The 178323-nt window shown below is 72.0% G+C and carries 168 protein-coding genes, 4 tRNA genes, 1 pseudogene and 2 riboswitches; of the genes and pseudogenes, 48 read left to right on the forward strand and 125 right to left on the reverse strand.

All coding sequences use genetic code 11. The annotated features are described in order from the left end of the window. Window positions 1-425 precede the first annotated feature (425 nt). The gene (gene tyrS / locus RQG84_RS14525; RefSeq protein WP_311210580.1) at window positions 426-1694 is read right to left on the reverse strand and encodes a tyrosine--tRNA ligase; all 1269 of its coding nucleotides are present in this window, start codon (window positions 1692-1694) and stop codon (window positions 426-428) included. A gap of 110 nt (window positions 1695-1804) precedes the next feature. Between tyrS and RQG84_RS14530 the strand changes: the two genes are divergently transcribed. Further along, window positions 1805-2887 carry an acyltransferase family protein gene (locus RQG84_RS14530; protein ID WP_311210581.1) on the forward strand — a complete coding sequence of 361 codons (1083 nt, stop codon included), beginning with the start codon at window positions 1805-1807 and terminating at the stop codon, window positions 2885-2887. Window positions 2888-2923: 36 nt separating this feature from the next. Further along, complete coding sequence (locus tag RQG84_RS14535; protein ID WP_311210582.1) at window positions 2924-3571, forward strand: DsbA family protein; 648 nt, start codon at window positions 2924-2926, stop codon at window positions 3569-3571. Window positions 3572-3793: 222 nt separating this feature from the next. Here RQG84_RS14535 and RQG84_RS14540 read toward each other — a convergent pair whose 3' ends face one another. The 4 genes from RQG84_RS14540 to RQG84_RS14555 are packed head-to-tail and all read right to left on the reverse strand — an operon-like array spanning window position 3794 to window position 7231. Beyond that, on the reverse strand, window positions 3794-4180 hold the full coding sequence (locus RQG84_RS14540) for a universal stress protein (protein ID WP_311210583.1): 387 nt from the start codon (window positions 4178-4180) through the stop codon (window positions 3794-3796). Beyond that, entirely contained in the window at window positions 4177-5676 is a 1500-nt protein-coding gene (locus RQG84_RS14545; RefSeq protein WP_082481947.1) for a tripartite tricarboxylate transporter permease, read from the reverse strand. Before RQG84_RS14545 ends, RQG84_RS14540 begins: the two co-directional genes overlap by 4 nt. Beyond that, on the reverse strand, window positions 5676-6200 hold the full coding sequence (locus RQG84_RS14550; protein WP_311210584.1) for a tripartite tricarboxylate transporter TctB family protein: 525 nt from the start codon (window positions 6198-6200) through the stop codon (window positions 5676-5678). The genes RQG84_RS14545 and RQG84_RS14550 overlap by 1 nt, the downstream gene beginning before the upstream one ends. Next, on the reverse strand, window positions 6197-7231 hold the full coding sequence (locus RQG84_RS14555) for a tripartite tricarboxylate transporter substrate-binding protein (protein WP_311210585.1): 1035 nt from the start codon (window positions 7229-7231) through the stop codon (window positions 6197-6199). Before RQG84_RS14555 ends, RQG84_RS14550 begins: the two co-directional genes overlap by 4 nt. 112 nt (window positions 7232-7343) lie before the next feature. Between RQG84_RS14555 and RQG84_RS14560 the strand changes: the two genes are divergently transcribed. From RQG84_RS14560 to RQG84_RS14570, 3 genes are all read left to right on the forward strand, one after another. After that, window positions 7344-8900, forward strand: a complete 1557-nt coding sequence (locus tag RQG84_RS14560) for an ATP-binding protein (protein ID WP_311210586.1) — start codon at window positions 7344-7346, stop codon at window positions 8898-8900. Further along, window positions 8897-9562: a response regulator gene (locus RQG84_RS14565; RefSeq protein ID WP_311210587.1), complete on the forward strand. Its 666-nt coding sequence runs from the start codon at window positions 8897-8899 to the stop codon at window positions 9560-9562. Before RQG84_RS14560 ends, RQG84_RS14565 begins: the two co-directional genes overlap by 4 nt. A gap of 95 nt (window positions 9563-9657) precedes the next feature. Further along, window positions 9658-9789 carry a hypothetical protein gene (locus RQG84_RS14570; RefSeq protein WP_311210588.1) on the forward strand — a complete coding sequence of 44 codons (132 nt, stop codon included), beginning with the start codon at window positions 9658-9660 and terminating at the stop codon, window positions 9787-9789. Window positions 9790-9820: 31 nt separating this feature from the next. Here RQG84_RS14570 and RQG84_RS14575 read toward each other — a convergent pair whose 3' ends face one another. The 21 genes and pseudogenes from RQG84_RS14575 to infC form a co-directional block, all read right to left on the reverse strand. Continuing rightward, window positions 9821-10396 carry a DNA-3-methyladenine glycosylase gene (locus tag RQG84_RS14575; protein ID WP_311210589.1) on the reverse strand — a complete coding sequence of 192 codons (576 nt, stop codon included), beginning with the start codon at window positions 10394-10396 and terminating at the stop codon, window positions 9821-9823. Then, the gene (locus tag RQG84_RS14580) at window positions 10393-11706 is read right to left on the reverse strand and encodes a M1 family metallopeptidase (protein WP_311210590.1); all 1314 of its coding nucleotides are present in this window, start codon (window positions 11704-11706) and stop codon (window positions 10393-10395) included. Before RQG84_RS14580 ends, RQG84_RS14575 begins: the two co-directional genes overlap by 4 nt. Next, window positions 11703-14063 (reverse strand): Pls/PosA family non-ribosomal peptide synthetase, encoded by a 2361-nt coding sequence (locus RQG84_RS14585; RefSeq protein ID WP_311210591.1) that lies wholly within the window; start codon window positions 14061-14063, stop codon window positions 11703-11705. Before RQG84_RS14585 ends, RQG84_RS14580 begins: the two co-directional genes overlap by 4 nt. A gap of 307 nt (window positions 14064-14370) precedes the next feature. Further along, window positions 14371-15585: pseudogene (locus tag RQG84_RS14590) on the reverse strand (AMP-binding protein); the annotation flags it as partial. Window positions 15586-15652: 67 nt separating this feature from the next. Continuing rightward, window positions 15653-15895, reverse strand: a complete 243-nt coding sequence (locus tag RQG84_RS14595) for a DivIVA domain-containing protein (protein ID WP_311210592.1) — start codon at window positions 15893-15895, stop codon at window positions 15653-15655. Then, window positions 15892-17334, reverse strand: coding sequence for an argininosuccinate lyase (argH, locus tag RQG84_RS14600; RefSeq protein WP_311210593.1), 1443 nt, complete (start codon window positions 17332-17334; stop codon window positions 15892-15894). The genes RQG84_RS14595 and argH overlap by 4 nt, the downstream gene beginning before the upstream one ends. Further along, window positions 17331-17870 (reverse strand): arginine repressor, encoded by a 540-nt coding sequence (locus RQG84_RS14605; RefSeq protein WP_311210594.1) that lies wholly within the window; start codon window positions 17868-17870, stop codon window positions 17331-17333. The genes argH and RQG84_RS14605 overlap by 4 nt, the downstream gene beginning before the upstream one ends. Window positions 17871-17877: 7 nt before the next feature. Then, entirely contained in the window at window positions 17878-18801 is a 924-nt protein-coding gene (argF, locus tag RQG84_RS14610; RefSeq protein WP_311210595.1) for an ornithine carbamoyltransferase, read from the reverse strand. After that, entirely contained in the window at window positions 18798-20006 is a 1209-nt protein-coding gene (locus RQG84_RS14615; protein ID WP_396135340.1) for an acetylornithine transaminase, read from the reverse strand. The genes argF and RQG84_RS14615 overlap by 4 nt, the downstream gene beginning before the upstream one ends. A gap of 26 nt (window positions 20007-20032) precedes the next feature. Beyond that, window positions 20033-21025, reverse strand: a complete 993-nt coding sequence (argB, locus tag RQG84_RS14620; protein WP_311210596.1) for an acetylglutamate kinase — start codon at window positions 21023-21025, stop codon at window positions 20033-20035. Between the two features lie 8 nt (window positions 21026-21033). Continuing rightward, window positions 21034-22203 carry a bifunctional glutamate N-acetyltransferase/amino-acid acetyltransferase ArgJ gene (gene argJ, locus RQG84_RS14625; protein ID WP_311210597.1) on the reverse strand — a complete coding sequence of 390 codons (1170 nt, stop codon included), beginning with the start codon at window positions 22201-22203 and terminating at the stop codon, window positions 21034-21036. Beyond that, window positions 22200-23258 (reverse strand): N-acetyl-gamma-glutamyl-phosphate reductase, encoded by a 1059-nt coding sequence (argC, locus tag RQG84_RS14630; protein WP_311210598.1) that lies wholly within the window; start codon window positions 23256-23258, stop codon window positions 22200-22202. The genes argJ and argC overlap by 4 nt, the downstream gene beginning before the upstream one ends. Window positions 23259-23301: 43 nt before the next feature. Beyond that, window positions 23302-24735, reverse strand: a complete 1434-nt coding sequence (argG, locus tag RQG84_RS14635) for an argininosuccinate synthase (RefSeq protein WP_311210599.1) — start codon at window positions 24733-24735, stop codon at window positions 23302-23304. Between the two features lie 491 nt (window positions 24736-25226). Continuing rightward, window positions 25227-27740: a phenylalanine--tRNA ligase subunit beta gene (pheT, locus tag RQG84_RS14640; RefSeq protein ID WP_311210600.1), complete on the reverse strand. Its 2514-nt coding sequence runs from the start codon at window positions 27738-27740 to the stop codon at window positions 25227-25229. Window positions 27741-27742: 2 nt separating this feature from the next. After that, window positions 27743-28846 (reverse strand): phenylalanine--tRNA ligase subunit alpha, encoded by a 1104-nt coding sequence (gene pheS, locus RQG84_RS14645; protein ID WP_311210601.1) that lies wholly within the window; start codon window positions 28844-28846, stop codon window positions 27743-27745. Window positions 28847-28924: 78 nt separating this feature from the next. Next, window positions 28925-29971, reverse strand: a complete 1047-nt coding sequence (locus tag RQG84_RS14650) for an ATP-binding protein (protein WP_311210602.1) — start codon at window positions 29969-29971, stop codon at window positions 28925-28927. A 23-nt stretch (window positions 29972-29994) separates the two neighbouring features. Continuing rightward, window positions 29995-30714, reverse strand: a complete 720-nt coding sequence (locus tag RQG84_RS14655; RefSeq protein ID WP_311210603.1) for a 3-keto-5-aminohexanoate cleavage protein — start codon at window positions 30712-30714, stop codon at window positions 29995-29997. Beyond that, window positions 30711-31514 (reverse strand): RNA methyltransferase, encoded by an 804-nt coding sequence (locus tag RQG84_RS14660; protein ID WP_311210604.1) that lies wholly within the window; start codon window positions 31512-31514, stop codon window positions 30711-30713. Before RQG84_RS14660 ends, RQG84_RS14655 begins: the two co-directional genes overlap by 4 nt. Window positions 31515-31555: 41 nt before the next feature. Further along, window positions 31556-31948 (reverse strand): 50S ribosomal protein L20, encoded by a 393-nt coding sequence (gene rplT, locus RQG84_RS14665; protein WP_055970368.1) that lies wholly within the window; start codon window positions 31946-31948, stop codon window positions 31556-31558. A gap of 27 nt (window positions 31949-31975) precedes the next feature. Continuing rightward, window positions 31976-32170, reverse strand: a complete 195-nt coding sequence (gene rpmI, locus RQG84_RS14670; protein ID WP_055970371.1) for a 50S ribosomal protein L35 — start codon at window positions 32168-32170, stop codon at window positions 31976-31978. A gap of 1 nt (window position 32171) precedes the next feature. Next, window positions 32172-32900 (reverse strand): translation initiation factor IF-3, encoded by a 729-nt coding sequence (gene infC / locus RQG84_RS14675; protein WP_055970373.1) that lies wholly within the window; start codon window positions 32898-32900, stop codon window positions 32172-32174. 286 nt (window positions 32901-33186) lie between these two features. On the opposite strand from infC, the gene RQG84_RS14680 reads away from it, so the two are divergent. Then, window positions 33187-34191: a GNAT family N-acetyltransferase gene (locus RQG84_RS14680; protein ID WP_311210605.1), complete on the forward strand. Its 1005-nt coding sequence runs from the start codon at window positions 33187-33189 to the stop codon at window positions 34189-34191. A gap of 658 nt (window positions 34192-34849) precedes the next feature. Here RQG84_RS14680 and RQG84_RS14685 read toward each other — a convergent pair. From RQG84_RS14685 to RQG84_RS14805, 25 genes are all read right to left on the reverse strand, one after another. After that, window positions 34850-35335 carry an SseB family protein gene (locus RQG84_RS14685; protein ID WP_311210606.1) on the reverse strand — a complete coding sequence of 162 codons (486 nt, stop codon included), beginning with the start codon at window positions 35333-35335 and terminating at the stop codon, window positions 34850-34852. Then, window positions 35332-35745, reverse strand: coding sequence for a PH domain-containing protein (locus RQG84_RS14690; protein WP_055970379.1), 414 nt, complete (start codon window positions 35743-35745; stop codon window positions 35332-35334). The genes RQG84_RS14685 and RQG84_RS14690 overlap by 4 nt, the downstream gene beginning before the upstream one ends. After that, a complete protein-coding gene (hisG, locus tag RQG84_RS14695) occupies window positions 35742-36593 on the reverse strand; it encodes an ATP phosphoribosyltransferase (RefSeq protein WP_311210607.1) in 852 nt (283 codons plus the stop codon). The genes RQG84_RS14690 and hisG overlap by 4 nt, the downstream gene beginning before the upstream one ends. Window positions 36594-36708: 115 nt before the next feature. Next, window positions 36709-36972, reverse strand: coding sequence for a phosphoribosyl-ATP diphosphatase (locus RQG84_RS14700; protein ID WP_055970382.1), 264 nt, complete (start codon window positions 36970-36972; stop codon window positions 36709-36711). Window positions 36973-36979: 7 nt separating this feature from the next. Continuing rightward, the gene (ribH, locus tag RQG84_RS14705; protein ID WP_055970385.1) at window positions 36980-37459 is read right to left on the reverse strand and encodes a 6,7-dimethyl-8-ribityllumazine synthase; all 480 of its coding nucleotides are present in this window, start codon (window positions 37457-37459) and stop codon (window positions 36980-36982) included. Then, complete coding sequence (locus RQG84_RS14710; RefSeq protein WP_311210608.1) at window positions 37456-38736, reverse strand: bifunctional 3,4-dihydroxy-2-butanone-4-phosphate synthase/GTP cyclohydrolase II; 1281 nt, start codon at window positions 38734-38736, stop codon at window positions 37456-37458. The genes ribH and RQG84_RS14710 overlap by 4 nt, the downstream gene beginning before the upstream one ends. Beyond that, window positions 38733-39374 (reverse strand): riboflavin synthase, encoded by a 642-nt coding sequence (locus RQG84_RS14715; protein ID WP_311210609.1) that lies wholly within the window; start codon window positions 39372-39374, stop codon window positions 38733-38735. The genes RQG84_RS14710 and RQG84_RS14715 overlap by 4 nt, the downstream gene beginning before the upstream one ends. After that, the gene (ribD, locus tag RQG84_RS14720; protein WP_311210610.1) at window positions 39374-40426 is read right to left on the reverse strand and encodes a bifunctional diaminohydroxyphosphoribosylaminopyrimidine deaminase/5-amino-6-(5-phosphoribosylamino)uracil reductase RibD; all 1053 of its coding nucleotides are present in this window, start codon (window positions 40424-40426) and stop codon (window positions 39374-39376) included. Before ribD ends, RQG84_RS14715 begins: the two co-directional genes overlap by 1 nt. Before the next feature lie 77 nt (window positions 40427-40503). Continuing rightward, a riboswitch (FMN riboswitch) is annotated at window positions 40504-40634 on the reverse strand. A gap of 96 nt (window positions 40635-40730) precedes the next feature. Further along, the gene (gene rpe / locus RQG84_RS14725; RefSeq protein ID WP_311210611.1) at window positions 40731-41396 is read right to left on the reverse strand and encodes a ribulose-phosphate 3-epimerase; all 666 of its coding nucleotides are present in this window, start codon (window positions 41394-41396) and stop codon (window positions 40731-40733) included. Window positions 41397-41430: 34 nt separating this feature from the next. Beyond that, window positions 41431-42702 carry a transcription antitermination factor NusB gene (locus RQG84_RS14730; RefSeq protein ID WP_311210612.1) on the reverse strand — a complete coding sequence of 424 codons (1272 nt, stop codon included), beginning with the start codon at window positions 42700-42702 and terminating at the stop codon, window positions 41431-41433. A 10-nt stretch (window positions 42703-42712) separates the two neighbouring features. Then, window positions 42713-43636 carry a methionyl-tRNA formyltransferase gene (fmt, locus tag RQG84_RS14735; RefSeq protein WP_311210613.1) on the reverse strand — a complete coding sequence of 308 codons (924 nt, stop codon included), beginning with the start codon at window positions 43634-43636 and terminating at the stop codon, window positions 42713-42715. A 58-nt stretch (window positions 43637-43694) separates the two neighbouring features. Beyond that, window positions 43695-45695 carry a primosome assembly protein PriA gene (locus tag RQG84_RS14740; protein WP_311210614.1) on the reverse strand — a complete coding sequence of 667 codons (2001 nt, stop codon included), beginning with the start codon at window positions 45693-45695 and terminating at the stop codon, window positions 43695-43697. A gap of 593 nt (window positions 45696-46288) precedes the next feature. After that, a complete protein-coding gene (gene metK, locus RQG84_RS14745; RefSeq protein ID WP_055970400.1) occupies window positions 46289-47476 on the reverse strand; it encodes a methionine adenosyltransferase in 1188 nt (395 codons plus the stop codon). A 94-nt stretch (window positions 47477-47570) separates the two neighbouring features. Then, window positions 47571-48824 (reverse strand): bifunctional phosphopantothenoylcysteine decarboxylase/phosphopantothenate--cysteine ligase CoaBC, encoded by a 1254-nt coding sequence (coaBC, locus tag RQG84_RS14750; protein ID WP_311210615.1) that lies wholly within the window; start codon window positions 48822-48824, stop codon window positions 47571-47573. 10 nt (window positions 48825-48834) lie between these two features. Then, complete coding sequence (rpoZ, locus tag RQG84_RS14755; protein WP_056554994.1) at window positions 48835-49140, reverse strand: DNA-directed RNA polymerase subunit omega; 306 nt, start codon at window positions 49138-49140, stop codon at window positions 48835-48837. Further along, window positions 49137-49775 (reverse strand): guanylate kinase, encoded by a 639-nt coding sequence (gmk, locus tag RQG84_RS14760; protein WP_311210616.1) that lies wholly within the window; start codon window positions 49773-49775, stop codon window positions 49137-49139. Before gmk ends, rpoZ begins: the two co-directional genes overlap by 4 nt. Then, a complete protein-coding gene (mihF, locus tag RQG84_RS14765) occupies window positions 49765-50088 on the reverse strand; it encodes an integration host factor, actinobacterial type (RefSeq protein WP_055970407.1) in 324 nt (107 codons plus the stop codon). Before mihF ends, gmk begins: the two co-directional genes overlap by 11 nt. 61 nt (window positions 50089-50149) lie before the next feature. Then, the gene (locus RQG84_RS14770; protein WP_311210617.1) at window positions 50150-50593 is read right to left on the reverse strand and encodes a hypothetical protein; all 444 of its coding nucleotides are present in this window, start codon (window positions 50591-50593) and stop codon (window positions 50150-50152) included. Window positions 50594-50657: 64 nt separating this feature from the next. After that, window positions 50658-51473 (reverse strand): orotidine-5'-phosphate decarboxylase, encoded by an 816-nt coding sequence (gene pyrF, locus RQG84_RS14775; protein WP_311210618.1) that lies wholly within the window; start codon window positions 51471-51473, stop codon window positions 50658-50660. Continuing rightward, window positions 51470-54817: a carbamoyl-phosphate synthase large subunit gene (carB, locus tag RQG84_RS14780; RefSeq protein ID WP_311210619.1), complete on the reverse strand. Its 3348-nt coding sequence runs from the start codon at window positions 54815-54817 to the stop codon at window positions 51470-51472. The genes pyrF and carB overlap by 4 nt, the downstream gene beginning before the upstream one ends. Beyond that, window positions 54817-56076, reverse strand: coding sequence for a glutamine-hydrolyzing carbamoyl-phosphate synthase small subunit (gene carA / locus RQG84_RS14785; protein ID WP_396135341.1), 1260 nt, complete (start codon window positions 56074-56076; stop codon window positions 54817-54819). Before carA ends, carB begins: the two co-directional genes overlap by 1 nt. Window positions 56077-56081: 5 nt before the next feature. Next, window positions 56082-57383: a dihydroorotase gene (locus RQG84_RS14790; protein WP_311210621.1), complete on the reverse strand. Its 1302-nt coding sequence runs from the start codon at window positions 57381-57383 to the stop codon at window positions 56082-56084. After that, entirely contained in the window at window positions 57380-58345 is a 966-nt protein-coding gene (locus RQG84_RS14795) for an aspartate carbamoyltransferase catalytic subunit (RefSeq protein WP_311210622.1), read from the reverse strand. Before RQG84_RS14795 ends, RQG84_RS14790 begins: the two co-directional genes overlap by 4 nt. Beyond that, complete coding sequence (pyrR, locus tag RQG84_RS14800) at window positions 58342-58935, reverse strand: bifunctional pyr operon transcriptional regulator/uracil phosphoribosyltransferase PyrR (protein ID WP_311210623.1); 594 nt, start codon at window positions 58933-58935, stop codon at window positions 58342-58344. The genes RQG84_RS14795 and pyrR overlap by 4 nt, the downstream gene beginning before the upstream one ends. Window positions 58936-59025: 90 nt before the next feature. Next, the gene (locus RQG84_RS14805) at window positions 59026-59991 is read right to left on the reverse strand and encodes a hypothetical protein (RefSeq protein WP_311210624.1); all 966 of its coding nucleotides are present in this window, start codon (window positions 59989-59991) and stop codon (window positions 59026-59028) included. A 147-nt stretch (window positions 59992-60138) separates the two neighbouring features. Here RQG84_RS14805 and RQG84_RS14810 point away from each other — a divergent pair, with 147 nt between their 5' ends. Both RQG84_RS14810 and RQG84_RS14815 read left to right on the forward strand, forming a co-directional pair. Further along, on the forward strand, window positions 60139-61317 hold the full coding sequence (locus RQG84_RS14810) for a DUF222 domain-containing protein (protein ID WP_311210625.1): 1179 nt from the start codon (window positions 60139-60141) through the stop codon (window positions 61315-61317). A 101-nt stretch (window positions 61318-61418) separates the two neighbouring features. Beyond that, window positions 61419-61994 (forward strand): GNAT family N-acetyltransferase, encoded by a 576-nt coding sequence (locus RQG84_RS14815; RefSeq protein WP_311210626.1) that lies wholly within the window; start codon window positions 61419-61421, stop codon window positions 61992-61994. A gap of 21 nt (window positions 61995-62015) precedes the next feature. Here the strand turns inward: RQG84_RS14815 and RQG84_RS14820 are convergent, their stop codons facing one another. The 10 genes from RQG84_RS14820 to aroC all read right to left on the reverse strand — a co-directional run bounded on the left by RQG84_RS14820 (window position 62016) and on the right by aroC (window position 70656). Beyond that, window positions 62016-62984 (reverse strand): glycine betaine ABC transporter substrate-binding protein, encoded by a 969-nt coding sequence (locus RQG84_RS14820; RefSeq protein WP_311210627.1) that lies wholly within the window; start codon window positions 62982-62984, stop codon window positions 62016-62018. 1 nt (window position 62985) lies between these two features. Beyond that, on the reverse strand, window positions 62986-63777 hold the full coding sequence (locus RQG84_RS14825) for an ABC transporter permease (protein WP_311210628.1): 792 nt from the start codon (window positions 63775-63777) through the stop codon (window positions 62986-62988). Next, on the reverse strand, window positions 63774-64979 hold the full coding sequence (locus tag RQG84_RS14830; RefSeq protein ID WP_311210629.1) for a betaine/proline/choline family ABC transporter ATP-binding protein: 1206 nt from the start codon (window positions 64977-64979) through the stop codon (window positions 63774-63776). Before RQG84_RS14830 ends, RQG84_RS14825 begins: the two co-directional genes overlap by 4 nt. Next, window positions 64972-65619: an ABC transporter permease gene (locus RQG84_RS14835; protein WP_055970427.1), complete on the reverse strand. Its 648-nt coding sequence runs from the start codon at window positions 65617-65619 to the stop codon at window positions 64972-64974. Before RQG84_RS14835 ends, RQG84_RS14830 begins: the two co-directional genes overlap by 8 nt. Before the next feature lie 152 nt (window positions 65620-65771). Next, a complete protein-coding gene (nusB, locus tag RQG84_RS14840; protein WP_055970429.1) occupies window positions 65772-66176 on the reverse strand; it encodes a transcription antitermination factor NusB in 405 nt (134 codons plus the stop codon). Next, window positions 66176-66739, reverse strand: coding sequence for an elongation factor P (gene efp, locus RQG84_RS14845; RefSeq protein WP_055970431.1), 564 nt, complete (start codon window positions 66737-66739; stop codon window positions 66176-66178). Before efp ends, nusB begins: the two co-directional genes overlap by 1 nt. Further along, on the reverse strand, window positions 66739-67857 hold the full coding sequence (locus tag RQG84_RS14850) for a Xaa-Pro peptidase family protein (RefSeq protein ID WP_311210630.1): 1119 nt from the start codon (window positions 67855-67857) through the stop codon (window positions 66739-66741). Before RQG84_RS14850 ends, efp begins: the two co-directional genes overlap by 1 nt. After that, window positions 67854-68969 carry a 3-dehydroquinate synthase gene (gene aroB / locus RQG84_RS14855; RefSeq protein ID WP_311210631.1) on the reverse strand — a complete coding sequence of 372 codons (1116 nt, stop codon included), beginning with the start codon at window positions 68967-68969 and terminating at the stop codon, window positions 67854-67856. The genes RQG84_RS14850 and aroB overlap by 4 nt, the downstream gene beginning before the upstream one ends. Further along, window positions 68966-69481, reverse strand: coding sequence for a shikimate kinase (locus RQG84_RS14860; RefSeq protein ID WP_311210632.1), 516 nt, complete (start codon window positions 69479-69481; stop codon window positions 68966-68968). The genes aroB and RQG84_RS14860 overlap by 4 nt, the downstream gene beginning before the upstream one ends. Further along, on the reverse strand, window positions 69478-70656 hold the full coding sequence (gene aroC, locus RQG84_RS14865; protein WP_055970439.1) for a chorismate synthase: 1179 nt from the start codon (window positions 70654-70656) through the stop codon (window positions 69478-69480). The genes RQG84_RS14860 and aroC overlap by 4 nt, the downstream gene beginning before the upstream one ends. A 64-nt stretch (window positions 70657-70720) precedes the next feature. Then, a riboswitch (guanidine-III (ykkC-III) riboswitch) is annotated at window positions 70721-70785 on the forward strand. A gap of 10 nt (window positions 70786-70795) precedes the next feature. On the opposite strand from aroC, the gene RQG84_RS14870 reads away from it, so the two are divergent. Further along, window positions 70796-71110 (forward strand): multidrug efflux SMR transporter, encoded by a 315-nt coding sequence (locus tag RQG84_RS14870; protein ID WP_055970441.1) that lies wholly within the window; start codon window positions 70796-70798, stop codon window positions 71108-71110. A 7-nt stretch (window positions 71111-71117) separates the two neighbouring features. On the opposite strand, the gene RQG84_RS14875 is transcribed toward RQG84_RS14870, so the two are convergent. The 12 genes from RQG84_RS14875 to RQG84_RS14930 form a co-directional block, all read right to left on the reverse strand. Then, window positions 71118-71819, reverse strand: a complete 702-nt coding sequence (locus tag RQG84_RS14875) for a prepilin peptidase (protein WP_311210633.1) — start codon at window positions 71817-71819, stop codon at window positions 71118-71120. Window positions 71820-71829: 10 nt separating this feature from the next. After that, window positions 71830-72678, reverse strand: coding sequence for a shikimate dehydrogenase (locus tag RQG84_RS14880; protein ID WP_311210634.1), 849 nt, complete (start codon window positions 72676-72678; stop codon window positions 71830-71832). Continuing rightward, the gene (mltG, locus tag RQG84_RS14885) at window positions 72671-73801 is read right to left on the reverse strand and encodes an endolytic transglycosylase MltG (RefSeq protein ID WP_311210635.1); all 1131 of its coding nucleotides are present in this window, start codon (window positions 73799-73801) and stop codon (window positions 72671-72673) included. Before mltG ends, RQG84_RS14880 begins: the two co-directional genes overlap by 8 nt. A gap of 7 nt (window positions 73802-73808) precedes the next feature. Further along, window positions 73809-74255 carry a Holliday junction resolvase RuvX gene (gene ruvX, locus RQG84_RS14890; protein WP_311210636.1) on the reverse strand — a complete coding sequence of 149 codons (447 nt, stop codon included), beginning with the start codon at window positions 74253-74255 and terminating at the stop codon, window positions 73809-73811. A 10-nt stretch (window positions 74256-74265) separates the two neighbouring features. Continuing rightward, window positions 74266-76944 (reverse strand): alanine--tRNA ligase, encoded by a 2679-nt coding sequence (gene alaS, locus RQG84_RS14895; protein ID WP_311210637.1) that lies wholly within the window; start codon window positions 76942-76944, stop codon window positions 74266-74268. Then, window positions 76944-77234: a DUF6167 family protein gene (locus RQG84_RS14900; protein WP_311210638.1), complete on the reverse strand. Its 291-nt coding sequence runs from the start codon at window positions 77232-77234 to the stop codon at window positions 76944-76946. Before RQG84_RS14900 ends, alaS begins: the two co-directional genes overlap by 1 nt. Further along, window positions 77231-77752, reverse strand: coding sequence for a hypothetical protein (locus RQG84_RS14905; RefSeq protein ID WP_311210639.1), 522 nt, complete (start codon window positions 77750-77752; stop codon window positions 77231-77233). The genes RQG84_RS14900 and RQG84_RS14905 overlap by 4 nt, the downstream gene beginning before the upstream one ends. Before the next feature lie 70 nt (window positions 77753-77822). Beyond that, window positions 77823-79442, reverse strand: coding sequence for a carboxypeptidase regulatory-like domain-containing protein (locus RQG84_RS14910; protein WP_311210640.1), 1620 nt, complete (start codon window positions 79440-79442; stop codon window positions 77823-77825). 79 nt (window positions 79443-79521) lie between these two features. Then, on the reverse strand, window positions 79522-80892 hold the full coding sequence (locus RQG84_RS14915) for a replication-associated recombination protein A (RefSeq protein WP_311210641.1): 1371 nt from the start codon (window positions 80890-80892) through the stop codon (window positions 79522-79524). 141 nt (window positions 80893-81033) lie between these two features. Beyond that, on the reverse strand, window positions 81034-82806 hold the full coding sequence (gene aspS / locus RQG84_RS14920) for an aspartate--tRNA ligase (RefSeq protein ID WP_311210642.1): 1773 nt from the start codon (window positions 82804-82806) through the stop codon (window positions 81034-81036). Next, window positions 82803-84212 (reverse strand): histidine--tRNA ligase, encoded by a 1410-nt coding sequence (hisS, locus tag RQG84_RS14925; RefSeq protein ID WP_311210643.1) that lies wholly within the window; start codon window positions 84210-84212, stop codon window positions 82803-82805. The genes aspS and hisS overlap by 4 nt, the downstream gene beginning before the upstream one ends. A 1-nt stretch (window position 84213) precedes the next feature. Further along, window positions 84214-84912: an MBL fold metallo-hydrolase gene (locus RQG84_RS14930; protein WP_257728999.1), complete on the reverse strand. Its 699-nt coding sequence runs from the start codon at window positions 84910-84912 to the stop codon at window positions 84214-84216. 117 nt (window positions 84913-85029) lie between these two features. Here RQG84_RS14930 and RQG84_RS14935 point away from each other — a divergent pair, with 117 nt between their 5' ends. Beyond that, window positions 85030-86265: a DUF349 domain-containing protein gene (locus tag RQG84_RS14935; protein ID WP_311210644.1), complete on the forward strand. Its 1236-nt coding sequence runs from the start codon at window positions 85030-85032 to the stop codon at window positions 86263-86265. Window positions 86266-87336: 1071 nt separating this feature from the next. Here RQG84_RS14935 and RQG84_RS14940 read toward each other — a convergent pair. The 25 genes from RQG84_RS14940 to RQG84_RS15060 all read right to left on the reverse strand — a co-directional run bounded on the left by RQG84_RS14940 (window position 87337) and on the right by RQG84_RS15060 (window position 112992). Further along, window positions 87337-88911, reverse strand: coding sequence for an alkaline phosphatase D family protein (locus RQG84_RS14940; RefSeq protein ID WP_311210645.1), 1575 nt, complete (start codon window positions 88909-88911; stop codon window positions 87337-87339). Between the two features lie 78 nt (window positions 88912-88989). Beyond that, window positions 88990-91323: a RelA/SpoT family protein gene (locus RQG84_RS14945; RefSeq protein ID WP_396135337.1), complete on the reverse strand. Its 2334-nt coding sequence runs from the start codon at window positions 91321-91323 to the stop codon at window positions 88990-88992. A 200-nt stretch (window positions 91324-91523) separates the two neighbouring features. Beyond that, window positions 91524-92048: an adenine phosphoribosyltransferase gene (locus RQG84_RS14950; protein ID WP_311210646.1), complete on the reverse strand. Its 525-nt coding sequence runs from the start codon at window positions 92046-92048 to the stop codon at window positions 91524-91526. Window positions 92049-92053: 5 nt separating this feature from the next. Then, window positions 92054-92509, reverse strand: coding sequence for a hypothetical protein (locus tag RQG84_RS14955; RefSeq protein ID WP_055970478.1), 456 nt, complete (start codon window positions 92507-92509; stop codon window positions 92054-92056). Between the two features lie 31 nt (window positions 92510-92540). Further along, window positions 92541-93656, reverse strand: a complete 1116-nt coding sequence (secF, locus tag RQG84_RS14960; RefSeq protein ID WP_311210647.1) for a protein translocase subunit SecF — start codon at window positions 93654-93656, stop codon at window positions 92541-92543. After that, complete coding sequence (gene secD, locus RQG84_RS14965; RefSeq protein ID WP_311210648.1) at window positions 93656-95344, reverse strand: protein translocase subunit SecD; 1689 nt, start codon at window positions 95342-95344, stop codon at window positions 93656-93658. Before secD (RQG84_RS14965) ends, secF begins: the two co-directional genes overlap by 1 nt. Next, entirely contained in the window at window positions 95344-95637 is a 294-nt protein-coding gene (gene yajC, locus RQG84_RS14970) for a preprotein translocase subunit YajC (protein ID WP_311210649.1), read from the reverse strand. The genes secD (RQG84_RS14965) and yajC overlap by 1 nt, the downstream gene beginning before the upstream one ends. 135 nt (window positions 95638-95772) lie before the next feature. After that, window positions 95773-96855 carry a Holliday junction branch migration DNA helicase RuvB gene (gene ruvB, locus RQG84_RS14975; protein ID WP_311210717.1) on the reverse strand — a complete coding sequence of 361 codons (1083 nt, stop codon included), beginning with the start codon at window positions 96853-96855 and terminating at the stop codon, window positions 95773-95775. 5 nt (window positions 96856-96860) lie between these two features. Next, window positions 96861-97454, reverse strand: coding sequence for a Holliday junction branch migration protein RuvA (gene ruvA / locus RQG84_RS14980; protein WP_311210650.1), 594 nt, complete (start codon window positions 97452-97454; stop codon window positions 96861-96863). Continuing rightward, window positions 97451-97987, reverse strand: a complete 537-nt coding sequence (locus RQG84_RS14985) for a crossover junction endodeoxyribonuclease RuvC (protein ID WP_311210651.1) — start codon at window positions 97985-97987, stop codon at window positions 97451-97453. Before RQG84_RS14985 ends, ruvA begins: the two co-directional genes overlap by 4 nt. 95 nt (window positions 97988-98082) lie before the next feature. After that, window positions 98083-98838: a YebC/PmpR family DNA-binding transcriptional regulator gene (locus tag RQG84_RS14990; protein ID WP_311210652.1), complete on the reverse strand. Its 756-nt coding sequence runs from the start codon at window positions 98836-98838 to the stop codon at window positions 98083-98085. Window positions 98839-98879: 41 nt separating this feature from the next. Beyond that, window positions 98880-99503 (reverse strand): pyridoxal 5'-phosphate synthase glutaminase subunit PdxT, encoded by a 624-nt coding sequence (pdxT, locus tag RQG84_RS14995; RefSeq protein WP_311210653.1) that lies wholly within the window; start codon window positions 99501-99503, stop codon window positions 98880-98882. 43 nt (window positions 99504-99546) lie between these two features. After that, entirely contained in the window at window positions 99547-100572 is a 1026-nt protein-coding gene (locus RQG84_RS15000) for a signal peptidase I (protein ID WP_311210654.1), read from the reverse strand. Window positions 100573-100589: 17 nt separating this feature from the next. Further along, window positions 100590-101291 carry a SipW-dependent-type signal peptide-containing protein gene (locus RQG84_RS15005; RefSeq protein ID WP_311210655.1) on the reverse strand — a complete coding sequence of 234 codons (702 nt, stop codon included), beginning with the start codon at window positions 101289-101291 and terminating at the stop codon, window positions 100590-100592. Further along, window positions 101204-101911 carry an LPXTG cell wall anchor domain-containing protein gene (locus RQG84_RS15010; protein ID WP_311210656.1) on the reverse strand — a complete coding sequence of 236 codons (708 nt, stop codon included), beginning with the start codon at window positions 101909-101911 and terminating at the stop codon, window positions 101204-101206. Before RQG84_RS15010 ends, RQG84_RS15005 begins: the two co-directional genes overlap by 88 nt. Further along, window positions 101908-102462 carry a signal peptidase I gene (locus tag RQG84_RS15015; protein WP_311210657.1) on the reverse strand — a complete coding sequence of 185 codons (555 nt, stop codon included), beginning with the start codon at window positions 102460-102462 and terminating at the stop codon, window positions 101908-101910. The genes RQG84_RS15010 and RQG84_RS15015 overlap by 4 nt, the downstream gene beginning before the upstream one ends. Before the next feature lie 17 nt (window positions 102463-102479). Then, on the reverse strand, window positions 102480-103043 hold the full coding sequence (locus RQG84_RS15020) for an alternate-type signal peptide domain-containing protein (RefSeq protein ID WP_311210658.1): 564 nt from the start codon (window positions 103041-103043) through the stop codon (window positions 102480-102482). Window positions 103044-103205: 162 nt separating this feature from the next. Further along, the gene (pdxS, locus tag RQG84_RS15025; protein ID WP_311210659.1) at window positions 103206-104135 is read right to left on the reverse strand and encodes a pyridoxal 5'-phosphate synthase lyase subunit PdxS; all 930 of its coding nucleotides are present in this window, start codon (window positions 104133-104135) and stop codon (window positions 103206-103208) included. A gap of 9 nt (window positions 104136-104144) precedes the next feature. Then, a complete protein-coding gene (locus RQG84_RS15030) occupies window positions 104145-105794 on the reverse strand; it encodes an FAD-dependent oxidoreductase (protein WP_311210660.1) in 1650 nt (549 codons plus the stop codon). 3 nt (window positions 105795-105797) lie between these two features. Next, the gene (locus tag RQG84_RS15035; protein ID WP_311210661.1) at window positions 105798-106847 is read right to left on the reverse strand and encodes a diiron oxygenase; all 1050 of its coding nucleotides are present in this window, start codon (window positions 106845-106847) and stop codon (window positions 105798-105800) included. Between the two features lie 77 nt (window positions 106848-106924). Next, window positions 106925-107563, reverse strand: coding sequence for a phosphatidylinositol phosphate synthase (pgsA, locus tag RQG84_RS15040; protein ID WP_055970521.1), 639 nt, complete (start codon window positions 107561-107563; stop codon window positions 106925-106927). Continuing rightward, window positions 107563-108048: an HIT domain-containing protein gene (locus tag RQG84_RS15045; RefSeq protein ID WP_311210718.1), complete on the reverse strand. Its 486-nt coding sequence runs from the start codon at window positions 108046-108048 to the stop codon at window positions 107563-107565. Before RQG84_RS15045 ends, pgsA begins: the two co-directional genes overlap by 1 nt. Window positions 108049-108103: 55 nt before the next feature. Next, the gene (gene thrS, locus RQG84_RS15050) at window positions 108104-110089 is read right to left on the reverse strand and encodes a threonine--tRNA ligase (protein WP_056555103.1); all 1986 of its coding nucleotides are present in this window, start codon (window positions 110087-110089) and stop codon (window positions 108104-108106) included. Window positions 110090-110189: 100 nt separating this feature from the next. After that, window positions 110190-111437, reverse strand: coding sequence for a saccharopine dehydrogenase C-terminal domain-containing protein (locus RQG84_RS15055; protein WP_311210662.1), 1248 nt, complete (start codon window positions 111435-111437; stop codon window positions 110190-110192). 1 nt (window position 111438) lies between these two features. Continuing rightward, entirely contained in the window at window positions 111439-112992 is a 1554-nt protein-coding gene (locus RQG84_RS15060) for an APC family permease (protein ID WP_311210663.1), read from the reverse strand. Between the two features lie 151 nt (window positions 112993-113143). Between RQG84_RS15060 and RQG84_RS15065 the strand changes: the two genes are divergently transcribed. Then, window positions 113144-114529, forward strand: coding sequence for an aspartate aminotransferase family protein (locus tag RQG84_RS15065; RefSeq protein ID WP_311210664.1), 1386 nt, complete (start codon window positions 113144-113146; stop codon window positions 114527-114529). After that, entirely contained in the window at window positions 114526-114984 is a 459-nt protein-coding gene (locus RQG84_RS15070; protein WP_311210665.1) for an Lrp/AsnC family transcriptional regulator, read from the forward strand. The genes RQG84_RS15065 and RQG84_RS15070 overlap by 4 nt, the downstream gene beginning before the upstream one ends. 9 nt (window positions 114985-114993) lie before the next feature. On the opposite strand, the gene RQG84_RS15075 is transcribed toward RQG84_RS15070, so the two are convergent. After that, window positions 114994-116703: an FAD-dependent oxidoreductase gene (locus tag RQG84_RS15075; protein WP_311210666.1), complete on the reverse strand. Its 1710-nt coding sequence runs from the start codon at window positions 116701-116703 to the stop codon at window positions 114994-114996. Window positions 116704-116759: 56 nt separating this feature from the next. Here RQG84_RS15075 and RQG84_RS15080 point away from each other — a divergent pair, with 56 nt between their 5' ends. The 5 genes from RQG84_RS15080 (at window position 116760) to RQG84_RS15100 (ending at window position 120042) form a co-directional block, all read left to right on the forward strand. Further along, entirely contained in the window at window positions 116760-117338 is a 579-nt protein-coding gene (locus RQG84_RS15080) for a TetR/AcrR family transcriptional regulator (protein ID WP_162237371.1), read from the forward strand. Further along, on the forward strand, window positions 117335-118756 hold the full coding sequence (locus RQG84_RS15085; RefSeq protein ID WP_311210667.1) for an NAD(P)/FAD-dependent oxidoreductase: 1422 nt from the start codon (window positions 117335-117337) through the stop codon (window positions 118754-118756). Before RQG84_RS15080 ends, RQG84_RS15085 begins: the two co-directional genes overlap by 4 nt. Further along, complete coding sequence (locus RQG84_RS15090; RefSeq protein WP_311210668.1) at window positions 118747-119343, forward strand: acetoacetate decarboxylase family protein; 597 nt, start codon at window positions 118747-118749, stop codon at window positions 119341-119343. Before RQG84_RS15085 ends, RQG84_RS15090 begins: the two co-directional genes overlap by 10 nt. An 83-nt stretch (window positions 119344-119426) precedes the next feature. Then, a complete protein-coding gene (locus RQG84_RS15095; protein WP_311210669.1) occupies window positions 119427-119819 on the forward strand; it encodes a hypothetical protein in 393 nt (130 codons plus the stop codon). Between the two features lie 19 nt (window positions 119820-119838). Then, window positions 119839-120042 carry a hypothetical protein gene (locus RQG84_RS15100; RefSeq protein ID WP_055970547.1) on the forward strand — a complete coding sequence of 68 codons (204 nt, stop codon included), beginning with the start codon at window positions 119839-119841 and terminating at the stop codon, window positions 120040-120042. 66 nt (window positions 120043-120108) lie between these two features. Here the strand turns inward: RQG84_RS15100 and RQG84_RS15105 are convergent, their stop codons facing one another. The 3 genes from RQG84_RS15105 to RQG84_RS15115 form a co-directional block, all read right to left on the reverse strand. Further along, window positions 120109-120594, reverse strand: coding sequence for a YbaK/EbsC family protein (locus RQG84_RS15105; RefSeq protein WP_311210670.1), 486 nt, complete (start codon window positions 120592-120594; stop codon window positions 120109-120111). A gap of 73 nt (window positions 120595-120667) precedes the next feature. Beyond that, window positions 120668-120739, reverse strand: a tRNA-Val gene (locus tag RQG84_RS15110). Between the two features lie 52 nt (window positions 120740-120791). Continuing rightward, window positions 120792-121628: an aminotransferase class IV gene (locus tag RQG84_RS15115; protein ID WP_311210671.1), complete on the reverse strand. Its 837-nt coding sequence runs from the start codon at window positions 121626-121628 to the stop codon at window positions 120792-120794. A gap of 93 nt (window positions 121629-121721) precedes the next feature. Here RQG84_RS15115 and RQG84_RS15120 point away from each other — a divergent pair. From RQG84_RS15120 to RQG84_RS15140, 5 genes are all read left to right on the forward strand, one after another. After that, window positions 121722-121793, forward strand: a tRNA-Gly gene (locus tag RQG84_RS15120). 25 nt (window positions 121794-121818) lie between these two features. Further along, a tRNA-Cys gene (locus tag RQG84_RS15125) sits at window positions 121819-121889 on the forward strand. A gap of 34 nt (window positions 121890-121923) precedes the next feature. Then, a tRNA-Val gene (locus RQG84_RS15130) sits at window positions 121924-121995 on the forward strand. 390 nt (window positions 121996-122385) lie between these two features. Continuing rightward, window positions 122386-122664: a hypothetical protein gene (locus tag RQG84_RS15135; RefSeq protein ID WP_311210672.1), complete on the forward strand. Its 279-nt coding sequence runs from the start codon at window positions 122386-122388 to the stop codon at window positions 122662-122664. Window positions 122665-122716: 52 nt separating this feature from the next. Beyond that, window positions 122717-122923, forward strand: a complete 207-nt coding sequence (locus tag RQG84_RS15140) for a hypothetical protein (protein WP_311210673.1) — start codon at window positions 122717-122719, stop codon at window positions 122921-122923. A 269-nt stretch (window positions 122924-123192) separates the two neighbouring features. Here the strand turns inward: RQG84_RS15140 and RQG84_RS15145 are convergent, their stop codons facing one another. Genes RQG84_RS15145 through RQG84_RS15155 form a run of 3 tightly spaced genes read right to left on the reverse strand, consistent with a single transcriptional unit; the run spans window position 123193 to window position 125005 of the window. Continuing rightward, the gene (locus tag RQG84_RS15145; RefSeq protein ID WP_311210674.1) at window positions 123193-123714 is read right to left on the reverse strand and encodes a hypothetical protein; all 522 of its coding nucleotides are present in this window, start codon (window positions 123712-123714) and stop codon (window positions 123193-123195) included. Window positions 123715-123716: 2 nt separating this feature from the next. Further along, window positions 123717-124118, reverse strand: a complete 402-nt coding sequence (locus tag RQG84_RS15150; protein ID WP_156366964.1) for a DUF4333 domain-containing protein — start codon at window positions 124116-124118, stop codon at window positions 123717-123719. An 11-nt stretch (window positions 124119-124129) separates the two neighbouring features. Further along, on the reverse strand, window positions 124130-125005 hold the full coding sequence (locus RQG84_RS15155) for a YihY/virulence factor BrkB family protein (RefSeq protein ID WP_311210675.1): 876 nt from the start codon (window positions 125003-125005) through the stop codon (window positions 124130-124132). 133 nt (window positions 125006-125138) lie between these two features. Between RQG84_RS15155 and RQG84_RS15160 the strand changes: the two genes are divergently transcribed. The 4 genes from RQG84_RS15160 (at window position 125139) to RQG84_RS15175 (ending at window position 129753) form a co-directional block, all read left to right on the forward strand. Beyond that, complete coding sequence (locus RQG84_RS15160; RefSeq protein ID WP_311210676.1) at window positions 125139-125759, forward strand: hypothetical protein; 621 nt, start codon at window positions 125139-125141, stop codon at window positions 125757-125759. A 291-nt stretch (window positions 125760-126050) separates the two neighbouring features. Then, on the forward strand, window positions 126051-127733 hold the full coding sequence (locus RQG84_RS15165) for a nitrite/sulfite reductase (protein ID WP_311210677.1): 1683 nt from the start codon (window positions 126051-126053) through the stop codon (window positions 127731-127733). A 178-nt stretch (window positions 127734-127911) separates the two neighbouring features. After that, the gene (locus RQG84_RS15170) at window positions 127912-128670 is read left to right on the forward strand and encodes a sirohydrochlorin chelatase (protein ID WP_055970569.1); all 759 of its coding nucleotides are present in this window, start codon (window positions 127912-127914) and stop codon (window positions 128668-128670) included. 60 nt (window positions 128671-128730) lie between these two features. Then, window positions 128731-129753, forward strand: coding sequence for an AbrB family transcriptional regulator (locus tag RQG84_RS15175; RefSeq protein WP_311210678.1), 1023 nt, complete (start codon window positions 128731-128733; stop codon window positions 129751-129753). Between the two features lie 3 nt (window positions 129754-129756). Here the strand turns inward: RQG84_RS15175 and RQG84_RS15180 are convergent, their stop codons facing one another. Then, window positions 129757-130587, reverse strand: a complete 831-nt coding sequence (locus RQG84_RS15180) for a PPK2 family polyphosphate kinase (RefSeq protein WP_311210679.1) — start codon at window positions 130585-130587, stop codon at window positions 129757-129759. 27 nt (window positions 130588-130614) lie between these two features. Between RQG84_RS15180 and RQG84_RS15185 the strand changes: the two genes are divergently transcribed. Further along, the gene (locus RQG84_RS15185; RefSeq protein WP_311210680.1) at window positions 130615-131265 is read left to right on the forward strand and encodes a dihydrofolate reductase family protein; all 651 of its coding nucleotides are present in this window, start codon (window positions 130615-130617) and stop codon (window positions 131263-131265) included. On the opposite strand, the gene RQG84_RS15190 is transcribed toward RQG84_RS15185, so the two are convergent. Beyond that, on the reverse strand, window positions 131240-132094 hold the full coding sequence (locus tag RQG84_RS15190) for an SGNH/GDSL hydrolase family protein (RefSeq protein WP_311210681.1): 855 nt from the start codon (window positions 132092-132094) through the stop codon (window positions 131240-131242). The genes RQG84_RS15185 and RQG84_RS15190 overlap by 26 nt on opposite strands. A gap of 64 nt (window positions 132095-132158) precedes the next feature. Between RQG84_RS15190 and msrB the strand changes: the two genes are divergently transcribed. Further along, on the forward strand, window positions 132159-132581 hold the full coding sequence (msrB, locus tag RQG84_RS15195) for a peptide-methionine (R)-S-oxide reductase MsrB (protein ID WP_055965946.1): 423 nt from the start codon (window positions 132159-132161) through the stop codon (window positions 132579-132581). Window positions 132582-132697: 116 nt separating this feature from the next. Here the strand turns inward: msrB and hemQ are convergent, their stop codons facing one another. Genes hemQ through hemE form a run of 3 tightly spaced genes read right to left on the reverse strand, consistent with a single transcriptional unit; the run spans window position 132698 to window position 135802 of the window. Continuing rightward, window positions 132698-133408 (reverse strand): hydrogen peroxide-dependent heme synthase, encoded by a 711-nt coding sequence (hemQ, locus tag RQG84_RS15200; protein WP_311210682.1) that lies wholly within the window; start codon window positions 133406-133408, stop codon window positions 132698-132700. A 22-nt stretch (window positions 133409-133430) separates the two neighbouring features. Next, a complete protein-coding gene (gene hemG / locus RQG84_RS15205; RefSeq protein WP_311210683.1) occupies window positions 133431-134753 on the reverse strand; it encodes a protoporphyrinogen oxidase in 1323 nt (440 codons plus the stop codon). Beyond that, entirely contained in the window at window positions 134753-135802 is a 1050-nt protein-coding gene (gene hemE / locus RQG84_RS15210; protein WP_311210684.1) for a uroporphyrinogen decarboxylase, read from the reverse strand. Before hemE ends, hemG begins: the two co-directional genes overlap by 1 nt. Window positions 135803-135901: 99 nt before the next feature. On the opposite strand from hemE, the gene RQG84_RS15215 reads away from it, so the two are divergent. Genes RQG84_RS15215 through RQG84_RS15230 form a run of 4 tightly spaced genes read left to right on the forward strand, consistent with a single transcriptional unit; the run spans window position 135902 to window position 139240 of the window. Beyond that, a complete protein-coding gene (locus RQG84_RS15215; protein ID WP_055965937.1) occupies window positions 135902-136480 on the forward strand; it encodes a DUF3000 domain-containing protein in 579 nt (192 codons plus the stop codon). Then, complete coding sequence (locus RQG84_RS15220; RefSeq protein ID WP_311210685.1) at window positions 136477-137712, forward strand: HRDC domain-containing protein; 1236 nt, start codon at window positions 136477-136479, stop codon at window positions 137710-137712. Before RQG84_RS15215 ends, RQG84_RS15220 begins: the two co-directional genes overlap by 4 nt. 55 nt (window positions 137713-137767) lie before the next feature. Beyond that, window positions 137768-138589, forward strand: coding sequence for an iron uptake transporter permease EfeU (efeU, locus tag RQG84_RS15225; protein ID WP_311210686.1), 822 nt, complete (start codon window positions 137768-137770; stop codon window positions 138587-138589). Window positions 138590-138649: 60 nt separating this feature from the next. Further along, complete coding sequence (locus tag RQG84_RS15230) at window positions 138650-139240, forward strand: hypothetical protein (RefSeq protein ID WP_311210687.1); 591 nt, start codon at window positions 138650-138652, stop codon at window positions 139238-139240. A gap of 196 nt (window positions 139241-139436) precedes the next feature. Here the strand turns inward: RQG84_RS15230 and RQG84_RS15235 are convergent, their stop codons facing one another. Next, window positions 139437-140408: an aldo/keto reductase gene (locus RQG84_RS15235; protein WP_311210688.1), complete on the reverse strand. Its 972-nt coding sequence runs from the start codon at window positions 140406-140408 to the stop codon at window positions 139437-139439. A gap of 87 nt (window positions 140409-140495) precedes the next feature. Here RQG84_RS15235 and RQG84_RS15240 point away from each other — a divergent pair, with 87 nt between their 5' ends. The 4 genes from RQG84_RS15240 (at window position 140496) to RQG84_RS15255 (ending at window position 145789) form a co-directional block, all read left to right on the forward strand. Then, window positions 140496-140819 (forward strand): hypothetical protein, encoded by a 324-nt coding sequence (locus tag RQG84_RS15240; RefSeq protein ID WP_311210689.1) that lies wholly within the window; start codon window positions 140496-140498, stop codon window positions 140817-140819. A 42-nt stretch (window positions 140820-140861) separates the two neighbouring features. Next, the gene (gene secD / locus RQG84_RS15245) at window positions 140862-143153 is read left to right on the forward strand and encodes a protein translocase subunit SecD (protein WP_311210690.1); all 2292 of its coding nucleotides are present in this window, start codon (window positions 140862-140864) and stop codon (window positions 143151-143153) included. 93 nt (window positions 143154-143246) lie between these two features. Then, window positions 143247-144623 (forward strand): cystathionine beta-synthase, encoded by a 1377-nt coding sequence (locus tag RQG84_RS15250; RefSeq protein ID WP_311210691.1) that lies wholly within the window; start codon window positions 143247-143249, stop codon window positions 144621-144623. Further along, window positions 144620-145789, forward strand: a complete 1170-nt coding sequence (locus RQG84_RS15255) for a cystathionine gamma-synthase (protein ID WP_311210692.1) — start codon at window positions 144620-144622, stop codon at window positions 145787-145789. Before RQG84_RS15250 ends, RQG84_RS15255 begins: the two co-directional genes overlap by 4 nt. Before the next feature lie 18 nt (window positions 145790-145807). On the opposite strand, the gene rmuC is transcribed toward RQG84_RS15255, so the two are convergent. Continuing rightward, window positions 145808-147331 carry a DNA recombination protein RmuC gene (gene rmuC, locus RQG84_RS15260; protein WP_311210693.1) on the reverse strand — a complete coding sequence of 508 codons (1524 nt, stop codon included), beginning with the start codon at window positions 147329-147331 and terminating at the stop codon, window positions 145808-145810. Between the two features lie 133 nt (window positions 147332-147464). On the opposite strand from rmuC, the gene RQG84_RS15265 reads away from it, so the two are divergent. The 4 genes from RQG84_RS15265 (at window position 147465) to RQG84_RS15280 (ending at window position 150623) form a co-directional block, all read left to right on the forward strand. Next, window positions 147465-148142 (forward strand): hypothetical protein, encoded by a 678-nt coding sequence (locus RQG84_RS15265; RefSeq protein ID WP_311210694.1) that lies wholly within the window; start codon window positions 147465-147467, stop codon window positions 148140-148142. A gap of 63 nt (window positions 148143-148205) precedes the next feature. Beyond that, entirely contained in the window at window positions 148206-148610 is a 405-nt protein-coding gene (locus tag RQG84_RS15270; protein WP_257729721.1) for a tetratricopeptide repeat protein, read from the forward strand. Window positions 148611-148648: 38 nt separating this feature from the next. Then, complete coding sequence (locus RQG84_RS15275) at window positions 148649-149308, forward strand: M50 family metallopeptidase (protein ID WP_311210695.1); 660 nt, start codon at window positions 148649-148651, stop codon at window positions 149306-149308. A gap of 49 nt (window positions 149309-149357) precedes the next feature. Continuing rightward, window positions 149358-150623 carry a tRNA guanosine(34) transglycosylase Tgt gene (locus RQG84_RS15280; protein WP_311210719.1) on the forward strand — a complete coding sequence of 422 codons (1266 nt, stop codon included), beginning with the start codon at window positions 149358-149360 and terminating at the stop codon, window positions 150621-150623. 12 nt (window positions 150624-150635) lie between these two features. Here RQG84_RS15280 and RQG84_RS15285 read toward each other — a convergent pair whose 3' ends face one another. After that, window positions 150636-151358 (reverse strand): queuosine precursor transporter, encoded by a 723-nt coding sequence (locus RQG84_RS15285; protein WP_311210696.1) that lies wholly within the window; start codon window positions 151356-151358, stop codon window positions 150636-150638. 37 nt (window positions 151359-151395) lie between these two features. Here RQG84_RS15285 and RQG84_RS15290 point away from each other — a divergent pair, with 37 nt between their 5' ends. Next, the gene (locus RQG84_RS15290; RefSeq protein WP_311210697.1) at window positions 151396-152655 is read left to right on the forward strand and encodes a geranylgeranyl reductase family protein; all 1260 of its coding nucleotides are present in this window, start codon (window positions 151396-151398) and stop codon (window positions 152653-152655) included. A gap of 12 nt (window positions 152656-152667) precedes the next feature. Here the strand turns inward: RQG84_RS15290 and RQG84_RS15295 are convergent, their stop codons facing one another. Beyond that, entirely contained in the window at window positions 152668-153171 is a 504-nt protein-coding gene (locus tag RQG84_RS15295) for a hypothetical protein (RefSeq protein WP_311210698.1), read from the reverse strand. A gap of 200 nt (window positions 153172-153371) precedes the next feature. On the opposite strand from RQG84_RS15295, the gene RQG84_RS15300 reads away from it, so the two are divergent. Then, complete coding sequence (locus RQG84_RS15300; RefSeq protein WP_311210699.1) at window positions 153372-154316, forward strand: RNA polymerase sigma factor RpoD/SigA; 945 nt, start codon at window positions 153372-153374, stop codon at window positions 154314-154316. A gap of 225 nt (window positions 154317-154541) precedes the next feature. Here the strand turns inward: RQG84_RS15300 and coaE are convergent, their stop codons facing one another. Then, window positions 154542-155132, reverse strand: a complete 591-nt coding sequence (coaE, locus tag RQG84_RS15305) for a dephospho-CoA kinase (RefSeq protein WP_311210700.1) — start codon at window positions 155130-155132, stop codon at window positions 154542-154544. Window positions 155133-155149: 17 nt separating this feature from the next. Then, complete coding sequence (locus RQG84_RS15310) at window positions 155150-156103, reverse strand: SH3 domain-containing protein (RefSeq protein ID WP_311210701.1); 954 nt, start codon at window positions 156101-156103, stop codon at window positions 155150-155152. Window positions 156104-156244: 141 nt separating this feature from the next. On the opposite strand from RQG84_RS15310, the gene RQG84_RS15315 reads away from it, so the two are divergent. After that, entirely contained in the window at window positions 156245-157552 is a 1308-nt protein-coding gene (locus tag RQG84_RS15315) for an AMP-binding protein (protein ID WP_311210702.1), read from the forward strand. Between the two features lie 52 nt (window positions 157553-157604). Here the strand turns inward: RQG84_RS15315 and RQG84_RS15320 are convergent, their stop codons facing one another. Beyond that, a complete protein-coding gene (locus RQG84_RS15320) occupies window positions 157605-158558 on the reverse strand; it encodes a helix-turn-helix domain-containing protein (RefSeq protein WP_311210703.1) in 954 nt (317 codons plus the stop codon). 93 nt (window positions 158559-158651) lie between these two features. Between RQG84_RS15320 and RQG84_RS15325 the strand changes: the two genes are divergently transcribed. Continuing rightward, window positions 158652-158813 (forward strand): hypothetical protein, encoded by a 162-nt coding sequence (locus RQG84_RS15325; RefSeq protein ID WP_311210704.1) that lies wholly within the window; start codon window positions 158652-158654, stop codon window positions 158811-158813. 93 nt (window positions 158814-158906) lie between these two features. On the opposite strand, the gene rpsA is transcribed toward RQG84_RS15325, so the two are convergent. The 3 genes from rpsA to RQG84_RS15340 form a co-directional block, all read right to left on the reverse strand. After that, the gene (gene rpsA / locus RQG84_RS15330; RefSeq protein WP_055965904.1) at window positions 158907-160352 is read right to left on the reverse strand and encodes a 30S ribosomal protein S1; all 1446 of its coding nucleotides are present in this window, start codon (window positions 160350-160352) and stop codon (window positions 158907-158909) included. Window positions 160353-160561: 209 nt separating this feature from the next. Then, entirely contained in the window at window positions 160562-161827 is a 1266-nt protein-coding gene (locus RQG84_RS15335) for a M18 family aminopeptidase (RefSeq protein ID WP_311210705.1), read from the reverse strand. A gap of 113 nt (window positions 161828-161940) precedes the next feature. Beyond that, on the reverse strand, window positions 161941-162912 hold the full coding sequence (locus tag RQG84_RS15340) for a DUF3068 domain-containing protein (RefSeq protein WP_311210706.1): 972 nt from the start codon (window positions 162910-162912) through the stop codon (window positions 161941-161943). 121 nt (window positions 162913-163033) lie between these two features. Between RQG84_RS15340 and RQG84_RS15345 the strand changes: the two genes are divergently transcribed. Both RQG84_RS15345 and RQG84_RS15350 read left to right on the forward strand, forming a co-directional pair. Next, complete coding sequence (locus tag RQG84_RS15345; protein WP_311210707.1) at window positions 163034-164851, forward strand: hypothetical protein; 1818 nt, start codon at window positions 163034-163036, stop codon at window positions 164849-164851. A 50-nt stretch (window positions 164852-164901) separates the two neighbouring features. Next, entirely contained in the window at window positions 164902-166050 is a 1149-nt protein-coding gene (locus tag RQG84_RS15350; RefSeq protein ID WP_311210708.1) for an acyltransferase, read from the forward strand. Here RQG84_RS15350 and RQG84_RS15355 read toward each other — a convergent pair. Together RQG84_RS15355 and RQG84_RS15360 are read right to left on the reverse strand one after the other, a co-directional pair. Then, complete coding sequence (locus RQG84_RS15355) at window positions 165951-169988, reverse strand: alpha-(1->3)-arabinofuranosyltransferase (RefSeq protein ID WP_311210709.1); 4038 nt, start codon at window positions 169986-169988, stop codon at window positions 165951-165953. The two genes, RQG84_RS15350 and RQG84_RS15355, sit on opposite strands and share 100 nt — an antisense overlap. Continuing rightward, window positions 169955-170686: a class I SAM-dependent methyltransferase gene (locus tag RQG84_RS15360; RefSeq protein ID WP_311210710.1), complete on the reverse strand. Its 732-nt coding sequence runs from the start codon at window positions 170684-170686 to the stop codon at window positions 169955-169957. The genes RQG84_RS15355 and RQG84_RS15360 overlap by 34 nt, the downstream gene beginning before the upstream one ends. 163 nt (window positions 170687-170849) lie before the next feature. On the opposite strand from RQG84_RS15360, the gene RQG84_RS15365 reads away from it, so the two are divergent. Beyond that, window positions 170850-171935: a glycosyltransferase family 4 protein gene (locus RQG84_RS15365; protein ID WP_311210711.1), complete on the forward strand. Its 1086-nt coding sequence runs from the start codon at window positions 170850-170852 to the stop codon at window positions 171933-171935. 176 nt (window positions 171936-172111) lie between these two features. Here the strand turns inward: RQG84_RS15365 and RQG84_RS15370 are convergent, their stop codons facing one another. Both RQG84_RS15370 and RQG84_RS15375 read right to left on the reverse strand, forming a co-directional pair. Further along, the gene (locus tag RQG84_RS15370; RefSeq protein ID WP_311210712.1) at window positions 172112-172258 is read right to left on the reverse strand and encodes a hypothetical protein; all 147 of its coding nucleotides are present in this window, start codon (window positions 172256-172258) and stop codon (window positions 172112-172114) included. A gap of 34 nt (window positions 172259-172292) precedes the next feature. Further along, a complete protein-coding gene (locus RQG84_RS15375) occupies window positions 172293-173993 on the reverse strand; it encodes a hypothetical protein (protein ID WP_311210713.1) in 1701 nt (566 codons plus the stop codon). Window positions 173994-174088: 95 nt separating this feature from the next. Between RQG84_RS15375 and RQG84_RS15380 the strand changes: the two genes are divergently transcribed. Beyond that, window positions 174089-175291, forward strand: coding sequence for a polysaccharide biosynthesis protein (locus tag RQG84_RS15380; protein WP_311210714.1), 1203 nt, complete (start codon window positions 174089-174091; stop codon window positions 175289-175291). Window positions 175292-175324: 33 nt separating this feature from the next. On the opposite strand, the gene polA is transcribed toward RQG84_RS15380, so the two are convergent. Further along, window positions 175325-177988, reverse strand: a complete 2664-nt coding sequence (polA, locus tag RQG84_RS15385) for a DNA polymerase I (RefSeq protein WP_311210715.1) — start codon at window positions 177986-177988, stop codon at window positions 175325-175327. Between the last annotated feature and the right edge of the window lie 335 nt (window positions 177989-178323).

Genomic DNA, 178323 nt, shown 5'->3' on the forward strand with positions numbered 1-178323 from the left:
CTGCTGACAGTCAATTGTCGGAATTTCAAAACTCGCCACAGCATCAAGACCACAAGGGCCCCGACACCACAGACGAGGGTTACTACTGATTATCTCGTCGACTTTTGGCACACTGTTGAGTTCTCAAGGATCAGACGCACACCGATGGTTCGACCCGTGCGGGCCTGCCCCACCGGGGCAACTCGTCTAACTTACATGGCCCCGAACCGCGGGTCAAACCCGGGTCGTGCCACTCGCTCTCCGTTGTCGGCGGCCAGTCTCCGGGCAGCGATGCCCTGGCGTTGACCGTTTCGGTTCGAGCGGCTGCTCCGCCCCGGGCGCCCGGCCTGTCGGCCTTGCTCCCCGTCGTGCGGTGCAACATGAGAACCGTACAAAAGCGCGTCTCGACGGGTCAAATCGACGCCGTGTGACGAGGCCCACGTCGCTCAGGCGCGCAGCTTCACGCCTGCGATCTGGCGCTTTCCGCGACGCAGGACGAGCCACGAGCCGTGCACGGTGGTCAGCTCGCCGAGGACCTGCTCGGGGTCGGTGACGCGCTCGTTGTTGACGTAGGCGCCGCCGTCGGCGACGGCGCGGCGAGCGGCCGAGCGGGACTCGACCAGTCCCGCGGCCAGGAGCGCGTCCGTCACCGTGTCCGACGGGTCGTGCTCCACGACGCCGGCCTCCCCCAGGGCTGCGGCCAGCGTGTGCTCGGGAAGGTCGGTGAGCTCGCCCCTGCCGAACAGGGCCGTCGAGGCCAGCTCGGCGGCCGCTACCTCGTCGGGGCCGTGCACCAGCGCGGTCACCTCGGCTGCGAGCCGACGCTGCGCCAGCCGCAGCCCCGGTCGCTCGGCGTGCTCGGCCTCGAGCGACGCGATCTCCTCGACGTCCAGGAACGTGAACTGGCGCAGGTACTCCCCCACCTTGGCGTCCTCGGCCTGGATCCAGGACTGGTAGAAGGCGTAGGGGCTCATGAGCTCGCGGTCCAGCCAGACCGTGCCGCTCTCGGTCTTGCCGAACTTCGTCCCGTCGGCCTTCGTGATGAGCGGCGTGGCCAGGGCGTGCACACGTCGACCCTCGGACCGCCGCACCAGCTCGACCCCGGCCGTGATGTTCCCCCACTGGTCGCTGCCGCCGGTCTGGAGGACGCAGCCGTGCCGGCGGAACAGCTCGAGGTAGTCGAGGGACTGCAGGAGGACGTAGCTGAACTCGGTGTAGCTGATGCCGCTCTCGAGCCGGCTGCTCACGACGTCGCGCGCGAGCATCCGGTTGACCGGGAAGTGCTTGCCGACGTCGCGCAGGAAGTCGATCGTGCCGAGCGACTCGGTCCAGTCCAGATTGTTGACGAGGATCGCGCCGCGGTCACCGTCGAGGTCGACGAACCGGCTCACCTGCTCACGGATGCGCTCGACCCACCCGGCCACGGTCTCTCGCGGGTTCATGACCCGTTCCCCCGCCTCCTTGGGATCCCCGATGAGGCCGGTCGAGCCGCCGACGAGCAGGATCGGCCGGTGGCCGGCTCGCTGGAGTCGCCGAGCGGTGAGGACCTGCAGGAGGTTGCCCACGTGCAGGCTCGGCGCCGTGGGGTCGAACCCGACGTAGTAGACGATCGGACCGGCGTCCATCTCGGCTCGGAGCGCCTCGAGGTCGGTCGAGTGCGCGACGAGGCCGCGGGCGATCAGGTCGTCGAGGACGGATCCTCCGGCAGTGGTCACGAAACAGCTCCTGGGAGGTCGAACGGGTGGGTCCGGGCCCATTGTCCCCGGCTCGCCGTCCTCGCCTGCACCCGCGTCCGCCCTCGGCCGCCTGTGGGAGACTCGCGGCCATGGCTCAGGGACGCGTTCACTCCTTCGACCGACTCCGGGTCCTCGCCACCGTCGGCGTCGTCCTGCTGCACGGCGGAGCGGGCGTCATCGGACCCCGTCTGGGCGAGCAGACCGCGTTCCTCTCCGACGTCAACGCCGCGAACGTGTACGACTCGGCCGGGCGCTTCGCCGTCAACTGCTTCTTCATGATCTCCGCGGCCCTGCTCCTGGTGCCGGAGCGCTCCTTCGACCTGGTGCGCCAGACCCGCAAGGTCGCCGTGCCCCTGCTGACCTGGAGCCTCGTCTACGTCGGCTTCGCGGTGTGGGCCTCGCGGACCGGCGACGCCGAGCTGATCAACGGGTCGGCCGGCGAGCCCGACCCGTCCGCGCCCGTGCAGATCGTGCGCGACGCCCTGGGCGGACCGGTCGCCTACCACCTGTGGTTCGTGTACGTCCTCGTCGGCCTGTACCTGCTGACACCGCTCCTGCGACCGATCGCCGCCCGGCCGGCGGCCGAGCGCCGTCCCCTCCTGGTCTACGCGGTGGCGCTGATCCTCGGCATCGAGCTGCTCCAGCGGTTCCTCCCGCTGCTGTGGTCGGGCACGCCGACCGTGTACGGAGGCTTCATCGACGTCGTCCCCACGGGCTACGTCGGCGTGTTCCTCCTGGGCTTCCTGCTCTACCACCACGCGCCCCGCGTCCCCGCCGTCGTGCCCGCGGGGGTGGCGCTCGTGGGATTCGTCTGGGTGGTGCTGGCGGTGTGGCGCCAGCAGGCCGAGCCGGAGCCGTCGCTGTGGGGCTACGACAACCTGAACCTGCCCGTCCTCCTCTTCTCGGCGGGCGTCTTCACGTTCATGACGCGTCCGTCCACGCGGACGAAGCCCGCGCCACGATGGATCGGGATCTTCTCCGCGGTGAGCTACCGCATCTACCTGGTGCACGCCCTCGTCCTGCACCTGGTGCGCACCGAGGGACCGACGGGCCGTCTGTACCAGGACTCGCCGGTCATCGGCATCCCGGTGGCCGTCGTCATCACGCTCGTGGTGTCGTTCGCGATGGCCTGGCTGATGGATCGGGTCAAGCCGCTGCGATCGATCTGGTGAGGGAACATCCGTCGCTCCGACGTCGTTGACGCGGCCATGACCGTGGACGTGCAGATCTGGTCCGACGTGGCGTGCCCCTGGTGCTACGTCGGCAAGCGCCGCTTCGAGCAGGCCGTCGAGCGCTTCCGCGCCGAGGGCGGCGACGTGTCGGTGACCTACCGCAGCTTCGAGCTCTCCCCCGAGACCCCCGTGGACTTCGAGGGCGACGAGGTCGACTTCCTCGCGCGGCACAAGGGGATGCAGCGGGACCAGGTCGTGACCATGCTCGACCAGATGACGGTCGTGGCGGCCGACGAGGGTCTCGACTACGACTTCGCCGCCCTGCAGCACACCAACACGGTGCTGGCGCACCAGCTCCTGCACCTCGCCCGGTCCCACGGACAGCAGGCGGCCATGAAGGAGCGGCTGCTGGCCGCCTACTTCGTCGAGGGACGCCACGTGGGTCGGGTCGCCGACCTGGCCGACCTGGCGGCGGAGGTCGGCCTGGACCGCGACGAGGTCGTGGCGGCACTGGAGAGCGGCGCCCACCTCGACGACGTCCGCGCGGACCAGCAGCGTGCCCTCGAGCTCGGCATCCGGGGCGTCCCCTTCTTCGTGCTCGACGACCGGCTCGGCGTCTCCGGCGCCCAGGACCCCGAGGTCCTCCTCGGTGCCCTGCGCCAGGCGGCGGAGGGCTCGGCGTGAGCGGGCCTCTGGAGATGGTGGGTGCCGACGACGCTGCGACCTGCGAGGACGGCGTGTGCGCCCTGCCGGACGCCCCCGTGGCCGACCCCTCGCACGAGTGACTCCAGGGGGCCGCGCGCGTCGCGCCGTGCCGTCCGGGCCGCGACCAGGACCGTCCCCCGCCAGGTGAGCACGGGGACGCCGGACCTCCGGCGCCCCCGACCGCACACTCGGACCGACGGCTCAGTCGCGCGGCTTGACCGCCAGGACCGGGCACCGCGCATCGAGCAGGATCCGCTGCGACACGCTGCCCATGAGGGCCTTGCCGACCGGAGAACGGTGCCGGATCCCGACCACCACGAGCACCGCGTCGCGCTCCTCGGCGACGCGGACCACCTCGCCCCCGACGTCGGAGACGACCTCCTGGAGCACCTCGACCTCGCCCACCCGTTCACGCAGGCGGGCGACGGTGTCGGCGTCGGCGAAGTGCGGGTCGACGTAGGCGTCGCCCCGCGTCGCGTTGACGACGACCAAGGGAACACCTCGCCGTCCCGCCTCCTCGGCGCCGGCCTCGAGCGCCGCCTCGCCGTACTCGTCCGGGCTGTAGGCCACCACCACGGTCGACGTCATGCCGACACCTCCTGCTTCTCGGGACGGCGAGCGGACCGGCCGCGGACGGTCGAGACCGCCAGGGCGACCAGCGCGAGCGCCAGGACCACGTACACGATCTTCGCGACGGGCTCGCTCCACAGCGTCGAGACCTCGCCGCCGGACAGGGCCAGAGCCTGCGTGAGCTGGTTCTCGAGCGACGGGCCGAGGATGACACCCACGATGAGCGGCAGGACCGGGAGCCCGAAGCGTCGCATCGCCACGCCGAGGAAGCCCAGCACGAGCAGGAGGGCGAGGTCGAACGGCTCGAAGCTCACGCTGTAGGCGCCCAACGAGGCGAAGAAGAGGATGCCCGCGTAGAGGTAGGGCCGGGGCACCCGCAGCAGCTTCGCCCAGACCGGCGCCAGCGGCAGGTTGAGCACGAGCAGCAGGGTGTTCGCCACGAACAGGCTGGCCAGGAGCGTCCAGACGAGCCCTGGCTCGTTGGCGAACAGCTGCGGTCCGGGCTGGATGCCGTAGGACTGGATGGCGTTCAGCATGATCGCGGCCGTGGCCGTGGTCGGCAGGCCGATGGCGAGCAGCGGCACCATGGTGCCCGCCGCCGACGCGTTGTTGGCGGCCTCCGGGCCGGCCACGCCCTCGATGGCGCCCTGGCCGAACTCCTCCGGGTGCTTGGAGAGCTTGCGCTCGGTGATGTAGGACAGGAAGGTCGGGACCTCGGCGCCACCGGCCGGCAGGGCGCCGAACGGGAAGCCGAACGCCGTGCCGCGCAACCACGGCTTCCACGAGCGGCCCCAGTCCTTGCGGTCCATCCAGGGACGGCCGACGGGAATGACCTGCAGAGGACGTCGGCGCAGGTGCGCCGCGACCCACAGGGCCTCGCCGATCGCGAAGATCGCCACGGCGACGACGACCACGTCGAGCCCGTCGGCGAGCAGCGGGCTGCCGAAGGTCAGGCGCGCCTGTCCGGTCGACGTGCCCACCAGGGCGATCGTGAGGCCGAGGAAGAGGGCGATGAACCCACGCATCTTCGACGAGCCGAGCACCGCGGAAACGGCGAGCAGGGCCAGCAGCAGGATCGCGAAGTAGGACGGCGCCCCGAGGTCGACGACCCAGGAGGAGACCTTCGGCGCGAACAGCACGAGCAGGGCGGTGGCGATGGTGCCGGCGACGAACGACCCGATGGCCGCGGTCGCGAGAGCCTGCGCGGCCCGGCCGCGCTTGGCCATCTGGTTCCCCTCGATGGCCGTCACCACCGACGAGGACTCCCCCGGTGTGTTGAGCAGGATCGAGGTCGTCGAGCCGCCGTACATGCCGCCGTAGTAGATGCCGGCGAACATGATCAGCGCGCTGTCGACCGGCACCGTGTAGGTGATCGGGAAGAGCAGGGCCAGGGTCATCGCCGGGCCGATGCCGGGCAGGACGCCGACCATCGTGCCGAGCAGCACGCCGATGACGGCGTAGAGCAGGTTCTCGGGCGTCAGCGCGTTGGCGAGCCCGTCCATGAACATGTCCATCAGAGCACCCCGTCCAGGACACCGGCCGGGATCGGCAGACCGAGGCCCACGTAGAAGCCGTACCAGGTGAGCAGCGACAGGGCGGCTCCGATCGCGACGTCCTTGAGGAGCGTGCGACTGCCGAGCGCCCAGGCGCAGCCGGCGAACAGCATGGCGCCGGTGATGGCCCAGCCGAGCACGTCGATCAGCAGGATGTTGGCGAGGAAGACGCCGGCGAGCTTGGCAACGGTCACCCAGTCGCTGGGCTCGGTGAGGTCGATGTCCTCACCGCCCTCCGGCTCGGCGACGGAGCCACGACTGGTGGCCACGGCCAGGGCGACGGCCAGCACGACCAGGGCCGTGCCGACCACGTAGGGGAACAGCGACGGCTGCACCGGCTGGTCGGCGAAGCCGGGTCGCAGGCCCGTGGCGTCGACCACGACCACGACACCGACGACGGCGAGGAAGGCCGCCAGCCCGTACTGGGCACGGTCGACGAGCCGGGGACCGTCGGGGCCCGTGGTCGTCTCATGGGTGGTGGTCATGACAGCCCCAGCTCCTTCAGCGTCGACTCGACGCGCTCGTCCTGCTCCGTCAGGAAGGTCTCGAAGTCCTCGCCCGTGGCGAAGGCGTCGATCCATCCGTTGCGCTTCAGCGCCTCGCGCCACTCCTTCGTGCCGTGCATCTCGGTGAGCAGCGAGGTCAGGAGAGCGCGGGTCTCGTCGTCGATCCCGGGAGGCGCGAGCATCCCGCGCCAGTTGGTGAAGACCAGGTCGATGCCGGACTCGGTGAGCGTCGGGGCGTCGATGCCCTCGAGCCGGTCCTCGCCGGAGACCGCGAGCACGCGCAGCGAGCCGTCGTCGATCTGACCCTGGAACTCGCCGAGGCCCGACGTGCCGACCTGGATCTTCTCGCCCAGGAGGGCGGTCGTGAGCGGGCCACCGCCGTCGTAGGCGATGTAGTTGACGTCGTTCGGGTCGATGCCCAGCTCCTGGGCCAGCTGCATCGGGAACAAGTGGTCGGGGCCGCCGGGCGACGATCCGCCGCCGACGGTCACGGACCGCGGGTCGGCCTTCCACGCCTCGACCAGGTCGTCGACGGTCTCGAACGGCGAGTCGGCCGGGACGAGCAGTCCCTCCTGCTCCTCGACGAGCTTCGCGATGGGCGTCGCGTCGGAGACGCGAGCACGCGAGTCGTTGGTGTAGGTCGCGCCCACCACGCCCAGCCCCATGAGCATCATGAGGTCGTCGGCACCGCGCTCGTTGAGCAGCCGCTGCATTGCGACGGTGCCGCTGGCGCCGATGACGTTGGTGATCTCGAACCGACCCGTGAGGCCGTCCTCCTCGAGGACCTGGGCCGCGGCACGGCCCGTGAGGTCGTACCCACCTCCGGGGCTGTTCGGGATCATCATGCGGAACCGCCGGTTGTCGGGGTCGTCGCCGCCGCGCGTCACGCCGCAACCGCTGAGCGCGGTGGCGATCGCGAGCACGAGGGCCACGACGACCGCCGAGCGGCGGCGTCGGTCCGGTGTCCTGCGGGGGCGACGTGCGGGTCGTCGCTGACCTGTGTCGGCCATCACACCTCCTGGTGGGTCGACCCGAGCATGGACGCAGACGTGGCCTGCGTCACGATTGGGTGCGCAAAGGAGGTTGTGTTCGTTGTGGTCGCCGCGACCGGGTCGACGTACGTTGGCCGGTCAGTTCCTCGTCCTCCAGCTCGCCGTCGTCGCGCTCGTGCTGGTGATCGTCGGCGTGCTCTCCTTCCAGCAGGCCACCCGGTCGTTCGAGGACGACCGCGGGGCGCGGCTCCGGTCCGCCGCCGAGTACCTCGCCAACGTGGCGGTCGTGCGAGACCGGGTCGGGTCGACCGACGCGGCACGCGAGCTCGCTCCGGCGGTCGACCGGGCGGTCTCGCTCTCCGGTGCCGACGTGGCCTCCGTGGTCGACCGCCGGGGCGAGGTCGTGGCGTCCACCCGGCCGGCACTCATCGGGACGACCGCCGCGCTCGGCGACAGCAGGGTCCTCGAGGGACGCGGCTGGACCGGGTCGGTGACGACCGACCGTGCCCGCGTGCTGACCGGGCACGCACCCGTCCTCGACGACGAGGGCACCTTCGCCGGAGCCGTGCTGGTCGAGCAGACGTACCCCTCATCCTGGCAACGGGCCAGCAACGCGGCACCGGACCTCGCGCTGTTCCTCGGCGTGGGCGCCGGCCTCGGCATCCTGGGGTCCTGGGCCGTCTCCCGGATCGTCCGTCGTCGCACGCGCGGACTCGGGACCCGCGACTTCGCGCGGCTCGCCGACCACCGCCAGGCCTTGCTGCACAGCATCCGCGAGGGTGTCCTCGGTCTCGATCCGGCCGGCCGGGTGACCATGGTCAACGACGCGGCCCTGGAGCTGCTGGGCCTGCACGACGCCTCCCTCGGTCGCTCGGTGCGCGACCTCGGGCTCGAGCCGCACCTCGCACAGCTGCTCGTCGATCCCGCCGACGCCAGCGACCTCGTGGTGGTCACCGGCCAGCGCGTCCTGGTGCTGAACCGACGTCGCGCGGCGACCCGTGACGAGGGGGTCGGCAGCGTCGTGACGATGCGCGACCGCACCGAGCTCGTGGCGGTGCAGCAGCAGCTGGGCTCCAACCTGTCGATCACGGACGCACTGCGTGCCCAGACGCACGAGTTCGCGAACCAGCTGCACACCATCTCCGGGCTGCTGGAGCTGGACGAGCCGGACGAGGCGCGGGCCCTGGTGACCCGCATCGTCGGCGTCCGCGCCGACCGCGAGAGCGACGTCGCCGACCACGTCGAGGACCCGGCGACGGCCGCGCTGCTCATCGCCAAGAGCAGCCAGGCCGACGAGGCGGGCGTGCTGCTCGAGATCGCGCCGGACTGCGAGGTCCCGCCGCTGCCACCCGACCTCTCGGCCGACACCACGACGATCCTGGGCAACCTGGTCGACAACGCGATCGACGCCTGCCGGGGCCGGACCCAGGCCCGTGTCCGGCTCGACGCGCGCGCGGACGACACCGCGCTCGTGATCGAGGTCGAGGACTCCGGTGACGGGGTCCCCCGCGACCTGCGCGAGACCGTGTTCGTCCGAGGGTTCTCGACGAAGCCGGAGGTCCTCGGCGGCCGCGGGATCGGCCTCGCCCTGGTGCGCCTGCTGTGCGAGCGACGGGGCGGGTCCGTGACGATCGACGAGTCGCGGCCTAGCCTGTTCCGCGTGGTGCTGCCCTGGGAGTCCTCGTGACGTCGGTCCTCGTCGTCGACGACGACTTCATGGTGGCTCGCCTGCACGCCCGGTTCGTGGAGCTGACGGACGGGTTCGAGGTGGTGGGCGTCGCCGCCAACGGCCAGGAGGCGTTGCGGCTCGCCGCCGACCTGGACCCCGACCTGGTGCTGCTCGACGTCCACCTCCCCGACCTGGGCGGGCTCGACGTGCTGGCCCGGCTGCGCGAGGAGGGCAGTCGCGCCGGGGTGGTCATGGTGACGGCCGAGCGGGACGCCGACACGGTGCGGGCCGCACTCGCCGGCGGTGCCATGCAGTACGTGGTCAAGCCGTTCGAGCAGCAGGACCTCGTGGAGCGCCTGCACCGTGTGCGAGGCGCCCTGCGCGCGCTCGGCGACGGGGAGACCGACCAGGAGGCGATCGATCGTGCCTTCGGCGCGGCTCGCGCCTCCTCGGGCCCGGCCGCACTGCCCAAGGGGCTGAGCCGCGAGACGGCCCGACTCGTGGAGGGGCTGCTCGACGGGAGCGACGACCTGTCCGCGACCGACGCGGCCGAGCGGCTGGGGCTCGCCCGCGTCACCGCCCGCCGCTACCTCGAGCACTTCGTCGGCACGGGCCAGGCGCAGGTCAGGTTGCGCTACGGCGGTGCGGGTCGGCCGGAACGCCGCTACCGGCGGGCCTGACGCCCTGCTCGAGCGGTCGCACGCGGGACCTTCGGCCCAGGCCAATCGGGCCTTTCTCCTTCCCAATGCCGAGGACCTGTGGCAGGCTTCACCGCATGCAGCCCGTCGCCACGCTCCCCCAGACGCAGGTCGTCGCGCGTCCGCACGCCGGCTGGTCCGTCGTCAGCGCGATCTTCGTCGGGGCCTTCGTCGCGCTCGACCGGCTGCTCGAGCGCCTCGGTCACTGACCAGGGCCACGCCCAGCGGCGCCGACTCCGGTCACGGCCGCGGGGCACGCGGGGAACGCCGATAGGCCGAGACCGTCGGGTCCCCCGCGATCCAGAACCGCCACGGCACGTCGGCCGCCTTCGCGACGCCCACGCGTGGCCCCCGCGCCACGTCGAGCTCGACGCCGCACTCAGGTCCCAGGTGCACGCCCGATGACGGCTCCAGCAGGTCGGTGCCGAGGTCCGCGGCGGTGATGCCCAGGGCGCTCGCCAGGTTGCCCGGTCCGCAGGCGAGCCGATGATCGGCCACCTCACCCCGCCGCCGTCTCGCCACGTCCGTGCCGTGGACGACCTCGCCGGCCCGCACCAGCACCGCGGCGGCCTGCTCCGTCGGACCGGTCACGACGTTCGCGCACCAGTGGATCCCGTACGACCGGTAGACGTAGAGCCGCCAGGGCGGGCCGTACATGATCTCCGAACGCTCCGTGCGGGTGTAGGCGTGCGACGCGGGGTCCAGCACGCCCCCGTAGGCCTCGACCTCGGTGATGCGCACCGTCACGTCGTGCCCGTGGAGCTCGCGCCCCAGCAGGCCCACGGCCCGTGCGGCGACGTCGTCCGTCCCGCTCACGGCAGGTCCGGGAGGTCGGTGCCTCTCACCCAGGCGTCGAACAGGTCGGCGCGGGGCGAGCCGGTGACGTCGGTGACGACCTGCTCGAGGTCGGCCGTGGTGGCGTTGGAGTACCGGAACCGGTCGGTCCAGGTGCGCAGGACGTCGAAGAACGCGTCGTCGCCGACGGTCCTGCGCAGGGCGTGCAGGGCGAGTGCGCCGCGCTTGTAGACCCGGTCGTCGAACATGAGGTCCGGGCCCGGGTCGGCGAGCAGGAGGTCCTGGTCCTTCTCGGCGAGCCTCGCGTGGTGGTGCGCGGCCTGCTGGTCGGCGCTCTCGCGCCCGGACTCCTCCGACCACAGCCACTCGGCGTAGCAGGCGAAGCCCTCGTGCAGCCAGATGTCGTTCCAGTGGCCGAGGGTGACGCTGTTGCCGAACCACTGGTGGGCCAGCTCGTGCGCGATGAGCCGTTGGGCGTCCCAGCCGTCGTGCAGCAGGTTCGGCCCGAAGATCGAGAGCCCCTGCGCCTCGAGCGGGATCTCGAGGTCGTCGGGCGTCACCACCGCGAGGTAGCGGCCGAACGGGTACGGCCCGAAGACGTCGTGGAAGTAGGCCACCATCGCCGGTTGGTCGGCGAGCGCGGCCACGGCCTGCTCGCGGCGGTCGGGCGGGACCACGATGCCCACCGGCACCGGCGACGTGGCCTGGTCGACCTGGACGAAGTCGCCCACGTGCACCGTGGCGAGGTAGGTGGCCATGGGCTCGGGCTGGTCGAAGACCTGGATCGTGCGTCCGGCGGTGCGGCGGGTCTCACCCGGCAAGCCGTTCGCGACGACGCTGAAGGCCTGCGGCACCGAGAGCTCCATCCGGAACGGCGCCTTGACCGACGGCAGGTCGTTGCACGGGAACCACGAGGGCGCGCCGTGCGGCTGCGACGCCACGATCGAGCCCTCCTCCAGCTCCTCCCAGCCGGCGTCGCCGTCGAGGCCGCGCATGGGGTGCGGCCGGCCGCCGTAGGCGACGAGCACCTCGGCCTCCTCGCCCGCGGCCAGCTCGCGGCCGACCTCGACGGACACCCAGGCCCGGTGCTGCCGGTACTTGGCGCGGACGCCGTCGACCAGCAGCTTCTGCACGCGCAGGTCGTCGAGGTCGAGACGCAGCCGCCGCAGCGGCTCCACGGCCCGGACCCGGAGGACGGCGGTGCCGGTGAGGCGGTTGGACTCGGGCACGTAGTCGACCACGAGGTCGTAGTGCGTGACCGTGTAGGTCGGGTCGCCGTGGTGCGGGACGTAGCGCTCGTCGACGGATCCGTCGCCGGAGCCGCGCTTCACGCGGGCGCCGTCGCGTCGGTCCAGGGCCCGATCGGGTTGCCGACCCAGCTGGTCCCGGCAGGGACGTGCTCACCGCGCATCACCAGCGATCCCGGCCCGACGCGGGCGTGTCGCCCGATCCGCGCCGCAGGAAGCACCACGCCGTGGGGACCGAGCGTGGCCCCCGCGTCCAGCCGCACCTCGTCCATGCTGAGTATCCGATCATGGAAGAGGTGGGTCTGCACCACGCACCCCCGGTTGACCGTCGCGCCGTCGCCGACCGTCACCAGGTCGGGCTCGGGCCACCAGTACGTCTCGCACCAGACACCGCGTCCGACCCGCGCGCCGAGGCTGCGCAGCCACCACGGCAGCACCGCGGTCCCGAGGGCCCACCGGCAGAACCACGGCGCGGCGACGACCTCCACGAACGTGTCGGCCAGCTCGTTGCGCCACACGAAGGCGCTCCAGAGCGGGTGCTCGGTGGCCCGGACGCGGCCCACCAGGATCCACTTGGCCGCCGTCGCCACGGCGGCCGCGAGGAGGCCCACGACCAGCAGCACCGGACCGGCCACCAGCGCGGCCGGCCACCAGCCCGCGGTGTCGGCCACGAGCAGGAGGGCAGCGGCAGCGGTGAGGCCGAGCGCGGCCGACGCCACGACGGCCAGCACGCGGCAGAGCTCGAGGGCGCCCCGCGCGACGCGCAGACGTCGGCCCGGTTCGTAGGTGCGGCCCTCGTCGACGTCGCCGACGACCCGCCGCAGCTTGGTGGGCGGGCTCCCGAGCCAGGAGGACCCCTTCTTCGCCTTGGTGCGCCGCGGAGCCGCCGACAGCACCGCCACGAGGCCGCGGGCGGGGACCTTCCGCCCGGGCGCGGCCATGCCGGAGTTGCCGACGAACGCACGCCGTCCGACCTTGACCTGCTCGACGCGCAGCCAGCCGCCTCCCAGCTCGTACATGCCGAGCATCGTGTCGTCGGCGAGGAAGGCACCGTCACCGACCGACGTGAGCGTCGGCAGCAGGAGGACCGTCGAGGCCTCGACGTCGCGCCCGACGTCGGCGCCGAGCGCTCGCAGCCACGCCGGCGTCAGGCTGCTCGAGTACAGCGGGAACAGCCACTCGCGGGCACTGTCCAGCACGCGCAGCACCGTCCAGGCGCTCCACGCGGCTCGGCCGTGGATCGGGTGCACCCCCGCGACCACCCCACGCGAGGCCAGCCTGACGACGGCCCACACGAGTCCGGCCAGCACCGGGAGGGACAGCACCGCCACGAGCGGGAGCAGCAGGGCGAGCTGCGTGAGCGCCGCGACCAGGCCGTCCGGCCGGCCTCCGACCGACCAGGCCGCACCCGCGACGGCGACCGCGGTGAGCCCGACCGCGACCACCGGCACGGCCGACAGGGCCGCCCCGGTGAGCGCGTAGGCGGTGGGCCAGCCGCGCCGGCGCGGGGCCGTGTGACGCTCGGCCGGACCACGCGCCTCCCCGACGCGCGCGGACGGCGCGCCCGAGACGTAGACGTCGTCGGGGACGTCCGCGAGCACCGTGGACCCCGCGCCGACCTCGGCGCCCCGTCCGACCACGACACCCGGACCCAGGGTGCTGCGGACGCCGACGCGCGCCTCGGCCCGCACGCGCACGGGACCGACGACCAACCGGTCGCCGTCGACCCAGTGGCCCGACAGGTCCGTCTCCGGCTCGACGGTGGAGCCGCGCCCCAGGGTCAGCAGCCCGGTGAGGGACGGCATGGCGTGCAGGTCGACCCCCTCCCCCACCTTGGCGCCGAGCAGGCGCGCGAACAGGCTGAGCGCCCCGACGCCGGCGAGCGACCCGACGCGCAGCTCCTCGACGACGCGCTCGGCGGCCCAGAGTCGACGGTGGACACGCCCGCCACGCGGATGGATGCCGGGCGTGAGCGGACGCAGCAGGAGCCGCACCAGCCCTGCGGCCAGCAGCGCCCGCACGGGCGGGAGCAGCACCAGGACCGCGCAGGCCGCTGCCGGCCAGCCCGGTTCGGGCCACCAGGTCGCGCCGGTGCCGACCGCGAGCACCTGGACGCCGACGAGGAGCCAGGCGATCCAGACGAGCCCGCCGAGCGCCCGCAGGGGCAGCAGGAGCAGCAGCTGGGCGAGCGCGGACCGGCGCGGCACGGGACGCACCTCGCGCGCCTGCACGACCGCCGGGGTCGTCAGGGTGTCCAGCCGGGCGGCGAGCGCACCCACGGTCGGGGCCTCGTACACGTCGGCGACGGTCACCTCCGGATGCGTCTCGCGCAGCCGGGCCACGAGCTGGGCCGCCGTCAGGCTCGACCCTCCGGCCTCGAAGAAGTCGTCGCCGGGCCCGCCGACGGCCGAGCCGAGGATCCGGGTCCAGGCGTCGGCCACCAGCGCGGCCGTCCCGTCGAGGGCCGTGGTCGTCGTCGACTCCAGCGGCCACGGCAGCGCGTCGCGGTCGACCTTCCCGGAGGTGCGGACGGGGATCGCGTCGACGAGGGCGATCCTTCCTCGGTACGGACGCGGCAGGAAGCCGCTCGCGCAGCAGCGACCGCGAGGTCTTGGCGTCGAAGCCCGCGTCGGCGACCACGTAGCCCACGAGCACGGTATTGCCGGCCTCCGAGCGGCGGACGGCCGCGGCCGCCGCCTCGACGCCGGGCAGTGCCAGCAGCGCGTTGTCGACCTCGCCCAGCTCGATACGACGGCCGCCGATCTTGACCTGGTCGTCGGCCCGTCCGGCGAAGAGCAGACCGTCCTCGTCGAGCACGACGCGGTCACCGCTGCGGTAGGCGCGCTCCCAGCCGAGCGAGGGCATCGGCGCGTAGGTGGCGGCGTCCTTCTCGGGGTCGAGGTAGCGCGCGAGCCCGACACCGCCGATGACGAGCTGCCCGGTCTCCCCCGGCGGCACGGGCTGCTCCTGGTCGTCGACGACCGCGAGGTCCCATCCCTCCAGCGGCAGTCCGATGCGCACGGGCTCGCCGGGCTGCAGGCGCGCGCCGCACGCCACCACCGTGGCCTCCGTCGGCCCGTACGTGTTCCACACCTCGCGCTCGGCGGTGGCGAAGCGCTCGCCGATCTCCGGTGGGCACGCCTCGCCGCCGAGGATCAGCAGCCGCACCGCGTCGAGGGCCGACGGCGGCCACATGAGTACGAGGGTGGGCACGGTGGACACCACGCTGACGTCGTTGGCGACCAGCCACGGGGCGAGGTCGGCGCCGCTACGGACGAGCGAGCGCGGCGCCGGGACGAGGCACGCACCGTGCCCCCACGCCAGCCACATCTCCTCGCAGGAGGCGTCGAAGGCGACGGACAGGCCGGCCATCACGCGATCGCCGGGACCGAGCGGGGCGTCCTGGCAGAACAGCACCGACTCGGCGTCGACGAACGCAGCGGCGGAGCGGTGCGTGACGGCGACGCCCTTCGGCGTGCCGGTGGAGCCCGACGTGAAGATGATCCAGGCGTCGTCCTCGAGCCGCGGCGGCTCGACCGCGCCGGACCCGCGCACCTCGTCCCGGAGGCGGCGCACGACGAGGCCGTCGGTCACGACCGCGTCGGCCTGGGCCTCGCGCAGCACCGTGGTCGCGCGCTCCGGCGGGTCGTCGACGTCGATCGGCACGTAGGCCGCCCCCGCGAGGAGGACGCCCAGGACGGCGACGTGCAGGTCCGTCGTCCCCGAGGACACGCGCACCCCGACCCGGGCTCCGCGGCCGACACCGACCGAGCCCAGCTCGTCTGCGAGGGCACCGGCGGTCTCGAGCAGCTCGTCGTAGGTCAGCACGACGTCGCCGCACGCGAGGGCGGGCTCACTGCCGTGGGCGTCGGCCGTCGCGGTCAGGACGTCCACGAGGGTCCGAGGAGGTGCGGCGCGGCCCGACCGCAGGAACGTGGCCGGGACCCTCACGCTGTCGAGCACCCGCGCATGCTGCCGGACCCCCGTGAACGGTCGGTGAACGACGTGGACCCGGCGAGCGGGACGTCGATCAGGCCCTGGGCGAGCCCCGCTCCGCCCGGGCGTGCAGTGCGTCGAGGTGGGCGTCCACGGCGCCGATGTCGTAGCCCTGGCGGAGTCGTACGGGCGTGAAGCGCGCCTCGCGGATCAGGGCGGCGACCGACCCGTCCGGTCGGCCGGTCACCCTCGGCTCGACGTCGGCGAGGAAGGCGTCCACCTCCCCCGCGTCATATCCCTCGCGGAACCGGACGAGCGGGAAGCGCGGTGCCGTCACTGCGCCACCCGCGCCCGGACCTCCGCGAGCTGCTCCGCGACCCGGACGAGCGCGGTGCCGCCGCGGCCGTCGCGCGAGGAGATGGAGCCCTCGAGCGACAGGACACTGCGCACGCCGGGCGTGAGGTGGGGCGAGATGCGGGCGAAGTCGTCGTCACTGAGGTCCCACAGCTCGATCCCTCGGCGCTCGCACTCCTGCACGCACGCGCCCGAGAGCTCGTGCGCGACGCGGAACGGCACACCCTCACGGACGAGCCACTCGGCGACGTCGGTGGCCAGCGCGAACCCCTGGGGTGCCAGGGCGGCCATGCGCTCGGTGTGGAACGTGAGCGTGCGGACCATGCCGGTGAAGGCGGGCAGCAGGACCTCGAGGGTGTCGACGGAGTCGAAGACCGGCTCCTTGTCCTCCTGGAGGTCGCGGTTGTAGGCCAGCGGCAGGGCCTTCAGCGTGGCCAGCAGCCCGGTGAGGTTGCCGATCAGCCGACCGGCCTTCCCGCGGGCGAGCTCGGCGATGTCGGGATTCTTCTTCTGCGGCATGATGCTCGACCCCGTCGAGTACCCGTCGTCGAGCGTGACGAAGTCGAACTCCTTGGTGTTCCAGAGGATGATCTCCTCGGCCAGCCGGGAGACGTCGACACCCACCTGGGCGAGGACGAAGGCCAGCTCCGCCACGAAGTCGCGTGCGGCCGTGCCGTCGATCGAGTTGGCGGTGGAGCCGGTGAACCCCAGGCTCGCCGCGACCTTCTCGGGGTCCAGCCCGAGCGAGGACCCGGCCAGCGCGCCCGACCCGTAGGGCGAGTCGTCGGCCACGCGGTCGTCCCAGTCGGCGAGGCGGTCGAGGTCGCGCACCAGCGGCCACGCGTGCGCCAGGAGGTGGTGCGACAGCAGGACCGGCTGGGCGTGCTGCAGGTGGGTGCGTCCCGGCATGGGCGCACCGAGGTGCTGCTCGGCCTGGTCCGCCAGGGCGGTCACCAGGTCCCGGAGCAGGTCACCGATCCGGTGGGCGTGCTCGCGCAGGTAGATCTTGAACAGCGTGGCGACCTGGTCGTTGCGGGAGCGACCCGCCCGCAGGCGTCCGCCGAGATCGGGCCCGAGTCGCTCGACGAGCCCGCGCTCCAGCGCCGAGTGCACGTCCTCGTCACCCGGGTCGGCCGTGAACGCACCCGAGGCGACGTCGGCGTCGAGCGCGTCGATCCCCTGGAGCATCGCGGCCAGGTCGTCGTCGGTGAGCAGCCCTGCGGCGTGCAGCACCTGGGCGTGCGCCCGCGAGCCACGCAGGTCGTACGGAGCGAGCCGCCAGTCGAAGTGCGTCGAGCGCGAGAGCTCGGTCAGCTCCGGCGACGGACCGCCGGCGAAGCGACCGCCCCACAGGCGGGAGTCCCCCGTTGCGGCGTCGTCGCCCGCAGCCGGGCGGGTCGGGTCGTCGGCGGTGTCGCTCATGGTGTGCCCTCGCTGGTGGATCGGGTGTCGGTGGGGAGCTCGGCGAGCTCGGTGAACCGGGCCGCGACGGCGGCGCCGCCGTCCGGGTCACGACAGATCATCATGACCGTGTCGTCGCCGGCGATGGTGCCCAGCACGTCGGTCTGCCCGGTGTGGTCGACGGCGGAGGCCAGGAACTGCGCTGCGCCGGGCGGCGTGCGCAGCACGACCAGGTTGGCCGACGCCTCGGCCGACACGAGCAGCTCGCGCAGCAGCCGGGAGAGGCGCTGCTGCGACGCCGGCCCGTCCTCGGCCGCGCGCGGTGTGCGGTCGCCCCCCTCGGCCGGCACGGCGTACACGAGCGCGCCCGCGGAGTTGCGCACGCGGACGGCGTCGAGGTCGACGAGGTCGCGCGAGACCGTGGAGGCCGTCGCCGTGACGCCGTGCTCCTGCAGCAGCGCGACCAGCTCGGCCTGCGAGCGCACCGCCGTCCGCCCGAGCAGGTCGATGATGAGCCGCTGGCGCGCGGGCTTGGTGTCGGGGATGCTCACGGCCACGCGCTCCTCAGGACCGCTCCAGCAGGAAGGCGAGCAGCGCCTTCTGAGCGTGCAGACGGTTCTCGGCCTCGTCCCACACGACGCTGCGGGGGCCCTCCAGCACGTCCTCGGCGATCTCCAGGCCGCGGTAGGCCGGCAGGCAGTGCATGACGATCGCGTCCGGGTCGGCGTGCTCGAGCAATGCACCCGTGACGGAGTACGGACCGAAGATCGCCTGCCGCTCGGCCTTCTCGGCCTCGTGGCCCATGGAGACCCAGGTGTCGGTGATGACGACGTCGGCACCGGCGACGGCCTCGGCGGGGTCGTCGGTGAGCAGGATCGATCCCCCGGTGGACGCGGCGACCTTCTCGGCGTCCGCGACGACGTGCGCAGCCGGCGCGTACCCGTCGGGCGCACCGACGCGCACGTGCATGCCCGCCACGGCACCGCCCAGCACGTAGGAGTGGGCCATGTTGTTCTCGCCGTCGCCGACGTAGGCGACGGTCAGGCCCGCCAACCGACCCTTGTGCTCGAGCACGGTGAGCCAGTCGGCCAGCAGCTGGCACGGGTGGAAGTCGTCGCTCAGCGCGTTCACGACGGGCACGCCGGCATGCCGGGCCATCTCCTCCAGGCCCGCCTGCGCGTACGTGCGCCACACGACGGCGTCGACCATGCGGCCCAGCACCCGGGCGGTGTCCGCCACCGGCTCGCCCCGTCCCGCCTGCGTGGTGGCCGCGTCGAGGATGACGCAGTGCCCACCCATCTGGGCCACGCCGACGGAGAACGAGACGCGGGTCCGGGTGGACGACTTGTCGAAGACCACCGCGACGGACCGCGGGCCCTCGAGCGGTCGGTGGGCGAAGGGCTCGGCCTTCATCCGCAGCGCGAGCCGCAGCACCTCGGTCTGCTCGGCGGGCGTCAGGTCGTCGTCGCGCAGCAGGTGGCGGGTCATGCGAGCACCTCCGCGAGCACCGCCGACAGCGTCGTCGCCGCGTGGGCCGCCTCGGCCTCGGTGAGCACGAGCGGCGGGACGATGCGCAGCCGGTCGGGCGTGGGTGCGTTCAGGACGAGCCCGGCGTCGAGTGCCGCCTTCTGCACGTCGGCCGCGCGGGGCTCGGTGAGCACCACGCCGCGCATGAGCCCGCGGCCCGTGACCTCGACGACACGGGGGTGCTGCTCGAGCACGGACGTGAGCTGGTCGCCCCGCGCCACGGCGTGCTGGAGCAGTCCGTCGGCCTCGATCGTGTCGAGCACCGCGAGCGCCGCGGCGCAGGCCACCGGGTTCCCGCCGAACGTCGTGCCGTGGTTGCCCGGACCGAGGAGCGTGGCGGCCTCGCCGATGCCGATGCACGCACCGATCGGGAACCCGCCGCCGAGACCCTTGGCCAGCGTCACGAGGTCGGGGACGATGCCGGACTCCTGGAACGCGAACCACGCGCCGGTGCGGCCGACACCGGTCTGCACCTCGTCGATCCACAGCAGCGCGCCGTGCTCGTGCGTGACGGCGCGGGCGTGCGCCAGGTACCCGTCGGGCGGCACCACGACGCCCGCCTCGCCCTGGATGGGCTCCAGGAGCACGGCGGCCACGGTGTCGTCGACCGCCGCGGACAGGGCCTCGGCGTCGCCGTAGGGCACCCAGCGCACGTCGCCGGGCAGCGGCTCGAACGGCTCGCGGTAGGCGGCCTTCGACGTCAGCGCGAGCGCGCCCATCGAACGGCCGTGGAAGCTGCCCTCCGCCACGACGACCGTGGTGCGGCCCGTGCGACGGGTCGCCTTGAAGGCGGCCTCGTTGGCCTCGGTGCCGGAGTTGGCGAAGAACGTGCGCACGGGCACGCCGTCGCCCGCGTCGAGCAGGGTCGCGAGACGCTCGGCGAGACGCACCTGGGGCTCGGTGGTGAAGAAGTTCGACACGTGGCCGAGGGTGCCCAGCTGGTCGGTGACGGCCTTCACGATCGCGGGGTGGGCGTGTCCGAGGGCGTTGACGGCGATGCCCGCGAGCAGGTCGAGGTAGTGGTTGCCGTCGACGTCCCAGACCGTGCTGCCCTCACCGCGCACCAGCACCCGCTGGGGGTCGCCGAAGGTGTTCATGACCGAGTCGCGGTAGCGCTCGGTCCAGGAGTCCCCGCTCTCGGGGCGCCCCTGGGCCGACAACGGCAGGCTGGCCTTCTGGACGTGCTGGTCGCTCACGACGACTCCTTCGGTGCGCTCGTGGAGTACAGCGCGGTACGGATGCGGGTCTCGACGCCGGGCAGCACCTGGGTGCCGACGCCCTCGTCGGTGAAGATCTCGAGCAGGACGGCGTGCGGCTCGCGGCCGTCGACCACGGTGGCGCCCTTGACGCCGCCCTCGACGGCCTTCAGGCAGGCCGTCATCTTGGGGATCATCCCCGACGCGAGCCCCGGCAGGATCTCGCGCAACGCCTCCGGGGAGATCTCGCCGATGACGTCGGTGCTGTCGGGCCAGTCCCGGTACAACCCCTCCACGTCGGTGAGCACGAGCATCTTCTCGGCCCCGAGCGCGACGGCCAGGGCCGACGCCGCGGTGTCGGCGTTGACGTTGTGGACCTGCCCCGACGCGTCGGGCGCGACGGTGGAGACGACCGGGATCCGGCCGGCGTCGATGAGGTCCTGCACGGCCTCCGGGCGCACGTGGGTGACCTCGCCGACGAGTCCGATGTCGGTCTCGACGCCGTCGATCACCGGACGGGTGGTCGTCGCGGTGAACAGACCGGCGTCCTCGCCGGAGAGGCCGACCGCGAGGGCGCCGTGCCGGTTGAGCAGGCCGACGAGCTCACGTCCGACCTGGCCCGTGAGGACCATGCGGACGACGTCGACGGACTCCGGCGTGGTGACCCGCAGGCCACCGCGGAACTCGGACTCGATGCCGAGCCGGTCGAGCATGGAGCTGATCTGCGGTCCGCCGCCGTGGACGACGACCGGCTTGAAGCCGGCGAGGCGCAGGAACACGATGTCCTCCGCGAACGCCTGCTTCAGGGACTCGTCGGTCATGGCGTTGCCGCCGTACTTCACGACCACGACCTTGCCGTGGTAGCGCTTCAGCCACGGCAGGGCGCCGGCGAGGGCGGCGGCCTTCTCGGTGTGCTCCTGCCACTCCTCGCGGCTGTGGCCGGCCTCGGGCGAGGTCTCGTCGGTCTGGGGGGTCTCGGGTGTCGTCATGGTGGTCCTCAGGAGGAGTAGGCCGAGTTCTCGTGCACGTACGCCTGGGTCAGGTCGTTCGTCCAGACCGTCGCGGTGCAGTCGTCTGGCTGCTTCAGGTCGATCGTCACGGTGACCGCGCGATCGGTGAGGTCGACGCCGTCGGGCGACTCCCCCGGACCGCTGGAACGGCAGACCCACACGCCGTTGAGGGCGACGTCGAGGTCGGCCGGGTCGAAGGCCGCCTGCGTGGTGCCGACCGAGGCCAGGATGCGTCCCCAGTTCGGGTCCTTGCCGAAGATCGCGCACTTGAACAGGTTGCTGCGGGCCACCGAACGGCCGACCTCGACCGCATCGGCGTCGGACGCGGCGTTGACGACGGTGATGGCGATCTCGTGGTCGGCGCCTTCGGCGTCGGCCAGCAGCTGCAGCGCGAGGTCGCGACAGACGCCGTGCAGGGCGGCGCCGAACGCGGCGGGGTCGGGCGTGACGCCCGAGGCACCACTGGCCATGAGCAGGACCGTGTCGTTCGTGGACTGGCAGCCGTCGGAGTCGAGCCGGTCGAAGGTCAGGGCGGTGGCTGCTCTCAGGGCCTCGTCGGCTGTCTCGGAGTCGAGCACGGCGTCGGTCGTGATGACGACCAGCATCGTGGCCAGCGCTGGGGCGAGCATGCCGGCACCCTTCGCCATGCCGCCGATGGTCCAGCCGGAGTCGCCGAAGTCCTCGGCACGTGTCACGAACTCCTTGGCGACCGTGTCGGTCGTCATGATCGCGGTGGCGGCGGCATGACCACCGTCATCGCTGAGGCCGTCGATGGCGTTGCCGACCCCGCCCAGCAGGGCGTCGCTGTCGTTGAGCAGGCCGATCAGGCCCGTGGAGCAGACCTGCACCTCGACCGCACCGACGCCGAGGCGCTCGGCGGCCAGCTCGGCGGTGCGGTGCGTGAGGGCGAACCCGTCGGGGCCGGTGTAGCAGTTGGCGCCGCCGGAGTTGATGACCACGGCCCTGGCCGCGCCAGTCTTGATCGCCTCGGCGCTCCACAGGACGGGGTTGGCCTTGCAGCGGTTCGACGTGAAGACGGCGGCCGCAGCGCTCAGCGGCCCGTCGTTGACGACGACGGCGACGTCGGGCGTTCCGGTGGACTTGAGGCCGGCAGCCACTCCGGCTGCCCGGAAGCCTTGCGCATGCGTCACGCTCATGGGGCCACTCCCGTGGTGGTGAGGCCCGTGGTCTCGGGGAGACCCAGGGCGAGGTTCATGGACTGGATGGCGCCGCCGGCGGTGCCCTTGACCAGGTTGTCGATGACGCTCGTCACCACGAGCCGGCCGGCCGCCTCGTCGACGGCGACCTGCAGCTGCGCCGTGTTCGCGCCGAGCGTCGCCGCCGTGGTGGGCCACTGGCCCTCGGGCAGCAGGTGGACGAACGGCTCGCCCTGGCCCGGCCCGCCGTAGGCCTCCTCGTAGACGGCCCGCACCCGGGCCACGTCGACGCCGTCGGCGAGCCGCGCCGTGGACGTGGCGAGGATGCCGCGGGCCATCGGGACGAGCGTCGGGGTGAACGAGATCGTCACGCCCTCGCCGCCGGCCTTCGTCAGGTTCTGCACGATCTCGGGCACGTGCCGGTGCACGCCCCCGACGCCGTAGGGCGAGGCGGCACCCAACCCCTCGGAGGCGAGCAGGTGGGCCTTGGGCGCCTTGCCGGCGCCGGAGAAGCCGTTGGCGAGCACCGCCACGAGGTCGTCGGCCGCCACGATCCCGGCGGAGACGGCCGGCTGCAGGCCGAGGGTCACGGCGGTGACGTTGCAGCCGGGGACGGCGATGCGGCGGACCCCGGCGAGGTGGTCACGCTGGCGGCCGGCGCCCACGAACAGCTCGGGCAGGCCGTAGGGCCACGTGCCGGCGTGCTCGCTGCCGTAGAACGCGGTCCAGTCCTCCGCGCTCTCCAGGCGGTGGTCGGCGCCGCAGTCGATGACGAGCACGTCGTCACCGAGCTCGGCCGCGATGCGTCCGGACTCGCCGTGCGGCAGGCCGAGGAACACGACGTCGTGCCCGCCGAGCGTGGAGGCGTCGGTCGGCTGGATCACGCGGTCGGCGAGCGACACCAGGTGCGGCTGGTGCTCGCCCAGGCGCGACCCGGCGCTCGACGCGGCGGTGACCGCACCGATCTCGACGTCGGGATGGGCGCTGAGGAGCCGCAGCACCTCGCCGCCGGCATAGCCGCTGGCTCCGGCCACGGCTGCTGTGTAGGTCGTCATCGGTCCACCTTGTCAGGTTCGATCGGTCGGGTGGGCGCGTCGGTCAGTCGGTGCCGAGCTCCATGGCGGCCGCGTCGAGCGCCTGCTCGGTGTCGGACCCGGCCGCCGGGTTGGCCTCGATCCGCATCGCACCACCGGCGGGGAGCTCCCCGAAGAGCGTGCCGTTCTCCACGAGCACCTGCCCCTGGTCGAGCGGCTGACCGGCGTACATCTCGAGCTTCGCGCGGGAGTCGGCGATGTCGAGGTTGCGCATCGTGAGCTGCCCGATCCGGTCGGTCGGACCGAAGACCGCGTTGTCGGTGCGCTCCATCGACAGCTTCTCGGGGTGGTAGGAGAAGTTCTCGCCCTGCGTGTCGAGGATCGAGTAGTCCTCGCCCCGGCGCAGCCGCAGGGTGACGCTGCCGGTGACGAGCGAGGCGATCCAGCGCTCCACCGACTCGCGCAGCATCATCGACTGCGGGTCGAGCCAGCGTCCCTCGTACATGAGCCGTCCGAGCCGGCGTCCGTGCGCGTGGAAGTTGGCGATGGTGTCCTCGTTGTGGATCGCGTTCACGAGCCGCTCGTAGGCGATGTGCAGCAACGCCATGGCCGGGGCCTCGTAGATGCCGCGGCTCTTGGCCTCGATGATCCGGTTCTCGATCTGGTCGGACATGCCGAGCCCGTGGCGGCCGCCGATCGTGTTGGCCGCGTGCACGAGGGCCACGGGGTCGCCGCCGAAGGTGTCCCCGTCGATCGCGACGGGACGCCCGGCCTCGAAGGTGACGGTCACGTCCTCGGTGTGGATGTCGACCGACGGGTCCCAGAACTTGACGCCCATGATCGGCTCGACCGTCTCGAGCGAGACGTCGAGGTGCTCGAGCGTCTTGGCCTCGTGGGTGGCGCCCCAGATGTTGGCGTCGGTGGAGTAGGCCTTCTCCTGGCTGTCCCGGTAGGGCAGGTCCCGCTCGGTGAGCCACTGGCTCATCTCGGTGCGTCCGCCCAGCTCGTGGACGAACTCGGCGTCCAGCCACGGCTTGTAGATCCGCAGGGCGGGGTTGGCCAGCAGGCCGTACCGGTAGAACCGCTCGATGTCGTTGCCCTTGAACGTGGACCCGTCGCCCCAGATGTCGACGCCGTCCTCGTGCATGGCACGCACGAGGAGCGTGCCGGTGACGGCACGCCCGAGCGGGGTGGTGTTGAAGTACGTGCGGCCGCCGGAGCGGATGTGGAACGCACCGCAGGCCAGGGCCGCCAGGCCCTCCTCGACGAGCGGCTTCTTGATGTCGATGGCCCGGGCCAGCTCCGCGCCGTACTGCATCGCGCGACCGGGGATGCCCGAGATGTCGGGCTCGTCGTACTGGCCGATGTCGGCGGTGTACGTGCAGGGCACGGCGCCCTTGTCGCGCATCCACGCGACCGCGACGGAGGTGTCGAGCCCTCCGGAGAAGGCGATGCCGACGCGCTCGCCGACGGGCAGGGAGGTGAGGACCTTGGACATGCCTCACATTCTTGCACAAGTCTGCAAGGTCTTGCAGTGGGGGTGGGTGATGTGGGGCGGCGCTGCCTCGGCCTTGCCCGACCGGCGGGTGCGCTGCTCGGCCTCGATCGACCGGCGGGTGCGCTGCCTCGGCTTTCCATGGGCTCGGTCTCCGAAAGGGCCTCGACCGGACAGGCGGCCTGGAGCCGGCCACGTCCCCGGTCTGCGGGTTCCTCGGTCGTCAGAGGTAGGTGACACTCCGAATGAGGCGGTCGGAGGTAGGTGACACTCCGAATGAGGCCCCTGTTCGGAGTGTCACCTACCTCTGCACCCACGATTCCGCGCGTCACCTACCTCTGACACGCCCACAGCGTCGGCCGGACCCCGAGAGCCCGGCCGAGCACCGCCTGACCGCTCGGTCGAGGCCTTTCGGAGGCCAGGCCCGGTCGAGGCCGTGCCGACGCAGCCGCAGGACGAGACCGACCCAGACCGACGCGACCGCAGGACGGACGTCAGCGCAGCACGCCCCCCAGCGACTCCCCCGCCGCGACGAGCGCAGCACGGGCCTCGGCGATCTCGGCGTCCTTGAGAGTGCGGTCCGGGGCGCGCAGCCGCACCGCGAAGGCGAGCGACTTCTGCCCCTCGGGCACCGGTGCCCCGGTGTACACGTCGAACAGTCGCACCGACTCGACCACCCCGTGGGCCACGGCGAGCGCGGAGCGCAGGGCCTCGGCCGTCACGCCGGCGTCGACGATGAACGCCAGGTCCTCCTTGGCCACGGGGTAGGCCGAGAAGTCCGGACGCGGTCCGACCTCGGGCGACGCCGCGAGAAGCGCGTCGAGGTCGACCTCGCCCGCCACCGACCGCGCCGGGAGCCCGTACTCCTTCAGCACCGACGGGTGGAGCTCACCCGCGTGCCCGACCACGCGCCCGTCGAGCACCAGAGCAGCGCAACGTCCCTGGTGGAACGGCGCGACCTGGGCCTGCTCGACCGTGAGGTCGACGTGCAGGGCGTCGGCGAGCCGGCGCGCCACCGCGACGGCGTCCGCCCAGGTGGCCGCCCGTCCCGGTCCGGCCCAGCCGGAACGCTCCCGCTCCCCCGCCAGGACCCATCCGGCATGGAAGGGCTGGTCGGGCAGGGCCGCGTCGAGCGCGGCGATCTCGTCGCTCGTCGGCCTGCGGTCCGTGCCGTAGATCGGCGCGGCGGGGCCGCCGAGGCGTGGGTGGAAGACGCGGGCGACCTCGCTGATCTGCACGGCCTCGTGACCGCGGCCGACGTTGAGCGCAGCCGACCGGAGCAGGCCGACGAGGAGCGTGGTCGTGAGACCGGGCTCCTGCGCCGACAACGGGTTGGCCAGCAGCACCTGCCGGCGACGGGCGTCGTCGGCGGGGAGCGCGAGCCGGTCGAGGTCCGCCTCGCCCACGAAGGGCAGGGTGGTGACCTCCACCAGTCCGGCGCCGGCGAGCACGTGGCCCACGCGCCGACGCAGCTCCTGGTGACGGGTCAGGCCACGACCGCCGGTAGGCGTCGGCAGGACCGACGGCACCTGGTCGTAGCCCGCGGTCCGCAGCGCCTCCTCGACGAAGTCGTAGGGGTCGTTCAGGTCGAAGCGCCAGCTGGGCGGGGTGACGTGGAGGACGTCGCCCTCCCGCTCGACCGTGCAGCCGTTGCGCTCGAACGTGCGCTGGGCGTCGTCGGCGGAGATCGGCACGCCACTGATGCGGGCGGGCAGGTCGACGGGGACCGTGACGGCCGTGCGTGTCGGCGCCTCGCCGACCACGGTGGCGCCGGGCTCCAGGGTGCCGCCACCGAGCTCCACCAGCAGCTCGGCCACGCGGGCCGCCCCGACGAGCGTGAGCTCGGGGTCGACGCCGCGCTCGTAGCGCTTGGCGGCCTCCGAGGGCAGCCGGTGCCGCTTGACGGCCCGGAAGATGGTCACCGGGTCCCAGTAGGCCGCCTCGACCACAACGGCGGTGCTCGTGTCGGAAAGCTCGGTCGACGCGCCGCCCATGACACCGGCCAGACCGATCGGTCCGGAGTCGTCGGCGATCACGAGGTCCTCGGGCGTGAGCGTCCGCTCGACGTCGTCGAGGGTCGTGAGGGTCTCCCCCGCACGGGCCCGGCGCACCACGATGTCGCCCGCCACCGTGTCGCGGTCGTAGCAGTGGTTGGGCTGGCCCAGCTCGAGCATCACGTAGTTGGAGACGTCGACGGCCAGGGAGATGGACCGCATGCCCGCATCAGTGATGCGACGGGCCATCCACGCGGGCGTGGGACGAGTCGGGTCGACGCCCGTGACGACCAGCGTCGTGAAGACCGGGCAGCCCTCGGAGTCCTCGACCCGCACGGGGTACGCGGGCACGTCGGCCGCAGGCACCGGGCGGTCGGCGGGGTCGGTGAACGGCACGTCGAACGCGAGCGCGGCGTCGCGGGCCACGCCGCGCAGGCTGAGGGCGTACGCGCGGTCGGGGTTGACCTCGAGGTCGAGGGTCTGGTCGCCCAGGCCCAGCAGCGCCACGGCGTCGTCGCCCGGCTGTGCCGACCCCTCGGCCAGGACGAGGATGCCGTCGGCGGTGGTCTCGTCGTCGGGCAGGCCGAGCTCCTTGGTGGAGCAGATCATGCCGTCGGAGACGTGGCCGTAGGTCTTGCGCGAGCTGATCTCGAACCCCAGCTCGGGCAGGTACGTGCCCGGCAACGAGACGACCACCAGGTCGCCCACGCCGAAGTTGTGCGCACCGCACACGATGCCGCGCGAAGGGACGTCCTCGCCCGGTGCGTCGGGCACGGACGGGTCGTTCTGCTCGGGGCCGACGTCCACGCGGCACCAGTTGATGGTCTTGCCGTTCTTCTGCTCCTCAGGACGCACCTCGAGCACGCGCCCGACCGTGAGCGGACCGGTGATGCCGCCGCCCACGATCTCCTCGAGCTTGAGGTCGTACATCGTCAGCCGGTCGGCGATCTGCTCGGTCGTCACGGCAGGCGGGAGCTCGACGAGCGACCGCAGCCACTCCACAGGGACACGCATGTCTACAGACCAACTCCGAACGGCTGGGTGAAGCGGATGTCGCCGTCCCACAGGTCGCGCATGTCGGCGATGTCGTAACGGCTGATGATGGTGCGGTCCAGGCCCATGCCGAAGGCGAAGCCCGAGTACTCCTCGGGGTCGACGCCGCAGGCGACGAGCACGCGGGGGTTCACGACCCCGCAGCCGCCCCACTCGATCCAGCCCTCACCACGGCACGTGCCGCAGTCGGCGACGGCGTCCGCGACGTTGTGACAGACGTAGCAGAGCAGGTCGACCTCGGCGCTCGGCTCGGTGAACGGGAAGTAGGACGGACGGAACCGCGTGGTCATCCCCGGTCCGTAGACCGCGGCGGCGAAGTGGTCGAGCGTGCCCTTGAGGTGCGCCATCGACAGGCCGCGGTCGATCGCCAGGCCCTCGACCTGGTGGAAGACCGGCATGTGCGTGGCGTCGGCCTCGTCGGTGCGGTAGACGCGCCCGGGGCAGACGACGTAGATCGGCGGCGTGCGGGTGAGCATGGTGCGCGCCTGGACGGGCGACGTGTGCGTGCGCAGCACCAGCGCCGCGCTCTCCGGCTCGACCCAGAACGTGTCCTGCATCGTGCGTGCCGGGTGGTTCGGGCCCAGGTTGAGCGCATCGAAGTTGAGCCACTCGGCCTCGACCTCGGGGCCCTCCGCGACCTCCCAGCCCATCGCGACGAAGATGTCGGCGACGTGCTCCTGGATGGTGGTGATGGGGTGCCGGGCGCCGATCGGCTCGACGTCCGTCGGCAGGGTCACGTCGACGGTCTCCTCGGCCAGACGACGCTCCTCCTCGAGCGACTCGAGCTCTGCGGAGCGAGCGGCCAGGGCCTGGTTGACGGCCCCGCGCGCCTGCCCGATCCGCTGCCCCGCGTCCTTGCGGGCCTGCGGCGGGAGCGCGCCGATCTCGCGGTTCGCGAGCGCGAGCGGGGAACGGTCGCCGGTGTGGGCGATGCGCACCTGCTTGAGCGCGTCGAGGGAGTCGGCGGCGGCGATCGCGGCGAGGGCGGCGTCGCGCACGCGCGCGACCTCGGCCTCGCCCAGCGCGGCGACCTCGACGGGGTCGTAGTCGGAGTTCGGGGCGGACACCCCAGCAGTCTAGTGAGCCGACCGTTCACCGGGACCGGCCCGGGTCGCGATGGCCGGGCCCGGATCGGTCACGGTGGGTCAGTCGGTCAGGGCGTCGGGCTCGTTGACGGGCACCCACACCCGGATGCAGGCGCCACCACCCTCGGCGTCGCCGATCTCGATGCGGCCGCCGTGCTCCTCGACGATGCCGCGCACGATGTACATGCCGAGCCCGCTGCCCGCCCCGGGACCGGAGCGCCAGAAGCGGCTGAACACGCGCTGACGCATCTCCTCGGGGATGCCGGGCCCCTGGTCGTGGATCTCGAGCACCGCTCCCCCGCCTCCGGCGACGGCGTCGTCCTCACCCAGGTGCTCGACCACGACCTTCCGGAGACCGTGCCCGTGCCGCATGGCGTTCTCGATCAGGTTGGTGGCCACCTGGGTCATCCGGTCGGCGTCGCCCCACACCAGGTGCGGCTCGCCGATCGTGGTGAGCTCGAAGGGCTCGCCACCGGCCGAGGCGCTGCGCAGGACTCCCCTGACGACCTCGTCGAGCTTCACGGGTCCGCGACGCAGGGTGAGCCGGCCGGCGTCGATGCGGGCGGCGTCGAGGAGCTCGGTGATGAGTCGGCTGAGGCGGTCCGCGTCGGAGTCGACCGTCTCGAGCATGAACTGGCGCTGCTCCTCGGAGAAGCGGTCCCACTTCGACAGGAGGGTGGCGGTGAAGCCCTTGATGCCCGTCAGGGGGGACCGCAGCTCGTGCGCGACGGTGGCCACCAGGTCCGACCGCTCACGGTCCCGCTGGTTGCGCACCTTCGCGTTGCGCACGCTCGCGATGACCTTGACCACGGTGCCGCCGGGCCGGTCTCGCACCAGCCGGGCCGTCACGAGGTACTCGCTGCCCCGCGGCGAGTACCAGGACTGCTCGGAGAGCCGGTTCCTGATGTTCAGCCCGTCGTAGGGATGGGTGGAGTCGTACCAGCTGTTGCCGTTCAGGTCGTCGAACGGCATGGCGTCGGACAGGTGCATCCCGAGCATCTCGCCCGGCGCGGCCCGCGCCATCTTCTCGATGCGTCCGTTGACGTACTCGACGATCCCGTCCGCACCGGCGATGACCACGCCGTCGGGGAAGTCGTCGAGGTCCATGGAAGGAATCTAGTACGAATGAACTACTCGCGACGAGCGCCGCGTGCCGACGCGAGCTCCACGAGCGCGAGGTTGCCGTCGACGTGCTCGCCGTCCGGGCCCTCGACGACGTCCTCCAGCCCGATGCGCGTGGAGACCCCGAGCTCGACCGCGAGGTCCAGCATCGGCCAGGCCGAGCGGCCCTCTCCGTGCAGCAGGACCGGGATGCCGGTCGGACGCACCAGCTCCAGGAGCGACTCGGCCGTCTCCCGCTGGTCGGGGGCGTCGGCCAGCTCGAGCAGCACCACCGACGTGTGCTCGCGCCACGACGAGGCGAGCCAGTCGCGGCCCGCGTCCTCGGTCCAGAGGCCGGCACTCAGCTGGACGCCGCGGTCGACGAGCGCCGCCGCGAGGTCGACGGCGTCGCGCTCGTGCCAGTTGACCGACGCGTGGTCGGGCAGCACCGTCCACGCGGCCACGGCGCGGGCCGGCGAGGTCCCACCGGTCCAGGCCCACGCACCGGTGGTGACTCCCACCGGGACGTCGACGACGGCGCGGACCGCCTCGACCCAGTGCGCGACGTCGGCCGGCTCGAGGCTGTCGCGTCCGTCGCCCGTGCGCGGGTGCACGTGCAGGTCCTGGGCGCCGGCGGCGACGACGGCGGCGGCGTCGGCCGCGCAGGACTCGGCGGTGACCGGCACCCCGGGGTGCTCGTCGGCGTCGCGGGACCCGTTCAGGCAGCACTGCAGGACGGTGGTGGTCATCGATCTCCCTGGGCACGCGCACTGGCGTAGAGGCACACCGCGGCTGCGGTGGCCAGGTTCAGGCTCTCGGCGCGGCCGAGGATCGGCACGGCCACGGCGAGGTCGGCGGCGTCGCGCACCTCGGCCGGCAGTCCCTGGGCCTCGTTGCCCATGACCCAGGCCGTCGGGGCGGCCAGGTCGAGACCCGAGCCCTCGCGATCGGCGTCGAAGAGGTCGACGTCGGCGTCGCCGTCGGTGGCGAGCACCTGGAGACCGCGTGCCCGAAGCGCGTCGAGCACCTCGTCGTGGTCGCGGTGGACCACGACCGGCAGGTGGAACAGGCTGCCGGCACCGGCCCGGACGGCCTTCGGGTTCGTGGGGTCCACGCTGTCGGCCGACAGCACCACGGCGTCCGCGCCGGCGGCGTCGGCGCACCTGATGACCGCACCGGCGTTGCCGGGGTCGCGCATGTCGTGGCACACCACCACGAGACGTGCCTCGTCCGGCACGGCCTCGAGGCCCCTGACGACCGTGCGGCACACGGCCACGATGCCCTGGGGCGTGGTGGCGTCGGCGACCTCGGCGAGCACCTCGTCGTCGACCACCGTCCAGGTGACGGAGGCGGCGTCGGCGGCCTGGTGCAGGAGCGGGTGCCGCTCCTGCGCCGCGGCGGTGGCGAAGACCTCGAGCACCACGTCGGGCACGGCGAGGGCCTCGCGCACGGCCTGCGGGCCCTCGGCGAGGAACTCGCCGGTCTCGGCCCGGAAACGCCGCGTGGCAAGCCGTCGAGCACGCTTGATCCGTCCGCTGCGGACGGTCACGGTGTGCTCGGGGCTTGCCACGGGCGTCGGTGCGAGGGCGGTCAGGCCGTCGCGTCTTCCTTGGGCGCGTTCACGTCGGCCGGAAGGTTGTCCTTCGCGACCTGGACGAGGGCGCTGAACGCGGCCGGCTCGTTGACGGCCAGCTCGGCCAGCATCTTGCGGTCGACCTCGACACCCGCGGCCTTGAGGCCCTGGATGAAGCGGTTGTACGTGAGGCCCTCGGCGCGGACGGCAGCGTTGATGCGCTGGATCCAGAGACGACGGAAGTCGCCCTTCTTGGCCTTGCGGTCACGGTAGTTGTAGACCAGGGAGTGAGTGACCTGCTCCTTGGCCTTGCGGTACAGGCGCGAGCGCTGGCCACGGTAGCCGGACGCCCGCTCGAGGGTCTCGCGGCGCTTCTTCTGCGCGTTGACGGAACGCTTGACGCGTGCCATAGGGGTTCTCCTTCGGGTGGGGTGCGGTCAGCGACCGAGCAGCTTCTTGACCATCTTGGTGTCGGCCTTGGACACGTCGACCGTGCCGTCGAGACGGCGCGTGCGGGTGCTGGGCTTGTGCTCCAAGAGGTGCCGGCGGCCGGTCTGCTCGCGACGGAGCTTGCCCTTGCCGGTGATCTTGACGCGCTTCTTCATGCCCGAGTGGGGCTTGAACTTCGGCATCTCATGCCTCCATGTCTGGGTCGAGGTTCTCGCTTCGACGCCGGGGCTTCTTCGGCGTCGCAGTCTTCTTCTGGGCCTCGCGGTGCGCCTTGTCGGCGGCCGCCTCGGCTTCACGCTCCGCGGTCTTCTCAGCGGTGGTCTTGGCCTTCTCGGCCTTGACCTCGGCCTGGGCCTCGGACTTCTTCTTCAGCGGCGCGAGCACCATCGTCATGTTGCGGCCGTCCTGGCGCGGGTGCGCCTCGACGACGCCGAGGTCGGCCACGTCCTCACCCAGCTTCTGCAGCAGGCGGTACCCGAGCTCGGGTCGGTGCTGCTCGCGGCCGCGGAACATGATCGTGATCTTGACCTTGTCGCCCGCCCTCAGGAACCGCACGACGTGACCCTTCTTGGTGTCGTAGTCGTGCTGGTCGATCTTCGGACGAAGCTTCATCTCCTTGATGATGGTGTTCGTCTGGTTGCGTCGTGACTCGCGTGCCTTCTGGGCGGCCTCGTACTTGAACTTGCCGTAGTCCATGAGGCGGCACACCGGGGGGCGGGCCGTCGGGGCGACCTCGACGAGGTCGAGGTCGGACTCGGCAGCGAGGCGCAGGGCGTCCTCGATGCGAACGATGCCGACCTGCTCACCGCCGGGTCCGACGAGCCGGACCTCGGGTACGCGGATGCGGTCGTTGACGCGCAGCTCTGTGCTGATGGATCCTCCTGTGGTCTGTGTCCAGGAGGCCCACGACAATGGCCCCCGTCCGACAGGACGGAGGCCACCGATGCACGCCGTCGGTGCGAACCGAACAGCGTCGCTCGGCCGGGCGTACCGGCCGAGGTACCCCCCGATCCGCGGATCGAGCAGGTGGGAGGTGGGCCTCCACTTCTTCCCCAGGATAGCAAACCCTCGCGCCCTCGTGAAAATCGGCGCGCCGGCACCGCTCGGCCGCGGTCCGGAACAGCCGACATCCGGGCGAAACACCGCGGACGCCGACGGGCAACACCGGCCGCCCAGCATGGGCGCAGGAGGTGTCGACATGAGGTGGAGGGTCAGGGCCACGTTCCCGGATCGGCCCGGTCTGCTGGGCCGGATCGCGCTGGCGTGCGGCGAGGCCGACGTGAACATCGTCGGGATGCAGGTCTTCTCGACCCGTCCCACGGTCACCGACGAGTTCGTCGTCGAGGCCGGCGACGACTGGACCGACGTCGGCCTCTCGGAGCTCTTCGTCGGGGCCGGGGGCACCGCCGTCGCGGTCACCCGTGCCGACGAGGACGCCGTGCTGGACACGCCGACGCGCTACCTGGACGCCGTGCACCAGGTGCTGGAGGAGGGACGCGACGTCGAGGACGTGCTCGCCGAGCTGCTCGCGACCGAGCCGCCCGACGTGGCCGACTACGCGGGCCACGACGTGCTGGACCTGCGGCGCCGCAACGGCACCGCCCTGCGGATCAGCCGAGCGGTCCCCTTCACCGCGGTCGAGCGGGCGCGCGCGCAGGCCCTGCTGTCGCTCGTGAGCGACGCCGGCGTCGACGTGCCCCTCATCGCACCCTCGCCCCGCCACCCGATGCCCCTGGTCCGCCTGGCCGGACTCGCCGACATCGAGGCCGTGGCGGCACTGCACGAGCGGTGCAGCGTCGACACCCTCTACACCCGGTACCAGGTCCCTCTGCGGATGCCGATGACGACGCGGATGGCACGACGCCTGGTGACTCCCGAGCACGGCCTCGCCATCGTCGTCCAGGTCGGTCTCGACCTGGTGGGTCACGGGGTGCTCGAGCCGCTCGAGGACCGGCTGGTCTTCCAGCTGCTCGTCGAGGACGCCTGGCAGGGGCGCGGCTTCGGCACGTTGCTGGTCAAGCACGCGGCGCGGCACGCCAAGGCGCAGGGCGCCGAGCACCTCACCTTCGTGTCCGCCGGGTCCAACGACATGCTGCTGCGCGCCGTGGGCGCGGCCGGCTTCGTGGCCCGGGTGGAACGTCACGACGCCGCCGTTCACATCACCGTCCCGCTCGCCGGGGTTCGAGCGGCCGAGAGCGCGTGAGGGGATCCTGCTCGCTGCTGCCCTGACTCGGCTCGCCCCGCCGCTGCGCTGCCGCACGAGGTCTCGACCCACCGGTGCGCTGCCGCGGCTTTCGCCGGGAGTGGCCTCCGAAAGGGCCTCGACCGGACGGCTGGCGGGAGCTTCACCGGGTTCTCGGACTGCACCCGGGGTTCGGGGACGCAGGATTCTGCGTTCGTGACCTGAAGGCGGAAGGATCCTGCGTTAGGTACGGGATCCCGTCACGAACGCAGCATCGTTCGGGCCACCGCTCGCAAGAGCAGCATCGTGAACGCCGTGTGCGCAGAGGGGCCAGTGATGGACACCCCTCGCCCCAATCAGTGGGAATTCACCATCTGAAGTCGTCCTGCGGTTGAAGATCCACCGATCGAACGCGCGAACGAAGAGTTCTGCGCCGATCACGCGCGCAGGGAAAATCATGCGTCACCCCCGGTCCCAGGACGAAGCCCGAGAACTCAAGGGGCGCGGTTCCCAGCCGCCCGGTCGAGGCCCTTCTGGAGACCAGACCGAGCGCTAGCCGAGGCAGCGCACCGGTGGGTCAAGACCCCCTGCGACAGCGCACCGGAGGATCAGGCCCCCGCGGCAGCGCACCACCAGAACGAGAGCCGCTGCACCGACGCACCCGCCGTCGGGACCTTCGTCAGCCCCCGGTCACCCACGCGTGGCCGACATCGGTGGAGACCAGCCGGTCCCCCGCCGCCAGGTGCCGCAGGTCGTCGGTCTCCACGACCTGGAAGTGCGGCGAGCCGAGGTCGAGCAGCAGCGCAGCGGCGCCCTCGGACTGCGCCGCCACCGCAGCCGCCTGGCCCCACACGGGAACCGGCCGGGCCTGCGGGTTCCAGCGCGTCATCGCCTCGAGGCTGCTGAACGTCAGGAGGGCCTGGCGGCCGTCGGCGCCGGTCATGAGCACCGCGGCCATGTCGGCGTCCTTGTCCCCGCTGGTCAGGGCCTCGGGGCCGGCGGCCTGGCTCGCGGCGCCGAGCGTGGCGACCACGGGCACGAAGACGCGCACGGAGCCGAGGACCGCCAGGACGGCCACCGCGTCGCCCAGGGCAGCGCCAAGGCGAGGATCGAGTCGTCCGTCGTCGTCGGGGAACGCCGGCTCGGCCAGCGAGCGACCGGTCACGGGACGCGCCGCACCAGGTCGTCGACGACCTGACGCACCCGGCCGTGGCCGCTCGTGCCCTGCAGGGCGAACAGCATGAGCCGCTCGTCGTCGACCGTCACGAGGGTGGGCCAGGGTGCGCCCTCGCCGAAGGCGAACCCCTTCACCCGGTTCCACGGCACGTGGTGCGTGCGGTACCCGTTCACGACCTCGAGCTCGTCGTCGGACACCGTCACCCGGCTGCGACCGATGCCGTGCAGGATCACGATGAAGACCGCGATGGAGCCGTACAGCGTGAGCGCCTGGGAGAGGGTGACCTGGGACCGGATCTCCTGCGGCAGCGCGAAGGTGATCGCGACCGACATCGCCACCAGGGCCACGCAGGACCCGTAGGCGACGTAGCGGGTCCCGCCGGGACGATGCGTGGTCATACCCGGCACGCCAGGATGTCGGTCACGAGGATGCCGCGGGCGCCCAGCTCGTAGAGGCTGTCCATGATCTTCTGGGCGGCGTCGCGCGGCACCATCGAGCGCACCGCGACCCACCCCTCACGATGCAGCGGCGACACGGTGGGCGACTCGATGCCCGGCGTGAGCTCGACCGCGCGCTCGACGTGCTCCACGCGGATGTCGTAGTCCATCATCACGTACGTCCGGGCGACGAGGACGCTGTCGAGACGACGCTTGAACACGGCGTACCCCTCGGGCTCGCCCGTTCCTGCCTCGCCGCGCGTGATCAGGACGGCCTCGGACGAGAGGATCGGGTCGCCGAACACCGCGAGGTCGGCCTGGCGCAGCGTGCTCCCGGTCTCGACGACGTCGGCGATCGCGTCGGCCACGCCGAGGCGGATGGAGGACTCGACCGCGCCGTCGAGGCGGACCACGGTCGCCGCGACACCGCGCGCGCTCAGGTAGTCCTGCACGATGACCGGGTACGACGTCGCGATCCGCTTGCCCTCGAGCTCGGCGATGGCCGACATGGACCCGGTCGGCGCGGCGAAGCGGAACGTCGAGGCCCCGAAGCCCAGGCCGATCTGCTCGGTCGCCGGGGCCGCGGAGTCGAGCAGGAGGTCACGGCCGGTGATGCCGACGTCGAGCGTGCCCTCCCCCACGTAGACGGCGATGTCGCGCGGTCGCAGGTAGAAGAACTCGACGTCGTTCTCGGCATCGACGAGGACGAGGTCCTTGGTGTTGCGGCGCTGGCGGTAGCCCGCCTCCGCGAGGATCTGGCTGGCGGCGTCGGACAGGGCGCCCTTGTTGGGAACGGCCACTCTCAGCATGGTGGTGACTTTCTGACGAAGGAGGTCGGGCCCGACCGGCGTCCGCCACGACGGGGGACGGTGGCCGGATCGCACGACAGCGGCACGGCCCGAGGAGGTGCTGGGTCCGCTGTCGTCACAGATGCGCGTAGACGTCGTCGAGCGAGATGCCGGCGGCGATCATCATGACCTGGGCGTGGTAGAGCAGCTGGCTGATCTCCTCGGCCGTGCGCTCGGGGCCCTCGTGCTCGGCGGCCATCCAGGACTCGGCGGCCTCCTCGACCAGCTTCTTGCCGATCGCGTGCACGCCGGCATCGAGCTCGGCGACGGTGCGCGAGCCCTCGGGCCGGTCGCTGGCCTTGGCGGCGAGCTCGGCGAACAGGTCGTCGAAGGTCTTCATGGTGACCTCAGTCTAGGGAGGCCAGCGTGCGCAGGGTCGCCCAGGTCGACAGCGCGGCCTCGGCGGCCTCGCGACCCTTGTCCTCGACGCTGCCCTCGAGCCCGGCGCGGTCGAGCGCCTGCTGCTCGGTGTCGCACGTCAGCAGACCGAACCCCACCGGCACCCCCGTGTCGAGGGACACCCGCGCGAGGCCGTCGGTGGCTGCGGCCGAGACGTACTCGAAGTGAGGTGTGCCGCCTCGGATGATCACGCCCAGGGCCACGACCGCGTCGAAGCCGGCCGCCGCGCACCCCTGGGCGACCAGCGGCAGCTCGAACGAACCGGCGGCCCGCACGAGCGTGGCGTCGGTGACCCCGGCGTCCGACAGGGCGCGCTGGGCGCCCGCGATCAGGCCGTCCATCACCTGGTCGTGCCAGCTGGAGGCCACGACGGCCACGCGGGCCCCCGTGGCGTCGACCTGCAGGGTGGGTGCTCCGTGTCCGCTCATGCCGTCGTTCCCGTCGTCTCGTCGAGGCCCAGGTCGGGCAGGTCGTGACCCATCCGCTCGGCCTTGGTCCTCAGGTACTGGATGTTCTCGGCGGTCGGCTGGATCTGCAGGGAGATCCGCTCGGCCACCTTCACGCCGTAGGCCTCCAGCTGCGTCGCCTTGTCCGGGTTGTTGGTGAGCAGCCGGACCGAGCCGATGCCGAGGTCGCGCAGCATCTGCGCGCCGGCGGCGTAGTCGCGCTCGTCCTCGCCGAACCCGAGGGCGAGGTTGGCGTCGACCGTGTCACGGCCGGCGTCCTGCAGGGCGTAGGCCTGCAGTTTGTGCAGCAGACCGATCCCTCGGCCCTCGTGACCGCGCAGGTACACCACCACGCCCGCCCCCTCGGCCTTGACCGCCGCCATGGACGCCTGGAGCTGCGGCCCGCAGTCGCACCGCCGCGAGCCGAACACGTCGCCGGTCAGGCACTCCGAGTGCAGACGGACCAGCACGCTCGCACCCTCGGCGGCCGCCGCGGCGAGGTCTCCGTGCACGAGGGCCACGTGCTCGGCCCCGTCGATCGTGTCGCGGAAGCCGTGTGCGGCGAAGGTGCCGAACTCGGTGGGGAGCGTCGTCGTGGCGAGCCGCTCGACCTGGGCCTCGTGCAGACGCAGGTGCACCTGCAGGTCCTCGATCGAGACGAGGGCCAGGTCGTGCTCGTCGGCGAAGGCGCGCAGGGCGGGCGCCCGCATGAGGGTGCCGTCGTCGTGCACGACCTCGCCGATCACGCCGACCGGTGTCAGGCCCGCGAGCCGGGTGAGGTCCACCGCGGCCTCGGTGTGTCCGGCGCGCGCCAGGACGCCGCCCTCCTTCGCACGCAGGGGCAGCACGTGGCCCGGCATGACCAGCTCGAACGGCTCGGTCGCCGAGTCGGCGAGCACCCGGACCGTGCGCGCCCGGTCGGCTGCCGAGATGCCGGTGGTGATGCCGTCGCGGGCGTCGATCGAGATCGTGTAGGCGGTGCGCATCATCTCGCGGTTGTGCGGCGTCATGAGCGGGATGCCGAGCCGGTCGAGGATGGCCCCCGGCGCGGGTGCGCACACGTAGCCGCTGGAGTACCGCACCAGGAAGCCCATCAGCTCCGGCGTGGCCTTGCTCGCGGCGAAGATGATGTCGCCCTCGTTCTCGCGGCCCGGGTCGTCGACCACCACGACGGCCTTGCCGTCGCGGATGTCGGCGATCGCCCGCTCGATGCTGTCGAGGCGGACCGTGTCGCCGCCGGCGTCCGAATACGTCGTCATGACTGCTGCTCCTTCGGGAGGCGGGCGGCCAGCAGCCGCTCCACGTACTTGGCGAGGACGTCGACCTCGAGGTTCACCCGGTCGCCGGGGGCGAGGGTGCCGAGCGTCGTGTCCGCGAGGGTGGTGGGGATGAGCGAGACGCTGAAGAACGGCTCGGCAGCGCGCGGTTCGGACACCTCGACGACGGTGAGGGAGACCCCCTGCACCGTGATCGAGCCCTTGGGGACCAGGTACCGGGCCAGCTCGGCCGGCAGGGAGAAGCGCAGGACGTCCCAGTGCTCGCTCGGCGTGCGGTCGATCAGCGCCCCGGTGCCGTCGACGTGCCCCTGCACGATGTGCCCGCCCATGCGCGCACCGGCCTGCATGGCGCGCTCGAGGTTGACCTCGTCACCGACCTCCAGGCCACCGAGCGACGTGCGGTCGAGCGACTCGGCCATGACGTCGGCGCTGAAGACGTCGCCGTCCCCCTCCTGCGACGACTGGTCCATGACCGTGAGGCAGCAGCCGTTCACGGAGATCGAGGCTCCGTGCGTCGCGTCGGCCGTGACGACGGGGCCGCGCACCGAGAGGCGCACGGAGTCGCCGAGCGACTCGATCGCCGTGACGACGCCCTTCTCCTCCACGAGACCGGTGAACATCAGGGCATCTCCTCACGTGGGGCACGGCCCGGCGTGCCGATGATGCGGATGTCGGGGCCGATCCGCGCGACGTCGTGCAGGTCGATGGGACGCAGGTCGGCCAGCGTGGCGGCCTCGCCCTCCAGCGCCGCACGGCCCGAGCCGAGCATCGCGGGAGCGATGTAGCCGATCACCCGGTCGACCAGGCCCGCGTTCCAGAACGCGCCGGCCAGGCGGGGACCACCCTCGAGCCACACGTGCCGGACGCCGTTCTCGACCATCTTCGCGAGCACCTCGTCGGGCTCGCGGCTCTGCACGAGCAACGTCGGCGCGACCCGGTCGAACACCCGGTAGTACGAGGGGATGTGGGTCTCCCCCACCACGACGCGCAACGGCTGCCGGTCGTACGGGAGCGGGAGGTCGTCGGCGTCGCGGACCGTCAGGCGCGGGTCGTCGGCCAGGACCGCGCCGGTACCCGCCATGATCGCGTCGGCACCGGCGCGGAAGAGCTGCACGTCGCGTCGGGCCTCGGCCGAGGTGATCCACTTGCTCGAGCCGTCGGGAGCGGCGCTCAGGCCGTCCATGGTCGCGGCGTACTTCCAGGTGACGAAGGGGCGACCGTGGGTGAGGGCGAAGGTCCACTCCACGTTCAGCTCGGCGGCCTCGTCGGCGAGCAGCCCGGACTCGACCTCGACGCCGGCCGCCCTCAGGCGCTCGGCGCCACCTGCGGCCTCGGGGTTCGGGTCGGTCTGGGCGAGCACGACCCGTGCCACGCCCGCCTCCAGCAGCGCCTCGACGCACGGCCCGGTGCGCCCGGTGTGCGCGCACGGCTCGAGCGTGACGACCGCCGTGGCCCCACGCGCGGCGTCACCGGCCTGCTGGAGCGCGTCGACCTCGGCGTGCGGCGTCCCCGCACCTCGGTGCAGGCCGACCGCCAGCTGCTCTCCCGCGGGAGTCAGCAGCACGCAACCGACCCGAGGGTTCGGGAGCGCGCTGGCCACGGAGCGCGCGGCGTCGATCGCCACGCGCATGGCCTGCTGCTCGGTGCCCGTGCGTCCAGCCTCGGTACCCATCGTGTCCTCCGGTCGGGCTCGCCGATCCGGGGTCGTCGGGTCGGGTGCACGGGTCCGCGCGGACCCGGCGCCAGACCCCGCGTGTGCCTCTCATCCGGACTTTCACCGTCGGTACCGGAGTTCCACCGGTTCAACCATCCTCCCGAAGGAGGGCGGGTCGCGGACTATGACCGCCGGCTCGGAATTGCACCGACCCCGGAACACGCGAGCTGTTGCTCGTACGGCGAAAGTGTAGCCGGGCGCACGAGACCCTCGGCCGCCGTCTCCCGATGAGAGACCGGCGCCACGTCCCGAGACGTCCGACTCAGTGGCGGCAGGCGGCGTCGGCGAGCCCGCGCAGCGTCTCGACCATGGCGCCGGGGTCGTCGGCGCCGAACACCGCGGAGCCGGCGACGAAGGTGTCGGCACCGGCGTCGGCGCACCGCTCGATGGTCTCGACCGAGACCCCGCCGTCGACCTGCAGCCAGATCTCGCCGCCGGTGCGCTCGATGAGCTCACGCGTGCGGCGGATCTTCGGCAGGCACAGGTCGAGGAACTTCTGACCACCGAACCCGGGCTCGACGGTCATGACGAGCACCATGTCGAGCTCGGGGAGCAGGTCGGCGTACGGCTCGATGGGGGTGGCCGGCTTCAGCGCCATGGACGCGCGTGCACCCTGAGCGCGGATCTCGCGGGCCAGGCGCACGGGCGCGTGCGCGGCCTCCACGTGGAAGGTGACGCTGCCCGCTCCGGCCTCCACGAACTGCGGTGCCCAGCGGTCGGGGTCGGCGATCATCAGGTGTGCGTCGATCGGCTGGGCGGAGGCCTTGCTGAGCGCCTCGATGACCGGTGCGCCGAGCGTCAGGTTGGGCACGAAGTGGTTGTCCATGACGTCCATGTGCAGCCAGTCGGCCGTCGGGATCCGTGCCGCCTCACCCGCCAGGTTCGCGAAGTCGGCGTTGAGCAGGCTCGGCGTGATCTGGATGGCCATGGCCGACAGCGTAGTGGCGCCCCGTTCCCGGCGGTCAGCGGCGGCGGAGGATCGCGAGGAACATCGCGTCGGTGCCGTCGCGGTGCGGCCACCAGCGGTGCACGGACTCGAGCGCGGCGACGCCGGGTCCCACCGACTCCACGACCTCGAGGGTCTCCTCGACCAGGGGCGAGCACGTGGCGTAGCCGACGACCCCGCCAGGACGCGTCAGCTCGACGGCACGCCGCAGGAGGTCGCGCTGCAGCGGCACGAGCGAGGCGAGGTCGTCGGGCGAGCGTCGCCAGCGCGACTCCGGACGTCGGCGCAGTGCGCCCAGCCCGGTGCAGGGGGCGTCCACGAGCACGCGGTCGAACGAACCGGGCTCCCACGGACCCTCACGGCCGTCGTGGACGGTGACGTCGACGTCGGGCAGGGCGCGCAGCCCCTGTCGCACCAGCTCGGCCCGGTGCGGCTGGACCTCGTTGGCGACGAGGTGGGCACCTCGCTGTGCGGCGAGCGCCCCCAGGAGGGCCGCCTTGCCACCGGGTCCGGCGCAGAGGTCGAGCCACCGGGCGTCCGGTCCCTCGAGCGTCGCCTCCGCCACGGAGATCGCGACCATCTGCGACCCCTCGTCCTGCACACCGGCCAGGCCGTCCCGCACGGCGGCGACGTCGCCCGGGTCTCCCCCGTCGAGCACGCGCGCGTAGGGAGAGACCGAGCCGGGCCGCCCGGGGAGCCGCGCGGGGTCGACCAGACCGGGACGAGCCACGAGCGTGACGCGAGGCGCGAGGTTGTCGGCCGCGAGCAGCTGCTCCAGCTCGTCTGCGGCGTCGACGGACCGCAGCGCGGTCCGCAGACCACCGACGATCCACGCCGGGTGGGAGTACCGCACGGCGAGCGCGTCGTCGCCGGCGCGACCCTGCACGAGGCGGTCGAGCCACGTGGCCAGGTCGTCGGCCGCGATCTTGCGCATGACCGCGTTCACCAGTCCGGCCGTCTTGTGCCCCACCACGCGTCGCACGAGGCTCACGCTCGTGGAGACGGCGGCGTGCGACGGGACCCGCATCGAGAGCGCCTGGTGGGCACCGAGCCTCAGCACGTCGCGCACCTCGGGGTCGAGAGGTCGGTTGACGAGGGAGTCGATCACGGCGTCGTAGGTGCCCCGCAGACGGAGCGTGCCGTGGACCAGCTCGGTCGCGAACGCCGCGTCACGGCCCTCGATGCGGCGTTCGCGCAGCAGCTGCGGCAGCAGGAGGTTGACGTACGCGTCGCGCTCGTCGGCCGCCCGCAGCACGTCGTACGCGACGCCACGGGACGGGTCGCTCACGAGATCCTCCTCACGACAGCACCGCGCCGGGCTCGATCGCCGTGCCGCGCGCCCAGTCCGCAGCCGACATGGCTCGCTTGCCGGTGGGCTGCACCTGGCCGAGGACCACGTCGGTCGTGGCGGTGCCGACCCGCACCTCGTGCTTGCCGGCCTGCACCTCACCCGGCGCGAGGATGTCCTCGGACGTCGGCGTGACCGGTCCGAGCTTGATCCGCTGGTCCCCCAGCACCGACCACGCGCCCGGAGCAGGAGTGCAGCCGCGGACCTGGCGGTCGACCGCGAAGGCCGGGCGGGTCCAGTCGACGTGCGCGTCGTCGGTGCTGAGCTTCGAGGCGTAGGAGACGCCGTCGTCGGGCTGCGACACCGCCGCGGCGTCACCGTCCTCGACGTGGTCGATCGCATCGACCAGCAGTCGGGCGCCCTCGTGCGCGAGCCTGTCCAGGAGGGTCCCGGCGGTGTCGTCCTCGCGGATGCGCTCCGTGATCGTGCCGAGCACCGGTCCGGCGTCGAGCGCCTCGACGAGGCTGAAGACCGTGGCACCGGTGACCTCGTCGCCGGCCATGATCGAGCGCTGCACCGGTGCGGCACCACGCCAGGCGGGCAGCACCGAGAAGTGCAGGTTGAGCCAGCCGTACTCCGGGACGTCGAGCGCCTCGCGTCGCAGCAGCGCCCCGTACGCGACGATCGGGCAGCACGCCGGGCCGATCTCGCGCAGGCGGTCGAGGAAGGCCGGGTCGTCGGCACGAGCGGGCTTGAGCACCTCGATCCCGAGCTCCTCGGCGCGGGCCGCGACGGGCGAGGGATGCAGCGTGCGGCCCCTGCCCTGGCGGGCGTCGGGGCGGGTGATCACCGCCGCCACGTCGTGCCGGCTCTCGACCAGCGCCTCCAACGAGGGCAGGGCGGTCTCGGGGGTACCTGCGAACACGATCCTCACGTCGGCCGAGTCTAGGGCGTGCGCCCACGCCGCCCGTGCGGGCAGCACACGCCAGGGATCAGAACGCGTGCGGGTCGATCCTCACGCGCAGGGACGGGAGCTTGGCCGCCGAGCGCGCGGACTGCGCGTCCTTGAGGGCCGCGGCCAGCGCGGGGCCGTCGCGCCGGGGTGCCCGCAGCACGAGCCGGTCGAGCTCCGGCTCCCCCGGCCGCGTCGGCACCGGGACCGGACCCAGCACCTCGGTGGCTCCGGGCCAGGGCCTGGACGCGAGCTCGGCGACGACGTCGGCCGGCGCCTCGACCACCGCGACGCGCGCGACCGGGGGCAGGTGCGCCTCGGCGCGTTCGGCCAGCTCGCGCTCGGCCAGGCCGGCGGGGTCGGCGCGGACGAGACCCTGCAGCGTGGCCGGGTCGCCCACCGCCACCGCCGCGGCGCGCTCGCGCGCGAGCGCCAGGGCGTTGAACCACCGCCGGTGCGCCTCCTCGCCGACCCGCAGGTCGTCGCGGCCCAGCGCCAGCCAGGTGTCCATGAGCACCACGAGCGCGTACCCGCCCTCGACGCGCGGCTCGGCACCCGGCGTGGCGAGGACGAGCACGTCGCCGGGCGGCGCCTCGGCCAGGACGTCGGCACCCCCGGAGGTGACGACCGCACGGTCGGGGAAGGCCGCCGCGTACTCCTCCGCCGTCCGCAGCTGGCCGACGACGGGGGCGCGCAGCCGGGCGGAGCCGCACGTCGGGCACGTCCATCGAGGGGCCTCGGTGCCGCACCACCGGCAGGCCAGGGTGGCGCCGCGACCGCCCTGCGCGAGCGGGCCGTCGCACGCCGCGCAGCGGGCCGGGGTCCGGCAGTCCTGGCAGCTCAACGACGTGCGGTACCCCCGGCGCGGCACCTGGACCAGCACCGGGCCGTCGGCGCGGCGCACCGCGGCGAAGACCTCGTGCGGCAGGCGTGCCGGCGCGCCACCGGCCACGCTGCCGTCGGTGACGTCGAGACGGGGCCACGCACGGCGTCGGGTGACGGCCTCGGCCCGCATCGACCGCGCCCAGCCGGAGCCGACGAGCGACTGCGCCTCGGCCGTGCGCGCGTAGCCGCCGACCAGCACCGCGGCGTCCTCGCGCACGGCCCGGGTGAGCAGGACCTCGCGTGCATGCAGGTACGGCGCCCGAGGCTCGACGTAGAGGTCGTCACCGTCGTCCCAGACGGCCACGAGACCCAGGTCGTGCACGGGCGCGAACGCGGCGGCTCGCGTGCCCAGCACGATCGACACCTCGCCCCGCGCCACGGCGAGGAACGACCGGTAGCGCTCGGCCGGCTTCTGGCCCGACGAGAGCACCACGTGGCGCCCGTGGCCGAGGACCGACGTGAGTGCCGCGTCCCAGTGGTCGAGCTCGCGCGCGTCGGGCACGCAGACCACCGTCCCCCGCCCCGACCGCAGGGTGGCGAGAGCGGCCTGCGCGACCGCGACGGCGGGGTCGCGCAGGGGCAGCGCCTCCCACACCACACGGGGAGAGGCGCCCGACTCCAGCGCGCCGAGGAAGCCCGGTCCGTCCGGCCAGAGGTGCCAGACCTCGTCGTCGACGCCCGGGAGGTCGTCATCCGGACGCGGCACCGAGGGACGGGCCTCGACCTTGGCCTGGCGCGGTGGCACCGCCAGCCGCAGCACGTCCGACAGCGTGCCGGCCCAGCGGTCGGCCACCTCGCGGGCCAGTCCCAGCACCTCGGCACTCAGCACGGGCTCGGCCGAGACGACCTTGGTGAGCGGCGCGAGACGTCCCTCGTGGGCGGTCGTCTCCCCCAGGCCGACGACGTAGCCGTCGGTCGCGCGCCCGGCGAAGCGGACCTTGACCCGGCACCCGGGGACGGGCTGCGGATCGAGCTCGGGCGGGACGGCGTAGTCGAACAGCCGGTCCAGGTGCGGCAACGGGGTGTCGACCGCCACCCGCGCGATGCGGACCGGCGCGACCTCGCCCGACCGCTCGTCGGCACCCTCCTCGAGGGGCACCGACGGCGGCACGGGCTCGGGAGCCGCGAGGAGCTCGAGCTGGTCGCCGGTGGTCACGCGGACTGTCTACCAGGCGGTCCGGACGGTGGGCTCAGGGTCCTGCGGCTGCGCCGGTTCGGAAGCACCTGGACCCGCCGGTGCGTCGGCGCGGCTACCTCTCGTCCTGCGCCCCGAAGGGGCCTCGACCGGACGGCCGGCACCGTTCTCGGCCAAGGTCTCGGGCTGTGGGCCGCGTCGGCGGTGGTGCCACGATTCTCCCTCTGCGTGTCCAGGGCGGGTAAGGATTCTCCCTGTCCGCGGACCGTTCCACGCGAAGGGAGAAGCCTTGACGACCGCCGCCACCGCGCGGGTGGGAATTCCACCGGACCAGCGCCACACCGGTGGAGGATCCACCGCTTGACCGCGCGAAGGACGAGTCGAGGACCACCCCCGCCAATCGTTCATCGGTCAGGTGCGTCGAAGGTAGGTGACGCACCTGTTGGCGGCTCGGACGGGTGCGTCACCTACCTCTGACAGCTTCGATCGGTGCGTCACCTACCTCTGACGGCTCCTACACGTGCGAGACCTACCTCTGCCCCGCCGGGGACGCACGCACCGACGCACGACCGCCCGCCACCCACGAGGGGCGACGGGCGGTCGAGGGACGCAGGTCAGGCGTGCGCGGCGGCCTTCAGGGCCTCGGCGCGGCCGGTGTCCTCCCACGGGAGGCCGGGGCGGCCGAAGTGGCCGTACGCGGCGGTCTGCGCGTAGATCGGGCGCAGCAGGTCGAGGTCGCGGACGATCGCGCCGGGACGCAGGTCGAAGACCTCGAGCACGGCCTCGCGGATCTTGTCGACCGGGACCGTCTCGGTGCCGTAGGTGTCGACGTAGAAGCCGACCGGGTGCGCCACGCCGATCGCGTACGCGACCTGCACCTCGGCCTTGGTGGCCAGGCCGGCGGCCACGATGTTCTTGGCCACCCAGCGCATCGCGTAGGCAGCGGAGCGGTCGACCTTGCTCGGGTCCTTGCCGGAGAACGCGCCGCCGCCGTGGCGGGCGTAGCCGCCGTAGGTGTCGACGATGATCTTGCGACCCGTCAGGCCGACGTCGCCCATGGGGCCGCCGATGACGAACCGGCCCGTCGGGTTCACGTGCAGCTTGTAGTCGCTGGAGTCGATGTCGTACTGCGCGAGCACAGCGTCGATGACGTGCTTCTTGATGTCGCCGCGGAGCTGGCCGTCGAGGTCGATGCCCTCCTCGTGCTGGGTGGACACCACGATGGCCTCGACGCGCTTGGGCTTGTCGTCGTCGCCGTACTCGATGGTCACCTGCGTCTTGCCGTCGGCGCGCAGGTAGGGCAGCGTGCCGTCCTTGCGGACCGCCGTCAGCTGCTCGGCGAGGCGGTGCGCGATCGTGATCGGCAGCGGCATCAGCTCGGGGGTCTCGTCGATCGCGAACCCGAACATCAGTCCCTGGTCGCCCGCCCCCTGGAGGTCGAGCGGGTCGACCGAGCCGTCGGCGCGGTTCTCGAACGCGGCGTCGACGCCCTGGGCGATGTCGGCGCTCTGCGCGTCGAGCGTCACCTGCACGGCGCAGGACTCACCGTCGAAGCCCTTGACGGAGGAGTCGTAGCCGATCTCGAGCACCCGGTCGCGGGCGATCCGCGCGATGTCCACGTAGGCCTCGGTCGTGACCTCGCCGCCGACCAGCACCAGGCCGGTCGTCACGTAGGTCTCGCACGCCACGCGGCTCTTGGGGTCCTCGGCGAGCAGCGCGTCGAGCACGCTGTCGCTGATCTGGTCGGCGATCTTGTCGGGGTGGCCCTCGGTCACCGACTCGGACGTGAAGAAGCGGCTCACTCGATCTCTCCTGATGGGGTGGGGTGCGCGTACGGTGCGCCGGCGGATGCCGGGACGCGTGCGACAGGTGGTTCCTCGGGGAGTGTAACGACGCTCAGGCCGTGACGTTCCGCCGTCCCGAGCGGCGGACGACCTCGTCCCACACCGCGTGCGCCAGGGCGCTCTTCGGACCGCGCGGCACGGCGACCTCGGCACCGTCGGAGCCGAGGATGACGGCCTCGTTGTCCTCCTGGCCGAACACCTTGCCGTCGCTGACGTCGTTGACCACCAGCAGCTCGCAGCCCTTGCGCTCGAGCTTGGCCCGGGCGTGGTCGGCCACGCTCCCGTCGGCGTCGCCGGTCTCGGCGGCGAAGCCGACGACGAACGGGGTCGCGTCACCGGCGCGGTCGCGCACCAGCCCGGCGAGGATGTCGGGGTTCTCGACGAGCTCGATGACCGGCGTGCGGCCGTCGTCGCGCTTCTTGATCTTGTGGCCCGACACGTCGGTGGGCCGGAAGTCTGCGGGTGCGGCGGCCATGACCACGACGTCGGCGGATCGGGCCGCGTCGACCACGGCGGCCTGCAGCTCCGCGGTGGTGACGACCTCGACGACGTCGACCCCCGCAGGCAACGGCACCGACACGTTGGCGGCGACCAGCCGCACGGTGGCGCCTCGAGCCAGCGCGGCCCGGGCGATCGCGATGCCCTGGCGCCCAGACGAACGGTTGCCCAGGTAGCGGACCGGGTCGAGGAACTCGCGGGTTCCTCCCGCGGAGACGACGACGTGCAGGCCGGCGAGGTCCTGGGCGGGCGCGTCGAGCATGGCCCGACAGGCCGCGAACAGCTCGTCGGGCTCGGGAAGCCGACCCCTGCCGGTGTCGCTGCCGGTGAGCCGGCCGGCGGCGGGCTCGATCACCACGACGCCGCGCGAGCGCAGCGTCTCGACGTTGGCCTGGGTGGCGGCGTGCTCCCACATCTCGGTGTGCATGGCCGGGGCCAGCACCACGGGGCAGCGCGCCGTGAGAAGCGTGTTGGTGAGCAGGTCGTCGGCCAGGCCGTGGGCGGCCTTGGCGAGGAGGTCTGCCGTGGCGGGTGCCACCACGACGAGGTCGGCCTGCTGGCCGAGCCGCACGTGGGGCACCTCGTGGACGTCGGCGAACACCTCCGTGGACACGGGCTGCCCGCTGAGCGCCTCCCACGTGGGGGCACCCACGAACTGCAGCGCAGACCGGGTGGGAACGACGCGCACGTCGTGGCCGGACTCGGTGAACAGGCGCAGCAGCGACGCCGCCTTGTAGGCGGCGATGCCGCCGGCGACGCCGAGCACGACGCGAGGTCGGTCCGGCCCCCCGGCCGCGGGATCCGTCATGAGCGGACGCTCAGGCCTTCTCGGGCTTGACCGTCCCGGTGCTGTTGGCCTCGGAGCCGTCGATGTCCTCGGCGGTCAGGAGACCGGCGTTGATCTCGCGCAGGGCGATGGACAGCGGCTTCTCCTGGACCTCGGTCTCGAGGAGGGGGCCGACGTACTCGAGCAGGCCCTCGCCGAGCTGGGAGTAGTAGGCGTTGATCTGCCGCGCACGCTTGGCGCTGTAGAGCACCAGCTTGTACTTGGAGTCGGCCTTGTCGAGCAGGTCGTCGATGGGCGGGTTCGTGATGCCCTCGGCCACGGAACGCGTGCTGGTCACTGTGCCTCGCTGTGATGGATGGCGGAAGAAGTCTGGTCCGGACTCGCGGCGTCGTTCTGGCGCGGGCCCTCGAACAAGCCTATCAACTCCCGGCACGCGGCCGGGACGTCGGTGTTGACGATCGTGACGTCGAACTCGCTCTCGGCCGCCAGCTCCTCGTGCGCGGTGCGCAGCCGACGTTCGCGTTCCTCGGGTCCTTCGGTGCCCCGTCCCAGCAGCCGACGCTCCAGCTCCTCGAACGACGGGGGCGCCAGGAAGCACATCAGCGCCTCTGGCATGGCCTCACGGACCTGGCGTGCGCCCTGGAGGTCCAGCTCGAGCAGCGCCGGCTTCCCTGCGCTCAGTCGCTGCTCCACGGGCTCGCGGGGCGTGCCGTACCGATGGCGACCGTGCACCACGGCCCACTCCAGCAGGCCGTCGGTCTCGACGAGGCGGTCGAACTCGGCCTCGCTCACGAAGTGGTAGTGCATCCCGTCCTGCTCGCCCGGCCGCGGTGGGCGGGTCGTGGCGGAGACCGAGATCCAGATGTCGGGCCGCTCGCGACGGACGCAGGCCGCCACGGTGCCCTTGCCGACCGCCGTCGGCCCGGCCAGCACCACGAGCCTGGAACGGGCAGGGGAACCCTCAGCGCTCACGGCTGCCGAACTCGCGCAGGAGTGCCTGCACCTGGTTGACGCCGAGGCCTCGGAGCCGACGGCTGTCGGCGATGCCGATGCGGTCCATGATCTCGCGGGCGCGGACCTTGCCGACGCCGGGCATCGACTGCAGCAGGTCGCTGACCCTCAGCTTGGCGATCACGTCGTCCACCCGCGACTCGGCGATCACGTCGGCGAGGCTGGCACCGGAGTGCTTGAGCCGGTTCTTGACCTCGGCGCGCACCTGGCGGGCCTGTGCCGCCTTCGCGAGCGCGGCCTGCCGCTGCTCGGGCGTCAGCTGTGGGAGGGCCACGATGGTCTACCTCTCTCCTGCCGGACGCCTGCGCGCCACGACGTCGATGGATGCGGGGCGATCACTTCAGGGTGATCTCGCACTCGGTCTTGGCGTTCTTGACCACCGCGGTGCGCTGGTCGGCCGTGGCGTTGAACGCCTCGTAGGCGTCGTTCAGGGTCTTGAGCTGCGCGTCGTCGAGCTCGGCCACGACCTTCTCGTCGCGCATGTCCTCGAGCGGCAGGCCGACCTTCTTCTGCGCGGCGAGCACGCCGTCGGTCACCTTGGCCAGGGTCGTCCAGTCGTCCTTGACGCCCGCGGGCGCGTCCTTGGCGATGCTCTTGAAGGTCTTGGAGTAGGAGGTGTACGCCGCGTCGGTCCGCGTCTTGCCGAACGAGTTGAGGGTGTCGGCGTTCTTCTCCACGGCCCCGCAGTAGGGGCTCTGCCCACCGCAGCCTGCCAGCAGGACACCGGCCAGGGTCGCCGCCACGGCGGTCGCGGCGTGCTTCACGCGAGGGCGCGTCATGCAGGTCTCCTCGGATCGATGCGGGTGCTCTGACCAGCGCAGACGCGCGGTGGTCAGGGTGAGCCTACAACTGCAGGGACTCGTTCACGGCGACGGCCGCAGCACGCAGCGCGTCGACGTCGGGACCGGCCGACAGCACCTGCCGCGAGGTGGACGGCAGCACGAGGTGCGCGACGTCGCCGAAGATCCGGCGCAGGTCGTCGACGGTGCCGCCCTGGCTGCCGAAGCCGGGCACGAGGAGCGGTCCGTTGACGTCGAGGTCCTCGTCGGTCTCGCCGATCGTCGCGCCGACGACGGCGCCGTAGGACCCCATGGGCTCGGCTCCCTCGTTGGCGGCACGGAGAGCCGAGAGCACGTCACCTGCCACGGTGCGACCGGAGCCTGACGTCGCGTGCTGGACCTCGGGACCCTCGGGGTTGGAGGTCAGGGCCAGCACGAACACGCCGGCGTCGTTCTTCTCGGCCACGTCCAGGAAGGGCCTCAGCGAGCCGAAGCCGAGGTACGGGCTCACGGTCACGGCGTCGGCGGCCATGGGGCTGTCCTCGTCGAGGTACGCGTCGGCGTAGGCCTCGGCGGTGGAGCCGATGTCGCCACGCTTGACGTCGAGGATCGTGAGGGTGCCGGTGTGCCGCAGGTCCTGCAGCGTGCGCTCGAGGATGGCCACACCCCGTGCGCCGAACCGCTCGAAGAACGCCGACTGAGGCTTGACGAAGCCCACCTGGCCCGCGAACGCCTCCACGCAGGCGGCCGCGAACCGGTCGAGTCCGTCGAGCGTGTCCCCCACGCCCCACGCCTCGAGCAGTGCCCCGTGCGGATCGATGCCGATGCAGGCGGGACCGTAGGCGTCCATCGCCGCGCGGGCGCGGGAACCGAAGCTCACGAGGCGCCCCCCGACGTCGCGGGCGCGGCGGGCTCGAACCGTTCGGCCCACTCCTGGAGCGACCGGACGCCCACCCGCTGCTCGCGCAGCGCCTCGATGCCCTGCACCGCGGCGGCGAGGCCCTGCACCGTCGTGATGCACGGGATGCCCTCGGCCACGGCGGCCGTGCGGATCTCGTACCCGTCGACGCGTGCGTTCGCCCCGCCGGAGATGCCGTGCGGGGTGTTGATGATGAGGTCGACGTCCTGGTCGCGGATCTTGTCGACGATCGTCGACGGCTCCTGGCCCGGGAGCGGCTCCTCCTGCAGCTTGCGGATGACCGTGGCCTTCACGCCGTTGCGGGCGAGCACCACGGCCGTCCCGCTGGTGGCCAGGATCTCGAAGCCGAGGTCGGCCAGTCGCTTGATCGGGAAGATCATGTGCCGCTTGTCGCGGTTGGCCACCGACACGAACACCTTGCCCGACGTCGGCAGGCCGTTCTGCGCACCCGCCTGGCTCTTGGCGTAGGCGGTGCCGAACGTCGTGTCGAAGCCCATGACCTCACCGGTGGAGCGCATCTCCGGGCCGAGCAGGGTGTCGACGTACGTGCCCTCGTAGGTCCGGAACCGGTTGAAGGGCATCACGGCCTCCTTGACCGCGATGGGCGCGTCGTCCGGCAGCCGTCCGCCGTCGCGGTCGGTCGGGAGCAGGCCCTCGGCGCGCAGGTCGGCGATGCTCTCCCCCAGCATGATCCGCGCCGCGGCCTTCGCGAGCGGCGTCGCCGTGGCCTTGGAGACGAACGGCACCGTGCGGCTCGCCCGCGGGTTGGCCTCGATGACGTAGAGGATGTCCGACGACAGCGCGAACTGGATGTTCACCAGGCCGCGCACGCCGACGCCGCGGGCGATGGCCTCGGTGGCCTCGCGGATGCGGTCGATCTCGAGGTTCCCGAGCGTGATCGGCGGCAGCGCGCACGCCGAGTCGCCGGAGTGCACGCCGGCCTCCTCGATGTGCTCCATCACGCCGCCGAGGAACAGCTCGGTGCCGTCGTACAGCGCGTCGACGTCGATCTCGATGGCGTCGTCGAGGAAGCGGTCGACGAGCACGGGGCGCTCGGGGGTGATCTCCGTGGCCCGGGTGATGTAGTCGCCGAGGGTCTGCTCGTCGTACACGATCTCCATGCCTCGACCGCCGAGCACGTACGACGGACGCACCAGCACGGGGTAGCCGATCTCGTCGGCGATCTGCTTCGCGTGGTCGAACGTGGTGGCCATGCCGCTCTTGGGAGCCACGAGCCCGGCCGCGTCGAGCACCTGGCCGAACGCGCCCCGCTCCTCGGCGAGGTCGATCGCCGACGGCTGCGTGCCGACGATCGTGACACCCGCCTCCTCCAGCCCGGCGGCGAGGCCCAGGGGCGTCTGACCACCCAGCTGCACGATGACGCCGGCGACCGGGCCGGCCTGCTCCTCGGCGTGCACGACCTCCAGCACGTCCTCGAGCGTGAGCGGCTCGAAGTAGAGCCGGTCGGCCGTGTCGTAGTCCGTCGACACGGTCTCGGGGTTGCAGTTGACCATGACCGTCTCGTAGCCGACCGCGCTCAGGGCCTGCACGGCGTGCACGCAGGAGTAGTCGAACTCGATGCCCTGGCCGATGCGGTTGGGGCCGCTGCCGAGCACCAGGACGGCCGGCTTCTCACGCGGCTCGACCTCGGTCTCCTCGTCGTAGGAGGAGTAGTGGTACGGCGTCCTCGCCGCGAACTCCGCGGCGCACGTGTCGACCGTCTTGTAGACCGGCCGCACGCCCAGGGCGTGGCGCACCCCGCGCACGACGTCGGCGGACATGCCGCGGATGCGGCCGATCTGCGCGTCGGAGAAGCCGTGCCGCTTGGCGCGGCGCAGCAGCACGGGCGACAGCTCGGCGGCGGCGATGAGGTCGGTCGCGACCTCGTTGATGAGGGCCAGCTGGTCCACGAACCACGGGTCGATGCTCGTGGCCTCGAACACCTCGTCGGGCGTGGCGCCCGCGCGGATGGCGTCCATGACCTTCTTGAGCCGACCGTCGTGCGGGCGACCGATCTCCTCGAGCAGCGCGTCCTTGTCGAGCTCGACCCACTCCTTGGTCCAGTCGAACTCCGCGTCGGGGCGCTCGAGCGACCGCAGGGCCTTCTGGAGCGCCTCGGTGAAGCTGCGACCGATCGCCATCGCCTCGCCGACGGACTTCATGTGCGTGGTGAGGGTGGAGTCGGCGGCCGGGAACTTCTCGAACGCGAAGCGCGGGACCTTGACGACCACGTAGTCGAGCGTCGGCTCGAAGGAGGCGGGGGTCTCCCGCGTGATGTCGTTGGGGATCTCGTCGAGCGTGTAGCCGATGGCCACCTTCGCGGCGATCTTGGCGATCGGGAAGCCGGTGGCCTTCGACGCCAGCGCGGACGACCGAGAGACGCGGGGGTTCATCTCGATGACGACGATGCGACCGTCGGCCGGGTTGACCGCGAACTGGATGTTGCAGCCGCCGGTGTCGACACCGACCTCGCGGATGATGCCGAGGGAGATGTCGCGCAGACGCTGGTACTCGACGTCGGTGAGGGTCATGGCCGGCGCGACCGTGATCGAGTCACCGGTGTGCACGCCCATCGGGTCGAAGTTCTCGATGGAGCACACGATGACGACGTTGTCGGCGGTGTCGCGCATGACCTCGAGCTCGTACTCCTTCCAGCCGAGGATCGACTCCTCCAGGAGCACCTCGGTGGTGGGGCTGAGCGCCAGGCCGGAACCGGCGATGCGGTGCAGGTCGGCCTCGTCGTAGGCCAGGCCCGACCCGGAGCCGCCCATCGTGAAGGACGGACGCACCACGACCGGGTAGCCGCCGAGCTCGTCGACGCCCGCGAGGCACTCGTCCATGGTGTGGCAGATGACCGAGCGGGCCACCTCCGCGCCCCACTCCTGCGGCAGGTCCTCGACGATCCGCTTGAAGGACTCGCGGTTCTCGCCCTTCTCGATCGCGTCGATGGACGCACCGATCAGCTCGACGTCGTACTTGCGCAGGACGCCGGCCTTGTCGAGGGCGATGGCGGCGTTGAGCGCCGTCTGCCCGCCGAGCGTGGCCAGCAGGGCGTCGGGACGCTCCTTGGCGATGACCTTCTCCACGAACTCCGGCGTGATCGGCTCGACGTAGGTGGCGTCGGCGAACTCCGGGTCGGTCATGATCGTCGCCGGGTTGGAGTTCACCAGGATGACGCGGATGCCCTCTTGGCGGAGCACGCGGCAGGCCTGGGTGCCGGAGTAGTCGAACTCGCAGGCCTGACCGATGACGATCGGGCCGGAGCCGATCACGAGGATCGACGAGATGTCGGTGCGCTTGGGCATCAGGCGCCGTCCTTCCCAGGAGTGGTGGAGTCGCTGCCGGTGTGCCCGGGTGCGTGGTCGGCCATGAGCTGGACGAACCGGTCGAAGAGGTAGGCCGCGTCGTGCGGGCCGGCGGCCGCCTCGGGGTGGTACTGGACGCTGAAGGCCGGGCCGTCGACGAGCGCGACGCCCTCGACCACCTGGTCGTTCAGGCCCACGTGGGTCACGTGCGCGTCGCCGTAGGGCGTCTCGAAGGTGCCGTCGAGCGGGGCGTCGACCGCGAAGCCGTGGTTCTGGCTCGTGATCTCGACCTTGCCGGTGGTGCGGTCCTGCACGGGCTGGTTGATCCCCCGGTGGCCGTACTTGAGCTTGTAGGTGCCGCGACCGAGGGCCCGGCCGAGCATCTGGTTCCCCAGGCAGATCCCGAAGTAGGGGATGCGGCGCTCGAGCACGTCGCGCAGGACGCCGACCACGTGGTCGGCCGTGGCCGGGTCGCCGGGACCGTTCGACATGAACACGCCGTCCGGGCCCCCTTGGTCGGCACCGACGGCCAGGACGTCGTCGATCGTGGACGAGGCCGGGAGCACGTGGACCTCGATGCCGCGCTCGGCCATGCGTCGGGGCGTCATGCCCTTGATGCCGAGGTCGATCGCGGCCACGGTGAACCGCTTCTCCCCCACGGCCGGGACGACGTAGGACTCGGGCGTGGTGACGTCGTCGAGGAAGCTCGAGCCCTCCATGGCCGGAGCGGCGTTCACGAGGGCGAGCAGCGCGTCGACCGACCCGCCCACGTGCTGCACGTCGGTGCTGATGGCAGCACGCATCGAGCCGCGCTCGCGCAGGTGGCGGGTGAGGGCGCGGGTGTCGACGCCGCTGATGCCCACGACGCCCTGGTCGACGAGGAGGTCGTCGAGGGAGCGGTTGGAGCGCCAGCTGCTGCGCACGCGTGAGGGGTCGCGCACCACGTAGCCGTCGACCCACACGCGACGGGACTCGAAGTCCTCGTCGTTGACGCCGGTGTTGCCCACGTGCGGGGCCGTCATGACGACGACCTGGCCGCGGTACGAGGGGTCGGTGAGCGTCTCCTGGTAGCCGGTCATGCCGGTGGAGAACACGATCTCGGCGATCGTGGTGCCCTGGGCGCCGAACGACTCGCCCCGGAAGGTGCGGCCGTCCTCGAGGACGAGCACGGCCTCGGCGGGGGTGCCGGGCCGTGGGCGGCCGTCGGACACGTCGGCGACGGGCGCACGGCGCGCCCCGCTCGGTCGGGTGGTGGACATCTGGGTCATGCGTGCACTCCTTCGGTCAGCTCGCCGGACAGGACGGTGGGGACGCCGCGCAGGAACGTGGCGACCACGCGGCCGGGCAGCTCGCGCCCGGCGTAGGGGGTGTTGCGCGACAGCGACGCGGTGTCCCCGGGCACCACGGTGCGGGTGGCTGCGGGGTCGTACAGCACGACGTTGGCCGGCTCGCCCACGGCGAGCGGGCGGCCGTGCTCGCGCACGCGGCCGATGCGGGCCGGACGCGCCGAGAGCACCTCGGCGACCTGCTCCCAGGAGAGGGCGCCGGTGTCGACCATCGACTCCTGCACGATGGACAGCGCGGTCTCCAGGCCGATCATCCCGAAGGCGGCGGCGGACCACTCGCACTCCTTGTCCTCCATGGGGTGGGGGGCGTGGTCGGTGGCGACGATGTCGATCGTGCCGTCGGCAAGACCCTCGCGCACGGCTGCCACGTCGTCGGCGGTGCGCAGCGGCGGGTTGACCTTGTAGATCGGGTCGTAGCTGCGCACGAGGTCGTCGGTGAGCAGCAGGTGGTGCGGCGTGACCTCGGCGGTGACGTCGATGCCGCGGCTCTTGGCCCAGCGGACGATCTCGACCGACCCGCGGGTGGACAGGTGGCAGACGTGCAGCCGCGAGCCCACGTGCTCGGCCAGCAGCACGTCGCGGGCGATGATCGCCTCCTCCGCGACGGCGGGCCAGCCGACGAGACCGAGCTCGCCGGACAGCGCACCCTCGTTCATCTGGGCGCCCTCGGTGAGCCGCGGCTCCTGCGCGTGCTGGGCGACCACGCCGTCGAAGGCCTTGACGTACTCCAGCGCGCGGCGCATCAGGACGGCGTCGGACACGCAGATGCCGTCGTCGGAGAACACCCGGACGCCGGCGGCGGAGTCCGCCATGGCGCCCAGCTCGGCGAGTCGCTCGCCCTTGAGGCCCACCGTGACGGCGCCGACGGGCTGGACGTCGCAGAAGCCGCCCTCGCGGCCGAGCCGCCAGACCTGCTCGACCACGCCGGCCGTGTCTGCGACGGGCGAGGTGTTGGCCATGGCGTGCACGCAGGTGAAGCCGCCGCGCGCTGCCGACTGCGTGCCGGTGAGCACCGTCTCGGCGTCCTCACGGCCGGGCTCGCGCAGGTGGGTGTGCAGGTCGACGAGACCGGGCAGGGCCACGAGGCCCTCGGCGTCGAGCACGACGGCCCCGTCCGCGTCGAGGTCGGGACCGATCTCGACGATCACGCCGTCGCGCAGCAGCAGGTCGACGGGGTCGCCGCCCAGCGGACGGGCGTCTCGCAGGAGGTAGGAGGTCATGCCGTTCCTTCGTTCTGGTTCTGGGAGCCGCCGAGCAGCAGGTACAGGACGGCCATGCGGACGGCGACGCCGTTCGTGACCTGCTCGACGATGACGGAGCGGCCGGAGTCGGCGACGTCGGCGCTGATCTCCATGCCGCGGTTCATGGGGCCGGGGTGCATGACGATCCCGTGGTCGGGCAGTCGGTTCATGCGGGCGACGTCGAGACCGTAGCGACGGCTGTACTCGCGGGCGCTCGGGAAGTAGGCGTCGTTCATCCGCTCCCCCTGGACCCGCAGCATCATGAGCGCGTCAGTGCCCTCGAGGGTCTCGTCGAGGTCGTAGGACGTCTCGACCGGCCAGGTGTCGACGCCGACGGGCAGCAGCGTGGGCGGCGCGACGAGCGTGACGTGCGCGCCGAGCGTGTGCAACAGCAGGGCGTTGGAGCGCGCCACCCGGCTGTGCAGCACGTCGCCGACGATGGTGACGCGCTTGCCGGACAGGTCGGCGCCGGTGCCGTTCGTCGCATCGTCGGTCAGGTGGCGGCGCATGGTGAACGCGTCGAGCAGAGCCTGGGTGGGGTGCTCGTGCGTGCCGTCACCGGCGTTGACCACGGCGCCCTTCGTCCAGGCCTCGTGCGCGAGCCGGTGCGGGGCACCCGACGCGCCGTGCCGGACGACCACGGCGTCGGCGCCCATGGCCTGGAGCGTGAGCGCAGTGTCCTTCAGGCCCTCGCCCTTGGAGGCGCTGGACCCCTTGGCGGAGAAGTTGATGACGTCGGCGGAGAGCCGCTTGGCCGCCGCCTCGAAGCTGATGCGGGTGCGGGTGGAGTCCTCGAAGAAGAGGTTGACCACGGTGCGCCCGCGCAGCGTGGGCAGCTTCTTGATCGGGCGCTGCGCCACTCCGAGGAGCTCCTCGGCGGTGTCCAGGACGTGCACCGCCTCGTCACGGTCGAGGTCGCCGGCGCTGAGCAGGTGCTTCATGCCACGCCTCCCTCGATGGAGACGGCGTCGGGCCGGTCGTCGGCCTCCGAGAGGCGCACGCGCACCTTCTCGGTGAGCGACGTCGGCAGGTTCTTGCCCACGAAGTCGGCGCGGATCGGCAGCTCACGGTGACCCCGGTCGACGAGGACGGCGAGCTGCACGGCCTTGGGGCGGCCGAGGTCCGCGAGCGCGTCGAGCGCGGCGCGGATGGTGCGACCGCTCATCAGCACGTCGTCGACGAGGACCACGGTGCGTCCGTCGACGTCGTCGGGGATGTCGGTGTGCTCCAGCGACCGGACGGGGCCGCTGTGCAGGTCGTCGCGATACATCGTGATGTCGAGCGCGCCTGCGTTGATGGAGCGTCCCTCCACCTCGCTCATGCGGGCGGCGATGCGCTTCGCGAGCGGCACGCCACGGGTGGGGATGCCGAGGATCACGAGACCGTCGGCATCGCGGTTGCGCTCGAGGATCTCGTGCGTGATCCGGGTGAGGGCCCGGGAGATGTCGGTCTCGTCGAGGACGGTGCGCCCCACGTCGGAGGGGGTGGCTGCACGAGCGTCAGGACCGGATGTGCCGTCGGGCACGACCATGTCTGACCTCCTTCTCCGCCTCACGGGACGGTGGTTAAAGGATGTCGGGTGGAACGTGGCCGAGCCTAGCAGCGGCGGCCGGTGGCACCGTCAGGGGTCAGGAGTGGCGGACAGGGACCGGGTGCGTTCCTGGAGGTCCTCGACCAGTCGACGACGCGCGCGCGGCTCGACGCCGGTCGTGACCAGGGTCCAGCGCCACCGGTCGTCGGTCCAGACCGTCTGCTCGGCGCCCTCGTCCTCCTCGTCCACGGGCGACCCGAGCGGGTGCCGCAGCAGGTGGAAGCCTGCGCTGGCGCTCCAATGGACGAGCGCGCCACCACCGCCGTCGTCGACATGGCCGAAGGTGTCACCGCTGCTTGCCACCCACAGGTCACCGAGACCGAGCGAGGCGACGAAGGCCTCCTCGGCACGGCGCTGGACCTCGACCTCCTCCCGCAGCTCGTCAGGAACGTCGTCCTCCCCGAAGGCGTGGACCGCCGAGAATGGTCCGTCCCAGACGAAGAGGTCGTCGGGCAGCGACTCGACGACGCGCAGCTCCTCCCAGCGCGCAAAGTCTCCGTGGACGGTGTTGCTCTGCGCCAGGAGTCTGCCGTCGAGCGCGTCGACCACCTCGACGAGCTCGCCGTCCTTGTGGCGGGGCGGCGCCAGTCTCACCTCCCACGCGTCCCTACCGAGGAACGTCGTGCGCTCCGGCCGCGCGGCGGGGCGGTTGTAGTCGCTGCCGTCCGGACGCCAGTCCCACGGCTCACGTCGTCTCAGGACGAACGAGACATCGTCGTGCGGGTGGTCGCCGCAAGCCCGCTCCGTCCGACGTGGTTCGCCGAGCTCCCCGTCCTCGTCGTCGAAGGTGTAGGTGTAGCGATCACCCTGGATGGTGCGCGGCCGGCCGGAGAGGTGCTCCGCGCGCCACCGCTGACCGTGCTTCCGGACGCGGAAGCGAGTGAGCTCCTCGGATCCATGGTCGAGCCGGACCGCGACGACGCCCTCGGTCGGCTCCTCGGTCTCCTCACCCGCGGACATGCGCACGAGGATCTCCAGCCACGTGGGATCGGTCATGGGAGCAGGCTCCCACGACGGGTCCGCCCGACTCGTCGTTCGTCGTCGGGAAGCGCTTACTCCCCCAGGGCAGAACCCCGGAATGGCAGGACTTTTCCGGGACCTTCGACTCTTCGATATCGCTCATGCGTTCGTTATTGTGGTCTTATGATCACGCAGCGCCTCGCCGAGCAGCTCACCACGGCTGCACGTGCATTGCGTGAGTTCCCCACGACCACTGATGCGCTGCGGCTTCTGCAGGTCGTGCAGAACGCGATCGATGCGGCGAAGGTCGAGCTGGTTGCCGAGATGGCCGCGCGCGGCGACCACGAGGCCGAGGGGTGCTCGAGCGTGAAGAACTGGTTGCGTGACCAGCTGCACCTCGATGCGAAGGACGCATCCCAGCTCACCAGGTCCGCGCGGACGCTGAAAGACATGCCCGAGCTCGCCGATCTGGCCAGCGCGGGCGCCGTGTCACTCGATCATGTGGATGCGTTCACCTACGCGAGTCGTCACATCGACCCGGCGGTCGTGGAGGTCTCGATGGACTGGATGCTGGACCTCGCGGCGAAGGCCGAGCCCAAGAAGATGCGCCAGGCGGTCAAGAAGCTCCGCGACGCTGCGCACCCCGACGACCTCGACGAGGCCTGGATCAAGGGCATGGCCAAGCACGACATCAAGATCTCACCGGTCGGAGAAGGCTTTCATGTCACTGGGTTCCTGCCGTTCGACACCGGCACCAAGTTCAAGACCGTCCTGCAGTCCCTGTCCGCACCCACCTGCGCCGAGGACGACCGCCCCGTCAACGAACGCCGCGTCACCGCCCTCGACCAGATGCTCAGCAACATCCTCGAGTCCGGACTTCCCCAGGACAAGGGCGTCCGCCCCCACGTCTCCATGACGCTCGACCTCGCCGACCTCGCCCAGGACGCTGACACCACGACCGCCGACCTCGCCGGGTTCGGCACCATCGGACCGGCCCAGCTCCAGCAGATGCTCTGCGACTCCGCGCTCACCCCGATCCTGACCGCCGGCAAGCACTCCGTCCTCGACGTCGGCCGCACCGCACGGCTCGCCACCCCCGCCCAGCGCAAGGCCGTCGTCACCCGGCAAGGGGGACGCTGCGGCGGGCTCGGCTGCTGGGGACCCATCGTCCACATCCACCACGTCCAGTACTGGTCCCACGGCGGCGCCACGGATCTGAAGAACCTCATCGGGCTCTGCCCACGCTGCCATGCACTCGTGCACCAGGGGTACTTCACCATCGATCCCACCACCCACGAGATCGGCCGCACCCTGCGCACCCACCGCACCGGCAGGCACATCCGCATCGCCCGAGCCGGCTGAGCCTCCTCCCCCATGCCGAACGCACCGCGGATGCCTCAGCGTCCGAGTTTCCCCGCTTCGATGATCAACGAGATGTCGCCACACGAGAGGCACACTGGACCATGGCCGTCACGACCCGTCCTGCCACCGTCTTCGAGGACGTCCGCACCATGGTCGGCCCCAAGCGACCGGACGCGAACGTCTGCTGGTGCCTGAGCTACCGGCTCACCTCGTCCAAGGAGAACCGCGAGCTCGCTGCCGAGACACGGGGCGAGAAGGTGCGTGAGCTCATGGAGCAGGGACCACCCGGCGTGCTGGCCTACGACGAGGAGGACGAGGTCGTCGGGTGGGCCGCCGTGCATCCCCGCGCCGACACCTCGTTCGCGACCAGCCGGAGGATCCCGCACGTCGACGACCTCGACGTCTGGTCGATCTGGTGCATCCGCGTCCGTCCCGGCCACCGCAAGCAGGGGATCTCCCACGCGCTGCTGGCCGGCGCGGTCGACCTCGCCCGCGAGCAGGGGGCCCCTGCGGTCGAGGGCTACCCCGTCGACAACCGCGGCGAGAAGGTCGACCTGACCATGGCCTACGTCGGGACGAAGGCGCTGTTCGAGGCCGCCGGGTTCACCCAGGCCGCCGAGACCACGTCGACCCTCGCCGGCTTCCCGAGAGTCCTCATGCGGCTCGACCTGCGCTGACCGGCGGAGCCGGGAACGGCCCTACTTCACCAGTCCCTCGGACTTCAACCAGTCGCGCGCGACGATCGCGGGGTCCTCCCCCTCGACGTCGACCTTCGCGTTCAGCTCGAGCATGACCTCGTTCGTCAGCTTGGACAGCACCTGGTCGAACAGGTCTGCGACCTCCGGGTGCTTCTCGAGGAAGGACGTCTTCGCCACGAAGCTCAGGTTGTAGAGCGGGAAGAACTCGCGGTCGTCCTCGAGCACCCTCAGGTCCAGACCCGGGATCCGGCCGTCGGTGGTGAACACCTCGCCGAAGTTGCAGGTCCCGTTCGCGGTCGCCGTGTAGATGACGCCGGTGTCGAGGTTCGTGACCTTGGCGAGGTCGGACTCGGTGAGGTCGTAGGCCTCGAGCATCGGGACGAAGCCGTCGTCGCGCTTGGCGAACTCGCTCTCGACGCAGAACGTCAGCTCCTCCGGGGGCAGGTCGGCCAGCTGCGACAGCTTGGTGATGCCGAGCTCCTCACCCTTCTTCTCGGCGATCGCGAAGGCGTACGTGTTGTTCATCGGCGCGTACGGCAGCCAGGTCAGACCGTTCTTCAGGTCAGCGTCGTACACGGCCTTGTACTGCTGCTCCTCGCCCTTCACGGGCTTGTCGTTGCCGAGGTAGTTGATCCAGCCGGTGCCGGTGTACTCCGGCGAGATGTCGACGCGACCGTCGAGCAGCGCCTGCCGGACACCGAAGCTGCCCGGGGTGTTGCTGAGGTTGGTCACGTCGGCGCCCGCCACGCTGAGCACGGTCGACATCATGTTGCCGAGCACGAGCTGCTCGGTGAAGTCCTTCGCGGCGACGGTGACCGGCACGTCCTCGAGCGACGTCACCGGCTTGATGGTCCCCGGCTCGGCTCCGAGCACGGCGCCGGAGGCCGACTGCAGGCCGCAGCCGGCGAGGGCCAGGCAGAGCAGTCCGGCGACGGTGCCGACGATCTTCTTGCTGGGGTGCTGACGCATGTCAGCCCACTCCCTTCGGCGCAGCCGCGATCTCCACGAGACGAGCCAGCCAGTCGATGAACAGGGCGAGGGCGGCCACCAGGACCGCCCCGACGACCAGCGTCACGTTCTGCTGGAGCTTGATGCCCGTGGTGATGAGGTCGCCGAGTCCCCCGGCTCCCGTGAACGATGCGAGGGCGGCCGTGCCCACGATGAGCACCAGCGCCGTGCGGACGCCCGCGACGATCACGCGCAGCGCCAGCGGCAGCTCGACCCTCATGAGGGTGCCCAGGGCCGAGACGCCCATCCCCCGCGACGCCTCGATGAGACGCCGGTCGACACCATCGATCCCCGTGACCGTGTTGGCCACGATCGGCAGGATGCCGTAGACCGTGAGGGCGGCGATCGCCCCGGTGCGGCCGACGTCGAAGATCACGGCACCGAGCGCGATGAGCCCGATCGCGGGCGCGGCCTGGCCGAACCCGGCGACGGTGATGATCGGCTTGGAGTAGCGGCGCATCGGCCCGCGCGTGAGCGCGATCCCGAGCGGGATGGCGATCAGGCAGGTGAGCGCGGTGGCGATCAGGCTGATCGTCAGGTGCTGCTGCGTGAGGTCGAGCAGGTTGCCGGCCGTCAGCGAGCGACGCTCGACATCGGTGATCGAGGCGGTGTTCACGTACACCAGGCAGCCGGCGACTGCGGCGACCACGACGAGCGGCTGCCCGATCCACCGCGCGATCCCCGGTCGGTCGACCGTGACGGTCGGAGTGGCGGCCTCCCCGGCGACGGCCGGAGCGGCGGTGGCGGCGCTCACGGCTCCACCGGACGCGCCTCGGCGGCGGCGCTGCTGATCTGCTGCATCGCCTGCATGATCGTCTCGACCCGGACGACGCCCTGGTAGGAGTTGCGCCGACCGGTCACGACCACCACGCCGTGCGACGACGTGAGCATCTCGTCGAGCGCGTCGTTGAGGGTCGAGGCCGTGCTGACGACCTCGAGGTCACGGTCGCGCGAGATGCCCGTGAGGGAGCCCGCCCGCTCGAGCTCCTTGACCGAGACCCAGCGCTGCGGACGCTGCTGGTCGTCGAGGACGATGACCCACTCACGGCCCTTCGCGCGGGCGTCCTGGATCGCGGCCGCGGCGTCGCCACCGACCTGGGCGACGGCGGCCTCGTGCAGCTCGACGTCGCGCACGCGGGTGAGCGTGAGCTGCTTGAGCGCGGCGCCGTGGCCGACGAAGCCCTCGACGAAGTCGCTGGCCGGTGCGGCCAGGATCGCCTCGGGCGTGTCGTACTGGACGATGCGCGAGCCGACGTCGAGGATCGCGATCCGGTCGCCGAGCTTGACCGCCTCGTCGAAGTCGTGGGTCACGAACACGATGGTCTTGCGCAGCTCCTCCTGGAGCCGCAGCAGCTCGTCCTGGAGCCGCTGACGCGTGATCGGGTCCACCGCGCCGAACGGCTCGTCCATCAGCAGGACGGGCGGGTCGGCGGCCAGGGCCCGCGCCACGCCGATGCGCTGCTGCTGGCCTCCGGAGAGCTCGCGCGGGTAGCGGTCGCGGTACTGCGCGGGCTCGAGGTTGACCAGCTCGAGCAGCTCGTCGACCCGGGCCGCGATGCGGTCCTTCTTCCAGCCCAGCAGGCGCGGGACGATCGCGATGTTCTCGGCCACGGTGTAGTGCGGGAACAGTCCCGCACCCTGGATGACGTAGCCGATGTGGCGACGCAGGTCGTCGGCGTTGCGGTGCGTGACGTCCTCGTCGCCGATGAAGATCTTCCCGCTGGTCGGCTCGATCAGCCGGTTGATCATCTTCATGGTGGTCGTCTTGCCGCAGCCCGACGGGCCGACCAGCATGACGATCTCGCCGGCGGGGATCTCGATGGTGACGTCGTCGACGGCGGCGTCGGCCTGCCCGCCGTAGCGCTTGGTGACGTTCTCGAGCAGGATCCGCTGGCCGAAGGACCGCCCGGACTCGGTGTCGGTCTCTGGCGTGGACGGCTGGGTGGTCTCAGACACGGATGCCCCTCGAGGTCGTGACGCGGGTGAGCAGGTTCAGGACGAGGTCGAGCAGGACGGCGAGCACGATGACGCCGAGGGTGCCCGCCAGGATGGAGTTGGTCGCGTTGGCGCCGCCGGTACGGGAGATGCCGGAGAAGATGTAGCCGCCGAGCCCCGGGCCGAGCACGAAGGCGGCGATCGCGGCGATGCCCATGAGCATCTGCCCCGAGACGCGGACACCGGTCATGATCACCGGCCAGGCGAGCGGCAGCTCGAGCCGCACGAGCGTCGTCAGCCGTCCCATGCCCATCCCCCGCGCCGACTCCACGAGTGCCTGGTCGACGCCGGTGAGACCGACGATGACGTTGCGCAGGATGGGCAGGAAGCCGAAGAACACCAGGGCGATGACCGACGGGAAGACGCCGATGCCCACCACGCCGACCAGGAGGCCGAGCAGCGCGTAGGACGGCAGGGTCAGGCCGACCGAGGACAGGGCCTGCGCGATCGACGTCCCGAAGGAGGACCGGTAGGCCAGGACGCCCAGCACGATGGCGAGCAGCGTGGCGATCGCCAACGTCTGCACCACCAGGCTGAGGTGCTGGTAGGCCAGGAACGACAGCACGGACCATCGCTCCTGGACGAACTCGATGAAGCTCACACGTCGCCTCTCGTCAGGACGAGGACGGCGGGCGCGAGCCCCCGGTGCTCGTCACGGGTCCCCACGACCGTAACGAAGTTGTGCAGCGGTGCAAGTTTGAACGCGCCCGGATCGGGGTACAGGACCCGGTCCGGGCGACCCCGTGGCACCGCTCAGGCGGGGGTGGAGACCTCGAGGATGCGGCTCAGCAGGCCACCGACGAACTTCGGCGACTCGTCCGTCGACAGGTCGGCCGCGAGGTCGACGGCCTCGCTCACGGCCACGGGACCCGGGACGTCGTCGACGTGGAGGATCTCGTAGACCGCCACGCGCACGATGTTGCGGTCGACGCCGGGCATCCGGTCCAGCGTCCAGCCCCGCGCGTGCTCCGTGATCAGGGAGTCGATGCTCTCCTGGTGCGCGGCAACGCCCTCCACGAGCTGAACCGTGTACGGGTTGACCGGCGGGTCGTTCGTCTCGAGCCGGGCGGCGAGGGTGCCGCCGAGGGGGACGCCCCGCATCTCGGACTCGAAGAGGACGTCCAGCGCCCGCTTGCGGTACTTGGTCCTGGCGCCCATCAGGCCTTCACGCGACCGAGGTAGCCACCGTCGCGCGTGTCCACCTTGATCTTCTCGCCGGAGCCGACGAACAGCGGGACCTGGATCTCGCGGCCGGTCTCCAGACGAGCGGGCTTGGTGCCGCCGCTGGAGCGGTCGCCCTGCAGGCCCGGGTCGGTGTGCTCGATGAGCAGCTCGACCGACGCGGGGAGCTCCACGTAGAGCACCCGGCCCTCGTTGGTCGCGACCACCGCGTTCTGGTTCTCCAGCAGGAAGTCGGTGGCCGTGCCCATGGCCTCCGGGGGGATCTCGATCTGGTCGAAGGTCTGCACGTCCATGAACACGTAGCTCGAGCCGTCGTTGTACAGGTACTGCATGTCGCGCTTGTCGACGGTCGCGGTCTCGACCTTGGTACCGGCGTTGAACGTCTTGTCGACGACCTTGCCGGACTCGACGTTCTTCATCTTGGTGCGCACGAAGGCGGGACCCTTGCCGGGCTTGACGTGCTGGAACTCGACGATGGTCCAGAGCTGGCCGTCGATGTTCAGCACCATGCCGTTCTTCAGGTCGTTCGTGGTGGCCATCAGGCGATCTCCAGGAGCTCGGTGGTCAGGTCGGTCAGCACCTCGGGGGTTCCCGGGTCCGCCGGCGTGACGAGGACGGTGTCTTCGATGCGCACTCCCCCGCGGCCCGGGACGTAGATGCCCGGCTCCATGGTCAAGGTGGTGCGACTGGCCAGTGTACCGGCGTGCGAGGCGGCGATGAACGGGTCCTCGTGGATCTCCAGGCCCACCCCGTGCCCGAGCCCGGTCGTGAAGTGCTCGAGCCAGCCTGCGTCGGCGAGCACGCCGCGCGCGACGGTGTCGGACTCGGCCACCGGACGGCCCTCGCGCAGCACGTCCACTCCGGCCGCCTGGGAGGCCCGCACGGCCGCGTGCACCTCGCGCTGCCAGGCGTCGGCGGTGCCGAGCACGACGGTTCGCGTGCAGTCGGCGTGGTAGCCCGAGACGCGGGCACCGAAGTCGGTCTTGAGCAGGTCCCCTGGCTGCAGGACCCGGTCGGTCGGGTGGTGGTGCGGGACCGCCGTGTTCGGGCCGGACGCCAGGATCGTCTCGAACGCGACGGCCTCGGCGCCGAGCTCGAGCATGCGCCACTCGAGGTCACGCGCCACGTCGCGCTCGGTCCGACCCACCAGCGGGCCGGCCCACAGCCCCTCGAGCGCCTCCGTGGAGATCCGGCACGCCTCCCGCAGGGCGGCGACCTCGGTGTCGTCCTTGATGGTGCGAGCGTCCTCCACGAGTCGGCCGGCGGGCACCAGCGTGACCGCCGGGGCCGCCTCGGCCAGGCGGCCGTGGGCGTCGACGCTGAGCGCGTGCGTCTCGGCCGCCCACGACGTCTGCCCGGACGCGGTGATCCGCTCGGCGGCGACGCCCACGAGGTCGCGGGTGATGACGTGCTCGAGCCCCGGCACCTCCTGCGCGGCCTGGTCCCGGTAGCGACCGTCCGTGAGGAAGACCCCGCTTCCGTCGGCGTGCAGCACGAGCGCACCGTTGGAGCCGGTGAACCCCGTCAGGTACCGCACGTTGACGAGCGTCGTGACGACGAGGCCGTCGCGTCCTGCCTCCGAGAGCGCGGCACCCACCCGACGTCGACGCCGCGCGAGGTCGTCGGCGCCTGGCGTGGTGCCCAGGGGCGCCGTCATCGGGTCGTGAGCGCGGCGAACGAGTCGCGCAGCGTGGTCTCGTCGGGACCGGCCAAGATGGTCGTGCGTCCCAGGTCCTCCAGCACGACGAAGCGCAGCTGGTCGCCCCGCGTCTTCTTGTCGAGCCGCATGGCCGCGAGCAACGGCGTGAAGGCCCCGGCCCAGGTGGTCGGCAGCGCGAGCGAGCCGAGCACGTCGCGGTGACGCTGCACGAGGTCGGCGTCGATGAGGTCGTGCCGCTGCGCCAGCTCGGCCACGAAGACCATGCCCACGCTGATCGCCTCGCCATGGCGCACGGAGTAGTTCTCCTCGCGCTCGATCGCGTGGCCGAGCGTGTGCCCGTAGTTGAGCGCCTCCCGGCCGATCGACGCCTCGTCCTCGCGGGAGCCACCGGTCTCCCGCAGGTCGCCGGCCACGGTCCGGGCCTTGACCCGGATGCCCTTGGCCACCAGCTCGGCGAGGATCGGTGACGTCGGGTCGAGCACCGTCGCGGCCCCCGCCCCCTCCACCAGCTCCAGGATCGACGGGTCGGCGATGAAGCCGCACTTGACCACCTCGGCCAGGCCGCTGCGCAGCTCGGCCGACGGCAGGTCCGTGAGCAGCTCGAGGTCGCACAGCACGCCGACCGGCTCGTGGAACGCACCCACCAGGTTCTTGCCCGCGGCGGTGTTGATGCCGGTCTTGCCGCCCACGGCAGCGTCGACCATGCCGAGGACGGTGGTCGGAAGGTTGATGAACCGCACGCCGCGCAACCAGCTGGCCGCCACGAACCCGGCGAGGTCCGTGGTGGCTCCCCCGCCGAACCCGACGACCACGTCGGACCGCGTGAACCCCGCCGTGCCGAGGACGCCCCAGCAGTACTGCAGCACCTCGGCGGTCTTCGCGGCCTCGCCGTCGGGGAGCTCGACGAGGTGCACGTCGACCGTGTCGGTCGCCTGCTCGGTGATCAGCTGGGCGCGCAGCCGTGCTGCACGCTCCCGCAGGGCCGCCGGGTGCAGGATCGCCACCCGCCTCACGTCGTCGCCGACGAGCGAGGCCAGGCGGGCCGATGCGCCCGCGCCCACGACGACGTCGTAGGGGGCTGCGGTCTCGACCCTGATGCGGGTGGTCACGGGTGGATCTCCTCCTGGAGGAAGCGTCGGACGAGGTCGGCCACGTCGGCGGGGTCGAGGTCGTCGGTGACGACCGTGTGGACCGCGAGGCCCTGGTACAGGGGGCGCCGGGCGTCGAGCAGCGCCTTCAGCGTGGCGCGCACGTTGCCCAGCAGGAGCGGGCGGTTCGTCCCGAGCCCCACCCGCTGGGCCGCAGCGGTCAGCCCGACGTCGAGGAAGACGACGCGCTCGCCGCGCAGCATCTCCTGCGTCCGGGGGTGCATCACCGCACCACCGCCGAGCGCCAGCACCCCGTCGTGCTCGTCCAGAGCCGTGGCGACCGATTCCGCCTCGAGCTCACGGAAGTGCGCCTCGCCTCGCTGGACGAACAGGTCCTGCACGCTGGTCCCGACCGTGGCCTCCACGTCGGCGTCGGTGTCGCGCACCGTGGTGCCGAGCGCCTCGGCCAGCAGATGGGCCACCGTGGTCTTGCCGGCGCCGGGTGCGCCGATCAGGACGACGACCGGACTCAACGGAACCTCAGGTGGTCGCGGTAGGCCTCGACGTTGCGTCGGACCTCCTCGACCGAGTCGCCCCCGAACTTCTCGGTGATCGCGTCGGCGACCACGAGCGCGACCATGGCCTCGGCCACGATGCCGGCGGCCGGGACGGCGCACACGTCGGAACGCTGGTGGTGGGCACGTGTCTCCTCGCCGGTGGCCACGTCGACGGTCCGCAGGGCCCGCGGCACGGTGGCGATCGGCTTCATGGCGGCACGCACGCGCAGCAGCTCGCCCGTGGTCATGCCGCCCTCGGTCCCGCCGGAGCGGCCGGAGACGCGGCGGATGCCGTCGTCTGTCGGGACGATCTCGTCGTGGGCCAGCGATCCGCGGGTACGGGCCAGCTCGAACCCGTCGCCCACCTCCACGCCCTTGATGGCCTGGATGCCCATGAGGGCGCCGGCGAGGCGGGAGTCCAGACGCCGGTCCCAGTGCGTGTACGAGCCGAGGCCGGGCGGCAGGCCCTCCACGACCACCTCGACGACACCGCCGAGGGTGTCACCGTCCTTGTGGGCCACGTCGATCTCGGCCACCATCGCCTCGCTGGTGGCCGCGTCGAAGCAGCGCACCGGGTCGGCGTCGAGCGCCTCGACGTCCGAGGCGCTCGGCACGAGGCCCGCGGGCGCCGTGACGGTGCCCAGCTCGACGACGTGCGACAGGATCGTGGCGCCGGTGGTCTGCTCGACGAACTTGGCCGCCACCTCGCCGAGCGCGACGCGGGCGGCGGTCTCGCGGGCGCTGGCCCGCTCCAGCACGGGACGGGCCTCGTCGAAGCCGTACTTCTGCATGCCGGCGAGGTCGGCGTGGCCGGGTCGCGGCCGGGTCAGCGGAGCGCCCCGCTTGAGCCCGTCGAGCACCTCGGGGTCGACCGGGTCGGCCGACATGACCTGCTCCCACTTCGGCCACTCGCTGTTGCCGATGCGCAGGGCCACGGGGCTGCCCATGCTGACGCCGTGCCGCAGGCCGCCGATGACCTCGAGCTCGTCGGCCTCGAAGCTCATGCGCGCGCCCCGCCCGTAGCCCAGGCGGCGCCGGGCGAGCGCGTCCTGCACGTCCTTGCTGGTCACGTGCACGCCGGCTGGGAGTCCCTCGAGGATCGCGACGAGCGCGGGTCCGTGGGACTCTCCGGCAGTCAGCCATCGAAGCATGGGGGTCATTCTGTCAGGAGCAGTCGGGGCGGCACGGAGGGCCTGCCCGGCTGTGCCAGGATGGGGTCGCCCGCTCCCTGGGGGCTCGGACGAGGCTGCCGTACCCGATCAGCGCAAAGACGGCAGGTCAGGAGTCGTCATGAGCTGGATCGTGCTCGTCGGGTCAGGAGTGCTGGAGGCCGTGTGGGCCACGGCCCTCGGTCGCTCGGACGGCTTCAGCCGCCTCGTCCCGAGCCTCGTGTTCGGCGTCGCCCTCGTGCTCAGCATGGTCGGCCTCGCGTGGGCGATGCGTGACCTGCCGACCGGGACGGCCTACGCCGTGTGGGTGGGCATCGGCGCCACGCTCACCGCCGCCTGGGCCATGGCGCAGGGCGACGAGCCGGTGTCCGTGGCGCGGGTCCTGTGCCTGCTGGCCGTGGTGTCCGGGATCGTCGGGCTGAAGCTCACCCACTGACGCGCCGTCAGCGGAGCAGGGCCACCAGCGGCGGGCCGAGGAAGGCCCCCACGACGAGGTACGGACCGAAGGCGAACGGGTCACGGCGTCCGATCCGTCCCGTGGCGTACAGCCCCAGCCCGACGACGGCGCCCAGGATGAACCCCGCGTAGCCGCCGTACAGCGTCTCGGCGGCACCCAGCGCGCCCAGCAGCAGGCCGATCACGCCCGCGATCCGTACGTCGCCGAACCCGAACGGCTGGCTGATCCACCGGCCGAGGGCGTAGATGAGCCGGAAGACCCCGTAGAGCACGAGGTTGCCGATCAACCCCTTGAGGATGATCGACCGGTCCTGGGCCACGAGCGACGCCAGGCCGACGAGCACGAGCACCACCACGTGCAGCGGCAGCGTGAGGGCGTAGGGCAGCAGCCGGGTGCGCAGGTCGATGAACGACAGCCACGTGCCGACGCCGGCGAAGACCGCCCAGGCCGGCAGCAGCAGCGGCTCGTCGATGCCGAGCGCGACGACGAGCGCCAGCACCGCCGCGACCAGGGCGAGCGCCGGGGCGAGCCGAGGGCGTCGGGCGAGGTCGACGTAGAGCGGCTTCGGGGGCTCGTCGACCTCGGAGGGGTCCGGCTCCGGCTCGGGCAGCCGGGAGATCACGTGCGGGCCCAGCAGGCCGAGCACCCCCGCACCGACGGCGGTGGCGACGACGTAGAGGGTCTGCACGGCCGCAACCCTAGGGCACGTCGCGCGCGGCCGACAGCTCCGCGAGCGCGGCGTCGCGCAGCACGTCGACCTCGACCCGCGAGCCCGTCATGAGGGCGAGCTGCAGCACGGCCTGGTGGGCCAGGAGGTCGAGCCCCGACACCGCAGGACGGTCGGCCTGCTGCGCCGCGAGCAGCAGGCGGGTCGGCCACGGGTCGTAGACGACGTCGAAGACCGCGGCGGCGGACTCGACCAGCTCGTGCGACCGGGCACCGGCCGCGTCCTCCGGCACCGTGGAGACGAGCAGGTCCGCGACGTCGACGAAGGGGTCGTCGCTCGATCGCACCTCCACCTCGAGCCCGGCCGAACGCGCCGATGCCGCGGTCGTCTCGGCCCGCGCCACGTCGCGGACGACCAGCTCCATCCGGCGGGCACCCAGCCCCACCACGGCGTGGGCGACCGACGACGCCGTGGCACCCGCGCCGAGGACACGCACGAGCGGCACGTCGGCGATGCCGGCCTCCTGCAGCGCAGCGAGCGTGCCGGGCACGTCGGTGTTGTCGGCGCGGACCACGCCGTCGGCCAGCAGCAGGGTGTTCGCCCCACCCGCGGCGGCGGCGACGTCGGAGACGTCGTCCGCCAGCTCGAGCGCGTCACGCTTGTGCGGGGCGGTCACGGCGAGGCCGCGCCACGTGGGGTCGAGGCGCTCGACCCACGCACCGAGTCCCGCCGGCTCGACGTCGACCGCGTCGAACGTCCAGTCCAGGCCGAGCTCGGCGTAGGCCGCACGGTGCATGACCGGCGAGAGGGAGTGCGCGACCGGGTGGCCCACCACCGCACACCGTCGACGAGCGGGCCGCCCGGTACGCGGGTCAGCCACCACAGGAGCCGGCGCCGTAGACCTTCTGGCAGTCGGCGTTGTGCTGGGCGAAGTCGGTGTTGAAGATCGTGACGCCCTCCTTGTCGGCGAAGAAGTACAACCAGTCGCCGTCGGCGGGGTTGAGGGCCGCCTCGATGGTCTTCTCACCCGGTGAGCCGATCGGACCGGGCGGCAGTCCGGCGTTCTGGTACGTGTTGTACTCCGACGGGTTCGCGCGCTCCTCCGGCGTGGTCCACACGTCGCCCTCCCGCTGGCTCACGTACGAGACCGTGGAGTCCAGCTGCAGCGGCATGCCGTCCTCGAGCCGGTTGAAGAGCACCCGGGCCACCTTGGGGTAGTCCTCGTCGCGGGCCGCCTCGTACTCCAGGATGCTCGCCATCGTGAGGACGTCCTCCTTGGACAGCCCGAGGGCCTTGGCGCGCGCGTCGATGTCGAGGTCGGCCTCGACCTCGAGGGTCTTCTTGACCATCTGCTGCATCAGCTCGAGCGCCGTGGTGCCGGGCTCGACGGTGTAGGTCGCCGGGAAGAGGTAGCCCTCGGGGTTGCCGTTGGCGCCCTCGGGAAGGCCGAGGTCCTTCGGGTCGTCGAGCACCGCGGTGACCTCGTCCTCGCTGATCTCCGAGCCGGCGGCGATCGCCTTGACGATCTGGCCGACCCGCGAGCCCTCGGGGATGGTGACCTTGCCCTCGACCCGGTTGCTCGCGTCGGTGAGCTCACGCATCGCCCACTCCGCCGACATCTTGCTCCGCAGCTGGTAGAAGCCGGGCTGGATGGTCGCGAAGCGCTCGTCGTTCAGCGACAGCTGGTAGAACGCCTCGGCGCTGGCCACGACGTCCTGCTTCGCCAGGATCGACGCCATCGCCTGGCCGTCCGACCCGGCGGGGATCTCGACGACGACCTCACCGCTGCCCTGGCCGGAGTAGTCCTCCGGGCCGTTCAGGTACGAGCCGGCCTTGTCCCACACGACCTTGCCGCCGAAGACGAGGCCGGCCAGGACCACGAGCACCAGCAGGATGCGTCCCCAGCGGGGTCCGCGCTTGCGGGGGGCACGCCGGCCGCCGGCCTTGGTGGCACGTCGCCCACCACTGTCGGCGCCCAGGATGTCGAGTCCGCTGTCACTCACGTCGACCTCAGATCGTCTCGCCCGGGGCCGATCCCCGGGTCCGTTCGGTGTCCAGGGCGGTCTGCAGGATGACCGTGGCCGCAGCCTGGTCGATCACCGAGCGTCGAGACCGCCCGGACCGCCCGCCCTCGCGGAGCAGACTGTCCGCAGTCATCGTAGACATCCGCTCGTCGAACAGCCGGACAACTGTGGGCGTCACCGTGTCGGCGAGAGCGCGGGCGAACACCCGCACCTTCGCCGCCGCAGGACCCTCGCGCCCGCTCAGCGACACCGGGAGACCGACCACGAGCTCCAGCGCGTCGACCTCGGAGGCGAGGGCGGAGAGCCGGCCGATCGCGTCGGGTCCGGCGGCCACCGTCTCCAGCGGCGTGGCCACGAGCCCGTCGGGGTCGCACACCGCCACGCCGATGCGGACGTCGCCGACGTCGACGCCGAGCCGACGTCCCCTTCTCATCGGACCTGCCTCACCGAGAGACCGTCTCCCGCACGGTCTCGACGACCGCCCCGAACGCCGCGTCGATCCCGCCGACGTCGGTGCCTCCGCCCTGCGCGACGTCGGGCTTACCGCCGCCCTTGCCGCCGATGCGCTCACCGACGACCCCGACCAGGGTGTTGGCCGAGAGCCCGCGCTCCTGCGCTGCGGGCGTGACGGCCACGACCACGGAGGGTCGGTCGTTCGCGGTCCCGACGACCACCACCACGGCGGGCCGGTCCTGCAGGCGGCCGCGGACGTCGAGGGCGAGCGATCGGACGTCGCCGCCACCGACACCCTCGGCACGGTGCGTCACGACGGAGACCCCGTCGACGTCGGCCGCGGCAGCGGCGATGTCGCCGGCCGCTCCCTGGAGCTGCGCGGTCCTGAGCTTCTCGAGCTCCTTCTCGGTGGCCTTGAGCCGTGCCACGAGGTCGCCGACCCGCGCCGGCACCTCCTCCGGGCGCGCCTTGAGCACGTCGGTGAGCTGGAGCACGAGGTCGCGCTCCTTGGCCAGGTAGGCGAAGCCCTCGATGCCGGTGAGCGCCTCGATGCGACGGTTGCCGGCTCCGACCGAGCCGTCCGAGGTGATGACGACGGTGCCGATCTGGCTGGACCGCTCCACGTGGGTGCCACCGCAGAGCTCACGCGACCAGGGACCACCGATCTCGACCACGCGCACCTGCTCGCCGTACGTCTCGCCGAAGAGCGCGAGGGCGCCCCACTCGCGGGCCTCGGGCAGGGTCATGTACTGGGCCGAGACGAGCAGGTCCTCACGCAGCGCGCGGTTCGACACGTGCTCGACGTCGTGCAGCTGCTCGGGCGACAGCGCCCCGTTCCACCCGAAGTCGAGACGCAGGTAGCCGGGCCGGTTGTAGGAGCCCGACTGCAGCGCGGTGGGGCCCAGAACCTCGCGCAGCGCCGCGTGCACGACGTGCGTGCCCGAGTGCGCCTGACGCGCTCCGGTGCGCCACTCGCGGTCGACGTCGGCCGAGACCGTCTCGTCGACGACGAGCTCGCCCTCGAGCACGCGCACCTGGTGGACGACCAGGCCCTTGATGGGCCGCTGCACGTCGAGGACCTCGGCGCTGCCTCCCCCGCCCGACGTCCACGTGATGGTGCCCGCGTCGGCGTTCTGGCCGCCGGACTCCGCGTAGAACGGCGTCCGGTCCAGGACGACCTCGCCCACGCTCCCCGCACCGAGCGCCGGCGTCGCTGCGCCCTCGCTCAGCAGCGCGAGGACCCGAGACTCCGTCGACAGGGTCGTGTACGCCTGCCAGTCGGTCGGACCGTTCGCGTCGAGGGCCGCGCGGTACGCCGTGGTGTCGGCGTGGACGCCCTTCTTGGCCTTCGCGTCGGCCTTCGCCCGGGCCTTCTGCTCGGCCATGAGCGACCGGAACCCCTCGGCGTCGACCGTGAGGCCCTGCTCCTCGGCCATCTCGAGCGTCAGGTCGATCGGGAAGCCGTAGGTGTCGTGGAGCGTGAACGCCGCCGAGCCGGACAGGCCGCTCCCGCCCTCGGCCTTCACCTTCTGCGCCGCGACGTCGAAGATCTGCGTGCCCTTGCCGAGGGTGGACCGGAACGCGTCCTCCTCGGCGTAGGCGACCTGGGAGATGCGGGCGAAGTCGGCCTCGAGCTCGGGGTACGACGCCTTCATCCGGTCCTTGCTGACCGGGAGCAGCTCGGGCAGGGCGGGGTCCTCGTAGCCCAGCAGACGCATCGAACGCACCGCGCGCCGCAGCAGGCGTCGCAGCACGTAGCCGCGCGCCTCGTTGCCGGGGGTCACGCCGTCGCCCATGAGCATGAGCCCGCTGCGCACGTGGTCGGCCACGACCCGGAACCGGACGTCGTCCTCGTGGTTCGCGCCGTAGGCCCGTCCGGTCAGCTCGGACGCGCGCTCGATGACGGGGTACACCTCGTCGATCTCGTAGAGGTTCTGCTTGCCCTGCAAGAGGTAGGCGACGCGCTCCAGGCCCATCCCGGTGTCGATGTTCTGGCTCGGCAGCGGGCCCACGACGTCGAACTGGTCCTTGGCGCGGACGTTGGTGATCTCCTCCTGCATGAACACGAGGTTCCAGATCTCCAGGAAGCGGTCCTCGTCGACGACCGGGCCGCCGTCGGGCCCGTGCTCGGGGCCACGGTCGATGTAGATCTCGCTGCACGGGCCGCCAGGACCGGCGACCCCCATGTGCCAGTAGTTGTCGAGCAGGCCCCGGTCCTGGATCCGCTCGTCGGGCAGGCCCGCGACGGACTTCCAGAGCCCGCGGGACTCGTCGTCGCCCTCGAGCACCGTGACCCACACCCGGTCGGCGTCGAAGCCGAAGCCCCCGTCGTCGACGTGGCCGGTCACCAGGCGCCAGGCGTGCGTGATCGCACCCTCCTTGAAGTACTGGCCGAAGCTGAAGTTGCCGTTCATCTGGAAGAACGTGCCGTGCCGCGTGGTCTTGCCGACCTCCTCGATGTCGAGGGTGCGCACGCACTTCTGGACGCTGGTGGCGGTGCCGTAGGGCGGCGTCTCCTGGCCGAGGAAGTACGGCTTGAACGGCACCATGCCCGCGTTGACGAACAGCAGGTTGGGATCGTCCAGCAGCAGCGGGGCCGAGGGCACCACGGTGTGCCCGGCGGCCTCGAAGTGCTCGAGGAATCGGCGCCGGATCTCTGCGGTCTCCATCAGGGGTGGTCTCTCTCGTCGGTGAGCTCGGGACGGTCCGCGGCTGACTGGTCCGCGGCTGGGGCCTCGAGCGAGGGTCGGGGTGGGGTGATCTGGTCGGCGAGCCGGGACTCGGCGGTGGACATCCCGTCGCGGACCTCGTCGGCGAAGGCCCGCCACCCGGTGCCGAGCGCGGCGGCCTGGTCGATGAGTCCGGGCATCGAGACCCGGTAGGCGGCCCGCCGGGCCTTGGCGCTGACGTAGACGCCCACGGCCGAGCCGGCGACGAACCAGACGGCGCGCGGCTTCATCGCTCCCCCAGCCACTGGTCCGACGGCGTCGGCGGTGCCGTGGAGGCGTGGGCCGCACGAGCGGCCCGGCGTCCGGCCCGGAGCCGGTCACGTCGGCGGTTCCTGTACTCCCGGCGCATCAGGGCGCCGATCCGGTCGCGGCTCTCGGGCCTCAGGGCGTGAGCCACACCCTGGACGACCACGGCGAACCGGACCTGCGGTCGGCTGAGCGCGGCCTCGACGACCTGGTCCTGGGTGGGCGGCACGACGACTCGACCCTCGACGACGCGAGGTTTTAGCACCGCGGGCCGCGCCGCGAGCGTGGTGGTGTCCTCGTGCTGCGCCGCCGGCGCGGCCGGACGCTGCACCGACGTCGGTCGAGGCGCCGTGTCCTGGTGGGCCGCAGGTCCGGGGGCCGGAGCCACGGCACCGGCCGAACGGGCGACCCGGCGGGCGGCCACGACCGCCACGACCGCGGCCGCCACGGTCACGACCGCGAGGACCGCGATGGCGACGAGGACGGCGACGTCGGCGGACATGACCTCGAGGTTACTAGGGACGGGTGCGGCGTCGCCGCGCGCGGGGACGGTCCCCCCCACCGGACGGACCTCAGTAGCGAGGGTCGGCGTAGAAGACGATCCGCGACTTCGTCCGCTTGACCACGTGCACACCGCGGGGGTGCTTCTGACCACCACCCGCCGACACGTTGCCCTCGATGGTCCAGACGTGGCTGCTCGAGACCTTGGTGACGATGCCGACGTGCGACGGGGTGCCCTTGCTGAAGTAGCCGATGTACGCCAGCCGTCCGACCTTCGCGGTCTGCGAGGTCCAACCGCGCTTGCGCTCGGCGTCCAGGAGCTTCTTGTACGACGTGGCCTTGATGATCGAGCCGGGCTTGCCCCCGGCGTGCGCGAGCCACGAGACGAAGAACCCGCACCACGGGTCGTAGCGACCCGTCCGCCCGACCCACTTGTTGTACTTGCTCTTGCGCGGGGACGGCTCGCGGTAGCCGACCTGGGAGCGCGCCACGGCGAGCAGGTCCGCGGCCCCGAGCGTCGACGAGACGGCCGACGTCAGCGTGTCCTTGGCCTTGCTGTTGGTGTAGATCGCGCCGGTGCGGAACTGCTGGAGGCATCCACCCTCGGGCAGCCCGCAGCGGGCGTCGCCCGTCGGCGCACCGAGCGAGCCGGCCGGGCCGCCCCGATCATCGAGCTCCTGCGTCAAGGGTGAGCGCACCACCCACGAGCGCGAGCCCGACCGGATCAGGACCCCGTTCTTGTAGAACTTCCACGTCCGCCCGGCGCCGGAGCGCACCCCGGTGGTGGAGGCGCCGAGCAGGAAGGCCATCGAAGCCTCGCGGGAGGCCAGCGAGCGCTCACCGCCCCCGGGGGTCACGGCCTGCTTGGCCGAGTACCGCGACGTGCTGACCTGGGCCTGGTAGGTGCCGCCGCGACGGTCCGGCGGCGACCACGTGTACCAGCCCGACGAGTTCGTGCGGGCCGTGGCCACCTTGGTGCGCTTCGACCCCGAGGTGCGGTACAACACGACGGTCGCTCCAGCGTCGGGGCGACCGGACGTGGTGAGCACGCGGCCGCGCAGCCAGAAGCTCTCGCCCGTGAGGACGCGTGCGCCGTAGCCGCTGTTGACCAGCAGGCTGACCCACTTGCCCGCCTGCACGGTCAGGGCTGCGGCGCTCGACGTGGAGGCGGCGTGAGTGCTGCTCTCGAGCACCTCGGCGGTGACGGAGTACGTGCCGGCGCTCAGGCCGGCGACGGCGTAGTCGGCCGTGCCGTCGGCTCCGGTGGTGACCTCCGTGGACCGCGGGGTGGGGCCGGAGGCGCTGACCCGCACGGTGGCGCCCGCCAGCGGCGCACCGTCCGTCGTCGCGGTGACGGTCCCGGTCATGGGCTCCTGCGGCGCCTGGGTCCCTGCACCGCGCGCCAGGCTGACGGCCGTGGGTGCGAGAGCGGCTGCCGGTGCGGGCGCGTCCTCGTCAGCGGCGGCCGTCGACTCCTCGACGGGAGCCTGCACGTCGGGCGCCTGCTCGCCGCGTGCCCCCTCCTGCGTCGCGTCCGAGGGCTCCGCGGACGGCGCCGTCGACTCCGCGGAGACCGCCCCCTCGGGACTCGGCACGTCGGCGCCCTGCGCCGGCAGCACGGCGGCTGCCATGGCGACGCAGACGACGACGCTGGTCAGCGTGACGCGAAGGAGGGAACGGTGCGTGTCCATGGGCTGGCTCCGAGACGAGGTACGAAGGACGCCTCACTGTCACACGGCGGCCTCGTTCGCGCCAGCCCGGGACGGGGGGTCAGCGGTCGCGCAGGATCGCCCGGATGCGCTCCAGCCGGTCGGCGACGGCTGCCTCGGCTCCGTGGCGTCCGGGCTCGTAGTAGTCGCGGCCGTCGACGTCGTCGGGTGCGTACTGCTGGGTGACGACACCGCGCGGGTCGTCGTGCGCGTAGCGGTAGTCGTGCCCGTGGCCGAGCTTCTTGGCACCTGCGTAGTGCGCGTCGCGCAGCGCCGGCGGGACGGCACCCACCCGGCCGGCGCGGACGTCGGTCTGGGCGGCGTTGATGGCCTGGACCACGGCGTTCGACTTCGGGGCCGTGGCCAGGTGGATCACGGCCTGGGCCAGCGGGATGCGAGCCTCGGGGAACCCGATCATGGCGACGGCCTGGGCCGTGGCCGTGGCCACGGGCAGCGCCGTGGGGTCGGCCATGCCGATGTCCTCGCTGGCGTGGATCATCAGCCGCCGGGCGATGAAGCGCGGGTCCTCCCCCGCCTCGATCATGCGGGCGAGGTAGTGCAGGGCGGCGTCGACGTCGGACCCGCGGATGCTCTTGATGAAGGCGCTCGTGACGTCGTAGTGCTGGTCGCCCTGCCGGTCGTAGCGCACCGCCGCCTTGTCGACCGCGAGCGCCGCGTCGTCGACCGTGACCTCGAGGCGACCCTGGCTGAGCGTGGCACCGGCGGCGGCCTCGAGGTAGGTGAGGACGCGTCGGCCGTCGCCCCCGGCGAGCCGGACGAGGTGGTCGCGGGCGTCGTCGCTCAGGGAGACCGCCCCGCCGAGACCGCGGGGGTCCTCGACCGCCCGGTCGATCATGGTGGCGACGTCGTCGTCGTCGAGCGACTGCAGGGTCAGCAGGAGCGAACGGCTCAGCAGCGGCGAGATGACGCTGAAGTGGGGGTTCTCCGTGGTGGCGGCCACGAGCGAGACCCACCGGTTCTCGACCCCGGGCAGGAGCGCGTCCTGCTGGGCCTTGGAGAAGCGGTGCACCTCGTCGACGAACAGCACGGTCTCGACGCCGTTCTGCAGCGCCCGGCGGGCACCGGAGATGACGTCGCGGACCTCCTTGACCCCCGCCGAGACTGCCGAGACCTCCATGAAGCGCCGGTTCGTGTGGTTGCTGATGAGCGAGGCGATCGTGGTCTTGCCGGTGCCCGGCGGGCCCCACAGCAGGATGGTGAGCGGCTGGTCGCCGTCGATCACCTGCCGCAGGGGCGACCCGGGAGTGAGCAGGTGCTGCTGGCCCACCAGCTCGTCGAGCGTGCGCGGACGCATGCGCACCGCCAGCGGCGCCGAGGAGTGAGCGTTGCCGGCGAGCGAGCCCGACGAGTCGCGCCTGGCCGCCGGACGGTCGTCCGCCGCGGGCAGGTCGAACAGTCCGTCGTCGCTCACCCCGCGAGCCTAGTCACCGACGCCGACACCTCCCCCATCGGTGGATCGGCAACATCAGACCGCGCATCGGTGGATCGGCAACCGCAGACGACGCCCAGATGTTGCCCGGCCACCGATGACGGCGGACGGACGCGACGGGAGTCAGGCCTCCGGCGCCTCCGCCTCCCCCTCTTCTTCCGGCACTGCGTCGACGCCGGCCTCCTTGCGCTGCTCCGGCGTGATGGGGGCCGGGGCGGCGGTGAGGGGGTCGTAGCCGCCACCGGACTTCGGGAAGGCGATGACGTCGCGGATGGAGTCCGTGCCCGCCAGCAGGCCGACGGTGCGGTCCCACCCGAACGCGATGCCGCCGTGCGGCGGGGCGCCGAAGGCGAAGGCGTCGAGCAGGAAGCCGAACTTCTCCTGCGCTTCTTCCTCGCCGATGCCCATGATCTCGAAGACCCGCTTCTGCACGTCGGGACGGTGGATACGGATGGACCCGCCACCGACCTCGTTGCCGTTGCACACGATGTCGTAGGCCTGGGCGATCGAGCTGCCGGGATCGGCCAGCGTGGCCGGATCCTGGGGCGCCGTGAAGGCGTGGTGCACGGCGGTCCACTCGCCACCTCCCACGGCGACGTCGCCGGAGTCGAGGTCGCTCACGGCCTCGAACATCGGCCAGTCGACGACGAAGCAGAACGCCCACGCCGACTCGTCGATGAGGTTCTCGCGGCGGGCGATCTCGATGCGGGCCGCTCCGAGCAGCTGACGCATCTGCTTGACCGGACCGGCCGAGAAGTAGATGGCGTCGCCGGGCTTCGCGCCGACGGCCTCCACCAGTCCGTCGCGCTCGGCTTCGGACAGGTTCTTGGCGACGGGGCCGCCGAGCGTCCCGTCCTCGCCGACGAGCACGTAGGCCAGACCACGCGCACCGCGCTGCTTGGCCCACTCCTGCCAGCCGTCGAGCGTGCGGCGTGCCTGCGAGCCGCCGCCTGGGTGCACCACGGCACCGACGTACGGCGCCTGGAACACCCGGAACGGGGTGTCCTTGAAGTAGTCGGTCAGCTCCACGAGCTCGAGGTCGAAGCGCAGGTCGGGCTTGTCGGAGCCGTAGCGACGCATCGCGTCGGCGTAGGTGATGCGCGGGAACGGGCGCGGGAGCTCGACGTCGATGAGCTTCCAGAGCTCGGCGTAGACCTCCTCGGCCAGGGCGATCACGTCGTCCTGGTCGACGAAGCTCATCTCGATGTCGAGCTGGGTGAACTCCGGCTGACGGTCGGCACGGAAGTCCTCGTCGCGGTAGCAGCGCGCGATCTGGTAGTACCGCTCCAGGCCGCCGACCATGAGCAGCTGCTTGAACAGCTGGGGGCTCTGCGGCAGGGCGTACCAGCTGCCGGGGCGCAGGCGCGCGGGCACGAGGAAGTCGCGAGCGCCCTCGGGCGTGGAGCGGGTGAGGGTGGGCGTCTCGACCTCGACGAAGTCGTGACGCTCCAGCACCTGACGGGCCACGGCGTTGACCTTGCTGCGCAGCCGGATGGCGTGCGCAGGGGCGGGCCTGCGCAGGTCGAGGTAGCGGTAGCGCAGACGCGCCTCCTCCCCCACTTCCACGTGCTCGTCGATAGGGAACGGCAACGGTGCCGACGCGCTGAGGATCTCGACGTCGCTCGCGATGACCTCGATCTCGCCGGTGGGGATCGCGGCGTTCTCGTTGCCCTCGGGTCGCTTCTCGACGGTGCCGACGATCTTCAGGCAGAACTCCGAGCGGAGCTGGTGGGCGACCTCCTCGCGCACCACCACCTGCACGACGCCGCTGGCCTCGCGCAGGTCGATGAATGCGACGCCGCCGTGGTCACGTCGGCGCGCGACCCATCCGGCGAGGGTGACCTGGTCGCCGACGTTGGCGGCGGTCAGGCTTCCGGCGTCGTGGGTGCGGATCACGGCGAGGTCTCCTTCGAGAGGGGGGTCCCGACGACGGTGGGCGTCAGGTCGTGAGCGGGGGGCGTCCAGGTGTCGGGGTCGACCTCGACCTGGTCGCCGGTGCGGATGTCCTTGACACTAGGCGGTTCGCCCGGGAAGAGGACGTACGGGATGCCGCGGCGCTCGGCGGTGCGGATCTGCTTGCCGAACTTCTGCGCGGCGGCGGACACCTCGGTGGGGATGCCACGGGAGCGCAACCGCTGGGCCAGCGAGTCGCTGGCCGGTCGGGACTCCTCGTCGGTGACCGCGACGAGCACGGCGGACGGGACGGGCCGGCTGCTCGTGAGCCCGTCGGCGACGAGAGGCACCAGCAGGCGCGAGAGGCCGAGCGAGATGCCGACGCCCGGGTACGTGCGCTTCCCATCGGAGGCGAGCTCGTCGTAGCGACCACCGGAGCACACGGAGCCGAGCTGCTCGTGGCCGTTCATGCGGGTCTCGAAGACCGTGCCGGTGTAGTAGTCCAGGCCTCGGGCGATGCGGAGGTCGGCGGTGACCCGGACGCCCTCGACGTCGGCGCACGCGGCCACCACGGAGGCGAGCTCGTCGAGGCCCTCGTCGAGCAGCGGGTGCTGCACGCCCAGCGCGCGGACACGCTCCACGAACGAGGTGTCCTCGGTGCTGATCTCGGCGAGCGCGAGGCAGGCGCGTGCGGAGGCGTCGTCGAGACCGGCCTCGGCCAGGAGCTCCAGGACCTTCTCGCCCGGCAGCTTGTCCAGCTTGTCGACGACCTGCATGACGGCGGTCGGCGTGGCCACCCCGAGCCCGAGGTAGAAGCCCTCGAGCACCTTGCGGTTGCTCACCTGGAGCGTGAACAGCTCCTCCGGAGCCGCCCGGAGCCCGGCACCCCCGCCGGGGGTCGTCCCCGCGCCGAGACCGAGGACCGTCGCCACGGCCGCCAGTGCCTCGGCCATCACCCGCGCGACCTCGACGTCGGCGTGGAAGGGCAGGGTCCCGTCGCCGACGATGTCGATGTCGGCCTGGGTGAACTCACGGAACCGACCCTGCTGCGGTCGCTCGCCCCGCCAGACCTTCTGGATCTGGTAGCGCCGGAACGGGAACTCCAGCTTGCCGGCGTTCTCGACCACGTAGCGCGCGAACGGGACGGTGAGGTCGAAGTGCAGGGCGAGCGCGTCGGACCGCGATGCCGACGACGTTCCCGGGGAGGCGTCGTCGTGGATGCGACGCACGACGTAGACCTCCTTGTCGATCTCGCCCTTGCGCAGCAGCGTCTCGACCGGCTCGACCGCACGCGTCTCGACGTTGGCGAAGCCGTGCAGCTCGAACACGCGACGCAGGGCGTCGGTGACGGCCAGCTCGACCGCACGGTCGGCGGGCAGGAGCTCGGGGAACCCGCTCAGCTTCGCCACGTCAGGCCTCCTTCAGATCGGCCAGGAAGGGGTTGGTGGCCCGCTCGCGTCCGATGGACGTCTGCGGCCCGTGCCCGGGGAGCACGACGACGTCGTCCGGCAGCGGGAGGATGCGCTCGCGCAGGCTGGTGAGCATCTGGTCGTGGTCACCGCCGGTGAGGTCGGTCCGTCCGATCGACCCGGCGAACAGGAAGTCGCCGGAGAACATCACCTGCGACACGTCTTCGGGGCCGTCCCAGTCCACCCGGTAGTAGACGGTGCCCGGGGTGTGCCCGGGCACGTGGTCGACGCTGATCCGCAGCCCGTCGACCTCCACGACCGCACCGTCGACCGCGTCGCGGACGTCGTCGGGCTCGCGGAACTCCGGCAGGTCGTCGAGGCCGAACTGGGCGCGCAGCATCGCCGCCGACGGTCCGGAGATCGCGGCCATCGGGTCGGCCAGGAGGTGCCGGTCGGCGGGGTGGATCCACACCGGTGCGTCGAGCTCGCGGGCCACGTCCTGCGCGCACCACATGTGGTCGAAGTGGCCGTGGGTGATGAGCACGGCGTCGACCGTCAGCCGGTGCTCGGCGACGACCTGGCGCACGCCCTCGATCGAGTCCATGCCCGGATCGACGACGGCGCAGCCGGTGCCGGGACCTCGGGCCACGACGTAGCAGTTGGCCTGGAGCGGGCCGGCGGGGAAGGACGTGAGCAGCACGCACCACAGGGTACGCGGGGCTGCGACGTCGGATCGCCCGGCGGTTCGTCCGGGGCGGCGACGCCCAGGCGACGCCGGGGTGGTCACGCCCAGGTGGTGTCCTCCTAGACTGTCGCCATGACCTCTGCCGCCGAGCATCCGTGGGGCCGCGTCGACGCCGAAGGAAGGGTCTTCGTCAAGACCGGTGACTCCGAGCGCGAGATCGGCGAGTGGAAGGTGGGAGAACCTGCCGAGGGTCTCGCCTTCTACGTCCGTCGCTTCGAGGGCCTCGAGACCGAGGTCGACCTGCTGGAGAAGCGCCTGACCACCGGTGCGCTCTCGCCCGACGAGGCGGCCAAGGCCGTCGCCAAGGTGCGCGGCGAGGTGGCCGACGCTGCCGCGATCGGCGACCTCGCGTCGCTCGACGCGCGCCTGGACGCGCTCGCTCCCGCGATCGAGAAGCAGCGCGAGGAGCGTCGGGCCGAGCGTGAGGCCAAGGTGGCCGAGGCGACCGTGGCCAAGACCCGCATCGTCGAGGAGGCCGAGAAGATCGCCTCGGGCCAGGACTGGCGCGCCGGGGCCGACCGGCTCCGCGCCCTCCTGGAGGAGTGGAAGGCGCTCCCCCGCCTCAGCAAGTCCGCCGACGACGAGCTGTGGCACCGCTTCAGCGCCGCCCGCACCTCGTTCACCCGCAAGCGCAAGACGCACTTCGCCGAGCAGAACACCCAGCGCGAGGCGGCGCAGAAGGTCAAGGAGAAGCTGATCGTCGAGGCCGAGGCGCTGTCCTCCTCGACCGAGTGGGGTCCGACGTCGGGCAAGTACCGCGACCTCATGACCGAGTGGAAGAAGGCGGGCTCCGCCCCGCGCAACGTCGAGGACAAGCTCTGGAAGCGGTTCCGAGCCGCCCAGGACGTCTTCTTCCAGGCCCGCGACGCCGCGAACGCCGCGCTCGACGAGGAGTTCGCCGCCAACGCCGTGGTCAAGGAGCAGATCCTGATCGAGGCCGAGGCGCTGCTGCCGATCACCGACCTCGACGCCGCCCGCAAGGCGCTGCACGACATCGCCGACCGCTGGGAGGCCGCCGGCAAGGTCCCGCGCGGCCGGGTCAAGGAGCTCGAAGGGCGTCTGCGCACGGTCGAGCAGGCTGTACGTGCCGCCGGTGAGCAGGAGTGGAAGCGCTCGGACCCGGAGAAGTCGGCCCGCGCCGACGACATGATCGGCAAGCTTCAGCGCGCCATCGACGAGACCCGCGAGTCCCTCGCCAAGGCCGAGGCCGCCGGCGACGCCCGCAAGGTGAAGGACCTGACGCAGAAGCTCGAGTCGAACGAGTCGTTCCTCGCGATGGCCCAGAAGGCCGCGTCCGACTACAGCTGAGCTGCGTCGGCCGGGTCGTCGGCTCGGCCGGGTCGGGCAGGATCCTGCGTTCGCGCGCCATTGCTCGATGGATGGTGCCAGTGCGCCCCAGCCGCGGCTGCGCTGCTGCTGGTGGGTCGTTCGTTGCGGCTGCGCTGCTGCTGGTGGGTCGTTCGTTGCTGCTGCGCTCCTACTGGGGGGTCGTTCCTTGCGGCTGCGTTGCTGTGGCTGCGAGTCGACCTGCTCTCCGAAAGGGCCTCGACCGGCGGACGGGTCCGGGCGCGGGTCGGGCTCTCGGAGCGTGGCTCGGGGTGACGCAAGATTCTGCGTTCGTGCATGAAGGGTCGAAGGATGCTGCGTTCACTACGGGATCCCGTCACCAACGCAGCATCGTTCGGGTTGTTGCGCGCGAAGGCAGAATCCTGCGTCCGCCGGAGGTCCTCGTGCGGCGGGTGGGCAGGGGTTCTCCGTTTGCGCGGACCGTTCCACGAAGAAGGAGAATCACTGCCCTCCAGGGCGCCATGCGTCGCCACGATTCTCCCTTCGCGAGGCACGGTCCACGAGAAGGAAGAATCGTGCGTGAATCCCGCACAGATGAAGAATCGTGGCCGCGCCCCGCAGACCCAACCGAGCCCAGTCCCCCGCTCCGGTCAAGGCCCTCTCGGAGACCACACCGACTCGCAGCCACAGTGACGCAGCAGCAAGCGGGGACCCGGCCACGCCCCGCAGACCCAACCGAGCCCAGTCCCCCGCTCCGGTCGAGGCCCTCTCGGAGACCACCCCGACGCGAAGCCACAACGACGCAGCAGCAAGCGAAGACCCCGCCACGCCCCGCAGACCCAACCGAGCCCAGTCCCCCGCTCCGGGTCAAGGCCTCGCGGAGCGCAGGTCCACTCGCAGCCACAGCGACGCAGCAGCAAGAGAGAACCCGGCCGCGACCCGCAAACCCAACCGGGCCCAGTCCCACCGCCCCGCTCAAGGCCCTCTCGGAGACCACCCCGACGCGAAGCCACAACGACGCAGCAGCAAGCGGAGTACCCAGCCGCACGAGGCGACGGAGCCGGACCGACTCACCCGAGGGACGGGACCGACTCAGCGACGCTGCGCCTCCAGCGTGCGTGAGTACAGGCCCCGGCCCTCGACGTCGCGCAGCGTGACCGTCAGGGCACGGGTCCGGGCATCGATCTCGACCTCGCCGAAGAACTGGTAGCCGCCGGCGGGTCCGGTGTTCGCCACGGGCGGGGCGCTCACGAACTCGGCGCGCGGTCCGAAGGTGTCGTCGAGCGCGTTCGGCCCGAAGGCACCGGCGTTGAGCGGCCCGGAGACGAACTCCCAGAACGGGTCGAACCTCTGGTAGCTCGCGCGGTCGGGCGAGTAGTGGTGGGCGGCGGTGTAGTGCACGTCCGCCGTCAGCCACACGTGGTTGCGGATGCCCGCGTCCTGGAGCGCGGTGAGCACCCGCGCCACGTCCTGCTCGCGACCGAGAGGTGCGCCGGGGTCGCCCTGGGCGATGCCTTCCTGCGCCGCTGCGCCGTCGGGCACCACGAGGCCGATCGGCAGGTCGGCCGCGATCACCTTCCACGTGGCGCGCGACGCACGGAGCTCGCGGACGAGCCACCGTGTCTGCTCCTCCCCCAGCACGCCGCCGTCGCGTCGGGTCTCGTCGTTGGCGGTGTTGGGGTCCTTGCGCGTGCGCATGTCGAGCACGAACACGTCGAGCAGCGGCCCCTGGTGCAGCACGCGGTAGACGCGCCCCACGCGGTCCGGCGAGATCTCGGCCACCGGCACGTAGTCGTGGAAGGCGCGGCGGGCACGCGAGGCGAGCACGTCCACCCGACGCTCGGTGTACCGCGGGTCGTCGAGCACCTCTCCGGGGTACCAGTTGTTGGTCACCTCGTGGTCGTCCCACTGGGTCACCTGGGCGGTGCTCGCCAGGAAGGCCCGCCAGTTGTCGGCCTCGAGGTTGTAGCGGTACTGGCCGCGGAACTCGGCCAGGGTCTCGGCGACCTTCTCCTTCTCCGGGGTCACGAGGTTCCTCCAGGTGCGCCCGTCCGGCAGCGTGACCGTGGGCTGCAGCGGCCCGTCGGCGTAGACGGTGTCACCGCTGCACAGGAAGAAGTCGGCGTCGCGTCGCGCCATCGCGTCGGCGATGCGGTAGCCCCCGTACTCGGGGTTGGCGCCCCACCCCTGCCCCGCGACGTCTCCGGACCACAGGAAGCGGACGTCCCGTCGGGAGCCGCCGAGCGTGCGCAGGCGGCCCGCCACCGGACGTCCGGAGCGCCGCGGGTCGTGCAGGTCGACGGCGCGCACGCGGTAGTGCACGTCGGTGCCCGGCGGCAGGCCGCGCAAGGCCCACTGCCCGGTCAGGTCGGTCTCCGGCGTCACACGTGGTCCCTGCACGGTCACGGCGCGCCGGAAGGACGGGTCGCGCGAGATCTCGGCCACCAGACGCGCCGGACGGTCCGCACGCCCCCACAACGTCGCCTGGCCGGCGTGCACGTCGCCGGCCTGCACACCGTGCGTGAGCTCCGGCCTGCCGCGACGCACCAGTGCCGGTACGCCGCGTGCCGACGCAGGACCGCCGCCGAGCAGCACCCCGCCGGTCGTGAGTGCGGCCAGGGCCGCGGAACGGACAGCGGTGCGACGGTCGATCTCCCCCGAGGTCATGACTCGAGCGTCACCGAGCGAAGCGACGACCGGGTGACCACCGGGTGACCACCGAGCGGCCGGTCACACCGCCCGACGTCACTGCGTGACGCGGTAGACGTCGAAGACGCCCTCGATGGTGCGGACGGCCGCGAGCACGTGGTCCAGGTGCTTGGGGTCGCCCATCTCGAAGCTGAACTTGCTCTTGGCCACACGGTCGCGCCCGGTGGAGAGCGCGGCGGACAGGATGTTCACGTGCTGGTCGGAGATGATCCGCGTGATGTCGCTCAGCAGACGAGGACGGTCGAGCGCCTCCACCTGGATCGCCACGAGGAACGTGCTGTGCGCGTTGGGCGCCCACTGGACCGGGACCAGCCGCTCGGGCTGCGACCTCAGCGACTGCAGGTTGACGCAGTCCCTGCGGTGCACCGACACGCCGGAGCCGCGCGTCACGAAGCCCTCGATCACGTCGCCCGGGACCGGGGTGCAGCAGCGTGCGAGCTTGACCATCACGTCGCCCGAGACGCCTTCGACCAGCACGCCTGCCTGGCCGTCGGCCCGCTGGCGGCGCGAGCCGCTGCCGGGGATGACGGTGGCCTCCGCGAGGTCCTCCTCGGCACCGTCGCGCCCGCCCGAGAGGGAGATGACCCGCTCCACCACGTTCTGCGCGCCGACGTTGTTCTCCCCCACCGCGGCGTAGAGCGCCGACACGTCGGGCAGGTTGAGGTCCTTGGCGATCGCGTCGAGCGTGTCGTGCTTGAAGATGCGGTGCAGCGGCAGGTTCTCCTTGCGCATCTGCTTGGCGATGAGGTCACGACCGCGCTCGATCGCCTCCTCGCGACGCTCCTTGGTGAACCACTGCCGGATCTTGTTGCGGGCGCGGGGGCTCTTGACGAACTCGAGCCAGTCGCGGCTGGGTCCGGCGTCCTGCGACTTGGACGTGAAGACCTCCACCACGTCACCGGTCTTGAGCTCGGACTCCAGCGACACCAGCCGCCCGTTCACCCGTGCACCGATGCAGGCGTGCCCGACCTCGGTGTGCACGGCGTAGGCGAAGTCGACGGGCGTGGCCTCGGCCGGGAGCTGGATGACGTCGCCGCGCGGCGTGTACGCGTACACGCCGACGCTGTTCATCTCGAAGCGCAGGTTGTCGAGGAAGTCGACGGAGTCCTCGGTCTCGGACTGCCACTGGACCAGCTCGCGCAGCCAAGCCATGTCGTCGCTGCCGGGGCTGGCGCCCTTGGCCGTGGACGGGTTCGCGCTCCCGTCCTCCTTGTACTTCCAGTGCGCCGCCACGCCGTACTCGGCGCGACGGTGCATGGCGCGGGTGCGGATCTGCAGCTCCACCGGCTTGCCCTGCGGGCCGATCACCGACGTGTGCAGCGACTGGTACATGTTGAACTTCGGGACCGAGATGTAGTCCTTGAAGCGGCCGGGGATGGGGTTCCACCGGGCGTGCAGGACCCCGAGCACGCCGTAGCAGTCGGCCACGGTGTCGACGAGGATCCGGACGCCGACGAGGTCGAAGATGTCGGTGAACTCGCGCTCGCGCACCAGCATCTTCTGGTAGATCGAGTAGTAGTGCTTGGGGCGGCCGCTGACGGTGGCCTTGATCTTGGCGTGGCGCAGGTCGGACTCGACGTCGCCGATCACGCGCTCGAGGAACTGCCCGCGCGACGGTGCCCGGTCGGCCACGAGGCGCACGATCTCGTCGTAGACCTTGGGGTGCAGGGTCGCGAACGCGAGGTCCTCGAGCTCCCACTTGATGGTGTTCATGCCCAGCCGGTGGGCCAGGGGGGCGAAGATCTCGACCGTCTCGCGCGCGATCCGCTCCTGCTTGTCCTGCCGCAGGTAGCGCAAGGTGCGCATGTTGTGCAGGCGGTCGGCGAGCTTGATGACGAGGACCCTGATGTCGCGACTCATCGCCACGACCATCTTGCGGATCGTCTCGGACTGCGCGGAGTCGCCGTACTTGACCTTGTCGAGCTTGGTCACGCCGTCGACGAGCAGGGCCACCTCGTCGCCGAAGTCCACGCGCAGCTTGTCGAGCGTGTAGGGCGTGTCCTCGACGGTGTCGTGCAGGAGCGCCGCGCACAGGGTGGGACCGGTCATGCCCAGCTCGGCCAGGATGGTGGACACCGCGAGCGGGTGGGTGATGTAGGGGTCACCGCTCTTGCGGGTCTGCCCCTCGTGCATGCGCTCGGCGATCTCGTACGCCTTGCGGATGACGTCGACGTCGGCCTTGGGGTGGTTCTCGCGGTACACCGCGAGCAAGGGGTCGAGCACCGGGTTCTGCGGCGTCGACCGGCCCCCGATGCGGGCCAGGCGGCTGCGCACGCGGGCACCGGCCGGCGCCTGGTCGACGCGGGCAGGCTCCGGCGGCGCAGCCGTCTCGGCGGCTCCGCCGTGGTCGATGTCGATGCGCTCAGCCACTCAGTGCTCCTGTCGTGCCTTCCATCGTAGGACAGGCCCGATCACCGCGGTCACGGGACGGACCCGACCTCAGAGCAGGACGTCGAGCAGCGTGGCCGCGGCGCCGAGCACCAGGATCGCGACGAGCACGAGGGCGATGGTTCGGGTGTGACGGGGGTTCATGGGTGTCCTGACGGATCGCGGGGTCGACGAGCGAGGGGTCAGTAGCGGCGCAGGCTGACGAGCGGCGTGCCGGAGAGCACGTCCCGGCCACCGAGCGCGCCGATCTCGAGGACCACGACGTTGCCGACGACGGTGCTGCCGCACGCCGCCACGAGCTCGCCGGCCGCGACCAGCGTGCCGCCGGTGGCGAGCACGTCGTCGACGACGACCACCCGGGCACCGGGCGCCAGGGCGTCGGTGTGGATCTCGAGCGTGGCCTCGCCGTACTCCAGCGCGTACGTGGCGCTGTGGGTGTCGGCCGGCAGCTTGCCCTGCTTGCGGACCGGCACGAATCCGACGCCGAGCTCGAGGGCCAGCGGTGCGCCGAAGATGAAGCCACGCGCCTCGACACCCACGACGACGTCGGGCTCGAGGTCGCGCACGGCGTCGCGCAGGGCCGCCGACACGGCCGAGAAGGCCTCGTGGTTCGACAGCAGGGGCGTGACATCACGGAAGGTGACACCCTGCGCCGGCCAGTCCTCGACCGGCCGGACGCAGGCGTCGATGGCCGTGGCCGCGTCCATGGACGTCAGGAGCCGTTGCCGCTCAGGTCGACGTCGCACTCGTCCTTGGCGTGCTTCTCGATGGCGTCGGAGGCCTTCGTGAACTTCTCGTCGCTCAGCTTCTGGAAGTCGGCGGCCAGGCCCTGGAGCTTGGCCATGTCGACGCCCTCGGGCAGCTCGCCCTGCTGGACCTTCGCGAGGTCCTCGAGCTTGATGCCCGCGTCGTCGAGGGACTTCTCGACCGACGTGATGCCGTCGTCGAGCACCTTCCAGTCGGACTCGACGTCGGAGGGGGCCTCGTCCGCGAGCTTGTGGAAGGTGGCGAAGGCCTTGTCGATCTGCCCGAGGTCGCTGCCCTCGAGGGAGTCGAACTCCTTCGTGGCGGACTTGAGGTCGGAGCAGTAGGCGCTGCTCCCGGATCCACAGGCGGTCAGGGTCGTGGCGGCGGCGAGCACGGCGCCGGCGAGAGCGAGCTTCTTCATGCGCGCAAGCATGTCATGGCCGCCTGAGAGCTCAGGACCGCCCCGCTCCGCCCTGACCGGTGCCGCCGCGCTTGCGTGACGACCGCGGACCTCGCGTCGGCTGGCGCCGACCTCCCGCTCCCGCCCCGGACGCCACCGGCACCGCCTCGCTCGCGCTGGGCGCCGCGGCGTCCTTCTCCCGCCGGGCGAGCACGCGCCCGGTGTGGGCCGCGACCGCCGGGTCACGCTCGCGCAGCTGCACGGCGAGCGGTGTCGCGATGCAGATGGAGGAGTAGGTCCCGGCGGCCATGCCGATGAACAGCGCGAGGGCGAGGTCCTTCAGCGGCCCCTGGCCCAGCACGAACGTGCCGACGACGAGCAGCGCCAGGACGGGCAGCAGCGCGGTGATGGACGTGTTCACCGAGCGCACGAGCGTCTGGTTGACGGCGAGGTTCGCCTGCTCTGCGTAGGTACGACGCGACGAGGCGAGCACGCCGTGCGTGTTCTCGCGCACCTTGTCGTAGACGACCACGGTGTCGTACAGCGAGTAGCCCAGGATCGTCAGGAAGCCGGTGACCGTGGCCGGCGTGACCTCGAAGCCGGACCACGCGTAGACACCCGCGGTGATGAGGACGTCGTGGGCGAGCGCCACGAGCGCCGCGAGCGACATGCGCCAGTCACGGAAGTAGGCGGCGATGAAGATGACGACCACGACCAGGAAGACGGCGAGGCCGGTGAGCGCCTTGCTGGCCACCTGCTTGCCCCACGACGGCCCGATGAGGTTCTGGCTCACCTCCTGGGCGCCCGCGTCGGTCAGGGCCTTCTCGAGCACCGACGTCTCGTCCTGGCTGAGGGCGCGGACGTCGATCCGGACGGTGTCGGAGCCGGAGGTCGTGACGATCGGGTCACCCGCGGCGGGGACGTCGGCGTCCTCGATCGCCTGGGAGAGGGCGTCGGCGGTGGCCGCATCGGCCTTCTGCACCTTGGCGGTCAGCTCGACGCCGCCCTTGAACTCGATGCCGAGGTTGAAGCCCTGCACGACGAAGCCGAGCGTGGAGGCGACGATGATGAGGACGGAGATCGAGTACCAGAGCCGACGCCGCCCGACGAAGTCGACCGAGACCCGCCCGGTGTAGAGGTGCTGGCCGAAGCTGCTGATGCGTCCCATCAGGATCGTCCTCCCGTGGTGCTGCCGGGTGTCGGGGCCCGGTCCGGACGGCGGACCGGCCCCGTGCGGTCGACGGCCCGGTCCCCGATGCCGAGGTGGGCCGCGTCGAAGCCGGACAGCTTGTGGCCGCGACCGAAGAACGTGGTGCGCGCCAGGAGCGACATGAGCGGCTTGGTGAACAGGAACACCACGATCACGTCGATCACCGTGGTGAGACCCAGCGCGAAGGCGAACCCGCGGACGACGCCGATCGCGAAGATGAACAGGATCACCGCCGCCAGCAGCGAGACACCGTCCGCGGCCAGGATGGTGCGGCGCGCGCGCTCCCAGCCGGACTCGACGGCCAGGCGCAGCGACTTGCCGTCGCGCACCTCGTCGCGGATCCGTTCGAACAGGACGATGAACGAGTCCGCGGTGATGCCGATGGCCACGATGAGGCCCGCGATGCCGGGCAGGGTCAGCGTGAAGCCGAGCGACTTCCCGAGCAGCAGCACCATGGCGTAGGTGGACGCACCGGCGACGAGCAGCGAGCCGATGGCCACGAGCCCGAGCGCGCGGTAGTAGAGCAGCAGGTACGCCATCACGAGCACGAGCCCGATGGCCCCGGCGACGATGCCGGCCTCCAGCTGGGACCCTGCGAGCGAGGGGCCCTCGACGGACACCCCGTTCACCTCGAAGGTGAGGGGCAGCGCCCCGTACTTCAGCTGGTTGGCCAGCGACTGCGACGTGGACTGCGTGAACCCGCCGGAGATCTGCGAGCTGCCGTTGGTGAAGTGGCCGTTGGTGGTCGGGGCGCTCAGCACCTCGCCGTCGAGCACGATCGCGAAGCGCGACGCGGCCTGGTTGCCGGCCTGCTCCTGCTGGAACAGCGCGTCGGTGATGGCGTCGAAGGCCTCGGTCCCGGCCTTGCGCAGCTCGATCGCCACGACCCACTCGACGGAGCCCTGGGGCACGACGGCGTCCGCACTCTTGACCTGGGTGCCCTCGATGACGGTGGGGCTGAGGATCATCGTCTCGCCCGTGGACGGGTCGCAGGAGACGATCGGCTCGTCCGGCACGTCGTCGACCGCGAGGTCGTCCTTCGTGCACCGGAACCCCGCCAGCTCGGTCTGCAGCGCCTCGGCGGCCGAGGCGTAGTCCTTCGGCAGCGAGTCCAGACCCTGGGTCTCCGCGGCGATGAGCTGGTCGAGCGAGAGCTTCGACCAGTCCGCCGCGCTCACGGTCCTGGCCGCCGCCGCGACCGCCTTCTGGTCCGGCGCCTGGGTCGCGCTCTGCCCCGACCCCCAGAGCAGACGGAAGCGCAGCTGAGCGGTGCGACCCACCTCGTCGACGATGTTGCCCTTGCGCTGCCCCGGGATCTCGATGACCACCTGGTTGCCACCCTGCGTGGAGACCTCGGCCTCGCTCACCCCCGTGGCGTTGACCCGCTGGTCGATGATGTCCCGAGCCTCCTGCAGCTTGGCCTGCGTGACGTCACCGGAGGACGCCTCGGCCTGCAGGGTGATCCGGGTGCCGCCCTGCAGGTCGAGCCCGAGCCTGGGCTTCCAGACCCCGCCGCCGTCCTTGAGGTCGAGCCCTGCCAGCAGTCCGAACAGGGCGATCAGGAGGGCGAGGAACAGCAGCAGCGTGCGTCGCGGACGCGGGATGCCGGCGCTGTTCCTGCCGGGACGGGGCGCGGGTCTGGCCATCAGTCGATCGGGCTCTCCGGTTCGGTGGTCGGGCTCGGGTCGACGACCTTCGCGACGGCCTGGCGGTTGACGGTGATCACCGTGTTCGGGGCGATGCGCAGCTCGGCCTCGGTGTCGCCCAGCGACACGAGCTCGCCGAAGATGCCGCTGGCGAGCATGACCCGGCGGCCCGGCTCGAGCGCGGTCTGGGTGGCGAGGTAGTCCTTCTGGCGAGCCCGCGCGGGGCGCATGACCAGGAGGTAGAAGATGACCAGCAGGAGGACGAGCGGGATGAAGCTGTAGACATCGGACACGAGATTGCTCCATCGAAGGGAATGACGTCCGCACAGCGGACCTGGCACGGGGCCAGGGAGTAGTTTAGACATGCAACCAAGCCCGGCGGCCCTGTCCATGCTTCCACGGACGGTGCCCGGGTCGAGCAGGTGCCTCTAGGCCGGGTCCGCGGCGTCGTCGAGCGGCAGCTGGTCGGTCCCGGCGGGCGCCGCCAGGCCGAGGTGCCGCCAGGCAGCAGGCGTCGCGATGCGCCCGCGGGGTGTCCGCGCGAGGAAGCCCAGGCGCACGAGGAAGGGCTCGGCGAGCTCCTCGACGGTCTCGCGCTCCTCACCGACGGCGACCGCGAGCGTGCTGATGCCGACCGGTCCCCCGCCGAAGCTGGCGCACAGCGCCTGGAGCACCGCCCGGTCCAGACGGTCCAGACCGAGGTCGTCGACCTCGTACAGGGCGAGCGCGCTGCGAGCCTCGCCGTGCCCGACGGTGCCGTCACCGCGCACCTGGGCGTAGTCACGCACCCGCCTCAGCAGGCGGTTGGCGATGCGCGGGGTCCCACGCGAGCGGGACGCGATCTCGTGGGAGCCGTCGTCGGAGATCGTCAGGTCGAGCAGTCGCGCGGACCGCTCGACGATGCGCTTGAGCTCGGCCGACTCGTAGTAGTCCAGCTGGGCCGTGAAGCCGAACCGGTCGCGCAGGGGTCCGGGCAGCAGTCCCGCCCGAGTGGTGGCCCCGACGACGGTGAAGGGCGGGATCTCGAGGGGGATGGCCGTGGCACCCGGGCCCTTGCCGACGATGACGTCGACCCGGAAGTCCTCCATGGCCATGTAGAGGAGCTCCTCGGCCGGGCGCGACATGCGGTGGATCTCGTCGATGAACAGGACGTCGCCCTCGTCGACACCGGAGAGGATCGCCGCGAGGTCGCCGGCGTGCTGGATCGCGGGCCCGCTGGTGAGCCGCAGGTGGGCGCCGAGCTGGTGGGCGATGATCATGGCGATCGTGGTCTTGCCCAGGCCGGGCGGGCCCGACAGCAGCACGTGGTCGGGGGTCCGCCCCCTCCCCTGGGCCGCCTCGAGCACGAGGGACAGCTGCTCGCGCACGCGCTCCTGGCCGACGAGCTCCTCGAGCGTGCGAGGACGCAGGGCCGCGTCGAACGCCCGGTCGTCGGGCGTGGCCTCGGCGAGGACCGCATCGAGCCCGTCGACGTCGTAGGCGGATGCCTCGGGGTAGGAGTCGTCGTGCACGCCGCTCACGCCTTGGACAACGATCGGAGGGCGAGCCGCAGCAGCTGGCCGACGTCGGGCGAGTCGCCTGCGGCGTCGGAGACGGACTCGATGGCCTTCTCGGCGTCGCGGGTGGACCACCCGAGACCCTCGAGGGCCTGCAGGACCTGCGCACGCCAGGGCGCGGCCGAGGTCCCCGACGCGGCGGACGCGGGGAGCACGGGACCGACCCGGTCCTTGAGCTCGACCACGATGCGCTCGGCACCCTTGCGACCGATGCCCGGCACGGAGGTGAGCGCGGCGTGGTCGGACTCGGCGATGGCGCGTCGCAACCGGTCCGGCGGGAGGACGGCGAGCATGGCCTGGGCCACCTTGGGGCCGATCCCGCTGGCCGTCTGCACGAGCACGAACATGTCGCGCTCCTCGGTGTCGGCGAAGCCGTAGAGGGTGAGCGAGTCCTCGCGCACCACGAGCGACGTGGCCAGCTGGGCCTGCTCCCCGAGCCGCAGCCGCGCGATCGTGCCCGGCGTGCAGTAGACGTGGTGGCCGAGACCGCCGACGTCGATGACCGCGGAGTCGAGCGAGAGGGCGGCGACCTCGCCGCGCACGTGGGCGATCATCGGACGGACTCCTTCAGCTGGGCCTGCGCCTGCTGCAGGCGGTTCTGCGCTCCCCCGCGCCAGATCTGGCAGATGGCCAGGGCCAGCGCGTCGGTGGCGTCGACCGGCTTCGGGGCCTCGACGAGCCGGAGCAGCCGGACCACCATGGCAGCCACCTGGGCCTTGTCGGCCCGACCGCTGCCGGTGACGGCGGCCTTGACCTCGCTGGGCGTGTGCAGGCGGACGTCGATGCCGTGCCGCGCGGCGACCAGCATGGCCACGCCGCTGGCCTGCGCGGTGCCCATGACGGTGCGCACGTTGTTCTGGCTGAACACCCGCTCGACCGCGACGACCGCCGGACGGTGCAGCCGGATCGCCTCCTCGAGCCCCTGCTCGAGCCGGTGCAGCCGCTTGGCCGTGTCGAGGTCGGCAGGGGTGCGCAGCACGTCGACGTGGACGAGGTGCAGCGGTCGACCGACCGAGCCCTCGACGACGCCGAGGCCGAGGCGGGTGAGCCCGGGATCGACCGCGAGCACACGCGTGGGAGAACGCATGTTCGAACGATAACCCGCTCCCCCGACGCCCCACCGGACGCCACGCCGACCGACGCACCTCCCGCCGGCACCGACGTCCGATGCTCCTGGCGGAGCTACTCCTCGTCGAGCGCGGCGAGCACCTCGTCGCTCATGTCGACGTTGGAGTAGACGTTCTGGACGTCGTCGAGGTCCTCGAGCGCGTCGACCAGCTTGATGACCTTCTTGGCGCCCTCGACGTCGACCGGCACCTCGACCGACGGGACGAAGGAGGCCTCCGCCGAGTCGTAGTCCAGACCGGCGTCCTGCAGCGCGGTGCGGACCGCGACCAGGTCGGACGCCTCGCTGATCACCTCGAACGCCTCGCCGTGGTCCTTGACCTCCTCGGCACCGGCGTCGAGCACCGCCAGGAGGATGTCGTCCTCGCCGGCGTCCTGGGCCGGCACCTGCACGACGCCCTTGCGGTGGAACATGTACGCCACCGAGCCCGGGTCGGCGAGGTTGCCACCGTTGCGGCTGACCGCCGTGCGGACCTCCATGGCGGCCCGGTTCTTGTTGTCGGTGAGGCACTCCACCAGGAGGGCGACGCCGCTCGGGCCGTACACCTCGTACGTGATCGTCGTGTAGTCGACGGCGTCCTCGCCGATGCCGCCGCCGCGCTTGACCGCACGGTCGATGTTGTCGTTCGGGACCGACGACTTCTTGGCCTTCTGGATGGCGTCGTAGAGCGTCGGGTTGCCGTCGGGGTCGGGGCCGCCCGTGCGCGCCGCCACCTCGATGTTCTTGATCAGCTTGGCGAACATCTTGCCGCGCTTGGCGTCGATCGCGGCCTTCTTGTGCTTGGTCGTCGCCCACTTGGAGTGGCCTGACATCCCCTGCCCCTTTCCGCGCCACCCTGGCGGGTGGCGGATCCCTACGTCGTCACGAGGTCCAGGAACAGGCGGTGCAGGCGCAGGTCGTCTCCCACCTCGGGGTGGAACGACGTCGCCAGCACCGATCCCTGCCGGACCGCCACGATCCTATCGGCAGCACGGTCCGTCGTGCCCGCCGCGGCACCCGGGCCGACCAGGACCGCGGCCAGCACCTCCACGCCCGGGCCCGCCTCCTCCACCCAGGGGGCGCGGATGAACACCGCGTGGACGGGGTCGTCGAAGGTCGTGAAGTCGACGTCGGCCTCGAAGGAGTCGACCTGCCGCCCGAAGGCGTTGCGCCGCACCGTGACGTCGAGCCCGCCGAAGGTGGTCTGTCCCTCGGCACCGTCGACGAGCCGGTCGGCCAGCATGATCATCCCCGCGCACGTGCCGAAGACGGGCAGCCCGTCCGCGATCCGACGGCGGAACGCGTCGGCCACCCCGAAGACGTCGGCCAGCTTGATCATCGTGGTGGACTCCCCGCCGGGGATCACCAACCCGTCGACGCGGTCGAGCTCCTCCTCGCGACGCACCGTGACGGCCCGGACGCCCAGCGCCTCGAGGGCCTGCACGTGCTCGCGGACGTCGCCCTGCAGGGCGAAGACGCCGATGGTCGGTGAGATCACCGGGACAGCGTAGTGAGGCGGTCCGCCGCACCCGCGTGGCGCCTCAGGCGTGCCCGCACCGGAAGGCCGCCCCGATGATGAGGATGCTGGCGCGACGCACCGGTGTCGAGGTCGACGTCGCAGCGACCCAGGTGGGTGAGGACGTGAGCCTGGCCGTCACGACGAGGTCGTAGTTCGTGTTCGTGCCGATCAGCCCGGTGCCGAGATCCACCTGGACGGTCGTCCCGGCTGCCTGGCCGGTCCCGGCCGTCCCCGAGGCGACCGCGGTGCCGTTGTCGGTGCGCCGGAGCACCCAGGCGTACTCGTGGCCCGCGGCGACCTGGCTCCAGGTCACGCGAGCGATGTTGCCCAGGACCAGCACCCCGTCGACGTTGGTGCAGACGGGCTGGGCCTGGGAGACGATCGTGCGGGCGGACGAGGTGGACGTCAGCGTGCCGTCGTCGGTGAACGACGCGTCGGTCGGCACCGCCCTCGACGACGAGGGCGCCGCCGCCAGGGCGACGGCGACCAGCACGGCGGCACCGCGGCCCGCGTACGGCACCGATCGACGGGCGCGGTGCGGGCGTGCCCGCCGGTGGTCGCCGGCGCGGTGGACCTCGCGACCACCACCACGACGCCAGGGCACCAGGAGCACGAGGCACAGGCCCAGGCCGGCGCCCGCGGCGAACCGCCCGGCCGGCGTCCCGACCGCCGCGACGACATGACCCGCGGCCGGCACGGAGGTCACGACGCGCTCCACCTGCTCGACGTTGTAGGCCTCGGCGTCCGGACGGGCGTTCGCGTCTCCCTTCAACGAGAGCACGACCGAGCCGGCGTCGACCGGGTCGACGTCGACCACGCGGTGGGTGACGCGCACACCGGCGGCGTTGACCACGCTCACGACGTCGCCGACCACGACCGCTCGCGCCGGGGTCGACTCGGCGAGGGCGAGGTCGCCCGCGGCGATCTGCGGGGCCATCGACCCCGAGGTGAAGACGAGGGGCGTGAGCCCGAGCACGTGGGTCGCTGCCGCCCACAGCAGGCAGAGACCGCCCAGGCAGGCCCCCACCCAGAGGACCGTCTGACGCACGCGTTCCAGCACGGTGATCAGCTCAGCTGGGTCGCGTCGAAAACGAAGGAAGCGGTGGCGGACAGACCCTGAGCCGCGTTGGCGGTGCCGCTGGGGAGCTCGACGCGGATGCAGACGTTCTCGCTCATGGTGGCGCCGGAGAGCGCGCGGGCCGACGCGATGACGTCGCTGGACGACCCGGACAGCGTCACGTTCGTGACGAGGGCGGTCCCGCCGCACGTGTTGGTCCTCAGCCCGGAGCTGCTGGCCGTTCCCGCCGACCCGGCGGTGACGGTCCACCGGAGGTAGGGGGCGAGCGCTCCCGCCGCGGTCGCCCTCGCCGTGTAGGTGAAGCCGACGGTGCTCGCGGCGCGCTGGACCGGCACCGTCACGGCGACGCTCTCGCCCGGGACCATGTCCGTCAGACCGAGCGTGGGCGTGGTCGTGGTGCCCCCCTGACCCAGGAGGTTCCCGGCGATCAGGAGGTCGAGCGAGCCCGCCTGGATGGTGCCGACGTCGAGCGCGGCGTCGTCGGTCCAGGACGCCATGGTGTTGAGCGAGCCGAGTCCCAGCACGAGCCCAGCGGAGAGAAGGACCCGGACCCGTCCTCGACGCCCTCTCGCCCTCCTGCGCCGCGGCCCCGCGTGCCGGCTCACCGCCGTACCCCCTCGTGGTCGCGCCGGCGAACCGCCAGCGAGGTCCCAGCGAGCACGAGGGCGGCGCCGAGCAGCAGGATCCACTGCTCGGTCGTCGTGCCCGTGCCGGGGAGGGCCCCGGTGGCCTCCTCGCGCGCCGGCGGGTCGAGATCGGCGTCGACCCCCGATCCGTCGAGATCGGCATCGGCGCCGCCGTCCGCGTCGGCGTCGCTCTCCCCGTCGGTACCGGCGGCGTCGGCCAGCCGCACACGGAGGTCGAGCGCCAGGCGCCGGACCTGGGACCGGTTGGTCGACGTCGGGTCGAACGTCGCGTTCACGTCGACTTCCACGACCCCGTCCTGCTCGATCTCGCGCTCGTTGAGGCGGGTGGAGGCGACGCCGTTGCGCAGTTCCACCCACGCGCCGCCGTCCGCCCGCGCCCGCAGGTCGATGTGGTCGTCGGAGAGCAGGTCGTCCTCGTCCGCGCTGCGGGCCTCGATGGTCAGGGAGGCACCGCTCGGACCCTCGTTGCGGACGAAGAAGCTCTCCGTCCGCGAGTCACCCGGAACCCACCGCACGTCAGGATCGAAGAGCGGCGCGTCCAGACCGGACGACCACGTCACCCCGTCGTCGCTGAGCCCGATCTCGTCGGCCGCGTACGCCACCGAGGCTCCGAGGAGCGTCGTCGCCGTGAGGCCTACGAGCAGCAGTCGGCCGCGCTTCACCGGGCTTCCTCCTTCGTGGTCCTGTGTTTTGCGGACGCGCCGCGGGCGACGAGGCCGGCCGCGACCATCCATCCGGCGTAGAGCAGGAGACCGGCCGCCAGGGCGTGGACCGCCGTCCGTCGCTGCGCCGGGTCGAGAGCGGTGCTGAGTCGTCCGAGGTACGGGACCGCGTACCAGACCCGACCACGTACCTGCTCCTGGCGGACCGTGCGTGCGTCGGAGACCTGGTTGGCATCGCCGCGTGTCGTGAGCACCGCCGTTCCGTCGGCCCTCACCCCCGAGCCCACCACCCTGTGGGTCACCACCGTGGGCTCCCCCGATCGCAGCTGATAGGTGATCGTGTCCCCGACGGAGATGTCGTCCATGTCGACCGGTCGGACCACCACGAGCGTCCCGGGCGGCAGCTCGGGGCGCATGGAGCCGGTGAGCACGGTGTACGGCGTGGCGCCGGCCAGGCGTGGCACGACGACCGCCACGGCCAGGGACGCGCCGACGGCGAGGATCACCGTCCAGGCCACGACCTGGACGGCGATCCGCCACCAGAGGCGCACGGGAACACCGCCGACGATCAGTTCGGGTTGTTCTGCTCGAGCGAGATCGTGATGGCGTCCAGCGTCGCCGTCACGCCCTGGGTGTCGTTGATGTTCACCGGATCGGGATCGTCCTGCGTCGTGCCGAAGGGGAACGTGACGCTGATCGTCGCGGTGATCACGCCGTCGTTCGCGTCGGTGATCGTGGCGGGCAGCGGATCGCCGAGGGCGTCGGCGTAGGTGGCTGCGACCGTCGCGTCGAAGCTCGGGGCGGCGGGGGCCACGGAGGTGAACGTGGCGGTGGCGGGCACGACGAGGTCGGCACTCAGGTTGTCGCCCGTGGCGACGACCTCGAACTCGCACTCCTTGGAGATCACGTCGCCGGGGACGACGAGGTTCACGGTCTGGCCCGCGCTCGCGCTGCCGACGGCATAGACCCAGTCGGCGTCGCAGGACTCGTTCAGCAGCTTGAGCTCACCGGACGTGACGCTGCCGCCGGGCAGGTCGACGGAGTCGCTCCAGTACGCCAGCGTCCCGGCGCCACCGAGCAGGAGGACGGCGGCCGCACCTGCGGCCAGCGCACCCTTGGTCGAGTTCTTCATCGCGTGCTCCCATGTCTCGAGGCGCGGCGCTCCCTACGCCGGCACGAGGGACGAACCCTCACCTCGAGCATGGGCCGCGAGACCTGCATCACATGGTCGTACGGGGAAAGTAGGAGACAAATCCCAAAGATCCGGGCGGAACCTGCCCGCCGCCGCGTGCTGCTACCAGCCGCGCTCGGCGAGGCGGTGCGGCTCGGGGATGTCGTCGACGTTGATGCCGACCATGGCCTCGCCCAGGCCGCGCGACACCTTGGCGACGACGTCGGGGTCGTCGTAGAACGTGGTGGCCTTGACGATCGCCTCGGCACGCTGGGCCGGGTTGCCGGACTTGAAGATGCCCGAGCCCACGAACACGCCCTCCGAGCCGAGCTGCATGACGAGCGCGGCGTCGGCCGGGGTCGCGATGCCGCCGGCGGTGAAGAGCGTGACCGGCAGCTTGCCCAGCTCCGCGACCTCCTTGACCAGCTCGAACGGGGCCTGCAGCTCCTTGGCCGCCACGTAGAGCTCGTCGTCGCGCAGCGACTGCAGCCGGCGGATCTCTCCGGTGATCTTCCGGATGTGGGTCACGGCGTTGGAGACGTCGCCCGTGCCGGCCTCGCCCTTGGAGCGGATGAAGGCCGCGCCCTCGGTGAGCCGACGCAGCGCCTCGCCCAGGCTGGTGGCACCGCACACGAACGGGACGTTGAACGCCCACTTGTCGATGTGGTTGGCGTAGTCCGACGGCGTGAGGACCTCGGACTCGTCGATGTAGTCGACACCCAGGCTCTGCAGCACCTGCGCCTCGGCGAAGTGTCCGATGCGGGCCTTGGCCATGACCGGGATCGAGACCGCCGAGACGATGCCGTCGATCAGGTCCGGGTCGCTCATGCGCGCCACGCCGCCCTGGGCCCGGATGTCGGCCGGGACGCGCTCGAGGGCCATGACGGCCACGGCGCCGGCGTCCTCGGCGATGCGCGCCTGCTCGGCGTCGACGACGTCCATGATGACGCCGCCCTTCAGCATCTCGGCCATGCCGCGCTTGACGCGGGCGGTACCGGTCGACTGGGGGCTGGTGCCGTCGGGGGACGTGGAGGGGGTCTGCTCGTTGCTCACCCCTCGAGTCTATCGGCCACCCCTGGCGGCCTCGACGACGTCCACCATCCGGCGCCGGTCCACCACCTTGCGACGCGGACGTCCTGACCTGCGCCCGGCCTCGCGCTCGTGCGCGTCGAGCAGCAGCCAGCCCTCGCGGTCGAGGACACCGGCCGTCGCCCGCAGCGGCTCCGGCCGGTCGACGGCCTCGATCCGTCCCTGCGCCACGTCGGAGAGCAGGTGGTTGACGGTCTCGAGCGAGCACGACTTGTTGGTGCCGATGAAGCCGGACGGACCGCGCTTGGCCCAGCCGACGACGTAGGTTCGCGGAAGCACGTCACCGCCCGGCACGTCGAGCACGCGTCCGCCGACGTTCGGGATGCGATGGGTCACCGGGTCGAACGGCACCCCCGGGACCGGAGCGGACCGGTACCCCACGGAACGGAGCACCGCCCGGGTGGGGATCACGTCGTGGTCGCCGGTCGGCACCGCTGCGACGACGCCGTCGGGTCCCGTCACGAGCCTCGTGCGCGTGACCTCGAGCCCGGTGACCGGCCCGTCCCCCAGCACCGCCACCGGTGCGACGAGGAAGCGCAGGACGACGTGCCGTCGAGCCGGGTCGGCCTCGGCGACCGTCCCCTCCCGCAGGAGGCGGCTCTTGACGTCGTCTCCGTCCAGCAGCTCGCGCTGCGGCACGACGACGTCGAGGTCGGGGTGGTGCAGCAGCCCGACGAGCTCGGGGACGGTGAAGGCCGCCTGGGCCGGACCGCGTCGCGCCAGCACCTCCACCACCCTCACCCTACTGACGTGCAGGGCGTCGAGGGCGTGGTCGGCGATGTCGGTGCTCGCGAGCGACTCCGGATCGCTCAGCAGCACCCGCGAGACGTCGAGCGCCACGTTGCCGTTGCCGACCACCACGATCCGGTCCCCCGACAGGTCCAGCGGTGCCTCCACGTGGTCGGGGTGTCCGTTGTACCAGGCCACCACGTCCGTGGCGGTCGCGTTGCCGGGCAGGTCCTCCCCCGGCACGTCGAGCCGCCGGTCCACGGCCGCGCCCGTCGCGTAGACCACGGCGTCATGGGTGGCGAGCAGCTGGTCGTGCGTGACGTCGGTCCCGACCTCGACCCCGAGCTCGTACGCGAAGCCGGGGTGGGACTCGATCTTCTCGAACAGTCGCCCGATGTCCTTCGTGTGCTGGTGGTCGGGTGCGACGCCGGCCCGGACGAGTCCGTGCGGGGTCGGCAGCCGGTCGAGGACGCGGACCCGCACCTGACGCTGCTTGAGCAGCTCGTCGGCCGCGTACAGCGCGGCCGGACCGGCACCGACGACGGCCACGCTCAAGCGTCGCGACCCGTCGATGCGCACGACCGGCGGAACGGGCGCCTGCGCCGGACGGGTCGGCGACTCGAGCCCGTTGCCGACGTCGGAGTCGGCGTGGAAGAGCGCGTTCAGCTCGACGAACACGCGCTCGTCGGCCGTGAGCCGTGACTCCGGCTTGATCGCCCCCACCGGGCATGCCTTCACGCAGGCTCCGCAGTCGACACAGGCCTGAGGATCGATGTAGACCATCTCGGCCGTGGCGAAGTCCGGCTCGTCGGGCGTGGGGTGGATGCAGTTGACGGGGCACGCGAAGGCGCAGGCCGCGTCACCGCAGCACGGCTGCGTGACGACGTGGGTCACGGATCAGACCGTGTCGACAGAGACGGGGTCGACCGAGGCGGGGTCGGCCAGACGCGCGGGCGGCTCGCTGCGGTAGCGGGCCGGGCGACCGTCGATCTTGAGCCAGCGCCACATGCGCCGCGAGGACCGTGTCATGAGCGTGGACTCCTCGGCCAGCATGCGCACGTCGCTGAACAGCTCGGCGAGGAACACGCGCGACTCCGGAGCGTCCCAGTAGAGCTCCTTGACGACCTTCTTCGGCACGCCCATCTCGGTGCGCAGCTCCTTCGGCGGCACCAGGATGAGGTCACCGGCGATCCGCATGATGATCGGGAACAGCATCGACATGACCCACCGGTCGACCTTCCCCAGGTTCGGGCCGCTGCGCATGACGTAGGCGTGCGCGAACGAGATGTGCCGCGCCTCCTCCGCCACGTGGATCTGCATGATGCGGCGCATGACCGGCGGGATCGTGGCGCCCTCGCGCAGCATCTTCTTCTGCGTGTGGTCGATCGGCTCCTCGCCCGCGAGCACCGCGATGAAGAAGCCGAGCGGGTACCGCGAGGCCATGAGCGGGATGATCCCGTGGATCGCCCGCATCCACCGCGGCATGCCCGGGACGTCGGCGCCGATGCGGTTGATGCACTCCTGGAACATCTGCGTGTGGTGGCACTCCTCCGTGGCCTCGTGGGTGAGGTAGCGGAACTCGGCCGACCCGTTGGGGCGGGAGAAGACGTACTGCATGATCCCGCGGATCAGGAGGTTCTCGAACTGCAGACCGACCTTGAAGATGTTCGCGTAGCGCCACATCCCGATCTCGATCTGCCGCTCGACGGGGAGCGACTTGTACCAGGGGTGGGCACCGAGCGGGTCGGCCTCCGGAAGCACCCAGTGGGCGTCGGTCGGGTCGATCGCGAAGTCCGGGTGGTCCCACGGGACGTCGACGAAGGCGTCGAAGTGACGGTCGACCGAAGCCTGGGACAGCTGGGTCAGCGTGGCCTCGTACTCGCGGCGCGTCAGCGAGGACAGCGCGTCCTGGGTGCGGTCGAGGTCCTGCTCGTCCATGAGGGTCATACCGCGAGTATGTGACCCCGATCTCTACGTGTCAAGAGTGATGTCACATTCGCGATGTCACGTTCGGTGGAGGACGGTCAGGACTCCGTCCCGGCGGGCGGGAAGGCCTGCCGGTGCACGATCGCCATGCGCTGGAACACGGTCACCAGGCTCGCGAGGGCGAGCGCCCACAGCGTGATCTCGGTCAGGACGGGCAACCCGAACAGACCGTTCAGCCCGGTCATCACGAGGATCGCGACCAGACGGTCGGCCCGCTCGGCGATGCCCCCCTTGGCCTGCATGCCCAGGCTCTCGGCGCGGGCCCGCGCGTACGAGGTGAGGTTGCCCAGCACGAGGCAGGCGAGGCTCAGGCCGAGGTAGAGGTCGGCCGGGCCGAGCGTGGTGTCGGCGTCGGCGCGCGTGTAGTAGAGCAGGAGGCCACCGAACACCGCGGCGTCGCCGACCCGGTCCAGCGTCGAGTCGAGGAAGGCCCCCCACCTCGAGGACTGGCCGGACTTGCGGGCCATGTAGCCGTCCATGAGGTCGCTGAACACGAACGCGGTGACCACCATGACACCGACGAAGAACTGCCCGCGCGGGAAGAACCACAGTGCGCCGGCACTGACTCCGAGCGTGCCGACGATCGTCACGTGGTCGGGCTTGACGCCCAGGCGCAGCAGCAGGTCGGCCAGGGGCGACCAGATGTTCGTCCAGAACTGGCGGAAGCGTTCGAGCATCAGGCGTCGTCCTCGGTCGTGGGCGTATCCCCCGGCCAGGCGTCGGCCAGGAGGTCGCGGGTGTCCTCGAGCAGCTGCGGGAGCGTCTTGGTCTGCCCGAGCACGGTCATGAAGTTGGCGTCGCCGGACCATCGGGGCACCACGTGCTGGTGCAGGTGCTGCGACAGCGAGCCGCCCGCCACTCCCCCGAGGTTGAGCCCGACGTTGAACCCGTGCGGGTTCGAGGCGGCGCGGACGGCGCGCAGGGCCTGCTGGGTGAGCGTGGCGACCTCGCAGGTCTCGTCCTCGGTGAGGTCGGTGTAGTCGGCCACGTGCCGGTTCGGGACCACCATGAGGTGGCCCGGGTTGTACGGGTAGAGGTTGAGGACCACGAAGCAGTGGGTCCCCCGGTGCACGACGAGCTCGGACTGCCGGCCGCCGGAGGCGATGCGACAGAACGGGCAGGAGTCGTCGGGCTCGGGCTCCTCGCCCCGCACGTAGGACATGCGGTACGGCACCCAGAGGCGCTCCAGGCGGTCGTCTGCAGTCACCGGTCGACCCTCAGACCTGCTCGCGCGACGCGACGGCCTCGAGGATGCGGCGCACCGCGTCGTCGACCGGGACGCCGTTCTCCTGCTCCCCGTTGCGGTAGCGGAACGAGACGGCGTCGGCCTCGACGTCGTTGTCGCCGACGATGAGCATGAAGGGCACCTTCTGCGTCTGCGCGGTGCGGATCTTCTTCTGCATGCGCTCGTCGGAGTCGTCGACCTCGAACCGGATGCCGGCACCCTTGAGCCGCTGGCCCAGGGTGTACAGGTACTCGGCGTGGCGCTCCGCGACCGGGATGCCGACGGCCTGCACCGGGGCGAGCCACGGAGGGAAGGCGCCCGCGTAGTGCTCCACGAGCACGCCGAGGAACCGCTCGATCGAGCCGAACTTGGCCGAGTGGATCATCACCGGCTGCTGGCGGGTGCCGTCGGCGGCCACGTACTCGAGGTTGAACCGCTCGGGCGACGGCTGGTTGAAGTCGTACTGCACGGTGCCCATCTGCCAGGTGCGGCCGATGGCGTCACGGGCCTGGACCGAGATCTTGGGGCCGTAGTACGCCGCTCCTCCCGGGTCGGGCACGAGCTCGATGCCGGTCTCCGCGGCCACGTCGGCGAGCACCTGCGTGGCGACCTCCCAGTCCTCGTGGGAGCCGATGAACTTGTCCTTGCGGTCGTCGCGGGTGGACAGCTCGAGGTAGAAGTCGTCGAGCCCGAAGTCCCGCAGCAGGCTCAGCATGAAGTTCAGCAGGTGGCGGATCTCGTCGGGCGCCTGCTCGGGGGTGACGTACGAGTGCGAGTCGTCCTGCGCGAACCCGCGCACGCGGGTGAGGCCGTGGATGACGCCCGACTTCTCGTTGCGGTACACGTGCCCGAACTCGAAGAGCCGCAGCGGCAGCTCGCGGTACGACCGCTGTCGCGAGCGGTAGATGATGTTGTGCATCGGGCAGTTCATCGCCTTGAGGCGGTACTCCTGGCCGTCCACGTCGAGCGAGGGGAACATGCCCTCGCCGTAGTAGGGCAGGTGGCCGGAGGTGTGGAAGAGCCCCTCCTTGGCGATGTGCGGGGTGCCGACGTACTCGAAGCCCTCCTCGATGTGCCGACGACGGACGTAGTCCTCCATCTCGCGCTTGATGACGCCACCGCGCGGGTGGAAGACGGGCAGTCCGGAGCCGATCTCGTCGGGGAAGCTGTAGAGGTCCAGCTCGGTGCCCAGCCGACGGTGGTCACGACGCTGCGCCTCCTCCAGGCGGTGCAGGTAGTCCTCCTGCGCCTCCTTGGTGGGCCAGGCGGTGCCGTAGATGCGCTGCAGCTGCTTGTTCTTCTCGTCGCCGCGCCAGTAGGCGGCGGCCGAGCGCATGAGCGTGAAGGCCGGGATGCGCTTGGTGGTGGGCAGGTGCGGGCCCCGGCACAGGTCCTTCCACGCCAGGGAGCCGTCGCGCTTGACGTTGTCGTAGATGCTGAGGCCGCCCTCGCCCACCTCGACGCTGGCACCCTCGGTGGAGCCGGCCTGCGACTTGAGACCGATGAGCTCGAGCTTGTACGGCTCGTCCGCGAGCTCGGTGCGGGCGTCGTCGTCGCTGATCTCGCGACGGTCGAACCGCTGGCCCTCCTTGACGATCTTCTTCATCCGCGACTCGATGGCCTGCAGGTCCTCGGGCTTGAACGGCTCCTCGACGTCGAAGTCGTAGTAGAAGCCGTCGGTGATCGGCGGACCGATGCCGAGCTTGGCGTCCGGGAAGAGCTCCTGCACGGCCTGCGCCATGACGTGGGCGGCCGAGTGGCGCAGCACGTCGAGGCCGTCGGGGCTGTCGATGGCGACGGGCTCCACGGTGGATCCGTCGACGAGGACGGTGGACAGGTCCCGCAGCTCGCCGTCGATGCGGGCGACGACCACGTCGGGCTGCTCGGCGAAGAGCTGCCACGCCTTCGTCCCGTCGTCCACGGTCTGGGAGGTGGGTTCTGCCCCGGCCTCGACGGCGACGTGCACGGTGACGGACATGGCGGTGCTCCATTCGGTTCTCGACGACCCCTACGACTGGGCCGTGCTGCTTGCCACCACCCTAGGGGGCCCGCGCAGGTCCTCGCAGGTCAGGACGACCTCAGGAGTCGCGCTGGCCCCACGGGGCGCCGTACTCGGTGAGCAGCTCCAGGAACGGCACGGCGTCGAAGGCCTCCGGGCCGAGCACGCCGGCGCCGCTCCAGGTGCCGTTCGCGAGCAGCTCGAGCGCCACGACCGGGTTGACCGCCGTCTGCCACACGACGCACTGGTGCCCGTACTCGCGCATCGCCCACTCGTTGTCGACCACGTGGTAGAGGTACGTCTCGCGCTCCTCACCGTCCTTGCCGACACCGGTGACCCACAGCCCGGCGCACGTCTTGCCGGTCATCTGCGGACCGATGGTGGCCGGATCGGGCAGGCAGGCCGCCACCACGTCACGCGGAGAGACCATGACCGGGCCGTCGGCCGACGCCACCTGCACGGGGTCGGTCCGGTCGAGGCCGACGTCGTGCAGGGCGCGCAGGACGTTGATGAAGTCCTCGCCCAGGCCGTACTTGAACGTCACGCGCTCGGCATCGACCCAGCGCGGCATCAGGAGCACCTCCTCGTGCTCGACGTTGACGCACTCGACCGGTCCGATCCCCTCGGGGAACTCGAAGACCTCGGGCTCGGAGAACGGCGGCGTCGTGAACCAGCCGCCGTCGGGCTCGTCGGCTCGCGCCTTCTCCCAGATGACGGGCGGGTTGAGGCACTCCTCGATCGTGGTCCAGATCGAGAACGAGGGGGCGAACAGCTCGTTGCCGTCCTCGTCGTGCACGGCCAGGTTGGCGCCATCGCGCGTGCCGAGCTCGCGGATGGAGCTGAAGAGGTGGTCGGCGGCGTAGCGCGCGAACACGTCGGAGAGCCCGGGCTCGACGCCCATGCCCACGAGGGCGAGACGACCGTCGGACTCCCACTGGTCGGCCACCGCGAACTGCTCGTCGCCGAGCTTCACGCCGACCTTGGCGTACGGCTCCTCCGGGTGCCGGCGCGACAGCGACATGGCCATGTCGACGTAGTCGGCGCCTGCGGCGTGCGCGCCCTCGAAGACCGGCATGACGAAGCGCGGGTCGACGGCGTTCATCACGTGCGTGACGCCGTGGTCGCGGCACAGCGTCGCGACGGCGTCGGCGGACGACGCGTCCACCTGTGCGGAGACGAAGCGGTCGTCGTCGAGCGCGTCGACCGCCTTGTCCGCACGCGCCCGGTCGTAGTCGGCGACCACGATCGTCTCGAAGAAGTCGCGTCGCGCGGCGATGGCGGTGAACGCCGCCCCCACGCCACCCGAGCCGACCAGCAGGATCCTCATGTCACTCCCCGTCCTTGGGCAGCGCAGCGCCCGGCCGTGTCGGACCCAGTGCAGCGAGGGCCACCGCGTCCGAGACCGTCTCGAAGCCCTTGCGGCTGAAGAACGCCGCGCCCACCGAGAACCGCCACACGAGCATGAGCACGAGACCGAGACCGAGGAAGAACACGGCGATCGCGAGCGGCAGACCCACCCCCAGCACCGAGGTGCCGCTGTAGGACGCCTCGGGGTCGGCGAGGGAGCGCACCGACTCGAACAGCAGGTAGAAGAGCGTCGCGGCACCCACCAGCGGGCCGACCCCGATGAACAGGAACGCCTTGACCGACGTGAACAGGCGGCGTCGCCAGTAGATCGCGCACGCCACGCCGGTGAGGGCGTAGTAGAAGGCGATCATGAGCGAGAGCGCCGAGATCGAGTCGAACAGGAAGTTGTCGCTCACCGCGCTCGCGCCGACGTACCAGAGGATCGCGACGCCGCCGATGAACCACGTGCTGAACGACGGCGTGCCGTAGCTCGGGTGGATGCGCGAGAAGATCTTCGGGAACGCCCCGGCGCTCGCCATCGACAAGGAGACGCGGGACGCGGGCAGGATCGTCGTCTGGGTGGACGCGATGCCCGAGGTGATGATCGACAGCAGGAGGATGAACGCGAACGGTCCGAGCACCAGGTCCCCGATGGCGCCGAACAGGGCGTCGTCGTCGTCGTAGCCGGTCACGAAGTCCACGCCACCGGCGGCGATGGTGACGATGCCGACCCCGAGGTACGTGACCACCAGGATCACCGTGCTCCAGATCCCGGCCCGGCCGGGAGCGGTGTCGCCGTCCTCGGACTCCTCCGACAGGTTGACCGCGCTCTCCCAGCCCCAGTAGATGAACACGCCGATGAGCAGCCCGCTGACCAGCTGGTCGGAGGTCAGGCCCGACGGGCTGAGCCAGCTCCAGTCGGGGTTGGTCGCCCCGGAGGGCAGGTTGCCCATGAACAGACGCACGACCGCCACGAGGACGAACAGCAGCAGTGCACCGACCTGGGCGAAGACGAGCCAGACCTGGAACTTGGCCGACGCCTCGGTCCCCCGGACGCAGAGCCACGTCATGACCAGCACGATCACGACGGCCACGGTGATGACGACGGTGCGGTTCGCGGCGAGGTCGTCGGCGCCGACCATGACGAACAGGTAGCGCGCGGCCACGTCGGCGAGGGAGCCGATCACGAGGACGCCGGTGGTGAAGACGGCCCAGCCGCCGATCCAGCCGATCCAGGGCCCCATCGCCCGCGTGACCCAGGAGAACGTCGTTCCACAGTCCGTGTCGGCGCGGTTCATGTAGAGGAACGCGCCGGCGATGAGGAACATCGGCACGAACGACAGCCAGATCACCGCGGGCGCATGGATGCCGGCCACGACCACCATCGAGCCGAGGACCGCGGCGATCGAGTAGGCCGGCGCCGTGGCGTCGAGCCCGATCGACAGTCCCTCCCAGAACCCGATCGCGTTGGCCTTCAGACCCTTCTTGCCTGCCGTGGTCGTGCTGCCCGGCCCGGTTCCCTCGACCTCAGACATGACGCTCCTCTGCTCCGCCGACGATGACCGAACTCTGCACCTCGCCAACGGAATCCGCAAGAGTCGTCACACGATCGTTACGCAATCAGATGCGAGGACCCTTGCACTCGACGCAATCCGTCGCGAATACTCACAGGTGATCGGAGGAACCATGACCCCACTCGACCCCGAGGCCGCTCGACGTCAGAAGGCCGCCAAGGACCACCTCTGGATGCACTTCGCTCCCCTGAGGTCCCCCGACGGTGCCGACGTCCCGGTGATCACCCGCGGCGAGGGCTGCTACGTCTGGGACGATCGCGGCCGTCGCTACCTCGACGGCCTGGCCGGGCTGTTCGTGGTGCAGGCCGGGCACGGTCGCCGCGAGCTGGCCGAGGCCGCGGCCCGGCAGGCCCAGGAGCTCGCGTTCTTCCCGCTCTGGTCCTACGCCCACCCCGCCGCGATCGACCTGGCCGAGCGCCTGGCGGCCCTCGCCCCCGGGGACCTCAACCGCGTGTTCTTCTCCAGCGGGGGCGGCGAGGCCGTCGAGACCGCCTGGAAGCTGGCCAAGAACTACTTCAAGCTCGTGGGCAAGCCGCTCAAGCACAAGGTGATCAGCCGGTCGATCGCCTACCACGGCACGACGCACGGTGCGCTCTCCATCACCGGCCTGCCGACGCTGAAGCAGCAGTTCGAGCCCCTCGTGCCGTCGACCTTCCGCGTCCCGAGCACCAACCACTACCGGGCCCCGGTGCACGAGGACGACCTGGAGGCGTTCGGACGCTGGGCCGCCGACCAGATCGAGGTCGCCATCGAGGCCGAGGGACCCGACACCGTCGCCGCGGTGTTCCTGGAGCCGGTGCAGAACGCCGGCGGGTGCTTCCCACCCCCACCCGGCTACTTCCAGCGGGTGCGCGAGATCTGCGACGCGCACGACGTGCTCCTCGTCTCCGACGAGGTGATCTGCGCCTTCGGCCGGCTCGGCACCACGTTCGGCGCCGAGCGCTACGACTACGTGCCCGACATGATCACGTGCGCGAAGGGGCTGACGTCCGGCTACTCGCCGCTCGGCGCGACGATCGTGAGCGACCGCCTGGCCGAGCCGTTCCTGCGCACGGGCACGAGCTTCGCCCACGGGTACACCTTCGGCGGCCACCCAGTGTCGTGCGCCGTCGCGATGGCCAACCTCGACCTCTTCGAGCGGGACGGGCTGCTCGAGCACGTGCGAGCGACCGAGGGTGCGTTCCGCGGGACGCTCGAGACCCTGCTCGACCTGCCGATCGTGGGCGACGTCCGCGGGGACGGATTCTTCTACGGCATCGAGCTGGTGAAGGACAAGACCACCAAGGAGACCTTCACGCCCGAGGAGTGCGACCGTCTGCTGCGCGGGTTCCTGTCCACGGCGCTGCTCGACGCCGGTCTCTACTGCCGCGCCGACGACCGCGGCGACCCGGTGGTGCAGCTCGCGCCGCCGCTGATCGCCGACCAGACCCAGTTCGACGAGATCGAGCAGGTGCTGCGTTCCGTGCTCGGTGAGGCATGGGCGAGGATCTCCGCATGACCGCACCCGCGCTCGACCAGGTCGCCAAGCGCATCATCGCGCTGCTCCAGGCCGACGGCCGCATGTCCTACGCCGCGATCGGCAAGGAGGTCGGGCTGTCGGAGGCCGCGGTGCGCCAACGCGTGCAGAAGCTCACGGAGGCCGGTGTCATCAACATCGTCGCGGTCACCGACCCGATGCAGCTCGGCTTCGCCCGCGAGGCCATGATCGCCATCCGGGCCAACGGTCCGCTCGAGCCCCTCGCCGAGGCCCTGGCCGAGATCCCGGAGGTCGACTACGTCGTCATCACGGCCGGCTCGTTCGACCTCATCATCGAGCTCGTGTGCGAGAGCGACGAGCACCTGCTGGCGGTGCTGTCGGAGAAGATCCGGTCCCGCGAGGACGTGATGAGCACCGAGACCTTCATGTACCTCAAGCTGGTCAAGCAGACCTACTCGTGGGGCGTCCCGGACTGACGCGTCGGTTCAGGCCTCGACCTGCGCGCGGGCGCCCGGCCTGACGGTCGGCATCGGGAGCACCAGGGCACCCGGGGCGTCGTCTGGCACGACCGGGGACCGTGGCGCGACCGCGTCGATGCGCTCGTACGGCTCACCCAGCGCGGGACGCGGGTCGGGCTCGCCCTTGTTGGGCCAGAACGACATCGCGCGCTCGGCCTGGGCGGTGATGGTGAGCGACGGGTTGACGCCCAGGTTGGCACTGATCGCGGACCCGTCGGCCACGTGGAGGCCGTCGTGGCCGTAGAGCCGCTGGTAGGGATCGATGACCCCCTCCTCGGGCGACGTGCCGATCGCGCACCCGCCGATGAAGTGGGCCGTGAGCGGGATGCCGACCAGCTCGCCGAACGAGCCGCCCGGCACGCCGTCGAGCTTGTCGGCGAGCTCGCGCGCCACGTGGTCGGCCACGGGGATCCGCGACGGGTTGGGCTCGCCCTTGCCCTGGCGGCTGGTCATGCGCAGCCCGAACGGGCCGCGCTTCAGGAACGTGGTGACGGAGTTGTCGAGCGACTGCATGACCAGCACGACGATCGACTGCTCGGCCCAGCGGCGCGGGTCGTGCAGACGGAGCGACCGTCGCAGGCCGAGGCCGCGGTAGCCGCGCAGCACCTTGCGCAGCTGCGATCCCCCGCCTCGGTGGTCGGCCAGCGCCATGTTCATCAGGCTGAGGGCCCCGGAGCCACGGCCGTAGCGCACCGGCTCCACGTGGGTCACGGCGTCGGGGTGGAAGGACGAGGTGATCGCGATGCCCGGGGTGACGTCGGCGTCCTTGGCGCTCGCGCGGGCCGAGAGGACGGCCTCGGAGTTGGTGCGGCTGAGCTCGCCGACGCGGTCGGAGAGGTGCGGCAACGACCGTCGACGCAGGCGGTGCAGCAGGTCCTGGGTGTTCAGCGCATTGCCGGCGAAGACCACGTGGTCGGCGCTGAAGCGACGTCGGCGCAGCCGGTTGCCCGTCCGCCGGGTGCGCACCTCGTACCCGCCACCGGTCCGCGGCCGCACGTCGGTGACGGTCGTCAGGGGGTGGACCTCGGCGCCGGCGCTCTCCGCGAGGTACAGGTAGTTCTTGACGAGCGTGTTCTTGGCGTTGCGGCGGCAGCCGGTCATGCAGGCGCCGCACTCGGTGCAGGTGCGGCGGCTCGGTCCCACGCCCCCGAAGTACGGGTCGCCCACGTCCTCGCCGGGCCGGTCGCCGAAGAGGACGCCGACGTCGGCCGCGTGCACGGTGTCACCGACGCCGAGCTCCTGGGCCACCTCGGCCATGAGCCGGTCGGGCAGCGTGTGGCCGGGGTACGTGGCCACGCCGAGCATCCGCCGGGCCTGGTCGTAGTGCGGGGCCAGCTCGTCGCGCCAGTCGGTGACGTGCGCCCACTGCGGGTCGTCGTAGAAGCCGTCGAGCGGCTGGTACAGCGTGTTGGCGTACACCAGGGAACCGCCGCCGACGCCGGCGCCGCTGGCGATCAGGACGTCCTTCAGGGGCGTGATGCGCATGATGCCGAAGCACCGGGCCCACGGCGCCCAGAGGTAGCGCCTCAGGCGCCAGGAGGTCTCGGGCAGCTCGTCGTCGGCGAACCGCCGGCCGGCCTCCATGACGGCGACCGAGTACCCCTTCTCGGTGAGTCGCAGGGCGCTGACGCTGCCGCCGAACCCGGAACCCACCACCACGACGTCGTAGTGCTTCATGACCCGCACCGTACCCGCTTGTTGACACTTTGCCAATAGCGTTGTTCACTCGTTCCGTGAACGCCCTCAACCGCACCCGGCTCGAGCCCGACGCCCGGCGACGCCAGATCGTCGAGGCCGCCCGATCGCTGTATGCCGAGCGATCCTACGACGACGTCTCGCTCGCCGAGCTCGCTCGCGCGGCGGGGGTCACCCGCGGGCTCCTGCACCACTACTTCGGCTCCAAGCGCGAGATCTTCCTCGCCGTCATGCGCGACTCGCTGCTCATGCCGGCCAGCGAGCTGCCCGACCTCCTGCACCTGCCGCTCGAGGAACGCGTCCGCGTGACGATGGACTGGATCCTCGACGCCGCCCAGACCTACGGCCAGGCCTGGGTGGCCGCGGCGGGCGCGGCCGAGCTCAGCGGCGAGTCCGACCTGCAGCGGATCGTGGACGAGGCCGACGACCGCGCGGCTCGACTGGTGCTCGACGCCGTGGGTCTGCCCGACTCCCCCGACCTGCGCGCACGCCTCAGGGCCTCGGCCGCCTACGTGAAGGCGCTGTGCCGCGAGTGGCTGCAGCGCGGGACCCTGGCCCGCGAGGACGTCCTCGCCCTGCTCACCATCCACCTCGTCCACGTCCTGGAGGCGTCATGACATCCGTCGGCATCATCGGCTCCGGCTTCGGCGGCATCGCGGTCGCAGCGGAGCTGCTCTCGCACGGCCACCACGACGTCCGCCTCTGGGAGCGCGGCGACGACATCGGAGGGGTGTGGCGCGACAACACCTACCCGGGTGCCGGGTGCGACGTCCCGTCGCCCCTGTACTCCTACTCGTTCGCCGTCAACACGCAGTGGTCGAAGCGGTACGCGCTGCAGCCGGAGATCCGGGAGTACCTGCACCGGGTCGCGGACGAGTACGGCATCACGCCCCGCGTCCAGCTGGGCCGCGAGGTGGTCTCGGCCCACTGGCAGCAGGACGAGCAGGCCTGGGACGTCGGCTTCGCCGACGGGGTCGTCGAGCGGGTCGACGTGCTCGTGAGCGCCGTCGGCCAGCTCTCGGAGCCGCGCCTGCCGGCCCTGCCGGGCCTCGAGGACTTCGCCGGCGACTGGTTCCACTCGGCTCGCTGGGACCACGACGTCGACCTGGCGGGCAAGCGCGTCGCTGCCGTGGGCGTGGGCGCGAGCGCGATCCAGTACGTGCCCCACGTCGCCGAGGACGCCGCCCACCTCACGCTCTTCCAACGCTCGGCGAACTACATCCTGCCCAAGCCCGACGGCCCGCTCCCCCGCTGGTGGCGACCGGGCATCCGCCTGGAGCGCCCGCTCTGGTGGACGTTCGGCGAGCAGTTCTCTCGCGGCCTCGACGAGGGCAGCCTGGTCGGCAAGGTCGAGCAGAAGGCAGCACTCGCGCACCTGCGCCGCCAGGTGCAGGACCCCCGCCTGCGCGAGCTGCTGACGCCCGACTACCCGATCGGGTGCAAGCGGATCCTGTTCTCCAACAACTTCTACCCGACCCTCGAGCGTGACCACGTCGACGTCGTGGCCGATCGCATCGTTCGGGTCCTCCCCCAGGGCGTCGAGACGGCCGACGGCACCGTGCACGAGGTCGACGTGATCGTCTACGGCACGGGATTCGACTCGCAGGACTTCCTGAGCTCGATCGACGTGCGCGGCGCCGGGGGCGAGCCACTGGCCGAGCGCTGGACCGACGGGGCCCACGCCCACCTCGGGATGTACGTGCCGGGGTTCCCCAACCTGTTCGTCTCCTACGGGCCCAACACCAACCTCGGTGGTGGCTCGATCATCTACATGCTCGAGGCGCAGGCCCGGCACATGCGCCAGGTGCTCGACCGCATGGAGGCCGGCGGCTACGAGGCGGTCGACGTGCGCCCCGAGGTCGAGGCCGCGTACGACCAGCAGGTCCAGGAACGGCTCGAGTCCTCCGTGTGGGGCAGCTGCGACAGCTGGTACCGCCATCCGTCGGGCCGGATCACGTCGAACTGGCCGGGGTCGACCTACCCGTACCACCGGCGCGTGCGGACCGTGGAGCCGGAGGACTTCGCATGGACGTGACCTACCCCCCGGAGCCGTGGGACCTGCACGGCCAGGCCCTGGCGTCGGTGTTCCTCGTGCCGGCCGCCGACCTGCCCGCCCCGCCGCCGGGCACGACGATCGTCACCCTCCGCGGCCGGGCGGTCGTGACGGCGGCGTTCTTCCGGTACGAGGAGCCCAGCCCGCTCACCTACGACGAGATCATGGCGACGGTGCTGGTGCGCCGTGGGCTGCGACTCCGCGTGTGGATCCCGTGGATCTGGGTCGACAGCGAGGCGTCCCGCGACGGTGGCCGGGCCCTGTGGGCCATCCCGAAGCACCTCGCGGAGTTCCGCGTGGAGCCGGGCCGGCGGCACGAGGGTCTCGGCCTGGCGTCGGCCACCGTCGAGCGCACCAGGGCGCTCCCCGGACGCTGGCCGCTCGGCTTCCGCATCGCCCAGGCCCGCGGCGGGCGGTCGGTCGTCACGCCAGTGCGCGGGCGGGTGAGCGCCCAGCTGGTGCGTGCCTCGTGGACCTTCGACGGCGTGCTCGGCCTGCTCTCCGGGCGCAGGCCCCTCGTCTCGCTGCGCGTGCCGCGCTTCGCCCTGCTCTTCGGGCGCTCGTCCTGACCTCGATGGCCCAGAGCGAGATGGCCCGGAGCGAGATGGCCCAGAGCGAGAAGACCCTGCGCGAGATGGCCTAGCCTCGAGGGATGCGTCGTCTCGCCAGCATCCTGCTCCTCGCCGTCCTCGCCGCCGGCTGCACGTCCGGAGGGTCGGACGAGCCCTCGGGCGGCTCAGGTCCCTCGGACCAGCCACGCGGCTCCGACGGAGCGAGTGCCAGCGCGTCGCCGGTGCCCACGGGACCGGACTGCTCGAGCGTCTGGAAGGCCGGGGACGACCTCCCGGCCGACTACGACCTCTGCGTCGCCGACGGGGAGGCCGGGGTCCAGGAGGTGACGGACTGCGTCGACGGGCCGCCGCTCATCGTGTTCGACGACGAGCTCTACGGCCGTCCGGGCGAGCGGATCGAGGCGCCGACCGCGTCGCCCGTGCAGGACACCGAGGAGTACGGCAAGGCCTACGCGGAGTGCACGGGCGAGTGATCCGGTGCACGGTGGACCCATGGCCGACTACCGACTGACCACCGAGGACGGCGACGTCGTCGCCGAGCGATCCCTGGAGCACGACCAGGCTGCCGTGGCCTGGCGCTCCAGCCATCCCTTCGAGGGCCCGTCCGCGGGCGAGGGGCGCGGGCTCCGGCTCGAGCGCCACACCGACCGCGGCTGGACCCGGCTCGACCCCCTCGGCACCGCCGAGACCACCTGAGCGCGCCCGCGCGCGCGTCCTGACGCGTCCGGGTCGGTCCTGGCTCCGTGGATCGACCCGAAGGCGTCAGGACGCCGGCGCGGGGTCCTTCGTGACGTGGACCCAGCCCACCGGCTCGGCCACGACCTCGAGCTCGTCGGGCGTCAGCTCGACGGCCGACGCGGCGTTGCCGACGGCTGGGAACACCGACGTGAACCGCCGCAGTGAGGCGTCGAGGTGCACGGCGGCGACGTCGGGGTTGGCGAACGGGCACACACCGCCGATGGCGTGCCCGGTGAGGGCCTCGACGTCGTCGGGCTTCAGCATGCGCGCCTTGATGCCGAAGGCGGCCTTGAACGCCGCGTTGTCGACCCGTGCGTCACCGGCCGCCACCACGAGGATGCTCGTGCCCGGCTCGGCTCCGTAGAAGCCCAGCGTCTTCGCGATCCGCGCCGGTTCCACACCCAGCTCGGCGGCAGCGAGCTCGACGGTCGCGCTGGACCCCGACGTCTCCACGACGTCGCCGTCGCGGCCGAAGCGGGCGAGGTGGGCGCGGGCGGTCTCGATCGACATGCCCGCCATCGTAGGAGCGCCCGGCGGACGCACGACGAAGCCCCCGGCGCTGGGCCGGGGGCTTCGGTGTCGGTGGGCGATACTGGGTTCGAACCAGTGACCTCTTCGGTGTGAACGAAGCGCGCTACCACTGCGCCAATCGCCCGGGGACGCACAGAACCTTAACGCACGTCTCCACGACGGTCCCACTCGGTTCCCTACGGGTCGGAGTGCTTGGCCGCCTCGCGCGCCCAGATGGCCTGCGCCTGCTGGGTGATCGGGCCGGGGGCCGCGCCGACCGCGCGGCCGTCGACGTGGGAGATGGCCTGGATGTCGCGGGTCGTGCCGACGAGCACCACCTCGTCGGCATCGGCCAGCACCTCGATGGGTGCGTCGCGCTCGACGACGTCGAGCTCGGCCGAGAGCCACTCGAGGGCGAGGGCACGCGTGATGCCCGCGAGGCAGCCTGACGCCAGCGTAGGCGTGACCAGCGTGCCGTCGAGGACGTACATGATGTTCGACCCCGTGCCCTCGCAGAGGTGGCCCTGCGTGTTGGGCATGACGGCCTCCGACGCACCCGCGGCCCGAGCGGCCTCGACCATCTTCGCGTTCTCGGCGTACGACGTGGTCTTGAGCCCGGCCAGCGCGCCGCGCTCGTTGCGGGGCCACGGCACGGTGGCGATCGACGCGACCGAGGGCGGACGCTCGGCCGGCTCGGTGACCACCACGTGCGTGAGCCCGTGGTCGCCGCGCGGCGAGCCGAGGGGGCCCCGGCCGGACGTCACGGTGATGCGGATCCGACCGAAGGGCAGGTCCTGCCCGTCCATCGTGGCGGCGACACCCTCCCGCAGGAGGCCGAGGTCGGGGCGCCCGATGCCGAGGCCCTCGGCCGAGCCGGCCAGCCGCTCGAGGTGGCGCGTGAGGGCGAACGGCACCCCGCGGTCGACGGCGATGGTCTCGAAGACTCCGTCGCCGACCACGAGCCCGTGGTCGAGGACGCTGATGGCCGGTTCTTCCGGTGATCCGAGGACTCGTCCGTCCACCCAGGCGCGCATGTCGCCACCGTACCCCCGCCGACGACGACCCCCCGTTTGGTGCGCCGGAGCCCATCGGCTAATGTTTCTTCCCGCGCCGGAAACGGTGCGAATGCGGACATAGCTCAGTGGTAGAGCATCACCTTGCCAAGGTGAGGGTCGCGAGTTCGAATCTCGTTGTCCGCTCGGAGGGTCTCCATACCCATCCAGCGGTGGGTTGGCCGAGAGGCGAGGCAACGGACTGCAAATCCGTGTACACGGGTTCAAATCCCGTACCCACCTCGACACGACGCACCAACTGAACAGCACCACCCTCGGGCGATTGGCGCAGCGGTAGCGCGCTTCCCTGACACGGAAGAGGTCACTGGTTCAAACCCAGTATCGCCCACTTCGAGAAGGCTCCGGAATCTCGCCGAATCCGGGGCCTTCTCGTCTTTCTCCTCACAGCGGCTCGCCCGCCCCCAGCACCGCGTCCTGGTGCTCCGCGACGGCTTCACAGTCGCCCCACGCCGTGTGAAGCGCGCACGTGGTGGAATGCACCTGCGCGCGCACGACCCCCGGCTCACCCACTCCCATGCCGAGCCGGGGGTCCACTCATCTTCACGCCGACCCGCGGCTCGTGACAGGCCACGCGCTGGCACGGAGAAGGCACCGGCTCGGACCGGGCAACACCCAGGTCGAGAAGGCTCTGGACGCTCGAAGAGTCCGGGCCGTCTCTCCATGTCACGTCCGACCACGCTCCGTCGCATTCGATCACCCGTTCGAGTACGATCGCCCGGTGGGCGCCAACCGTCGTTACGGAGACCGCTCCCCCGCCGACCACCTCGAGCGGGCCGAGCGGATCCGGCACGTCTGGGTCGCCCCGTCCGCGAAGCACCCGGACATGGCGCCCTACCCGGGGCTGCTGATCACGTGGCAGCGACGCGACGGACAGTGGTGGGCCCACGTCGCGATGATCCTGCCCGAGGGCGCCGTCGTCCTGAACTGGCTCCCGGCAGCCCGGCTACGGCCCGCCGCTGCCGCTCCCCCGACGCGGCCCTCGACGACCGGCAGATGAACGATCGGCACGGCGACTGGCGCAAACGCCGATCGCGGCGCACCATCGGTGCATGAAGTGCGCGGAGGTCAACTGCCACGAGACGGCGTCCACGCTGTCGCAGCTGGAGCTGGACGACGCGCGCTTCGCCGTGCCGGTCTGCGCGCTCCACGACGTCGGCGACGTCTCCGTCGAGAAGCCGACCCGAGCCGCCGGCCTGGACATCAGGCCGACAGCCGGCGACGGCAGGTCCCTCGCGAAGTCCACCGCACCGATGTGAGCCCCTCCGCGGCCTGCGGTCGACGCCACGGGCCGGCGCCGCGATGCCGTGACGACCGGCACCTTCGGGCCTCGTCCTGCGCCGGATCCCGATCGAGACGTCCGCTCCCTCTGACCGGGTGTGTTTCGGACTCCTCGGGCCGGGGAACGTGCAGGGCAGCACCGTTGGTTGAGACCACAGCTGCGCGTGCCAGTGGTCCCGGACTCCCGCGCGGGGGTCCGGGACCGCGCAGCTTCGCCGAGGCCGCGCCGAGGACGGCGCAGCGTCGGTCAGGACCGCGAGCTCGACCGCCAGGTGAACTGACCCTGACGGGAGGTGATCCGCACGGTCGCGTCGGCGATGACCGTGGCCGGGGCAGACGCGTAGGCCACGGTGCAGGTGAAGGTGGTCCCCACGGCCGCGGACACCCGAGGCGGGCACCAGACCGACGTCGGCTCGCCCTTGGCGTCGAGCGAGGACCTGATGCGCGCCACGACGGCGCCGGTGGTCCGGGTGGTGCGCGGCGCCGGGGCCGCGGTGCGGCGCGGAGCGGACGTGGCCCGCGGGGCCGCGGTGGTCCGCGTCGGTGTCGGCGTGGCCGACGGGGTCTCACTGGGGGTCGGCTCCGCCGTGGGCGAGGCCGAGACGCTGGCCGACGGGGTCGGCGCGACCGACTCGCTCACCACACCGGGCGAGGCGGAGTCGTCCGACGCCGCGTCGGTGCCGACCCACGACCGCAGCCCGAAGACGCCGCCGGCCAGGACCAGCACCGTGAGCACGAGCCACGGAAGCACCTTGCGTGCACCGGACATGGTCACTCCCCCTGCGACTTCGGCGTCGACGTCCACACGTAGTGGCCGTCGGGGCCGTCGATCTCGACCGCGGCCGTCGCGATCGCGGCCGTGTCCGGCTCGTCGTCGAAGAACACCTCGCAGTCGAAGGTGGTGCCGATCTTCTGCGCCACCCGCTCCGGGCACTCGATGCGGGTGGGGCGCCCTGCGTTCTGGTCCAGACGCGCCTTGATGGTCCGCTCGATCTTGGTCGTCGACATCTTGGCCGGCGCCAACGACGGCGGCGCGGTCGGCTCGGCCGACGCGGTCGACTCGGGGTCGGAACCGGCGTCGTCGTCGCTGCTGCAGGACCGCAGGGCGAACAGCAGCGCTGCCACGCCCAGGAGCACGACGACGAGCGCAGCCACCTTCCGCAAACCCTTCACAGGCGCCGATCCTAGCGGTCGGCGCGGGGGTGGCGTTGCTCGTCGAGCGAGGCGTTGATCGCAGCACCGATGAGCACCGCGATCGACAGGACGTACAACCACAGCAGCACGGCGATCGGAGCCGCCAGCGGGCCGTAGATCGACGTGCCGCCGGTGGAGAACCCCAGGGCCCAGCGGACGAGCAGGCTGCCACCGATCCACAGGCCCATCGTGAAGAAGGCCCCCGGCAGCCCGGAGCGCCACGACACCTTCACGGGGACGGCCAGGTGGTAGAGCGACGCGAGGAACCCCACGGAGACGAGCAGCACCGCCGGCCAGTACAGCGGCTCCAGCACCGACAGCTGGGAGGGCACGATCGAGGCCGCCACCTCCGGGCCGGCCAGGACGAGCGGGACCACGATGATCGCGAGCGCCAGCGCCACCACGTACAGCGAGAACGACAGGGCGCGGGTCTTGACGATGCCGCGCACCCCGCCGAGCCCGTAGAGGATCGAGATCGTGTCGAGGAAGACGTTGAGCGCCCTCGACCCCGACCACAGGGCCAGGACGAAGCCGATGGACACCACGTCGATGCGGCCCGAGCTCAGCACCTCGTCCAGGGTCGGCGCGATGACCTGGTCGACGGTGCCCTGGGTCAGGGCCTGCGACGACAGGTCGAGCACGCGGTCCTTGAGCACGTCGACCTGCGCGACGTCGTAGCGCTCCGCGACGAAGCCGATCGTGCCGGCGAGCCCGAAGACGAGCGGCGGCAACGACAGGATCGCGAAGAACGCGGCCTCGGCCGCGAGCCCGGTGACCCGGTGGGTGATGCAGCGCGACACGGTGCGTGCCGTGACCCGCGCCAGCAGGTCGACAGCCGCCGGGCGTGCTACCCGTTCAGCCGCCATGGCCCTACGGTATCGACATGCATCCCCTCCGCTGCGCACCGTCGCGTCAGGCGATCCTCCACGTCGATCGGGACGGCGCCGATCGGAACCGCGTCGAACGGGCCCGCGCCGCCCGCACGTCCGAGGCGTGCGCGTGAAGCCGCTCGCCGTCGCTGCCGTCACGGCGGCCCTCACGACCGCGGTCGCCGCCTGGTCGCTGCGGGCCACGGATCCGGCCACGGCCGTGGCCGCGGTGGCGGTCGTCGCCGTGGCTGCCGCCTGGCTGGCCGGCTTCCACGACACCTCGGAGACCTCGGGTCTCGCCCTCACCGGGCCGGCGCAGCTGGTCTCCTTGACCCTGGTCGGCCGCGCCGCGGTCGGCGGAGCCCTGCCGACGCTGGCCGCCCAGGTGGTCGGAGCCGTGGCAGCAGGCGCGGCGGTGACCGCACTCGACCTGCCCGGAGGATCGCTCGTGTGGGACGAGCCCGGCCTCGTCACCGGTGGGGTGCTGGGACTGGTGGCCGGACTCGTCCTGGCGTGGACCACCTTGGCCGCCGACACCGGCGCCGTGGCCTGGGCCGCCGCCGGGCCGGTCACCTCCGGCGCGGTGCTGGGCGTGGGACTCGCGGCCGCGGCGCACCCGGGCGCCCTGCTGGGGCTCGCCGTCGCCGGGGTCGTCGCCTGGCCCGTGGCTCTCGTGGTGGCCGGGGCGGTGCTCGTGGGGACGGCGCTGGGCACCTTCGTGGTCTCCTGGGTGTCCCCGCACGCTGCGTGACTCAGGTCACGCAGCCACGCGCCGTTCCAGGCGGAACTCTCACCGAGTTCCACATGTTGGACGCATGGTCCAGATGATGGACATTCCAGTTGTGGGGGCATCCACGACCTGACCAGACTGTCCGCATGTTGATCGCGCAGACCGTCTGGCTCGTGGAGCGTCTCCACGTGGACCTCGGCCGCGCGCACACGATGATCTGTCGCTGATCCGCGCGCCCGCTGACCCTTCCGCGACGCGCGACGACACCGTCCGTCGGACGCGACCGTCGTGCGTCCTCTCCCGAGGACCTTCATGACTTCGAGCACCACCCCGCCCCCCGCACGCACGGCACGTCGTCGCCGTGGTGAGGGCCAGTGGGCGCTCGGCTACCGCGAGCCCCTCAACGCCAACGAGCAGTCCAAGAAGGACGACAACCCGCTCAACGTGCGCGCCCGCATCGAGAACATCTACGCGCACCGCGGGTTCGACAGCATCGACCCCGGCGACCTGCGTGGCCGCTTCCGCTGGTGGGGCCTCTACACGCAGCGCAAGGCCGGCATCGACGGCGGCAAGACCGCGACGCTCGAGCCCGAGGAGCTCGACGACCGCTACTTCATGCTCCGCGTCCGCGTCGACGGCGGCCAGCTCGACCTCCGACAGCTGCGGACGATCGCGGACATCTCGGTGGACTTCGCCCGCGACTCCGCCGACCTGACCGACCGCCAGAACGTGCAGTACCACTGGATCGACGTCCGGGACATGCCGACGATCTGGGAGCGTCTGGAGTCCGTCGGACTCTCCACCCAGGAGGCGTGCGGCGACTGCCCCCGCGTCATCCTCGGCTCCCCCGTGGCCGGCATCAGCGAGGCCGAGATCATCGACGGCCGTCCGGCCATCGAGGCGATCGAGAGCCGCTACATCGGCGACCGCGCGTTCTCCAACCTCCCGCGCAAGTTCAAGTCCGCGATCAGCGGCCACCCCGGGCACGACGTGGTCCCGCAGATCAACGACATCGCATTCATCGGCGCCGAGCATCCCGAGCACGGCCCGGGCTTCGACCTCTGGGTCGGTGGCGGGCTCTCGACCAACCCGATGCTCGCCCAGCGGGTGGGCGTCTGGGTCCCGATCGACGAGGTGCCCGAGGTGTGGGAGGGCGTCGTCAGCATCTTCCGCGACTACGGCTACCGACGTCTGCGCTCGCGTGCGCGGCTCAAGTTCCTCGTGGCCGACTGGGGCATCGAGAAGTTCCGCGAGGTGCTCGAGACCGAGTACCTCGAGCGTTCCCTCGTCGACCTCGAGGCCCCCGAGGTACCCACCACCCCGGTCGACCACGTGGGCGTGCACCGCCAGAAGGACGGCCGGTACTACGTGGGCGTGGCCGCCACGGTCGGTCGCATCTCCGGCACGCTGCTCAACCAGGTGGCCGACGTCGTCGAGGCGCACGGCTCCGACCGCGTCGCCACGACGCCCATGCAGAAGCTCGTCGTGCTCGACGTCGAGGAGGACCGCGTCGAGTCGCTCGTGGACGCCCTCGCCGCCCTCGGCCTGTACGCCCGGCCCTCGCAGTGGCGCCGCAACACCATGGCCTGCACGGGCATCGAGTACTGCAAGCTGGCCATCGTCGAGACCAAGGCGCGTGCCCGTGACCTGGTCGACGAGCTGGAGCAGCGCGTGCCCGAGCTCGACTCGCCGATCACGATCAACGTGAACGGCTGCCCGAACTCCTGCGCCCGCATCCAGACCGCCGACATCGGCCTCAAGGGCCAGCTCGTCCTGGACGAGCAGGGCCAGCAGGTCGAGGGCTTCCAGGTCCACCTCGGCGGCGCCCTCGGGCTCGAGGCCGGGTTCGGCCGCAAGCTCCGCGCCCACAAGGTCACCGGCGAGCAGCTCCCCCACTACGTCGAGAAGCTCTCGCGCACCTACCTCGAGCAGCGCGACGGCGACGAGTCCTTCGCCCGCTGGGTCGCCCGCGCCGACGAGGAGGTCCTGCGATGACAGGTCGAGCCACCCCGTTCCACTGCCCGTACTGCGCGGACGAGGACCTGCGGCCGCACGGCGAGACCCACGGGGAGTGGGAGTGCCGAGCGTGTCAGCGGGCCTTCCGCCTCGGCTACATCGGCCTTCTCCGCCCCACCCCACCCAGCACGACCGAGCCCTCTGGAAGGAGGACAGCATGACTGCACCAGCGTTGATCGCCCTGGCGCACGGCAGCCGCGACCCGCGGTCCGCCGCCACCATCACTGCCCTGACGGAGCTCGTGTCGTGCATGCGTCCCGACCTCCGCGTCACGACGGCGTTCCTCGACCACTCCGAGCCGAGCCTCGACAGCGTCGTCGACCGCCTCGTGGCCGAGGGGCACAGCGAGATCGTCCTCGTGCCGCTCCTGCTCACCGAGGCCTACCACGCGAAGGTCGACGTGCCCGAGGCCGCCGAGGCCGCTCGCGCGCGGCACGACGGGATCCGGATCCAGGTGACCGACGTGCTCGGCATCGAGTCCGCGTTCTTCCGTGTGCTCGACCGACGGCTGCGCGACGTGCTGCGCGAGAACCGGGTCCGGGAGCTGGATGCACTGGTGCTCGCGGGCGCCGGTTCCTCCGACGCCATCGCCAACGCCACCATCGCGCGCGCTGCCCGGGCCTGGGGCGCCCACCACAAGCTCCCCACGATCGCCGCGTTCGCGTCGAGCGCCCCTCCCGCCGCCGGCGAGGCCGTCCGGGCCCACCGGGCCGACGGGCGTCGCAACATCGCGGTCGGCCAGCTGATGCTGGCCCCGGGCTTCCTGCCCGACCGCGTCAAGGAGCTGGCCTACGAGGCCGGCGCCGTGGCCGTGGCCGAGCCGCTCGGCGTCGACGAGGAGATCGCCGAGGTCATCCTGGCGCGCTACGCCGTGGGCGCCGTCCAGCTGGTGTCGTTCGACGCGCTGTTCACCTGATCGCCTCGACGCGGCGATCCACCGCAGCAGGCCCGCATCCCTGGCACTAGCGTCTCCGGGATGCGGGCCTGGTCGCGTCTCGGGGCGCTCGTCGTCGTCGCCTCGGCGCTGCTCGTGCTCGCACGGGTGCCGTCGGCCCTGCTGTTCGGCGGGCTCGTCGGCGCTCTCGTGTACGCCCTCGTCGCCACGCGACGACTCGAGGCGCCGCGCTGGCTCTCCCTCGCCGGCCAGGGCGTGGTCGGCGCCATCGTCGGGTCGTCGGTTGATGCGGGGACCTTCGCCGACCTCGGCTCCTCGTGGCCCGTCGTGCTGGCGGTCTCGGCGTCGACGGTCGCCGTCAGCGTCCTCGCGGGGCAGCTCCTCCTCCTGCACCGCGGCATCTCCCCCGTGACCGCGGCCTTCGCCTCCATCGCCGGCGGCGCGTCCGGCATCACGGCCCTCTCGCGCGAGCTCGGCGCGGACGACCGCGTCGTGACGGTGCTGCAGTACCTCCGGGTGCTCGTCGTGCTGTTCAGCCTCCCGGTGGTCGTCGGCCTGGTGTTCCACGAGAGCGCCGCGGCCGGCGACGACGCGTTCGTGCTCGGCGGCCCGGTCGACCTGGTGTTCTGCGCGGTCGCCGTCGGGTCCGGGCTGCTGCTGGGGCGCGTCGCCCACCTGCCGTCGCCGGCCATCCTCGGGCCGGTGGTCACCGCCGCGGCCCTGCCCGCCGTGCCGTGGTTCCAGGACGCCGTCGTCCCGACGTGGGTCGCCGGACTCGGCTACCTCGCGATCGGGGTGCAGGTGGGACTGCGGTTCACCCTCGAGAGCCTGCGCTCCATCGCCAGGATGCTGCCCACCGCAGCGGTCTCGATCACGCTCACCCTCGTCGCCTGCGCCGGTCTCGGGATCGCCCTGGCCGACGCCACGGGGAGCACGCGGCTCGACGCCTACCTCGCGACCACCCCGGGCGGGCTCTACGCGGTGCTCGCGACCTCGACGTCGACGGGCGGCGACGTGACCTTCGTGACGGCCGTGCAGCTGCTGCGGCTGGTCCTCGTGCTGCTGCTGGCGCCGCTCCTGGCGCGCGTGCTCCGCCGGCGGTGACCGTCAGGACCCCGCGAGACGCGCCCGCTGCTCGTCGACGTCGTAGTCGGCCTCCGGCCAGCTCAGGTCGAGGCCGCGCAGCGCCTCCAGCAGGAGCGTGCCGACCGCCCAGTTGCGGTACCACTTGCGCCCGCTGGGCACGACGTGCCACGGCGCATGCTCGGTGGACGTCCGCTGGAGCACCAGGTCGTACGCGGCCTGGTACTCGTCCCAGAGCTCACGCTCGTCGATGTCGCCCGGGTTGAACTTCCAGTGCTTGGTGGGATCGTCCAGGCGCGCGGCCAGGCGCTCCGCCTGGTCCTCGGGGCTGATGTGCAGCAGGCACTTGAGGATCGTGCCGCCGCCGTCGACGTATCGACGCTCGAAGTCGTTGATCGCCTCGTAGCGTCGCTCGATCTCCGCGTCGTCGGCGAGGGACCGCACGCGACCGATGAGCACGTCCTCGTAGTGGGAGCGGTCGAACACGCCCAGCACGCCGCCGGCCGGCAGCTGCTGCTCGATCCTCCACAGGAAGTCGTGCGCCAGCTCTTCCTCGGTAGGTCTCTTGAACGAGGCGATGCGCACCCCGAGCGGACTCACCAGCCCGACCGCCTTCTCGATGACGCCGCCCTTGCCCGAGGTGTCCATCCCCTGGAGGACGAGCAGGACGGACCGCTCACCCCCGGTGGTGCCTTCGGCATGGAGCCGCTCCTGCAGGTCGGCCAGCTCGGGGCCCAGTGCCGCGAGGGCCGCGACGCCGTCCTCCTTCACACCGTCGAAGCCGGGCGTCGACCTCGAGTCGACGTCGGCGAGGGAGGTGGTGCCCGACAGCGTGCTGCTCAGGGTCTGCGTCATGGCGTCACCGTACCTAGGCTGTGCGTCATGGCCCTGCCGACGATCGACCCCGCGCTCTACGCCTACCCCGACGTCGACCGGGCCTGGGTCCGCGTGAACTTCGTGTCGAGCGTGGACGGCTCCGCCCAGGGCGCGGACGGCGTCTCCGGCATGCTCGGCACCGACGCCGACCAGGCCACCTTCGACCTCTTGCGCGACCTGTGCGACGTCGTCCTCGTGTCCGCCGGCACGGCGCGCGCCGAGGACTACGGCCCCGTCGACGACGGAGTGCTGGCCCTGGTGAGCCGCAGCCTCGACGTACCCGAGCGTCTGCGCGTGCCCGGGGTCCTGGTCGTGGCACCGGCCGACGTCGACGGGCAGAAGGTCGACGCGCTCGAGGCGGCCGGCGTCGAGGTGCTCACGACCGGCGACGCGGACATCGACTGGTCTGCTGTGCTGGACGAGCTCGGCCGGCGCGGACTTCGGCGCGTGCTGTGCGAGGGCGGGCCGTCCCTGCTCGGCACGTTGACCACCCTGGACCTCGTGGACGAGCTGTGCCTGACGCTCTCGCCCGTGCTCGTGGCCGGCGAGGGCCGACGGATCTCCGTCGGGGACGAGGCGACCGACGTGCCCCTCCGCCTCGCGCACGCGATCGACGTCGAGGGGACCCTGCTCACCCGGTGGGTGCGCGACCGCTGACCGGGTCGGCCAGGACCGGCCAGGCGTGGCCGAAGGGCACCTCGTCGTGCTCGCCCAGCGCTGCCAGCACCGACGGCAGCATCGCCTTCGCCGTGCGCTTGTAGCCCAGCGAGCTGGGGTGGAACCGGTCGAGGCTGAACATCTCGTCCGGGTTCGTGACGAAGAACGGACCGACGACGTCGGCCAGCGACACCACGTAGGCGCCGTGCCGCAGGGCCACCTCGCGCTGGGCCGACGCCAGCTGGCGTGACGCGCGGGCCCCGAGCGCTCGCAGCGGCTGCGGCACCGGGGTCAGCGCGCCGAGGTCCGGGCACGTCCCCACCACGACGGCGCTGCCCTTCGCCCGCAGGGCCACGACGCACTTCTCGAGGTGCCCGGCCGACTCCGCCACCGGCACCCGGTGCGTCACGTCGTTGCCGCCCACCACGACGATCGCGACGTCGGGGACGTAGTCGAGCGGGAGGGTGGCCAGCTGCGCGTCCAGCATGCTGCTCTCGGACCCCACCACGGCGGCCGTGCGCAGGCGCACCGCACGGTCGGTCCGCTTGGCGACCTGACGCGCCAACCGCGCCCCGAGGGTGCCCCGCGGACCGTCGGCACCCAGCCCGGCCGCGATCGAGTCGCCGAGGACCAGCAGGTCGATCGTGGCGCCGAGCCGCTTCTTGAAGACCCGGTCGGCGCGCGGCGCGTCCTCACCCAGGGGCTTGCCGATGGCCGCGCGCGCCGTCGCCGCCTGGTGCTGCAGCACCGCACGGGCACCGAGTGCAGCCGCCACGGTGGCCGTCGTCGTCACCAGCAGTCCGGTCGTCACCACACGTCGCAGGTCCACAGGGTCGTTCCTCCCACACGCTCGTGAACGCGTGGACACTTGCACCTGAACGTAGGCTGGAGACATGTCCGACCAGGTGGAACAGAACAGCTACGACGTCGAGAAGTCCGACGAGGAGTGGCGCGCCGAGCTCAGCGCCGCCGAGTACCACGTGCTCCGCGAGGCGGGCACCGAGCGGCCCTTCAGCTCCTCCTTCGAGACCGACACGACGAAGGCGGCGTACGCCTGCCGGGCGTGCGGCTCCGAGCTCTTCCGCAGCGACACCAAGTTCGACGCGCACTGCGGCTGGCCGGCGTTCTACGCGCCCCTGGCCGAGGACCGCGTCCAGTACATCGAGGACCGCTCGATGGGCATGCGCCGCGTCGAGGTCCGCTGCGCGAGCTGCGGCTCGCACCTCGGCCACGTGTTCGAGGGCGAGGGCTTCCCCACCCCCACCGACCAGCGCTTCTGCATCAACGGCATCAGCCTGACGCAGGTCCCCGACTGATCTGTTCGCTCACCCTGGTTCTCACCCACTCACCATGGCGTGCACGCCATGGTGAGTGAGTGAAAGCCATGGTGGGCTCGTGATTCCCATCAGCTGATGGGAATCGCGGTGACGGCTCAGGGCCAGAGGGCGGTGAGGCCGGCGGGGTCGTGGCGACGGCCGGTGTAGAAGGGGATCTCCTCGCGGACGTGGCGGCGGGCGGTGCTGGCGCGCAGGTCGCGCATGAGGTCGACGATGCGGTGCAGGTCGTCGGCCTCGAACGCCAGGAGCCACTCGTAGTCGCCCAGCGCGAACGAGGCCACCGTGTTGGCGCGCACGTCGGGGTACGGACGGGCCTGCATGCCGTGCTCCTTCAGCATCGCGCGGCGCTCCTCGTCGGGGAGCAGGTACCACTCGTAGGACCGCACGAACGGGTACACGCACACCCAGTCGCGGACCGTCTCGTCGGCCATGAAGGCGGGCACGTGCGACTTGTTGAACTCGGCCGGGCGGTGCAGCGCGGTCTGGGACCACACCGGCGCCATGCGTGAGCCGAGCGCGGTCCGCCGGAAGGCGTTGTAGGCCGCCTGGAGCGCCTCGGCGGTCTCGGCGTGCCACCAGACCATCAGGTCGGCGTCGGCACGCATGCCGCTCACGTCGTAGAAGCCACGGACCACCACGTCGTCACCCGCGAGACGCTCGACCAGCGCGTCGACCTCCGCCGCCTCGGCGGCACGGTCGGCGTCGCCGAGCACCCGCTCGAGCCTGAAGACCGACCACATCGTGTAGCGGATGGTCTCGTTGATCTCCTTGGCCAGCTTTCCCTGGTTCGGCAGACGATCGCTCATGGCACCATCCTCCCCCGCTCGTCTAGCGGGCGAGGAGGCGGGCTGCGGCCTCTCGCGCCGACCCGATCACGGCGGGCACCCCGACGCCGCGGTAGGCCGCGCCGCAGACCTCGAGGCCGTCGACCCGGGCCACCGCGGCCTCGACGGTCGCCACCCGTGACAGGTGGCCGACGTCGTACTGCGGGAGCCCACCGCCCCAGCGCTGCACGTGGGCGGACTGCACGGACGGGAGCGACCCGTACGCCGCAGCGAGGTCGGTCAGCGCCAGGTGAGCGACCTGCTCGTCGTCCTGGTGGAGCACCCCCGTGTCGCCTGCGCGGCCGATCGACGCCCGCACGACCGTGCGGTCCCCGGCGAGCTCGGCCAGCCAGGCCCACTTGTGGGTCGAGGTGGTGGAGCCCTTCACGACCGTGCCGTCGATCGGCGGCACGAGGAACCCGGATCCCTCGACGTCGATCGGGCCGTCGAGCACGAAGGTCGCGATGGCCATCGAGGCGTAGTCGATCGCCGCGAGGGAGAACGCCGCCGGCGGCGCGGCCTCCGCGAGCAGGCGCGCAGCGGCCGGCGCGGGTGCGGCCACGACGACGGCGTCGAAGGCCAGGGTCTCGATGGCCGAGGTCGGCCCGACGTGGAGCTCCCAGCCGCCGTCGACGGGAGTGATCGCGCGGACGGTCGACCGCAGCCGGACGTCGAGGTCGCCGTGCTCGACGACGCGGTGCGGCAGGGTGCCGACCCCGCCGACGATCCCGGCGAACACCGGGGTCTCCAGCGTGCGGGTCTCCGCCCGGGTCCGAGCGGCGCCCGCGAGGGGGTCCTCGCCGAGGGCCAGCACCTGCGGCGCCGCCGCCCGCAGCGACAGCCGGTCCGCGTGCCCCGCGTAGACCCCACCGAGGAGCGGCTCGACCATCCGGTCCACGACCTCCCGGCCGAGACGCGGCTCCAGGAAGGCGGCCACCGAGACGTCGTCCTCGGGCACGGGAAGGGCGTGCCCGGCGGGCCGCTCGGCGACGATGCCCGAGGCCTCGAGGGCGTCGAGGTCGGCCGGGACGCCCATGACGGTCGGCGGCAGGGGCCGCAGGGCCCCCCGGGTCCAGATCGACGCCGACGTGGTCGCGGGGTGGGTGAGCTCGGCGCCCACCCGTGTCGCGAGGTCGACGGCCTCGGGACGTCGCGCGAGCAGCGACTCGGCCCCGACGTCGACCCGCAGGTCGCCCACCCGGTCGACGTGCAGCTTCCCGCCGATCCGGTCCGATCCCTCGAGCACGACGACGTCGCACCCGGCCTCGACCAGGTCGAGCGCCGCCGTCAGCCCGGCGATGCCGGCGCCCACCACCGCGACGCGCATCAGACCCGCTCGTACCCGTGCACGAAGTCCACCAGGCCCTTCACGGCGTCGGGGTCGGTCTGCGGCAGCACCCCGTGCCCCAGGTTGAAGACGTGGCCGCGGGCGCTGCGCCCGCGCTCGATGGCCGCCGCGGCCTTCGTGTGCAGCACGTCGGCCGGCGCGAACAGCAGCGTCGGGTCCAGGTTCCCCTGCACCGACCGGCCCGGCCCGACCTTCTCGATGGCGCGGTCGAGCGGAACCCGCCAGTCCACGCCCACGACGTCGGCGCCGACGTCGCCCATCTGGTCGAGCAGCTCGCCCGTGCCGACACCGAAGTGGATGCGCGGCACGCCGAGGTCGGCCACGGACTCCAGCACCCGACGCGAGTGGGGCGCCACGTAGGTCTCGTAGTCCGACGGCGAGAGCGTCCCGGCCCACGAGTCGAACAGCTGCACGGCCGACGCGCCGGCCTCCACCTGGATCCGCAGGAAGTCCGCCGCGATGTGGGACAGCCGCTCCAGCAGGTCGTTCCACAGGCCGGTCTGGGAGTACATGAGCTGCTTGGTGATGCGGTGGTCGCGCGAGGGCCCGCCCTCGACGAGGTAGGACGCCAGCGTGAAGGGCGCCCCGGCGAAGCCGATGAGCGGCGTCGAGCCCAGCTCGCCGACGAGGGCGCGGGCCGCGGCCGCGATGCTCTCGACGTCGTCGGGCTCGAGCCGGCGCAGCTGCTCCAGCTGACCCCGGCGGCGGATCGGGTCGGCGATGACCGGCCCCGTCCCGGGGACGATGTCGAGGTCGACGCCGATGGCCTTCAGCGGCACGACGATGTCGGAGAAGAAGATCGCGGCGTCGACGCCGTAGCGCCGCACCGGCTGCATCGTGATCTCCACGACCAGGTCGGTCGAGAAGCACGAGTCGAGCATGGCCACGCCCTCGCGGATCTTCAGGTACTCGGGCAGGTGCCGGCCCGCCTGACGCATGAACCACACGGGGACGCGGCTCGTGGGCTCGCCACGGCAGGCGCGCAGGAAGTCGCTGTCGGCGGTGATGTCGGAGGGGGAGGTGCTCACCGGCCGATTCTCGCAGGGACAGGGCCGAAGGGTGCAGCCGCGGTGCCGGGCCCTGCGTGTCGGGACCCCGACGCGGCCCGGAGTGCCTACGATCGGCCTGTGGGCGTCCGCAGCGAGATCGATCACACTCCTCCAGCGTTCCTGGCTGCCCTGGAGCAGCTGCACGCCGCACCCTTGCGCCCGGAGGTCGCGATCGACGAGATCCCGGCACCGCAGCGCATCGCCCCGCACGCCCACGCGCTCAGCGGCGACGTGGAGGTCGCCGGCGACGACGTCGCCACCGGGCGCTTCATCCTGCTCCACGACCCCGCGGGCAACGACGCCTGGAACGGCGAGTTCCGCTGCGTCACCTTCGCCCGCGCCGAGGTCGAGGCCGAGATGGCCGCCGACCCCGCCCTGGCCAGCGTCGGCTGGAGCTGGCTGGTCGACGCGCTCGCGACCCACGGCGGCACGCACACGGCAGCCAGCGGGAGCGTCACGGTCGTCACCACCGAGACCTTCGGCGAGATGGCCGACGACGCCGGGTCCGCCCAGGTCGAGGTGCGCGCGTCGTGGACGCCCACCTCCGAGGTCGGCGCCCACGTCGCGGCCTGGTCCGAGCTGCTGTGCACCCTCGCCGGGCTCCCCCCGCTGAGCCCCGGGGTGGTCCCGCTGCAGCGACGTCGAGGACGTCGTTGAGCTCGTCCGCGTCGGACACGCCCGGGAGCGAGGAGGTCGCTCCCCCGCTGCCGCGCCTGCAGCTGCGTGATCCGCTCCCTCCGGTCATCGACACCGTCGACGACTACGTCAACTACTGCGCCCGGGTCTCCCTCGGCTCCGGGCCCGTCGCCCTCGACGCCGAGCGCGCCTCCGGCTACCGCTACTCCCAGCGCGCCTACCTGGTCCAGGTGCGACGCGACGGCAGCGGCACCGGTCTCGTCGACCCGATCGCGTTCGACGACCTCACCGACCTCGACGAGGCGATCGGTGACGCGGAGTGGATCCTGCACGCCGCCACCCAGGACCTTCCGTGCCTGGCCGAGATCGGCCTGCGTCCCACCGCACTGTTCGACACCGAGCTCGCCGGGCGGTTGCTGAACCTGCCCCGGGTCGGGCTGGCCTCCCTCGTGGAGCACTACCTCGGGCTCAGCCTGGCCAAGGAGCACTCCGCGGCCGACTGGTCCACCCGCCCGCTGCCCGAGCCGTGGCTCGAGTACGCGGCGCTCGACGTCGAGGTGCTGATCGAGCTGCGCAACCTGATCGAGGCCGACCTCGAGAGGACCGGCAAGCGGGAGTGGGCGGCCCAGGACTTCGAGGCCCTGCTGTCGTTCACCGGGGCACCTCAGCGCGAGGAGCGCTGGCGCCGCACCTCCGGCATCCACCGCGCCCGGGGTCGACGGACCCTGGGTCTCGTCCGAGCGATCTGGGAGGCGCGTGACCGCATCGCCGAGCAGCGCGACACCACCCCGGGCCGCATCCTGCCCGATGCCTCGATCCTCGAGATCGCCCGCGAGGCACCGCGCGACGCCTCCGCGCTCCGGCAGCTCTCGGTCATGCGCTCGCGTGGTCCGCGCCGCTTCGTCCAGGAGTGGCTCGACGCCGTCGAGGAGGGACTGGCCCTGGCGGAGGACGAGCTGCCGCACTCCACGCCGAACCGCGACGGACCGCCTCCGCCGCGCGCCTGGGCCGACAAGCACCCCGAGGCCGCGGCGCGCCTGGCCGCCGCCCGCGAGGCCGTCGCGCGCATCGCCGAGGAGAACGACCTGCCGACCGAGAACCTCATCTCCCCCGGGCTGGTCCGCGCCCTGGCCTGGGAGCCCCCGAGCACTCCTGACGTCGCCCACGTCGGCGACACGCTGGCCGAGGCCGGCGCCCGCCCGTGGCAGGTCGAGCTCGTCGCGACCGACCTGGCCGCCGCCCTGCAGCCGTAGGCGATCTCACAGCCGCAGCCCTGTCAGGCAAGGCGAACCTGAGTAGCATGTCGTTGTGCTCGCCAACTTCCTGATCGGCCTGCGCGAGGGACTCGAGGCCAGCCTCGTCGTCAGCATCCTGCTGGCCTACCTCGTGCGGACCGACCGACGCCACGACGCCCGGTACATCTGGCTCGGCGTCGGGGGTGCCATCGCCCTCGTGGTCGTGGTGTTCACGGTCGTCACGCTCGTGTTCGAGCAGCTGCCCTTCGTCTGGCAGGAGGCCGTCGGCGGGACGCTGTCGATCCTGGCCGCAGCGCTGGTCACGTGGATGATCTTCTGGATGCGGCGCACCGCACGGGGGCTCAAGCGCGAGCTCGAGGGAGAGCTCGCCACCGCCGTCGAGCTCGGACCCCTGGCGATCGCCACGGTGGCGTTCCTGACGGTGGGTCGCGAGGGCCTGGAGACGGCCGCCATCATCTGGGCCACCATCTCGGGCAGCTACACGGCGGAGCCGTTCGTCGGGGCGATCAGCGGCATCCTCGTCGCGGTGGGCCTCGGCTACCTCATCTACCGGGGAGCCGTCCGCATCAACCTGGCGACCTTCTTCACCGTCACCGGCGCGCTGCTCGTCGTGGTCGCGGCCGGTGTCCTCGCCTACGGGATCCACGACCTGCAGGAGGCCGGCATCCTGCCCGGTCTCGGCACGCTCGCGTTCGACGTGTCCGACACCATCCCGCCCGACAGCTGGTACGGGACCCTGCTGAAGGGAACCGTGAACTTCCAGCCGAACCCCACGGTGCTGCAGGTCGTGGCCTGGGTCGCGTACCTGGTCCCGGTGCTGTGGATCTACCTGCGTCCGCGTCGCACGCCTGCGACGGTCGGCTCGGCGGCCTGATCCGGTGGCGGGCTACGCCCCGGCGGATACGGTGGTGCCCATGCCAGCCCGGTGCCCGCGATGAGCGACTTCCATCGCCCGTCCCTGCCGGGGCAGAAGCTGTTCGAGGCGCTCGCGCACGACACCGACCCCGCCGAGGTGGCTGCTGCCGGTCACCGCATCGCGCACCTGCTGGTGCGCGGCCCGCTGGACCGCGACGACCGCGAGCTGGTCGATCGAGTGCTGCACCTCTCCGACGCCGAGGGACTCGGCGTCATCGCCGAGCTCTGGTCGCACGCCGCGCCCGACACGCTCTCGGGAGCCCTGTGGCGGTTGTACCTGCTGCGTGAGTGGGTGCACCGCCAACCGCGGCAGGCCGCCGCGGAGTTCGCCGCGGGCCGCAGCTTCGCGCCGGTCCACGAGGTGCTCGCCGGCGTCGTCGAGCCCCCGGGCGCCGACGAGGTGGTGGCGCTCGTGGACACCGTCGTGCGCGGCATCGTCGTCACCGACCTCGACGTCGTCCTCGACCGGGCGGCCGCGTTCGCCCACATCGTGGGAGTAGGTCGCGGACAGCTCGACGATGGCGACGCGCACAGCGCGGCCCGGCTCCTCGACATGGCCCAGCACCTGCGCCGTTCAGCGGCGCTGGAGCGGTCCGGCTCCCTGCACTGACGGGCTCCGCAGCCCCACGTGAAATGTGTCACGAGGTCAGGTCGGCTCGTCGCTTGTGTGGGCCGGCGAGCGAGTTAGGCTGGTTCAGCGCCGGGTCGGTGCAAGCCCCGGGTCCCAAATGAAGCCGCTACGAGCGGCCACGCGCCGTGAGGCGCTTCCCGGCCCGGCGCATCACTCCTCGGTCGGTCCCGACGCCTCAGGCGGGCGCGAAGGTCGTGTACGACTGACGTGCGGCCCCGATCTCGGACAGGGCCGCGAGGTCGTCCTCGGACGGCAGCCAGCCGACCGCGTCGGCGTTGGCGCGCACCTGCTCGGGGCGGGTCGCACCGGCGATCACGCTCGTCACGGCGTCCTGGGCCGCCAGTCCGCCCATAGCCACCTGCAGGAGGGTGAGGTCCCGCTCGTCGGCGAAGGTCTGCAGTGCCTCGATCCGCTCCCAGTCGGCCCCGGCGAGCCGCTCCGACTGCGCTGCGAGACGGGTCCCGGACGGAGCGTCCTCGCCGCGCCGGTACTTGCCGGTGAGCAGTCCGTAGGCCAGCGGGAAGTACGGCAGCAGCCCGACGTCGAGCCGCTCGCACGCCGGGACCAGCTCCACCTCCGCCGTGCGGTTGTACAGCGAGTACTCGTTCTGCGCGGTCGCGAAGCGCGCCAGGTCCGCCGACCGGCTGCGCCAGTCGGCGTCGACCAGCTGCCAGGCCTGGAAGTTCGAGCAGCCGATCGCGCGCACGGTGCCCGCCTGCACCAGGGCGTCGAGCGCCTCGAGGGTCTCCTCGACCGGCGTCAGCGGGTCGGGGGTGTGCAGCTGGTAGAGATCGACGTGGTCGGTGCCGAGCCGACGCAGGCTGGCCTCCACGGCCGTGCGTACGTACGCGGCGCTCCCCCGCCGCCCGCCGTCGTCGCCGTTGCGGCCCTGCATGTCCATGCCGAACTTCGTGGCCACCACGACGTCGTCGCGTCGCGAGCCCAGCGCGGCGCCCAGCAGCTCCTCGCTCGCACCCAGCCCGTAGGTGTCGGCGGTGTCGAAGAACGTCACGCCCCGCTCGATCGCGGCATCGACCACCTCCTGGACCTGGTCGGCGTCGATCCGACTGCCGAAGGCGTTGCACCCGATGCCGACCACGGGCACCTGGATGCCGGAATGACCGAGGGGACGCTGCGCGAGATCCATGCCACCGAGACTAGGACCCCGAGCAGGCGGGTGACCCCCGTGGCCGCGTCCACCGGCTCCACGCGCACGTCGCCTAGACTGCAGCGCATGCCTGGACCCCGTCGCACGCTGGCCGCCGCCGTGTGCGCCGCCGTGGTCGGGCTGTTCCTCGTGGCCGGCGTCGGGGTCGCGCAGGCGTCGCCGCAGCACAGGGCCACCACCGTGCAGGCGTCGTCGGCCACGCACCACGCCGCCCACGTGCGGTCCACCGGCGACCACACCGACCACCGGGACCTCGACCTGTGGTCGATCCCGCCGGTCGAGGCGGACGAGCTCCCCGAGAGCGAGCGCGGCGCGGCCCCGGCGCATGCCGTCGTGCCCGTGCCCGGGCAGGTGGCGCGACCGCTCGGGCGAGGTCCTCCGGCTGCCTGACGTCCCCGTCCAGCAGCCCGCCACCACCTCGAAAGTCCTTCCATGAGCAACCGTGCACCCCTGTGGCGCGCGATCACGGCCTTCGCCGTCCTCGCCGCCTCCCTCGCCTTCGCGTACTTCAAGCCGGCCAACCTCGGACTGGACCTGGAGGGTGGGACCCAGATCGTCCTCGAGACCCAGAGCACCGACCGGATCGAGGCCGACGCCGAGTCCACCGCCCGCGCACTGGAGGTCATCCGTGGCCGCGTCGACGCTCTCGGCGTGGCCGAGCCGACACTGGCGCAGTCCGGCGACCGGCGCATCATCGTCGAGCTGCCCGGCGTCCAGGACCCCCGCGAGGCGGCCGAGGTCATCGGCCAGACCGCCCAGCTGTCGTTCCACGAGGTGCTGAGCCCGGCCACCGAGGGCCAGGAGCCCGAGGAGGACCAGATCGTCGCCGCCGACGAGCAGGGTCAGCCGCTCCTGCTCGGACCCACGGTCATCGACGGCGAGGGCGTCTCCGACGCGCAGGCCGCCCAGCCTCAGAACAGCATCGGCCAGTGGGTCGTCAACGTCGACTTCGCCGGCGACGGCCGCACGGGCTGGCGCGACCTCGTCGCCGCGGCCTGCGCCAACACCGCCGGCGGGAACCGGGTCGCGATCCTGCTCGACGAGGACATCATCTCCTCCCCCGCCGTCCAGCCCGAGCTGTGCACGTCCGGCGGCGGCAACAACACCAGCATCACCGGCAGCTTCACCCAGGCCGAGGCCGACGACCTCGCCGTGCTCATCAAGGGCGGCGCGCTCCCCGTGCCGGTCGAGGTCATCGAGCAGCGCACCGTCGGCGCTACGCTCGGTGCCGCTGCCATCGACGCCTCGATCGAGGCCGGCATCATCGGCATCATCCTGACCGGCCTGTTCATCGTGCTCGTCTACCGCGCCATCGGCTTCATGGCCACGCTCGGCCTGGCCTCGTACGCCGCCATCTCCTACGGCCTGCTCGTCTGGATCGGGGCCACCCTGACCCTGCCCGGACTGGCCGGCTTCGTCCTGGCCATCGGGCTGGCGATCGACGCCAACGTGCTCGTGTTCGAGAGAGCGCGTGAGGAGTACGAGAAGAACGGCAACCTCCACCTGTCGCTGACGACCGGCTTCAACAAGGCGTGGTCGGCCATCCTCGACTCGAACGTCACCACGATCCTCGCCGCGGCGCTGCTGTTCGTCCTGGCGTCCGGCCCGGTCAAGGGCTTCGGCGTGACGCTGACCATCGGCACGATCGCGTCGATGTTCTCGGCGCTGGTGGTCGCGAGGGTGCTCACCGAGTGGGCCGTGAAGAGGTCCGTGCTGCGCAAGCATCCGGGCGTCACCGGCATCGCCAACACCGGCCCCGTGCGCAAGTGGCTCAACGAGCGCGGTCCCGACCTGATGAGGCGCAGCGGCACGTGGATCGCCATCACGCTGGTCGTCGCCGGCGTGTCGGTCAGCGGCATCCTGCTGCGCGGGCTCAACCTCGGTGTCGAGTTCACCGGCGGCCGGATCCTGGAGTTCTCCACCGCCCAGACGGCCGACGTCGAGGACGTCCGCACGGCCGTCTCCGACGCGGGCTTCCCGCGTGCCGTCGTGCAGGAGTCCTCCGGCGACGGACAGAGCGAGAACGTCACCGTCCGGCTCGACGACATCTCCAACGAGGAGGCCGTCCAGGTCGAGGAGGCGGTCGAGACCGTGGCCGGCGAGGCCACCAAGGAGAGGGACGAGCTGATCGGCCCGAGCCTGGGCAAGGAGCTGCGCGACAAGGCACTCATCGCCTTCGGCATCGCGATCGCCGCCCAGATGCTCTACCTCGCGTGGCGGTTCCGCTGGACCTACGCGGTCTCGGCCCAGCTGTCCATGGCGTCGGTGGTGCTGACGGTCGTCGGCATCTTCGCCTGGTGGGGCAAGCCGATCGACGGCGTGTTCCTGGCTGCGGTCCTCTCGATCATCGGCCTCGCGGTCAACGACACCATCGTGGTCTTCGACCGCATCCGCGAGCACACCGGCGACAACCGCGGCCGCAAGCTGCGCGAGGTCGTGAACGAGGCGATCCTGCAGACGATCCCGCGTACCGTGAACACCGGTCTCGGCGCGATGTTCATCCTGGCCGCCCTCGCGGTGCTTGGCGGCGACTCGCTCACCGACTTCGCGATCGCCCTCCTCCTGGGCCTGTCGATCGGCATCCTGTCGACGATCTTCACCGCGTCCGCCCTGGCGGTCGTGCTGGAGGAGCGCTGGCCGCACGACCCGGAGCGGAAGCCCAAGGTCGTCGACAAGTACGCCCAGATCGACGACGGACGCAGCGCCGACGGCGCCGTCGTCTGAGCCGACCCCGGTGAGGAGCTGCCGCCCGTCCACGTGGTGACGGCGGCAGCGCCTCGGGGTCGGCCGTATCGGCCGGGTGGCAGGATGAGCAGCATGCGCATCGCGAATCACGTGGTCGACCTCGTGGGCGGCACCCCGCTCGTGAAGTTGTCCAGCGTCGTCCCGGCAGGATCTGCCCTGGTGGCGGCCAAGATCGAGTACCTCAACCCCGGCGGCAGCTCCAAGGACCGCATCGCCGTCAAGATGGTCGACGAGGCCGAGGCCTCCGGTGCCCTCAAGCCCGGCGGGGTCATCGTCGAGCCGACGTCGGGCAACACCGGGGTGGGGCTCGCGCTGGTGGCCCAGCAGCGCGGCTACACCTGCATCTTCGTGTGCCCCGACAAGGTCAGCGAGGACAAGCGCAACACCCTGCGCGCCTACGGGGCCGAGGTCGTCGTGTGCCCCACGGCCGTGCCGCCCGAGCACCCCGACAGCTACTACAACGTCTCCGACCGCCTGGTGCGCGAGACCCCGAACGCCTGGAAGCCCGACCAGTACTCGAACCCGGCCGGGCCCGCCTCGCACTACGAGACGACCGGTCCGGAGATCTGGGCCGACACCGACGGCACGGTCACCCACTTCGTCGCCGGCGTCGGGACCGGCGGCACCATCACCGGCGCCGGGCGGTACCTCAAGGAGGTCTCGGGCGGTCGCGTCAAGGTCGTCGGCGCCGACCCCGAGGGATCGGTGTACTCCGGCGGCACGGGCCGCCCGTACCTCGTGGAGGGCGTGGGCGAGGACTTCTGGCCGAGCGCCTACGACCCCGAGATCGCCGACGAGATCATCGCCGTCTCCGACGCCGACGCCTTCGACATGACGCGGCGCCTCGCGCGCGAGGAGGGCCTGCTCGTCGGCGGCTCCTGCGGCATGGCCGTCGTCGCCGCCCTCAAGGTCGCCGAGCGCGAGGGTCCCGACGCCGTCGTCGTCGTGCTGCTGCCCGACGGGGGCCGTGGGTACCTGTCCAAGATCTTCAACGACGACTGGATGTCGTCGTACGGCTTCCTGCGCGAGCCCCTCGACGGCCACACCGACCGCCCCAGCGTGGGCGACGTGCTGCGCCGCAAGAGCGGCGACCTCCCGGCACTCGTGCACACGCACCCGTCCGAGACCATCCGCGACGCCATCGAGATCCTGCGCGAGTACGGCGTCTCCCAGATGCCGGTCGTCGGCGCGGAGCCGCCCGTCGTCATCGGTGAGGTCGCGGGCAGCGTCAGCGAGCGCACCCTGATCAGCGCCGTCTTCGAGGGGCGGGCCGCCCTCACCGACCCGGTCTCCAAGCACATGGAGGCGCCGCTCCCCCTGCTGGGCGCCAACGAGGACCTCGACGCGGCCCTCGAGGCACTCGGCGAGAGCGACGCCGTCATGGTCATCGAGGACGGCAAGCCGCTGGGCGTCCTCACCCGTCACGACCTCCTGGGGGTCCACGTATGAGCAACGAGAAGAGCCAGCACGAGCTCGACCCGCGCGGCTTCGCGACCCGTGCGATCCACGCCGGCCACGAGCCCGACCCGGCCACGGGTGCGGTCAACGTCCCGATCTACGCCTCCAGCACCTTCGCCCAGGACGGCGTCGGCGGCATGCGCAGCGGCTACGAGTACGCCCGCACCGGCAACCCCACGCGCGCGGCCCTCGAGGCCAACCTCGCGTCGCTGGAGGACGGCCGGCACGGCCGGGCGTTCTCGTCCGGCATGGCCGCCACGGACGCCGCCCTGCGGACCCTGCTGCGTCCCGGCGACCACCTGGTGATCCCCGACGACGCCTATGGCGGGACCTTCCGGCTCATCGACAAGGTGTTCACGCAGTGGGGCATCTCCTACACCCCGGTGGCCGTCAACGACGTCGACGCGGTGCGCGCCGCGATCACGTCCGCCACCAAGGTCGTGTGGGTCGAGACGCCCACCAACCCGCTGCTCAACATCGCCGACATCGAGCGGGTGGCCGAGGTCGCCCACGACGCAGGCGCACGCTTCGTGGTCGACAACACGTTCGCCTCGCCCTACCTGCAGCAGCCGTTGAGGCTCGGTGCCGACGTGGTGCTGCACTCGACCACCAAGTACCTGGGCGGCCACTCCGACGTCGTGGGTGGCGCGCTCCTGACCGACGACGCCGAGCTCGACGCCGGGTTCGGCTTCCTGCAGAACGGTGCAGGCGGGGTCCCCGGGCCGTTCGACGCCTACCTGACGTTGCGCGGCGCCAAGACGCTCGCGGTCCGCATGGAGCAGCACTGCACCAACGCCGAGGCGGTCGTCGACCTGCTCGTCGGCCATCCCGCCGTGGCCTCGGTCCTGTACCCGGGTCTGCCGGACCACCCGGGCCACGAGGCAGCCGCACGCCAGATGCGCCGGTTCGGCGGCATGGTGTCGCTGCGCCTGGCCGGAGGACGCCAGGCCGCACTCGACCTGTGCTCCCGCACGAGCATCTTCACCCTGGCCGAGAGCCTCGGCGGCATCGAGTCCCTGATCGAGCACCCCGGCGCGATGACCCACGCCTCCACGGCCGGTTCCGTGCTCGAGGTCCCCGACGACCTGGTGCGTCTCAGCGTGGGCATCGAGGACACCGCCGACCTGCTGGCCGACCTCGAGCAGGCACTCGCCTGACCGGGCCGTGACGTCGGGTCAGCCGACGTCGCGGCCCCGTTCGGCCTCGGAGGGCGTGACCATGTCGACCTCGAGCTCCTCGCGCTCGAGGTCGGCGAAGAGGTCCTGCTCGTCGACCGCCGCCCGCGGCGCGGACGCGGCCGGCTCCGCCTCGGGCGCCGCCTCGGGCGCCGCCCCGGGCTCGACCTGCGGCGTCGTGTCGGCGGCGAGCTCGGGGGCGTTCAGCTTCCGCACGTGCGTGTCCTCGATGGTGGCGATGCTGCCGAGCTGGGCGGCCTCGTCGACGGCGTCGAGCTTGCGGGCGGTCGAGATGACCTGGCGATCGAGCGAGCCGACGAGCTTGTTGTAGTCGTCGACGGAGCGCTCGATCGTGCGGCCGAGCTTGGACACGTGGCCCGAGAGCGTGCCGAGGCGCTTGTAGAGCTCGCGGCCGAGCGCGACGAGCTCGAGCGCGTTCTCCGCCATCTGCTCCTGCTTCCAGGTGAGCGCGACGGTCTTGAGCACGGCCCAGAGGTTGACCGGGGTCGCCAGCGCGATGCCCTGGCTGTAGGCGTGCTCCATGAGGCCGGGATCGGCGTCGAGCGCGTCGTTGAGGATCGCCTCGTTGGGGATGAACGCGATCGTGAACTCGGGGCTCTCCTCCAGCCCGGTCCAGTACTGCTTGGAGGCGAGGGTGTCGACGTGCGACTTGACGGCCCGGGCGTGCTGGAGGCGGACCTGCTTGCGCCGGTCGTCGTCGAGCTCGTCGCGGTAGGCCTCGATGAACGCGCGGTACGGCACCTTGGCGTCGATCGCCAGGCGCTTGCCCCCGGGCAGGTTGATGACCATGTCGGGGCGGCGCGCACCGCTGTCGGCCGTGATCGACTCCTGCACCGAGTAGTCGATGCGGTTGAGCAGCCCGGCCGACTCCACGAGCGTGCGCAGCTGGGTCTCGCCGTAGGTGCCGCGGACGGCGTTGTTGCTCAGGGCCGCGGACAGCGCCTCGGCCGCCTGCTTGGACTGCGCCGCCGTCTCGCGGGTGACCCGGAGCTGCTCGGCCAGCTGGCCGTGCTGCTCGGCGCGCTGCTGCTCCAGCTCGTCGACCTTGGCCTGCATGCCCTTGAGCTGGGCGGCCACGGGCGCCAGCTGCTGCAGCACCTTGCTCTCGGCGGCACCGGACGCCTCCCGCTTCTGCTCCTCGCGCCGGTGACGCTCCACCGCGTCGCGGTACTGCTGCTGCGCGGCGCCGACCTGCTCGCGCAGCTCCTTGGCCTCCGCCGCGACCGCGGCCAGACGCGCCTCCACCGCGGCGCGCGCCGAGGCGAGGGAGCTCTCGAGCTGCGCCTGCTCGACGGCGGCCGCGTGCCGGACCTCGGCCAGCTGCACCTGGGCGTCGTGCCGGAGCTCGCTGACCTCGGCGGTGTGCCGCGCCTCGACCACGGCGAGGTCCTCGTGACCGCAGACCACGTCCTGCCGACGCGCACGATCCACCAGGGCACCGATCACCGCACCGAGCGCGATGCCCACCAGCAGACCGAGCAGAAGTGCCGTCGAGGAAGCCATGGCCCGAGTCTCCCAACCAGGACCGACAGAAGCGCGGAGGCGTGCCGTGGCCCGGCGCGTGGACCCGCCCGACGTGACCCGAACGCCCTCGCGGGGCTCGAACGGGTGGGTCGGCCCCTCTACCCTGGACGCCATGCCCGACTCCCCCGACACCCGCGAGCGCTCGTTCCTGAGCGGACTCTCGTGGTTCCAGGTCCTGGCCGGCGCTCTCGCCGCGATGACGTCGGCCTGGGTCGCCTCGGCGCTGGGCGTGGGCGGCACGATCATCGGTGCGGCGCTCGGCAGCCTCGTCGTGACGATCACGTCGACCTTCTACGCCAGCACGCTCGACCGTGGCCGCACCCTCATCGTCCAGACCGACAGCGGCACGTTCGTCGAGACCGACGTCGAGCCGGGTCACACCGCCGAGGCGCTCGCCGCCGTGAGCGAGGCCACCCACGAGCAGGTCAAGGGCGCCGAGGTGGTCGAGGACCCTCGTCGGTCCATCCGCTGGAAGACGGTCGCGCTCACCACGGCGATCATCCTGGCGGTGTCCGGCCTCGCGATGGGCGCCTACGAGATCATCACCGACAAGGCCTACGGCTCCGATCCCGACAACGCCCGGATCGGCAACCCGTTCGGCGGTGGGAGCAAGGCCGAGCCCACCGAGGACGCCGAGCCGCAGGAGTCCTCGTCGCCCGACCCGGCCGCCACGCCGACGCCGACCCGCCGCCCCACGGCCACCGCGACGCCCACCCCGACGGGGACCCCCACGCCCACGCCCGCGCCGACCGCCACGGCCACCACCGAGCCACCCGTCGACCAGGAATGAACGGGCCCGACCCGACGTTGACCAGCGCGATCACGACCCCGTGACCTCTGGGAGGAGGACCCCATGACCATCTACCTGACCCCGAACCTGTCCGACGAGAAGATCGCCGCGATGGACGCCTTCGAGGCCTTCCGCCTGGGTGAGGAGCTGTTCGACTCGCGCTACCCCCGCGACGCCGTGCGGGTCCTGCGGCGTGTGGTCGACGAGGTGCCCGACAACGCGTCGGCCTGGGAGCTGCTCGCGCGCTCGCACTTCGCCGCGGCGCAGCTGGCACCCGCGGAGGCCGCCTTCCGTCGACTCATCGCGCTCGAGCCCACGAGCGGCTGGGCGCACACGGCCCTCGGTCTGACGCTCGACCGGCAGAGCCGCCACCGCGAGGGGGCGGCGATGCACCGCCTCGCCGCGGCCCTGGGCGAGTCGGCGCGCGACGCCACCCGCGTGGAGCTGGTCGACCGGCCGGGCACCTGAGTGGTGGCCGACCCGAACCCTCCGTCCGGCGGGCACCCGTGAGTCCGTGGGTGCCCGTCGCGGTCGGTGCCGCGGTCGCGCTGCTGCCGTGGGGCTGGGGGCCCGGTCGACACGTCGTCACCCTCGTGCACGAGGCCGGGCACGCCCTCGTCGCGGTGCTGACCGGACGCCGGCTCAACGGCGTGCGTCTGCACCGTGACACCTCCGGGCTCACCACGTCGGTCGGACGTCCGCGGGGGCCCGGCATGGTCGCGACGGCGGCGGCCGGGTACCTGTCCCCCACGGCCCTGGGCCTCGGGATGCTCGCCACGGCCGCGCTCGGCAGCACCGCCTGGGCGCTGTGGATCGCCCTGGCCGTCGTGACCGGCATGCTGGTCTTCATCCGCAACTGGTTCGGCCTGCTCGTCGTGGGCCTCGCCGCCCTGGTCGTGGGCTACCTCGTCTGGCGCACCGACGAGGGGGTCCAGCAGCTCGCCGTCGTGGCCCTCGCCTCCTTCCTGCTCGTGGGCGGGCCGCGCACGACGGTCGAGCTGTGGTCGAGCCGACGTCGCTCCCGCTCCGCCACGTCGGACGCCGACGTGCTGGCCCGCCTGACGCACCTTCCCGCGGCGCTCTGGAACGCCGTGTTCGTGGTCGTCACCACGGCGGCCCTCCTGCCCGCATGGCACCTGGTGCGCGGTCTCGACGGGCTGGGCTGAGACCACGTCGTCGTCGGGGTGCTTGGATGAGGCGGTGACCGACGGACCCATGACGACCCCATCCTTCTTCGAGGTCGAGGCCCGACTCGACGGGCGGGCCGGACGAACCGGCACCATCACGACCGCCCACGGCACCATCCGGACACCGGCCTTCGTCCCCGTGGGCACCAAGGCCACGGTCAAGGCGGTCCTGCCGGAGGCGATGGCGGAGCTGGGCGCGCAGGCGCTGCTCGCGAACGCCTACCACCTGTACCTCCAGCCCGGCGACGACGTCGTGGAGGCCGCCGGCGGACTCGGCCGCTTCATGGGCTGGGACGGCCCCACCTTCACCGACTCCGGCGGGTTCCAGGTGATGAGCCTCGGCTCCGGCTACCGCAAGACCCTGTCGATGGACGCGTCCACGGACGCCGCCGACGTGATCGCCACGGACAAGGACCGCCTGGCCCACGTCGACGAGGAGGGCGTCACGTTCCGCAGCCACCTCGACGGATCCACGCACCGCTTCACGCCCGAGGTGTCGATGGGCATCCAGCACCGCCTGGGTGCCGACATCATCTTCGCCTTCGACGAGCTCACGACCCTGCTCGACTCCCGGACCTACCAGGAGGAGGCCCTCGCCCGCACGCAGGCCTGGGCGGCCCGCTGCCTGGCCGAGCACGGCCGACTCTCGGCCGAGCGCGCGTCACGGCCCGGCCCCTCCGGGACCTCCGGCCGCCCCGGGCCCGGCACCCCCGCCCCGGCCCTGTTCGGCGTCGTCCAGGGCGCCCAGCACGAGGACCTGCGCCGCCGCGCGGCGCGCGACCTGGCCGGCCTGGAGGTCGACGGCACACGCTTCGACGGCTTCGGCATCGGCGGCGCCATCGAGAAGGAGAACCTCGCGACCATCGTCGGCTGGGTCACCGACGAGCTGCCCGAGGACCGGCCCCGACACCTGCTGGGCATCGGCGAGCCGGACGACCTGTTCGCGGCGGTCGAGGCGGGCGCGGACACCTTCGACTGCGTGGGCCCGTCCAGGGTGGCGCGGTCGTCGCGCGTGTACACCGCCGACGGACGCGAGAACCTGCTGGTCGCCGCGTCACGGCGTCGCTTCGAGCCCATCGAGGACGGCTGCGACTGCTACACCTGCGCGCACTACACCCGCGCCTACCTGCACCACCTGTTCAAGGCCAAGGAGTACGTGGCGGCCACGCTCACCACGATCCACAACGAGCGCTACGTCGTGCGGCTGGTCGACCGGATGCGGGGCGCCATCGAGGACGGCACGTTCGACGACCTGCGCGACGAGACGCTCGGCCGCATCGCGGCATCGCGCTGACCCGACCGGCCGTCAGTACGTCGGCTCGGCCGCCTTCAGCCGCGCGATGACCGTCACGGTGACCGGCATCACGAGCAGCTCGACCGCGCACTTGAACAGCACGCCCACGACGAAGTAGTTCACGAAGCCGCCGAACCCGGTGATGCCGATGGCCGACGCAGCGATGGCGCAGAACAGGAACGTGTCGACCAGCTCGCCGACGCCGGTCGACGACGCCAGCCGCACGACGAGCGCGCGTTCTGCGGTGCGGGCCTTCATGCGGGTGAGCACCCAGGCGTTCGTGAGCTGCCCGCAGACGTAGCCGACCACGCTGGCCAGGACGATCTGGCCGACCGGGCCCAGCACCGCCTCGTACGCGTCCTGGTTGGCGTAGAACGACGCGCCCGGGATCCGCTGGACGATCGCGAACGTCAGGACGGCCAGGACCGCGCACGCGAAGCCGACCAGCACGGCCCGGCGGGCGGCCCGGAAGCCGTACACCTCGGCCACGACGTCGCCCAGGACGTAGGCGAGGGGGAACAGCACGGCTCCACCGTCCACGAGCAGGGGCCAGACCTGGACCGGACCGAGGCTGAACGAGCCCGTGCCGATCTCGATGGGCTTGGCGGCCACGATGTTCGAGACCACGATGATCGTGCAGAACAGCGCGAGCACCACGGCGTAGTACGACGAGCCCGACGACGCGAAGCGGACTGTGCCGGGGCCCGCGGACGGAGCGGACGACGGTGAGGCCATGCGCGCCATCCTGGCACGGGGTGGGATGATCGGGGGTATGACCCTGCCCGAGCGCACCGACGTCCTCGTGGTCGGCGCGGGGCCGGCCGGAGCCGCTGCCGCCGCCTGGTCCGCACGGGCCGGCGCCGACGTGGTGCTGGCCGACGCCGCCACCTTCCCGCGCGACAAGACGTGCGGTGACGGACTCACCCCCCGGGCGATCGCCGAGCTCGACCGGCTGGGCCTGGGCACGTGGACGCGCTCCTTCGGCACCAACCGCGGTCTGCGGGCCGCCGGCTTCGGCCAGGAGCTGCTGCTGCCCTGGCCCGGTGGTTCGCTGCCCGACCACGGCTCGGCGGTCCCCCGGACCCAGCTCGACGCGCGGATCCGCGACGTCGCGCTGGCCGACGGCGCCCGGCCCCTCGACCACGCGCGGGCGGTCGACGCCGAGCGCGACTCCTCGGGTCGGGTCACCGGCGTCGTGTTCGCGGTGGGCCCGGAAAAGCACCGCCACGTGGTCCGGTGCGACCGGCTCGTCGTGGCCGACGGCGTGCGCTCCCCCCTGGGCAAGGTGCTGGGCCGTGAGTGGCACCGCGACACCGCCTACGGCGTCGCCGGCCGGTCGTACGTGAAGTCCGGTCGCGCCGACGACCCCTGGATCTCCTCGCACCTGGAGCTGCGTGACGAGGACTCGTCACTCCTTCCGGGGTACGGGTGGATCTTCCCGCTCGGCACCGCCGGCGAGGGCGGCGAGGTGAACCTCGGCGTCGGCGCCCTGGCCACGGCCAAGCGACCCGCGGCGCTGCAGATCCGACCGCTCATGCAGTACTACGCCGAGCTGCGACGTGACGAGTGGGAGCTCGGCCCCGAGCTGCGGATGCCGACGTCGGCGCTGCTGCCCATGGGCGGCGCGGTCTCCGGCGTGGCCGGACCCAACTGGATCCTGGTCGGCGACGCCGCCGGATGCGTCAACCCGCTCAACGGCGAGGGCATCGACTACGGCCTCGAGACCGGCCGGGTGGGGGCGGAGCTGCTGGCCTCGGGGGCCGACCTCTCGACGGCCTGGCCCGAGCTCCTCGTCGGCCACTACGGCGAGGCGTTCTCCATCGCACGGCGCCTCGCGGGGCTCATCACGGTCCCCCGCCTGCTGCCCACGCTCGGCCCGCTGGGCATGCGGTCGCACACGCTCATGACGATCGCACTGCGGGTCATGGGCAACCTCGTCACCGACGAGGACCGTGACCTCACTGCGCGGGTGTGGCGCTGGGCGGGACGGCGGTCGGTCGCCCTGGACGACCGACCACCGTTCACCGCCTGACCACCGGTCGGCTCAGACCGCCGGCGGGTCGTTCTTCTTGTTGACCTCGGGAAGCTTCTCGCCGGAGTCCTTGAACGCGAGCGCCGTGAACACGGTGAGCGCGATGGCGGCGATGAAGAGCAGCCAGCCGGACCAGCCGGGTCCGACGCTGACGCTGACGCTGCCGAAGCTGCCGCCGCCGTCGGCGGTCAGGGCACGCAGGATCACGAGCAACGTGCCGAGACCAGCGGCTGCGAGGGCCACGAGTCGCCACGGCACGGTGTCCGGCAGGCTCTGCGCGGCGAAGGCCTTGATCGCCACGACCGCGACCGCGACGAGGATGAGCAGCATGCCGAGGGTCGCCCAGCTGTTCCAGGCGTTCACCCCGCTCGACGTGTCGACGGAGATCGGCAGGTCGTCGCCACCGTCCACGGAAGCCACGACGTACGCCCCGAAGAAGGAGAAGAGGAGCGCGAGCACCCCGGCGACGAGTGCACCTTGATCGTTGCGGGAGAGCGCCTTGAAGTCGGCTGCCATGGGGGTAGACCTTTCATGCTGAGAATTGGGTAAGGACAACCTAGCCGTCCGCGCGCCTCCCGCGCACCACCCCGTGCCGGACCGACCGCCGTGCTGGGACTGAGACCCCGGCCAACACCTGCCAAGAAGACCCTGAGAGCGGAATCAGAGGGCGATCCGGTGCGTTGCACTGGTACAGACACGATGGGAGGCGTATTCAGATGACGTCAACGAGGCACGAGAGCGCCGAGGGCAAGGACAGCGTCGGCATGTACCTGGCCGAGATCGCCCGGACGCCGCTGCTGGACGCCGCCCGCGAGGTCGAGCTCAGCCGGAGCATCGAGGCCGGGCTGTTCGCCCAGCACCTGCTCGACGAGGGACGCGTCGGCCGCGCCAAGGGCGGTGCGCCCAAGCGCGCTACCCGCGAGGAGCTGGAGTTCATCGCCGCCGAGGGCGAGCGTGCCCAGCAGGAGTTCGTGCAGGCCAACCTGCGTCTGGTCGTCTCCATCGCCCGCAAGTACGGGCGCTCGGCCATGCCGATGCTCGACCTGGTGCAGGAGGGCAACACCGGCCTGATCCGCGCGGTCGAGAAGTTCGACTACGCCAAGGGCTTCAAGTTCTCGACGTACGCCACGTGGTGGGTGCGTCAGGCGATCACCCGAGGCATCGCGCAGCAGGCACGCGTCGTGCGGCTGCCCGTGCACGTGGTCGAGGAGCTGAACCAGGTCACGGCCGCTCGCCGCACCCTGGAGCGGACCCTCGGGTACGACCCGGAGCCGCAGGAGATCGCCGAGGAGCTCGGCATGGACGTCGACCGCGTGATCGACCTGCTGTCCTGGGGTCGCGACCACGTGAGCCTCGACACCCCGGTCGACGACGACGGCGACACCTCGCTGGGCGACCTCATCGCCCGCGACACGTCGCCCGGTCCCGACCTGGCGGTGCTCGACGACGAGACCAAGCACCTGATCAGCACGCTGATCGACCACCTCGGTCCGCGCGAGGCCGACATCGTGCGAGCCCGCTACGGCCTGCTCGACGGCCGTCAGCAGAAGCTCGCCGACATCGGCAAGCGCCACGGCATCTCCGCCGAGCGGGTCCGCCAGCTCGAGCGCCAGGCGCTCGTGACGCTGCGCAAGATCGCCGACCCCGACCTGGCGGCCTGACACGCTCAGGTACCGCCACCCCACGCGAAGCCGCCCTGCCTCCCCCGACAGGGCGGCTTCGTCATGTCCGGACGGTCGAGGAGGTTCCCAGGTCGACCTGGGAACCTCCCGCGACGCATCGGAACCTCAGACACGCACGGGAAGCAAGCCGAGCGTCCCTGCGATTCCCAGGTCGACCTGGGAATCACCGACGGGCGTGAGCCTCGCACCGTCCCCGGACGCGGGTCAGCCGGCGAGGCGTTCCCAGAGGGCGTCGACGGCGTCGAGCAGCTGCTCGCGGGTCCCGCTGTTGTCGAGCACCTCGTCCGCGACGGCGAGGCGGTCCTCCCGCGACGTCTGAGCGGCCAGGCGGGCCCGGGCGTCGGCCTCGGTCATCCCGCGCTGCTCGACGAGCCGCTCGACCTGGACGTCGGTCGGCACGTCGACCACGACCACCGTGTCGCATTGCCCGGCCATCCCCATCTCCACGAGCAGGGGGTGGTCGTGCACCACGACCGCCTCTGCGGGAGCCTGGGCGACCCGCGCGGCGGCGAGCTCGCGGATGGCGGGGTGGGTGATGGCCTCGAGGTCACGCCGGGCCTGCTCGTCGGCGAAGACGACCGACCCCAGGGCGGGCCGGTCCAGCGTCCCGTCGGGGGCGATCACGGCGTCACCGAAGCGCGCGCCGATGGCCGCGAGAGCCGCGGAACCGGGCTCGACGGCCTCACGCGCCAGCAGGTCGTAGTCCACCACCACGGCGCCCAGCTCGGACAGCCGCGCGCTGACGGTGCTCTTGCCCGAGCCGATGCCGCCGGTGAGACCGACCTGGAGCGTCATGCGTGCACGAGCCGGGCTCAGCCGGTGGCGGCGTTGCCGTAGGTCGTGACGTGCACGTGGTCCATGTGGTTGGCCGTGTCGCCACCGCGGCTGCTCATGCCCCGCCAGCTGTTCGACGTGGCCGGACGCCAGATGCGCTGCTCCCAGATGAGGTACTCGATGCCGAGCTCGGCCCGGTTCTCCTGCAGGAACGCGGCGATCTGGTCGCCCAGCGGACCACGCACCATGATGTCGAGAGCGTGGCCGGTGGCGTGCTCGCCTCGGCCGGCGATCGCGCCGTACGACGAGATCTCGGGGAACTTGGCGCACACGGCCCGGAACACCTTGACGGTGTCGGGCTGCATGCCGCTCTCGGAGAGCTTGGGGCACGGCTCGGTGCCGAGCGGGAGGTCGTCGGCGATCTTCTTCGTGCTGACCCAGCGCGGGAGCCCCTTGTAGACGACCTCGCTCCAGCCGTCCTTCTTCTCGCCGGTGACGTCCAGGACGTCGCCCTGGTCGACCTTCTTGAGCACCGGGGAGTCGGAGTCGGCGTCGGCGTGGATCGTCACGCCGTCCTCGAGGGCGACCTTCTGGCCGGTCACGTCGACCGCGACCGTGTCCTCGTCGGGCAGCTCTGGACGCTCGGCGCTGCGGTTGACCTCGGGGGTGTCGGCGAGCGCCTCGGTGATGATGTCGTCGGCCGGGGCGGCGACGCTGGCCGAGGCCGGCGCGACCTCGGCGTCGGAGGAGACCACGGCGACCGCGGCACCGAGCACCGCGAGGGCGCCGACGGTGGGCATGGCGACCTTGATGACCTGACGGCGCCAGGGGGACGGCGCCGAGTGCCGGCTGCTGTGCCGGGCCGGGCCGCTGGAGCGCTGGCCGGTCGAGCTCGTGCTGGTCGTGCTCTGGGCGGGCGAGTGCTGGGCGGAGGACGTGGATCCGCGTCCGGCACGCCGCGGGACGGCGTGCTTGTGGCGCGAAGAAGCCACAGACGATCACCTTCAGACGGAGGGGGGACAAGACCGATCAACCACTGAAGCATACTTTGTGCCTGAGTTCACGCACTCGTGACGATCCACACCCGTCGCCCCGCGGGGGCTGTGACCGACCTCTCACGAAGGGAGAGCGACGTGGAGGTGCTGACGGCCGAGCGGAGCCGGCACGACCAGGCCCGCGTGGCCGGCACGCTCCGGGCGCGTGGGCTGCGCGAGGGTGACCGCCTGGTGCTGCTCTGCCCTGGCGAGCCGGACTACGCGAGCGTCGTGCTCGGAGCCTGCCGGAGCGGTGTCGTGCCGGTGCCGCTCGACCCGCGACTCACCCCGTGGGAGCGGTCGCGGATCCTCGACGACCTCGATGCCGCACTGGTCGTGGAGAGCGCCGACGAGCTGCACGCCCTGATCGACGGCGAACCGACGGAGCTCGACGCCGCCCCGCGCTGTCGGCCCATGCACTTCACGTCGGGCACGACCGGCCGACCCAAGGGCGTGTGGTCGGGCCTGCTCGACGCGGGCGACGCGGCGCAGCTCGTGGCCGAGGAGCGCGAGCTGTGGGGATTCTGCGCCACCGACGTCGACCTCGTCGTGTCGCCGATCTACCACTCCGCTCCCCTGCGCTTCGCCACCGGGACCCTGCTGGCCGGTGGCAGCATCGCGGTGCTGCCGCGCTTCGAGCCCGCGGCGTTCCTCGACGCCGTCGAGACGGTGCGCCCGACGACGATGTTCTGCGTCCCTGCGCACCTGCAGCGGTTGCGGCAGCACCTCGACCACACCGGCGGCCACCCCGACCTCTCCTCGTTCCGCCTCGTCGCACACGCCGGGGCCCCCTGCCCCGAGCCGGTCCGCCGGTGGGCGCACGACCGCTTCGGCGTCGACGCGGTCTGGGAGTTCTACGGATCGACCGAGGGACAGTGGACGGCCTGCCGTGCGCAGGAGTGGCGCGAGCACCCCGGCACGGTCGGTCGTGCGCGGCCGGGACGGGTCGTGACGGTCGACGACGAGGGCCTGCTCTGGTGCGTCGTCCCGCCGTGGGGACGCTTCACCTACTGGCGCGACGACGACAAGACGGCCGACGCGTGGCGCGAGACGGCCGCGGGGCCGGCGTTCACCGTCGGGGACCTCGGACGGGTGGAGGACGGCTACGTGCACCTCGACGCCCGACGCAGCGACCTCGTGATCAGCGGTGGCGTGAACGTCTACCCGGCCGAGGTCGAGGCCGCGCTGGAGGACGTCCCCGGTGTGGTCGAGGTGGCCGTGTTCGGACGACCCGACGACCGGTGGGGACAGCGTGTGGTGGCGGCCTACGTCGGCGACGTGGACGAGGACGTCCTGCGCGGGCGCGCGACGGAGCGGCTCGCGCCCCCGAAGCGTCCGAAGGAGTACGAGCGGCTCGACGCGCTCCCCCGCACGGCCACGGGCAAGGTGCGGCGCACGGAGCTGTGACCCTGGGCGCTTCGACCCTGTGCACTTCGACCCTGGGCGCCGCGGTGGTCGGTCAGCCGGCCTCGAGGCACGTGAAGGTCCGGCGGAACTCCTGCGGTGTGGTGCCGAGCGCCTGGGTGAAGTGGTGGCGCAGGGTGGCGGCGTTGCCGAACCCCACGCGGCCGGCGATCTGCTCGATCGACAGCGGCGAGCTCTCGAGCAGCTCCTCGGCCAGGGCGATGCGCTGGCTCGTGAGCCACTGCAGCGGCGTCGTGCCCGTCTCGTCGCGGAACCGTCGCGCGAAGGTGCGCGGCGACATGTGCGCCTGGGCCGCGAGGCGGTCGACGGGCAGCGTCTCGTCGATGTGCTCGAGCGCCCAGGCGAGCACGGGCGACAACGTCTCGGCCTCCACCTGGCCGACGGGGGTGCGCACGAACTGCGCCTGTCCCCCGCTGCGGTGCGGCGGCATGACGATGCGTCGTGCCGCCGTCGCGGCCGTGCGGGCCCCGAACACCCGACGCATCAGGTACAGCGAGGCGTCGATGCCCGCAGCGGAGCCGGCGCCGGTCAGCACGCCGTCGTCGAGCACGTAGAGGACCTCGGGGCGGACGACCGCCTCCGGGAAGGCCTCCTGGAGCTCGGCGCCGTAGCGCCAGTGGGTCGTGCACTCCCGGCCGTCCAGGAGCCCCGCCTGGCCGAGCAGCCACGCCCCGGTGCAGTGCGCCGAGACGTAGGCTCCGCGACCGGCCGCGGCACGGACGGCCTCGATGGCGGCCGGGTGGTGGGCCCGGTAGCCGCGCTTGGGGGCGATGCAGACGAGGTCGGCGTCAGCTGCGGCGTCGAGCGACTCCTCGACGAAGAGGTCGTAGCTCGAGCCGCGGACCCGTCCGGGCTCGGGCGTGCACACGGAGAACTCGAACACGGGGTTGTCGTCGTCCGGGTGGTACGGCTCGTTCCACACCTCGCAGATGGAGCCCAGCCCGAACGCCTCCACCCCGTCCTGCACGATGACCGCGACCTTCTTCATGGGACCAGCGTGCCACAGGTGTGGCAGTAAATCGACTGATACTGGCGATGCTGCCACTGGTGGCAGGTTTCCGATGCGACGAGAATTGCTGCCATGATCATCCTCCTGCTCATCCTCGCCCTGTCCGCCCTCGTCATCACCCTCGCCGTCCTCGTGTCCTTCGACGGCTACGGCACGCGTCCCCCGCCGCGCAGCCACCACCAGGACGCGTTCGAGCCCGGCCACCCGCACGACCAGCACCTGACCGTCCGGTGACCCCGGCCCCACCCCCGGACACGACGAGACCCCCCGACCTGATGGTCGGGGGGTCTCGTGTGCTGGATCAGCGTCGTGCGGTGGGAGTGTGGGTCACTCGCCGCCGGTCAGCTTCTCGCGCAGGGCCTGCAGGGCCTCGTCGGACGCGAGGGAGCCCTCGGTCGTCTCGACCTCGCCACCGGCGGAGTAGTTGCTGACCTCGCCGGCCTCGACGTTGGCCTTCTCGGCCTCCTCGATCTGCTTCTTGTGCGCCTCCCAGCGCTCGTGAGCCTCGGCGTACTGCTTCTCCCACGCGGCGCGGGCCTCGTCGAAGCCCTCCTGCCACTCGCCGGTCTCCGGGTCGAAGCCGTCGGGGTAGATGTAGTTGCCCTGCTCGTCGTACGAGGAGGTCATGCCGTACAGCGTCGGGTCGAAGTCGTCGCCCTCGGCCGCCTGCGTCTCGTTCGCCTGCTTGAGCGAGAGCGAGATGCGACGACGCTCGAGGTCGATGTCGATGATCTTGACCATGACCGAGTCGCCGATCTGCACGACCTGCTCGGGGATCTCGACGTGACGCTCGGCCAGCTCGGAGATGTGCACGAGGCCCTCGATGCCCTCCTCGACGCGCACGAACGCGCCGAAGGGGACGAGCTTGGTGGCCTTGCCGGGCACGATCTGACCGATCTGGTGGGTCCGGGCGAACTGCTGCCACGGATCCTCCTGCGTCGCCTTGAGCGACAGCGACACGCGCTCGCGCTCGAGGTCGACGTCGAGGACCTCGACGGTGACCTCGTCGCCGACCTGGACGACCTCGTTCGGGTGGTCGATGTGCTTCCAGGACAGCTCGGAGACGTGGACGAGACCGTCGACGCCGCCGAGGTCGACGAACGCACCGAAGTTGACGATGGAGGAGATGACGCCCTTGCGGACCTGCCCCTTCTTGAGCTCGTCGAGGAACTTCTGACGCACGGCCGACTGAGTCTGCTCGAGCCAGGCACGGCGCGACAGGACCACGTTGTTGCGGTTCTTGTCGAGCTCGATGATCTTCGCCTCGAGCTTCTGGCCGATGTACGGGTCGAGGTCGCGGACGCGACGCATCTCCACGAGCGAGGCGGGCAGGAAGCCACGGAGTCCGATGTCCATGATGAGGCCGCCCTTGACGACCTCGATGACGGTGCCCTCGACGACGCCTTCCTCGGCCTTGATCTTCTCGATGTCGCCCCAGGCGCGCTCGTACTGAGCACGCTTCTTGGACAGGATCAGACGGCCTTCCTTGTCCTCCTTCTGGAGGACGAGGGCCTCGACGCTGTCGCCGACGCTGACGACCTCGTTGGGGTCGACGTCGTGCTTGATGCTCAGCTCGCGGGAGGGGATGACGCCCTCGGTCTTGTAGCCGATGTCGAGGAGGACCTCGTCACGGTCCACCTTGACGATGGTGCCGTCGACGATGTCGCCGTCGTTGAAGTACTTGATGGTCGAGTCGATGGCGGCGAGGAAGTCGGCCTCGCTGCCGATGTCGTTGACCGCAACCTGCGGTGCCGCAGAGGGAGCGATGCTCATAGGTAGATGGACTCCGATGGATGGATGATGTCGGGAAAGGCCGGTGGACGGCGCCACGGAGCCCGCAGGACGGACATGCCGAGGACGCTCCTGATCGTCCCGAGGAACGCACAGGTCACCAGCGCATCTCTCAGGGTACGCGATCTTCCTCGACTCCGGGGTGGCGGGGCCCCTGAGACGCCCAGGCCGGTCGCGAGCCGGCCGGACCGTCAGCCGGCGAGCTCGAAGAAGGCCGTGAGGGCCTTCACGTAGTGCTCCACGTCGGCGGCGGCCATCGTCTCCCGCGCGGAGTGCATGGCCAGCTGCGGCGCTCCGAAGTCCACGGTGGAGATGCCGGTGCGGGCGGCGCTGATGGGCCCGATCGTCGACCCGCACGGCAGGTCGGCCCGGTGGACGTACCGCTGCAGGGGGACGCCGACGCTCTCGCAGGCTCGCGCGAACACCGCCGCGCCGACGGCGTCGGTCGCGTAGCGCAGGTTCTGGTTGACCTTGAGCACGGGCCCGCCCCCGAGCACGACGTGGTGCAGCGGCTCGTGGCGCTCGGCGTGGTTGGGATGCGTCGCGTGCGCCATGTCGCCGGACGCGCAGATCGACCCGGCCACGGCGCGGTGCAGCTCGTCGCGCGCTCCCCCGGCGGCGAGCACGATGCGCTCGAGCACGGTGAGCAGCAGGTCGGAGGCCGCCCCCCGCTCCGAGGAGCTGCCGACCTCCTCGTGGTCGAACAGCACGAGCACCGAGCGCCGGCCCGGCACCGGGCCGGACCCCGACGCCCCCGCAGCCAGGAACGCCTCCAGCCCGGCGAAGCAGGTGGCCTGGTTGTCCAGACGTGGGGCGGCGACCAGCCAGCCGTCGGCCCCGACCCGCCCGCTCGGCACCACGTCGGTCGTCATGAGCTCGTGGCCGAGGACGTCCTCGGCCCCGAAGCCCTCCCGCTCCCCCAGCCAGGCCAGGAACGGCGTGCCCCGCTGCGACCACACCGCGTCGAGGTGACGCTGGCGGTCGGGCGCCCCGGCGGCGTCGCGGTCGAGGTGGATGGCCAGGTTCGGCACGCGCAGCACGGGCTCGTCGACGTGGACGAGCCGCTCGGATCCGTCGCGCAGCACGACCCGGCCGGCGACGCCGAGGTCGCGGTCGAGCCACGTCGTGAGCAGCGGTCCTCCGTACGGCTCGAGCGCGAGCACGTCGGTGCCCTCGAACCGGCGGTCGTGGTGCTGCTTGAGGCGCAGGTTCGGGCTGTCGGTGTGGGCCCCCACGATGCGGAACGGGTCGGCCGGCCCGGCCGCCGCGGTGTCGTCCCAGGCCACGAGCGAGCCGCCACGCACCACGTACCCGCGCCCGCCCGAGGCGGGCCACGCGTCACGCTCGTCGGCGCGGGACCAGCCTGCGGCGTCGAGCGCCGCGGCCGCCGTCGCCACGGCATGGAAGGGCGACGGCGAGGCGTCCACGAAGCGGCAGAGGTCGTCGGCGGCAGGCATGGCCTCACCGTATCGAGCCGGTCGCCCGGGCTCGGGACCCCACCACTGCCGTGCACGAACGCCTCCGGCGCGCCACCGGTGAGGGTGACGCGCCGGAGGCGGTGGTGGCGTGACTACGCCGCCGTGTGCGTGCCGTTCTCCTTGCGCCCGCGGGCGAAGGCGACCGCACCGAGGACGAGCAGCAGCAGTCCCACGAGCCCACCCACGATCGGGAAGGTCGAGTTGACGGCCTTCAGCAGCGTGGCCTTGCCCTTGTACTCGTCGACCGTCTCCTGGATGTAGGCGTCGGTGTAGCCGAGCGTGGCCTGCGTGGTCGTGGCCTTGCGCTCGCCGTCGACCTCCAGGTAGCCGTCCTGCGACTCCCCGCCGCGGATGATGACGCCCGTGACGGGCTCCACGAGGAACGTGCGCGTGTTGGCGTAGATCCGGTCGGCGACCACGGTCGGCCGGTCCTCGCCGACGAGCGTGCCGGGGACCGCGATGGTCCCCGTCTTCGTCGGCTCGATGACCTGCTCGAACTCGTAGACGTCGAGGCCCTTGATGGTGGTCTCGCCCTGGTACGTCGCAGGCGTGGCCTCCTTCAGGGTGCCGTCCCAGAACATGTAGTCCTTCTTCTCGGTCCCGAACGGGAACTTGAAGTAGAGGCCCTTGAAGGCTCCGCGCGTCTTGGTGCCGCCGGACTCGGTGCGCGTCTTGGCCCAGTCGACGGTCTCGCCCGTGTGGGCGTCGAACGCGACGGTGTCCCTCGTGCTGCTCAGGGGCGTCTCGCCGCTGCCGCAGTCGAAGTCGGGCGTGTCGGTGCACGTGAACGTGTCCCACACGGCGACGTCGCGGTTCAGCTCGTCGGAGGCCTCCTCGCTCAGCTCGACGTTGCCCTCGACGATGCGCGTGGACTTGAGCGGACCCGTCACGACGGCCGGTCCCCCCTCGGCCCCCACGTCGAGGTACTCACCGTCCTCGCCCGACGCGGTCTGCGAGATGCTCGTGGTCTGGTTGTTGTCTGGGACGACCGCCAGGCGGTCGTACATGTAGAACTTGCTCAGACCTGCCAGTACCACCAGGAAGGCGCCCAGTACGAGCGCCACCAGTCCCAGCTTCTTTCCCACAGTGGGGCTCCCTCCGCCGTTGTGATCAGCGGCACGTTACCAGCCCGTAGGGTCACGTCCGCACGCCCGACCTCGGCCCCCGGTCGTGTGAGGATGTGGCGTGCTGCAAACGACGTCGCGCCGAGCCCTCGCCGCGCTGAGGGCCGAAGGTCTCGGCCTGCGCGAGCTCGTCGACTCGGTGGCCGTGGTGGTCTTCCTCGCCCAGCTGGCGTGGCGCGCCTGGATCGTCGTCCCCGGCTGGTTCTACGCCGACGACCTCCTGCTGCTGGAGGACGCGCAACGGCCCCTCCACGAGGTCCTCCTGGTGCCGAACGACAGCCAGCTGATGCCGCTCGGTCGTGTCGTGGCCGACCTCGTCGAGCTCGCCGGACCCTACGCGTGGTGGGCCGCGGCGCTCACCATCCTGGTGGGGTCGGCACTGGCCACGGCGTCGTGCTGGGTGATGCTGCGCGTGACCTTCGGGGCGCACCCGTTCGTCCTGGTGCCGTTCGTGCTGTTCTGCTTCTCGCCGCTCGCCGCCGACGCGACGTCCTGGTGGGCCGTCGCCCTCAACGCGCTGCCGGCCCAGGCAGCGTTCTTCGTGGTCGTGACCGGCTTCGTGATGTGGAGCCGCACCCGTGAGCGCCGGTGGATCCTGGTCGTCGCCGCGGCGTTCCTGCTCGGGGCGGCCAGCGGGCCGCGGGCGCTGCTGATGGCCCTGCCGGTCGGCTTCTTCGTGATCCTGTTCTGCTCGGGCACCGGCCCGGGACGGGTGCGTCGCGTCGTCGCGCGCCACTGGCCGGTCGTCACCCCGCTGGCCGCGCTCGGCGTCGGCTACCTCGCCCTCTACCGCGACACCACGCCCGCGCCGGTGCGGATCGAGTCCGGCGTCCCCTGGCTGGCCGTGGCCGACAACCTCGTCGTGTCGGCGCTCCTGCCGGGTCTGCTCGGAGGCCCATGGCGGTGGGACCTCGTCGCCGACCCCATCGCCGTCCCGGACCCCAGCACGGCCGTGAGGGTCCTGGCGGTCGTGGTCACCGCAGCGCTCCTCGCGGTCGCCTGGCGCCGCCACCCCTCGACGACCTGGCGTGCCCTCGTCGTGGTCGCGGCGCAGCTGGGCGGGACGTACGTGGCCATCGCGCTCGGCCGTGCGCTGCAGCTCGGCGCCGAGGCCGGTCTCTTCACCCGCTACGTGCCCGACGTCCTCGCCGTGCTGGCGCTCGCCGTCCCCGCCGCGGTGCTGCAGGTGCAGGCGCCCGGTGCGCCACGGGCCGAGGCCAGACGTCCCGTGCCGAGGCGCGCGCGGCCCGTGCTCGCCCTGGGTCTCGCCGCAGTGCTGGCCGCGTCGGTGGCGAACGCGGCGATGTACGCGCTCCCCTGGCACCGCGACTACCCGGCGAAGCAGTACGTCGCGAACGTCCGCGCCTCGATGCTCGAGGAGCGTCGGGCCGTCGCCGACCTCGAGGTGCCCGAGCTCGTCCAGCTCCGCCTGCACTACCCGCGGAACCTGCCCTCGCACGTGCTCGCGCCGTACGGTGACCTGGTGGACGCTCGCATGGAGGGCAACGACCTCGCGGTCATCGACGCCGACGGCACGGTCCGACCGGCGTCGGTCCGGGGCGCCGGCAGCGCGCCCGGACCCGAGCCGGGGTGCGGTACACGGGTGACGGCCGGCCGGCCGGCCACGCTGCGCCTCGACCGCGACTCCATGACGCGGTTCCCCTGGACGAGCCTGAGCTACGCGGCGTCGGCCGACGGTGAGGCGACCGTGACCTTCGACGGCCGGGCGACCTTCCCGATGCGTCTGCTCTCCGGCCCCCACACCTACCTCGTCAACGGAGACGGCCCCTACACCGAGCTCGAGATCGAGGTCGACACCCCCGGAGTGGTGCTGTGCGTCGACCGCGCCGAGGCCGGCGCGCTCGGAGCGGTCCGATGACGACACGGGCCGCGACACCGCGGTACCCAGGGCTCGACACCATGCGGGCCGTGGCGTCGCTCGCCGTCGTCCTCACCCACGCCGCCTTCTGGGCCGGCTTCTACGACGCGGGGCTGCTCGGTGCCTTCACGCAGCGGCTCGAGGTGGGCGTCTCGGTCTTCTTCGTGCTCTCCGGCTTCCTGCTCGCCCACCCCTGGCTCACGTCGGCGCGCACCGGGCTGCCGCGCGACCCGGTGGGTCGCTACGCGACCAAGCGCGCCCTCCGGGTCCTGCCCGTCTACTGGGTCACCGTGGTCGCGGCGCTGCTGGTGGTCCGCCAGAACCGCGAGCTCGGGCTCGACCGGTGGGTGCAGAACCTCACCCTCGTCGACCTGTACCGCGAGGGCCAGCTCCCCGAGGGCCTCTCGCAGATGTGGAGCCTCGTCACCGAGATCACCTTCTACGCCGTCCTCCCCCTGCTGATGCTCCTGCTGCTCGGGCGCCGCGCCACCAGGCTCCGCAGCGACCGGGTCCTGGCGATCCTGGCGGTGCTCTCGGTCGGGTCGATCGTGTGGACCGCTGCCGCCACCCGCGGCACCCTGCTGGAGCTCGGTCCGTGGACCTCGCAGGCCCTGCCGGCGTCCTTCGCCTGGTTCGCGGTCGGCATCGCCTTCGCCGTGGTCGACGTCGACCGGCGCCACCCTGTCGACGCTCGACGCTCGCGCCTGCTCCACCTGCTCGAGTCGACCGCGGCCGCTCCCGGTGCGTGCTGGCTGATGGCCGGGGCCGTCCTCGTCGTCGCCTCGACGCCGCTCGGCGGCGCCACGGGCCTGGTCGGCCGCTCGGCCTCGGAGTCCGTGGTCAGAGCCCTCGCCTACACCGTCGTGGCCGCCCTCGTGGTGCTCCCGAGCATCTTCGGGCCGACCGACAGTCGCTACGCCCGCTGGACGTCTGCTCCCTGGCTGCGGCACCTGGGCCACATCTCCTACAGCCTGTTCTGCTGCCACGTGATCGTGCTGTGGGTGCTCTTCGACCAGCTCGGCCTGACCATCTTCGACGAGTCCTTCGTGCTCGTGACCGGCCTCGTCCTGCTCGTCTCGCTCCCGATCTCCGAGCTGCTCTACCGGTGCGTGGAGCTTCCGTTCCTGCGCCTCAAGGACCGCGGTCGACGCACCCCCACGGACACGACCACCGACACGGCGACCAGCGCGGCCAGCTGAGGCAGGGCGAGGTCGCCCGACCACGACGCGAACCTCCCCCAGGGCTGGAGCACGGCGACGAGTCCGGCCACGCCGAGCGCCGCGACGACGACCGCCTCCGGCGGCACCCACCGTCGGACGAGGAGCGCCGCCGCGGCCGCGACGACGGCCACGCCGAGCCCGACGGTCCCGGCCAGGAGCGCCGACGTGGCCAGCCAGGCCACCAGGACCAGCGAGCCGGGACGCGCGCCCTCCGCCCGCCTGGACGGGTCACCGACCTCTCGCGAGGGGAGCGCCGCGAACAGCAGGACCCCCAGGAACGCGAGCAGACCGACACCGAGGCCCGCCTGGTACAGGCCCTGCGGCGCGAAGCGCGTGCGCACCTCCGCGACCGTCCCCGCCGGGACCACCCAGGCCTGCCGCCAGCCGTCGACGACGAGCGACGGGAGCACGGATCCGTCCGGGCGGGTCGCCTCCCACCCCGGGTTGGCGTTGAACCGCTCGGCGAGGACCACCGACGACGAGCGCGGGGCCGCCGACCTCTCGCGGTCGAGCACCACGTCGGCCGGCCACAACGCCCCGGTTCCCTCGGCGACCACGCGTCGCTCCCCCGCCGGCAGCGCCAGCGGCTCCTCGTCGCACCACTCGACCGGGACCGCCGACCCGCCGAGCAGCGCGCGCGCCCCCACCTCGAGGGAGGAGCGCCGCACGCGTCCGTCGACCACGAGCGACGGACCGCTGCCGCAGGGCAGCTCGACACGGACGGCGTCGAGGTCGACCGGGAACCCCTCCACGCCGGGCGTCGCGACCTCGCTGACGCCGACGGGGAGCGCGCGCACCGATCCGTCGAAGTCGACGTCCGACCGCGGCGTGCCGGCGACGAGGTGCAGCTCGACGGACGAGGTCGTGACGACCGGGAAGCGCACGACGCCACGGCGGACGTCCAGGGTCGTCGAACGACCGTCGTCCAGCACCATCCGGACCCGGTCGGGCGCCGTCGCGGCCAGACCGGGCGTCGTGGCCAGGCGGATCTCGTCGAGACGGACGTCCTCGGCCCACCGCAGGGTGATCGTGGGGTCCGGGTCGTCGGCCGCCGCCACCCAGCCGGTGTCGCGGTCGCCGTCCACGAGCGCCATGGCACCGCCCCGGCCGGACGTCCCCTGCTGCGACGACACGGCGGACGCGGCGAGTCGTCCTTGCTGGACCACCGCGTCGAGCTCGGGGCCGCCGCGGCCGGTGACGGTCATCGCCGTCTCGTAGGTGGCGGCCGCCGGCATGGTGAGGACGCGGTCGAGACGTCGCGCGTCCTCCACCTCGCGGACGTGGCGGTCCGAGCAGTTCTGCACCCCTTCGACGACGGCGCAGCCGTCGGCGGCGCCCACGTCGGCCTGCAGCAGGACGGTCGTCGGAGCCTGCCCCCCACGCGGCAGGGTGGGGAGTCGCAGCGGCCGCGAGAGCGAGACGCCGGCCGGCAGCGCGACCTCCTGGAGCGCGAGCGGCCGGCTCGGCGTCGACGGACCCGAGATCCGGATCGCCGACACCCGTCCCACGGTGACCGGCACGGGGGACCCGTCGCGCAGCAGGACGTCCTGCACGCCCGACTCCGTCGTCACCTCGACCGAGCGGGTGGCGCCGTCGCGTCCGGCCGCCGTGATCTGCACGGTCCCGACCTCGCGCTCCGCACCGAGGTCGAGCTCGATCCACGCCTCCTGGCCGACCTGGCCCGGATCGGCGCGCCAGGCCGTTCCCGGCTCGCCGTCGAACGCCGACCACGGACCCGCCGAGGGGTCGGTGAAGGGCCGGGCGCCGGCGTCCGAGCTCGACGACGACGCGGTCAGCGAACGAGCGCCTCGGAGCTCGGGGACCGTGGACCACGGCCGGACCGCCGCCTCCGCGTACCGGTGCACCGGTCGGTCGGCACGCCACGGCTCCTCGGGCGTCAGGGAGGCCGACCGGTTCGCGCGGACCGCCGCGAACCCCGCCTCTCGACGTCGGTTGCCGTCGGTCAGCACCACCGGGCCGTCCTCGAGGCCGCTCCCCTCGGCGTCCTGGGCCATCACGCTCGTCAGCGGGGCGACCCCGCGCTGCTCGAGCCGCATCAGGGAGCGCGCATCGCCCACCAGCACCGGGACCTGGGAGGCCGTCGACGTCGATCGCGGCGCGTCGTCGCCGTCGAGCACGAACACCTCGACGGCAGGGCGGGGCGCCTGGCGACCGGCGTCGACGAACACCTCTCGACCGTCGTCGGCCACCAGCGTCGGCCCACCACCGACGAGCGGCCCGAACGTCGCGGCACGTCGCACCCCGGGCGTCGACACGAGCGTGGAACGGACCATCTCGGGCGAGAGGACGTCGTTCGTGCGTGCCACGTCGTACCGCACGACGAACGTCCGCACCCCGGCGCGCCGCAGGGTGCGGGCCAGGCCCTCGTCGCCACGCCCGGACTCCATCGCCGCCGACACGGAGTCCATCCACTCGATCGTGCCCCCGGGGGTCAGCGGGATGACGTTGCGCACCGCCCACGGCGACCGGGCGAGCGGCTGGAGCGGCTCGTCACCGGTACGACCCCACGCGTACTCGCCGAAGGTCGTGGCCGGCAGCAGCAGGGCGCGCCCCTCTCCCTGGTCGGCCAGCCAGTCGGCGGTGTCCTCCCAGTAGCCGGGGACGGCGTCGAAGGTCCCGCGCGGCGCGACGTGACCCGTCCAGGCCGGCGACGTCGCCCCCGCCAGTGCCGCGCAGGCGAGCACCGCCACCCCGACCGCGTTCACGCGTGGGACCACACCCGTCCGCCCTCGCTCCAGCACCACCATGAGCAGGTGCGCGAGACCGAGGACGAGGGGAAGTCGCACGAGGACGTCGAACTTGTGGGAGTTGCGCAGCGGTGCCAGCGCCCCGTCGAGCAGGGACTGCAGGTCGGCCGCCCCCCAGCCCTGCGTCGAGCCGACGTGACCGACCGTGACGGCGACCAGGCCGAACATCAGGCCGGTCAGCAGGAACCTGCGGTGCGGCAGGTCCCGGCGCGCCATCCCGAGCAGCCCCAGGGCCAGGACGATCACTCCGTTGAGGATCACGAGCTGGTCGGTGAGCACCGTCCGGCCGGCGTCGGCCCACTGGTCCACGTACGGGACCCAGTTGGTGGTGCCCCGCAGGGCGTCGAGCACGGTCGCCGCGAAGGTCGTCGTCGACGCGGACTCGATGTAGTCCAGGAAGGGTGGGCTGTAGCGGCCGAGCAGGAGCAGCGGCAGGATCCACCAGCACGTCGCCGCCAGGACCAGCGGCGGCCACCAGCGCAGCATCGTCCGCCGTCGCGGGCCGCTCGTCCCGGCCAGCAGGAACCACCCCGCGAGGGGGACGACCGCGAACGTCGCCACGGCGTTGACACCGCCGACGAGGCCCACGGCGAGCGCGCTCAGCGCGGCCCACCGTCGAGGATCGCCGCGCCGCGCCCCGATCACCAGGGGCAGCAGCACCCAGGGCGCGACCGCCGAGGGCCACATCTCGATCGACGACGGTCCGAGCACGGACACCATGCGCGGGGACAGGGCGAAGGCGAGACCCGCCACGATCCGTGACCACTCCGAGCCGATCCCCAGCTCCTGGGCCAGGCGCACGACGCCGAGGAACGCCACCACCAGGATCAGCGACCACCAGGCACGCTGCACGACCCACGACGGCAGGCTCAGCAGCTCGCCGACCCCGAAGAAGGGGCCCATCGGGAACAGGTACCCGTACGCCTGGTTCTGCACCTGCCCGAAGGCGCCCGCGGGATCCCAGAGCTGGGTCGCACGCTGGAGGAACCCCCAGGGGTCCACGACGAGGTCCAGCTTGGTGTCGGTGACGACGCGACCAGGAGCCTGCGCGAACGACAGGGCGACCAGGAGCAGGCTCCACGCGGCCAGGCGGGCACGGCGGGGCCCGCTCGGGCTCAGCGTCGTCGCAGGACGATCGCGAGGTTCCACGTCACCACCTCTCGCACGAGGGGCACGCGCAGCACCCACCAGGCCCAGCGAGGCAGGTAGCGGGGCACCACGGCGACCACGTCGACGTCGGCGCACTCGCGCGCCCAGCGCAGCCCCGCCGCAGCCGTGACCGCGAAGAGCGACGACCCGAACACGTTCTTCGGCGGGTGGCCGTGGAGCCGGTGGTACCTGCGGGCGGCCCGGTACCCGCCGAGGTAGTGCCACGGGGCCGTCTCGTGTCCGCCCCACGGCCCCCACCAGAGGGTGTAGGAGCAGAACACGAGGCCTCCGGGCCGCGTGACCCGGACCATCTCGTCGGCCATCCGCCACGGGTCCGGCACGTGCTCCAGGACGTTGGAGGAGTAGGTCACGTCGAAGCTGCCGTCGGCGAAGGGCAGCTGCATCCCGCTGCCGAGCACCGTGCCGGGCTCGGGTGCCCCGAGGCCGGAGAGCTCGCCGAGGTCGGCGTCGAGGGGTGTGTACCTCGCTCCCGCGTCGCGGAAGGCCCGCGCGAAGTAGCCCGGTCCCCCGCCGACGTCGAGCACCCACGCGCCGTCCAGCGGGGCATGGTGGGCGACCTGCGAGACCGAGTCGGCCGCCAGCGCTCCGTAGAAGCGGTCCGGATCGGTCTGCTCCACGCGGAACGCCCGGAAGAGCCGCCACGAGCGGCGCAGCGTAGGACGGAACGGCGCAGGCACCCGCGCACGATACTTCAGCCTCGGTCCACGCTCGTCGGCCGCGTGAGCCCACTCACGCCTACACTGGAGTCGTCGCGTTGAGGGACGCGGCCCGCGCCACGGGCGTGGAGGGAGCGTCGACCACGGTCGGCTCGAGGAGGGACCGGCTCCGGCCGGGACGCACGTGCACATTCTTTTCTGCAACTGGCGCGACACCCGCAACCCCGAGGGCGGCGGGTCGGAGCACTACGTCGAGACCATGGCCCGTGGTCTGGTCGAGCGCGGCCACGAGGTGACCATCGCCTGCGCCCGCCACGACGGCGCTCCGGACGACGAGGTCGTCGACGGGGTCCGGTTCGTGCGTCGGGGCAGCAAGCTCGACATCTACGCCATCACCTTCCTGCGCCTCCTGACGGGCCGCTACGGGCGGGTCGACCGGGTGGTCGACGTCCAGAACGGCCTGCCGTTCTTCACGAGGTGGGCCACGCGTGCCCCGGTGACCGTCCTCGTGCACCACGTCCACCGCGAGCAGTGGCCGGTCGTGTACCCCGGACTCGTCGGACGCATCGGCTGGTGGATCGAGAGCCGCCTGGCTCCGCGCCTCTACCGACGCAGCTCCTACGTCACGGTCTCCGCCGCGAGCAAGGCCGAGCTGGTCGACCTCGGCGTCGATCGCGACCGCATCAGGATCGTCCACAACGGGAACGACCCGACGCCGCCCGTCGCCACCGAGCGGGCAACGCACCCGCGCCTGTGCGTGCTCGGACGGCTCGTCCCCCACAAGCAGGTCGAGCACGCGATCGACGCGTTGGTGGAGGTCCGCCGCGACCACCCCGAGGCCGTGCTCGACGTCGTCGGCACCGGGTGGTGGGAGAGCGAGCTGCGTGAGTACGCCCTCGCGCACCACGTGCAGGACGCCGTCCGGTTCCACGGTCACGTCAGCGACCAGCGCAAGCACGAGCTCCTGGCCGAGGCCTGGGTCATGCTGCTCCCGTCGCTCAAGGAGGGCTGGGGCATCGTCGTGGGCGAGGCCGGCGGCCACGGCACGCCGACCATCGCCTACGAGTCGGCCGGCGGCACCCGCGAGTCGGTGGACCACAAGGACTCCGGCGTGCTCGTGCACGACCGGGCCGAGCTCATCGAGGCCACGCGCACGATGATCGACGACGACGCCTGGCGGGCGTTCCTCGGCGAAGGGGCCCGCGCCAAGTCGGCGGCCTTCTCGTGGACGGCCTCCCAGGCCGCCTTCGCCGCCGCGCTGGACCTCTGAGGCTCGCGGTCCGGTTCCCACGCGTCCACGTCCCCGTCCACGACGAGGGACCTACCGCGCCGTGGTCCGATGCCGCGCGTCACGGGCGACCGCCCGCTCCCGGATCCGTGCTCAGGCGTGCGGGCACGCCGACGGGCCGGGTCCCTCAGGACCCGGCCCATCGACGTCGAGCACGCTCAGTTGTTGCCGTAGCTGACCGTCGAGGTCTCTACCGGCTCGGTGCCTGCACTCTGCTGCGACTGCACGACGCCGACGGCCGTGGCTGCAGCGAGGCCGCATCCGACGAAGAAGGCGACGAGTCCGCCCACGATTGAAGTTCCCACAGTTGATGTCCTCCCTCAAGACGTCGGAAGTCTATCAGGGTCGTGGGTCAGTGGGGCGCCGTCGTGCGTCGCCGGTCGCACGCGTCGCTCGGGCGACGGCAGCCCGCACGCTCGCGAGCACCGCTCCCCCGACCACGACGGCCCAGACCACCCACACGGCGGTCATCGTCGCCCGGTCCGCGTCGGCGACCTCGACCTCCTTCGCGCCCTCGACGGCGTAGACCCGCAGGTCGGTGCCGCCCAGGCGCTCCAGGCCCCGCACCGACCGGGCGGCACGATCGGCGTCGGGAGCCGTGGTGTCGAGCACGACGATCCCGATGCCGAGCCGGGCCAACGCGCGGGGCACGTCGTCGGACGCCAGGGCGCGTCGCACGGCGGCGGCCCGCGGGTCCTCCCCCGCGACCGTGCGGCCGGACACGACGAGCCGGTCGTCGGTCACCGTCGGCCGGTCGAAGAAGCGACCCGCCGGGTCGAGCACCGGGCGGCGGGCGTTCCACGAGGGCGCGCGGTAGGCGGTGAAGGGCAGCACCGCGAGGTCGCCCTGCGCCGTCGATCGCTCGACGACCAGCCGCGCGGTCTCCCACGACCTGGGGTACTGCACGGGCTCCAGGCGCCCCCCGATCCCGTCGGCCAGCGCGGGAAGGATCGCCAGCGGCAGCAGCAGGCCTGCGACGGCGGGTGCCGCCGCGAGCCCGCGCGACCGGGACACGGCCACGAGCCGGTCGGTGCCGAGGCCGAAGCCGACCACCAGCGCAGGCGCCACGAGAGCGAGGTAGCGGGCCCCGTCGCGAAGCACCGCCGCCGGCCCGAACGCGGTCACCATGTCCTCCAGCGCCGTCGGGGCGAGCCACCCGGTGAAGGCGACGGCGAGACCGGCGGCCGCCACCAGGACCACGGCGACGAGGTCGGGACGAGCAGCCCGGGCCAGCACGCCCAGCCCGAGCAGGGCGACCGCCCACACCGTCACCGTCAGGACCACCACCAGGATCGATCCCCGGCCCTCGGGCACGACGTCGGCGTTCCAGATGCCCCCGAGGGAGAACGCCGTGCCCACGTGGCCGAGCAACCCCTCCGAGCGCAGCGCGAAGACCTCGACGCCGCCGGGGTCCGCCTGCACCGATCCGCGCAGGAACGACGAGACCAACCACGGTGCGTTGACCACCGCTGCCAGGACGGTGATCCGGACCAGCCCGAACCGCGCGCCGGCCAGGACACCCACGGCGAGACCCATGATCCCGCCGGCCGGCGTGAGCGCGGTCCCCGCCAGCGCCAGCACGACCGTGGGCAGTCGTGGATCGTCGCGGCGCAGCTCGGCCACCAGCCACAGGATCGCCGCGTAGCCGAGCAGCATGGGCCACTGGCCGATGGCGAGCCGCTCCAGCACGTACGGGTTCCAGATCGCGAGGGTCGCCGCGGCCATGCGGCCGGCGAGGCCCGCCGACGCGACCAGCCGTGCACCACCCACTCCGGCGAGGAACAGGGCACCCAGCAGGACCAGTCTCTGGACGAGCTGAGGGTCGACCATTGCCCCGAGCACGGCCACCACGGCGTCGGAGGGCACGGCGCGCGGCAGGGCCGACCCGAGCCCCCACAGGTCCGGACGGCCCAGGTCGAGACGCGGGACCCAGACCATGTCGTACGACAGCACGAAGCCCGGGCGGAACCAGGGCAGCCCCACGAGCACCGCCAGCAGCAGGCTCCACTGCAGGACGATCGTGCGGCGCCACGCGGCCATGTGCCTCCCTTGTCGAGGACAGACTAGGTGAGCAACCTTCCCCCGCCGGACGATTCGGCGAGGCGCGGGAACCAGGCCGTCGCTAGGGTTGCCCGGTGACGAGCACCAGCCACCGCCTCTCGAGCGGATCGACGGTGGCGCTCGGCATGATGGGGATGAACGTCGCGATCTACGGGTTCACCGTCGCGGCCGCCCGCAACCTGGTGCCGGCCGAGCTCGGCGCCCTGGTCGCCCTCCTCGGCATCCTGCTCATGGGCAACGTGGTGTCGCTCGGCATCCAGGCCGTCACGGCGCGGCGCATCGCCGTGGCCCCCGACGATCGCGCCGACGTGGTCGGGGTCGTGGTGCGGGTGACGGCCGCCGCAGCGCTCGCGGTGGGCGCCGTCGTGGCGCTGCTGTCGGTCGTGCTCGTGCCGTTGCTGCGCCTCGACTCGCCGTGGCCGATCGTGCTCGCCGGGCTGACCCTCGTGCCCCTCACCGTGATGGGCGCGCAGGCCGGGGTCGCGCAGGGCTCGGAGCGGTGGGGGTCCCTCACGGCGATCTACCTCGCGAACGGGCTCGGCCGCCTCGTCCTGGGGACGGCCGCCCTCCTCGTGGAGCCCTCCGCGACGTCGGCGATGGTGGGCATCGCCCTCGGGGCGTGGGTGCCCGTCCTGGTGGGCGCCCCGCTCCTGCGCGGCCACGTGCTGCACCCACGCGGGATCAGCCGCCGTCCGCTCGTGCGCGAGGCCGTCCTCGGCTCGCACGCGCTGCTCGCCTACTTCGTGCTGAGCAGCCTGGACGCCCTGGTGGCCCGCAACCGGTTCGAGGCCGACGAGGCCGGGCTCTACGCGGCCGGACTCATCCTCTCGAAGGCCGCCCTGTTCGCCCCGCAGTTCGTCAGCGTGGTCCTGTTCCCCGACCTCGCCCGCGACGAGACGCGCCGGGCCCGGACCCAGGCGGTGCTGGCCGTGGCGGGCCTCGGAGCCGTGGCCGTCGCGGCGACGGCGCTGCTGCCGCGGCTCGCGCTCGTGCTCGTCGGCGGCGAGCAGTATGAGGAGATCGCCGGTCGCTTGTGGCTCTTCGCCCTCGCCGGGTCCTGCCTGGCCGTCGTGCACCTGCTGGTCTTCGACGCGCTCGCCCGCCACGCGCACGGGGTGGTCGTGCTGGTGTGGGCCGGCGCCGCCGTGGTGGTGGGTGTCGCCTACGGGCTCGACGTGCACCTGACCGGGCTGGTGACCACCGTGGCCTCGGTCTCGGCCGTCCTGGCGGTCATCGTCTGGTTCGTCCCGGGGCGGACGACCGCACAGGACCACTGACGGTCCTCCATCCCGCGAGGGGCCACGCAGGGTTCAGTGCGCGGCCTCGTGCCACGTGCGTCCGGTGCCGACCGACACGTCGAGCGGGACGGACAGGTCGGCCGCCGCGGCCATCTGCTCACGGACCAGCGCCTCGAGCGTGTCGCGCTCGCCGGGGGCGACCTCGAGCACGAGCTCGTCGTGGACCTGCAGCAGCAGCCGCGACCGCAGGCCCTGCTCGCGCAGTGCGGCGTCGACGCCGAGCATGGCGACCTTGATGATGTCGGCCGCGGAACCCTGGATGGGAGCGTTGAGGGCCATCCGCTCGGCCATCTCCCGCCGTTGGCGGTTGTCGCTCACCAGGTCGGGCAGGTAGCGGCGTCGGCCGAGGATCGTCGCGGTGAAGCCGGTCTGGCGGGCCTCCTCGACGACGCCGTGCAGGTAGTCGCGCACACCGCCGAAGGTCTCGAAGTAGTCGTCCATGAGGCCCTGCGCCTCACCGGTGGAGATCTGCAGCTGCTGGCTCAGCCCGTAGGCCGAGAGCCCGTAGGCCAAGCCGTAGTTCATGGCCTTGATGCGGGCCCGCAGCCCACCGTCGATGTCGGTGGGCTCGCGCTCGAAGACCTTGGCCGCCATGACGGTGTGGAAGTCGTGGCCCGACCGGAACGCCTCGATGAGGTCGGCGTCCTCGGACAGGTCGGCCATGATCCGCATCTCGATCTGGCTGTAGTCGGCCGTCAGGAGCGTCTCGTAGCCCTCGCCGACGGTGAAGGCCTCGCGGATGCGTCGGCCCGACTCGGTGCGGATCGGGATGTTCTGCAGGTTCGGGTCGGCCGAGCTGAGCCGGCCCGTGGCCGCGATGGTCTGGAAGTAGGTCGTGTGGATGCGACCGTCGGGCTGCACGGTCTTCTGCAGGCCCTCGACGGTCTGCCGCAGCCGGGTGACGTCGCGGTGCGCGAGCAGGTGCTCGAGGAACGGGTGCTCGGTCTTGACGAACAGCTGCTGCAGCGCCTCCGCGTCGGTGGTGTAGCCGGTCTTGGTGCGCTTGGTCTTGGGCATGTCGAGCTGGTCGAACAAGACCTCCTGCAGCTGCTTCGGCGAGCCGAGGTTCACCTCGCGGCCGATCGCTGCGTAGGCCTCGTCGGCCGCGGCCACCATGCGCTCGGTGAACTCGGCGTGCAGCGCGTCGAGGTGGTCGGTGTCGACCGCGATGCCGGCGGTCTCGGCCCGGGCGAGCACGTCGACGAGCGGCAGCTCGACGTCGTCGAGCAGGCCGAGGGACTCCTGCTGCTCCAGCTCCTCGCGCAGCACGGTCCAGAGGTCGAGGGTGGCGCGTGCTCGCTGCGCGGCCCCCTCGGCGCCGGCCGTGTCGTCGTCGAACGCGAGCTGCCCGGAGTCGTCGCCCACCGCGATGTCGCGCTTGAGCGAGCGCAGGGCGAGGTCGGCGAGGTCGTACGAGCGCTGGTCCGGTCGCACCAGGTAGGCGGCGAGCGCGGTGTCGGCGACGAGACCCTGCATCGTCCAGCCCTGCGCGGCGAGCGCGTGCAGCTGCCCCTTCGCGTCGTGCATGACCTTGGGCCGGCTCGGATCGGCCAGCCACCCCTGGAGCGCGGCGTCGTCGTCGGGTCCGAGGGACTCCGGGGACAGCGAGACCGCGCGTCCGCCGGGCGTGGCGATCGTGACGGTGTCGACGCGCGGGCCCACGGGCCTCAGGACGCCTGCCACCTCGACGCCGACGGCCTCCTCGCCCAGGTGCTCGTCGATCCACGCGGCGAGCTCGCCCTCGCCCGGCAGGTCGACCTCGACCTCGACGGAGGCCGCGTCGGTGGTGGCCTCGTCGCCGCCACCGAGGTACTCGAAGAGTCGCGTGCGCAGCGCCGCGAACTCGAGCGCGTCGAAGACCTGGTGGATGGCGTCGCGGTTCCACTCGGTGCTGAACGCCAGGTCGGCGGGCTTGGCCGGGAGGTCGAGGTCGCGGACGAGCGCGTTGATGCGCCGGTTGCGCAGCACCGAGTCGAGGTGCTCGCGCAGGGACTCCCCCGCCTTGCCGGGGACCGCGTCCACGTCGGCGACGAGCGCCTCGAGGGAGCCGTGCTGGTTGATCCACTTCGCGGCGGTCTTGGGACCCACGCCGGGGACGCCGGGCAGGTTGTCGCTCGTCTCGCCCACCAGGGCGGCGATCTCGGGGTAGTGCTCGGGCGTGACGCCGTACTTCTCCTCGACGGCCGCGGGGGTCATGCGCACGAGGTCGGAGACACCCTTGCGCGGGTACAGCACCGTGGTGGTGTCGGTGACCAGCTGGAGGGCGTCGCGGTCGCCGGTGCAGATCAGCACCTCCATGCCGGCGGCCTGCGCCTGGGTGGCGAGCGTGCCGATGATGTCGTCGGCCTCGAAGCCGTCCTTCTCGAAGCTCCTGATCCCGAGGGCGGCGACCACGTCCTTGATGAGCGTGACCTGGCCCTTGAACTCGTCGGGGCTCTTGGCTCGGTTGCCCTTGTACTCCGCGTACTCCTCGGTGCGGAACGTCTGGCGCGAGACGTCGAACGCCACGCCGACGTGCGTGGGCTGCTCGTCGCGCAGCACGTTGATGAGCATCGAGGTGAACCCGAACACCGCGTTGGTGTGCTGGCCCGTGGTGGTGGAGAAGTTCTCCACGGGGAGGGCGAAGAAGGCACGGTAGGCGACGGAGTGACCGTCGATCAGCAGCAGTCGATCCACGCGCTCGACTCTAGACGCTCCGACCGACACGGCTCGGTGTGCGGGGGCGGGCGATGGCGGCCACCGGCGCTGCGTGCGTCTCGGGCCTGCTGCGGCGCCGGTCGCGGTCGTCGCGGCAGCGGCTCGGTGCACCACCTGCGGGGCTTCGACGTGCTGCTGCGGTTCCTGGTGTTCGTCTCGACGTGCTGCTGCGTCGCCTGCGGAGGCACCGGCTCGCTGCTGCGCTGCTTGCGAGGGCTTCGACGTGCTGCTGCGTCGCCTGCGGGGGCTTCGGCTCGCTGCTGCGCTGCTTGCGGAGGCATCGGCTCGCTGCTGCGCCGCCTGCGAGGGCTTCG

The organism is Aeromicrobium sp. WCS2018Hpa-31, from assembly GCF_031843905.1.
In the GTDB taxonomy this organism is placed as follows: Bacteria; Actinomycetota; Actinomycetes; order Propionibacteriales; family Nocardioidaceae; genus Aeromicrobium.

What these genes read in the sequence shown, in the direction of transcription:
- RQG84_RS14530 (WP_311210581.1), top strand. Translation starts at nt 1,805, where the DNA reads ATGGCTCAGGGACGCGTTCACTCCTTCGACCGACTCCGGGTCCTCGCC.
- RQG84_RS14535 (WP_311210582.1), top strand. Translation starts at nt 2,924, where the DNA reads ATGACCGTGGACGTGCAGATCTGGTCCGACGTGGCGTGCCCCTGGTGC.
- RQG84_RS14540 (WP_311210583.1), bottom strand. Translation starts at nt 4,180, where the DNA reads ATGACGTCGACCGTGGTGGTGGCCTACAGCCCGGACGAGTACGGCGAG.
- RQG84_RS14545 (WP_082481947.1), bottom strand. Translation starts at nt 5,676, where the DNA reads ATGGACATGTTCATGGACGGGCTCGCCAACGCGCTGACGCCCGAGAAC.
- RQG84_RS14550 (WP_311210584.1), bottom strand. Translation starts at nt 6,200, where the DNA reads ATGACCACCACCCATGAGACGACCACGGGCCCCGACGGTCCCCGGCTC.
- RQG84_RS14555 (WP_311210585.1), bottom strand. Translation starts at nt 7,231, where the DNA reads ATGGCCGACACAGGTCAGCGACGACCCGCACGTCGCCCCCGCAGGACA.
- RQG84_RS14570 (WP_311210588.1), top strand. Translation starts at nt 9,658, where the DNA reads ATGCAGCCCGTCGCCACGCTCCCCCAGACGCAGGTCGTCGCGCGTCCG.
- argH (WP_311210593.1), bottom strand. Translation starts at nt 17,334, where the DNA reads ATGAGCGACACCGCCGACGACCCGACCCGCCCGGCTGCGGGCGACGAC.
- argF (WP_311210595.1), bottom strand. Translation starts at nt 18,801, where the DNA reads ATGACCCGCCACCTGCTGCGCGACGACGACCTGACGCCCGCCGAGCAG.
- argB (WP_311210596.1), bottom strand. Translation starts at nt 21,025, where the DNA reads ATGACGACACCCGAGACCCCCCAGACCGACGAGACCTCGCCCGAGGCC.
- argJ (WP_311210597.1), bottom strand. Translation starts at nt 22,203, where the DNA reads ATGAGCGTGACGCATGCGCAAGGCTTCCGGGCAGCCGGAGTGGCTGCC.
- argC (WP_311210598.1), bottom strand. Translation starts at nt 23,258, where the DNA reads ATGACGACCTACACAGCAGCCGTGGCCGGAGCCAGCGGCTATGCCGGC.
- argG (WP_311210599.1), bottom strand. Translation starts at nt 24,735, where the DNA reads ATGTCCAAGGTCCTCACCTCCCTGCCCGTCGGCGAGCGCGTCGGCATC.
- pheT (WP_311210600.1), bottom strand. Translation starts at nt 27,740, where the DNA reads ATGCGTGTCCCTGTGGAGTGGCTGCGGTCGCTCGTCGAGCTCCCGCCT.
- RQG84_RS14650 (WP_311210602.1), bottom strand. Translation starts at nt 29,971, where the DNA reads ATGGACCTCGACGACTTCCCCGACGGCGTGGTCATCGCCGGTGCGGAC.
- RQG84_RS14655 (WP_311210603.1), bottom strand. Translation starts at nt 30,714, where the DNA reads ATGACCACCACCGTCCTGCAGTGCTGCCTGAACGGGTCCCGCGACGCC.
- rplT (WP_055970368.1), bottom strand. Translation starts at nt 31,948, where the DNA reads ATGGCACGCGTCAAGCGTTCCGTCAACGCGCAGAAGAAGCGCCGCGAG.
- rpmI (WP_055970371.1), bottom strand. Translation starts at nt 32,170, where the DNA reads ATGCCGAAGTTCAAGCCCCACTCGGGCATGAAGAAGCGCGTCAAGATC.
- RQG84_RS14680 (WP_311210605.1), top strand. Translation starts at nt 33,187, where the DNA reads ATGAGGTGGAGGGTCAGGGCCACGTTCCCGGATCGGCCCGGTCTGCTG.
- RQG84_RS14690 (WP_055970379.1), bottom strand. Translation starts at nt 35,745, where the DNA reads ATGACCACGCATCGTCCCGGCGGGACCCGCTACGTCGCCTACGGGTCC.
- hisG (WP_311210607.1), bottom strand. Translation starts at nt 36,593, where the DNA reads ATGCTGAGAGTGGCCGTTCCCAACAAGGGCGCCCTGTCCGACGCCGCC.
- RQG84_RS14700 (WP_055970382.1), bottom strand. Translation starts at nt 36,972, where the DNA reads ATGAAGACCTTCGACGACCTGTTCGCCGAGCTCGCCGCCAAGGCCAGC.
- ribH (WP_055970385.1), bottom strand. Translation starts at nt 37,459, where the DNA reads ATGAGCGGACACGGAGCACCCACCCTGCAGGTCGACGCCACGGGGGCC.
- RQG84_RS14710 (WP_311210608.1), bottom strand. Translation starts at nt 38,736, where the DNA reads ATGACGACGTATTCGGACGCCGGCGGCGACACGGTCCGCCTCGACAGC.
- RQG84_RS14715 (WP_311210609.1), bottom strand. Translation starts at nt 39,374, where the DNA reads ATGTTCACCGGTCTCGTGGAGGAGAAGGGCGTCGTCACGGCGATCGAG.
- ribD (WP_311210610.1), bottom strand. Translation starts at nt 40,426, where the DNA reads ATGGGTACCGAGGCTGGACGCACGGGCACCGAGCAGCAGGCCATGCGC.
- rpe (WP_311210611.1), bottom strand. Translation starts at nt 41,396, where the DNA reads ATGGCCATCCAGATCACGCCGAGCCTGCTCAACGCCGACTTCGCGAAC.
- coaBC (WP_311210615.1), bottom strand. Translation starts at nt 48,824, where the DNA reads ATGACGGATCCCGCGGCCGGGGGGCCGGACCGACCTCGCGTCGTGCTC.
- RQG84_RS14770 (WP_311210617.1), bottom strand. Translation starts at nt 50,593, where the DNA reads ATGACGCGCCCTCGCGTGAAGCACGCCGCGACCGCCGTGGCGGCGACC.
- carB (WP_311210619.1), bottom strand. Translation starts at nt 54,817, where the DNA reads ATGCCCAAGCGCACCGACATCTCGTCGATCCTCGTGATCGGCTCCGGC.
- carA (WP_396135341.1), bottom strand. Translation starts at nt 56,076, where the DNA reads ATGTCCACCACCCGACCGAGCGGGGCGCGCCGTGCGCCCGTCGCCGAC.
- RQG84_RS14790 (WP_311210621.1), bottom strand. Translation starts at nt 57,383, where the DNA reads ATGACCTCCTACCTCCTGCGAGACGCCCGTCCGCTGGGCGGCGACCCC.
- RQG84_RS14795 (WP_311210622.1), bottom strand. Translation starts at nt 58,345, where the DNA reads ATGAAGCACCTGCTCAGCGCCGGCGACCTCGACCGTGACGAGGCGGTG.
- pyrR (WP_311210623.1), bottom strand. Translation starts at nt 58,935, where the DNA reads ATGGTCGTGCCCGACGGCACATCCGGTCCTGACGCTCGTGCAGCCACC.
- RQG84_RS14805 (WP_311210624.1), bottom strand. Translation starts at nt 59,991, where the DNA reads ATGACCGATCCCACGTGGCTGGAGATCCTCGTGCGCATGTCCGCGGGT.
- RQG84_RS14810 (WP_311210625.1), top strand. Translation starts at nt 60,139, where the DNA reads ATGATCACGCAGCGCCTCGCCGAGCAGCTCACCACGGCTGCACGTGCA.
- RQG84_RS14815 (WP_311210626.1), top strand. Translation starts at nt 61,419, where the DNA reads ATGGCCGTCACGACCCGTCCTGCCACCGTCTTCGAGGACGTCCGCACC.
- RQG84_RS14820 (WP_311210627.1), bottom strand. Translation starts at nt 62,984, where the DNA reads ATGCGTCAGCACCCCAGCAAGAAGATCGTCGGCACCGTCGCCGGACTG.
- nusB (WP_055970429.1), bottom strand. Translation starts at nt 66,176, where the DNA reads ATGGGCGCCAGGACCAAGTACCGCAAGCGGGCGCTGGACGTCCTCTTC.
- efp (WP_055970431.1), bottom strand. Translation starts at nt 66,739, where the DNA reads ATGGCCACCACGAACGACCTGAAGAACGGCATGGTGCTGAACATCGAC.
- RQG84_RS14850 (WP_311210630.1), bottom strand. Translation starts at nt 67,857, where the DNA reads ATGACGGCGCCCCTGGGCACCACGCCAGGCGCCGACGACCTCGCGCGG.
- aroC (WP_055970439.1), bottom strand. Translation starts at nt 70,656, where the DNA reads ATGCTTCGATGGCTGACTGCCGGAGAGTCCCACGGACCCGCGCTCGTC.
- RQG84_RS14870 (WP_055970441.1), top strand. Translation starts at nt 70,796, where the DNA reads ATGAGCTGGATCGTGCTCGTCGGGTCAGGAGTGCTGGAGGCCGTGTGG.
- ruvX (WP_311210636.1), bottom strand. Translation starts at nt 74,255, where the DNA reads ATGAGAAGGGGACGTCGGCTCGGCGTCGACGTCGGCGACGTCCGCATC.
- alaS (WP_311210637.1), bottom strand. Translation starts at nt 76,944, where the DNA reads ATGGAGACCGCAGAGATCCGGCGCCGATTCCTCGAGCACTTCGAGGCC.
- RQG84_RS14900 (WP_311210638.1), bottom strand. Translation starts at nt 77,234, where the DNA reads ATGAAGCCGCGCGCCGTCTGGTTCGTCGCCGGCTCGGCCGTGGGCGTC.
- RQG84_RS14905 (WP_311210639.1), bottom strand. Translation starts at nt 77,752, where the DNA reads ATGTCCGCCGACGTCGCCGTCCTCGTCGCCATCGCGGTCCTCGCGGTC.
- RQG84_RS14910 (WP_311210640.1), bottom strand. Translation starts at nt 79,442, where the DNA reads ATGGACACGCACCGTTCCCTCCTTCGCGTCACGCTGACCAGCGTCGTC.
- RQG84_RS14935 (WP_311210644.1), top strand. Translation starts at nt 85,030, where the DNA reads ATGACCTCTGCCGCCGAGCATCCGTGGGGCCGCGTCGACGCCGAAGGA.
- RQG84_RS14940 (WP_311210645.1), bottom strand. Translation starts at nt 88,911, where the DNA reads ATGACCTCGGGGGAGATCGACCGTCGCACCGCTGTCCGTTCCGCGGCC.
- RQG84_RS14950 (WP_311210646.1), bottom strand. Translation starts at nt 92,048, where the DNA reads ATGGACGCGGCCACGGCCATCGACGCCTGCGTCCGGCCGGTCGAGGAC.
- RQG84_RS14955 (WP_055970478.1), bottom strand. Translation starts at nt 92,509, where the DNA reads ATGAAGAAGCTCGCTCTCGCCGGCGCCGTGCTCGCCGCCGCCACGACC.
- secF (WP_311210647.1), bottom strand. Translation starts at nt 93,656, where the DNA reads ATGGGACGCATCAGCAGCTTCGGCCAGCACCTCTACACCGGGCGGGTC.
- secD (WP_311210648.1), bottom strand. Translation starts at nt 95,344, where the DNA reads ATGGCCAGACCCGCGCCCCGTCCCGGCAGGAACAGCGCCGGCATCCCG.
- ruvA (WP_311210650.1), bottom strand. Translation starts at nt 97,454, where the DNA reads ATGATCGCCCACGTGCGCGGCGAGGTCGCCGCCCTCTCGCTCGACTCC.
- RQG84_RS14985 (WP_311210651.1), bottom strand. Translation starts at nt 97,987, where the DNA reads ATGCGTTCTCCCACGCGTGTGCTCGCGGTCGATCCCGGGCTCACCCGC.
- RQG84_RS14990 (WP_311210652.1), bottom strand. Translation starts at nt 98,838, where the DNA reads ATGTCAGGCCACTCCAAGTGGGCGACGACCAAGCACAAGAAGGCCGCG.
- RQG84_RS15020 (WP_311210658.1), bottom strand. Translation starts at nt 103,043, where the DNA reads ATGAAGAACTCGACCAAGGGTGCGCTGGCCGCAGGTGCGGCCGCCGTC.
- RQG84_RS15035 (WP_311210661.1), bottom strand. Translation starts at nt 106,847, where the DNA reads ATGACCCTCATGGACGAGCAGGACCTCGACCGCACCCAGGACGCGCTG.
- pgsA (WP_055970521.1), bottom strand. Translation starts at nt 107,563, where the DNA reads ATGCTCGAACGCTTCCGCCAGTTCTGGACGAACATCTGGTCGCCCCTG.
- RQG84_RS15045 (WP_311210718.1), bottom strand. Translation starts at nt 108,048, where the DNA reads ATGTCCTACGTGCGGGGCGAGGAGCCCGAGCCCGACGACTCCTGCCCG.
- thrS (WP_056555103.1), bottom strand. Translation starts at nt 110,089, where the DNA reads ATGTCCGTCACCGTGCACGTCGCCGTCGAGGCCGGGGCAGAACCCACC.
- RQG84_RS15055 (WP_311210662.1), bottom strand. Translation starts at nt 111,437, where the DNA reads ATGAGGATCCTGCTGGTCGGCTCGGGTGGCGTGGGGGCGGCGTTCACC.
- RQG84_RS15060 (WP_311210663.1), bottom strand. Translation starts at nt 112,992, where the DNA reads ATGTCTGAGGTCGAGGGAACCGGGCCGGGCAGCACGACCACGGCAGGC.
- RQG84_RS15065 (WP_311210664.1), top strand. Translation starts at nt 113,144, where the DNA reads ATGACCCCACTCGACCCCGAGGCCGCTCGACGTCAGAAGGCCGCCAAG.
- RQG84_RS15070 (WP_311210665.1), top strand. Translation starts at nt 114,526, where the DNA reads ATGACCGCACCCGCGCTCGACCAGGTCGCCAAGCGCATCATCGCGCTG.
- RQG84_RS15075 (WP_311210666.1), bottom strand. Translation starts at nt 116,703, where the DNA reads ATGAAGCACTACGACGTCGTGGTGGTGGGTTCCGGGTTCGGCGGCAGC.
- RQG84_RS15085 (WP_311210667.1), top strand. Translation starts at nt 117,335, where the DNA reads ATGACATCCGTCGGCATCATCGGCTCCGGCTTCGGCGGCATCGCGGTC.
- RQG84_RS15090 (WP_311210668.1), top strand. Translation starts at nt 118,747, where the DNA reads ATGGACGTGACCTACCCCCCGGAGCCGTGGGACCTGCACGGCCAGGCC.
- RQG84_RS15095 (WP_311210669.1), top strand. Translation starts at nt 119,427, where the DNA reads ATGCGTCGTCTCGCCAGCATCCTGCTCCTCGCCGTCCTCGCCGCCGGC.
- RQG84_RS15100 (WP_055970547.1), top strand. Translation starts at nt 119,839, where the DNA reads ATGGCCGACTACCGACTGACCACCGAGGACGGCGACGTCGTCGCCGAG.
- RQG84_RS15105 (WP_311210670.1), bottom strand. Translation starts at nt 120,594, where the DNA reads ATGTCGATCGAGACCGCCCGCGCCCACCTCGCCCGCTTCGGCCGCGAC.
- RQG84_RS15115 (WP_311210671.1), bottom strand. Translation starts at nt 121,628, where the DNA reads ATGCGCGCCTGGGTGGACGGACGAGTCCTCGGATCACCGGAAGAACCG.
- RQG84_RS15140 (WP_311210673.1), top strand. Translation starts at nt 122,717, where the DNA reads ATGAAGTGCGCGGAGGTCAACTGCCACGAGACGGCGTCCACGCTGTCG.
- RQG84_RS15145 (WP_311210674.1), bottom strand. Translation starts at nt 123,714, where the DNA reads ATGTCCGGTGCACGCAAGGTGCTTCCGTGGCTCGTGCTCACGGTGCTG.
- RQG84_RS15155 (WP_311210675.1), bottom strand. Translation starts at nt 125,005, where the DNA reads ATGGCGGCTGAACGGGTAGCACGCCCGGCGGCTGTCGACCTGCTGGCG.
- RQG84_RS15165 (WP_311210677.1), top strand. Translation starts at nt 126,051, where the DNA reads ATGACTTCGAGCACCACCCCGCCCCCCGCACGCACGGCACGTCGTCGC.
- RQG84_RS15170 (WP_055970569.1), top strand. Translation starts at nt 127,912, where the DNA reads ATGACTGCACCAGCGTTGATCGCCCTGGCGCACGGCAGCCGCGACCCG.
- RQG84_RS15175 (WP_311210678.1), top strand. Translation starts at nt 128,731, where the DNA reads ATGCGGGCCTGGTCGCGTCTCGGGGCGCTCGTCGTCGTCGCCTCGGCG.
- RQG84_RS15180 (WP_311210679.1), bottom strand. Translation starts at nt 130,587, where the DNA reads ATGACGCAGACCCTGAGCAGCACGCTGTCGGGCACCACCTCCCTCGCC.
- RQG84_RS15185 (WP_311210680.1), top strand. Translation starts at nt 130,615, where the DNA reads ATGGCCCTGCCGACGATCGACCCCGCGCTCTACGCCTACCCCGACGTC.
- msrB (WP_055965946.1), top strand. Translation starts at nt 132,159, where the DNA reads ATGTCCGACCAGGTGGAACAGAACAGCTACGACGTCGAGAAGTCCGAC.
- hemQ (WP_311210682.1), bottom strand. Translation starts at nt 133,408, where the DNA reads ATGAGCGATCGTCTGCCGAACCAGGGAAAGCTGGCCAAGGAGATCAAC.
- hemG (WP_311210683.1), bottom strand. Translation starts at nt 134,753, where the DNA reads ATGCGCGTCGCGGTGGTGGGCGCCGGCATCGCCGGGCTGACGGCGGCG.
- RQG84_RS15230 (WP_311210687.1), top strand. Translation starts at nt 138,650, where the DNA reads ATGAGCGACTTCCATCGCCCGTCCCTGCCGGGGCAGAAGCTGTTCGAG.
- RQG84_RS15235 (WP_311210688.1), bottom strand. Translation starts at nt 140,408, where the DNA reads ATGGATCTCGCGCAGCGTCCCCTCGGTCATTCCGGCATCCAGGTGCCC.
- RQG84_RS15240 (WP_311210689.1), top strand. Translation starts at nt 140,496, where the DNA reads ATGCCTGGACCCCGTCGCACGCTGGCCGCCGCCGTGTGCGCCGCCGTG.
- secD (WP_311210690.1), top strand. Translation starts at nt 140,862, where the DNA reads ATGAGCAACCGTGCACCCCTGTGGCGCGCGATCACGGCCTTCGCCGTC.
- RQG84_RS15250 (WP_311210691.1), top strand. Translation starts at nt 143,247, where the DNA reads ATGCGCATCGCGAATCACGTGGTCGACCTCGTGGGCGGCACCCCGCTC.
- RQG84_RS15255 (WP_311210692.1), top strand. Translation starts at nt 144,620, where the DNA reads ATGAGCAACGAGAAGAGCCAGCACGAGCTCGACCCGCGCGGCTTCGCG.
- rmuC (WP_311210693.1), bottom strand. Translation starts at nt 147,331, where the DNA reads ATGGCTTCCTCGACGGCACTTCTGCTCGGTCTGCTGGTGGGCATCGCG.
- RQG84_RS15265 (WP_311210694.1), top strand. Translation starts at nt 147,465, where the DNA reads ATGCCCGACTCCCCCGACACCCGCGAGCGCTCGTTCCTGAGCGGACTC.
- RQG84_RS15270 (WP_257729721.1), top strand. Translation starts at nt 148,206, where the DNA reads ATGACCATCTACCTGACCCCGAACCTGTCCGACGAGAAGATCGCCGCG.
- RQG84_RS15280 (WP_311210719.1), top strand. Translation starts at nt 149,358, where the DNA reads ATGACGACCCCATCCTTCTTCGAGGTCGAGGCCCGACTCGACGGGCGG.
- RQG84_RS15285 (WP_311210696.1), bottom strand. Translation starts at nt 151,358, where the DNA reads ATGGCCTCACCGTCGTCCGCTCCGTCCGCGGGCCCCGGCACAGTCCGC.
- RQG84_RS15290 (WP_311210697.1), top strand. Translation starts at nt 151,396, where the DNA reads ATGACCCTGCCCGAGCGCACCGACGTCCTCGTGGTCGGCGCGGGGCCG.
- RQG84_RS15295 (WP_311210698.1), bottom strand. Translation starts at nt 153,171, where the DNA reads ATGGCAGCCGACTTCAAGGCGCTCTCCCGCAACGATCAAGGTGCACTC.
- RQG84_RS15300 (WP_311210699.1), top strand. Translation starts at nt 153,372, where the DNA reads ATGACGTCAACGAGGCACGAGAGCGCCGAGGGCAAGGACAGCGTCGGC.
- coaE (WP_311210700.1), bottom strand. Translation starts at nt 155,132, where the DNA reads ATGACGCTCCAGGTCGGTCTCACCGGCGGCATCGGCTCGGGCAAGAGC.
- RQG84_RS15320 (WP_311210703.1), bottom strand. Translation starts at nt 158,558, where the DNA reads ATGAAGAAGGTCGCGGTCATCGTGCAGGACGGGGTGGAGGCGTTCGGG.
- RQG84_RS15325 (WP_311210704.1), top strand. Translation starts at nt 158,652, where the DNA reads ATGATCATCCTCCTGCTCATCCTCGCCCTGTCCGCCCTCGTCATCACC.
- rpsA (WP_055965904.1), bottom strand. Translation starts at nt 160,352, where the DNA reads ATGAGCATCGCTCCCTCTGCGGCACCGCAGGTTGCGGTCAACGACATC.
- RQG84_RS15335 (WP_311210705.1), bottom strand. Translation starts at nt 161,827, where the DNA reads ATGCCTGCCGCCGACGACCTCTGCCGCTTCGTGGACGCCTCGCCGTCG.
- RQG84_RS15375 (WP_311210713.1), bottom strand. Translation starts at nt 173,993, where the DNA reads ATGGCCGCGTGGCGCCGCACGATCGTCCTGCAGTGGAGCCTGCTGCTG.